Below are 226895 nucleotides of genomic sequence, written 5' to 3' on the forward strand. Positions count from 1 at the left end.
ATTCCCAAGTAGCACGGGGCCCGAGAAATCCCGTGTGAATCTGGCGGGACCACCCGCTAAGCCTAAATATTCCCTGGTGACCGATAGCGGATAGTACCGTGAGGGAATGGTGAAAAGTACCGCGGGAGCGGAGTGAAATAGTACCTGAAACCGTGTGCCTACAAGCCGTGGGAGCGTCGGAACCTTTTCGGAGGTTCTCGTGACTGCGTGCCTTTTGAAGAATGAGCCTGCGAGTTAGCGGTGTGTAGCGAGGTTAACCCGTGTGGGGAAGCCGTAGCGAAAGCGAGTCCGAATAGGGCGATTGAGTTGCACGCTCTAGACCCGAAGCGGAGTGATCTAGCCATGGGCAGGTTGAAGCGGAGGTAAGACTTCGTGGAGGACCGAACCCACCAGGGTTGAAAACCTGGGGGATGACCTGTGGTTAGGGGTGAAAGGCCAATCAAACTCCGTGATAGCTGGTTCTCCCCGAAATGCATTTAGGTGCAGCGTCGTGTGTTTCTTGCCGGAGGTAGAGCACTGGATAGGCGATGGGCCCTACCGGGTTACTGACCTTAGCCAAACTCCGAATGCCGGTAAGTGAGAGCGCGGCAGTGAGACTGTGGGGGATAAGCTCCATGGTCGAGAGGGAAACAGCCCAGAGCATCGACTAAGGCCCCTAAGCGTACGCTAAGTGGGAAAGGATGTGGAGTCGCAGAGACAACCAGGAGGTTGGCTTAGAAGCAGCCACCCTTGAAAGAGTGCGTAATAGCTCACTGGTCAAGTGATTCCGCGCCGACAATGTAGCGGGGCTCAAGCGTACCGCCGAAGTCGTGTCATTGCAGTATGTACCCCCAACGGGGACTGTGATGGGTAGGGGAGCGTCGTGTGCCGGGTGAAGCAGCCGCGGAAGCGAGTTGTGGACGGTTCACGAGTGAGAATGCAGGCATGAGTAGCGATACACACGTGGGAAACGTGTGCGCCGATTGACTAAGGGTTCCTGGGTCAAGCTGATCTGCCCAGGGTAAGTCGGGACCTAAGGCGAGGCCGACAGGCGTAGTCGATGGACAACCGGTTGATATTCCGGTACCCGCTTTGAAGCGCCCAATATCGAATCCATTAATGCTAAGGCCGTGAAGCCGCCCTTGATCTCTTCGGAGTGAGGGGGAGTGGTGGAGCCGCTGATCCAAGGTGGTAGTAGGTAAGTGATGGGGTGACGCAGGAAGGTAGTCCAGCCCGGGCGGTGGTTGTCCCGGGGTAAGGGTGTAGCCCGAGAGATAGGTAAATCCGTCTCTCATACAGGGTGAGACCTGATGCCGAGCCGATTGTGGTGAAGTGGATGATCCTATGCTGTCGAGAAAAGCCTCTAGCGAGTTTCATGGCGGCCCGTACCCTAAACCGACTCAGGTGGTCAGGTAGAGAATACCGAGGCGTTCGGGTGAACTATGGTTAAGGAACTCGGCAAAATGCCCCCGTAACTTCGGGAGAAGGGGGGCCACGTCTGGTGATCCGATTTACTCGGTGAGCTGGGGGTGGCCGCAGAGACCAGCGAGAAGCGACTGTTTACTAAAAACACAGGTCCGTGCGAAGCCGTAAGGCGATGTATACGGACTGACGCCTGCCCGGTGCTGGAACGTTAAGGGGACCGGTTAGCTCCATTTCGGTGGGGCGAAGCTGAGAACTTAAGCGCCAGTAAACGGCGGTGGTAACTATAACCATCCTAAGGTAGCGAAATTCCTTGTCGGGTAAGTTCCGACCTGCACGAATGGCGTAACGACTTCTCGACTGTCTCAACCATAGGCCCGGTGAAATTGCACTACGAGTAAAGATGCTCGTTTCGCGCAGCAGGACGGAAAGACCCCGGGACCTTTACTACAGTTTGATATTGGTGTTCGGTTCGGCTTGTGTAGGATAGGTGGGAGACTTTGAAGCGGCCACGCCAGTGGTTGTGGAGTCGTCGTTGAAATACCACTCTGGTCGTGCTGGATGTCTAACCTGGGTCCGTGATCCGGATCAGGGACAGTGTCTGATGGGTAGTTTAACTGGGGCGGTTGCCTCCTAAAGAGTAACGGAGGCGCCCAAAGGTTCCCTCAGCCTGGTTGGCAATCAGGTGTTGAGTGTAAGTGCACAAGGGAGCTTGACTGTGAGACCGACGGGTCGAGCAGGGACGAAAGTCGGGACTAGTGATCCGGCGGTGGCTTGTGGAAGCGCCGTCGCTCAACGGATAAAAGGTACCCCGGGGATAACAGGCTGATCTTCCCCAAGAGTCCATATCGACGGGATGGTTTGGCACCTCGATGTCGGCTCGTCGCATCCTGGGGCTGGAGTCGGTCCCAAGGGTTGGGCTGTTCGCCCATTAAAGCGGTACGCGAGCTGGGTTTAGAACGTCGTGAGACAGTTCGGTCCCTATCCGCTGCGCGCGCAGGAGTCTTGAGAAGGGCTGTCCCTAGTACGAGAGGACCGGGACGGACGAACCTCTGGTGTGCCAGTTGTTCTGCCAAGGGCATGGCTGGTTGGCTACGTTCGGGAGGGATAACCGCTGAAAGCATCTAAGCGGGAAGCCTGCTTCGAGATGAGGACTCCCACCCACTTGATGGGGTAAGGCTCCCAGTAGACGACTGGGTTGATAGGCCGGATATGGAAGCACGGTAACGTGTGGAGTTGACCGGTACTAATAGGCCGAGGGCTTGTCCTCAGTTGCTCGCGTCCACTGTGTTAGTTCTGAAGTAACGAACACGCCCCCGTTTATGCCGGTGGTGTTTGATTTCTTCATAGTGTTTCGGTGGTCATAGCGTTAGGGAAACGCCCGGTTACATTTCGAACCCGGAAGCTAAGCCTTTCAGCGCCGATGGTACTGCAGGGGGGACCCTGTGGGAGAGTAGGACGCCGCCGAACAATTTGTAGCCTCAACCCCCGGACTATGTCCGGGGGTTGAGGCATTTCTGCGTTGTGGGTCAGTACGATCGCGCCATGTGCATATCGATCGCGCCGGCCACGTTCTCCGGAACCACCCTCTACGCCGGTCGTCGACGGCATCCGGAACACGGACTGATCCACGTCGTCGGGTACCAGAACACGGCGGTCAACCTCGCCGACGGGCCGAACGCCATGCTTCTGCACCTGCCGGCCCAAGGGATGAGCCCCGAGAACTTCCTGTCCACCGGGAGGGAACGTGACATCCTCCAGCGCATGGTCGACGCGGTACGGCCCGTATCCGTGGGCATGCCGGCGCTCATGGACTGGATGGAAGCAGCGCCTCGGTCCGCCCCCGTCCAGGTCTTCGAGCACGACGTCTACACCGTCCTGCTCGCCGCCGACCCGACGCTGATTCCCGCCGCCCTCAGCCAGGTCCCGTGGCACAAGCGGCCGCACCTCGAGCCGTCCCTCTTCGACTTCTACGCCGACCACTTCCCCGACCACACCGTCGCGGTCTGCTGCTTCGACAACGCCCAGGCGCAACAGGCCAAGCCGTTGCTGCTGTGGTACGAGCCCAATGACCCCGACGAGCTGCGGCTCCCCGCCCTGGACTGCCACACGGGCGGGGCACCGGACCTCGATGCCGAAGTCGAGGTCGACCACTGGGTCGTCTTCGGCACGGACGAGGCACCGGACGACTGGGGCTCACCGGTCGATTACCCGCCCAGGATGAGGGACCGGCTGCGTGAGTTCCTTCCCGCCACGGTCGTCGGCACCTACGTCGGGGGCCGGCTTCCGAACGGGGACTTCGCACTGTCGCACGCCGACCTCCTCGCCGATGACATGGGCGCCGTACGCCGTCTGCGGCCCGCTTCCTAGTCTGGTCCCATGCGCTACGACCTGGTCATCTTCGACAACGACGGCATACTCGTCGACAGCGAGCCCATCGCCAACAAGATCCTCGCCGGGTATCTGACCGAACTGGGGCACCCCACCTCGTACGAGGAATCGGTGCGGGACTACATGGGCTCCGCCGTGCACCGCATCCACGAACTCGTCAGGGCGCGGACCGGACAGCGGCTGCCCGAGGACTTCGACGACACCCTGCACGCCCGCACCTTCGCGGCGTTCGAGCGGGAGTTGCGGCCCGTGCCCGGTATCGGCGCCGTACTGGAGAAGCTGGTCGCCGACGAGGTGCCGTACTGCGTGGCCTCGTCGGGCAGCCATGAGCGCATCCGGGTCGGTCACCGCACCACCGGGCTGGACAGCTGGTTCCGGGACGAGAACATCTTCAGCGCCCAGGACGTGGGACGGGGCAAGCCGGCGCCGGATCTGTTCCTCCACGCCGCCGAGCGCATGGGAGCGCCGCCGGAGCGCTGTGTCGTCGTGGAGGACAGCCCTCTCGGAGTGGCCGCCGCACGCGCCGCAGGCATGGACGTGTACGGCTTCACCGCGATGACCGCGGCCGGGAAACTGCAGGGAGCCAGGGGGTACTTCGGGGACATGGCGGAGTTGCTCGGATTGCTCGTGTGATCCGTCTACCCAGCGGTAGTTGAGCGCCTTACGCTGTGCGGCCATGACCATCGCTCATGCGCCGCTGCGGCACGGTCGGGCTTCGCTGGCGCTCGGCTTCTGTGCGCAGGGCGTGACCTTCGCCCTGCTCGTGACGCGGATACCCGCGATCCAGGACCGGTACGGCATATCCGACGCGCTGCTGCCGCTCTTCCTGGCGGCCGTGCCGATCCTGGCCGGAGTGGGCAGTGTGGCCACCGAGAAGCTGGTGGCGCGCGTGCGGCCCGCGGCCGTGCTGCGCTGGTCCCAGCCGGTCGTACTGCTCGCCCTGCTGGCCGTGGGCGCCGGGACGGAACTGTGGCACGTGGCCACGGCACTCGGTGCGTTCGGTCTGGCCGTCGGCGCCCTGGACGCGTCCATGAACATGCTCGGGGTGCGCCTCCAGCGGGAGTACGGGCGCAGCATCATGCTCGGCTTCCACGCGGCGTTCAGCCTGGGCGGGATCGCCGGTGCCTCGCTGGCCTGGGCCGGTGCGCACTGGGGGCTGCCGCTGGTGGTGCTGTATCTGCCGGTGGTGGCGGTGCTGCTGCCGACGGCGCTCATCGGCAGCCGCTGGTACCTGGACACGCGCGAGGAGCTCTCCGGCCACACGGCGGAGGCCGCGGACCGCAGTGGCGGTACGGCTGTGGCGTTCTCGGCGCTGCTGCCGCTGTGCCTCGTGATGACCTTCGCGTACATCGGGGACTCGACGGTCTCCAACTGGAGCGCCAAGTACCTCCAGGACGTACTGGGGAGCTCGGAGGAGCTGGCGACCGTTCCGTACAACGCCTACATGGTGACGACGCTGCTGGGGCGGGCCGTGGGGGACCTGGGGGTGCGGCGCTTCGGTGCGGTGGCCGTGGTGCGCTGCGGGACGGTGCTGGCAGCCGGGGGCTTCGCGGTGGTCGCGATGGCCCCGGGAGCGTGGACGGGGCTGGCCGGTTTCACCCTGCTCGGCCTGGGGCTGTGTGTGATCGTGCCGCAGACCTTCGCCGCCGGCGGAAGGCTGTTCCCGGGCGCCAGCGACGTGGCCGTGGCACGGCTGAACGTCTGCAACTATGTCGGCTTCCTGGTCGGCTCGCCTCTCGTCGGAGTGCTCGGGGACTTCTGGAACTACCGGGGCGCGATGCTGGTGCCGATGGTGTTGGTGCTCGTGACGCTGGTGTACGCCCGCTCGTTCGCGCCGGAGCCCGACCGATACGGTGACGCTCATGAGCGGCCGCGCACAGTTGATGTGGGACGAGGCGGTAACGAAGTATGACTTCGGACCCGGCCATCCGATGGATCCGGTACGGCTCGCGCTGACCATGGGGTTGGTGCGGGCGTACGGGCTGGACCGAGCGGTGGACGTGGTCGCGGCGAAACCCGCCGGCCCCTCCACCCTGCGGCTGGTCCACCGCGAGGACTATGTGGCCGCCGTGCGGGCGGCGTCCCAGAACCCGCGGGAGGCCGACCAGGCGTACGGCCTGGGGACCATGGACGATCCGGCCTTCGCCGGGATGCACGAGGTCGCCGCGCTGATCGCGGGACAGTCCGTGGGCGCGGCGGAGGCGGTGTGGCGCGGGGACGCCGCTCATGCCGTGAATTTCGCGGGCGGCCTGCACCATGCGATGCCGGGGGCGGCGTCGGGCTTCTGCATCTACAACGACGCCTCGCTCGCGATCGCCCGGCTGCTGGAACTGGGTGCGGAACGCGTCGCCTACGTGGACGTCGACGTGCACCACGGGGACGGGGTGCAGGCCGCGTTCTGGGACGACCCGAGAGTGCTGACGATCTCGCTGCACGAGCATCCGCGGATGCTCTTCCCGGGGACGGGCTGGCCGGAGGAGACGGGCGGGGAGGGAGCCGCCGAAGGGTCCGCGGTCAATGTGGCGCTGCCCGCCGGCACCGGCGACGAAGGATGGCTGCGGGCGTTCCACGCGGTGGTGCCCGAGCTTCTGGCCGAATTCCGGCCCCAGGTCCTGGTGACCCAGCACGGGGCGGACACGCACTTCGAGGATCCGCTCGCGCATCTGGCGGTCTCCCTGGACGCGCAGCGACTGGTGCAGGAGGCCTGCCACGCACTGGCCCACGAGCATGTCGAGGACGCGCGGTGGATCGCCCTCGGCGGTGGCGGATACGCGGTGGTGGACGTCGTGCCGCGGTCGTGGACGCATCTCGTGTCGATCGCCGCGCACGCGCCGGTGGACCCCGAGTCCGAGGTTCCGTCGCAGTGGCGTGACGAGGTCTATGCGCGCACACGGCAGTTGGCGCCGGGACGGATGACGGACGGGCGTACGCCGCGGTGGCAGGAGTGGGAGAGCGGGTACGACCCGGCTGACCGCCTGGACCAGGCCGTGCTGGCGACCCGGCGGGCCGCCTTCCCGCTGCGGGGCATGCTGGCGTGACACACGGCCGTCCCCGGCCCCTGCGCCGGGGTCGGCCCGGGCGTTACGCCGACCGTGCGGATTCAACGGGGTTTCCGGGCGCGCCAGGGGGCCCTGCGGGAGCATCGGCATGTGTTGAGCAGGGGAGCGCTGCGGGCGCATCTGTTGGCGGCGAGACTGGCGGGACCGGTGGCCACGTCACGGGAGGAGAGCCTGCGCAGCTATCGGCTGTTCGCGGCGCGGGATCCCCGCGTGATGCTCGGACTCGATCCCGAGTGGGTATGGGCTGAGCGGGATCTGATCGCACTGATGGCCGACAAGTGCGGTGTTTCGGACGATCCTGGTGATGTTTCCGGCCCGGATGTGATCAACCCCGAAAAGACGCTGAGCGGGCTGGATGCCTTCGCCGAGCGGCTGGCCGAGGCGGCGGCCCGGCGGACCCCGGTGCTGTTCGGGACCGGGCATCCGCACCGCCTCCTCGGCTTCTACGCCGAGCTGGCAGACGCTTTGTCGGCGGTGGGCTGTGCTGTGCTCACACCCGCGCAGGGGCGATGTGTCGACATAACGACCCGGTTCGGCGTACGCACGTACAACCTGGACTACGTCAGGGGAGTTGCCCTGGTGCGGGAACGGCAGGCGCGCGAGGCGGGCCGGAGGCTGGGCGCGCACACCCACTCACCCCTGCCGGTTCGGGTCGCTCTGGAGGGCTTGGCCGAAGCCGGGGATCCGCTTCCAGGGCTGGTCGTCGGTGACCACGGCTGGGTCTGCGGTGCAGGTCAGCTCGGGTTCGACGCCATCGGGTTGGCGGACACCGACGATCCGGCGCTGTTCGTCGGCGAGGCCGAGGGCCGGGTCTCGGTCGCCGTTCCGCTTGATGACGCTGTGCGGTCCGATTACTACCGGCCGCTTACTCGCTATGTACTCAATCGAGCGTGTCTGTCACAGTAAACGGCCGATGGCTGCTCCTCTTCCCCACTCGCACCACCCGCCCCTAGTCTGGTGAGTGAGCGCACCGCGACGAAGAGTCACCGGAGGGGAAGCCGGTGTGCGTCGTGTGCGGAAGGTACAGGTGGGACATGGCTGCTGGCGAGAGGCCTCTCAACGAGGTCAAGTTTCTGACCGTGGCGGAAGTCGCCTCGGTGATGCGGGTGTCGAAGATGACGGTGTACCGGTTGGTGCACAGCGGACATCTGCCGGCAATCAGGGTGGGGAGGTCTTTCCGGGTGCCGGAGCAAGCGGTTCACGAATATCTCCGCGAGTCCTTCGTGGGGGTCGAATCGGCCTGAGATGTCCCCTCGGTTACAAGCTCGCCGCTCGGGCCGGTAGGCTAGGCCGACGTAGGTCGTGTGGGCCCAGACGCCCCGCACCGAGTGAAGAGAAGTGAGCGAGGGTAGTCGTGGGCTCTGTTATCAAGAAGCGGCGCAAGCGGATGGCGAAGAAGAAGCACCGCAAGCTGCTCAAGCGCACGCGCGTTCAGCGTCGCAACAAGAAGTAGGCGACGGCTGTCCGTGAGCCAAGCGGCCCTTCCACCAGCACGGTGGGAGGGCCGCGGCGCGTCGTACGACGTTGGGGGCAAAGAGCCGTGAAGACTGCCCCGGGGTCATCACAGCGCAACATCAACCCGCTACGGTGACGCGTAGGGGAGAAGCGAACGGAAGGCGCTGATCTTGGGCAAGGTCGTGCTCGTCACCGGTGTGGCCAGGCAACTCGGGGGCCGCTTCGTACGACGCATCCAGCGGGACCCCGAAGTCGACCGGGTGGTCGGCGTGGACGCGGTGACCCCCGAGCACCATCTCGGCGGTGCCGACTTCGTCCGGGCGGACATCCGTCAGCCGGCCATAGCGCGTGTGCTGGCCGAGCACGGCGTCGACACCGTCGTCCACATGGACGTCACGGGCACGCCGTTGGGCTCCGGCGGCAGGGCCACGGTCAAGGAGACCAACGTGATCGGCACCATGCAGCTGCTCGGTGCCTGTCAGAAGTCCCCCACCATCAAGCGTCTGGTCGTCAAGTCCAGTACGAGCGTGTACGGCTCGGCGCCACGTGACCCGGCCGTCTTCACCGAGACCACCCCGCCCAAGTCGCTGCCCAGCGGCGGCTTCGCCAAGGACGCCGTGGAGGTGGAGGGGTACGTCCGCGGTTTCGCCCGGCGCAGGCCGGACGTCGCGGTCTGTGTGCTGCGTTTCGCGAACATCCTCGGGCCCCGGGCCGACTCCCCGCTCGCCGACTACTTCTCGCTGCCCGTGCTGCCGACGGTCTTCGGTTACGACCCGCGGCTGCAGTTCGTCCACGAGGACGACGTCATCGAGGTGCTGCGCCTGGCCTCGCACGAGCCGCGCCGCGGAACACTCAACAGCGGCACGTTCAATGTGGCCGGTGAAGGGGTGCTGCTGCTGTCCCAGTGCTCGCGGCGGCTCGGCCGTCCGACGGTGCCGGTGCTGCTGCCCGCGGTCACCTGGGTCGGCTCGGCCCTGCGCACGGTCGGGATCACCGACTTCTCCCCGGAGCAGATTCGATTGCTCACCCACGGCCGGGTGGTGAGCACGGTCCAGATGCGCGAGACGCTGGGCTTCGCACCCGCCTATACGACGGCCGGGACCTTCGCGGAGTTCGCACGCAGCCGGGCCCCTGGGCTGCTGCCGCCCGAGACAGTCGGCCGGGCGGTGGACAGGCTCGCCGCGCTGCCGGCGGTCGGGGGCCGTACGAGGGTGGGCACTGCCTTCGGCGGCAGCGCGAGCACCGCCGCGACACGCACGGCGAACAGCACTCAGAGCGCCGGATAGCGCCGGATAAGGAGCGCAAGCAACGATGGCGGACGCCAAGGTCATTCCGTTCGACGACGACCGGTCGCGTGCGGGCACGTCGCCACGCGCGGTGCGGCGACGCCCGGGGGCAAGCCGGCGGAAGGCTCCCGCCGAGGCGGTGGCGATGCGTGAGGTGCCCGCAGGAGCCCTGCCGGGGCAGTCCGACGGAGAGCTGCCCGGCGCGGCTGCCAAGGACGTGACGCCGGGCACCGCCGCGAGGGGGGCGGGCGTGACCCCTCAGGGACCGGACACCGCTCGTATGGGCATGAGTTCGGCCGGCTCTCGCAGCGGGCCGGAGACGGGCGGCCCGGCAGGAGCTGCCGCCAGCCGGCGCGGCAGCTCTGATCGTCAGGGCGGCTGGGACCGGCGGATCGCGGGCGGACTGGCGTTTCTGCGGCGCAGGCTCACCGGGGACTACGAGGTCGACGAGTTCGGTTACGACAAGGAGCTCACCGATCAGGTGCTCATGTCGCTCGTCCGTCCGGTGTACGAGAAGTACTTCCGTGTCGAGGTGAAGGGCATCGAGAACATCCCGTCGCACGGTGGTGCTCTCGTGGTGGCCAACCATTCGGGAACGCTGCCGCTCGACGGTCTGATGATGCAGGTGGCCGTGCACGACAACCACCCCGCGGACCGGCATCTGCGGCTGCTCGCCGCGGATCTGGTGTTCATGCTGCCGGTGATAAACGAACTGGCGCGTAAGGCAGGGCACACGCTGGCGTGCACGGAGGACGCCGAGCGGCTGCTGCAGCAGGGCGAGGTCGTCGGGGTGATGCCAGAGGGCTTCAAGGGCATCGGAAAGCCCTTCAGCGAGCGTTACAAGCTGCAGCGGTTCGGACGGGGCGGATTCGTCTCCACGGCGCTGCGAGCGGGCGTACCGATCGTGCCCTGCTCGATCGTCGGGGCGGAGGAGATCTATCCGATGATCGGCAACGCGAAGACGCTGGCGCGGCTGCTGGGTTTCCCGTACTTCCCGCTGACGCCGACCTTCCCCTGGCTGGGACCGCTCGGAGCGGTGCCGCTGCCGACGAAGTGGACGATCCAGTTCGGGGAGCCGATCCCGACCGACGGCTATCCGCCGGAGGCGGCGGAGGACCCGATGCTGATGTTCAACCTGACCGACCAGGTGCGGGAGCAGATCCAGCACACGCTCTACAAGCTGCTGGTGCAGCGGCGGTCCGTCTTCTTCTGACCGGGCGTATGGGCGCATTGGGCACATGAGTGAGGGGGAGAGGCACAACGCCTCTCCCCCTCACTCATGTGACAGGGCCTGGTCCTGTCCTCAGGGCTGTCCCTTAGCCGCCGTCCTCGGCCTCGAGGCCAAGGTCCGGAAGCAGCCCGGGCAGCAGCGGCGGGATGGTGACGTCCGGCATGGGCGGCGCCGCAGGACCACCGGACGGCAGGGCCGGTGCGATGCTGCTCGGTGGTGGGAGCAGATCGCCGGTGCCGCCGTCGAGCAGACCTTCGTCCTGCGACGGTCCCGAGCCGGAGGGTCCGGGGCGGCTGTCGTACTGCGGATCGCTCATGGCCGGCGAAGACGGCGCGGACGAGCCCGTGCCGTACGAACCCGCACCGCGAGAGCGCTCCGGGTTCGCCCCGGGGTGCTGGGGGCCGGCGCTCTCCTTCTTCGGAGCGCGGGGGAGCAGCGACTGGAGCGGCCCGACCTCTTGGTCTATGGCGTCGAAGACCGAACTCACTTCCTCGCCCACGTCATTGAGCTGGACCGGGAGGCGGTTGCGCAGCCCGTTCCAGGTGTCGCGGTGGGAGAGCGAGAAGGAGGACAGGGTCGCGATCGGGGTGAGTGAACCGTCCCGCTCGTATGCCTGGTGGAGGAGGCGGTGCCCTTCCGAGGCGTCGTGACGCATCCCGGTCAGGGCGCGCCTGACCTCGCCGAGCGACTCGTGGTCCATATCCCCGGCACGGCCGCGCTCCATCAGCCGACGGGCCTCACTGAGCCGGGTCGACGCCTGGTCGAGATAGAGGCTGCCCCGGTCGGCGTCGTCGTCGGTCATCCCCAGCCTGAAGTCCTCCATGCCCCGTTTCAGCCCGTAGAGCGAGTCGCCGGGGAGGGAATCGGAGCTGGCGGCGGCCACTCCGCCGAAGGCACCGGCGGCGACTCCGACCGTGAGGCCTCCGGCAGCCAGGCCTTTGGACCAGCGGGAGCGTGGGCGCAGCTTCCCCAGCGGCGACGCCCGGTGGGCGCCCCGGCCGGAGCCGCGCTGTCCCGGGACGGCAGTGCGCCCCGGGACACCTCCTCCGGAAGCCGTGCCCTCCAGGAGCATGGCCTCCATGGCGGCGACGAGCTGCGCTCGCTGCACCACCTTGACCTCGGGATCCAACGCGGGCTTCGGCAGCTCACCGAGGCCGTTCGCCAGAGCCAGCAGCCTTGTCTGTTCGGCCGGTTCGGCCGAATCCTCGGGCTGCTCGGCCGCCGTGCCCAGAAGCGTCTGATCCTCCAGGCCCTGGGCGAAGGCGTTCGCCCGCCGGTGCGCCGAAACGTTCGCGATCACTGGCGGCACCTCCTCTCGTCATGACGGTCGACTCCCCGGGGGGTCCGGAAGGTTGCACGCCTTGAGCACATCCACACGAATGAGTGAGTGGCCGCGGACATGACGTGACCGCAGGGAGCCTGCATTCCGCACAACGAGCGGCTCGGCAGTTGGGTTACGCGCGAAGGATGATCGGACCAGTGCGTCATCAGCCGCTCACGGGTGGTGAGTTGAAGGGACGGGGGCAGCGTGGGGGGCTGGTGCGTGGGGGTGGTACACGGGGCGGTGCGCCGGCGTACGGGCCGAACGCGGGCCTCGCGGGAGGGGGAGCGGGCCACGGAGGGTCAGCGGGCGTCGTCGGGGAGGAGCCGGGCCAGGGTGCGGACCGCGCGGTACTGCAGTGTCTTGATCGCACCTTCGTTCTTGCCCATCACACGTGCGGTCTCGGCGACCGACAGGCCCTGCAGGAAGCGCAGCGTGACGCACTCCTGCTGCTGCGGGTTGAGTTTGCGGACGGCCTCGAGCAGCGCGGCGTTCGAGAGCGACTCGAGTACCGACTCCTCGGGACTGCGCTCGACCTCGTTGGCGTCGAGCATTTCTCCGGTGGTCACTTCCAGTCGGAAGCGGCTCGACTTGAAGTGGTCGGCGACCAGATTGCGGGCGATGGTGACCAGCCAGGCGCCGAAGTCGCGGCCCTGCCAGGTGAAGGTCGAGATACGGCGCAGCGCGCGCAGAAAGGTCTCGCTGGTGAGGTCCTCGGCCGTCGCCTTGCCGCCGACGCGGTAGTAGATGTAGCGGTAGACCGTGTCGCTGTACTGGTCGTAGAGGCGGCCGAAGGCTTCGGCCTCGCCCGCCTGGGCGCGCTCGACGAGCTCCATCATGCGCGCGCTGTCGCTGTCGGCGCTGGGGCGGCGGGCGGTGGTGGAGGTGCCGCGGCCGCTCCTTCTGCCGATCTCCCGTCCGTCGCCGGACCGGCGCCCATCGACGACACCACTGCGCCCCTTCTCGATTCCGTCCGTCAGGGCGTAGCAGGGACCGGCAGGGCCGAGGGCGGCCGAGCTCGGCGTGGCGAAGGCGGGGACGGCGTACGCGGTGGGGACGAAGCCGCGCAAGTGGTCGGCGACCGTTGCGCGCAGCGTAGCCAGGCCCGAGGCGTCAACCCCGACGTGTGGGTACACGGGACTCCCAGAGGCAGAGCTTCCATCACGTGCAGTGCGGGACCGTTCACTCGTCGTGGCGACGTGTGGGGTCCTTAATGCGTCTGAGGAGAATAACGCTTCGTACAGGCGGCGCTACACCCAGTTGCTCAAATCATCGATTCCGTCGCTTCTGTTACGGCAAAGCGACGGGTGAAGTAGCAGATTGTGATCGATTACTGATCGGATTACTTCGGAATCAGCTGGGGCCGGTGACGGGTTGTGCTCGGTCGTCCGCAATGCGACAGGCCGTGCGTGCGGCGGGTGAGCCGACGTGGATGCGGTGCGCGGCGCGCGGGGGTGTCGTTCCGGCCGGAGGTGGCACGTTCGTAGGCGGCCGCGGTGAGAAATGCGTGCAAAGGTGTGCGAACGCGTGCAGGTATCTGCGGATCCGGGCAGGTATTCGCATGCACGTGGCGGGTCCGAGCGCAGAGCTGTCCGGGCGGTTCACGCACTCGTCCGGATCTGTACGGATCGCTTCGGCCCAGGGGGAGGCTTCCGGCCCCGGCGCTGGGGGGTTCCCTGCCGGCGACGGCATTGGGCCGCGCGGCAAGGGGTGGCTCGGGCGGGGCTGCCGGGTACGGGCGGGTCGGTCCTTTGTCGCGTCAGCGGCGCCTGCGGTGCAGGGCGACGGCGGCCGCGGTGCCGCCCGCCAGTGCGCCGACGCCCGCCGCCGCGGGGATGCCGACCTTGGCCGCCTTGCGGCCGGTGCGGTAGTCGCGCAGTCGCCAGTCGCGCTCGCGCGCGTACTTGCGCAGCTTGGTGTCCGGGTTGATCGCGTACGGGTGCCCGACCAGGGTCAGCATCGGGATGTCGTTGTGCGAGTCGCTGTACGCCGCGCAGCGGGCGAGGTCCAGGCCTTCCGCCCCCGCCAGCGCCCGTACCGCCTCGGCCTTCGCCGGACCGTGCAGCGGTTCGCCGACCAGCTTCCCGGTGTAGACGCCGTCGACGGACTCGGCGACCGTGCCGAGCGCGCCCGTCAGCCCGAGCCGCCGGGCGATGATCGTCGCGGTCTCCACCGGCGCAGCCGTGACCAGCCACACTTTTTGTCCCGCGTCGAGGTGCGCCTGGGCGAGTGCACGGGTGCCGGGCCAGATGCGGTCGGCCATGTACTCGTCGTAGATCTCCTCGCCGATCGACATCAGCTCCGAGACCCGGTGGCCCTTGACGATGGACAGCGCGGACTCGCGCACGTCCTGCATGTGCTCCGGATCCTCGACCCCGGCGAGCCGGAACCATGTCTGCTGCCAGGCGAACCGGGCCAGCTCGCGGCGCTGGAAGAACTTCCGCTTGTACAGTCCCCGGCCGAAGTGGAAGATCGCGGCGCCCTGCATGACGGTGTTGTCGAGGTCGAAGAAGGCCGCGGCGCGGGCGTCCCCGGCGACGGGGAAGTCCGGCTCCTTGCGCTGTGCCTCCCCGGCCGCGCCGTCCGTGGTTCCGTCGCCTTCGGCGAGCTGTTGCGAGGTCTTGCGCGCCGCCTCGGCGGCGGCCTCGCCTGCCAGGACGCTCCGGGCGGTAGCGGAGCGCCTACGTGGGGTGAGCCATCCCAGTGCGGCCATGGCGTGAGCATAGCCAGTCGGCCCGGTGCTTCCCGACTCACGGGGATGCGAAGGCGTGAACTCTCGGTGGCCGGATTGTTAAACGCGACCAATCGGGCGCGCGACCGGCAGTGGAGGCTCGGGGCGGAGAATGGGGTCATGAGTCCTCTGCTGCGGCGCACGAAGAAGAAGGCCGGCGAACGTGTCGTGACCTTGATCGGGAAGCCCGGATGTCATCTCTGTGACGACGCCCGGGCCGTGATCGAGAAGGTGTGCGCGGAGACCGGTGCCGCATGGGAGGAGAAGGACATCACCCGTGACGAGGCGCTCCACCGGGCGTACTGGGAGCAGATCCCGGTCGTGCTGGTGGACGGCGAGCAGCACACGTTCTGGCGTGTGGACGCGGACCGGCTCCGCCGCGAACTGGGGGCGTGACCCGAAAGGCGGTTACCATCGTGGGCGTTTTGCCGGCGTCTCGGGGGCGCGGCCACAGGAGAGTGGAGTGCTTTGCCCTCTTCGGTTTTTCAACGGCAGGGAGCGGTGCGCGGTTCCGGAACCGCGCGATCGGTCCGCGTGACCCCGGTCACTTTGGTCGGACAAAGCGGACACCATCTTTGTGCACGCGTTCACAAAGACATAGCCTGCATTCGACGGGGCGGTCCTGGGACGTACGGCCGCCTGCAGCCTCGCTCATCCCGCAGGAGCACCGTGGCAACTGGCCGAACTCACCGACCGGCGACTCGTAGCCGAGGAATCCCCGAGGCCACCGTCGCCCGACTTCCGCTGTACCTGCGCGCACTGACCGCGCTGTCGGAGCGCTCCGTGCCCACGGTCTCCTCCGAGGAGCTGGCGGCGGCGGCGGGGGTGAACTCCGCGAAGCTGCGGAAGGACTTCTCGTACCTCGGCTCGTACGGGACCCGCGGTGTCGGCTACGACGTGGAGTACCTCGTCTACCAGATCTCCCGCGAGCTCGGCCTCACCCAGGACTGGCCGGTAGTGATCGTCGGTATCGGTAACCTCGGCGCCGCCCTCGCCAACTACGGAGGCTTCGCCTCCCGTGGCTTCCGGGTCGCCGCGCTGATCGACGCGGACCCGGCGATGGCCGGGAAGCCGGTCGCCGGGATCCCCGTCCAGCACACGGACGAGCTGGAGAAGATCATCTCCGACAACGGCGTGTCCATCGGGGTCATCGCGACCCCGGCGGGCGCCGCGCAGCCGGTGTGCGACCGGCTGGTCGCCGCCGGTGTGACCTCGATCCTCAACTTCGCTCCCACCGTGCTGTCGGTCCCCGACGGCGTCGACGTGCGCAAGGTCGACCTCTCGATCGAGCTGCAGATCCTCGCGTTCCACGAGCAGCGCAAGGCCGGCGAGGAGCCGGAGGGGGACGCGGACGTGGCACAGGTGGCCGCCGACGAGGCGACGACGGGTGCTGGCGCCGGATCCGGCGCCGCGGCCGTGCCCGCCGATGTGGAAGAGCCCGCAGGCGCCGGTGCGACGGCCGACGCCGGTGCGACGGCCGGTGGCGGCTCCGGCCGGAAAGGGCCCGACGGGGATGTCCCCGCCGTGATGCCGGCATGAGCCTCCTGGTCGTCGGACTCAGTCACCGCAGCGCTCCGGTCAGCGTGCTGGAGCGTGCCTCGCTGTCCAAGGACACGCAGGTCAAGCTGCTGCACGACACCCTCGCCGCGGAGCCGGCGGCCGAGGCCTCGGTCCTTGCCACCTGCAACCGCATCGAGCTCTACGCCGACGTCGACAAGTTCCACGCCGGTGTCGCCGAGCTGTCGACCCTGCTCGCCCGGCACAGCGGCGTCGGGCTGGAAGAGCTCACCCCCTATCTCTACGTGCACTACGAGGACAGGGCCGTCCACCACCTCTTCTCGGTGGCCTGCGGTCTCGACTCGATGGTCATCGGCGAGGGGCAGATCCTCGGCCAGATCAAGGACGCCCTCGCGCTGGGCCAGGAGCTGCACACCGCGGGCCGGCTGCTGAACGACCTCTTCCAGCAGTCGCTGCGGGTCGGCAAGCGCGCCCACAGCGAGACCGGGATCGACCGTGCCGGACAGTCGCTCGTCACCTTCGGGCTCGAGCAGCTGTCCCAGGGCACCCCGGTCGACGTCTGGGCGAAGGGCAAGCGGGCCCTGGTCATCGGTGCCGGCTCGATGTCCTCGCTCGCAGCCGCGACCCTCGCGAGGGCCGGTGTCTGCGAGGTCGTCGTCGCCAACCGGACGCCGGAGCGGGCCGAGCGGCTCGTCCAGATCCTGACCGAGCCCGGGGGCACGGGCGTGCGCGCCCGCGCCGTCGACATGGCCGCGACCGACGAGGAACTGACACGTGCCGACGTCGTCGTCTCGTGCACCGGGGCGACGGGGCTGGTGCTGGGAGCGGACGCGGTCGAGACCGCGCTCAAGGGCCGCGACACGTGCCTCGCTCTGCTCGACCTCGCCATGCCCCGCGACATCGACGCCGCGGTGCACCGCTTCGACGGGGTCCGTCTCGTCGACATCGAGTCGCTCGCCGAAGCCTCGGCGGACGCCCCGATGGCCGCCGATGTCGACCAGGTGCGCACCATCGTCGCCGACGAGGTGGCGGCGTTCGGTGCGGCACAGCGCGCCGCGCACATCACGCCGACCGTCGTCGCCCTGCGTACCATGGCCGCCGATGTCGTCGCCGGGGAAGTGGCGCGGCTGGAGGGCCGGCTGCCCGACCTGGACGAGCGGCAGCGAGCGGAGGTCGCCCAGACCGTGCGCCGCGTCGTCGACAAGCTTCTGCATGCGCCCACCGTGCGGATCAAGGAGCTCGCGGCGGAGCCCGGCGGCGCCGGGTACGCCGACGCGCTGCGCACACTCTTCGACCTCGACCCGGAGACGGTCGCCGCCGTCAGCCGGGCCGACCTGAACGACGCCGACGTCAAGAACCGAGGGCGAGTATGACCGAGAGGGCCGAGAAGGCCGACAAGGCTCTGAGGCTGGGGACCAGGCGCAGCAAGCTCGCCATGGCCCAGTCCGGGCAGGTGGCGGAGGCGGTGACCCGGTTGACCGGCCGTCCCGTCGAACTCGTCGAGATCACGACGTACGGCGACACCTCCCGTGAGCACCTCGCGCAGATCGGCGGCACCGGGGTGTTCGTCACCGCGCTGCGCGACGCGCTGCTCGCGGGTGAGGTCGACTTCGCGGTGCACTCGCTGAAGGACCTGCCGACCGCGCAGCCGCAGGAGCTGACGCTGGCCGCGATCCCGCTCCGCGAGGACCCGAGGGACGTGCTCGTCGCCCGTGACGGACTGACGCTCGACCGGCTGCCGAACGGCGCCCGGATCGGCACCGGTTCGCCGCGGCGGATGGCACAGCTCAACGCCCATGCGCGTGCGCACGGGCTGGAGATCGAGACCGTGCCGATCCGGGGGAACGTCGACACCCGGATCGGATACGTACACAGTGGGGAGCTCGATGCCGTGGTGCTGGCCGCGGCAGGGCTCAACCGCATCGGCAGGATCGACGAGGTGACCGACTTCCTGTCGGTCGACGCGGTGCTGCCCGCCCCCGGCCAGGGGGCTCTGGCGGTCGAGTGTCTCGCCGAGAACACCGACCTGACCGCCGCGCTCGCCGGACTCGACGACCCGCACACCCGGGCCGCCGTGACCGCCGAGCGTTCCCTGCTCGCCGCCTTGGAGGCCGGCTGCAGCGCACCCGTGGGTGCGCTCGCCGACCTGCCGGGAGACGGACAGGATGTTCATGAGATGCGCCTGCGGGGTGTCGTCGGTACGACCGACGGCTCGACGCTGGTGCAGCTGTCCACCACCGGTCCCGTACCCACGTCGCACGACGCGGCCGTCGCGCTCGGCCGCGAGCTCGCGGTCGAGATGCTTGCCAAGGGTGCGGCCGGTCTTATGGGGGAGCGAGCACTTTGAGCCCCACCACCACTGCCACATCCGCCTCGTCGGCGTTCTCCGCACAGGGGCATGTCACCTTCCTCGGCGCCGGTCCCGGTGACCCGGGGCTGCTGACGCTGCGCGCCGTGGAGGCGCTGGCGGGCGCGGACGTGCTGATCGCCGAGCCCGATGTCCTCGAGGTCGTTCGCGGCCATGCGCGGGCAGGCGTGAGCGCGCCGGAGCTGACGGTTGTCGACGAGGCGTCAACAGCCGCCGGTGTCCCTGTGTTGAGGGATGCGGCCAATCTTGTCATGGAGGCCGCACGGGGCGGCAAGCGGGTCGTCCGTGCGGTGTGCGGTGATCCCGGGCTCGACGGCGACGCAGGCCGGGAGATGCTCGCCTGCGCGGCGGAAGGCATTCCGTTCGAGGTCGTGCCGGGCGTCGCGACGGTGGTGGGCGTGCCCGCGTACGCCGGCGTGCCGCTGCGCGACGGGCAGGGCACCGATGTGCGTTTCATCGACGCCCGTACGGCCGACGAGCGCTGCTGGACCGAGATCGGGGCATCGGACGGGACCGTCGTCGTCTCCACCTCGCTTGACGCGGTGACCGCCGCGGCCGGTGAACTCGTCGCGGCCGGCCGCAAGCCGGACACCCCGCTGACGGTGACCGTGGCCGGTACGACGACGCGCCAGCGGACCTGGACCGCGACGCTCGGGACCATCGCCCAGGTCTTCAAGCAGGGCAAGGTGCTGCCGTCGCCGGAGGGCCACCGGCCCGTCATAGCCGTGGTCGGCGAGCGCAGTGCCCCGGCCCAGCGTGACCAGCTCGCGTGGTTCGAGTCCAAGCCGCTGTTCGGCTGGAAGGTCCTCGTGCCGCGTACGAAGGAACAGGCGGCCTCGCTCTCCGACCAGCTGCGTTCGTACGGCGCGGTGCCCCACGAGGTACCGACGATCGCCGTCGAACCGCCGCGCACGCCGCAGCAGATGGAACGCGCCGTCAAGGGGCTGGTGACCGGGCGCTACGAGTGGATCGCCTTCACCAGCGTCAACGCCGTCAAGGCGGTGCGTGAGAAGTTCGAGGAGTACGGGCTCGACGCCCGCGCCTTCGCCGGGATCAAGGTCGCCGCCGTGGGCGAGCAGACGGCCCGCGCCCTGATCGAGTTCGGCGTCAAGCCGGACCTGGTGCCCAGCGGCGAGCAGTCGGCCGCCGGACTCCTCGAGGACTGGCCGCCGTACGACCCGGTGTTCGACCCGATCGACCGGGTGTTCCTGCCGCGGGCCGACATCGCCACGGAGACGCTGGTGGCGGGTCTGATCGAGCTCGGCTGGGAGGTCGACGACGTCACGGCCTACCGGACCGTACGGGCGTCGCCGCCGCCGGCGGAGACCCGCGAGGCGATCAAGGGCGGCGGTTTCGACGCCGTTCTCTTCACGTCGTCGTCGACGGTGCGGAACCTGGTCGGCATCGCAGGAAAGCCGCACAACGTGACCGTGATCGCGTGCATCGGTCCCGCGACCGCCAAGACGGCGGAGGAGCACGGGCTTCGGGTGGACGTGCTGTCGCCCGAGCCGTCGGTGCACAAGCTGGCCGAGGCACTGGCGCAGTTCGGAGCGCGCCGCCGAGAGACCGCCGTGGAAGCGGGGGACCCGGTGACGAGGCCGAGCGAGCGGCGGCCGGGGGCGCGCAGGCGCCGTACGACCTGAGCCGAGGGCCACAGCACTAGGCACTCCAAGGGGCCATGGGGCTTGCTCCCCATGGCCCCTTCGCCGTGCGTGCGGGGCCCCGTGCACCGGCGCTCTGTCGGTAAGTGCGTCCCGTGGACGGGCGTAGCGTGGGGCGTATGACTGTGTACGGATCCTTCCCCGGCGCGCGGCCGCGACGGCTGCGTACGAGCCCCGCGATGCGGCGCATGGTCGCCGAGACCCGGCTGCACCCCGCCGACCTGATCCTTCCCGCGTTCGTCCGGGAGGGCGTGAGCGCGCCGGTGCCGATCGCCGCGATGCCCGGGGTCGTCCAGCACTCGCTGGACACCCTGCGGAAGGCCGCCGTCGAGGCCCGCGAGGCCGGTGTCTCCGGGATCATGCTGTTCGGTGTGCCGGAGGACGCGAAGAAGGACGCCGCGGGGACCGCGGGGACGGACCCGGAAGGGATCCTCCAGGTCGCGATCCGGGCGGTGAAGGAGGAGGTCGGCGACGAGCTCGTGATCATGTCCGATCTCTGTCTGGACGAGTACACCGATCACGGCCACTGCGGGGTGCTCGACACCGAGGGGCGTGTCGACAACGACGCCACGCTGGAGCGGTACGCCGAGATGGCGCAGGTCCAGGCGGACGCGGGCGTCCATGTGGTCGGTCCCAGCGGGATGATGGACGGCCAGGTCGGCGTCGTCCGTGACGCCCTGGACACCATCGGCAAGGAGGACGTCTCGATCCTCGCCTACACCGCCAAGTACTCCTCGGCCTTCTACGGGCCGTTCCGGGAGGCGGTGGCCTCGTCCCTGAAGGGCGACCGCAAGACGTACCAGCAGGATCCGGCGAATCTGCGGGAGTCCCTGCGCGAGTTGGCGCTCGACTTGGAAGAGGGCGCCGACATGGTGATGGTCAAGCCCGCCGGACCGTATCTCGACGTGCTCGCCCGGGTGGCGGACGCGGTGGACGTACCCGTGGCCGCGTACCAGATCTCCGGTGAATACGCGATGGTCGAGGCCGCGGCGGAGAAGGGCTGGATCGACCGCGACAAGGCGGTCCTGGAGACGCTGACCGGGATCAAGCGGGCGGGCGCCCAGATGATCCTGACGTACTGGGCGACGGAGGCCGCACAGAAGCTGGCCCGCGTCTGACGCAGCCGGTGGGCGGCGTCGGACACGGGCCGGTGGACGGCGTGGGCCGCGGTGGTCGAGGGCCGGCGGGCTGGGGGAGAACCGCCGCCGGCTCTTGTCGGCTCTCGGTTGCGTACCAAGCGCCCCCTGGCGCGGACGCGGCAAGAGCCGGGATCAGTGGCTGAGCGCGTCCTGCATGTCGCTCAGCCAGTAGGTGACCTCCGCGTTGTCGTCGAGGAAGGTCCCCGACGGGAGGTTGAGGTTGACAGCCTTGCCCACCGAACCGGTCAGGCTCTTCGGGGCGAACAGCACGCCCAGCTTCTTCGCGGTGTAGCCCTTGCCGCCCGCGCCGGGTTCACCGGTCAGCCTGATCGCGGCGTAGGCGGACTCGCCCGGGGCGAGGGTGGTGACGGCCTGCGGCTTACTGTCCTCGTTGATCTGCGTGGCGGCCTGTGCGTCGTCGAAGCGGAGCAGCGGAGCGCCGTAGGCGTTGCAGGTGCCGGAACCGGTGTTGGTGACGGTGAGCAGCAGGTGGTTGATCGGGCGGGCGACCTTGCTGACCTTGACCTTGGTGTTGGCGGTGGTGCAGGTGGTGGGGTTGCCACTGGTGCTCTTGCTGCCCGTGCTCTGCTTGCCGCCCGAGGACTTGGAGCCTGCGGACTCGGAGCCTGCGGACTTTGATGCGCCGCCGGTCGAAGAGGCCTGGGCGCTGTTGCCGGTGGAGCCCGACGACGCGTTGGCGTTGGCATCGGAGCCCGCCGCGGCGGGGGCACTGGCGCCGGTCTTGCCGCCCGAGGAGTCGGCCGCGCCCGTCTTGGCGTCGTTCTGGCAGGCCGTCAGGGACAGCCCGGCCACGAGTACGACGGTGGCGATGGCGGTGCGGGTACGGAAGGTGTTCATGGTGGTCGACTCCCCGTGGGTGATCGGTGTGTGTCACATGCGGTTGTTCAGTGCGATCAGAACCGCGATGCAGAGGATCAGCACTCCGGTCGCGACAGCGTCGGTGACGCTCAGTCGGATTCGCATGTCGGCTCCCGGTTCGGTGGTGCTGCACAAACCTTGTGGGCCGAGTGGCTGTTGGGACAACGGATCCAGGACAATGGGGGAAGGTGGAATGCCGGGACGGGCTTGACCAGCGGAAATACCCATTGCCTGGAATGCGTTCCAGGGACGATGGGCGACGAGGGGGTCGGGATTGGGGACGGAATCGAGCGGCTTCGCGGAGCTGCTGAGCACCCTGAAGGAACGCTCCGGGCGTAGCTACGGGGCACTCGCCAGAGCGCTGCACATGAGTACGTCGACACTGCACCGCTACTGCAACGGGGATGCCGTTCCGACGGACTACGCCCCCGTGGAGCGCCTCGCACGGGTGTGCGGCGCGAGCTCCGACGAGTTGGTGGAGCTGCACCGGCGCTGGATCGTGGCCGACGAAGCGCGCCGGCGAGGCCGGTCCGCTTCCGCGGAGCCGTCCGCCGGGCCGTCCGCCGACGCGGAGCCTGCGCCCGTCCCGGTCCACGCACCCGACGTGGTCGCGGACGGGAACGCGCCCGGGGCGGAGCCCGGCACCGAGGCGGACGAAGCGGACGGACCGCCGTCCCCCGAACAGGCGGTGGCCGGGAATGCCCGCGGGATGCGCAAGCGCATCCCGCGGATCGCTTTGGCCACGGCCGTCGTTCTCGCCGTGGCCGTCTCGGGCGCCATCGCGGTCGGCCGGTTGCAGGGCGGCGCGAAGACGCACGACAGCGGCGGGAAGAAGGAGCCCGCCGGGGTCGTGGCGGGAGCCGGGACCGCAACGCCCTCCGCACCGGCGCGGGCGTCCTCCTCACCGAGTGGCAGTGCCTCACCAGACGGCAAGAAGCCGAGCGGCTCCCCGTCGGGCGGTGAAAGCTCCGGCAGTTCGGGGCCGTCCGAGGAGAAGGGCGGCGATGTCGCACCGAGCGCCGGCATCAGCTCGTACAACTGGGACAAGCCGTGCGGCGAGGTCTACGTCCTCGAGCAGAAGCCCGACCAGGTTCCCGCGCCGCCCCCTCCGCAGGACATGCAACGCTGGCGCCGCACTCTGGGCGCTGTCCCCGGTGGCAACTTGAGGCTTCAGGTGACCGCGACGGGCAACGCGGACAAGGCCGTCCTCCTCACCTCACTGAACGTGCGGGTCGTCGGAAAGAGCAAAGCCCTGGACTGGGGGGTGTACTCCATGGGAGAGGGCTGCGGCGGCGGTATCACCCCACAGACCTTCAACGTCGACCTGGACGCCGGCCGACCGACGGCCAAGCCCGTGGCCGGAGGCGACGAAGACAACGTTGTGCCGGCGAAGAACTTCCCGTTCTCGGTCTCCGCCAAGGACCCGCAGGTCCTCAATCTCGATGTTCACACGGAAGACCACGACGTCCAGTGGTATCTGGAGCTCGGCTGGAGCAGCGGCGACCGGTCCGGGACGCTCCGCATCGACGATGAGGGGAAGCCCTTCCGCACCAGCGCCATCGAGGGGCGCAAGGTGTACGACTACTGGCGGGACACGGACGAGTGGAAAGTCCAGTAGCGATCCGCAGGGGCTGGTCCGCGCTCGCCGCGGACCGGCACCGGAGCCGTGGCCGGAATCATGACCCTGGGTGGTCAGTCCGACGGGATCCGTGCCCGGCTCGACTCCTGGCGGCACGCCGGCCTCGGCGGGACCCTCCTGGCCGTCAATCCGGGGTGACACGCGCCCCGCTACCCGTGCCGGTGCAGGACGGTGGCGTGGTGATCATCGGCAGGTCGGCGCACCCTGAGAACTGGTGGCGATACCGCTGGAGGTGATCCGTCATGGAGACGCTTGCCGGATGGCACGTCGAGATGGAATTCCGCGAGGACGGCGACAAGACCAAAGCGTCGGCGATGCTCCGCCTCGCCGACGGCACGGAGGTCCGGGGCCACGGCAACGCCAGCCGTCACCCCTCCGACCCCGGACAGCTCCGGGTCGGTGAGGAGATCGCGGGCGGTCGTGCGCTGAAGGACATCGCGACCCAGTTGCTCGACAAGGCGCACGACGAGATCGAAGCGTCCACGGGGCGCATGGCGCACCGGCTGATGTGAGCGGGCCCAGAGGAGGAGCAGAGGAGGACGGCCCCGGCGACCGTATGTCGCCGGGGCCGCCCTGTGCCCGTGCCCGTCGTCTCAGAGACGCTCGGGGGTCCGGATGCCGAGGAGCGCCATGCCCTGGTGCAGTGTGCGGGCGGTCAGGTCGATCAGGAACAGCCGGTTCTCGAAGACCTCCACCGTGTTGTCGGCACTGATGACCTGGCACTGGTCGTAGAAGGTCGTCAGGTGCGTGGCGAGCTGGTAGAGGTACGCGGCCAGCTTGTGCGGCTCGTACGACGTGGCCACCTCGGACAGGACCTCGCCGAACTGGTCCAGGTGCAGTCCGAGCGCCCGCTCCGCCGGGGCGAGCTCCAGCTCCGGGTGGGCGACGGGGCGGCCGTCGCCCGCCTTGCGGAGGATCGACCGGATACGGGCGTACGCGTACTGGAGGTAGACGGACGTGTCGCCGTTGAGGGACACCATTTGGTCCAGGTCGAACTTGTAGTCCCGCACCGCCGAGGTCGACAGGTCCGCGTACTTCACCGCGCCGATGCCGACGTGGGCCCCGTTCTCGACGACTTCCCGCTCCGTCAGGCCGACCTTCCCGGCCTTCTCGCGCACCACCGAGGTGGCCCGCTCGATCGCCTCGTCCAGCAGGTCCACCAGCCGCACCGTCTCGCCCTCACGGGTCTTGAACGGCTTGCCGTCCTTGCCGAGCACCGTGCCGAAGGCCAGCTGGACGGCCGTGACCTTGTCGCTCAGCCAGCCGGCCCGCCGCGCGGTTTCGAAGACCATCTTGAAGTGCAGCGACTGCCGGGCGTCCACCACGTACAGCAGGGAGTCGGCGCCGAGGTTCTGCACCCGGTCGCGGATCGCGGAGAGATCGGTGGCCGCATAGCCGTAGCCGCCGTTGGACTTCTGGACGATCAGCGGGACCGGATTGCCGTCCGGGCCCTTCACATCGTCGAAGAACACGCACAGTGCGCCCTCGGAGCGTACGGCGACGCCCGATTCCTCGAGGATCCGGCAGGTCTCGTCGAGCATGTCGTTGTAGCCCGACTCGCCCACGACGTCAGGGTCGCGGATCTCCATGTCGAGCTTGTTGAAGACCGAGTAGAAGTAGATCTTCGACTCGTCCACGAACTTCTGCCAGAGGGCGAGGGTCTCCTCGTCGCCGGACTGGAGGTCGACGACCCGGCGCCGCGCGCGCTCCTTGAACTCCTCGTCGGAGTCGAACAGAGCGCGCGACGCCTTGTAGAGGCGGTTCAGGTTGGACATGGCCTCCTCGCCGGAGACCGTGCCCTCGTCCCTGTGGTCCAGCTCGTGCGGGTGCTCGATCAGATACTGGATGAGCATGCCGAACTGGGTGCCCCAGTCGCCGATGTGGTGGCGCCGGATCACCTTCTCGCCGGTGAACTCCAGGATCTGCACCATGGCGTCACCGATCACCGCCGAGCGCAGATGGCCGACGTGCATCTCCTTGGCGACGTTCGGCTGGGCGTAGTCGATCACCGTCGTGCCCGCCTGGGCCGCGTACGGGACGCCGAGGCGGTCGTCCGCGGCGCGGGCGGCGAGGGTCTTCACGATCGCCTCGTCGCTGATCGTGATGTTCAGGAATCCAGGGCCGGAGACCTCGATCTCCTTCAGCACGTCGCCCGCCGGGAGCGCGTCGACGACCTTGGCCGCCAGCTCGCGCGGATTGCCCTTCAGTCGCTTGGCGAGCGCCAGGATGCCGTTGGCCTGGAAGTCGGCCCGGTCGCTTCGTCGCAGCAGGGGGTCGGCGGAGCCGGCTTCCGGCAGGGCTGCCGCAAGGGCGTCCGCGAGACGCTGCTGCACGGTCGAAGCGAGGGAAGGGACCGAGGCCATGAGCTTCCGTTCCTGTCGGGGTGGCCGGCGGTATCGGGCCGGTGACTAAATCGGTAGTCAAGTGTCCCATGGGGGCGCAACCTGTTTCTCCCACCCGCTCGGCATCTGTGGACAACCGCCGACGGGACGATCACGGACCTGTGGACAACCACCGGGCCCGCAGTTTCGTCTGGGAGAATGGCTGACGCCGGATTCGACAGAATCAAGGCCAGGATCAAGACCAAGATCAAGGCCAAGCCCCACCAAGCATTCGCCCGAGCATTCAAGGACGTGCCGATCGTGGCTCAGAGCAGCACCGAGACCGACTGGGTCTCCCGTTTCGCGGACGATGTCATCGCCGAGTCGGAACGGCGTGCGCCCGGGAAACCGGTGGTCGTTGCCTCTGGCCTGTCTCCGTCGGGCCCCATCCACCTGGGCAATCTGCGCGAGGTCATGACCCCGCACCTGGTCGCGGACGAGATCCGCCGACGGGGCCACGAGGTCCGCCATCTGATCTCCTGGGACGACTACGACCGCTACCGCAAGGTGCCGAACGGCGTTTCCGGCGTCGACGGTTCCTGGGCCGAGCACATCGGCAAGCCGCTGACCTCGGTGCCCGCGCCCGAGGGCTCCCCCCACGCGAACTGGGCCGAGCACTTCAAGGCGGCGATGGTCGAGTCGCTCGCCGAGCTGGGCGTCGAGTACGACCCGATCAGCCAGACCGAGCAGTACACGTCGGGTGTCTACCGCGAGCAGATCCTGCACGCGATGAAGCACCGCCGGGTGATCGACGGGATCCTCGACCAGTACCGGACGAAGGCCAAGGGCCCGGCGAAGAAGCAGCAGCAGAAGCCGGTGGACGAGGCCGAGCTGGAGGCCGCCGAGGGCTCCGGCGCGGCGAATGAGGACGACGGGGGCGGCGGCTCGGCGGGTTACTTCCCGTACAAGCCGTACTGCGGCAACTGCGAGAAGGACCTGACGACGGTCACCGCGTACATCGACGCGACGACCGAGCTGACGTACTCCTGCACGGCGTGCGGCTTCTCGGAGACGGTCCGGCTGAGCGAGTTCAACCGCGGCAAGCTGGTCTGGAAGGTCGACTGGCCGATGCGCTGGGCCTACGAAGGCGTGATCTTCGAGCCGAGCGGCGTCGACCACTCGTCGCCCGGCTCGTCGTTCGTCGTGGGCGGCCAGATCGTCCGCGAGATCTTCGACGGTGTGCAGCCGATCGGTCCCATGTACGCCTTCGTGGGGATCTCCGGCATGGCGAAGATGTCGTCGTCCCGCGGTGGTGTGCCGACGCCCGCGGACGCCCTGAAGATCATGGAGGCGCCGCTGCTGCGCTGGCTGTACGCGCGCCGCAAGCCCAACCAGTCCTTCAAGATCGCCTTCGACCAGGAGATCCAGCGTCTCTACGACGAGTGGGACAAGCTCGAGAGCAAGGTCGAGGACGGCACGGTGCTCCCGGCCGACGCCGCGGCGTACTCCCGCGCGGTGCGCACGGCCGCGGGCGAGCTGCCGCGGACCCCGCGTCCGCTGCCGTACCGCACCCTCGCCTCGGTCGTCGACATCACGGCCGGGCACGACGAGCAGACCCTGCGGATCCTCAGTGAGCTGGACCCGGCGAACCCGTTGAGCTCCCTGGACCCCGTCAGGCCCCGGCTCGACCGCGCGGAGAACTGGATCACCACTCAGGTCCCGGCCGACGCGCGCACGATCGTCCGTGCCGAGCCCGACACCGAGCTGCTGGGCTCGCTGGACGACCAGGGCCGGGAGTCGCTGCGGCTGCTGCTGGACGGCCTGGAGTCGCACTGGTCCCTCGACGGGCTGACGACGCTGGTCTACGGCGTGCCCAAGGTCATGGCGGGCCTGGAGCCGGACGCCAAGCCGACCCCGGAGCTCAAGGTGGCTCAGCGGTCCTTCTTCGCTCTGCTCTACCGGCTGCTGGTCAGCCGTGAGACCGGGCCGCGGCTGCCGACGCTGCTGCTGGCGGTGGGTGCGGACCGGGTCCGCAAGCTGCTCGCGGCCTGACGTCCGGCGCCGTGTGGGCGTGACGACGTGATGGTGTGAAGCCGAAGGGGTCCTCGCCTCAGGGTGAGGGCCCCTTCGGCGTCGCGTCTCGTCGCGCTCATGTCGTCGCGCTCATGCAGCCACGCGTTGCCGCGCGCCGCGCCGCCCTCGTGCCTCGCCTCGCAGGCGCGCGCCGTTACGGCGGCCCTGGCCGTCTCCTCGACGTCAGCCAAGCGGCATCGGGCGATCATCCGGTCCTGCCCGTCACGGCACCGGACACGACCTACGCGATGTGGTCTTCCAGGAGCTCGTTGTTGAGGCGGGCCGAGAACTGGTCCATGTACTGGTTCAGCTCGCGGGACTGGAGTCGCAGCCCGTAGGCGGCCTCGACGTTCGAGGCGAAGGCGCCGGGCGTCGGCATGCCCTCGCCCTCGATCGAGCGCCGGAACACCTGGTACAGGTTCTCGTCCGAAGGCAGTGCCTCCTGCACGCCCTCACCCAGTGGCCGGGTACCGCCCGCCCCGTTCGGCACCTGGAACTGCGGTTCCGGGTCCGGTTCCGGGGCCTGGGCCGCGGCCGGCTCCTGCCTCGGCTCCGCCGGGTGCGGCAGGGGCGCCGGTATCTGCTGCGGCTGCTCCTCGTACCAGGCCTGGTGCTCCGGCCCCGGGACATACGTGGGCGGCTCGAAGCTCGGGTCGTAGTCGCCCTGGTAGCGCACGTTCTGCGGCGTGGCGAACCACTGGCTCGGCGTCTCCCCGGCGGCTACGGCCGGCTGCGGTGCGCGGGCGGCCCTGGGCTCCAGCTCGGCGGCCGGTGGCTGGGGCGGAAGCAGCTGCGGCTCGATCCCCGCCGCCGCGAGTCCCGCCGGTGCCGTCTCGGCCAGCGGCACGCCGTACTTCGCGAGCCTCAGCGGCATCAGTGACTCGACCGGCGCCTTGCGCCGCCAGGCCCGCCCGAACCGGGCCTGCAGCCGCGCCTGGTAGATCAGGCGGTCCTGCTCCAGCTTGATGACCTGGTCGTAGGAGCGCAGCTCCCACAGCTTCATTCGCCGCCACAGCCGGAAGGTGGGCACGGGGGAGAGCAGCCAACGGGTGAGCCGCACGCCCTCCATGTGCTTGTCCGCCGTGATGTCCGCGATCCGGCCCACCGCGTGCCGGGCGGCCTCGACCGCGACCACGAAGAGCACCGGGATGACCGCGTGCATTCCGACGCCGAGCGGGTCGGGCCAGGCCGCTGCGCCGTTGAAGGCGATCGTGGCCGCCGTCAGCAGCCATGCCGTCTGCCGCAGCAGCGGGAAGGGGATGCGGATCCAGGTCAGGAGGAGGTCGAGCGCGAGCAGTACACAGATGCCCGCGTCGATGCCGATGGGGAAGACCAGGGAAAAGTCCCCGAAACCTTTCTTCTCGGCGAGATCGCGTACGGCGGTGTACGACCCGGCGAAACCGATCGCGGCGATGACCACCGCTCCGGCCACGACGACGCCGATGAGTATGCGGTGCGTGCGTGTCAGCTGCATCGCGGCCACCCGCGATCCCCTCCCGATATCCAGTTCCGGAGCGATCTCCGGTTCCGGGGCTAGGCCCCGGTGCGCCGCGGGCGCGGGCCAAGCCTGGCACACGTGCCCGGAGTCCGGGCCTCCGGGGAGGTGATCCGGGCTTCCGTCAGCGGGTTCGCTGCGGAGCGTTCAGCAGCCGTTGCCCGGCGTGGTGAATGTTCGTCCGCGGCGATCGGCCGCTCGCCGCGGACCCGGCCCGGGCGCGGCCGCGCCCCGGCCGCACCAGCCACCGTCCCGGCCCACGCAGAGCGCCGACCGTGCTCCGCACGGCCCGCCCGCCGCGGCTTTCGGCCGTCGCGGCTACTTGTTGGCCGTGGCGACCGAGGCCGTCGCTTCCTTTGCCGCCGTCACGGCTTCCTTCATCAGCGCCGCGGCCTCCGGGGTCTTGGCCCCGGCGTAGCCCGCTCCGTTGTATCCGAGCGTGACCACGACGTTCCCGGTGCGGGCCACGATGGTCGCGTACTTGAAGGTCTCGCCCGTCTTCTCGAGGTCGAAGCTGATCGCCGTCGCCTCGTCGCCGACGCCCGCCGCGACCGTCTTCTTGACGCTCTTGGCCCCGTCCGTGGCGGCGGTCTTGGTGACCTCCTTCGCGAGGGCCTCCTTCGCGCGCTTCTCGCCGCTGCCGAGGCCCGCGTCGGACGCGTACCGGAGGAAGGAGACGTCGAGCCAGCGGTAGTTCGAGCCCTTGACGCCCTTGTCCTCCAGACCGTTCCACGAGCAGCCGCCGCGGACGCTCGTGTCACTGGAGGTGCCGGCCGTACCGGCCTTGTTCTTGACCTTCGGCACCAGCGCCTCGACCGTCTTCGCGGCCAGCGCCTTGCAGGGCTCGGGCAGCTTGGCGAACTTCGCCGGCTCGACGGTGGCGGTGGACTTCTGCTCCTTGGAGGACGGAGACCCCTGGGACGAGGTGTCCGAGCCCTTGGCCTTGTCCTCGCTGCCCGAGTCCGACGAGCAGCCGGCGACGACGAGCATCACCGGGACGGCGGCGCAGGCGAGTATGCGGGTGAGTCGCGGGGCTGATCGGTGCATGTTTCCTTCAGTCGGTGTGTCGTACGGTCCGCCGTGGTGCGGCACGGCGGGTCGGCCGGTCCGAGCCTTACGGTCCGCCACGGTACGCCGACACGCTACGTCGGCGGAGGCCTCCCGGAGGATCGGCCGCGGGACCGGTGGCGCCCGCGGACGCCCCGCGGGCCGGGCCTCAGGCGGGTCAGTCGTTGAAGCGCTCGGCGAGATTCCGGGCCAGGGCCTGCGCCTTTTCCTGCAGGGCCTTGCTGTCCGGCACCTCCGTGGTGCGGGCCGGCTGCTCGACGTACTCGATGGTCACGATCACGTTCGATGTGCGGAACACCACGCTCACCGTCCGGTTCTGGGCGGTCGAACCGGCCCGCGCGAGGACGTCGTCGAGGAAGGCCGCGTCGCCGAATCCGGCGAGCTCGCGAGGCGCGAGCCCGTCCTGGGGGAGCGCACCGCCCGCGGGGGTGCCCCCGGAGGGACTGGTGCTCGGTGACCCGCTGCCCGTGGGCTTCGGGTCGCCGCTCGGCAGCGCGGGCTCCCGCATCGTCCCGTCGCGCGGATCCGCGGGCGTGGGGAGCTGCGCCGCGTCCTGCTTGCGGGCGTAGACCTCCTGCGCCCGGACGTCGTCGCTGACGTTCGGGTCGTACGACACCACCCGCTCCACGTCGATGCGGAGACGGTGGGAGGCGTCCGGGCCGTCGGCCTGCCAGCTGCAGCCGACCCGGCGGTCCGTGTCGTAGGTGACGGCCGCCGTGCCCCGGAAGACCTTCTCCCGCTGTTCCTCGGACAGCGTGGCGGCACCGGGGAGCAGGTCCTCGAGGGTGGACCGCGGGACCGCGCCGCAGGGCTCGTACAGGGTGCGGTACTTGCCGGAGGACGCCGCGGAGCCCGCGGAACCGCCCGGCTTGGTGTCGGCCTTCGAGCGGTCGTCGCCGGACCCCGAAGTGCAGCCGGCGACGAGCACGGCGAAGAGCGCCACCAGGCTGGGTACGTACGCCTTCGCCTTGCGCTGCACGGTGCCGAGCTCCTTCTGCCGCGGGAAAACTGCTTGCCGCCCGATGAGGGCCGGTGGACACAATGTGTATCGCACGCGCAGCTGTGAACGCCGGTCGTCCATCCCCTTTGCCGACCTTGGCACCGGTTTTGCGTTTTCAGGCCTTTCGGGGGAATTGAGAGAATATGTCGTATGTAGAGGTGCCCGGCGCGAAGGTCCCGATCCGGATGTGGACGGACCCGGCCACGGTCGAGGACGTCGCGATGCAGCAGCTGCGCAATGTCGCCACGCTGCCCTGGATCAAGGGCCTCGCGGTCATGCCCGATGTGCACTACGGAAAGGGCGCGACGGTCGGCTCGGTGATCGCCATGCACGGTGCCGTCTGTCCGGCCGCCGTCGGCGTCGACATCGGCTGCGGTATGTCGGCCGTGAAGACCTCGCTCACCGCGAACGACCTGCCCGGTGATCTGTCGCGGCTGCGGTCCAGGATCGAGCAGGCCATCCCGGTCGGCCGCGGGATGCATGACGAGCCCGTGGACCCGGGCCGGGTGTACGGATTCTCCACGGGAGGCTTCGGCGACTTCTGGTCGCGGTTCGACGACGTGGCCGACGCGGTGAAGTTCCGCAGGGAGCGGGCGACGAAGCAGATGGGCACGCTCGGTGCCGGAAACCACTTCGTGGAGTTCTGCATCGACGAGACCGGAGCCGTGTGGCTGATGCTGCACTCCGGCTCGCGGAACATCGGCAAGGAGCTGGCCGAGTACCACATCGGCGAGGCCCAGAAGCTTCCGCACAACCAGGGTCTGATCGACCGCGACCTCGCGGTGTTCATCGCGGACACCCCGCAGATGGCCGCCTACCGCAACGATCTCTTCTGGGCGCAGGAGTACGCGCGCTACAACCGCGCGATCATGATGGGCCTCTTCCAGGAGGTCGTCCGCAAGGAGTTCCGTAAGGCGCGGGTGACCTTCGACCCGGTCATCTCCTGCCATCACAACTATGTGGCGGAGGAGCGGTACGAGGGCATGGACCTGCTCGTGACCCGCAAGGGCGCGATCCGGGCCGGGTCCGGCGACTTCGGGATCATCCCGGGCTCGATGGGCACGGGCTCGTACATCGTCAAGGGTCTGGGCAACGCCCGGTCCTTCAACTCCGCCTCGCACGGCGCCGGGCGCAAGATGAGCCGCAACGCGGCGAAGCGGCGCTTCTCGACGCGGGACCTGGAGGAGCAGACACGGGGCGTGGAGTGCCGTAAGGACTCCGGCGTCGTGGACGAGATCCCGGGTGCGTACAAGCCGATCGAGAAGGTCATCGAACAGCAGCGGGACCTGGTGGAGGTCGTGGCCAAGCTGAAGCAGGTCATCTGTGTGAAGGGCTGAGCTCCGGTACCACATATGACCGACGGGCCCCGGACTGATGTCAGTCCGGGGCCCGAGTGGTGTCCGCCCCGTGTGTGGGGAGCTGTGCGAGGTGCCGCGGCTGCCTGGGGCCGCACGCGGCTCAGGAGGCGCTGCCGGTCGCGCCCGCGCGGGCTCAGGAGGCGCTGCCGGCCGTTCCGCCGCCACCGGTGGCCACACCGCCGCTCGGTTTGGGGGTGGAGAACGGGGGCGTGTCCTGCCGGCACGTCGTCCCGGACGGCGGAAGGGTTCCGTCGACGAGGTAGCGGGCCTCGTACCTCTTGACGCAGTTGCTGGGGTTGACCAGCGCGGTGTGCCCGTATCCGATGTTGGTGAGCAGACGTGCGTCGGCCAGTTCCCTGACCATGGCCTGCGCACCCTCGTAGGGAGTGGCGGGGTCGTAGAGGGTGCCCACCACCAGGATGGGGCGCTCCGCCGGCTTGTTCCACGGTCCGCGGTAGCGGTCCGCGGCGAGGGCCGGCCAGGTGGCGCAGGGCTCCGCGGCCCAGGTCCAGTAGCGGCCCGCGTCGCCCGCACGCACGGCGCTGGCCTCCTCCAGGGCGTGGTACGCACCGGGGTCACGCGGATTGGGGCTGTCGCCGCAGAGCACCGCGACGGCCTGTTCCTCGCCCAGATACGGATTCGGCTGCGGGACCGGCGGCAGGGGAGGTGCCGTGGCGGGTTTGGGGACGCGGTCCTGCCACAGGTCCTGCAGCCTGCCGGCGAGGTTCGTCCATCCGGGGTTGACGAAGTAGAGGCCGCCCACCACGTCCCCGACCGTGCGGGCGTACGTCCAGTCGCCCACGGGACGCGCCCGGAGCCGCTGCATCAGCCGGTCGAACTTGTCCCGGGTCCCTTGCGGGCTCCCCGCGGAGAAGGCGCAGCGGGCGGTGGTGGTGGATCCGCACAGCGCGAGGAAGCGGTCCAGGGTCGCGGCCGCTGAGCGGTCCGCGCCTATGCGCAGCATCGTCGGGAGTTCGGGGGCGTCGGACGCGTGGTTCGTCCAGGCCTGCGGGTCCACGTTGCTGTCGAGAACCATGGCGCGGACCTTGCCGGGGAAGAGGTTGGCATAGGTGGCGCCCAGGAACGATCCGTAGGAGATTCCGAGATAGCTGAGCCGGGGTTCGCCCACGGCCTGGCGGAGCTGGTCGAGGTCGCGGGCGGTCTCGGCGGTCGACACATGGCGCAGGAGCTCGGGGTCGCGCTTCTGACAGCGCCGGCCGAGATCCTCGTACGCGGCGATCCACTTCCTCCGCTCCTGCTCGCCCACCGGGAAGCCGGCGGGTTTGGTCCCGGCCCAGGCTTCGGACTCCTCGCGATCGCCGAAGCAGTTCACGGCGGTGCTGCTGCCGATACCGCGCGGGTCCCAGCTGACGATGTCGAACCGCTCCCGCACCTCCTCCGGGAAGGCCTCGTAGTTCTGCGGCATCTGCACCGTCCCGGGACCGCCGGGGCCGCCCGGGTTGAAGAACAGGGTGCCGACGCGCCGCCGGGGGTCCGTCGCCTTGCGTTTGATGACCGCCAGGTCGATGGTGCGGCCGCCCGGGTTGCGGTAGTCCAGTGGCACCTTGGCGGTCGCACAGTCGAACGGGCTGCCCTGAACGCAGGGTTTCCAGTCCAGCTCCGGTACGGGCGCCGAAGGAGCCGGCGTTTCCCTGGTGTTCGAAGGCGGTGGCGTACCACCGCCGGCGGCGGCGAGATCAGGCCCGGCCAGAGCCATAGAGCAGGTCACCATCAAGGCGACGGCCGCGGTTCGGCTGCCGCGTCCCGCCGGCGTTCCGGATATGTGCATGCCTTGTCCCTTCACGGCCGGGTGCCCGGTGCACGCTCATGCGCCGGGCGTCGGCCCGTGTCCGGGTCAACGACATCGCGGCGGGGCCAGGGGTGCGATCCGGGCGCGGCCGAATGGCCGAGTCGTTGCGCCGGACGGCGGCGGGAACGGGCGGTACCCCGGTCCCGCCCGACGCCGGATGCCGGATGCCGGGCGCCGGGCCTCCGGCGCCCGGGGGCGCGAGCCGTCCCACGGACGGTGCGCCGTTCGACGCGACTCGTGTCGCATGGCTATTCATCTGTCACAAATGGTGGGGTTAGTACGGATCGCGACAGTTGTGCCGAGGGGGGTGATCGACGGCCCCGAGGGAAAGCGTGGTGGCTGCGGTGACGGAAGTTCCGACGAGCACGGACGACGGCGAGGGTTCCGTCGAACTCGGGGGCTACCAGCAGGAACTGAAGCGGACGCTCGGTTCCTTCCAGGTGTTCGCGATCTCGTTCGCGTTCATCTCGGTGGCGGTCGGCATCTTCGCGACGTACGACGACGTGCTGGTGAACGCGGGGCCGGTCGGGATCTGGCTCTGGGTGATCGCCGCGGTGGGGCAGACCCTGGTGGCCTTGGTGGTCGCGCAGTTCGCGGCCCGCATCCCGCTCAGCGGCTCCTCGTACCAATGGGCCTCCCGGCTGGCCAATCCGAAGATCGGGTGGGGCTTCGGCTGGTTGACCTTCTGTTATCTGGCGATCGCCGTGGTGGCGATCGACAACGCGCTCGCGAGCCAGGCGTTCATGCCCCTCGTCGGCATCGCGCCGGACGAGGACACCGCGCGTCTGATCACCCTCGTGGTGCTGCTCGTCCAGACCGTGCTCGCGGTGCTGTCCACGCGTCTCGTCAGCCTGATCAACTCGGCCGCGGTGGGGCTCGAACTGGCGCTCGTCGTGGCGGTGGCGATCGCGCTCACCATCGCGGTCCTGGTCACGGACACCGGAGCGGTGGGCAACCTCACCTCGCGCGGCGTCGCCGAGAACGCACCCGACTACTTCGCCGTCGGCGGCGGGCTGATGCTCGCGATGATCATGGGTCTGGCCACGCTCGTCGGCTTCGACTCCGCGGCCAACCTGGCCGAGGAGGCCAAGGACCCCTTCCGCACGGTCCCGCGCGCGATCGTGGGATCGGTGGTGGCGGCCGGGCTCCTGGGGATGCTGTTCCTGATCACGCTCACCGTCGCGATCGAGGACATCCCCCGGATCACCGCCGACGGCTCACCGGTCGCGGCGATCATGCGCGATCACCTCGGGCCGGTCATGGAGAAGGCACTGCTCGTCGCGATCACCTTCGCGTTCTTCGGTGCCGGGGTCGTGGTGATGGTCGCGTGCGCGCGGCTCGTCTTCGCGATGGCGCGTGACTCGCGCTTCCCCGCCCACCGGCTGATGCGACGGGTCGACTCGCGCACGCGGACGCCGGTCCCGGCGACGATCCTGATCTTCGTCCTGGGAGTCATCCTGATGGTCGCGCTGCCGGGTGCCGCACTGCTGGAGCTCATCACGGCATCGACGATCCTCCCGGCGATCATCTACGGCTCGACGATCATCCTCTCTCTGGCGGTGCGCTCACGACTGGATCGCAGGAAGGGCGCGTTCGACCTCGGGCGCTTCGAGCTGCCGGTCGCGATCGGCGCTCTGCTGTGGACGCTCGTCGCGCTGTTCGTCCTGGTGGCGCCCGGGGAGGCGCTCGTCTCCGTCGTGATCGTGCTCGGCCTGCTCCTCGTGGGCGGACTGTTCTTCCTCGCCATGCTGAAGTTCCGTCGCGAGGCGCTGGAGACCGAGCCCGGAGAGACAAGCACCGTCGAACACTGACCATGCGGCGATCGAGCACCGACCAAGCGGCGGTGGTGCCCGGCCCGGGGGATGGCGGAACCACGGCTTCGCTGCCTGCCGGTCATCCGGCCCTGATTTCGGCCAGATCCGGGATGCACACGCGATTCGGTGTTTCAGCGGCCGCTCGTCGGCGAGCCGAAGGGGAACCGACAACCAACCCGCATGCGAGGAGGCACTTCCCGTGGAGCGCGAGAACTGGCGTCATGACGCCGTATGTCTCGATGAGGACCCCGACCTGTTCTTCCCGATCGGCACCAGCGGTCCGGCCCTGCTCCAGGCCGCCGAGGCCAAGGCCGTGTGCCGCCGATGTCCGGTGCGGGAGCAGTGCCTGACTTGGGCCGTGGAGCACGGGCAGGACACCGGGGTGTGGGGCGGCCTCGGCGAGGACGAACGCCGGGCGTTCAGGCGCCGCAGGGCCAGGCAGCGGTCCCGCGCGCGGAACAGGGTCTGAGCGGGCGCGGTACGAAGGCTGAGCGGCCCCGGGGCGCGCCGCCGGGGTGTCAGGCCCCGGTGTCGGACTTCGGTGTCAGGCCTCGCGGTGGATCTTGATGTTGGAAGCCTGGGCGCGCGGGCGGACGATCATCAGGTCGACGTTGACATGGGAGGGCCGGGACACGGCCCAGGTGATCGTGTCGGCGACGTCCTCGGCCGTGAGCGGCTCCGCCACACCCTCGTAGACCTTCGCGGCCTTCTCGGCGTCCCCGCGGAAGCGGGTCGTGGCGAACCCCTCGGTCTTGACCATGCCGGGTGCGATCTCGATGACGCGGACCGGAGTGCCGACGATTTCGAGACGGAGCGTCTCGGCGAGGATGTGTGCGCCGTGCTTGGCGGCGACGTAGCCCGCGCCGCCTTCGTAGGTGGCGTGGGCGGCGGTGGACGAGAGCACGACGACGGTCCCGTCGCCACTGGCGGTGAGGGCCGGGAGCAGCGCCTGGGTGACATGGAGCGTGCCGAGTACGTTGACGTCGTACATCCGGCGCCATTCGGCGGGATCGCCGGTCGCGACCGGATCGGCTCCGAGTGCTCCGCCGGCATTGTTCACCAGCACCTTGACCTCGCCCGCTTCGTCGAGGGAGGCGGCGAAGGAGTCGACGGCCGCGCGGTCGGTGACGTCCAGTGCACGGGCCGTGGCCCGGTGACCCGCCTCGGTGATCTCGGCGGCGAGCGCCTCGATCCGGTCCTTGCGCCGAGCCGTGAGGAACACGTGGTAACCCTCGGCGGCCAGTCCCCGTGCGGTCGCGGCACCGATGCCGCTGCTCGCTCCGGTGACGACGGCGATGGGGGCGGCGGTCATGACGGCTCCTTGGCGGGTGATCGAAACCTGTGGCCAAAGGCCAGGATAGGCGGCGGTCGGCAGCCGTCGCGCGCGCATGATCGCCGTGGTCGTCGACGGGACGGCCCGGACGCCTCGCCGAACAGGCGTACGGTCACCCCCGGCGCGGCTTCCCCGGGACCCGCGCTTTCGTCCGTCGCCCGTGGGGGCGCGCCGGACTGACGGGAAATCAGCTCCATGCATGGCAGATAGGTATCTTTCGGGCATGCAGGTGATGCGCAGGAGTCTGTTCGTCGCGTCCGTCGCGATGGTGGCGGCGATGCTGGCCGGGCCCGGCACCGCGGATGCCCTGGGTGCTACGGGCTCCACGGGCGTGGCGGGCATGCCGGCGGCCGGCGAGGGCCCGGCGGGTGCGGCCGGCTCCCCGGTGCCGCTCGTCGAAGCGGATGTCGCGCATCACGGCTATGCCACGTTGTGGGACGGTCGTCTCGACATCTGGCTGGAGAGCGAGAACCACGGCCCGGACGAGGTGGCCGACACGACCGTCCAGCTGTCCTTCTCGGCGCCGCCGCAGAGCGCGGGGCCCCTGCCGGCGGCCTGTCTGCGGAGCGGCCAGCGGCTGATCCTCTGCCGCACGGGTGCGCTGAGGGCGGCCGGTGCGAGTCAGGGAATCGCCCTGCGTCTGCAGTTCGCGGGTGATCCCGCCGAGGTCGTGATCGGCGTCGCCACCGCATGGAACGGCGGCGCGGCCGACATCAACCACGCCAACGACCAGCACAGCGTGCTGGTGCCGGCGACAGGCGACGGCTACGTCTTCTGATCCCCCGGATTCCCCTCCGATCGCGGCCTCCGCCGGACAGGACCTACGCCACCGCGTCCCCGAACTCGCGCAGGGCGCTCTCGACGATCGCCTCCAGCCGCGAGTGGTGGGCTCCGCGCCAGTACACGCGGTCGCAGGCGGTGCACTGCGCGAACACGTCGTACGAGCGCTGCGTGCCCTGCTCCAGCTGGTGCTCGACCGCTTCCTTGTCGGTGTCCGCCAGCTCCCCGTTGCAGGCCGTGCAGCGGGTCCAGGGGGCGAGCGCGGGTGAGAACCGCTGCAGGACGTCCCTGAGCTGGTCGTCGGGGCGGTCGCTGTAGACGTACGCGCCGGCCCACAGCTCCCGTCGGCGGAGCAGCCCGCGGTCCCGGGACAGCATCACGCGCTGCTCGCGTGCCGAGAGCGCGGCCAGTGCGGGGTCGCCGAGGTCCTCGCTCTCGTAGGCGGCGTCGACGCCGAGCAGCCGGAGACGCCGTGCGAGCGTGCCGAGGTGGACGTCGAGCAGAAAGCGCAGGGGCGCCCCCGGCACGCGCTGCGGCCGCTCGACGCCCAGCACCTCGATGTGCTGGCCCGCGGCCGGTACGTGGGAGACCGGGACCGGTCGGCCGTCCACGAGCAGCCGCCCGGCCTCGGTGAGCGGCACGCCGAGCGACTCGACGACATGACCGAGCGTGGACGAGCCGTCCGTGGTGAGGGGGGTCCGCCGGTCGCGGCGCTCCGCTGCGACGAACAGCCGCAGCTCGGGGGCGAAGCTGATGTGGATCTCCGGTCCGTTCACGCCGCCAGCATGCCATCGGGCCCCGGGGCCGATCCACGCTTTTCCCGCATACCCGGCTCGCCCGCCGGACGGATGGGCCCGGCCCGCCCGTGGTGCCGGGCGGGTACCGGGCCGCCGTGTCGACCGCGATCACACGCGGGCGTGACCGAGCGCTCACCGGAAGTGTGGGCCGGGCGCCCCGCGCTCACCCCGGCGGGCGCCCCGCGTACGCCGTCGGCGGGACCCCGACCGTGGACGTGAAGTCCCGCACCAGATGAGCCTGGTCGCTGTAGCCCAGCTCGGCGGCCAGCGCGGCCCAGTCCGGCTCGGCACCGGAACCGGGGCGCTCCGCCTCCGCGCGCTCGAGTGCTTCGTGGATGCGGTAGCGCAAGATGACCCACTTCGGTCCGACACCGACGTACGTCGCGAACAGCCGCTGGAGCGTGCGCGGCGACACACCTTCCGCCGTGGCGAGCCGGGAAACCCGGCGGACCGTGCGGTCGGTACGGACCAGCTCGACCAGCTCCATCGCGCGCTCGGCCCCTGGATCCGGCACCGGGCCGTGCGTCAGCAGGAAGGCGTCGAGCGCCGCGACCCGCGCGTCCTCCTCGTCCGGCCCGACGACGGCCCGTGCGGCGGCGTCCGCCGGTCCGGGGAACACCTCGCCCACCGGCACCCGGCGCCCCGTCCACTCCGAGACCGGCCGCCCCGGCGCGAACGGCCGGAAGCCACCCGGCCGGAACTGCACCCCGCACACACGGCCCCGCCCCACCAGTTTCTTGGTGAAGAGTTCCAGCCCGATCCCCGCGACCTCGCCCCACGGCTCCTCGTCCCCGTACCGCTGGAAGACGACGTTCACGGACGGATGCGGCACCACATGGGAGGCATGAGGTTCGGAGAGGTCCCAGTCGATGAGCCAGTAGTGCTCCAGATAGGGCCGCAGCGGTGGTGCGGGCTCCCGGCGCCGGAACCGTACCCGCGTGAAGAGCTCCGGGGCGTCGACGATGCCCCGGGTGTCACGTCGTGGCCCCGTCCCCGGCAGGCCCCCGGGCTCGCTCCTGCGCCCCATGGCCGGATCCTATGTCGCGTTTGTTCAAGACGCAGGCGCGCGTGGCTGCCAGCGTCAGGGCCATGAAGACCATCAGCGAACTGCTTGCCGCCACCACCGCACGCGCCACGCCCGTGGTACGGGGAGTGGGGGCGGATGCCATGAACGCGCCGACCCCGTGCCCCGACTACGACGTACGCGCCCTGATCAACCACCTGCTCCATGTGGTCGTCAACTTCCAGGCGCTGGCCGCCAAGAAGGACTCCGATTTCTCCACCACGCCCGACCGGGTCTCCGCCGCGGGCGAGGACGACCGGGACGGCGGCGGCTGGAAAGAGGTCTTCGCCGACGAGACGGGGCGGCTGGCCGCTGCGTGGGCCGAGCCAGGGGCCGAGGAGGGCACCACGGGCACGCTGGGTCTTCCGGCCAGGACCGTCGGGCACATGGTGCTGGGGGATCTGACCGTGCACGTCTGGGATCTCGCGCGGGCGACGGGTCAGGCGTACGAACCCGATCCGGACGTCGTCGCCGAACTCGGCCCGGCCATCGATGCCATGGCACCGATGGCACGGAAGTGGGAGGCCTTCGGGGAGCCGGTCAGTGTCCCGGAGGGCGCGTCCCCGTTCGAGCGGCTGCTGGCGACGACGGGGCGTGACCCGGGGTGGAGCCCGCGCTGATACCGCCGTCGGCGGCCTCGCGGACGTCGCCCGCCGCCGCGCGGGTGTCGCACGCGGTGCACGTGTCACGGGCAGGGCACCCGGCGCACACGTCGGTCGGCTCGTGCGGCGTGGCGTCGTACAGCGGTGACAGCGTGACGTACGCCTGCGTCACGATCTCGTCGGCGGCGGTGAGCATGTCCCGCTCGGCCAGCCGGGCGGCGGCGTGGGTGTACGGCGACGGTGGCGCCGGATGTCGGCGCCGCCACCAGCTCTCGCACACCGCGTAGATACCGCTGGCGCAGACGATCAACGGGATGCACAGGGCCAGCAGGACGTCGCTCATGCCGGGCTCCTCTGGTCTTCGGGTGACGGCGGTCGGGTCGGGTCGGGTGCCCGGGCGGCGTCGGGTGCCGGGGATGCCCGGCGGCAGCGGTGGCGCCGCTCGGAGCGGCGGCGTGAGCCGACCACAGGGGCGCTGCGTACGACAGGCTTCCGATACATCCCGTACATCCGGCATGGCCCGTACACCCGTTACATCGGTGGATGCGGGTGTTCGCGGCCAGTGCACTGTGGGCATCGGCAGGAACGGAGCCGGGCTGAAGTCGGTTCACCGTCCAAAAGAACGTCCGGATGGTGTGATCGACCGTTCGGCAGGTGATTGCGGTGGCCTGGCCGTACCGCGCCCCGCGGAACGGACGTCATGGACAAGGGAAGTCCCGTCGGCGAGGGTGGCGAGAGCAACAGCCCCAGCCCGTCGGGAGCCACCTTGTCGATGATGCGCAATCTCCGTCGCGCGGTACGCCGTGCGTACCGCCGGACGGTCGATCTGAGCCACCCGGCCCGCTCCCCGCTCGGCAGCTCCGTCGTCAACTGCGTGGGGTACTCGGACGGGGTGCGTCAGGCCGGGAGTTGCCCGGCCGAAGAGGCGCTGCGCCGCGTACGCAAGGAGAACAGCTCCGCTCCCGGCAGCAACAGCTTCGTCTGGATCGGACTGCACGAGCCCACACAGGACGAGTTCGCCTCGATCGCCGCGCTGTTCGGTCTGCATCCGCTCGCCGTCGAGGAGGCCGTGAACCCGCACCGCCGGGCCAAGGTCGTCGCGTACGACGACACGCTGCTCGCCGTCTTCAAGACCGTCTGCTACGCCGAGCACGACCAACTGACCGCCACCAGCGAGGTCGTGGAGACGGGCGAGATCACGGTGATCATCGGCCGGGACTTCGTCATCACCATCCGGAGCGGGCGTCACGGCTCGCTCGGCCCCCTGCGCGAGGCACTGGAGGCGATGCCGGACCAACTGGCCAAGGGCCCCTCGTCGGTACTGCACGCGGTGGCCGACTTCGTCGTCGACGAGTACCTCGTCGTCGTCGACGCCGTACAGGACGACATAGACGCGGTCGAGCTCGCCGTCTTCGCCGAACAGGCCGGGCGTGGCGACAACGGCCGTGGCGAGGCGGGGCGTATCTACCAGCTCAAGCGCGAACTCCTCGAGTTCAAGCGGGCGATGGCCCCCCTCAACCGTCCGCTGGACGAGCTCGCCAACCAGCCGGCCTCGGTCATCGCGCAGGAGATCCGCCCGTACTTCCGGGACGTCTCCGACCATCTCGCCCGTGCGGGCGAGCAGATCAACGCCTTCGACTCGTTGCTCGACTCGATCCTGCAGGCCCATCTGGCGCAGATGACCGTCGCCCAGAACGAGGACATGCGCAAGATCACCGCCTGGGCGGCGATCGTGGCGGTGCCGACGATGGTCTGCGGCATCTACGGCATGAACTTCGACCACATGCCGGAGCTGCGCTGGACCTACAGCTACCCGGTCGTCCTCGGGGTCATCGCCGTCGCCTGCGTCGTGATCTACCGGGGCTTCCGCCGCAACGGGTGGCTCTGATCCGGCATATGACCCGGAGCATGATCGGCACATGGCGAAGGCGGGACCCGAAAGCCCCGCCCGATCGTCACGAAGGGCTCGGAATCAGGGCCACACAAGGCAGTACGGCTGATGCCCCGCCTCATGCAGACGATGGCTGAAATCTTGCCATTCGTGCAGCAGCTGGTACACGTTGAACGCGTCCCGCGGACCCCCGCGATCCGGGACCGTCGACCAGATGAACGCTGCCGCGCCCACGGACTCCTCGCCGATGCCGCGGAGCGGGTCGACGACCGTCATGGGGAGCTTGACCACCGCGTAGTCCGGGTGCAGGACCACCAGCTCGAGCGGTGGCACCTTGTGCAGGGGCATGCCCTGGATGCCCGTGAGGACCATCGCGGCTATCGTTTCCGGCTTGATCTTGCTGAACATTCCGCCCATGCCGAGCTCATCGCCGCCGAGCTCCTCCGGGCGCATCGAAACGGGCACGCGCGCGGCCGTGGCGCCGTCGGGTGCGCCGAAGTATTTGTATGTCACCCCCATACCTCGGCCACTCCTGCTCTCCAGGGGCTCACGCGTGCCCTCCACGGGCTCACGTGCCTCGTGCCGCCGGTGCCTCCCCCGCCGGGCAGGCTCGGGACCCAGGTCGCCGGTCCCCTCGCCCAGTCCGCCACCGCGATGCATATCTCCACCCGACTGCTTTTTATGACGCACAGCTCAGGCCGCGCAACCCGATCATCGTGACAGTGACCTCCCCCGCGGACGTGTGGTGAAACACCTGTCCGCAGATACGTCCGGGTCCTCTGACACCATGGATTCCGTGAGCTTTCCCTATGACGCCCCAGTTTCGCAGACGCTTTTCGACCGCGCGTCCCTCGTGACGCCCGGCGGCGTGAACTCTCCGGTCCGCGCCTTCCGCGCCGTGGGCGGTACGCCCCGGTTCATGGTGTCCGGCACCGGTCCGTACCTGACCGACGCGGATGGTCGCGAGTATGTCGATCTTGTCTGCTCCTGGGGGCCGATGATCCTCGGTCATGCCCATCCCGAGGTCATTGCCGCAGTTCAGGCGGCTGTGGCCCGTGGTACCTCGTTCGGTACCCCGGGGGAGGGTGAGGTCGCCCTCGCCGAGGAGATCGTGGCACGGGTCGCACCGGTCGAGCAGGTGAGACTCGTCTCGTCCGGCACCGAGGCGACCATGTCGGCGATCCGGCTGGCCCGTGGTTTCACCGGACGCGCCAAGGTGATCAAGTTCGCCGGGTGCTACCACGGTCACGTGGACGCGCTGCTGGCCGCGGCCGGTTCCGGCGTGGCCACCTTCGCGCTGCCCGACACTCCCGGTGTCACCGGTGCCCAGGCGGGCGACACCATCGTGCTCCCGTACAACGATCTGGAATCGGTTCACGCCGCCTTCCGTGCCCACCCCGGTGAGATCGCCTGTGTGATCACCGAGGCGTCGCCGGGCAACATGGGCGTGGTGCCGCCGCTGCCCGGCTTCAACCAGGGTCTCAAGGACGCCTGCGCCGAGAACGGCGCGCTGTACATCTCCGACGAGGTCATGACCGGCTTCCGCACCTCGAAGGCCGGCTGGTACGGCGTCGACGGTGTCACCCCGGACCTGATGACCTTCGGCAAGGTCATGGGCGGCGGCTTCCCGGCCGCGGCGTTCGGAGGCCGTGCCGATGTGATGGGCCACCTCGCCCCCGCCGGCCCGGTCTACCAGGCGGGCACCCTCTCGGGTAACCCGATCGCCACCGCTGCCGGACTCGCCCAGCTGCGGCTCCTCGACGACGCTGCGTACGAGAAGGTCGACCGGGTCTCCGGTCGGATCCAGGCGCTGGTCACCGAGGCACTCGCCAAGGAGGGCGTCGCCCACCGGCTGCAGAGCGCGAGCAACATGTTCTCGGTCTTCTTCACCGCGGACGAGGTCCGCGACTACGACGACGCGAGGAAGCAGGAAGCGTTCCGCTTCAACGCCTTCTTCCATTCGATGCTGTCGCAGGGTGTGTACCTCCCACCGTCCGCCTTCGAGTCCTGGTTCGTGTCGACCGCCCACGACGACGCGGCGATCGAGCGGATCGCCGCGGCGCTTCCTGCCGCCGCCCGCGCCGCCGCGGAGGCCGCCGCATGAGCCGCACGGACATTCATACGGAAGCGACCGTGGTTCATCTCATGCGCCACGGCGAAGTACACAACCCGGACGGTGTTCTCTACGGCCGCCGCCCCGGCTACCACCTCTCCGACCTGGGACGCAGGATGGCCGACCGGGTCGCCGCGCATCTTGCGGACCGGGACATCACAACGGTGATCGCCTCCCCGCTGGAGCGTGCGCAGGAGACCGCGGCGCCGATCGCCAAGACCCACGGTCTGGCTCTCGACACGGACGAGCGGCTGATCGAGGCCGCGAACGTCTTCGAGGGGAAGACCTTCGGCGTCGGCGACGGGGCCCTGCGCAAGCCGGGCAACTGGAAGCACCTCACCAATCCGTTCCGGCCGTCGTGGGGAGAGCCGTACCTCGAGCAGGTGCTGCGGATGCTGGACGCGCTGGAGTCCGCCCGGGACGCCGCCCGCGGCCATGAGGCCGTTCTCGTCAGCCACCAGCTGCCGATCTGGATCGTGCGCAGCCATGTGGAGCGCCGCAGGCTGTGGCACGACCCGCGGCGCCGGCAGTGCACGCTCGCGTCGCTGACCAGCTTCACCTTCCAGGGCGACAAGATCGTTTCGGTGGGCTACTCCGAGCCCGCCCGTGATCTCGTGCCCGCCCATCTGCTCGCGGGCGCCAAGCCCGTGAAGGGAAAGTCGAAGGCCTTCGGCGCATAGCGATCCCGAGGCTTCGGCGCGTAGCGATCTCGTTACCTGACGCATTTCCCCGCGGGTCCCGGGAACCCTCCTGTCCGTTCACGCCATCTCACTCTCTAGTCGTTATGGCGTAGTCGCGACCGGAGGGGGACGGGACAGCATGCGCAAGATCAGCCGAAGGAGCCTGCTCGGGGCGGGAGTCGGTGTCGCGGCGGCGATGGGTGTCGCCGGCTGCGGTGCCGGCTCCGGGTCCGATTCCGGCAAGAAGGACGGGGCGGGGCGACCCGGGGGAGCCGGAGGTGACGGCACGTCACCCGCTGCCTCGGACGAGTCCGCCCGGCTCATAGGTGACGGTTCGACCGCCGACACCGGAAAGCAGCCGAACCAGCCCGAGAAGCCCGTCCCGCTGCAGCCCGGCGAGACGCCGCCGCAGTTCGTGGTCTTCTCCTGGGACGGCGCGGGCGAGGTCGGCAACGGTCTCTTCCCGCGATTCCTGAAACTCGCCAGGGACCACCACGCGTCGATGACCTTCTTCCTCTCCGGCGTCTATCTGCTGCCGGAGTCGAAGAAGACGCTCTACCGGCCGCCGAACAACCGTGCCGGCGCATCGGACATCGGCTACCTCACCGACCCGCACATCAAGGAGACCCTGAAGTACGTCCGTCAGGCCTGGCTCGACGGCCATGAGATAGGCACGCACTTCAACGGCCACTTCTGCGCCGGTTCGGGCTCGGTCGAGCACTGGACGTCCGCGCAGTGGCAGAGCGAGATCGACCAGGCCGTGTCCTTCGTCACCCAGTGGAAGACGAACAGCGGCTGGAACGACCTCGAGCCCCTTCCCTTCGACTACCGCAAGGAACTCGTCGGCGGCCGCACCCCGTGCCTGCTCGGCCAGGACCGTCTGCTGCCGACCGCCAAGAAGCTCGGCTGGCGTTACGACGCGAGCTCGCCCGGCGGCCGCCAGAAGTGGCCCGAGAAGCGGGGCGGGGTCTGGGACCTGCCGCTGCAGGCCATGCCGTTCCCCGGGCACACCTTCGAGGTGCTCTCGATGGACTACAACATCCTCGCCAACCAGTCGGGGAATTCGACCAAGGGGGATCCGTCGCGCCATCCGGAATGGCGCGGGCAGGCCGTCAAGGCGTATCTCAACGGATTCCGGCGCGCGTACGAGTCGAATCGCGCCCCGTTCTTCATCGGCAACCACTTCGAACAGTGGAACGGCGGCATCTACATGGACGCCGTCGAGGCGGCCCTCAAGGCCATGGCCGGGAGGAAGGACGTACGTCTCGTGTCGTTCCGGCAGTTCTGCGACTGGCTGGACGTCCAGGACCCGAAGATCCTCACCAGGCTGGGCAGTCTCGAAGTCGGCCAGGCCCCGGCGGGCGGCTGGAAGACCTTCCTCAAGGCCACCCCGTAGGGCCGCCGCCGTGCACGAGCATGCGCAAGGCCGTGCGTAGAGCGGTGCGTAAAGCCGCGGGCAAAGCCGCGTGTATCGAGTCCGTGCGAAGAGGTCGCGCAAAGCGTTCGCGTAAAGCGTTCACGTAAAGGGGCCGCGTAAAGGGGGCCGCGCAAAGGCCGCCGTCGGCAGACGGGCGGCCACGCCGCCACCGCGATCACGCGCGGCATCGCGGAGAAGCCGTTGCCGGGACGGCCCTCAAGCGCTCCTGACAAGGAGCGTTACGGGCAGCGAGGGGGGCGTCGAAGATCCCCTGAACGCTCATGCGAAACTTTTCACATGAGCCTTGTCCGCGCCCCTCGAGGCATCCTCCTCACCACCGGAGCCGGCGTTCTCGCCGCCGTGCTCACCCTGTCGGCATGCAGTGGCGACCTGGGCGGCAAGTCCGGTGGCGGCGGCGACACCAACTTCGTGACCAACACCGGTGGGATCTCCACCGTCGCGAAGGGGAAGCGGACGGCGGCGCCGGATCTGACCGGCAAGGACCTCGCGGGGAAGCCCCTTGCCCTGGCCGACTACAAGGGCAAGATCACCGTGATCAACACCTGGGGCTCCTGGTGCTCGCCCTGCCGCGGTGAGGCGAAGTACCTGGAGAAGGTCGCCAAGGACACCAAGGCCCAGGGCGTCGAGTTCGTGGGGATCAACACCCGGGACAGCGAGGTCGGCCCCCCGCTCGCCTTCGAAAAGGAATACGGGATCACCTATCCGAGCTTCCACGACCCGAGTGGCAAGCTCATCCTGGAATTCCCCAAGGGCAGCCTCAACCCGCAGGCCATTCCGACCACGATCGTTCTCGACCGGGAAGGCAAGATCGCCGCGCGCGCCCTGCGCCCCCTGGACGACAAGATGCTCCGCTCGATGATCGACCCGCTGGTCGCGGAGAAGTAGCGTGAACGAGACGGTCTACAGCGGTGCGCTGCTGCTCGCGCTGCCCATCGCCGTACTGGGAGGGCTCGTCTCCTTCTTCTCCCCCTGTGTGCTGCCTCTGGTCCCCGGCTACCTCTCCTATGTGACCGGAGTCACGGGCGCCGATCTGGAGGAGGCCAGGAAGGGCCGGATGGCCGCGGGTGCCCTCCTGTTCGTACTCGGCTTCACCGCCGTCTTCGTCTCCGGCGGCGCGCTCTTCGGCTATTTCGGAAAGAATCTCCAGGAGTACCGGGAGCCCCTCACCACCGTCCTCGGCGGGTTGATGATCCTCATGGGGATCTTCTTCATGGGCTTGCTGCCCTTTCTCACCCAGCGCGAGTTCCGCTTCCACAAGAAGCCGGCGACGGGTCTGGTCGGGGCGCCGGTCCTGGGCGTGCTGTTCGGCGTCGGCTGGACCCCGTGCATCGGCCCGACACTGACCTCCGTCAACACCCTTGCCTGGGAGCAGGCCAGCGCGGGCCGCGGAGCGCTGCTCACGGCCGCGTACTGTCTCGGCCTCGGGCTGCCGTTCATCGTCGCCGCCGTCGCGTTCCGCAAGGCGCTCGGTGCGTTCGGCTGGGTGAAGCGGCACTATGCCTGGGTGATGCGGATCGGCGGCGGCATGATGATCGTCACCGGTCTGCTGCTGCTCACAGGTGCGTGGGACACCCTGGTGCAGGAAATGCAGGGCTGGTCCGAAGGCTTCCAGGTGGGGATCTGATCCATGAGCAAGACCGACACGACCGGCGAGAGCACCACCGGTCCGCAGGCCCCTGAACAGGGTGAGCCCGCAGACCTGGGCAAGGAGCAGGGTGAGCTCGGCGATCTGGGCAAGGCCGGCGAGCAGTTGTCGACCGCCCCCCAGGAACGTGCCGTGCCCGGCTCCTTCGGCGGCTCCCGCGCCCCGGGCGTCGCCGGCGCCGTCGCCTGGACCTTCCGCGAGACCGTCGGGTGGGTGCGCTGGTTCTGGCGGCAGCTCACCTCGATGCGGATCGCGTTGATCCTGCTCTTCCTGCTCTCGCTCGGTGCCGTTCCCGGCTCCCTCGTCCCGCAGAACAGCGCGGACGAGCTGAAGGTGACCACCTGGAAGAAGAACCACGAGTTCTGGGCGCCGGTCTTCGACAAGCTCCAGCTCTTCGACGTCTACAGCTCGGTGTGGTTCTCCGCGATCTACATCCTGCTGTTCGTGTCCCTCATCGGCTGCATCGTGCCGCGCACCTGGCAGTTCACCGGCCAGCTGCGCAGCCGTCCGCCGGGCGCCCCCAAGCGGCTCACCCGACTCCCGGTCCACACGAGCTGGCGCACCGATGCCGAGCCCGAGACCGTCCGTGAGGCCGCGCTCGCGCTGCTCAAGAAGCGCCGCTTCCGCGCGCACATCGCGAAGGACGCGGTCGCGGCCGAGAAGGGCTATCTGCGTGAGGTGGGCAACCTCCTCTTCCATGTGGCGCTGATCGTGATGCTGGTGGCGTTCGCCGTCGGCCAGCTCTTCAAGTCCGAGGGCGGCAAGCTGATCGTCGAGGGCGGCGGCTTCTCCAACACCCTCACCCAGTACGACGACTTCAAGTCCGGCTCGATGTTCGACATCGACGACCTGGCTCCGTTCAGCTTCACCCTGGACCGCTTCACGGGCACGTACGAGAGCAGCGGGCCGCAGCGGGGCACGCCGCGCACCTTCGAGGCGGCCGTGACCTACAGCGAGGGCGTCGACGGCGAGGAACGCAAGCGGATCATCCGGGTCAACGAACCCCTGGAGATCGACGGTTCCAAGGTCTATCTGCTCTCCCACGGCTACGCCCCCGTGGTGACCGTCCGGGACGGCCGGGGCAACGTCGTGCACCGGGAGGCCGTTCCGCTGCTGCCGGTCGACAACAACGTCACCTCCACCGGTGTCATCAAGGTGAGGGACGGCTACCGCGACCGGAACGGCAAGAAGGAGCAGCTGGGATTCCCCGCGTTCTTCGTGCCGACGTACGCCGGCAAGGGCCAGGGCAAGATGTTCTCCCAGTTCCCGGCGCTGGTGTTCCCGGCGCTGAACCTGGGCGCGTACCACGGTGATCTGGGCGGCAACGGCGGACTTCCGCAGAACGTGTACCAGCTCGACACGACCAACATGAAGGCCTTCACCACCGCCCAGGGCGATGTGTTCAAGCAGACGCTGCTGCCCGGTGAGACGATGACGCTGCCCAACGGAGCCGGCTCGGTCACCTTCGAGAAGGAGATCAAGGAGTGGGCCAGCTTCCAGGTCTCCGAGCAGCCCGGCAGCGGCCTCGCCCTCACGGGTGCGATCGCCGCGATCGCCGGACTCGTCGGCTCGCTGTTCATCCAGCGGCGCCGGGTCTGGGTCCGCGCCGTGCGGGACTCCGGCACGGGGCTCACCGTCGTCGAGATGGCGGGCCTCGGCCGCAGCGAGTCCTCGAAGCTGCCCGAGGAGCTGGCGGATCTGGCCGCTCGGCTCCACCTCCAGGCGCCGACCGCTGCCGAGCCGACCGCTCCTGACCCGGCCGAAGCCGGTGCGGCCGGTCCGGCTGCCGAAGCCGAATCCGAACCCGCCCAGTCCGCCGAACCCGTCGAACCTGCCGAACCCGCGCCTGCCGAAGGGGCTGACAAGTGAGTCTCGCCGCCGCTACCAACGAGAGCCTCGCGGAGTTCAGCAACGGGCTGATCTACTCCTCGATGGCCGTGTACACGCTGGCCTTCCTGGCGCACATCGCCGAGTGGGTCTTCGGCAGCCGCAGCAAGGTCGGCCGGACCGCCGCCGCTCTGACGGCCGCCGCGCCGGCCGCCGGGCCGACGGTCCGCGTCACCCAGAAGGGCGGCGCCACCACCGTCCTGGAGCGCCCCAAGATCGTCACCCGTACGGCGGCCGGACAGCGCGACGTCCCGGACGGCCCCGGCGCCGCGGGCGGCACCGTGCAGGGCGACCTCTACGGACGTATCGCGGTCTCGCTGACCGTCCTCGCCTTCCTGGTCGAGGCGGTGGGCGTCACCACCCGCGCGCTGTCGGTGCAGCGGGCGCCCTGGGGCAACATGTACGAGTTCTCCACCACCTTCTCGACGGTGGCGGTGGGCGCGTACCTCGGCTTCCTGCTGGCGAGGAAGAACGTCCGCTGGATCGGGCTGCCGCTGGTCACGACGGTCCTGCTGGACCTCGGCATCGCGGTCACCTGGCTCTACACCGACAGCGACCAGCTTGTCCCGGCGCTCCACTCGTACTGGCTGTGGATCCACGTGTCGACCGCGATCTTCTGCGGTGCGGTGTTCTACCTGGGCTTCGTCGCCACGCTGCTGTACCTCTTCCGCGACTCGTACGAGAACAAGCTGGCGGGCGGCGGCGACCCCGGCGCGTTCGCCCGCTCGGTGCTGGAGCGGCTGCCCTCGGCCGCGAGCCTGGACAAGTTCGCCTACCGCGTGAACGCGGCGATCTTCCCGCTGTGGACGTTCACGATCATCGCCGGGGCCATCTGGGCCGGCGACGCCTGGGGCCGCTACTGGGGCTGGGACGCCAAGGAAGTCTGGTCGTTCATCACCTGGGTGGCGTACGCCGCGTATCTGCACGCCCGTGCCACCGCGGGCTGGAAGGGCCGCAAGGCCGCGTACGTGGCGCTGATCGCCTTCGCCTGCTTCCTCTTCAACTACTACGGCGTCAACCTGTTCGTGAACAGCCTTCACGGCTACGCCGGAGTCTGACCGTTCCGGGCACCCGCCCGTACGTCCGGTACCTCCGTCCGATACATACGTCCGGTACGTCCGTCCGGTCGCAGCACTCGCGGGCACGGCTCCCGCGGGCGACGCTGGTGCCATGAGCGAACCGATCCCTCATGGCACCAGCGAGACCCGCGAGGACGAGGGCGGCCCGACGCACGTCCTGCACTTCGTGCTGCGTCTGCCCCATCCGGTGGTGCGGGTGTGGTCCGCCGTGGCGACCCCGGAGGGTCTGCCGCAGTGGCTGGCCGCCGCCGATCTGCTGGAGCCGCACCTGGGTGGCGGAGTGACGCTCCGCTGGCTCAACACGGGTGACGGGAGCGGTGGGGGCGCGGTCGCCACGGGACGCGTGACGGCCTGGGACATGGAGTCCGTGGCCGAGTACACCGTCGAGCCGTACGGTCGGATCCGCTTCCACATGGAGCCGGCGCCCGCCGACTCCCTGGCGACCGTGCTGCGCTTCACCAACGAGTTCACCGGGCCGGACGAGCAGCGACTGGACAACCTGGCGGGCTGGCACCAGCACTTCGAGTACCTCGACCGGGCGCTCGACGGACAGCCCGCCGACTGGCGGGCCTGGACCCCGGACCGCTTCCGGCAGCTGCGCGCGGAGTACGCCGACCGGCCCTGACGGCGGCGGGCGCCCGGCTACGGAGGTGGGGGAGCGGCACCGGGTGGTGCCAGGAACGCCGGCCGGGTCACGCGTCGTCGCCGATGTCCTCGTTCCACAGCTCGGGGTGCGTACCGATGAACTCGCGCATCAGGGCCGTGCAGACGGGATCGTCCAGTACCAGCACGTCCACCCCGTGGGCCGCGAGCCAGCCCTGGGCTCCGGGGAAGGTCTCGGCCTCACCGACCACCAGCCGGGAGATACCGAACTGCCGGACCAGACCGGCGCAGTACCAGCAGGGGGAGAGGGTGGTGACCATCGTGGTGCCGCGGTACGAGCGCCGCCGTCCCGCCGCGCGGAAGGCGGCGGTCTCCGCGTGCAGCGACGGATCTCCGTCCTGGACGCGGCGGTTGTGTCCACGTCCGAGCAGAGCGCCGTCCGGGCCGTAGAGGGCAGCGCCGATCGGGATGCCGCCCTCCGCGAGGCCCGCGCGGGCTTCGTCGAGTGCGGTGGCAAGCCAGTGCCGTGCCCGCTCCTGGTCCATGTCCCCACTCTCCCGTGCGGGCGCGCCGGGCGCGAGAGCGCGGATCAGGACTGGCCGCCGCCTGATTCGCCGTCCCGCCTGCGGTCCTGCTCGCTCCCGCGGTCCTGCTCGTGGTCCCGGCCCTGCCCCCCGTCGCTCTCCCCGTCGGGCTGCCGACCGGGCGCGCCGCCGCCGGGCTGACCGCGCTGCTCGACGTCCTTGGTCTGACGGTTCTCGTCGCCGAGGGACTTCAGGAACTCCGGGTTGTCGTCCGGGGCCACCCAGCCGCCGCGCCGCGCCGGACGCCGCAGCGTCCGGTCCTTGCCCGCGATCAGCCAGGAGATCGAGCCGACGAGCGGGAACAGCAGCACGAGGATCGCCCAGATCGGTTTGGGGATGTACCTGATGTCCTTCTCATCGGTGGAGATGCAGTCGATGAAGGCGTAGATGCTGAGCGCCAGCGGCACCAAGAACATCAGCACCCGAAGCATTGGCGGCCCCCTGCGTGCGGAGATCGGGACCGTACGAGCGGCCCCCGTGACAGCTCCAGCCTAGCGAGTGGCAGATACTGGACGGCATGGCTTACGACGATCTTCGCTCGCTGCTGCGCGCACTCGAGCGCGAGGGCGACCTCAAGCGCATCAAGGCCGAAGTCGACCCGCATCTGGAGGTCGGGGAGATCGTCGACCGGGTCCAGAAGTCCGGCGGCCCCGCGCTCCTGTTCGAGAACGTGCGCGGCTCCGCCATGCCGCTGGCGATGAACGTGTACGGAACCGACCGCCGCCTGCTCAAGGCGCTGGGCCTGAAGTCGTACGACGAGATCAGCACGAAGATCGGCGGGCTGCTGAAGCCGGAGCTGCCGCACGGCTTCGTCGGAGTGCGCGAGGCCTTCGGGAAGCTCGGCTCGATGGCGCACGTACCGCCGAAGAAGGTGAAGGACGCGCCGGTGCAGGAGGTCGTGCTGCGCGGTGACGAGGTCGATCTGGACCAGCTGCCGGCGCTGTTCACCTGGCCCGAGGACGGCGGCTCCTTCTTCAACCTGGGTCTCACCCACACCAAGGACCCGGACACCGGGGTGCGCAACCTCGGCCTGTACCGCCTCCAGCGCCACGACAAGCGCACCATCGGCATGCACTGGCAGATCCACAAGGACAGCCGCAACCACTACCAGGTCGCGGCGCGGCGCGGCGAGAGGCTGCCGGTCGCGATCGCCTTCGGCTGCCCGCCCGCCGTGACGTACGCCTCCACGGCCCCGCTGCCGGGCGACATCGACGAGTACCTCTTCGCGGGCTTCGTCCAGGGCAAGCGGATCGAGATGGTCGACTGCAAGACCGTGCCGCTGCAGGTGCCCGCGCAGGCGGAGGTCGTCCTGGAGGGTTGGCTGGAGCCGGGGAAGACGCTTCCCGAGGGTCCGTTCGGCGACCACACCGGCTTCTACACGCCGCAGGAGGACTTCCCGGCGCTGACCATCGACTGTGTGACGATGCGTCGGCGCCCGTTGCTCCAGTCGATCGTGGTGGGCCGCCCGCCGACGGAGGACGGGCCCCTGGGCCGGGCGACCGAACGCTTCTTCCTGCCCCTGCTCAAGATCATCGTGCCGGACATCGTGGACTACCACCTGCCCGAGTCGGGCGGCTTCCACAACTGCGCCATCGTCTCGATCGACAAGAAGTACCCGAAGCACGCGCAGAAGGTCATGCACGCCATCTGGGGCGCGCACATGATGTCGCTGACCAAGCTGATCGTGGTCGTCGACTCCGACTGCGACGTCCACGACCTGCACGAGGTCTCCTGGCGGGCGCTCGGCAACACGGACTACTCGCGTGACCTCACCGTCGTCGAGGGCCCGGTGGACCATCTGGACCACTCCTCGTACCAGCAGTTCTGGGGCGGCAAGGCGGGCATCGACGCGACGAAGAAGTGGCCCGAGGAGGGCTACACCCGCGACGGGGGCTGGCCGAACATGGTGCTCCCCGACCCGGACACGGCGGCGCTCGTCGACCGCCGCTGGAAGGAGTACGGCCTGTGAGCGCTTCCGCGGCGGCGGTACCGGGTCCGGGCCGCACCAAGGCGTTCCTCCGGCTGGTGATGATCGAGCACTCGGTCTTCGCGCTGCCCTTCGCCTATATCGCCTCGTTCACCGCGATGTTCGAGCTCGAGGGGCGCGTCGACTGGCTGACGCTGCTGCTCGTCACCGTCTGCATGGTGGGTCTGCGTACCTTCGCGATGGCCTGCAACCGGATCATCGACCGCGAGATCGACGCCCGCAATCCGCGCACGGCGGGCCGGGAGATCGTGACGGGCGCCGTGTCGGTGCGCTCCGCCTGGACCGGCGCGGGTGTCGCCCTCGTGGTCTTCCTGGGGGCGGCGGCTCTGCTCAACCCGCTGTGCCTGGCCCTCGCGCCCGCCGCCGTGGTGCCGATGGTGGTCTATCCGTACGGCAAGCGGTTCACGCACTTCCCACACGCGATCCTCGGCGTCGCCCAGGCCATAGGGCCGGTCGGGGCGTGGCTCGCGGTCACCGGGGCCTGGTCCTGGGACGCGCTGATCCTCGGGCTCGCGGTCGGCATCTGGATCGGCGGCTTCGATCTGATCTTCGCCTGCCAGGACGTCCAGGCCGACCGCGCCCACGGCGTGAAGTCGGTCCCGGCCCGCTTCGGCATCCCGGCGGCGCTGTGGGGGGCGCGGGTCTGCCACGCGGTGACGATGGGCCTGTTCGTCTGGTACGGGCTGGCCACGGGGGCCGGGCTGTTCTTCTGGGCGGGACTGGTGATCGTCGCGGTGGCGTTCGTCTACGAGCACACGATCGTGACGCCGCACGACCTGTCCCGGCTGAACCGGGCGTTCTTCACCGTCAACGGGTTCATCGGGATTGCCCTTTTCGTGTGTGCGCTGATCGATCTGGTCGTTCGAGGTCTCACCCTGTAGCTACCGTGCGGCCTACCATCGAGTGCATGGACAGGGAGGCCGATGTGACAGTCACCGTCTCGGAGATCGACCGTCTGCACTCGCAGCTCAGCCGGCTTGAGGACATGTTCCCGGGCTACCGGACGGAGATTGTCGAGGGCGCCATCGTGATGAGTCCCGTGAAGCCGCACCACAACCAGACGATCTGGAAGCTGTGGAGCGCGATCGAGGCCCAGGTCTCCGACGAGTGGGGCTTCATCAGCGATGTCGCCGTCCCCTTCGACGACGCGAATGAGTTCTGCCCGGACCTCGCCGTCATCCCGAAGGCCGAGTCGGCGAAGAATCTCAGCGCCTACCCGCCCGACCTCATCGAGCTGGCCGTCGAGGTGGTCTCGCCCGGCAGCGTCCGCAACGACTACGAGATCAAGGAGCGTGCGTACGCCCGCCGCGGTATCCCGCATTACTTGATCTTCGACCCCTACAAGGCGCACTGCGTGACCCACTGGAACCCCGGCCCTGACGGCTATCTGGGCCGGGACACCCTGCGCTACGGCGCGACCGTCATCGTGAACACGGACATCGGCAAGCTCTCCCTGGACACCGCCGACCTACCGGTCGACCCCGGCGCCACCTGATCGTCGCCTACGACGTGAGCTCCGCGGGCACCGCCCCCGGCCGCTGCCTGCGGAAGAGGAACGCCGCCGCCACGCCGCCCGCCAGTCCGAACAGGTGCGCCTGCCAGCTGACCCCGCTGTCGACGGGCAGCACGCCCCACAGGATCGAGCCGTAGAGCGCGGCCACCAGCAGACCGATCAGCACGTCCCGGACGCTGCGGTCCACGAAGCCGCGGACCAGCACATAGCCGAAGAGCCCGAAGACGACACCCGAAGCGCCGAGGGTGACGGAGCCGGGCGGCGAGGTCAGCCAGACGCCGAGGCCCGATGCCGCGATGACGGTGAGCACGACCCCGGCGAAGCGGCGTAGGCCCCCGACCGCCGCGAGGAAGCCCAGCACCAGCAGCGGGAGGCTGTTGGCGGCGACATGGCCGAAGCCGACGTGGAGGAAGGCCGCGGGCACGATGTCGGCCAGCTCCGACGGCTCGCGCGGGGTGACTCCGTAGGTGTCGAGGGCATGGCCCGTCGCGAAGTCGACGATCTCGAGCACCCACAGCAGGGCGACCCAGCCGAGCATCAGCGTGAGCGCCGCGGCGGCCCGACCGGTCCTGCCGGTCCAGCTCGATCTCGTGGACGTTCCTGCCATCGCGACCCCCCTGCGGTTCCTGCGTCTCCCCCCGGAAACGTCCGGGGCACCTGACTCAGTTCCGCCACTTCCCGGCCGGATAGGCTCGATCCCATGAATGACGCCAACCGCACACCGTGGGTCGTCGGGGTCTCCGGGGCTTCGGGCACCCCGTACGCGGCCGCCGTGCTGCGCGGGCTGCTCGACGCGGGCGAGAGCGTGGATCTGGTGGTGTCGCGGGCGTCGCGGCTCACTCTTCTGGACGAGACGGGGATCGCGTTCCGGGACGCCCACTGGCAGGACGATCTGCGCGAGTGGCTGGGGCGGGGCGCCGACGGCAAGCCCGGCACCTTCGACGTGGACGTGGCGGACGTACGCCACTGGCCGGCCGGCGACCTCGCCGCGGGACCGTCCTCCGGGTCGTACCCGGTCAAGGGGATGCTGATCGTGCCGGCGTCGACGGCATGTGTCGCGGGTGTGGCGCTCGGTCTGTCGAAGGACCTGCTGCAGCGCGCGGCGAGCGTGACGCTGAAGGAGCGCCGGCCGCTGGTGGTCGCGGTGCGGGAGACTCCGCTGAACGGGCAGACGCTCAGGCATCTGGTGGCGCTGGACGAGGCGGGCGCCGTGGTGCTGCCCGCCTCGCCGGCGTTCTACGCGGGGGCGACGCACATCCAGGATCTGGTGGACTTCGTCGCGGGGCGGGCGCTGGACGCGGCAGGGGTGCCGCACCGGCTGTACCGCCGTTGGGAGGGCGAGCTGGGGGGTGCCCAGTCCCGCAGTGACTAGTTACTGGTTACTAGCGCTTCTTGGCTGCGCGGCGCGCGGGACGGAACGAGGCCCGGTCGACACGGTAGGCGGCGGCAGGCTGGTGGGCACGCGAGCGGCTGGCCAGCTCCTGAAGCTGCCTCATGTGGGCGTAGGCCATCTCGATCGTGTACACGGTGAGTGTCATCTCCTGTATAGATCGTTTTGATCGTCTGAAAGATTCACAGGGTGTCGGCCCTGTGTGCCTTAGATTCTACACGTAAACTTGCGGTATCGCTGAATAATGGAAGGCACAGGCATATGGACGCCGTGGATAGGCAGCTCATCCAGGCTCTGCGCGCGAACGGCAGGGCTTCGTACGCCGAGCTCGGCCGGCTTGTCGGACTCTCGGGTCCCTCCGTCACCGACCGCATCAACCGTCTGGAGGCGGCCGGTGTGATCACCGGATACCGGGCGACCGTCGACGCCGCGTCGCTCGGCCTCGGTGTCACCGCGCTGGTCGGCATCTCGCTCTCCGACGCCGCGGACCACGAGGACGTGGCGCGCCGGCTGCGCGATCTCGAGGAGATCGAGGACTGCTGGTTCATCGCGGGCGACGACTCGTACATGCTCAAGGTGCGCGCCGGTGACGTCGACGGACTGGAGAAGACCATCCGCCGGCTGTCCGGCACGAAGGGCGTTTCCCGGACGCGTACGACGATCGTGCTCTCCACGAAGTGGGAGAACCGGGTCGGGGAACTTCCCGAGCAGGGCTAGGCGTAACGTGGGTGAGGCCTCCGGGGTCCGGAGGCAACTCCCTGCGGGGGGACGGCACAGGACGAGGACGAGTGGGAGGCGGCCGCATGGACGCGGGGCTCAAGCGCGAGCTGGAGGAGAAGGTCCGGGCCGGCGAGCGGCTGAGCCGCGAGGACGGCATCGCGCTCTACGAGTCGGACGACCTGGCCTGGCTCGGCGGCCTCGCCCACGAGGTGCGCACCCGCATGAACGGTGACGTGGTCCACTTCAACGTCAACCGCCACCTCAACATGACGAACGTGTGCACCGCGTCCTGCGCCTACTGCTCGTTCCAGCGCAAGCCGGGCGAGAAGGACGCGTACACGATGCGCATCGAGGAGGCCGTCCGCCTCGCCAAGGCGATGGAGAACGAGAACCTCACCGAGCTCCACATCGTCAACGGCCTCCACCCCAACCTGCCGTGGCGCTACTACCCCCGTTCGCTCAGCGAGCTGAAGAAGGCGCTGCCGAACGTCTCGCTGAAGGCGTTCACGGCCACGGAGATCCACCACTTCGAGACGATCTCGGGGCTCAGCGCGAGCGAGATCCTGGACGAACTGATCGACGCCGGTCTGGAGTCGCTGACCGGCGGCGGTGCGGAGATCTTCGACTGGGAGGTCCGCCAGCACATCGTGGACCACCGCACCCACTGGGAGGACTGGTCGCGCATCCACCGCCTCGCGCACGAGAAGGGTCTCAAGACCCCGTGCACGATGCTGTACGGGCACATCGAGGAGCCCCGCCACCGGGTGGACCACGTACTGCGGCTGCGTGAACTGCAGGACGAGACCGGCGGGTTCCAGGTCTTCATCCCGCTGCGCTACCAGCACGACTTCGTGGACATGAAGGACGGCAAGGTCCGTAACCGCCTTCAGGCGCGCACGACGATGGCGACGGGCGCCGAGGCTCTGAAGACCTTCGCGGTCTCGCGGCTGCTGTTCGACAACGTCCCCCACCTGAAGGTCTTCTGGGTGATGCACGGTGTGCAGACCGCCCAGCTCGCGCTGCAGCACGGCGCCGACGACATGGACGGCTCGGTCGTCGAGTACAAGATCACCCATGACGCCGACAACTACGGCACCCCCAACAAGCTCACCCGCGACGATCTGCTGGAGCTGATCCGGGACGCCGGCTTCCGCCCGATGGAGCGGAACACGCGGTACGAGGTCATCCGCGAGTACCCGGGGCCGGACGAGGACCGCCGCGAGTCGCCGCAGCCGATGCGGGTCTGACCCGGGAGCCGATGCCGGGCCGGCCGCGCCTTCCGTGGTGCGAGCAGGGTCACACACCCCCACAACCCTGGACATACCGGCCGGTTGTTACCGTCGGGCGCATGCCCCTTGCGTTCCGACTCGATCCGCCCGGCGGTCCCGCTCTCCGGGACGGCGTCCTGGCGCTCTGGGCGGACGTGACCAACGCGGGCGGCGCCGTCGGATTCGTGGCCCCGGTGACGGTGGAGGACGTCAGGGCCGAGTGGCTCAAGCACCTGAAGGGGCTGGCCGAGGGGCACAAACGCCTCCTCGTCGGGTACGACGAGGCCGGCCGGATCGCGGCCGCCGCGTTCCTCACGCACAACACGCACCGGCTGATGCGGCACTGGGTCTGGCTCTACACCGTGATGGTCCACCCGCGCCACCAGGGCAAGGGGTACGGCCGTGACCTCCTGGCGGCGGCGGCCGACGCCGCTCGCACCCTCGACGGCATCGAGGCGATACGCCTCACCTGCCGCGGCGGGATGGGGCTCGAGGACTTCTACGCCTCGTGCGGCTACAAGGAGGTCGGGCGGGTGCCCGGCGCCATACGCGTCGCCGACGGGGGCGACCGCGACGACATCACGATGCTGCTCCCCCTGAACTGATCCAAACGCCACGTGCTTCACTGGTCGGGCCATTCAGTGAAGGGAAAGGGACTCCCGTGTCCGACAGCAAGATCAGCCCCGCGCTCCGGTACACGCTCATGCGTCTCGGCATCTTCACCGGCTGCTTCTTCGCCCTGTGGGGCCTGGTGTACCTGAGGGTGCTGCCGCGCGGGCTCGGCGACTCCAACCTGCTCTGGGTGCTCGTCCTGGCCGTGGTGATCTCCGCGCCGTTGAGCTTCGTGCTCCTGCGCAAGCAGCGCGAGGCGATGGCGGAGCAGGTGGCCGCGAAGGTCGACCGGGCGAAGTCCCGTTTCGAGGCGAACCGTTCCCAGGAGGACGGCGCGGCCCAGTGACGGGCCGCGGGTCGCGTCGCTCATCGGAGGCCGTCCCCACAGCAAGCGGAACGTAAGCTTCCGCACGTTCGTCCCGTGCCCTGTGGCCGGAGCACCCGCTCCGGCCACAGGGCACGGTCGTACCGGGCGTCTTCCGCCGGCTCCGCATCTCAAAGAAGTACTTTGAGGTTCTCAAAGTTCAAGTGTTAACGTATGCGCATGACGACAGCAGTGCGCCTTCACGCAGCCATGAGCATCCCGCTCGTGGCGCGCCTGCATGTCGATCTCTGCCGCTGTATGTCCGCGGTCTGTTGCCGCTCGATCTGACCCGGCATCACAGCGGCGCCGCCCTGTTTCGCAGGCACGGGCGCCGCACCCCTGTCCCCGTATTCATCTGATACGCCTCACCGGAGTGTGTCCGTGTCCGCGAACTCCGCGACGCCCACCCGCGCCCGCCGCATACCCTCGATCCCCTTCTGGGCCCAGATAGTCGCCGGTCTCGTCCTTGGGACCCTGCTCGGCTGGCTGGCCCGCAGTCAGGACATCAGCTGGCTGCACACGACCCTGGGCCAGATCGGCGACATCTTCGTCCAGCTGCTGAAGCTGGCCGTCGCACCGCTCGTCTTCTTCGCGATCCTGGTGTCGATAACCAATCTGCGCAAGGTCAACAACGCGGCCCGGCTGGCCGGCCGCACCCTGCTCTGGTTCATGATCACCTCGCTGATCGCGGTCGCGATCGGCCTGGCGATCGGCCTGCTCACCAACCCGGGTGCCGGCACCGGGCTGACCCCCAAGGACGGCCGGAAGCCGGAGCACGCCGGCTCCTGGATCGACTTCCTGACCGGCATCGTCCCCACGGACGTCGTCACGCCCTTCACCGAGCTGAACGTCCTTCAGATCGTCTTCATGGCCGCCGTCGCCGGTATCGCCGCACTCAAGCTCGGTGACCGCGCCAAGCCCGTTCTCGCCCTGAGCGAGGCCGTCCTGGAGCTGCTCCAGAAGGCCCTGTGGTGGGTCATCCGTCTCGCGCCCGTCGGCACCGTCGGCCTCATCGGCTTCGCGATCGCCGACTACGGCTGGGACCTCATCGGCAAGTACGCCACCTTCACCGCCGACGTCTACATCGGCTCCGCGCTGGTGATGTTCGGTGTCTACCCGCTGCTGCTGGCGACGGTCGCCAAGGTCAACCCGCTGAAGTTCTTCAAGGGTGCCTGGCCGGCCATCCAGCTGGCTTTCGTCTCCCGCTCCTCGGTCGGCACGATGCCGGTCACCCAGAAGGCCACCGAGCGCCTCGGTGTTCCGAAGGAGTACACGTCCTTCGCGGTGCCGTTCGGCGCGACGACCAAGATGGACGGCTGCGCCGCGATCTACCCGGCCCTCGCCGCGATCTTCATCGCCCAGATCTTCGACGTCCGGCTCGGTATCCAGGACTACGTCCTCATCGCCTTCGTCTCGGTCGTCGGTTCCGCGGCCACCGCCGGTCTCACGGGTGCGACGGTCATGCTGACGCTCACGCTGTCCACGCTGGGCCTTCCGCTGGAGGGCGTCGGCCTGCTGATGGCGATCGACCCGGTCCTGGACATGATGCGCACGGCGACCAACGTGGCCGGACAGGCGCTGGTCCCGGTCATCGTGGCGGCGCGCGAGAAGATCCTCGACCTGGACGCGTACAACTCGGCCTCGGCTTCGCCCGTCGGCGACGCGCAGCCGGCCGACGTCGAGCGAGAGCTCGCGGTGCCCGCCGCCGCGTAAGTCCTGCGCCCTTGCATCGACGGAAGCGCTCCGGATCGCCATGGTCCGGGGCGCTTCGGCGTGCGGGGAGTAGCCGCGCGGGATGCGCTGCGGGTGAGACTTGAACATGTTCAAACTCCGTGCCAGGGTACGGCGTGGGAGTCCACTGGTCGCGCACGAGGCCTGCGGAACCGGTCAGGGGTGGAATGTGTTGCGTTGCTGTCGTACTGCGCTGATCTTGCTTGCCATGTCCCTTGCTCTCACGGCCTGCGGCAGGTTGACGGTCATGCCGCCGCCCGAGGGCGAACCAGTCGTGCTGAAGCCGGCCGAACTCGCGACCACGTGGACCGATGCCGACGGCGGCACCCTCACGCTGAAGCAGGACGGGAGGTTCATCGCCGACAAAGTCTGCGTCGCCGTCAGCTGGTACGAGGGTTTGACCTGGTCCGGAACAGGCACCTGGGAGCAAGGCTCCAACAAGAAGCAAAACTTCGTCACTGTGTCCTTCGATGCCGGTCACCCCGTCGACACCTATCACCCCGAAAGGGTTGAGCGGCGGCCCGACTCCTACGCCGCCTTGAGGCAAGGCAAGGTCCTGAAGCTCTGGACCTCCGTCGGTGATCCGGACAACGACTATCCGCACTGCATCCTGACCAGCCCGGCGCGCTGACCCGGCTGCCGCGGGGTCGGGTGAGCTGCACATGGTCCGAGCGCCCCCGGGTCCCGGGGTGCTCTGTCGTGCCGGGCACGGACGCCGCCCCGCCGGTGAGTCGCGGAATGCGGGTGAAACCGGGCGAACCTACACTGACCGGAGCATCGGGAAGCCTGGAACAAGGGAGATGCACCATGTCCAAGCGAGGCAACAAGCGACGCGCCCGTAAAAAGAGGAAAGCGAACCACGGGAAGCGCCCCAACGCCTGAGCCATACACCTTTGCTTTCGAGGCCGGTCTTCCGCACAGGCAGACCGGCCTTAGGCTTACCGCGGAGTTGATCGGTGGCCGGGAGGACGTCGGACGTGGGTGGGAGCGACAGACACAGCAAGCGGATGCCGCGCGAAGTGCGGGAGAAGCAGATGCTGGACGCCGCCGTGCAGACGTTCGGGCGTCGTGGGTACCGGGCCGCGTCGATGGACGAGATAGCCGAGCTCGCGGGGGTCTCCAAGCCGCTGGTCTATCTGTATCTGAATTCCAAGGAAGACCTGTTCACGGCGTGCATCCGGCGCGAGGCGGCGGCGCTGATCACGGCGGTACGGGCCGCGGTCGACCCCGGGCTGCCGGCGGAGCGGCAGCTGTGGGAGGGGGCGACGGCGTTCTTCCGGCACACCACCTACCACCCGGACGCCTGGGCTGTACTGCACCGGCAGGCGCGGACGCACGGGGAGCCGTTCGCCGCCGAGGTGGCCGTGATGCGGGACGAGCTCGTCGCCTTCGTGGCCATGCTGATCGCGGCGGCCGCGCGGGAGACGCATCGCGCCGGGGAGCTCACCGACCAGGATGTCGCGGGTCTCGCCCAGGCGCTGGTCGGTGCGGCGGAGTCGCTTGCCGGGTGGGCGAACGACACGCCGGGGGTCACCGCCGCGCAGGCTGCGGGGACGCTGATGAACTTCGCCTGGGAGGGCCTGGGCGATCTCATGGCGGGGAAGCGCTGGGCGCCTCCGGACGCCGGGGCGCGCTCCGATGTGCCGCCCTCTGACGTGCCGCGCGACTGAGCGGTCTGCCCGGCCGCGGGTCACTCCTCCTCGCCCCGGCCGCGCCGCCAGTCGCGTACCACCGAGTCGACGTCATAAGGCGTCAGACCGAGCAGTGGGCCCGGCGGTGGCCGGCGCAGAGCCGCGGCGATCTTCTCGTTGACGTGCTCGACGATCCGGCGGACGGCGGCCTCGGACGGCGCACGGGCCGCGGCCTCCAGTGCCTCCTCGGCTTCCTTGCGCAGGGCGAGGGACGGCGGCAGATACGCGAGGCCTTCGCGGTGCATCTTGCGTTTGATCCACCACATCTCGTCGTAGGTCTCGCCGGTGTCGGGCAGCGGTCTGCCGAAGCCGGGCAGATCCCTGAAGTCGCCGCGCTCGGTCGCCTCCCGGATCTGTTTGTCGACCCATGACTCGAAACTGACGCCAGGCGGTTTGCGCTCGGTCACACACCCCAGCGTAAGTGCCTCTCTGGGAGACTCGAAGGGTGTTGATCAGAGATGCGCGACCCGGGGACTGGCATCGGATCTGGCCCTTCTGGCACAGGATCGTGTCCGCGGGCGACACCTACACCTGGGATCCGGACACCGCGGAGCCGGATGCCCGTGCCGTGTGGATGGCACCCGCGAACCGGGTCGTCGTGGTGGAGGACGACGACGGTGCGCTGGTCGCTTCCGCCTATCTGCGGCCGAACTACGGGGGCCCGGCCGCGCACATCGCGAACGCCGCCTTCATGGTCGACCCGGAGCGGGGCGGGCGGGGGATCGGACGGCGGCTTGGGGAGTACGTACTCGAGCAGGCGCGGCGGGACGGCTACACCGGCATGGTCTTCAACGCGGTCGTCGAGACCAACCCTGCGCTGAAGCTGTGGGAGTCCCTGGGATTCCGGATCATCGGGACGGTCCCCGGTGCTTTCCGGCACCCGGTGCACGGCCCGGTCGGGCTCAGCATCCTCTTCAGGGAGCTTTAGAGGGCTTCTGGGCGTGGCCACCAGCGGTCATGGTCAGGTCAAGCCGGGGGCCCAGTCGCCCGGTAAGGCGGGGAATGAAAAGGCAGGAGCCCCGGGCCCGTACCGAAATACGGGGACGCGGGGCTCCTTGGTACTGCTAAGTGTCGTGCGCGATCGCCGACCCTGGTCCTTAGGCCGGGGTGACGTTCTCCGCCTGGGGGCCCTTCGGGCCCTGGGTGACGTCGAAGTTCACGACCTGGTTCTCCTCGAGGGAGCGGAAGCCGGTCGCGTTGATCGCGGAGTAGTGAACGAAGACATCCGGGCCGCCGCCGTCCTGGGCGATGAAGCCGAAGCCCTTTTCAGCGTTGAACCACTTGACGGTTCCGGTAGCCATAAGCCCTCCTTGGGCCAAAGGGTTGCCCTGCTCCAGAACCTGCAAACAAGTCTGAAAACCTACAAAAGCCTGCGGGTTACATGCTCCGCAGGCTCTGTACTGCAAGGGAAACCAAACTGCAACTTGCGTTGAGCCTAGCACGCACGGTGTTCGCGTGGGTAGAGGGAAAGATCACGTCACCCGGATGGCTGAAGTCCGCTTGACATGCTGACGCTCTCGGCCGGCGTGCCCCGCGCATTCGAAGGCAGGACCCGGGGTCTAGCCTCACGATGTGGACAGTCATGCAGAACCCGCGGAACACGCACAGAACCCCGCCGCAGACGACGACCGTCGCAGCCGGCCGCGTGTCGGTCACATCCAGTTCCTGAACTGCCTGCCCCTCTACTGGGGGCTCGCCCGCACCGGGGCGCTCCTCGATCTCGAGCTCACCAAGGACACACCGGAGAAGCTCTCGGAGCAGCTGGTGCGGGGGGATCTCCATATCGCCCCCATCACCCTGGTGGAATATCTGCGCAACGCTCACGACCTCGTCGCGTTTCCGGATATCGCCGTCGGCTGCGACGGCCCCGTCATGTCCTGTGTGATCGTGTCCCAGCGGCCGTTGGAGCAGCTGGACCGCGCGCGGGTGGCCCTCGGCTCGACCTCGCGCACCTCGGTACGCCTCGCCCAGCTGCTGCTCTCCGAGCAGTACGGCGTGTCGCCCGACTACTACACCTGCCCGCCCGACCTCGGCGTGATGATGCAGGAGGCCGAGGCTGCCGTGCTCATCGGCGACGCGGCGCTGCGCGCCTCGCTGCACGACGCCCCGCGCCTCGGGCTGCAGGTCTTCGACCTGGGGCAGATGTGGAAGGATTGGACCGGGCTGCCGTTCGTCTTCGCGGTGTGGGCGGCGCGCAAGGACTACCTCGCCCGTGAGCCCCGCCTCGTGCGGCAGGTCCACGAGGCGTTCCTGGCCTCGCGGGACCTGTCGCTCGAAGAGGTGGAGAAGGTCGCCGATCAGGCCGCGCGCTGGGAGGCCTTCGACGCGGAGCTGCTGACGCGCTATTTCACGACGCTCGACTTCCGCTTCGGGCCCGAGCAGCTCGCGGGGGTACGGGAGTTCGCCCGCCGTACGGGGCCCACGACCGGGTTCCCCGCGGATGTGCGGGTCGAGCTGCTCGACGTCTGACGCCCCGGCGCAGGCCCCCCGGCCTGCGCCGCCGGGCACTTCGAGAACTCCGGGAGCCTCAGGAGCTGGGGATGGGCGCCTGCATGTGCCGGCTGATCCACTCGATGGACCCGTCCCCCATGCCCTTCACATAGGTCTTGGCGTTGTGCTCGCCGTCCTGGATGATCTGCAGCCGGGTCTTGACCGGGCCCTTGGTGTACTTCTTGGCGAAGTTCTTCACCTTCTTCAGTCCGCCCTCCTTGGTGCCGACCTGGAGCGCCAGGTAGACCTCGTTGTCCTTGGTGGCCCGCTTGGCGCCGAGCGCCTTTGCGAGCCGCTCGGGGTCGTTCGCCTGCTGCTCGGTCTCGTGCCCCGACCACAGTGGGGAGTCGGGCACGATGTCCGGGCCCGAGGCGATGACCGCCTTGAACTTGTCGGGGTACTTGAGGACGGACTTGAGGCCGACGAAGGCGCCGGAGGACGATCCCATAAAGGCCCAGCCGTCGCGGGACTTGAAGGTCCGGAAATTGGCCCTCACGAAATCGGGTACGTCCTCGGTCATCCAGGTGCCCATTTTGGGCTGCCCCGGAATATCACTGCCGTCGTAGTAGTACTTCTTATCCGGGTTGAGGACGGGCATCACGACGATGAACGGAAGGCTCTTTCCTTCCTCCGACCACTTGCTGATGCTGCTCTGGAGATTCAGGTCCGTGCCCATCCAGTAATTCATCGGATAGCCGGGGCCGCCGGGGAGCGCGATGAGCACGGGGAAACCGCTGTTCGCGTATTTCGGGTCGAAGTACTGCTTCGGCGCCCAGACCCAGACCTTGCCCGTGAATCCGGACTTCTTGCCCTCCAGCGTCGTGACGCCGATCTTCGTGCCGTCGTCGATGGTGTTCGCGGTGGTGAACTCCGCCTTGGGGCCGGTCGGCATCAGGGTCTTGGCGGAGGCCTCCGTGGCCTTGTCGTCCTTCGCTGCGCCTGTCGGCTTCCCGCCCGCGGAAGCCTTGGACTGCTGGGCGTCGAAGGAGAGCGGGTCCCCCTCGTCCGAGCAGCCCGACACGAGCGCGAGGGAACCGGCCACGACGGTGGCTATGAGGGCCTTGGTCAGACGGGGGCGATGGCGATTCATTACGGTCTCCGGGTCGATGCGTACTGTGCGTACTGTGCGGCCCTTTGGGGTGCTCGGGGGCGAGGCGCGCGATATACGTCCAGAGAGAGGGGGCGGCGGGCCGATCGGTTGGCCCGGGCCGCGTCCCAATTCCCGGTCGTCCCGCTCGCGGGGCCCGGAACGGGCCCTGCCCCTCTACGCTGTTCCGGACGAACACCGGGGCGTGGGGCGGAAAAACGGGGAGAGACACATGCAGCCGCTGGAGGCGGGCGAACCGCGGACCATCGGTGCGTACCGGCTGCTCGGAAGGCTCGGCGCCGGGGGCATGGGACGGGTGTATCTGGCCCGTACCGAGGGCGGCCGTACCGTCGCGGTCAAGGTCGTCCATCCGCACTTCGCACTCGACGAGCAGTTCCGCGCCCGCTTCCGGCGCGAGGTCGCCGCGGCCCGGCGGGTGGGTGGTGCCTGGACGGCCCCGGTGCTGGACGCGGATCCCGAGGCGCCCGTTCCCTGGGTCGCGACCGGGTACGTCGCCGGGCCCTCGCTCGGCCAGGCCGTCGCCGGGCACGGTCCGCTGCCGGAGCACACCGTAAGGACGCTCGGCGCGGGCCTCGCCGAGGCGCTGGCGGCCGTGCACGCGCTCGAGCTCGTCCACCGGGACGTCAAGCCCTCGAACGTGCTGCTCGCGCTCGACGGGCCCCGGCTGATCGACTTCGGCATCGCCCGCGCCACCGACGGCACCGCCTCGCTCACCACGACCGGGGTCTCGGTCGGCTCACCCGGCTATATGGCACCCGAGCAGATCCTCGGCACGGGTGCCGTCACGGGAGCGGCCGATGTGTTCTCGCTCGGTGCCGTGCTCGCGTACGCGGCGACGGGGGCCGCCCCGTTCCCGGGCGACTCGTCGGCGGCGCTGCTCTACAAGGTGGTGCACGAGGAGCCTGAACTGGGTCGGCTGGACGGGGAGTTGCGGGAGCTCGTCGCGGCCTGCCTGGCCAAGGACCCCGCCGGGCGTCCCGCCCCCGAGGACGTGGCCCGGCGGCTCGCCCCGGACGGCGCGGGGCCTCTCGTCGCGGCGGGCTGGCTGCCCGGGCCGGTGGTGGAGCAGGTCAGCAGGACGGCGGTACGGCTGCTGGACCTGGAGCCGTCCCGGCAGGATCCGGCGGTGTCGGGGCCCGTACCGTTCACCAGCGAGGCGATGGGGGCGTTCGGACCGCCCTTCGATCCGTCGCCCGCCTCGCCGCCCCCGCCCTCGGCATCCCCGTCCCTGCCCTGGGCTCCGCCGGCGCCCGCCCCCGTGACCGACGCCGTGCCGCCCGGGCCCGCTTCCGACGGCCGTCTCTCCTTCTCGGTCACCACCGGCACCGAACGCGACCGCCCCGGCGGTGGCCGGAAGGTCAGCTGCACGGTCGCCCTGGCCGTCGCGGGGGCCCTGGCGGCGGTGACCGTCGGGGCCGGCTTCCTCCTCGATCTCTTCCCCGGGGCCCAGGGCGGCAACGACGCCCGTGACTCGGCCGCGGCGCCGCCGAAGTCCTCGGCGTCCAGCGCCCCTCCGGACGGAGCGGAGAGCCCGGGGGAGGGCACGTCCACGACGGTGCCGAAGACGTTCCTCGGGACCTGGGAGGGGCAGATCACCGCAGCCGGACTGCCGGCCGGCACCATGAAGGTGACCATCCGGCCGGGCCGCACAGGAGAGCGGGTCGGGACGGCCGAACAGACCGACATCCTGGGCAACTTCATCTGTGAGGACCTGCTCACGGCCACCAGCGCCGACGCCCGGACGCTCGTCGTCGACGCCCGGCGCGGCCCGCGCAGCAAGAGCATGTGCAGCGAAGGCACCAAGGGCCTGCGTCTCGAACTCAGCGGCAGCACCCTGCGATACGTCTCCCGCGACGCGAGCGCGGGCAATCCGGTGGGCGACCTCGGCAAGAGCGGCTGACGAAGGCGGCCGCCCCGGCGGGCCGTCACCGCCTGCCGCCCGGGGCGCCGATCCCCGCTCCTCCCGGTGCGCCCCGGTGCCGTCGGCGCGCCCCCCGTCGCGGGGTGCGACGGAGCCGCCCGAAGTGCTGTCGTAGGCTGGACCGGCCCGTGCAAAGCCCAGAAACACCGCCGAAAGGTGACTCCCGGTGACCGAGAAGGCCGACCTTCAGTCCGTCCTGGACCGTGCCGCCGAGGGCGGGCGGATCACTCCGGAGGAGGCGCTGGACCTCTACCGGTCCGCGCCGCTGCACGCGCTGGGCGCCGCGGCCGATGCCGTACGCCGACGGCGTTACGCGGGTACGGAGCACATCGCGACGTACATCATCGAACGGAACATCAACTACACCAACGTGTGTGTCACGGCATGCAAGTTCTGTGCGTTCTATGCGCCGCCGAAGGACACCGCCAAGGGCTGGACGCGCGATCTCGACGACATCCTGCGGCGCTGCGCCGAGACCGTCGAGCTGGGCGGCACACAGATCATGTTCCAGGGCGGGCACCACCCGGACTACGGCGTCGAGTACTACGAGGAGCACTTCGCCGCGATCAAGAAGGCCTTCCCGCAGCTGGTGATCCACTCCCTCGGCGCGTCCGAGGTCGAGCACATGGCCCGGATCTCCGGCGTCTCGGTCGAGGAGGCGATCTCCCGGATCCACGCGGCGGGTCTGGACTCCTTCGCGGGTGCCGGGGCCGAACTGCTCCCGGCGCGGCCGCGCAAGGCGATCGCGCCGCTGAAGGAGTCCGGTGAGCGCTGGCTCGAGATCATGGAGACCGCGCACGGGATGGGCGTCGAGTCGACGTCCACGATGCTGATGGGCACGGGCGAGACCAATGCCGAGCGCATCGAGCACATGCGCATGATCCGGGACGTCCAGGACCGCACGGGCGGCTTCCGCGCCTTCATCCCGTACACGTACCAGCCGGAGAACAACCACCTCAAGGGCCGCACCCAGGCGACGATCTTCGAGTATCTGCGGATGATCGCGATCGCCCGGCTGTTCTTCGACAACGTGGCCCACATCCAGGGCTCCTGGCTGACCACGGGCAAGGAGATCGGTCAGCTGTCGCTGCACTACGGCGCCGACGACCTGGGCTCGATCATGCTGGAGGAGAACGTCGTCTCCTCGGCCGGCGCCAAGCACCGCTCCAACCGCCAGGAGATCATCGACCTGATCCGCAAGGCGGACCGGGTCCCGGCCCAGCGCACGACGACCTACGAGCACATCGTCGTCCACGACGACCCGGAGAACGACCCGGTCGACGAGCGGGTGGCCTCGCACATCTCCTCGACGGCGATCGAGGGCGGCACGGCACACCCCGAGCTGAAGCTGCTCAACGCCAACTGAACCTCCGGACGGGGCTGCCGTGCTGACGATCCACGTCGCCGACCGGGTGTTCGGTGCCGCAGGGAAGGCCGGGCCCGTCGATGCCGTCGTGGTGCACGGCCGCCTGATCGCCGCGGTCGGCGTTCTCGACGAGGTCACCGCGGCCCATCCGTCGGCGAGGGTCCGCCGCTGGCCGGGGCTGCTGGTCCCGGGCCTCGTGAACGCCGACGCCGTCGCGCTGCTGGAGGCCGCCTACCACCCCGACCCACGCGAGGCCGACGAGCTCGGCACCCTGCCGCTGACCGGCGAGGCCCTCGCGGCCCTCGACCTGGACGACGTACGCCGGGGCGCGAGCGCGCGGCGTGGCCTCCAGCGCATGCTCGCCCACGGCACGACCGCCGTCGTCGGCCCGTTCACCCTGCCGGAGGTCCGGAGCGCGGTCGCCCGGTCAGGGCTGCGCGTACGGGAGCGGGCCCGAGGCGGGGAGAGCGGAGCCGCACCGTCGCTCGACCCGTTCGCGGCCCGGCCGCCGGCCGCGGTGCTCGACGGTGATCTGAGCGCGGGTGCCCCGGCGGACTTCGCCGTCTTCGACGTCCCCGTCGACGACCCTCCGGCGCGCGCCCTGCGTGAACACGGTGCCGGTACCTGTGTGGCGACCGTCCTCGACGGCCGGCTGGTGTACCGGAGGCGGTAGGACGCAGCCGGCTTCGCCCCGCGCGCCTCCACCGCGCCCGCACGCCCCGGCTCTTCACGCGCCCCGCGCCCCGCTCTTCACGCGCCACGTACGGCGCGACCTCCCGCGCGTCGCGTGCCCCGCCCCGAGTCCGCCGGGGGCCGAACGGCACAATGGGGAGCGTGACCCGAGCCTCTCTGGACAAGCAGCCGCACGAAGTCGCCTCCATGTTCGACGACGTGGCGGCGAACTACGACCTCACCAACGACGTGCTCTCGCTCGGCCAGGACCGGCGCTGGCGCAGGGAGGTCACCAGAGCGATCGCCGCGGGCCCCGGCCAGAAGGTCCTCGACCTCGCCGCCGGCACCGGTACGTCCTCGCTGCCCTTCACCCGCACCGGGGCGTTCGTGGTGCCGTGCGACTTCTCCCTGGGCATGCTGCGCGAGGGCAAGAAGCGCCATCCGTGGCTGCCGCTGACCGCGGGCGACGCCACCAAGCTGCCGTTCCGGAACGACGTCTTCGACGCCGTGACGATCTCCTTCGGGCTGCGCAACGTCCAGGACACCGACCAGGCGCTGCGCGAGCTGTACCGGGTGACCAAGCCGGGCGGGCGGGTCGTGATCTGCGAGTTCTCACACCCGACGTGGGCCCCCTTCCGCACCGTGTACGAGGAGTACCTGATGCGGGCCCTGCCGCCCGTGGCCCGCGCGGTGTCGTCGAACCCGGACGCGTACGTCTACCTCGCCGAGTCGATCCAGTCCTGGCCCGAGCAGTCCGAACTCGCCGGTCTGCTGCAGAAGGCCGGCTGGGCGAAGGTGGCCTGGCGCAACCTGAGCGGCGGGATCGTCGCCCTGCACCGCGGCACCAAGCCGCAGTAGGGCCGGACCTGCCGAGCACCAGACTCCCGAGGACCGGACGGACCGTGGACTACCAGGCACTGCTGGAGCGCATCGCGGAGGATGTGGCTCCGCTCGTCGGCAGCGGGACGCCCGCCGAGTACATCCCGGCGCTCGCGTCCGTCGCCCCGGACCGCTTCGGGATGGCCGTCGCGGACGTCGACGGCACGGTGTACGGAACCGGCGACTGGCAGCAGCCCTTCTCCGCCCAGTCCATCACCAAGGTCTTCGCCCTCGCCCTCGCGCTCTCCCTCGACGGGGAGGCGCTGTGGGAGCGCGTCGGCCGCGAGCCGTCGGGAAACCCGTTCAACTCGCTGGTGCAGCTGGAGTACGAGAACGGCATCCCGCGCAATCCGTTCATCAACGCGGGAGCGCTCGTCGTCACCGACCGGCTGCAGACCCTGACCGGCGACGCGAGCAGTGAACTGCTGGAATTCCTGCGGGCCGAGAGCGGCAACCCGGATCTCGCCTTCGACCAGGAGGTCGCCGCTTCGGAGGGCGAGCACGGGGACCGCAACGCCGCGCTCGCGCACTTCATGGCCTCGTACGGCAATATCGCCAATCCCGTCCCGATACTGCTCGACCACTACTTCTGGCAGTGCTCGATCGAGACGAGCTGCGCCGATCTCGCCCTGGCGGCCCGCTTCCTGGCCCGGCACGGGCTGCGCGCCGACGGATCGCGGCTGCTGACGCGCAGCGAGGCCAAGCAGATCAACGCGGTGATGATGACCTGCGGTACGTACGACGCGGCGGGCGACTTCGCCTACCGGGTCGGGCTGCCCGGCAAGAGCGGTGTGGGCGGCGGGATCGTCGCCGTCGTACCGGGCCGCTGCACGCTGTGCGTATGGAGCCCCGGACTCGACAAGCGCGGCAACTCGGTGGCGGGGGTGGCGGCCCTGGACCGCTTCACCACCCTGACGGGGCTCTCGGTCTTCTAGGGCCTTTCGTTGGGATCCTGCCGGCTCACGTGCCCTGGTCGCCGCGCTCGCTGGGGGCTCCCGTCCGCAGATCCAGCCGGAAGCAGTAGCCGGTCCGCTGGGAGAGCGGCGTCGTGAACGTCTCGGCCAGCGTCATGCCGAGCCGTCGGATCACGGCGATGGACCGCTCGTTCTCCGCGGCCACCATGGCGACGACGCCCGGCACGCCCGCGGCCCTGACCCGCTCCAGAGTGGTGCGGGCTGCCGCGGTCGCGTAGCCCCGCCCCCAGGCACGGCGGGCCAGCCGCCAGCCGATCTCGATCTCGCCCGTGGGTCCCCATGTGTGCGGCCACGGCTGGGCGCCCGTGAAACCTATGACCTCGCCGCTCTCGTCCAGCAGCGTCCACAGACAGAAACCGTGCTCCGCGTCGTGTCTGCGCTGCCGCGCCGTCAGCTCCTCGTACGCGGAGAGCTCCGCCGGTCTCCCGCCGTGGAACTCCATGACCTCGGGGTCCGCGAAGACCCGGTGCCAGGCCAGGGCGTCCTCGTCGGTGGGCACGCGCAACTGCACAACCGGCGCGGCAGGAAGCGTTTCGCTCATGGGACGGCCCTTCGGTTCGTGGATCGGTACGCCCCCATAGACTGCACAGGTCCAGTGTTTTTAAGCACGCGAAATCGAGTCTTCGGGAGACGACGCCGTGACCGAGCCCCTCTCCGAGCACACCGCAGATGTGATCGTCGTCGGCGCGGGCCCGGCCGGTTCCACGACCGCGTACTACCTCGCCAAGTCGGGACTCGACGTACTCCTCCTGGAGAAGACCGCGTTCCCGCGCGAGAAGGTCTGCGGCGACGGCCTCACCCCGCGCGCCACCAAGCAGCTCGTGGCCATGGGCATCGACATCTCCGAAGAGGCGGGCTGGCTGCGCAACAAGGGCCTGCGCATCATCGGCGGCGGTGTGCGGCTCCAGCTGGACTGGCCGGAGCTCGCCAGCTACCCCGACTACGGACTCGTGCGCAAGCGCGACGACTTCGACGAGCAGCTGGCCCGCCAGGCGCAGAAGGCCGGTGCGCGGCTGTACGAGCGCTGCAACGTCGGCGAGCCGATCGTGGACGACCGCACCGGCCGTATCACCGGTGTGCACGCCAAGCTGGGCGAGGAGAAGACCCCGGTCACCTTCCACGCCCCGCTCGTCGTCGCCGCGGACGGCAACTCCTCGCGGCTGTCCCTGGCGATGGGCCTGCACCGCCGCGAGGACCGCCCGATGGGCGTCGCGGTCCGCACGTACTTCACCAGCCCGCGGCACGACGACGACTACCTGGAGTCCTGGCTGGAGCTGTGGGACCGCCGCGGTCCCGGTGAGGACCGGCTGCTGCCCGGCTACGGCTGGATCTTCGGCATGGGCGACGGTACGTCCAACGTCGGACTGGGCGTGCTCAACACCTCCGCCGCCTTCAAGGACCTGGACTGGCGCGAGGTCCTCAAGGCGTGGTGCGCCTCGATGCCGGAGGACTGGGGCTACGTCCCGGAGAACATGACGGGCCCCATCCGGGGCGCCGCGCTCCCCATGGCCTTCAACCGCCAGCCCCACTACACCCGCGGGCTGCTGCTCGTCGGTGACGCGGGCGGTCTCGTCAACCCGTTCAACGGCGAGGGCATCGCCTATGCGATGGAGTCCGGCCGGATCGCCGCCGACGTCATCGTCCAGGCCCACGCCCGCACCACCCCGGCCCAGTGCGAACTCGCCCTGCGCGGCTATCCGAAGGTCCTCAAGGACACCTACGGCGGCTACTACACGCTGGGCCGCGCCTTCGTGAAGCTCATCGGCAACCCGAAGGTCATGAAGATCGCGACCCAGCGCGGGCTGACCCACCCCGTGCTGATGAAGTTCACGCTGAAGATGCTCGCCAATCTGACCGACCCGACCGGCGGCGACGCGATGGACCGCATCATCAACGGTCTCTCGAAGGTGGCCCCGAAGGCCTGATCCGGGCCCGGCCGCAGCACGGAACCAGGCAGCGGGCGGGGGCAGCGAACGGGACAGCCCTGGACAACGCCGAGGGCCGCCACTCCAAGGAGGAGTGGCGGCCCTCGTGTGTGTCCGTGGTCGCCCGATTCGGTGCGTTCAGCCGATATTCGGCGGATACGGGCGACTTCGCATCAGAGGACGCGGACGGCTCCGGTCGCGGGGTAGCCGGACAGGTCCTGGATGACGACGCCCTTGCTCGGGTTGGCGGCGTCGAGGTACTGGCCGTCGCCGATGTAGACGCCGACGTGGTACGCGGAGCCGGCGCCACCCCAGTAGAGGATGTCGCCGACCTTGATGTTGTCCAGGGAGACCTGGGTACCGAACGTCGACTGGTCCTGGGAGACACGGGGCAGGTCGACGCCGACCTCGCGGTAAGCGGCCTGGACGAGGCTGGAGCAGTCCCAGGAGTGCGGGCCGCTGGAACCCAGGGAGTAGGCGTCGCCCAGGTGGGACTTGAGGAAGGCGATGACGGTGCCGACCGAGCCCGAAGGGGCGTCGCTCTTCGACGCGGAAGCGGAGAGCGTGGTGCGCTCGGAGGTGCGGGAGGCGCGCGCGGACTCGGCGCGGGCGGCCTCCTTCTTCTCGGCCTCCGCCTTGCGGACGGCCTCGGCCTTGGCCTTCTTGGCGGCCTCGGCGGCCTTCGTGGCTGCCGCGTTCTCCTGGGTCTGCAGCTCGGCGTCCAGGGCGGCCAGCTGGGTCGCCTCGGCGGAGCGGGCGACCGCGGCCGCGAGCGCCGGGGTCTCGAGAGTGAGCGCGGGCATCTCGAGGGTCTCGGTCACCGGCTCGGCGTTCGCCGGTCCGGCACTACCGGCCACTGCGATGGTGCTGAGGACGCCACCGGCAACTCCGGCCCGGAGCGCGAGCTTCGAGGCGCTGCGTGGGCGGGGCTTCCGGTGGCTTCGTATGTGAGCGGTGTGGGACATGAAGACAACCGGTATCAAGGACCAACGGTTCCCTTCAAGAAACGTGTGTTGCGCCACAGTTACGTTCGGAATCTCATAATCCGCTTTTCTGGGACCTTTATTGACGCCGTAACGGGCAAAACGGGCATCCATGATCAGGGCTGTGATCAAGGCCTTTTAGTAAAAGGTCCGGATTGCCCGCCGCTTACCACCCCTTCACACCGATGGCCAAGCCCCCCATTCCTGGGGGGAAGTGAGAGTGGCACAGGTCACAGGATGATTACCTCCCGGCATCCGTCCGGGGTGCAGGGGCGCGGCATCCACGAAGGGTGGGCGCGGCGCACCGAAGCCCGCTCGCGGGAGATCACCACGGAGGAGCGCGCCGATCGCTTCGAGGCTTGTAGGGCGTGATCACTTCGAGACCATCCAGTGATCACCTTCAGAGTGCGGGCGGTGATCACCTTCAGGGGTGCGGGTGGTGATCACCTTCAGGGGTGCGGGTGGTGATCATCTCGGGTCGGTGCGGAGGCCGGTCCTCGGTGCGATCCGTGATCGCTCCGGGGTCCGGGGTCGCTTGAGGTCGTCCGCGTACGACAGGGCGCTCGTGAACGGATGCACGCGTCCACTCCCGTCCCCCTCACCCCCCGCCCGGGTGACGGGCCTCTCTTATCACCCGTCCCGGTGCCATGCGAATTTGCTTGTATACGCCATGGCTGATATTGACCACACGCCTCTGACCAGCGGCGACGCTCCAGATGGTGACCTCTTGTAGCCACTCGTGCGCTTCATGTACAAGATCACCGCTCATCCGTGTTCATGATCCTTCGTCAGGTGGTGGAGATCACAAAGACGTTGTCGTACCCCGTGTCGCAGATCACAGACCGGCGGGCATAGGATGCGGAGCAGTCGGGCTTGTGAACTGCCTCACATATGCACGATCTTCCGAGGCGGCGACGCGAAAGCCCGGTGCGGTCCAACGGTCAAGGACGACTGGAAGGAGCGAGGAGCGTGAACGCCTACGCGCCCATCCTTGTGCTCGGCGCACTAGGGGCAGGCTTTGCGATCTTCTCCGTGGTCATGGCCACGCTCATCGGCCCGAAGCGCTACAACCGCGCGAAGCTCGAGGCCTACGAGTGCGGTATCGAGCCGACGCCTACGCCGGCCGGAGGGGGCCGCTTCCCCATCAAGTACTACCTGACGGCGATGCTCTTCATCATCTTCGATATCGAGATCGTCTTCCTCTATCCCTGGGCCGTCACCTTCGACGCGCTGGGGATCTTCGGGCTCGTGGAGATGCTGCTCTTCGTGCTCACCGTCTTCGTCGCCTATGCGTACGTCTGGCGGCGCGGCGGCCTGGAATGGGACTGAAGGGCTGAGGGGCATACCAATGGGACTCGAAGAGAAGCTTCCGAGCGGCTTTCTGCTGACGACGGTCGAACAGGCGGCGGGCTGGGTGCGCAAGGCGTCCGTCTTCCCCGCCACCTTCGGTCTCGCCTGCTGCGCCATCGAGATGATGACGACGGGCGCCGGCCGGTACGACCTGGCCCGCTTCGGCATGGAGGTCTTCCGCGGCTCTCCCCGGCAGGCCGACCTGATGATCGTCGCCGGGCGGGTGAGCCAGAAGATGGCGCCGGTCCTGCGTCAGGTCTACGACCAGATGCCCAATCCCAAGTGGGTGATCTCCATGGGGGTTTGCGCATCCTCGGGCGGAATGTTCAACAATTACGCGATTGTGCAGGGCGTTGATCACATTGTTCCTGTTGACATCTATTTGCCCGGTTGCCCCCCGCGTCCGGAGATGCTGATGGACGCGATCCTCAAGCTCCACCACAAGATCCAGACCTCCAAGCTCGGTGTGAACGCCGCGGAGGCGGCCCGGGAGGCGGAGGAGGCGGCCCTGAAGGCGCTTCCGACGATCGAGATGAAGGGGCTCCTTCGATGACCGATCAGCCGAACCCGGAGAAGGAGCTCTCCGAGCAGAACCTGCCCGGGCAGCGTGGTGAGCACGGGGAGGAGATCCGCGTCCAGCGCGGGATGTTCGGCGCCGCGGGCGGCGGCGACACCTCGGGCTACGGCGGGCTCGTACGGTCCGTGCGGCTGCCCGGCGCGGCGACCCGCCCCTACGGCGGCCCACGCGGCAAGGACGCCTACGGAGAGTTCGACGAGGTCGCCGACGAGCTGGAAGGCGCCCTGGAGGAACAGGACCTCCTGCCCGGGAACGCGATCGAGAAGACGGTCGTGGACCGCGGCGAGCTCACCTTCCACATCGCCCGCGAGCACCTCGTGCAGGTTGCCAGGACCCTGCGCGACGACCCGGCGCTGCGCTTCGAGCTCTGCACCGGGGTGAGCGGGGTGCACTACCCGGGAGACAAGGGCCGCGAGCTGCACGCCGTCTACCACCTGCGCTCGCTCACCCACGGCCGGCTGCTCCGCGTCGAGGTCGCCGCCCCGGACACGGACCCGCACATCCCGTCCCTCGTCGGGGTCTATCCGACCAACGACTGGCACGAGCGCGAGACCTACGACTTCTTCGGTCTGGTCTTCGACGGCCACCCGGCCCTCACCCGGATCATGATGCCGGACGACTGGCAGGGCTTCCCGCAGCGCAAGGACTACCCCCTCGGCGGTATCCCCGTCGAGTACAAGGGCGCCCAGATCCCGGCTCCGGACCAGCGGAGGTCGTACTCGTGACCACCCCATCGTCTGCACGCGAGACCACCGAGGGGACCGTCTACACGGTCACCGGCGGCGACTGGGACGAGGTCGCCCAGACCGCGGCCAAGGCCGACGACGAGCGCATCGTCGTCAACATGGGTCCCCAGCACCCGTCCACCCACGGAGTGCTCCGCCTCATCCTGGAGATCGACGGCGAGACGGTCACCGAGGCCCGCTGCGGCATCGGCTATCTGCACACCGGCATCGAGAAGAACCTCGAGTACCGGACCTGGACGCAGGGCACGACCTTCGTCACGCGCATGGACTATCTGACGCCGTTCTTCAACGAGACGGCGTACTGCCTCGCGGTCGAGAAGCTGCTCGGCATCGAGGACCAGATCCCGGACCGCGCCTCGGTCATCCGGGTGCTCCTCATGGAGCTGAACCGGCTCTCCTCCCACCTGGTGTGCATCGCCACCGGCGGTATGGAGCTCGGCGCCACCACGATCATGATCTACGGGTTCCGTGATCGTGAACTCATTCTCGACATCTACGAGCTCATCACCGGCCTGCGGATGAACCACGCGTACATCCGCCCCGGCGGACTGGCCCAGGACCTGCCCCCTGGCGCCGTGGACCAGATCCGCGAGTTCGTGAAGAAGATGAAGAAGAACCTCCCGGAGTACGACAAGCTCGCCACCGGGAACCCGATCTTCAAGGGCCGGATGCAGGGGATCGGCTATCTCGACCTCACCGGCTGTATGGCGCTCGGCGCGACGGGCCCGATCCTGCGCTCCACCGGGCTGCCGCACGACCTCCGCAAGACCGACCCGTACTGCGGCTACGAGAACTACGAGTTCGACGTGCCGACCGCGGACACCTGCGACTCCTACGGCCGCTTCCTGGTCCGCCTGGAGGAGATGCGCCAGTCGCTGCGGATCGTCGAGCAGTGCCTGGACCGGCTCGCCCCCGGCCCGGTCATGGTCGCGGACAAGAAGATCGCCTGGCCCGCGCAGCTCGCGCTCGGTCCCGACGGACTCGGGAACTCCCTCGACCACATCAAGAAGATCATGGGCACGTCGATGGAAGCCCTGATCCACCACTTCAAGCTGGTGACCGAGGGCTTCCGGGTCCCGGCCGGACAGGCCTACGCGGCCGTCGAATCGCCCAAGGGCGAGCTCGGCGTCCATGTCGTGTCCGACGGAGGCACCCGCCCCTACCGGGTCCACTTCCGCGACCCCTCGTTCACCAATCTGCAGAGCATGGCGGCGATGTGCGAGGGCGGCCAGGTCGCCGACGTGATCGTCGCCGTCGCGTCCATCGACCCCGTGATGGGAGGCGTCGACCGGTGACAGACGTCAGCTTGGGGATGCCGCAGCTCCCCGCATCCGATTACCCGGCAGACGTACGGGCCCGGCTCGAGACCGACGCCAGGGAGATCATCGGCCGGTACCCGGACAGCCGCTCCGCGCTGCTGCCGCTGCTGCACCTGGTGCAGTCGGAGGAGGGCCACGTCACCCGCACCGGGATGCGGTTCTGCGCGGAGATGCTGGATCTGACGACGGCGGAGGTCACGGCCGTCGCCACCTTCTACACCATGTACCGCCGCAGGCCGTCGGGCGACTACCAGGTCGGCGTGTGCACCAACACGCTCTGCGCGGTGATGGGCGGCGACGCCATCTTCGACGAGCTCAAGGAGCACCTCGGCGTCGGCAACGGCGAGACCACAGCGGACGGCAAGGTCACCCTCGAGCACATCGAGTGCAACGCCGCCTGCGACTTCGCCCCGGTCGTGATGGTCAACTGGGAGTTCTTCGACAACCAGACGCCCGAGTCGGCCCGCCGGCTCGTCGACGACCTGCGGGCCGGGCGGACCGTCGAACCCACCCGGGGCGCCCCGCTGTGCACCTTCAAGGAGACCGCCCGCATCCTGGCCGGCTTCCCCGACGAGCGCCCCGGCGCCGTCGAGGCCACCGGCGGCGCGGGCCCGGCCTCCCTGGTCGGCCTGCGACTGGCCAAGGGAGAGGCGGTCCAGCCGCGCGTGGTCCACCCGCGCGGTGCGGCATCCGCGGACGAGCCGCCGGCCGAGCACCTGAGCTCCCATGACGCACCCCAGCAGACATCCGCGTCGGACCCCTCGCACCCCGCGGGCCCGGTTTCCGAGGAATCCAAGGACTCCAAGGAGGGGGAGTGATGACCGTGTCCACCGAATACGGGCCGGAGGCCGGTGACGGAACGAGCCCCGAGAAGCTGCTCGCACCCGTTCTGTCGGCCTTCTGGGACGAGCCCGAGTCCTGGACCCTGGCGACCTACCGGCGCCACGAGGGCTACGAAGCCCTGCGCAAGGCCCTCGCGATGTCCCCGGACGACTTGATCGCGTACATCAAGGACTCCGGACTGCGCGGCCGTGGCGGCGCCGGCTTCCCCACCGGGATGAAGTGGCAGTTCATCCCGCAGGGCGACGGCAAGCCGCACTACCTCGTGGTCAACGCCGACGAGTCGGAGCCGGGCACCTGCAAGGACATCCCGCTCCTCTTCGCCAACCCGCACTCCCTCATCGAGGGGATCGTGATCGCCTGCTACGCGATCCGGTCGAAGCACGCCTTCATCTACCTGCGCGGCGAGGTCGTCCCCGTACTGCGCAGGCTGCACGAGGCCGTGCGCGAGGCCTATGAGGCCGGCTACGCCGGAAGGAACATCCTGGGCAGCGGGCTCGACCTCGACATCACCGTGCACGCGGGCGCCGGCGCGTACATCTGCGGGGAGGAGACCGCATTGCTGGACTCCCTGGAAGGCAGGCGCGGCCAGCCCCGACTGCGTCCCCCCTTCCCCGCCGTCGCCGGTCTGTACGCGTGCCCCACCGTGGTGAACAACGTCGAGTCCATCGCGTCGGTTCCCGCGATCGTCAACAGGGGCAAGGACTGGTTCCGTTCGATGGGCAGCGAGAAGTCCCCGGGCTTCACGCTCTACTCCCTCAGCGGCCATGTCGCATCCCCCGGCCAGTACGAGGCTCCCCTCGGCATCACCCTGCGCCAGCTGCTCGACATGAGCGGCGGCATGCGCCCCGGGCACCGGCTGAAGTTCTGGACGCCGGGCGGCTCGTCGACGCCGATGTTCACCGACGAGCACCTCGACGTCCCGCTGGACTACGAGGGTGTGGGCGCCGCCGGATCGATGCTGGGCACCAAGGCGCTCCAGTGCTTCGACGAGACGACCTGTGTCGTGCGGGCCGTCACCCGCTGGACCGAGTTCTACGCCCACGAGTCCTGCGGCAAGTGCACGCCCTGCCGCGAAGGGACCTACTGGCTCGTCCAGCTGCTCCGCGACATCGAAGCCGGCAAGGGCTCCATGGGCGACATCGACAAGCTGGCCGACATCGCCGACAACATCAACGGCAAGTCGTTCTGCGCCCTCGGCGACGGCGCGGCCTCGCCGATCTTCTCGTCGCTGAAGTACTTCCGCGACGAGTACGAGCAGCACATCCGCGGCAGGGGCTGCCCCTTCGACCCCGCGAAGTCCACGGTCTGGGCCGACAGGGACCGGGAGGTGCCGGCATGACCGCGCTCCGCACACCGGCCCCCGTCCCCGGCCACGCCACCCGACGATCCGACATGTCGCACCCGGAGGTGGACGCATGACCGTCACCACGTCCGCCGCATCCGCAGGCGGAGGCAACGCCGCGGTCCCGCCCGAGGACCTGGTCGGCCTGACCATCGACGGCATCGAGATCAGCGTGCCCAAGGGCACCCTGGTGATCCGCGCCGCCGAGCTGCTCGGCATCGAGATCCCCCGGTTCTGCGACCACCCCCTCCTCGACCCGGTCGGCGCCTGCCGGCAGTGCATCGTCGAGGTCGAGGGCCAGCGCAAGCCGATGGCGTCCTGCACCATCACCTGCACCGACGGCATGGTCGTCAGGACTCAGCTCACCTCGCCCGTCGCCGAGAAGGCACAGCAGGGCGTGATGGAGCTGCTGCTGATCAACCACCCGCTCGACTGCCCGGTCTGCGACAAGGGCGGTGAGTGCCCCCTGCAGAACCAGGCCATGTCCCACGGGCAGGCCGAGTCCCGCTTCGAGGGCAGGAAGCGCACCTACGAGAAGCCGGTCAACATCTCCACCCAGGTGCTGCTCGACCGCGAGCGCTGCGTGCTCTGCGCGCGCTGCACCCGCTTCTCCAACCAGGTCGCCGGCGACCCGATGATCGAGCTGCTCGAGCGCGGTGCGCTCCAGCAGGTCGGCACGGGCGAGGGCGATCCCTTCGAGTCGTACTTCTCCGGGAACACCATCCAGATCTGCCCGGTGGGCGCCCTGACCTCGGCGGCGTACCGGTTCCGCTCACGGCCCTTCGACCTCGTGTCGTCGCCGTCGGTCTGCGAGCACTGCGCGGGCGGCTGCGCCACCCGCACCGACCACCGCCGGGGCAAGGTCATGCGGCGGCTCGCCGCCGACGACCCCGAGGTCAACGAGGAGTGGATCTGCGACAAGGGCCGCTTCGCCTTCCGCTACGCCCAGCAGCGCGACCGGCTCACCACTCCGCTCGTACGCAACAAGGAGACCGGACAGCTGGAGCCGGCCGGCTGGCCCGAGGCACTCGAGGCCGCTGCGGCCGGGCTGGCTTCGGTGCGCGGGCGGGCGGGCGTGCTGACCGGAGGCCGGCTCACCGTCGAGGACGCCTACGCGTACGCCAAGTTCGCCCGGGTCGCCCTGGACACCAACGACGTCGACTTCCGGGCGCGGGTGCACTCCTCCGAGGAGGCGGACTTCCTGGCCTCGTCGGTGGCCGGACGCGGCCGGGACCTGGTCCTGGACCGCAGGGGCGTCACCTACGCCTCCCTGGAGAAGGCATCCGCGGTGCTGCTCGCGGGCTTCGAGTCCGAGGAGGAGGCACCCGGCGTCTTCCTGCGGCTGCGCAAGGCAGCCCGCAGGCACGGCCAGCGGACCTACTCCCTTGCCACCCACGCCACCCGCGGACTGGCGAAGGCCTCGGGCGTGCTGCTGCCCGCCGCACCCGGCACCGAGACCGAGTGGCTGAACGCGCTGGCGTCCGGCACCGGTCTCGACGCCGACGGCGCCGCGGCGGCCGGGGCACTGCGCGCGCCGGGAGCCGTGATCGTCGTCGGCGAGCGGCTGGCCGGTGTGCCCGGTGCGCTCACGGCGGCGGTCAGGGCCGCCACCGCCACCGGCGCCCAACTGGTGTGGATCCCGCGCCGGGCCGGTGAGCGCGGTGCCGTGGAGGCGGGCGCGATCCCCTCGCTGCTGCCCGGCGGCCGGCCCGCCACCGACCCGCGGGCCCGTGAGGAGACCGCGGCGGTCTGGGGTGTACGTGAACTCCCGCACCGCTACGGGCGCGACACCGGCCAGATCGTCGAGGCCGCGGCCACCGGCGCTCTCGGTGCCATGGTCGTCGCCGGCGTGGAGATCGCCGATCTGCCCGACCCGGGACGGGCGCGTGAGGCGCTCGACGCGGTCGGCTTCCTGGTCTCGCTGGAGCTGCGGCCTTCGGAGGTGACCGAGCGGGCCGACGTGGTCTTCCCGGTCGCGGCCGTCGTCGAGAAGGCCGGCACCTTCCTCAACTGGGAAGGCCGGGCACGGCCCTTCGAGGCGGCGCTCAAGCCCGACCAGATGACCCGCCCGCTGCCGCCGGCCGACACCCGGGTGCTGCACATGCTCGCCGACGCCATGGACGTGCACCTCGGCCTGCCGGATCTGCGGTCGGTGCGGCGGGAGATGGACCGGCTCGGGGCCTGGAGCGGTCCGCGGGCCTCCGAGCCCGTCGAGTCGGCACAGCCCCTGCCCCGCCCCGGCGACGGCGAAGCGGTCCTCGCGGGCCACCGGCTGCTGCTCGACCAGGGACTGCTCCAGCAGGGCGACGAGGCACTGGCGGGTACCCGGCACGCCGCGGTCGCCCGGCTGTCCGCGGCCACCGCGGCCGAGGTCGGCGTGAAGGACGGCGATCTGCTGTCCGTCACCGGACCTGCCGGGTCCGTACAACTGCCGCTCCAGGTGACCGAGATGCCCGACCGGGTGGTCTGGCTCCCGCTCAACTCGACCGGTGGCGGTGTGTTCGGCGACACCGGCGCCGTGCCCGGCCGGCTGGTCCGTATCGGCCCCGGCGGCGCGAAGGGTGCCGCCGCAGGCGACGACGTACCGGAGGTGCGCGCGTGAACCCGACCCTCCTCGCGGCCGAGGACCTCTCGATGTTCGGACGGGACCCCTGGTGGCTCGTCGTGATCAAGGCGGTCTTCTGCTTCGCCTTCCTGATGCTGACGGTCCTGTTCTCCATCGTCTGGGAGCGCAAGGTCGTCGCCTGGATGCAATTGCGCATCGGGCCCAACCGGCACGGCCCCTGGGGCCTCCTCCAGTCCCTCGCGGACGGCGTCAAGCTGATGCTCAAGGAGGACCTGATCGTCAAGCGCGCGGACAAGGTCGTCTATGTGCTCGCGCCGATCGTCGCCGCCATCCCGGCCTTCATGGCGATCGCGGTGATCCCCTTCGGCCCCGCGAACAACGAGATCTCGATCTTCGGCCAGCGCACCACGATGCAGCTCACCGATCTGCCGATCGCGATGCTGTACATCCTCGCGGTGGCCTCGGTCGGCATCTATGGGATCGTCCTGGCGGGCTGGTCGTCCGGCTCGACGTATCCGCTGCTCGGCGGACTGCGCTCCTGCGCGCAGATGATCTCCTACGAGATCGCCATGGGCGCCGCGTTCGCCTCGGTCTTCCTCTACTCCGGTTCGATGTCGACCTCGACGATCGTGGAGGCGCAGGCGGACCGCTGGTACATCCTGCTGCTGCCGGTCTCGTTCCTGATCTACATCGTCACCATGGTCGGTGAGACCAACCGGGCCCCGTTCGACATGCCGGAGTCCGAGGGTGACCTCGTCGGGGGCTTCAACACCGAGTACTCGTCGATCAAGTTCGCGATGTTCATGCTCGCCGAGTACGTCAACATGGTCACCGTCTCGGCGGTCTCGGTCACCCTCTTCCTCGGCGGCTGGCGTGCCCCGTACCCGATCAGCACGTTCTGGGAGGGCGCGAACCACGGCTGGTGGCCGATGCTCTGGTTCGTGATCAAGGTGCAGCTGCTGCTGTTCTTCTTCATCTGGCTGCGCGGCACGCTCCCGCGCGTCCGCTACGACCAGCTGATGAAGCTCGGCTGGAAGGTGCTGATCCCCGTATCGGTCGTCTGGCTGATGCTCGTGGCGACCGTACGGGCCCTGCGCAACGACGGCCGGGACTTCTCGCAGATCGTGCTCTACGTCGGGGCCGCGGTCCTCGCCGCACTGCTGCTGTCCTTCGTCGTCGACCTCTTCCGCGGCAAGAAGGAGCAGACGGCGAAGGAGGCGGCGCAGGCCGCGGCGCCCGCCGCGTTCGACCCGATGGCGGGCGGCTTCCCCGTGCCGCCGATGCCCGGGCAGGAGATGCCCCCGGTGCCCCGCAGACGACCGCGCCACGACCGCGAGCTGATTGTCAGTGGTGGGGCGAATACTGACAGTGACGGTCCTCGTGACGGAAAGGAGGCTGACGGTGTCTGAGCAATCCAACGATTCCGGGAGCGCGTTCCAGAATCCGGTCGCCGGCTTCGGCGTGACCTTCAAGGCCATGTTCAAGAAGCGGCTGACCGAGCAGTACCCGGAGCAGCAGAAGACGACGGCGCCGCGCTTCCACGGCCGGCACCAGCTCAACCGGCACCCCGACGGGCTGGAGAAGTGCGTCGGCTGCGAGCTGTGCGCCTGGGCCTGTCCCGCCGACGCCATCTATGTGGAGGGCGCGGACAACACGGACGAGGAGCGCTACTCACCGGGCGAGCGGTACGGGCAGGTCTACCAGATCAACTACGCCCGCTGCATCCTGTGCGGGCTGTGCATCGAGGCCTGCCCGACCCGGGCGCTGACCATGACCAACGAGTTCGAGCTCGCCGACAGCTCCCGCGAGAACCTGATCTACACCAAGGAGCAGCTGCTCGCGGGCCTGGAGCCGGGCATGGTCGACACCCCGCACGCGATCTACCCCGGCACCGACGAGCAGGACTACTACCGCGGACTGGTCGTCGAGGCCGCTCCCGGCACCGAGCGCCAGGTCGCCGTCTCCAAGGGGGAGAAGCCAGAGGAGGTCGACGTATGAGCGCCGCCACTCTCGCCGCGGCCACCTCGACCGGGGAGGCCTTCCAGTTCTGGGTGCTGGGCACCGTCGCCGTGATCGGCGCGCTGGGCACCATCCTGATGAAGAAGGCCGTGCACAGTGCGCTCTGCCTCGCGGGGACCATGATCATCCTGGCGGTGTTCTACCTCGCCAACGGGGCGTACTTCCTGGGCGTGGTGCAGGTCGTCGTCTACACCGGCGCGATCATGATGCTGTTCCTCTTCGTCGTCATGCTCGTCGGTGTCACGGCGGCGGACTCGCTGAAGGAGACCATCAAGGGACAGCGCTGGTGGGCCGCGGCCTGTGGCCTCGGCTTCGGCGTCCTGCTCATCGCCGGGATCGCCAACGCCTCGCTGAGCTCAGGGTCCTTCATCGGCCTCGGGGCGGCGAACGCGAGCGGCAATGTCCAGGGCATCGCCACCCTGCTCTTCACCAAGTACGTCTTCGCCTTCGAGATCACCGGCGCCCTGCTGATCTCGGCGGCGGTCGGCGCGATGGTGCTCACCCACCGCGAGCGCACCGAACGGGCCAGGACCCAGCGGGAGCTGGCCGAGCAGCGCGTCCGCGAGGCAAGCGCCGTCCCGCCCGGCCGCCACCCCTCGGCGACGGGCTACGGCTGGAAGCTTCCCACTCCGCTTCCCGCACCCGGTGTCTACGCCCGCCACAACGCGGTGGACGTCGCCGGTCTGCTGCCGGACGGCACCCCGTCCGAGCTCACCGTCAGCAAGACCCTGCGCGCCCGCGGCCAGGTCCGCGATGTGTCCGGCGAGGCGCTGAACGACCTCAGGGCACTGGAGCAGCGCTCCGACGAGCGCCTCGGCCGCTTCATCGAGGAGCGGCACCGGGACGACCACGACCGCGATGTGCGCGGCCGGCACGGGCAGCGCGATGGCCAGCGCGACGGAGAGGAGGCCAAGCGGTGAATCCGGTCAACTACATCTATCTCGCCTCACTGTTGTTCACCATCGGCGCCGCAGGTGTGCTGATCAGGCGGAACGCGATCGTGGTCTTCATGTGCGTCGAGCTGATGCTCAACGCCTGCAATCTCGCGTTCGTCGCGTTCTCCCGGATGCACGGCAATCTCGACGGTCAGATCATCGCGTTCTTCACGATGGTCGTCGCCGCCGCGGAGGTCGTGGTCGGGCTCGCGATCATCGTGCTGCTGTTCCGTTCCCGCCACTCGGCCTCGGTCGACGACGCCAGCCTGATGAAGCTGTAAGGGGTCGCAGACTCGTGGACAACGCAGAGAACCTGATCGCGCTGCTGATCGCGGCGCCCCTGCTCGGCGCGGTGGTGCTGCTGCTCGGCGGGCGCCGGCTCGACCGCACGGGCCACTGGATCGGCACGGCCCTCGCCGCCGTCTCCTTCGTCATCGGCGTGGTGCTCTTCGCCTACATGCTCGGCAGGCCCGGCGACGACCGCACCCTGACCCAGTACCTGTACACCTGGATCCCGGTCGAGGGTTTCCAGGCGGACGTGGCCTTTCAGCTCGACCAGCTGTCGATGACCTTCGTCCTGCTGATCACCGGGGTCGGCTCGCTCATCCATCTGTACTCGGTCGGGTACATGGAGCACGACGAGCGCCGCCGCCGCTTCTTCGGCTACCTCAACCTGTTCCTCGCGGCGATGCTCCTGCTGGTGCTCGCCGACAACTACCTGCTGCTGTACGTCGGCTGGGAAGGCGTCGGTCTCGCCTCGTACCTGCTGATCGGCTTCTGGCAGCACAAGCCCAGCGCGGCCACGGCGGCCAAGAAGGCCTTCCTGGTCAACAGGGTCGGCGACATGGGCCTGTCCATCGCCATCATGCTGATGTTCACCACCTTCGGGACCTTCGCCTTCGGACCCGTGCTCGACTCCACGGGGAAGGCGTCCGAGGGCACTCTGACCGCCCTCGGACTGCTTCTGCTGCTCGCCGCCTGCGGCAAGTCCGCCCAGGTGCCGCTGCAGTCCTGGCTCGGGGACGCGATGGAGGGTCCGACCCCGGTCTCGGCCCTGATCCACGCGGCCACGATGGTCACCGCCGGGGTCTATCTGATCGTCCGCTCCGGCAACATCTTCAACGCCGCACCGGACGCCCAGCTCGCGGTGGTGACGGTCGGCGCGGTCACGCTCCTCTTCGGTGCGATCGTCGGTTGCGCGAAGGACGACATCAAGAAGGCGCTGGCCGGTTCGACGATGTCGCAGATCGGCTACATGATCCTGGCGGCGGGCCTCGGCCCGATCGGATACGCCTTCGCGATCATGCACCTGGTGACCCACGGCTTCTTCAAGGCCGGGCTCTTCCTCGGCGCCGGTTCGGTCATGCACGGCATGAACGACGAGGTCGACATGAGGAGGTACGGCGGCCTGCGGAAGCACATGCCGATCACCTTCGTCACCTTCGGCCTCGGCTATCTCGCCATCATCGGCTTCCCGGGGCTGTCGGGCTTCTTCTCCAAGGACAAGATCATCGAGGCGGCCTTCGCCAAGGGCGGCACCGAGGGCTGGATCCTCGGCGGCGCGGCCCTGCTGGGCGCGGCGATCACCGCGTACTACATGACGCGCGTGATGCTGATGACCTTCTTCGGCGAGAAGCGCTGGCAGAACGACGAGAAGGGCGAACCCCCGCATCCGCACGAGTCGCCGCGCACCATGACGCTGCCGATGATCGTGCTCGCCTTCGGGTCGGTCTTCGCGGGCGGGCTGTTCTCCTTCCACGAGTCGTTCGTCAAGTGGCTGGAGCCGGTGACCAGTTTCGAGCACGGCCATTCGCCGATCAGCGCCGGCACGGTGACCATCTCCACCGTCGTGGTGATGATCCTCGGCGTCGCGCTCGCCTATGCCCAGTACGGACGCCGCCCGGTGCCGGTGACCGCCCCGCGTGGCTCGCTGCTCACCCGGGCCGCCCGACGGGACCTCCTCCAGGACGACTTCAACCACGTGGTCCTGGTCCGCGGCGGGGAGCACCTCACCCGGTCGCTGGTGTACGTGGACCACACCCTGGTCGACGGGGTCGTCAACGGCACGGCGGCGTCGTTCGGAGGACTCTCGGGCCGTCTGCGCAAGCTGCAGAACGGCTACGCCCGCACCTACGCGGTCTCGATGTTCGGAGGTACGGCGGTGCTGATCGCCGCGACCCTGCTGATGAGGTCGGTGTAACTGTCATGTCCTTCCCGCTCCTTACAGCAGCCGCGGCCCTGCCCGCAGTAGGCGCGATCGCGACCGCCGCCGTACCGGCCGGCCGCAAGGCCGCCGCCAAGTGGCTGGCGCTGCTCGTCTCGCTCGGCACCCTCGTGCTCGCGGGGGTCATCGCCGCCCGCTTCGAGCCCGGTGGCGCCCGGTACCAGCTCACCGAATCCCATGCCTGGATCAAGGACTTCGGGGTGCGGTACGAGCTGGGCGTGGACGGGATCGCGGTGGCGCTGATCGCGCTGACCGCGGTACTGATCCCGTTCATCATCCTGGCCGGCTGGCACGACGCCGACCCTCTGGAGACCCGTTCCTCGCGCTGGCGTCCCACCCAGGGCTTCTTCGCCCTGATCCTCGCGGTCGAGGCGATGGTGATCCTCTCCTTCGAGGCCACCGACGTCTTCCTCTTCTACGTCCTCTTCGAAGCCATGCTGATCCCGATGTACTTCCTCATCGGCGGCTTCGGGGACCGTGCTCACGCGGGCAGCGACGAGAACGCGGCGGCGCAGCGCTCGTACGCCGCGGTGAAGTTCCTGCTCTACAACCTCGTCGGCGGTCTGATCATGCTGGCCGCGGTGATCGGGCTCTATGTCGTCGCGGGGAACTTCTCGCTGACGGAGATCGCCGAGGCCCGCACGGCCGGCGAGCTGGACATGTCCACGAACATCGAACGGCTGCTGTTCCTCGGCTTCTTCTTCGCCTTCGCGGTGAAGGCGCCGCTGTGGCCGCTGCACACCTGGCTGCCCAACGCCATGGGGGAGTCGACCGCCCCGGTCGCCGTGTTGATCACCGCGGTCGTCGACAAGGTCGGCACCTTCGCGATGCTCCGCTTCTGCCTCGGGCTGTTCCCGGAGGCGTCGAAGTGGGCGACCCCGGTGATCCTCGTACTGGCGCTGATCAGCATCGTGTACGGGGCACTGCTCGCGGTGGGCCAGCGCGACATCAAGCGACTGGTCGCCTATGCGTCGATCTCGCACTTCGGCTTCATCGTCATGGGCATCTTCGCGATGACCACCCAGGGCCAGTCGGGCGCCACGCTCTACATGGTCAACCACGGGATCTCGACGGCCGCGCTGATGCTGGTGGCCGGCTTCCTGATCTCGAGGCGCGGCTCGCGTCTCATCGCCGACTACGGCGGAGTGCAGAAGGTCGCCCCCGTGCTCGCCGGCACCTTCCTCATCGGCGGTCTGGCGACCCTGTCACTGCCCGGACTCGCCCCGTTCGTCAGTGAGTTCCTGGTCCTGGTCGGCACCTTCGCCCGCTATCCGGTGGTCGGCATCATCGCGACCCTCGGCATCGTGCTCGCCGCGCTCTACACCCTGGTGCTCTACCAGCGGACGATGACGGGCCCGGTGAAGGAGGAGGTGCGGACCCTGCCGGATCTCCGGCTGCGCGAACTGCTGGTGGTCGCACCGCTGATCGCGTTGCTGATCTTCCTCGGAGTCTTCCCGCAGCCCCTGACGAAGATCGTCAACCCGGCCGTGGAGCACACCATGTCCGACGTACAGCAGAAGGATCCCCGGCCCGAGGTGGAGGCGGCGAAGTGAGCGCAACAGCTGTCCACAGCCTGTGGACAACGGCAGCCCAGCCGCTGGACAAGATCCCGGCCCCGCATATCGAGTACGCCCAGCTCGCCCCCACGCTGATCGTGGTCGGCGCGGCGATCGTGGGCGTGCTGATCGAGGCCTTCGTCCCGCGCAAGGGCCGTTATCCCGCCCAGGTGTTCCTGTCGGTCGTCGCGCTGGCCGCCGCGTTCGCGGCGGTGGTCGGCCTCGCCGCCGGCGGATTCGGCACCACCAAGGCGCATCTCGCGGCGATGGGCGCCATCGCCGTCGACGGGCCCGCGCTGTTCCTCCAGGGCACGATCCTGCTGGCCTCGCTCGTCGCGATCTTCACCTTCGCCGAGCGGCGCCTCGATCCGCGGTCACACGGCAGCCATGTCGACTCCTTCGCCGCACAGGCCGCAGCCGTACCGGGCGGCGACAGCGAGAAGGCGGCGGTCAAGGCGGGATTCACCACCACCGAGGTGTATCCGCTGGCGCTCTTCGCGATCTCCGGGATGCTCGTCTTCCCCGCGGCGAACGACCTGCTGACACTGTTCATCGCGCTCGAAGTCTTCTCGCTTCCGCTCTACCTGCTGTGCGCCCTCGCGCGCCGCAAGCGGCTCCTGTCGCAGGAAGCGGCGATGAAGTACTTCCTGCTCGGGGCGTTCTCGTCGGCGTTCCTGCTCTTCGGCATCGCGCTGGTGTACGGGTACGCGGGCTCGGTGTCGTACGCCAGGATCGCCGACGTCGTCGACGGCTCCGTCCAGACCATCGACCCCGCGCTCGCCGCCACCATGGGCAACGACGCGCTGCTGCTCATCGGTGGAGCGATGATCCTCGTGGGGCTGCTGTTCAAGGTCGGCGCGGTGCCGTTCCACATGTGGACCCCGGACGTCTACCAGGGCGCACCGACCCCGATCACCGGCTTCATGGCGGCGGCCACCAAGGTCGCGGCGTTCGGAGCGCTGCTGCGGCTGCTCTACGTGGTGCTGCCCGGTCTGCGCTGGGACTGGCGGCCGGTCCTGTGGGCGGTCGCCATCATCACCATGCTGGGCGGCGCGATCATCGCGATCACCCAGACCGACATCAAGCGGCTGCTGGCCTACTCGTCGATCGCGCACGCCGGATTCATCCTCGCCGGTGTCATTGCGCTCACACCCGACGGTGTCTCGTCGGTGCTCTTCTACCTCGTCGCCTACTCCTTCGTGACGATCGGCGCCTTCGCGGTCGTCACCCTGGTGCGGGACGCGGGCGGGGAGGCCACCCATCTGTCCAAGTGGGCCGGGCTCGGACGGCGTTCTCCGCTGGTCGCCGCGGTCTTCGCGGTGTTCCTGCTGGCCTTTGCCGGAATCCCGCTCACGTCGGGCTTCTCCGGGAAGTTCGCCGTGTTCAGCGCGGCGGCCGAGGGCGGCGCGGGCGCACTGGTCGTGGTCGGTGTGATCTCGTCCGCGATTGCCGCGTTCTTCTACATCCGGGTCATCGTGCTGATGTTCTTCAGCGAGCCGAAGCCCGAGGGCCCGACGGTGGCCGTGCCGTCGCCGCTCACGATGACCACCATCGCGGTGGGCGTCGCGGTCACCCTGGTGCTGGGTGTGGCGCCCCAGTACTTCCTGGATCTGGCCGGGCAGGCGAGTGTGTTCGTCCGGTAGCCCGCTGAGGCGATCCCAGCCGGAGGCCCGTCACCCTCGGGGGGTGACGGGCCTCCGGCCTCGCTGCCGGGTCTTCCGGCTTCGCTCCCCGCAGGCGGCGCCGTGCCGCCGCCGAAGAGCTACGCTCGATCTTGGGAGGGATCGCGGGTCAAGGGAGGCTCGTCATGATCGACCAGTATCAGAACCAGTACCCCGAGTACACCACGCCCTCACAGGCCGAGGGCGAGGACATGGAATCGACCGAGGAACAGCACCCCGCCACCATGCGGACGACGCCGTCCCAGGCCGAGGGCGAGCGCAGTACGGAGGATGAGGCCTGACGTTGCCGGCGAGGGGCCCGGGCCCCGGCCGGGCCGCGGGCCTCCTTGTCCCCGGGTGCGCGCGAGCCGCAGGACGGCGGCGCCCCGGCCCCCGGCCCGCCAGGGCAACCTGCGCGCGGGAGCCGGCGTCCCTTCAGGACGAAGGATCTTGATCGATGACCGGGGGACCCATGAACGCGCCAGCCGCGCGGGACGAACAGCACAGCCCTGCGAACACCGCCGACACCTGGCCGGCGGTGTTCCTGCTCCCCGCCCTCCTGCTGCTGAGGTATCTCGGCGACCACACGTGGGCCTACTGGACCGCGGCGGCCGTCGGCGCTCTGGGAACGCTCGGCGCCCTGGTCGAGAGCACCGGGGCGCTCGGACACCTGCTGAACGGACGCCGGCCCTGGGTCGCGGTCTGGGTGCTGATCGTGCTGGTGCCGTCGGTGCTGGTCCTGGTGCTCGGACTGAGCGAGAACGCGTGACGCCGCGGGCCGCATAGGCCCGTAAGCCGGCCACGTCGGCGGGCCTGCGCCGGACCGTACCGACGCAGGCCGACAGCTCTACCAGGGAGCCACGGCCGGGAGCACGCGGCCCGTGACCTCGCCGAGGCCGACCTTCACACCGTCGGGGCCGGGTGCCCAGGCGGTCATGGTGACCTCGTCGCCGTCCTCGAGGAAGGTGCGCTTCCCGTACGGCAGCTCCAGCGGGTCCCGCCCGTTCCAGGTGAGCTCGAGCAGCGAGCCGCGCTGGTGGACCTCGGAGCCGCTGACGGTCCCGGAGCCGTACAGATCCCCGGTGCGCAGCGAGGCGCCGTTGACGGTCATATGGGTGAGCTGCTGGGCGGCGGTCCAGTACATCGTCGCGAACGGCGGCTCGCTGACGATCTGTCCGTTGATCGCGACCGAGATGCGCAGGTCGAGGCCTCCGGGCTCCTCGTCGCCCGAGTCGTCCAGATAGGGCAGCACGTCGACGTCGCGCGTCGGCGGGGCGACCCGGGCGGCGTCGAGGGCCTCCAGCGGGGTGACCCAGGCGGAGACGGACGTGGCGAAGGACTTGCCGAGGAACGGGCCGAGCGGCACGTACTCCCAGGCCTGGATGTCGCGCGCGGACCAGTCGTTGAGCAGCTGCAGTCCGAAGACGTGGTCACGGAAGCCGGACAGCGGTACGGGCCGGCCGAGGTCGGTGGGGGTGCCGACGACGAAGCCGACCTCCGCCTCGATGTCCAGCTTGACGGAGGGACCGAAGAGCGGTGCCGGGTCGGCGGGCGTCTTGCGCTGGCCGCAGGGACGGACGACGTCCGTGCCGGAGACGACGACCGTGCCGGAACGGCCGTGGTAACCGATCGGCAGATGCTTCCAGTTGGGGGTCAGCGGCTCGCCGTCCGGGCGGAAGATGTGCCCGACGTTGGTGGCGTGGTGCTCGCTGGCGTAGAAGTCGACGTAGTCGGCGACCTCGTAGGGGAGGTGCAGGGTCACCGCGGAGAGCGGATGGAGCAGCGGCTCGATGTCCTGGCGGTGGGCGGGCACCGTCATCCAGGCGGTCAGCGCGCGCCGTACGTCACGCCAGGCCGTGCGGCCCGCCGCGAGGAGCGGACCGAGGCTCGGCTGCGCGAGCAGCGCGGCGTAGGGGGAGCCGAGGGTGTGCGCCGCGGCCCCGGCGTCGAGCACGTGGTTGCCGATCCGGACACCGAGCCGCCGGCGGTCGGGTTCGGCCGCGGTGGTGAAGACCCCGTACGGAAGGTTGTGCGGGCCGAAGGGGTCGCCCTCGGCCAAGTCGAGCGGGCTCTGCTCGGGCATCGGTGCTTGCCTCGCTTTCCACGTGTGTGGGGGACACGTTACGTGGGTGATGCACTCGGCGTCAGGGCCCGTCGGGAGGCTCGGGCCGTACGGGTGGTCCGGGTCGCGGGAACGGTTCGGCCCGTGCGGGCGGTTCGGGTGGTTCGTGCGGGGGCGCGGCCCGGCTCGCCGGCCGGGAAGTCCGCTTCTCCCAGGTGTGGTGGAACACCACCTCTGTCCCGTGTCGGCAGACCACCTCGTCACAGGTGTGGAAGTCGTCGGCGTCAAAGGCGACTTCCGAGCGGGCTTCGACGTGGATGTCCCAGGCCTGTTCGGGACGGTGGAACCGGATCCGCCACTCGGAGCGGACCTGGGCGAAGAGCGGGTCGCGTTCCCGGATCGTGCAGGTCTCGCGGGCCTCCTCGGTGATCTCCAGACCGTCGGGGTAGGAGCGGGTGCCGTCGTCGCCGTGATCGGTCTCGAGCCGCCATGTGCCGGTGCCGACGTCCCGGACGATCAGCCGTCCCGGGCGTGGCGCGTCCAGGGTGACGGGGACGACGACGGCGAGTGGCTCCGCCTGTTCGGGTTCACCGAAGGCGATCGTGTCCGTCGTCGGGGCGCGGACGGGCAGTTCGAGCGAGGAACCTTCCGGCTCGAGCACGAAGGGCCTCGCGTGGGCCTGGGGCCGGATCCAGGGCCAGTAGGCGGAGGACACGGCGAGGCGGATGCGGTGACCGGGCGGGAAGGCGTGGCCGGTGGCGCTCAGCTCGAAGCTCACGGTGCCGGGCGCCGCGGGGGTTTCGGGCGCGTCGGAGGCGGGGAGCTCGGCGAAGCCCCTGGTGACCAGGGTGGACGAACCGTCGGGGTGTACGTCGCAGAGCCGGGCGACGGCGTGGCCGCGGGGCACCTCGCCGCGGAACCGCAGGGTGACCCGGGGCCTGCCCAGGATTTCCACCCGTTCGGGCACGGCGAATTCGAAGCTCGCGGATCCGGCGTCCTCGTCGCGCTGGTCGGGCGGCAGGTCGGCATCGCGGCCGCGGGGGACGAAGCTGCCGCCGTCGAGCCCGGTGTGCCGGGGGGAGTCGACCACGACGGGCGGGCCCTGGAAGGCGTACGCCAGCGGGGTGATCCGCGGCGAGGGCCAGCTGTCGTCGCCGACCCAGCGGCCGGGCAGCTCCGCGGGGGCCGTTGAGGGCGGATGCGCCTCGCTGATCCAGGACCGCAGCAGCGGTTCGGACAGCACGCCCGTGTCCGCTGCCCCGGTGGTGCTTCCGGGGTCTTCCTTCAGCCACTGGTCCCACCAGCGCAGCGTCTCCTGGAGGAAGCCGATCGCCGGGCCGGGCGGAAGGCCGCGGTCCGGGTACGCGTGCGGCCAGGGGCCGATGATCCCTCGTACCCGGGACGGGTCGAGCCGCTCGACCAGCCGCAGCACCGTGTCGCGGTAGGGGTCGTGCCGGCCGCTCACCGCCAGCACGGCGGCCCGGATCGCTCCGACGGCCTCGTCGCCGAGGTCCGGGCCGCCGGGGCCGCCGAGGTCCCGGATGCCGAAATCCGGGCCACGGGCCTCCGTGCCGTCATGGCCGCCGCCCCCGCGTTCCACCGCCTTCAGCCTGTTCAGCCACATCGTGAGCCAGGCGTCGCCCGCGTAGAGCGGATCCGGCGGCAGGGCGGCGAACGCCGGCGCGCCGGGTGACCAGGCGTGCCGGCTCACGGGCGGCAGCAGGGCGCCAGCGCCGGGCGTGCCGGCGCGGGCCCCCGGCTCGCCGTCGTCCGCCGGTCCGCCGGCGGGGCAGACCGCGACGATCGCTTTCAGGGGTTCGGGCGCGAGTGCGGCGGTCAGCAACGCGATGCGGCCACCCGGCCCGAGCCCGGTCATCCCGATGCTCCCGGTGCACCACGTCTGCTCGGCGAGCCACTCGACGACGGCCGCGGCGTCGGCGATCGCGGCCGCCGTGTACGGGGCGTCCGGCAGGCCCTCGCTGTTCCCGTGACCGCGGGCGTCCACCCGGACGCAGGCGTAACCGTGCCCCGCGTACCAGGGATGGCGCTGGAAGTCCCGTGGCGCGGTCCAGTCGGTCAGCCGGGACGGCAGGTATTCGAGGAGTGCGGGCACGGGGCCGTCGGTCAGCGGTCGCCACACCCGGGCGTACAGCCGGGTGCCGTCGGTCAGCGGAATGCGGATGTCCTCGTGGCGGGTCTCGTGGGGGAAGGACGTGCGGATACGCATGGGGAGCCTCGCTCGGGGACACAGGGGCGCGCTCGCGCCCGGCCAGGCGCCCCTGTGGGTGAGGCGTGGGTGCTTCCCGGCGACGGCCGTCCGCCGCTCCCATCGGGTTCGGTCACGGTTCCGGACAAAAGTATCGCTTCTGGTCGTATGAGCTGATCAAGAACATACCGGGGGAGGCGGGAAGGCGCCGCCGGTGATCGAAAGGGGACCGGATACGCTGACTTGAGTGATGACCACGACACATCGACAATCCGTGTGATCGTCAGCAGACAGGAGTACCCCTCGTGACCGTCGTCGGGCCGTTCGGGCTGAGCGTGCGGGACCAGGCTCTCGAGGCCGATGTCCAGACCGGGTTGGCGGCTGTCGAGGCGGGGCTGCTCGATGCCACCAAGAGCGAGGTGCCCTTCATCACGGAGGCCGCACAGCATCTCGTGCGCGCGGGGGGCAAGCGCTTCCGGCCGCTGCTGGTGATGCTGGCGGCACAGTTCGGTGACCCGTACGCGCCGGGTGTCGTGCCCTCGGCCGTGGTCGTCGAGCTCACACATCTGGCGACGCTGTACCACGACGACGTGATGGACGAGGCCGAGGTGCGCAGAGGCGTGGACAGCGCCAACGCCCGCTGGGGCAACTCGCTGGCCGTCCTCACCGGTGACTTCCTCTTCGCCCGCGCCTCGCACATCCTGGCCGACCTGGGGCCCGACGCCGTGCGGATCCAGGCCGAGGCGTTCGAGCGGCTGGTGACCGGGCAGATCCTGGAGACCGCCGGCGCCCGCGACGGACGCGACCCCGTCGACCACTACCTCGACGTGCTGGGTGGCAAGACCGGCTCGCTGGTCGCCGTCTCGGGCCGTTTCGGCGCGATGATGTCCGGCGCGGACGAGCGTGTCACCGACATCCTCACCCAGTACGGTGAACGGCTCGGCGTCGCCTTCCAGCTCGCCGACGACGTACTCGACATCGCCTCCGACTCGCACGAGTCCGGCAAGACTCCCGGCACCGATCTGCGCGAGGGCATCGCCACGCTGCCCGTGCTCCGGCTGCGGGAGCAGGCCGAGACGCACCGGCGGCCCGAGGATCTGGAGCTCGTGGAGCTGCTGGCCGGGGATCTGACGGACGATGCCCGGCACGCCGAGGCGCTGGCCAGGCTGCGCGTGCATCCCGCCCTCGAGCAGGCGAGGCGTGACACGGTGCGGTTCGCGGAGGAGGCGCGGGCGATGCTGGCGCCACTGCCGCAGTGCTCCGCGAAGGCGGCACTCGAAGAGCTGTGTGACGCGGTGGTGCACCGCGCGGGCTGAGTGGTGCGGCGCGATGGCGGACCACCCGAGGGTGCGCCGCGGCTGCACGGCTGATCAGGGGTCGGTCCTGCGGACCGGCCCCTTCGTCGTGTCCTCGTCCGGAGGCAACCCCTGCGCCGACGGGAGGAGGCGGCGTCCCGCGACCCTTACTGGGTGGCGGAGTTCAGACGCCCCCGGGTCATACCGCAGCAGTACGCGGAGTTGATTCCGGGGGCTGACGCTTCCGGGCGGGGGATTTGGTCAGATGGTGTGGACGGACGACGCGCCATCACGGAGGTAGGGGAAACCATGGCACCGAACGAGAACGCAACGATCACCGAAGAGCCGGGGGAGGTCAGCCCGGCCCGCCGGAAGGCGGCGCGGTACGCCGTTCCGGCCGCGGTGGCGGGCGTTGCCGTGGCGACCATCGGGCTCGTCCCGGCGCTCGCCGCGGTCGGCGAACCCGATCTGCCGAAGATCAGCGCGCAGGAGCTCATCGCGAAGATCGCCGCGTCGGACACCCAGCAGCTCTCCGGCACGGTGAAGATCACCACGGACCTGGGCCTCCCGGACCTGGGCGGCCTGGCCAACGGCCTCCTCCCCGGAGCGGCCACGCCGAGCGGCGGAGCCTCGGCGTCGCCGGGCGCCAAGCTGATGCAGCTGGCCTCCGGCACGCACAAGATGGAGGTCGCGGCCGACGGCCCGGACAAGCAGCGGATGTCGTTCGAGTCCGGCGGCGAGCAGTACAGCGTCACCCACAACGGTACGGAGTTCTGGACGTACGACAGCGCCTCCGACGAGGTCGTGCACGGCAAGGACACCTCCGCCGGTGCGAGCAAGGGCGGGGACGACCACAAGAGGCACCAGGGCCCGAAGGAGCTGACGGCCACGCCCAAGCAGCTGGCCGACGAGGCGCTGAAGGCCGCGGGCACCACGACCAGCGTGAGCGTCGACGGTACGGCCCGTATCGCCGGCCGGGACGCCTACCAGCTCGTCATCAAGCCCAAGCAGGGCGGCTCGACGATCGACTCCATCAAGATCGCGGTGGACGCGCAGAACGGCGTCCCGCTGAAGTTCACCCTGCTGCCGAGCGACGGTGGCAAGGCGGCGGTCGACGCCGGCTTCACCACGGTCGACTTCTCCAAGCCGGCCGCGTCCATCTTCCGCTTCACCCCGCCGAAGGGCGCGAAGGTCACCGAGGCGGACGCCCTCGCCGCCGGTGAGAAGGCCGGTGCCCAGGACCACGGGAAGGCCGCTCCCAAGGCACCCAGGACTCCCGAGGAGTTCGAGGGCATGGAGGGCTTCAACGGGATGAACGTCATCGGTGAGGGCTGGACCGCCATCGCCGAACTGAAGGCGCCCGGTGGTGCGGGCCTCACCGCGCAGAAGGACGGCAAGGACGGCAAGGGTGACCTCCCGCCGGAGGCCGAGAAGCTCCTGAACTCCCTGGGCGACCAGGTCAAGGGCGACTTCGGCACCGGCACGGTCTTCAAGACCCGCCTGGTCAACGCCCTGATGACGGACGACGGCAAGATGTACGTCGGCGCCGTCACCCCGGACGCGCTGGTCAAGGCGGCGAACAACGCGAAGTAGTGCCCGGCCGCACGACGCCGTGCCGATGACGGACGCGGGGTGCCCCCTGAAGGGCACCCCGCTTCTGTTTCCGGTGCACGCCGCGCCACCGGGCGCCGTGCTCAGAAGGTGAGCTTCCAGCTGTTGATGTAGCCGGTGTCGTAGCGGGCGACGTCCTGGACCTTGAGCTGCCAGGTGCCGTTCGCGGGCTCGCTGGACGCGTTCACGGTGTAGGTGGTGATGACGTTGTCCGCGGAGTCGCCGCCGCTGGAGTTCTTGAGGCGGTACGCGGTGCCGTCCGGAGCGACCAGGTCGATGACCAGGTCACCGCGCCAGGTGTGCCTGATGTCCACGCCGACCTGAAGGGCGGACGGGGCGTTGCCGGTACGCCCGGAGACCGCCACGGAGGAGGTGACGGCGCCCGCGTTGTCCGGAATGGAGACGTCGGCGGTGTTCTCGTAGACGTCACCGCCCGGGTCCGTCGTGCCGGTGGACAGGGTCCAGACGGCGTGGGCGATCGCGTCGCTGTTGCGGTCGAGCGCGGTGTCGTTGATGTTCGACGTCGTGTCGCAGGAGGAGTGGTAGCAGCGGTCGAAGGCCTGACCGGCCGTGCCGCCCCACTTCTGGGCCTGTGCGCTGGACTTGGTGCGGCTCGCGCCGGTGAACAGCCCGCCGACCGGGATGCCCACGTTCTTGAACGAGGCATGGTCGGAGCGGCCGTCGCCCTCCGTCTCGATCTCGGTCGGGACGCCGATGCCGGCGAAGTAGTCCTTGAAGGTCTTCTCGATCGCCGGGTCGTCGTCGTAGACGAAGTAGCCGGGGTTCGGGGAGCCGATCATGTCGAAGTTGAGATACCCGGTGATCTTTGAACGCTCGGCGGACGGCAGGTTGTTGACGTAGTACTTGGATCCGACGAGACCCAGCTCCTCCGCGCCCCACCAGGCGAACCGCAGATGCTTGTCCGGCTTGAGCTGGGCGCGGGAGACGGCGAGCGCGGTCTCCAGGACGGCGGCGGAACCGGAGCCGTTGTCGTTGATGCCGGGGCCGGAGCTGACCGAGTCGAGATGGGAGCCGGCCATCAGCACCTGGTTGGCGTCGCCCCCAGGCCAGTCGGCTATCAGGTTGTAGCCGGTGGCTCCGGACGAGGTGAACTGCTGGACGGTGGTGGTGAATCCGGCCGCGTCCAGTTTGGCCTTCACATGGTCGACCGACGCCTTGTAGCCCGTGCGGCCGTGCGCACGGTTTCCGCCGTTGGCGGAGGCGATCGACTGGAGATCGTTGAGATGCGCCTTGACGTTGGCGACGGGGATGTCCGGCGGTGCCAGCGCCGCCGGAGAAGCGGCCGCGTTCGGTGAGGGGGCCGTGATGGCGGCCGCCGCAGCCGGTACGGCTGCCGCGAGCAGTCCGGCGATCGCGAGTGCCGCGCCTGCGGCGGTGCGTCTGTGCACGGAGTGAGTCATATGTGGGGGCTCCGGATTCCGTACGGGGACAGGACGGAACGTGCGAGACACCCCGCGACGGCGGTGTCGCAGGGTGCTGGAGCTGTACTCGGTGCGGTGTTTGGGGTGAATGTTCAGCGAGATGTTGACTGACCGTCAAGGGCGGAAACCGGTCAGTCGGGTTCGGTTAACGAACGTGTGGTAGAGGCCCCGTACGCGAGCTGCCGTAGCCACGGCACGCATCCGTGGAGGTCCTGTCCGCGATCAGGACCTCCACGGGCGATACACCGACTAGGTCCTGTCCGCCCGGACAGGACCTAGTGCACGCAGAATTCGTTGCCTTCCGGGTCCTGCATGACGTGCCACTCCCCGCCGGGCTCCCGCACCTGGCGGACCGCGGTCGCCCCCAGTGCCTCCAGCCGGGCGACTTCCTCGTCCCGGCGTCCCGGTTCGGTGTGCAGGTCGAGGTGGAGGCGGTTCTTGACGGTCTTGGCCTCGGGCACCCGCTGGAAGAGCAGCCGCCGGCCGAGACCGGTGCCGCTCTCCTGCTCGTACGGATCGTCCGGATGCCGGACGGCGGCCAGATCTCGCCAGGCGTGATGGCCGTGCCACCGCACGGTCAGCTCGGGCGGTACGGCTCCCATACCGAGCAGCCGCTCGATGAGAGCGCTGTTGTCCTCCGGCAGATAGCCGAGGGCCTCGGCCCAGAAGTCGGCCTGGGCGAGCGGGTCGATGGCGTCGATGACGAGCTTCCAGTGCAGCGGCATGAAGCCAGTATTGGTCGGCCGGGCCCTGTCCGGGCGCGGCGGGCGACCGGATCCGCCGCACCCGCGGGGCGACGAGGTGTCCGGCGATCCCGCCGGCGGCCGACCGGGGTCAGCCGCTCGTGGTCTCGCCCCGGGCCGGTGCCGGCACGACGTCCGCGACCGGGGCCGGCTCCGCCGCGGCGGACTGTGCGAGGAGCTCCGCCTGGGCGAGGCGCTTCGCCCCGGCGAGCCGCGCCCTGTTGCGGCGCGCCGTGCGCAGGGCGTCCCAGGTGAGGATGGTCAGCGCCAGCCAGACCAGCGAGAAACCGGCCCAGCGCTCGGCGGGCATCTCCTCGTGGAAGTAGACGACGCCCAGCAGGAACTGGAACACCGGCGCCAGATACTGCAGCAGTCCCAGAGTCGACAGCGGGACCCGGATCGCCGCCGCCCCGAAGCAGATCAGCGGCACGGCGGTGACCACGCCCGTGGCGGCCAGCAGCGCGGCATGGCCCGCACCTCGCGTACCGAAGACGGCCGAGCCCTGGGAGCCGAGCCACAGGAGATAGCCGAGCGCGGGCAGGAACTGCACCGCGGTCTCCGCGGCCAGCGACTCCAGGCCCCCGATGTTGATCTTCTTCTTGAGCAGTCCGTAGCAGGCGAACGAGAGCGCGAGGACCAGCGAGATCCACGGCGGGCGGCCGTATCCGACGGCCAGTACGAGCACGGCCGCGAAGCCGGTGCCCACGGCGGCCCACTGCGCCGGCCGCAGCCGCTCCTTGAGCAGCAGCACGCCCATCGCGATGGTGACCAGCGGATTGATGAAGTAGCCGAGCGAGGCCTCGACGACATGGCCGGCGTTGACGGACCAGATGTAGACGCCCCAGTTGACGGTGATCACGGTGGCGGCGACGGTGATGAGCCCGAGTTTGCGGGGGTCGGCGAGCAGCCCGCGTATCCAGCGTCCGCGCCGGAGCACCAGCAGGGCGACGGCGACCAGCGCGAGTGACCACACCATGCGGTGGGCCAGGATCTCGACGGCACTGGCCGGCTTGAGAAGCGGCCAGAAGAGCGGGACCAGACCCCACATCCCGTAGGCGCCGATCCCGTACAGCAGACCCGCCCGCTGCTCGTCGTCCTTCACCGAACCTCCCGCCGCACCCGAGCGCACCGCCTGCGCGCGTCGTGTCCGAAGGTAGCGCCGAACGGGCCCGCGTGTCATGCCCGTATCGCTATACGGTCATGACATTGCCCGCGGCGGCGGCCTCCGCGATCACCGTCACGGCGACGGCGTTCGAGGCGGGAACGCGCTCAGGGGCGCCGGTCCCGGACCGGCGCCCCTGAGCGGTGTGATGGTGAGCTGCGGCTATGTCGTCAGCCGACGACCGTCCAGGTGTCGTTGCCGGCCAGCAGCGCCGTCAGATCGCCCTTGCCGTTCTGCTCGATCGCGCTGTCGAGCTGGTCGGACATCTGGACGTCGTACACCGGTCGCTCGACGCTGCGGAACACCCCGATCGGGGTGTGGTGCAGCGTGTCGGGGTCGGCCAGCCGGGAGAGGGCGAAGGCCGCGGTCGGGCTGGCGCTGTGGGCGTCGTGGACGAGGACCTGGGCCTCGTTGTCCGGGGTGACCGTGACGACCTTCAGATCGCCGGTCGCCGGGTCCCGCACGACCCCCTTCTCGCGCTCGCTGCCGAAGCGGATCGGCGCGCCGTGCTCGAGCCGGATCACCGCCTCCTCGGCCTGCTGCTTGTCCTTGAGGGCGTCGAAGGCGCCGTCGTTGAAGATGTTGCAGTTCTGGTAGATCTCCACCAGGGCCGTGCCCGGGTGGTCGGCGGCGGCACGCAGCACTTCGGTGAGGTGCTTGCGGTCGGAGTCGACCGTGCGGGCCACGAAGGAGGCCTCGGCTCCGATCGCCAGGGACACCGGGTTGAAGGGCGCGTCGAGCGATCCCATCGGTGTCGACTTGGTGATCTTGCCGACCTCGGAGGTGGGGCTGTACTGGCCCTTGGTCAGACCGTAGATCCGGTTGTTGAAGAGCAGGATCTTGAGATTGACGTTCCTGCGCAGGGCGTGGATCAGGTGGTTGCCGCCGATGGACAGCGCATCGCCGTCACCGGTGACGACCCAGACGCTGAGATCGCGGCGCGAGGAGGCGAGCCCGGTCGCGATGGCGGGCGCGCGGCCGTGGATGGAGTGCATCCCGTAGGTGTTCATGTAGTACGGGAAGCGGGACGAGCAGCCGATGCCGGAGACGAAGACGATGTTCTCTTTCGCGAGGCCGAGCTCGGGCATGAAGCCCTGCACGGCCGCGAGGATCGCGTAGTCACCACAGCCGGGGCACCAGCGGACTTCCTGGTCCGATTTGAAGTCCTTCATGGACTGCTTGGCCTCGGCCTTCGGAACCAGCGACAGCAGAGTGGACGCTGTCTCAGTCATTGATGGCCTCCTTGAGAGCCGCCGCCAGCTGCTCGGCCTTGAACGGCATGCCGTTGACCTGGTTGTAGGAGTGTGCGTCGACCAGAAACCTCGCCCGGATCAGCCCGGCGAGCTGGCCGAGGTTCATCTCCGGCACCACTACCTTGTCGTAACGCTCCAGAACGTCCCCCAGATTCCTCGGGAACGGGTTGAGGTGGCGCAGATGGGCCTGCGCGATGGGCAGGCCGGCGCCGCGCAGCCTGCGTACGGCCGCCGTGATCGGCCCGTAGGTCGACCCCCACCCCAGCACCAGCGTGCGGGCTCCGTCCGGGTCGTCGACCTCGAGGTCGGGCACCTCGATGCCGTCGATCTTGGCCTGCCGGATCCGGACCATGAAGTCGTGGTTGGCCGGGTCGTACGAGATGTTGCCCGTGCCGTCCTGCTTCTCGATGCCGCCGATCCGGTGCTCCAGGCCCGGAGTGCCGGGGACGGCCCAGGGGCGCGCCAGCGTCCGCGGGTCGCGCTTGTACGGCCAGAAGACCTCGGTGCCGTCCTCGGTGGTGTGATTGGGGCCGCGCGCGAACTGCACCCGGAGGTCGGGGAGTTCGTCCAGATCCGGGATCCGCCAGGGCTCGCTGCCGTTGGCCAGATAGCCGTCGGACAGCAGGAACACCGGGGTGCGGTACGTCAGCGCGATCCGGGCCGCCTCCAGCGCCGCGTCGAAGCAGTCCGCGGGCGTCTTCGGGGCCACGATCGGGACCGGCGCCTCGCCGTTGCGCCCGTACATCGCCTGCAGCAGATCGGCCTGCTCGGTCTTGGTGGGCAGACCGGTCGAAGGGCCGCCCCGCTGGATGTCCACGACCAGCAGCGGAAGCTCCAGCGACACCGCCAGGCCGATGGTCTCGGACTTCAGGGCCACACCGGGGCCCGAGGTCGTCGTCACGGCCAGCGAGCCGCCGAAGGCCGCCCCGAGCGCCGCGCCGATGCCCGCGATCTCGTCCTCGGCCTGGAAGGTCCGCACACCGAAGTTCTTGTGCTTGGACAGCTCGTGCAGGATGTCCGAGGCCGGGGTGATGGGGTACGAGCCCAGGTACAGCGGAAGGTCCGCCTGCTGAGACGCGGCGATCAGTCCGTAGGACAGCGCCAGGTTGCCGGAGATATTGCGGTAGGTCCCCGTCGGGAAGGCCTGGGTGGCCGGGGCGACCTCGTAGGAGACGGCGAAGTCCTCCGTGGTCTCGCCGAAGTTCCAGCCGGCCCGAAAGGCCGCGACGTTCGCCTCGGCGATCTCCGGCTTCTTGGCGAACTTGGTGCGCAGGAACGTCTCGGTGCCCTCGGTGGGGCGGTGGTACATCCAGCTCAGCAGCCCCAACGCGAACATGTTCTTTGAGCGCTCGGCCTCCTTGCGGGAGAGCCCGAACTCCTTGAGCGCTTCGACGGTGAGGGTCGTCAGCGGGACCGGGTGCACGTTGTACCCGTCGAGGGAGCCGTCCTCGAGCGGGCTGGTGGCGTAGCCGACCTTGGCCATGGCGCGCTTGGCGAACTCGTCCGTGTTGACGATGATTTCGCCGCCGCGCGGCACATCGCCGATGTTCGCCCTGAGCGCCGCCGGGTTCATCGCGACCAAGACGTTCGGAGCGTCACCCGGGGTGAGGATGTCGTGGTCGGCGAAGTGGAGCTGAAACGAGGAGACGCCCGGCAGGGTGCCGGCGGGCGCGCGGATCTCGGCCGGGAAGTTCGGGAGCGTGGACAGGTCGTTGCCGAACGACGCCGTCTCCGACGTGAAGCGGTCACCTGTCAGCTGCATACCGTCACCGGAGTCGCCGGCGAACCGGATGATCACACGGTCCAGGCGGCGGACTTCCTTGTCGCCGGGGGGTCTGCGCTGCCCCCCGACGAGGGTGTCCCCGGCCTCGTCTGCCTCGTCTGCGTGCTCGGCTGGGCTACTGACCTGGCTGGTCACTGAACTGGACCTCCTTCGAGGCGGCTGGGCTGCGGCCGGCTCGCCGGTCGCTCCAATGCCCACCCTACGTCGGTAAGGGTGGCCTTCCCTGGGCCGCTCATATACTGGACGACGTTTTGAGATGACCTGATGTCCTGGTTTGCCATGTTCCGCTCGCCTCCCCCGAGTCCCTTCCTCAAGACGCTGCCGCCGGAGCCCGTGGTTGTCGCGCCCGGATGAGTCCGGCGCATCCGACCTATCTGACAGGGTGTCAGGTACTCAGGAGTTGAGATAGGTCAGTACCGCGAGTACACGCCGGTGATCCCCGTCGCTGGGGGACAGCCCGAGCTTCATGAAGATGTTGCTCACATGCTTCTCCACGGCTCCGTCGCTCACCACCAGCTGCCTGGCGATCGCCGAGTTCGTCCGGCCCTCCGCCATCAGACCGAGGACCTCCCGCTCGCGCGGCGTCAGCCCGGCCAGGACGTCCTGCTTGCGGCTGCGGCCCAGCAGCTGGGCCACCACTTCCGGGTCCAGTGCGGTGCCTCCCCTGGCCACCCGCACGACCGCGTCCACGAACTCCCGCACCTCGGCGACCCGGTCCTTGAGCAGATAGCCGACACCGCGGGTGTTCCCGGCGAGCAGCTCGGTGGCGTACCGCTCCTCGACGTACTGCGACAGCACCAGGACACCGATCCCGGGGTGGTCGCCGCGCAGCCGCACCGCCGCGCGCACCCCCTCGTCCGTGTGCGTGGGCGGCATCCTGACATCGGCGACGACGACGTCGGGCAATGCGTCCTGCCCCGCGAGGTCGTCGATCGTCTTGAGCAGCGCGTCCGCGTCCCCCACTCCGGCGACCACCTCGTGGCCCCGGTCGGTCAGCAGCCGGGTCAGACCTTCCCTCAGCAGCACGGAATCCTCGGCGATGACCACCCGAACCCTGTCCTCCACGACCTGCATCCCCCATGTGTCGATGAGTCCCGACGTCGTACTGCCCCAGCATTCCAGGATCCGCTCCCCGGTGCCCTCACCCACCACAAACCCAGCCCGGCGCGCCGTAGCGCGCCGGCGGGACGAGCCAGCGGCCCCCGGCCGGAGCCGGGGGCCGCTGCCGGCTCCACCGCCGCGGTCCCGGCTGCGGGTCCCGGCCGTGAGCACGTGTGACACCGGGTGCGGGCCGGGTCACGTACGCCAGGGCAGCTCCGCCGTGACGACCGTGGGGCCGCCGGCCGGTGAATCCACCACCAGTACCCCGTCCACCGCGCCGAGACGTTCCGCCAGCCCCGCCAGTCCACTGCCCGCCGCAGCATCCGCGCCGCCCTGCCCGTCGTCCCTGACCTGGAGCATCAGCCGGTCCTGCGCCCGCCACACATCGACGGATGCCCGCGTCGCCCGCGCATGCTTGCTGACGTTCTGCAGGAGCTCGCAGACGGTGAAGTAGGCGATGCCCTCGATCGCGGGCGCGGGCCTCGCCGGCAGGTCCACCTCCACCCGTACCGGAACGGTGCAGCGGGAGGCGACGGAGGACAGGGCGGCGTCCAGGCCGCGGTCGGTGAGCACGGCCGGGTGGATGCCGCGAGCGAGATCGCGCAGCTCCTGAAGCGCGGTCTTCACCTCACCGTGAGCCTCCTCCACCATGCGCGCCGCCATGACCGGGTCCTGCCGCAGCTTCTCCTTCGCCAGACCGAGATCCATCGCGAGGGCGACCAGCCGGGCCTGGGCGCCGTCGTGCAGATCGCGTTCGATGCGGCGCAGGTCTGCGGCTGCCGTGTCCACGACCACCCCCCGGTCCGACTCCAGTTCCACCACGCGGTCCTCCAGCCGGGACGGGCCCAGCAGGCCCATGACCAGCAGTCGGTCCACAGCGGTGAGCCCTCGCACGATCCACGGCGTCGCCATCGTCAGGAGCAGGCCTATCGCGCTGGTGGTGGCCAGCTCGAAGGGGGTGTCGATCACGTAGGCGTGCGAACGGTCGGCGTACAGCTGGAGGCCGTCCCTGCCCACGAAGGCCGGGAAGACCCAGTGCCAGAGCGGATACGTGGCGAGGGCCCAGCCGGTGACCCAGAGCGGCAGGGCGACGGAGAACGTGAACACCGACCACGGCAGATACACCACCGCGTAGAGCAGATGCCGCCAGGACACCCCGCTCTTCAGCGTCGCCCCCACCCAGGCCGCCGGCCCGCTGCCACGGGGCCGGACCGGGGCCGGGGCGGCGACGTCGAGGCCCAGCAGGGCGCGTGCCCGCAGCCGCTCCAGCGCGCCGAATCCACGGCACATGGCCAGGGTGCCCGCCAGGAGCGGGATGCCGAGGAAGGTCACCACCAGTCCGGCGCCGGTCGCTGTCAGGGAGACGGCGAGAGTGAAGTAGGTGATGGCGAGCGGCAGGCCCAGCAGGACGTGGCCGAACTCGCGCCAGGCACGGGCCTCGAACGGCGCGCGCAGCGGTTGGGGAAGGCGGTGGGCGCGGGGCGCCCGGAGGTCCGGGTCCGTTCCGTAGGCCATGGCCATCGTCGTCGTCCGTTTCTGCTCGTCCACTGCTCGTCCACTGCTCGTCTGACACGTCGCGGGGCCGCGCTGTCGGTCTCCATGCTGCTGAGCGCGCCGGAACGGCACCATGTGGCCGGTCTCCGTCCCGGCCGGGGGTTTTCCCTACCGCGCCGCAGTGCCCGTGCCCGCCGGCGTGGTCGCCCGGTCGCGCCAGGGCAGCTCGGCCGTGATCACCGTCGGGCCGCCTTGAGGCGAATCCACGGCGAACAGGCCGTCCACGGAGCCCAGCCGCTCCGCCAGCCCGGCCATGCCCGTGCCACCGCCGACCGACGCACCGCCGCGTCCGTCGTCCCGTACCTGGATCAGCAGCCGGTCGTCCCTGCGCCAGACGTCCACGGACGCCCGCGCCGCCCCCGCGTGCTTGCTGACGTTCTGCAGGAGCTCGGAGACGGTGAAGTAGGCGATGCCCTCGATCGCCTCCGCCGGGCGGGCCGCGAGATCGACCGTGACCTGCACCGGAACGGTGCAGCGGGAGGCGACCGAGGACAGGGCGGCGTCCAGGCCGCGGTCGGTGAGCACGGCAGGGTGGATGCCCCGTGCGAGATCGCGCAGCTCCTTCAGGGCCAGCTTCACCTCGCCGTGCGCCTCGTCGACCATGGCCGCCGCCGTGTCGGGGTCCTCCAGCAGTTTCTCCTTGGCGAGGCCGAGCCCCATCGCGAGGGCGACCAGCCGGGCCTGGGCGCCGTCGTGGAGATCGCGTTCGATGCGCCGCAGGTCGGCGGCTGCCGTGTCCACGACCATCCCCCGGTCCGACTCCAGCTCGGCGATCCGCCGCTCCAGCTCGTCGGACGGCGAGAGCAGCCCGCGGACCAGTACCCGGTCGACGTTGCTCAGGGCCCTGACGACGAACGGCAGCACCGGCCACAGCACGAACAGCCCCGTCAGCGTGACGACGAAGCCGACGATGCCCCAGGGCAGGCGGATGAACGCGTACAGCACGGAGCGCCAGGCCACCGGGTCCTTCAGAGCCGGCCACAGCCGGGCGAAGAGGCCCTCGTCCCGGCGCCGTGGCAGGGCACTCGGCTCCTCCACCCGGACACCGAGCAGCGCCCGCGCCCGCGCACGCTCCCAGCGGCCGAGCAGCCGTGCTCCCGCGAGACCCGCCGCGAGGAGCGGCAGACCGACGACCGTGACGGACAGCCCCGCGCCGACGGCGACCATCGTCACCGCGTACACGAATCCGAGGAGGGCGACGGGCAGGCCGGAGAGGAGGTAGGCGATTTCCCGCCAGGTGTGCCCTGTGTAGGCGAAGCGGGCGGGCGGCGGTCCGTCGTTCTCTGCGCCGCCAGGAGTGCTGGTCACGGTCATGCGGCCCAGCCTGCCGGGTCGTATCCGCGCACGCCATGGGGTACATGGGTGCCGGGAAGTGGGGATATCCCCACCTCTGGGCGGCAGATCCCCGACCAAAGCGTGATACGGCTGCTTACCCTGCCCTTACCAGGGCCTAGACTCCCGTGCGAAGGACCGTCGATCGCATCGGATCGCCGAACGAATCATCGAGCAAGGGGCAGGGAGCGAGGGACGGACGTGCCGGAACCCACCGAACCGACCGTACTCGCGGCCGAATACTTCCAGAGCTACTCGGTCGTCGGGCTGCTCGCCGTCATCGGAGTCCTCTTCGTCGCGGTGGCCTTCGGCGCGGGCCGGCTGCTGCGCCCCGTCGTACCCACTCCCGAGAAGCTGCTCACGTACGAATGCGGCGTCGACCCCGTGGGAGAGGGCTGGGCCCACACCCAGGTCCGCTACTACGTGTACGCGTTCCTGTACGTGATCTTCGCCGTCGACTCGATCTTCCTGTTCCCGTGGGCCACGGTCTTCGCCGCGCCCGGTTACGGCGCGACGACGCTCGTGGAGATGTTCGTCTTCCTCGGCTTCCTGGCCGTGGGACTGCTCTACGCATGGAAGAAGGGCGTCCTCGCATGGACGTGACCCCGCAGACCCCGGGTGGTGGCGGCGCCGCACAGCCCGCCGCCGAGCCCGTGCTGCTCCCGGAACCCACGGTGCTCCCCACCGCGGGCAAGGGGAAGCTGGGCGCCCTCGCCCGGCTGGCCCCCGAGCCGATGAAGGTGGTCCTGAACTGGGGCCGCCGCTACAGCCTCTGGGTCTTCAACTTCGGGCTGGCCTGCTGCGCGATCGAGTTCATCGCCGCGTCGATGGCCCGGCACGACTTCATCCGCCTCGGCGTGATCCCCTTCGCGCCCGGGCCGCGCCAGGCCGACCTGATGATCGTGTCCGGCACGGTGACCGACAAGATGGCGCCCGCGGTGAAGCGGCTCTACGAGCAGATGCCCGAGCCCAAGTACGTCATCTCCTTCGGCGCCTGCTCGAACTGCGGCGGCCCCTACTGGGACTCGTACTCGGTCACCAAGGGCGTCGACCAGATCATCCCCGTCGACGTGTACGTGCCCGGCTGCCCGCCGCGGCCCGAGGCGTTGCTCCAGGGCATCCTCAAGCTCCAGGAGAAGATCGCCCGCGAGTCGCTGGGGGAGCGGTACGGCACGGCTCCCGGCCGGTCGTCCACCGGCCAGCTCCGCAGCGGCCTCGTCACCCCGCCGCCCGTACCGGGAGCCGCCGAGTGAGCGCCTTCGACACCGACGTCGCCGAGCGCTTCGGGCCAGAGGCGACGGCCGAGGCGGCGTACGACCTGCTGACCGTGGACGTGCCCGCCGCCGGCTGGCTCGACGCGCTGCGCACCGCCCGTGACGAACTCGGCTGCACCTACTTCGACTGGCTGAGCGCCGTCGACGAGCCCGGCACCGGCTTCCGCGTCTGCGCGCACGTCGCCGCCCTGGAGGCCGGACCGGAAGGGCACACGATCCGCCGGCTGCTGCTGCGGACGACCGTGCCGCACGACGCTCCCGCCCTCCCGACGGCCGTCGGTGTCTACGCGGGGGCCGCCTGGCACGAGCGCGAGACGTACGAGATGTTCGGCGTCTCGTTCACCGACCACCCGCACCTCGTCCCGCTGCTCCTCCCGGACGAGTTCGAAGGGCATCCGCTGCGCAAGGACTTCGTGCTCGCGGCGCGGGTCGCCAAGGCATGGCCGGGTGCCAAGGAGCCGGGGGAGTCCGAGCACGGCGGTCCGAAGCGGCGGCAGATGCTCCCGCCCGGCGTCCCGGACCCGAACGAGTGGGGACCCCTCAAGGGGCAGCTTCCGCCTGCTCCGGCCCGGCCCGCGCGTACTCCGCGAGCGGCGGCGGGCGAGCGTCCCGCACGCCGCACGCGCAGCGTGACGGAGGGCTCGGCCAGTCAGGGCGCCGCAACCGCGGAGGCCCCTGCGACCGCGGAGGCCCCTGCGGCGCCGGCCAGGCGCGCCCGCACGGCGGCCCAGGGCTCGGCGAGCCAGCAGCCGGCGCCCTCGGAGCAGGGGGAGACCACCGCCGCGGTCCCGGAGACGCCGGCGACCACCGGTACACCGGCTGCCTCCACCGACCGGGCCTCCAGCGGACCGGCCGCCGGAACCACGCCCCGGCGCGCTCGCAGTGCCGGCGAGGGCTCGGCCAGCCGGCGGGGCGAGACCACCGCCGCGGGTACGGATGCCACCGCACCCGGTACGGATGCCAGCGCGCCGCCCGCCCGCCCGAGTCCGCGCAGCGCGGATGCCCCGTGGCACCACGCTCGCCCGGCGTTCGACGACGAGACGCCGGCGCCGGGATCGGGGGCGGCACCCGCGACCGCGGCCGAGCCGAAGCCCGTGAGCGAACCCGCCTCGGACGAGCCGTCGACCGAGGGCGCGAAGCCCGTGAGCGAACCCGCCTCGGACGAGCCGTCGACCGAGGGCGCGAAGCGCGAAACGGAAGCCGCGAAGCCCGAGCCCGGGGCCCAGGCCGCAACTGAGCCCGAGCGTGAGCCCGCACCCGAGCCCGGGGCGAAGCCCGCCCCTGCGGCACCGACGGCCGCCGAGCCTGGCACCGAACCCGCGACCGAACCCACCACCGATGCCGCGGCTCAGCCCGACCGTGGCTCTCGTCCCCCGTCGGGGGCCGCCGCCCCGCCGGCCCCCGGAGCGCCGAACGGGTCCGACGAAGGATCCGACGCCGCGCCGGCCGATTCCGAAGGAGACGACCCCGCATGAACGACGCGCTCGACGTCGCCCTGCGGCTGATCGTCGTCTTCATCGTGTTCCTGGTCATGCCGCTGGTCATCGGGCAGACCGAGCACAAGGTGATGGCGCATATGCAGGGCCGCCTCGGCCCCATGTACGCCGGTGGCTTCCACGGCTGGGCCCAGCTCGTCGCGGACGGTGTGAAGTTCGCGCAGAAGGAGGACGTGGTCCCGGCCAACGCCGACCGCCGCATCTTCCAGCTCGCACCCGCCGTGGCACTGCTCCCGTACCTCCTCGTCCTGATCGTCATCCCGATCGGACCGAGTGAGGGTGCCGTCGGTGTGCTCGTCGACGCGGGCGTGTTCTTCGCGCTCGCCGTGATGGGCGTCGGCGTGCTCGGCTCGCTCATGGCGGGCTGGGCGTCGGCCAACAAGTTCTCCCTGCTCGGCGCGTTGCGCACGGCCGCCCAGCTGCTCGCCTACGAGCTTCCGATGCTGCTCACCGCCGCGTCGGTCGCGATGGCCGCGGGCACCCTCTCGCTCCCGGGCATCCTGAACGCCTTCGAGTGGTGGTGGCTGCCGTGGCAGATCGTCGGCGCCATCGTCTTCTTCGTGGCCGGGCTCGCCGAGCTGCAGCGTCCGCCCTTCGACATGCCGGTCGCCGACTCCGAGATCATCTTCGGTGCGTACACCGAGTACACCGGCCTGCGGTTCGCGCTCTTCCTGCTGGCCGAGTACGCCGGCATCGTCGTCCTCTGCGGTCTCACCACGGTCCTCTTCCTCGGCGGCTGGCACGGGCCGTTCGGTGCCGACGGCCTCGGCTGGGTCTGGACCCTGCTCAAGACGGCCGTGCTCGCGTTCATCGTGATCTGGCTGCGGGTGACCTATCCGCGGCTGCGCGAGGACCAGCTGCAGCGACTCGCCTGGACGACGCTCGTCCCGCTCGCCCTCGCCCAGATCGCCCTCACCGGCGTCGTGAAGGTGGTGATGCAGTAGTGGCCATCCCCGGATCCGGCCTGGCCAAGGGGCTCGCCGTCACGCTGCGCACGATGACGCGCAAGTCCGTCACCGCGCAGTACCCGGACGTCCAGCCCGAGCTGCCGCCCCGTACGCGTGGTGTGATCGGCCTGTTCGAGGAGAACTGCACGGTCTGCATGCTCTGCGCCCGTGAGTGCCCCGACTGGTGCATCTACATCGACTCGCACAAGGAGACGGTCCCCGCGGCCGTACCCGGTGGCCGTGAGCGCAGCCGTAACGTGCTCGACCGCTTCGCGATCGACTTCTCGCTCTGCATGTACTGCGGCATCTGCATCGAGGTGTGTCCTTTCGACGCGCTGTTCTGGTCGCCGGAGTTCGAGTACGCGGAGACCGACATCCGCGAGCTCACCCACGAACGGGACAAGCTCCGCGAGTGGATGTGGACCGTCCCCGAGCCGCCCGCGCTGGACCCGGCCGCGGAGGAGCCGAAGGAGCTCGCGGCCGCGCGCAAGGCGGCCGAGAAGCAGGCGGCCGAGAGGCTGGCCGCCGAACACTCCGCCGCTGAACAGGCCACCATCGCCGAGCAGCCCGAGCAGCCCGAGCAGCCCGAGCAGCCCACGGAGCAGCCCAAGCAGTCCGAGGAGGGAGGGTCGTGAGCCTCGCAGCCGAAGCGCAGGGCTTCCTTTCCCCGAGCGGCGTCGAGATCGCCTTCGTCCTGGTGGGCATCGCGACACTCGCCGCGGCCGCCGTCACCGTGACGAGCAAGCAGCTGGTGCACGCCGCACTGTGGCTGGTGGTGGCGCTCGGCGGCCTCGCCGTCGAGTACCTGCTGCTGACCGCGGAGTTCATCGCCTGGGTGCAGGTGCTGATCTACGTCGGCTCCGTCGTCGTCCTCCTTCTCTTCGGGCTGATGCTCACCAGGGCCCCCATCGGGCGCTCCCCGGACGCCGACTCGGGCAACCGCCCCGCCGCACTCGCCGTGGCCGTCGCGTCCGCGGGCACCCTGGTCTGGGTGGTCGTCGACGCCTTCCGTACGACCTGGATCGACCTCGACGGGCCGAGCCAGGGCTCCACGCGTGTGTCCGGCGAGATCCTCTTCCGGCACTGGGTGCTGCCGTTCGAGGCGCTCTCCGTCCTGCTCCTGGCCGCCCTGGTGGGGGCGATCGTCCTGTCCCGCAAGGACCCGGCGGGCGCGAAGGGGCCCGATGCCGCCCCCGGCCCCTCCGGGACGGGCCAGGGGACCGGCGCGGGCCGAGAGGGGAAGAGCTGATGCATCTCGCCTATCCCGCGGTCCTCGCCGCCCTGCTCTTCTGCACGGGGCTGTACGGAGTGCTCGCGCGACGCAACGCGATCCTGGTCCTGATGTCCGTCGAGCTCATGCTCAACGCGGTCAACCTCAACCTGGTCGCCTTCGACGTCTGGCTCCGGGACGCCGTGCACGCCGGACAGGCCCTGACCCTCTTCACCATCGCCATCGCCGCAGCGGAGATCGGCATCGGCCTGGCGATCGTCCTGATGGTCTACCGCAACCGCGGCACCTCGGACATCGACCAGCTCCGCGACACAGCCGAAGGCGCCCACGGTGCCGAGGAGGCGGCCGAGCCCGCCCCGGCAGAGAAGGCTGAGGCCACCGCGTGACCACGACGACCCTCGCCGTTCTCGTACCCCTCCTTCCCTTCCTCGGCGCCGCCGCCGGGCTGCTCACCGGCCGCACCGCGCCCGGCTTCGTCCGCCCGCTGGCCGTACTGCCGACCCTGACCGCCCTCGCGCTGGCGGTCCTGGTCGCCGTACGCCAGGGCGGCGGCAAGCCGATCGTGGCCTCCACCGAGCTCACCCCCACCGGCTCGGTCCCGATCGACCTCGCTCTCTACCTGGACGGCTTCGCGGTCCTGGTCGCGGTCCTGGTCGGACTCGTCGCGTCCTGCGTGCAGATCTACTCGACGGCGTATCTGCGCGACGACCCCCGCTACCCCTCGTACGCGGCACTCGTCTCCCTGTTCACCTCCGCGATGCTGCTCGTCGTCTACTCGGGCGACCTGATGGTGCTCCTGGTCGGCTGGGAGATCATGGGCATCTGCTCGTACTTCCTCGTGGGCCACTACTGGGAGACGCCCGAGGCGCGCGCCGCCTCCCTGAAGGCCTTCCTGGTCACCAAGCTCGGCGACGTCCCCTTCCTGTTCGGTCTGTTCGCCCTGGCCGTCGACGCCGGAACGTTCAACATCAGGGGCGTGCTGGGCGCCGTCGCGGCGGGCGCGATCGACCACCCGACGCTCGTCGCGCTGCTGCTGCTCGCCGGTGTCGCGGGCAAGTCCGCGCAGTTCCCGCTGCACACCTGGCTTCCCGACGCCATGGCCGGCCCCACCCCGGTCTCCGCGCTGATCCACGCCGCCACGATGGTCGCCGCCGGTGTCTACTTCATCGCCCGGCTGCTGCCCGTCTTCGCCGAGTCCGCGGCCGCCCTGGTCGTACTCGCCGTGATGGCCGCCGTGACGATGGTCGGCTCGGCACTCGCCGCGCTGGCCCAGGACGACATCAAGCGGGTCCTCGCCTACTCGACCATCGGCCAGCTCGGCTATATGTCGGGTGCCCTGGCCGTCGGCGACCGCGGCGCCGCCGTCTTCCACCTCCTTTCGCACGGCGCCTTCAAGGCGCTGCTCTTCCTCGCCGCCGGCGTGATCATCCACGCCGCCGGAACCAACTCACTGACCGCCATGTCCCGGATGAGCGGCCTTGGCAAGCGGATCCCCGACGCGTACTGGACGATGACGATCGCCCTGCTCGCGCTGGTGGCCATTCCGCCGTTCGCCGGCTTCTTCTCCAAGGAAGCCGTACTCGTGGCCGCCGAGCACACCGCGCTCGGCGAATCGGACTTCGCGCCTTCCAGCGCCGGCTGGACCGTGCTGGTCGCCGGACTGCTCACCGCCCTCCTCACCGCGGCCTATGCCACCCGTCTGTGGCTGCTCGCCTTCCGTGGTCAGGGCGCACCCGCCCCCGACCACGGCAGGCAGCCCCTCGCCATGAACGCCGTGCTCTGGGTGCTCGCCATCCCGTCGCTCGGCTTCGGCCTGGGCGCGGCGTACATCGACGACTGGTTCGACGGACGGCCGCTCACCCCGACGCTCACCACCGCCGTGCTCGGCACCGGCGTGGCCCTGGTCGGCGTACTGGTCACCTACGGCACCTGGCGCCACACGACGGCCATGGCCGCCCGTGCCCGGGCCGCCGCAGCAGCCGCCCCCGAGCTGCCCCAGGTCGTCGCCCACCCGAATGCCGAGCCCGCCCTCGTCGAGGCGGAAGCCCTGCACATGCCGCACCCGGCCGCGGACCCCGCCGACCCCGGCCGGCTGCTGCTCGGCCCGCTGCACCGCCCCGCGGCCGCCGGCTTCCATCTCGACGCCGTCTACCGCACCCTCTTCGTCCGCCCCGTCCTGGCCGGCGCCGAACTGGTCCGCTTCCTGGACCGCGAGGTCGTCGACACCTACGTACGCGGCGCAGGCACCGGTACCAACTGGCTGGGATGGCTCGTCCGCCGCGCCCAGACCGGCAATGTGCAGACCTACCTCAGCGCCCTGCTCGCCGGCTCCGTCGTCCTGGCGATCGCCGCCGTACTCGTCGCCGCCGGAGTGTGAGCCGTGATCGATATCAGCGAATCCGTGATGCAGTTCCTTCTCGCGTTCATCGTCGTCGGCCCGCTCATCGGGGCCGCGGCCGCGCTCCTGCCCGCCCCGCCCGGACTGAAGGGGAAGTCGCCCGAGCAGGCCGTGCTCCGGCACGGAGTGACCGTGACCGGCGTGATCCTCGCCGCCGCGATCGTGCTCACCCTCGGCTTCGACCACAGCCGGCCGTCGAAGATGCAGGCCACCACGGACATCAACTGGATCCCGGCACTCGATGTGCGGATCCATCTCGGCGTCGACGGCATTTCGCTCCCCCTCCTGGTCCTGACCGCGCTGCTGACCTTCCTGTGCGCGCTCTACAGCTACTTCAAGATGCCGGCGGGCCCGTCCCCGAAGGCATTCGTCGCCCTGCTGCTCGTTCTCGAGTCCGGCACCCTCGCCACCTTCGCCGTGCTCGACCTGCTGCTCTTCTTCCTCGCCTTCGAGACGGTCCTCGTCCCGATGTACTTCCTCATCGCCCGCTGGGGCGGTGAGGGCCGCCGTGCCGCGGCCTGGAAGTTCATCCTCTACACACTGCTCGGTTCGGTCGTCATGCTGCTCGGCCTGCTCCTCGTCGGAGTCAAGGCCGGCACGTTCGACATGGTGGCACTCGCCACTGACAACGGCCGCGGCCTGAGCACATCGGTGCAGCTCATCGCCGTTTTCGCGATCGGGATCGGCCTCGCCGTGAAGACTCCGATGTGGCCCCTGCACAGCTGGCTCCCGGACGCCCACACCGCCGCTCCGACCGTCGGCTCGGTCCTCCTCGCCGGCGTCTTGCTGAAGATGGGTACGTACGGATTCGTCCGGATCGTCCTGCCGATCACACCCGACGGGATGCAGATCTTCGCCCCCTACCTCGCGGCCTTCGCCGTCGCCGGGATCATCTACGGGTCGCTGGCCTGCCTCGCCCTCGCCAGGCGCGGCAGCAAGGGCGACCTCAAGCGGCTGATCGCGTACTCCTCCGTCGGCCACATGGGCTTCGTGCTCCTCGGCATCGCGACCATGACCCCGACCGGAGTCAACGGCGCCCTGTTCGCCAACATCGCCCACGGCCTCATCACCGGACTGCTCTTCTTCCTGGTCGGCGCGATCAAGGACCGCTACGGCACCGCCGACCTCGACGCCCTGGCCGGAGCCACCGGCGCCGCGCTCTACGGCCGCGCGCCGCGCCTCGGCGGACTGCTCGCCTTCTCCGCCGTCGCCTCCCTCGGCCTGCCGGGACTCGCCGGATTCTGGGGCGAGATGCTGGCCCTCTTCGCCGCCTTCGACCCCGCCGACGGCCTCAGCCGCCCGGCCTTCCTCACCTTCATGGTGATCGGCGGCCTCGGCACCCTGCTCACCGCCGCCTACCTCCTGGTCGTCGTCCGCCGCGTCTGCATGGGCGGCGCCAGGCCCGCGGGGGAGGCGGGGATCGCCGACGTCCAGGGCTACGAATTCGCCGCCTGGACCCCGCTCGTCGCCCTCACCGTCGTCGCCGGACTCTGGCCCGCGATCCTCCTCGGCCTCACCGACCCGGCCGTGCAGAAGCTCCTCGCAGGAGGAAAGGCATGACCTCCCTGGCCGCCGCCACCCACGCGCTCGCAGCGCCTGCCGCGCCCGTCGTCCAGTCGGTCGACTGGCTCGCGATCGCGCCCCCCACCATCGTCGCCGTGGTCGGACTGATCATCCTGGTCGCCGATCTCTTCGTACCCGACGCCAGGAAGGCGTACCTGGGCTACGGGGCCATCGCCGGACTCGCCGTCGCGGTGCTCTCCCTCGCCCCGCTGCGCAAGGGCGACCGCTCCACCTTCTGCCTCACCACGGCCCCCGACGCCTGCAGCTACACCGCCGACCGCTTCGCGCTGGTCATCCAGTTCCTGGTGCTCGGCGGCGCGCTGCTCACCGCGCTGCTCTCGGTCACCGAAACGAAAGAGCGGCTGCCGGCGGGCGAGTACTGGTTCCTGCTGCTGTCCTCGGCCGCCGGCGCCGCCCTGCTGCCCGCCTCGCGCGACCTGGCCACCCTGGTCGTCGCCCTCGAAGTCGCCTCGCTGCCCGCGTTCGCGCTGGTGGGTCTGCGCCGCGGCAACCGGATGTCGAGTGAGGCGGCGCTGAAGTTCTTCCTCTCCTCGGTGACCGCCACCGCCGTGATGCTGCTGGGTGTGAGCTTCGTCTACGCGACGACCGGCAGTCTGCACCTCACGCAGATCGCCGCCCGGCTCGACGACGTCCCGGGCCAGCTGGAGACGCTCGCGCAGGCCGGCGTCGCCCTCACCCTGGTGGGCTTCGCCTTCAAGACGGCCGCCGTGCCCTTCCACTTCTGGGTGCCCGACACCTATGTCGGCGCGCCGCTGCCCGTGGCCGCGTACCTCTCGGTGGTCGGCAAGGCCGTCGGCTTCTCGGGGCTGATCCTGGTGACCGTCATCGCGTTCCCGGCGTACGCGGACGTCTGGGGCCCCGCCATGGCCGTCTTCGCCGCGCTGACCATGACCGTCGGCAATGTGGCGGCCGTACGCCAGTCCGCCACGCGTTCCTGGAGCGCGGTCCGGCTGCTCGCCTGGTCGTCGGTGGCGCAGGCCGGCTACATCCTGGTGCCCATCGCGGCTGCCGCGTACTCGAGCGACGACCAGATCGGCTCCACCGTCGCCTACGCGCTGATGTACGCGATCGTCAATCTCGGCGCCTTCGCCGTGGTGGTGCTGGTGGCCCGTACCAGCCCGCGGAACCGGATCGCCGACTACCGCGGCCTCTACGCCACCCGCCCGCTGACCGCCCTCGCGATGGGCTTCTTCCTGCTCTGCCTGGCAGGGCTGCCGCCCGGCGTCATCGGTCTGTTCGCCAAGGTCACGGTCTTCTCGGCCGCCGTGGACGCGGGCCTGGGCTGGCTCGCGGTGATCATGGCCGTGAACGTCGTGATCGCGCTCTACTACTACCTGCAGTGGACGGCGCTGCTCTTCCGAGCTCCGGAAGGAGCCGGGAGCGGCGCGGCGAAGGCCGCGGGAGAAGGAGCGGAGGGGGCCGCGGCGGTGGCCGTACGGCACCCGGCCCCCGCGCTGGTCATGGCCGCGATCGCCGTCACCGCCGTGGCGGGCGTCCTGCTGTCCGGCTGGCCCCAGCTGGTGCTGCGCTTCGCCACGACCAGCCTCTTCTGAGCGGGGTTCGACAAGCCGGGCCCTTACCCGGCACCGTGTTCAGCGCGTCGGGCCACTGCACACGAGCAGAGCACGACGGAACACGAGCAGAGAGCAAGGGAGAGCCGGCTGTGCTGAGCGGATTCAAGGACTTCATCCTCCGCGGAAACGTGATCTCGATGGCGATCGGCCTGGCCGTCGGGGCCGCCTTCACGGCGGTCGTCACCGGCTTCAGCAATGCCTTCATCACCCCGCTGATCGGCCTCGCCGCCAAGGGCACCGGGGACTTCGGCAAGGCGACGTTCGAGGTCGACGGTGTGAAGTTCCCCTATGGGCTGTTCGTCAGCGCGGCGATCGCTTTCCTGATCACCGCGACGGTCCTCTACTTCTGCGTCGTCCTCCCGATGATGAAGGTGCAGAACCGGTTCACCAAGGAGGAGCCGGTCAGCATCAAGGCGGCGATGCGCGACTGCCCGCGTTGCTACACCGAGATTCCGGCGATCGCGAGCCGCTGCGCCCATTGCACCAGCGAGGTCCAGCCGGTACCCGAGGCGCTGGAGAAGGCCGGCCTGCTGCCCGCCCAGCGCTGACCCGGACCGCCCGCGCGGTACTCACCCGGGCGGCGTAGCCCTGCGCCCGTGATGACAGGGGAACCCGTGGCTCTCGCCTGGCGTTGACCAGTACGGGAGGGTCCACTGGAGAGCGGACCACGACCAGCAAAGGGTTCCCCTGCCGCACCATATGGAGGGCGTACCGTGCACCGCCGGCACAACGGGCTGAGGACCGCCGTTCTCCTCGGGGGCCTGTCCGCCCTCATCATCGTCATCGGCAGTTTCTTCGGCCGTACGGGACTGATCGTCGCCCTCCTGGTGGCGATCGGGACCAACGCGTACGCGTACTGGAACAGCGACAAGCTCGCGCTGCGTGCCATGCGTGCCCGCCCGGTGAGCGAATTCGAGGCGCCCGCTCTCTACCGCATCGTCAGGGAACTGTCCACACAGGCCCGCCAGCCGATGCCCCGGCTCTACATCTCGCCCACGCAGGCCCCCAACGCCTTCGCCACGGGCCGCAACCCGCGCAACGCGGCGGTCTGTGTCACCGAGGGGATCCTCGGGATACTCGACGAGCGCGAGCTGCGCGGCGTCATCGGCCATGAGCTGAGCCATGTCTACAACCGCGACATCCTCATCTCGTCCGTCGCCGGCGCGCTCGCCTCCGTGATCCTTTTCCTGGTCAACTTCGCGTGGCTGATCCCGATCGGACGCTCCGACGACGACGAGGGGCCGGGCTTCCTCGGTCTGATCCTGATCATGATCCTCGGCCCGCTGGCCGCCTCCGTGATCCAGCTCGCCATCAGCCGCTCCCGTGAGTACGAGGCGGACGCGTCAGGCTCCCGGCTCACCGGGGATCCGCTGGCTCTCGCCAGTGCTCTGCGCAAACTCGACGCAGGCACCAAGCAGTTGCCCCTGCCGCCCGAGCCCAGGATCGAGACGGCCAGCCATATGATGATCGCCAACCCGTTCCGCCCGGGACAGGGGCTGTCCAAGATGTTTTCCACGCATCCACCGATGGCGGAACGTATCGCCCGACTCGAGCAAATGGCAGGCCGCCGATCATGAAGACCATCCTGAATGTCATTTGGCTCATCCTGTGCGGTTTCTGGATGTTCCTCGGCTACCTCCTCGCCGGTGTGCTGCTCTGCATCACGATCATCGGCATCCCGTTCGGTCTGGCCGCCTTCCGTATCGGCGTGTACGCGCTCTGGCCGTTCGGCTACACGGTCGTGGATCGGCGTGACGCCGGGGCCCCCTCGTGCATCGGCAACGTGCTGTGGCTCGTTCTGGCCGGCTGGTGGCTGGCCCTCGGCCATATCGCCACGGGCATCGTCCTCTGCCTCACGATCATCGGCATCCCGCTGGGCATCGCCAACTTCAAGCTGATCCCGGTGTCGTTGCTGCCGCTGGGCAAGGAGATCGTGCCGACGGACCAGCCGTTCGCGGCGCGGTGACGCGCGGGGCCGTGAGCCCCGAGGCGGTGTTCGTCCGGCGTCCGGTCGACGACGACGCCGGATAGGTTCACCGGCTCGCGGCGCCCTGCACGGCCCCTCGCTGCGTTGTCGCATCACCCGAGTGCATCCAGTACTAGGGCGATCTCCCCCAGCCTCCGGCCCGGGGGTACCCCCACCGCCTTGCGATGCTTCCCCACGGCCCCGAGGGGGCCTGGTGAGGCCCCATGCACCGGACGCCGCCAGCTTCCCGGCAACTCATCCGGCCACAGCACCAGAGGAGACCGCCGCCTCCCTCGAGGAGACCGCCGCCTTCCTCGAGGAGCAGGGCATCAAGGTCGTCCGCGCACGACCCGCCCGCGGACGGCGTACGCCGCCGCTCCCACGGCCAGCACCGCCGCACCCGCCACCGCCGCGGACAGCGGCAGGCTGAACGCCAGGGCCAGACAGCCCGTGAGCCCGAGCGTGGCGAGAACTCGCCAGCCGGAACCGAGCGTCCACGCCGAGGCGTTGGCCAGGGCGTAATAGACAAGTACTCCGAACGACGAGAAGCCGATCGCTCCCCGCACATCCGCCGTCGCCGCGACGACCGCCACCACCGCCCCCACCACCAGCTCCGCATGGTGCGGCACCTGGAACCGGGGATGAACGGCCGCCAGCGTACGGGGGAGGTAGCCGTCCCGGGCCATCGCCAGCGTGGTGCGGGACACGCCGAGGATCAGCGCCAGCAGCGAACCGAGCGCGGCCACCGCCGCACCCACCCGCACCACCGGGACGAGCCACTGTGCCCCGGCCGCCCGGACGGCATCCGCCAGCGGAGCCGTCGCCCCGCCCAGCTCGACCGCTCCCAGCACGGAAAGGACCGCCACCGCGACGCACAGGTACACCACCAGCGCGATACCGAGCGCCAGCGGAATCGCCCGCGGGATGGTCCGGGCCGGATCCCGAACTTCCTCGCCGAGCGTGGCGATCCGCGCGTAGCCGGCGAACGCGAAGAACAGCAGCCCGGCCGCCTGCAGCACACCACCCGGCCCGCTCGGGGTCCCGTCCCCGAACAGGCCCGCCGCACCCACCGAATCCGACGACACCAGACAGGAGACGACCACCGCCGCAAGCACCGCGAGAACGACCGCCACGATCGCCCGCGTCAGCCACGCCGACTTCTGAACGCCCCCGTAGTTCACGACAGTCAGCGCCACGACCGCGGCGACCGCCACCGCATGCGCCTGGCCCGGCCAGACGTAGGCACCGACGGTCAGAGCCATCGCCGCACACGACGCGGTCTTGCCGACGACGAAGCTCCAGCCCGCCAGATACCCCCAGAACGCGCCGAGCCTCTCGCGCCCGTAGACGTAGGTCCCGCCGGACTGCGGGTAGCGGGCGGCGAGCCCGGCCGACGCCATGGCGTTGCAGTACGCCACCACCGCTGCCAGACCCAGTGCCAGAAGCAGCAGCGCTCCGGAGCCGGCGGCCCCGGCTGCCGGTGCCATGGCCACGAAAATCCCGGCGCCGATCATCGAGCCCAGCCCGATGACCACGGCATCGGACACACCCAGCGTCCGTCGCAGCCCTTGTGTCATGGCCCGCACCCTACTGACGGCGCAACCGCGCCGGGTACCCCGGGCGTCTCCCACGGCAGCGACATCGATACACGAATCGATATACGACTCGTACGAAGAGAGGCAGGTCACGGCATGGGCATCATCAGCTGGATCGTTCTGGGACTGCTCGCCGGGATCATCGCCAAAGTCCTGCTGCCGGGACGTGATCCGGGCGGATTCATCGGCACCACCGTCATCGGTATCGCGGGCGCCTTCGTCGGCGGCTGGATATCGTCCCGCTGGCTGGACCGTCCCATCACCACGGACTTCTACGACGGTGCCACATGGGTGTCGGCCATCGGCGGCGCGCTGGTTCTGCTGATCGCCTACCGGATCCTGTTCGGCCACTCGCGTTCCCGCTGACACCGCGCCCGGCCCTGCGCGGGACCGGGGTACGGGCCTGGGCTGACCTGGACAGGGTCAGCCCTCGATCCCGGTCTCGCGCAGGGTGATGTTCAACCTGCCCCGCAGGCCCAGAGCCGGATCGGCCGTGCCGGGATACACCTTCGGCACTCCGTGATAGGCGAAACGTGAAGCTCCGCCGAAGACGAAGAGATCGCCGGAGGCCAGCTCCACATCGGTATAGGGCCGTCCACGGGTTTCGGTGTTCCCGAAGCGGAAGAGACAGATGTCGCCGATGCTCAAGGACACCACCGGCGCACCGGATCGCTCGTCCTTGTCCTGGTGCATGCCCATCCGGGCGTCACCGTCATAGAAGTTGATCAGGGCGGTGTCCGGTGTGTACGGCTCGTCCGTCACACCGCACCCGGTCCGACCCGGCAGGCTCTTCCCGTAGGCATCGGCCAGCGCCTCGCGGCCCCAGGCCACCAGCCAGTTGGGCAACGGGGCGACCGGGGCGCCGTTCACGTCGTCGGCCGTACGCGTATAGCGGTACGGCTGCCAGTGCCAGCCCAGGCACACGGTCTGCACGGACATCACCCCGCCACGCGGCAGCCTGGTGTGCCGGATCGGCACCGGCCCGTGGGCCCAGCGGCGGCACGCGTCGACGAGTTCCCGCTGGCGGGCCGGCGGCAGCCACCCGGGCACATGCACCGCCCCAGGGGCCACCTCGGCCCGCTCCTTCGGGAACAGCCCGGACGTCATGGGGCCAGCGCGCCTTCCAGACCGAGCAGCCTCTCCTTGCGCTCGAGGCCGCCCGCATAGCCGCGCAAGGCGCCGTCGGCGCCGATCACCCGGTGGCAGGGCCGCACGACGAGCAGCGGATTCCGCCCGATCGCGGTCCCCACCGCCCGTACACCGGCACCCGTCGAACCGACCCGCTCGGCGATCTGCCCGTACGTCACGGTCCGTCCGTACGGAATCTCTTCCAGGGTCCGCCAGACACGCCGCTGGAAGGCGGTACCCGCGCCGTCCGCCTCGGCGTACTCGATCGTGAAGCGCGTCAGCTCGCCGGCGAAGTACGCGCGCAGCTGTCCGGCGATCTCGCTGAACGCCTCCGGCACACGCCGCCAGCCGTCCTTCACGACCGCCGCGCCCTTCTGCCCGGGCAGGGAGAGCGACACCAGGGCCGCACCACCCGCGGCGGTGGCGGACTCCTCGCCGACCAGCAGCAGCTCACCCAGCGGGCTGTCGACTTCCGTGTACACGGTCATGGCTCCGTCCTCTCCTCGTACCGGTCTCGCAGCTTCCGAGTCTGGTCCCGTGGGCGGAGCCGGGCTGGCGGTTATCGGACACCACATTCGGCGGGGGCGGAGTGGCCGGGACCGACCTCCACCCCGGAAGGCCGGGACCGCCCGCCGACCGGTTCAGCGGTAGTTCACGAACTGCAGGGCGAAGTCGAAGTCCTGGCCCTTCAGCAGCGCGATCACGGTCTGCAGATCGTCCCGGCTCTTCGAGCTGACCCGCAGCTCGTCGCCCTGCACCTGCGCCTTGATACCCTTCGGGCCTTCATCGCGGATGATCTTCGCGACCTTCTTGGCGTTCTCCTGGGAGATGCCCTCCTCGATCGTGGCGAAGATCTTGTACTCCTTGCCGGACAGCTGCGGCTCGCCCGCGTCCAGAGCCTTCAGCGAGATGCCCCGCTTGATCAGCTTGGACTGGAAGACATCGAGGATGGCGTTCACCCGTTCCTCGGAGTTCGCCTGCATCAGGATCTTGTCGCCGGACCAGGAGATCGACGCGCCGACGTTCTTGAAGTCGTAGCGCTGCGAGATCTCCTTGGCGGCCTGGTTGAGGGCGTTGTCGACCTCCTGCCGCTCGACCTTCGAGACGATGTCGAAACTGGAGTCGGCCATGTGCTGTGGCTCCTTGAAGTCGGGGGCGAATCGGGTGCGTGAACAGGCGGCCGGGCTACCGGACCGCTGTGGCAAGCCTAGTCACCCCGACCCTGCCCAGGCGCTGATCAATCCGGTGGCGAAGCACCCCCGAGCATCAGGTATCGTTTACGTCGTTGCCACGGAGCACCGCCGAAAAGCGGACACTCCGGCGACGATCCCATGGCGGTGTGCCCGAGTGGCCAATGGGAGCGGACTGTAAATCCGTCGGCTTAGCCTACCCAGGTTCGAATCCTGGCGCCGCCACGCGATGAAACGACCCCTGATCTGCGGAAACGCGATCAGGGGCCGTTTGGTTTCCGGGCAGGTCGAGGTCCGGGGTATGGGGTGCATCCCGGCCTGCCTCACCGGATTCCATGTGCTGACCACTGCGCGTGAGGCATGTGTGGGGCAGGACCCCCGCTCGTCCTCAGTTCGCCAGTTCGTCAGTGTCTCCATGAACTGCCGGGCTCACCGGCTGTGGCTGTGCCCCGCGCGGCGGTAGCCGCGAGATGGAGCCGCCGGTGGTATCCGCACCGATCCCGACGATCACGGCCTGGGCCGCCTGGGCCGTACTCGCGGCGGCTGGACGAACAAGATTCATCTGGCCTGCGAGCCGGTCCGGCGGCCGTTTCGTTCAACACCTGCCCAGGAGCGAGTGCACCCGGTAGCGCGGCGACACCGGATCACCTCCGGCGGTCCGGTGTCGCCGCGCTATCCGGACAGAACAGCTAGAGCTTTCCGATGTCCTTGTGGAACAGCTCGGAGCCGTGGTAGGCGGCCAAGCGCACCTTGAGCGGATGGCCCTTCGGCGCCTCGATGATCAGGTTGGGCGTCTCCAGGAGGCCGCCACCGTTACACGGAGGCTCGGTGTTGAGGTGGGTCCAACCGTCCCCGTCGTCATCCGGGTCGTTCCACTCCACCCAGACGCAGTCGCGCTCGCCGGCGATGGCCTCCACCGAGAGGATCTTGACCGAGTTCACCGCGCCGTCGACGTGCTCATAGGTCACCGTCGCGAAACTGTGGTGGCGACCGCCACCAGCCTCCAGGTTGATGATGCTGGCCGTAGGGGCGGCAGCGGCGGGAGCTACTCCCGCAATTGTCGCGGCCACCACCGCGACGGTGACAGACAGGGCAGGCATGCGCATGTTCCGTCTCCGCGAAGCTGGAAATTCCTGCATTCGACCGTGTGCTCCTCCCGTTGATCCGTCGCCTTGTGGCGACTTCGGCGACGAATCTGTCAGGGGGCGCGAGGCCGCAGCATGGGGGATCGACCCCTGATGTGCGGACGCGGCCGTCAAGGGGACCCCCTCGGTGCGCACCGGCACCCGCACCCGCACTGGCACCCGTACCTGCGCCCACACCCACACCAGCACCGACGAACTTCGCCGTCCACTGACGAGCAGCACGCGCTGACGCGCACGAGTACCGGAGCCCGGCGGGCCCCGACGTCCGCGGAGGGCGCTGCTGAGAGCCGCACGCCTCGAGCAGTGCCCTTCAGCAGTGCCCTCCAGCAGTCCTCTCCGGCAGTGGACTTCAGTGGTCGTCCTCGTCGCCGAACTCGTCGTCGTGGTCCTCATCGCCCAGCATCCGGCGCATATGCCAGTCCATCGGCTCGTCGAACTCGTCCACCGTGGCGTACAACTCGGTCAGCGCACCCATGGGGTACGACCACTCGCCGTCCACCGAACCGGGGAGCCCCAGGAACGGGGTGTCGACCACCACGCGCGTGTCCGGGTCGAAGAACGACAGCGGCGCCCGGCGGGTCGGAGGCGTCGGGTCGTACGCCCACGTCAACTCCGGGCGGTCGCGCCTCATCACCTCGCCGATGTACCAGGTCGCCCCGTGCACGAAGGCGCCGCCCTTCGCCGCCAGGACGTCCTCCTCGTCCGCGAACCGCGCCCGCACCACGTCCTCCAGCGCGTCCAGCGACTCAGGAGAGAAGTCCCAGCGTTCCGGTGTACCGATCTCCCCTGCCCATTGAGGAAACCCGTCGGCCCTCTCCCGCAGCCAGGCGAGCAACTCCGGATGCTCTGTGCACTCTTCGATCCTCACGTCCATGACCGTCACTGTAGAGAGGGCCACCGACGGTGACTCGAACTATCCGACGGTGCACTTGAGTTGCAACACGCCACAGCAATCAACCCTTGTGACGGCCGACTTGGGGACCCTTAAGGTGAGCTTGGCGGTGACATGTCACGGGGGCGCGCCGTCCACACCTCTGTCCCTGCCCCCAGACGAGGGACACACATGAGTACGTCCATACGAGCACGCGTACGCGGACGGTTGGCGGCCTGCTTCGCCGTAGCCGCCGTCACCGGGCTGCTGATCACGGGCCTGCCCGCTTTCCAGGGCCAGGCCGATGCCGCGCCCGGAGCCATCCGGTGCGACGAGAAGTGGCTGGGCAAGAAGTACAACCCCGACGGGGCCCGCGGCATCCCGGGAAAGAACGCGCCCTTCACTCAGCGTCCGGAAAACCAGTGGGACGACTACTGGTTCGAAAACCCTTCCCACGCCTTCGACGGGCTGAAGCCGCCCAGCCAGGCGCAGAGCGACCTCGCCGGGGACACCGACAAGGACGTTCAGAAGTGGAAGAAGCTCAACGAGAAGACCGGCGACACCAAGTACCGGGTCCTGGAGATCTACGCCCGCTACAACGTCCAGCTCAAGAAGCCCTCGGGCAAGAAGGACTGGGGCACCTGGCTGGACCAGCGACTGATCGGCAACGAGGCCAACCGGCTCAAGGGCGACGGCTTCGAGGCCAAGGTCGTCCGTGACTTCAAGCTCGTCGGGCCGGACTGGATCTGCCAGAAGGAAGTGCCGGTCTACGACAAGAACGGCAAGCCGGTCATGGACGGCAACAAGCAGGCCGTCCGCAGGTACGACGCCTACAACGCCAAGACCAAGGAGCTGGTCGAGTTCAAGTCGCCCGGCTATCACATCGCCAAGCAGCTCCGTCATGACCGGCACGTCATGCGGATGCCGGAGTACCGGGACCACAAGCTGCGGCTGATCACCGGCACCGCGACCCGGAAGGGCACGGTCGAGCAGTACGCCAAACTCAACGAGCAACTGGAGAAGGAGCGCAACACACCAGGGCGCCCCCAGGCCACCGTCCGGGAGCACCGCTCCACCGGAGCCCCTCGCTGGCGGCCGAACCAGTACACCCGCTACAACCCGATCATGAACCCCGACCCCCGCCGGGTCGGCTCCGTCGGCCCGATCAACGACGCGGCCTTCCGCTCCGGGTCCACACCCGGCGAGGCGCGCAGGATCCAGCACGACTACGCCCGCTACAACGGCAACGGCGTCTTCGGTCGTGGAGGGCCCGGTGGTATCGACTTCTCCACGCTGGAACTGCAGTACGTCGGCAACCCCGTCAAGGGGAAGGGCCTGGACTACTCCTTCAAGGCCGACTTCGCCAAGGACCCGGAAAACAACCCCGGTTGGGGCGGCAAGGCCAAGCTGCAGCTCGCCTCCGACGCCCTGTTCACCTGGCTCGCCCTGACACCGGACAAGTTCTGGGTCAACCTCAACCCGGACCAGCCCGACAAGATCATGGACAAGGCGTTCGGAAAGACCGACGCCGGTCGTGTGCTGCTCCAGGCGGACCTGGAGATGAAGCACGACTTCGCCAGGGACATGGACCCGCGTAAGGGCATCGGCAAGCAGTACTGGGATGCCATGCAGGCCGCGGGAGTCCCCTGTGGCCACCAGCTGCGCCTGTGGATCACTCCCAACACCGCCAAGGTCCGCTTCGACGACGGCGGCATCTACATCCTGGACGCGCCGCTCAAGGTCCAGTCCGAGCCGCAGAAGGTCGACTTCCCCGGCCCCAACGGCGCCTGCAAGCTGACCGAGGCCCAGGTCCGGACCTCCCAGAAGCTCGTCGACCAGTACGTCATCCCTGACGTCGAGAAGAAGGTCAACACGGCTCCGGCCTACTCCGACCTGCGCCGTGTCTACAGCTCCCGCGTGGCGGCCGAGTACATCCGCCAGCAGGACCGGAACCACGTCACCGACTTCCGGACGGTCATCAACAGCAACAAGGCCGACCGGTGGCCGCTGCGCGACGACAACAAGAGCTGGACGCCGCGCAAGACCTGGGACGACTACATGACGTCCTACACCAAGGGCGACTACACCTACCCGTGCGAGATGAACGGTCAGAACAAGACCTGCATCGCGGGCGGTGTCGACTTCTCCAAGGCGCCGAAGCGCAACATCAGCAAGGCCCGCTTCACCACGGAGAACCCGCGCCTGGACACCACCACCAAGACTTCGGTGAAGACCGAGGTCGCCTACCGCGACACCAACACCGCACTCCTCGGCGGCAACGGCTCCGGGCAGATCGACAGCGGTCCCGCCCCGACTCCGAAGCCGACCCCCACCGGGGAGCCGACCGACCCGGCCACTCCTCCGGCCGGCCACACTCCCGAGCCGGGCAACAGCCCCGCACCGAACGGCAGCAGCACTCCGCTGCCGCCCAAGGACAACAGCGCTGGCGGTGGTGGCCTGGCCGACACCGGTACCCAGATCGGCATGATGGCCGCCGTCGCGGCCGCGCTGGCGGTCGCCGGTGGAGCCCTGGTCCGGTGGCGCCGCCGCCAGAACGCCGAGGGCTGACCTTCCGTCTCACCCGCCGATGGCGGAAGCCCTCCGACGACGGAACCCGACCGTTGACGGCGACTGTCCTTCGACGGCAGCCGATCGTCAGTGGTAGTCGATCGTCGGTGGTAGCCGATCGTCAACGGCAGCGGCCCCGCCCCCACCAGGTGAAATCCAGGGGGGCGGGGCCGCACCCTTTCCAGCGTCGCCCCCCGCCAGACCTCGTTACGGCCGGCGAAGGCCGAGAGCGCCGGTACGTACGCGGTGCCCTGACCCGCCACGAGCGACTGTTACGGAACTGTCCCTTTCCGATGCGCAACTGCCTCTCGCCCCGAGGCGTCTACCAGGCGTAACTCACACCACGCGCAGAAGGAGTCGACCACCGTGGGGGACATACGCAGACGAGGAATCGTCGCACTCGGGATCACCACCCTGGTGGCCCCGCTCACTCTGGCCATGGGGGCCACGCCCGCGCAGGCGGTTTCGTGCACCACCCAGACCGGGCCGTACCAGAAGCAGGTCGAGAAGTTCCTCGGCCGGCCGGTGGACGGGAAGCAGTCTCCTGCCGACTGCAAGGCGATCCAGGCATTCCAGACGAAGCACTCGATAAGCCCGAACGCCGGGTTCGCGGGTCCCGTCACCTGGGGCGTCATGGACCTCATGAACAAGCAGAAGGCGGTCGGGAAGACTCCGAACAAGTCCGGTGCGTGCCCGACGAACAAGGGCCGTATCGCCTGCGTCAACCTGACCCTTCAGCTGAGCTGGATCCAGGACGGTTCGAAGCTGGTGTACGGGCCGGTCCCCGTGCGGACCGGCCGCGACGGCTATGAGACCCGCACCGGTCTGAAGAAGATCTACTGGCGGCACATCAACCACGTCTCCACGATCTACAACGTGCCGATGCCGTACAGCCAGTTCTTCGACGGCGGTCAGGCCTTCCACTCGGTCGGCGTCAGCGTCTGGGCGCCTCCCGGCTCGCACGGCTGCGTCAACATGACCAAGACCGATGCAGCCAAGTACTGGAGCCTGCTCCGTAATGGAGACGACGTCTTCGTGTACGGCCGCAAGCCGGGCACCTGACGGAGAACGGGTCCGGCCCGGCACCCGGGGGAACGGGCCGGCCCGCCGCCACGCATGCGGCACATGCTCGCAGCTCCGCCCGCCGCCATGTCCGGCGCGCGCGACACACGCGACTGCCGCCACGCCCGGGGTACGCGCGACACCACTCGATTGCCGCGCGTCCCCGGCGTTCCGTCATTGGGCCTATCGCAGCCACTGCGACCTGCGAGGACGCCCCGGCACGCCGATGCACTGCTGCCCTGACATCGTGTCATTCCATTCATTTAGTCATACGAGCTGATTTTCTGGCCCCTTGAGCGTGGTGCCCATGCCGGGACACCGACTCCCGCCGCCCGCTCGTCGGAGGCTGGTCAGTCATGCGCAGTGCACGTGTTCTCGTCGTCGGCGCCGTGGCAGCGATCGCCTGCGGAGTCCCGGCCGTCGCGACCGCCGTCGATGACTCCGAGATCAACGTGAGCCCGGACGTGGCGTTCCCGGGATCGACGATCACGGTCAGCACCGGCGTCTGCGGCGACGATGTGCGGTATGCCAAGGGGCAGGCGGAGTACGCGGGGCAGATCAATCTGACCGAAACGGGCTACCAGGGCGAGCTCGCGGGCGACTTCACCGTCCCCGACGACGCCGAGGACGGTGTTTACGACATCACCGTCAAATGTCCGCCGGGCACCCTCGTCGAGGCCAGGTACGAGGTCGCCAGGCGCCCGGACGGCGCGGTGCACGGCGGGTTCGGCGGAGCGAACGGGCTGAACGGCACGGAGGTCGTCGCCGGCTCCGCGCTGCTCGCCGGTGCCACGGCCATCGGCGTGATCGTGATGCGGCGTCGTGCCGGCAGCGGTTCCGCCTGAGCGGCGGCCCCGCGCCGCCGGGGGACGCCCTTCCGACCCGACCGGACCTAGGGGGTTTCTGATGGATCTCCGCGGCGTCGCGACGCCCGGCCCTCACTCTCGCCGCACCGGCCGAAAGCCCAAGTACATCCAGTACGAGGGCTTCCAGCCGGCACCCCGAGAGCACGCACCGGACGCCGCTCCTTCCTCCGCGGAGATCCATCAGAAACCCCCGAAGTCCGCACACCGGGGACGGGACGCGGCAACTCGCCTGCGACGCGCGGTTGTGCTCTCGCCCAGGTACTTCCTCGTCCTCATCCCGCTCGGTACGTGGCTGCTGGCCCGCGGGGTGAGCGGTGAGGGTGCCCCGCAACCGTCGGCCGACCAGGCGGCGCACGGCCCGGCCTTCCCCGGAGCCGGGGGGAAGCTGCCCGGATCGCCGCACGAGCGCGCCGCGCTCCACCGCGCGGCGCGAACGCCTCCCCGTTCCGTGCCGGTCCGGCTGCGCATCCCCTCCATCCGCGTCAACGCCCCGATGACGAAGCTCGCGCTGGACACGAAGGGAGCGCTCCAACTGCCGCCGGCCGACAAGGCCGGTCTGGCCGGCTGGTACGCGCGCGGGCCCGCGCCCGGTGAGGCCGGCGCGGCCATCGTGGCCGGTCATGTGGACACCCCCACCGGGCGGGCCGTCTTCTACTCGCTCGGCGCTCTGCGCAAGAAAAGCACGATCGAGATCACCCGCCAGGACCGGCGCACAGCGGTGTTCTCCGTCGACGCCGTCGAGGTGTACGCCAAGCGCGCGTTCCCGAGCAAGAAGGTCTACGGCAGCGGGGCCAGGCCCCAGTTGCGGATCGTCACGTGCGGCGGCACCTACCGGAAGTCCACGGGTTACCTGGGCAATCTGGTCGTCTACGCGACCCTGGTCCGCGTGAAGTAGCTCCCGCCCCCCGACCGCCCCTCGCCGACGAAACGCCGCCGCCGGGAAGGACCTTGTGCGCGGTGTCGGGTATCCCGGGTCAGCCGGGTATCCCGCGTCAGCCGCGTCAGTCGGTCAGCCGGAAGGCCAGCTCGATCTCCCAGTTGGCCATGTCGGGCTCGACCCGGGGGTCCGTGAGGTAGGTCTCGACGCGGCAGCCCCAGCGCTCGACACCGTCGGGATCGACGATCAGATCCCACTCCAGGCCCTCGGCCGCGGCCCAGTCCGTCAGCCGCGAGATGCTCTCCGGCAGACGGCCGGGATGGCCGCGGTGGAGGAGTGCCGCATAGCGCCCGGCGGGCAGCACCCCCACGATGATGTCACCCTCGGGCTCGGGGGCGGAGACGACGGGAACGCCCGCCTCCACCTTGGACTCGCCCTCCACGTCGACCGTGTAGAAGCGGAAGAAGGGGGGCCCGGTCGGATCGGTGCCGTAGGAGGCCAGCCAGCCGAAGATCTCGGGCAGGCGGTCGGCGACGACGTCGAAGGCGTCCATGCGCACGGACCGTCTGACGCCCACGTAGACCTGCTCGGGGCGCTCGACGACGATGGGGCGGGGCTGCGGTTCCATCGGACCTCTCAGGGCCTCGGGGGGGCGTCCATCGCTTCGACAGGAGACGGCGGCCGGACGCGTCGACCGGCGCCGGGGCGGCACCGGACTCAGTTGCCCGCGACGGCCTTCACCGCGACCGCGACCGGCACGGATCCGCCGACCAGTTCGAGCGTCAGCCCGGCCGTCGCCGGGGTCTCGACGAGCTCCGCGAGCACCGCGGCGACATCGTCGCGCGGCACGGGGCCCCGCCCGGTTCCGGCCTCCAGCCGCACCAGGCCCGTCCCCGCGTCGTTCGTCAGCATCCCGGGCCGCAGGATCGTCCAGTCCAGTCCGGTCTTTCCGCGTACGTAGGCGTCGGCGGCGCCCTTCGCCCGCAGATAGACGTCGAAGACGTCGTCGCCCCGGTGATCGGGGTCGGCGCCCATCGAGGAGACGACGAGGAACCGCCGTGCGCCGGCCCGCTCCGCGGCGTCGGCGAAGAGCACCGCGGCGCCCTTGTCCACCGTCTCCTTGCGGCCCGGGCCGCTGCCGGGACCGGCGCCCGCGGCGAACACCGCCGCGTCCGCTCCCTGGAGCACCGCCGCCACCTGCTCCACCGAGGCCGACTCCAGGTCCAGGAAGACCGGTTCGGCTCCGGACGACCGGAGATCGTCGCCCTGTTCGGGTGTGCGGATGATGCCCGCGACCTCGTGTCCCCGCACCGAGAGCAGCCGCTCCAGGCGCAGCGCGATCTGACCGTGTCCTCCCGCAATGACAATGCGCATGCTCCCGACCGTACGCCGGTCGTCGGCGGGACGCTCGCGGCGGGGCCGAGCGCTACGGCCGCCCGGGCCGGACGTCAGGGCCCCGGATCCGGCCGCCCCTGGCGCGGCAGTTCGAGCGCGAAGGCCGCGGCCGAGTCGCAGTACTCCCGCACCGCGCTGGTCCGCGCCACCACCCGTCCCCGGTGCACCACGATCCGGCTGTACGCGAGTGACAGGACGCCGGCCAGCTCCTGGCCGCGCACGGCGAGCAGTTCGGCAGGGAAGCCCGCCTCGACCCGCACCTCGGGCAGCCCCATGGCCCTTCGCGCGGCCGTGCTGACGGCGTCGTACGCGTCCGTGATGCGCATCCTGCCCTGTGAGGCCAGCAGGAACGCCGCCTCCAGCGGATCCCCGCGCCCCACCGGGTTCGCCGCGTCGCGCATGGCGCCGCTGCCCGCCGCGACCCGCACCCCGGCGGCGCGCAGCAGCCGGGCCGGGGCGGTGCCCCGCAGCTCGGCACCGGTGCAGCCGCCCTGCGGGAGGCAGACCACGGTGACCCCGCTCGCGGCGAGCTGGTCGGCGGTACGCGAGGCGACCTCGGCCGGCAGCCGCGCGAGGCCCGCGCAGGGGCCGATCGAGACTTCCTGCCGCAGGCCGCCGGCCATGGCCGCGAGGCGGGCCAGCCGGGCGGGGTCGCCGCCGTCGGTGTGCAGGTCCACGGGGCAGCCGTGTTCCGCGGCGACCTCGAGCACCGTCTCGGTGTAGCCGGCCGGGTCCGGGTCCAGGTCCGGGCAGCCGCCGACCACGGACGCGCCCATCTTCATCGCGTCGTGCAGCACCGCCAGGCCGTCTGCTCCGGCCACGCCCGTGAGCAGCCTCGGCACGGCGACGGTGGTGAGCTCGGCCAGTCCGCGCAGCGAACGGCGGGCGTGCAGTACGGCCTCCAGGGGATCGAGGCCCTGCACGTCCCCGATCCGTACGTGCGAGCGCAGCGCCGTCGCGCCGTGCCCGAGCTGCAGCAGTGCGGCCTCGGTGGCGCGCCGCTGGACCTCCTCGACGGCCCGGGACACCGGTCCGTCGGGCGACGGCGCGGTGAGCGCGGTGTCCCCGTGGGCGTGCGGCTCGGCGGGGGCGGGCAGGAGCAGGAAGCCGTTCAGATCCACGCGCGCGGAGTGCGCCTTCGGGGGCGCGGTGAGACTTCCGGCGGTGCCGACGGCTTCGATACGGCCGCCGCTGAGCCGTACGTCGACCGTACGGCCGTCCGTGAGGCGAGCACCGCACAGGAGCAGCGCGGTGGTGTCGGTGGTGGCTCCGTCGGGTGGCTGCGCCTGGCTGTCGGGCATCGCGCTCCTGAGGGGCGGGGGACGAGCGGCCCGGACCGTGACCGGGACCGGCCTGCGGACGATGAAGATCACCCGGCGTCGTTCGAGCCTAGGGGGGTGCGCACGCTGCTTCGAGGAGGAGCGCAATAGTCGTACCGGTGTGACCACGAGTGGCCTACGGGACGGACGTGACGGTGCGCCGTACGGGCGGCGTCCCGGCGTCGACGGGCGGCTCCCGGGACGTCGCACACGCGTCGTCAGCGCGGTCCCGGGGGTGCCAGAACATCGCCTGTAAACGGATTTGGGCGATCGGTGGCCGACCGTGTAATGTCTTCATCGCTCGCCCCAATAGCTCAGTCGGCAGAGCGTCTCCATGGTAAGGAGAAGGTCTACGGTTCGATTCCGTATTGGGGCTCTGATGTTGGAAGATCCTCGCCTTCGGGCGAGGTGAATCCGGCATCGAAGCGGTGTAGCTCAGTCGGTAGAGCAAGCGGCTCATAATCGCTGTGTCACCGGTTCAAGTCCGGTCACCGCTACACACAGTAGCCGATTGTGGGGTCGGTCCTCCGATCGGCTACTCTTTTATGCGCCCCCATGGCTCATGGTCTGGGGGACGCACGCAATGCAAGTCCAACCGTCCGTCCAAGGAGCACTCACGTGGCTGCCACCGACGTCCGCCCGAAGATCACGCTGGCCTGCGTGGAGTGCAAGGAGCGGAACTACATCACCAAGAAGAACCGGCGCAACAACCCGGACCGTCTTGAGATGAAGAAGCACTGCCCTCGTTGCAACGCGCACACCGCGCACCGCGAGACGCGCTGAATCAGGCTCGATCACGAGGCCGCCCCCACCACGGGGGCGGCCTCGTGTCGTTTGTCGCCGAGTTCGCACGGTGCTCCGTGCCGGGGAGGCACCCGGCTCCCCGTGTGCGGCACTGTTCTTGCAAGTAGGAAACACAGGAGGTAGCGAGTCCATGGCGCTCGACCAGTCCTTCGTCGGGCGGACCTATCCGCCCACCGAGCCGTACGAGGTCGGCCGGGAGAAGATCAGGGAGTTCGCGGAGGCGGTGGGCGACACGAATCCCGTCTACACCGATCCCGACGCGGCCAAGCATCTCGGCCATGGCGATGTGATCGCCCCGCCGACATTCGTTTTCGCGATCACTTTCAAGGCTGCCGGGCAGGTCGTCGCCGATCCGCAACTGGGCCTGGATTACAGCCGTGTGGTGCACGGTGACCAGAAATTCGCCTACCGGCGCCCGGTGCGGGCGGGAGACCGGCTCGCGGTCACCTCGACCATCGAGGCGATCAAGTCCCTCGCGGGCAACGACATCCTGGACATCCGCGGCGAGGTGCACGACGAGGCGGGCGAGCTCGTCGTGACCGCATGGACCAAGCTGGTGGCGCGCGCCGCCGAGGAGGCCTGACGAGATGACGGCGAAGATCGCATACGCGGACGTCGAGGTCGGCACCGAGCTGCCGGCGCAGAGCTTCCCGGTGACCCGGGCCACGCTGGTGCGGTACGCGGGCGCCTCCGGTGACTTCAACCCGATCCACTGGAACGAGCGGTTCGCCAAGGAGGTCGGACTGCCGGACGTCATCGCGCACGGCATGTTCACCATGGCCGAGGCGGCGCGCGTGGTGACGGACTGGGTGGGCGACCCCGGCGCGGTCGTCGAGTACGGCGTGCGGTTCACCAAGCCCGTCGTCGTGCCGGATGACGACGAAGGCGCGGTCGTCGAGGTCAGCGCCAAGGTCGCGGCAAAGCTCGACGACCATCAGGTGCGGATCGATCTGACGGCGATGTCGGCGGGGCAGAAGGTCCTGGGGATGTCGCGGGCGGTGGTGCGGCTCGCCTGACGCCGCGACCCCGTGGCGAGGCGTGTCGGCGCGGGGCGCGGCCCGTACAGGGTGCGCGCCCCCTCGCTTTTCGCCCCTCGCCCTTGCCCTCGCTCCTTGCCGGGCCGGGGCGCGGCACCTGCATCGCACGCCTCGCGGCAGCTGCGTCGAGCCCCTGGCAAAGTTAGTGATTGAGTACTAACTTTCTCTGTATGGTTCGGATGAGTGCAGACGAGCGGCGCGAGAGCGTCATCAGTGCGGCGATGATCGAGTTCGCGCACGGCGGCTACCGCGGCACGTCCACCGAGGCGATCGCCAGGCGGGTGGGTGTCTCCCAGCCGTATCTCTTCCGGCTCTTCCCGGGAAAGAAGGCCATCTTCCTCGCCGCGGCCGAGCGTTGCATGGCGGATATGCGCCGGGTGTTCGAGGAGGCGGGCGAGGGGCTCGAAGGTGACGAGGCCGTGCATGCCATGGCCGGTGCGTACACCCGGATCATCGACGAGCACCCCGAACGCCTGCTGATGCAGATGCAGACCTATGTCGCCGTGGCCGCAGCGGAGGCGGCGGGCGATCGCGAGTTCGGTGAGGCGCTGCGTGCCGCGTGGCTGGAGCTCTGGGACGCCGTCCACCTCCCGCTCGGCGCCGACGGGGACGAGACGACTCGGTTCATGGCGTACGGAATGCTCATCAACACGCTGGTCGCGATGGGGTTTCCTGCCGGTCACCGTGTCTGGGAAGGCTTCTACGCCGTTGCGCGGCGCCCGGAGCGGCAGGACTCGTAGTGCCGGGAAGTGCGGAAGTGCCGGCACGACGCCTTCGTGTGTCCAGAAAAGTTAGTCATCAATAACTAACCAGTAGCTCATCAACATCCACACAGGGGAGACCGCCATGAAGCAGAAGACGGCCCGCGGAAGCGGCTCAGCCGCCTGGGCCCTCGTCATCACCAGCGTCGCCGGCTTCATGGCGGCCCTCGACAATCTCGTCGTCACCACCGCACTGCCCTCCATCCGCGCGGACCTCGGCGGCGTCCTCGCGGACCTGGAATGGACCGTCAACGCGTACACCCTGACGTTCGCCGTCCTGCTGATGTTCGGCGCGGCGCTCGGGGACCGCTTCGGCCGCCGGAGGCTGTTCATGGGCGGGCTCGCGGTCTTCACCGCCGCATCCGCCGCGGCCGCCCTCTCACCCGGCATAGACACGCTGATCGCCGCCCGTGCGCTGCAGGGCGTCGGCGCCGCGGTCATGATGCCGCTCACCCTCACGCTCCTCACGGCCGCCGTGCCCGCCGCACGGCGTGGCACGGCTCTGGGCATCTTCGGGGCGGTCACCGGTCTGGCCGTCGCCAGCGGTCCGCTCATCGGCGGCAGCCTCACCGAGCACCTGTCCTGGCAGTGGATCTTCTGGCTGAACGTCCCCGTCGGACTGGCCCTGCTGCCTCTGGCGCGGCTGCGCCTGGCCGAGTCGCACGGTCCCGGGGCACGGCTCGACTGGGTCGGCACGGTTCTCATCAGCACCGGACTTTTCGGCATCGTCTACGCCCTGGTCAGCACGCCGTCGTACGGCTGGACCAACGGACGCGTGCTGACCGGACTGATCGCGGGCGGGGTGCTGACCGGCGCGTTCATCCTGCACGGGATCAAGGGCAAGCACCCCATGCTGCCCATGCGGCTCTTCCGTGACCGCGGGTTCTTCGGCATCAACATCGCGAGCCTGCTGATGTTCCTCGGCATGTTCGGCTCGATCTTCCTGCTGAGCCAGTTCATGCAGTCCATCGTCGGCTACTCGCCCACCGAGGCCGGGCTGCGGATGCTCCCCTGGACGGGCATGCCCATGATCGTCGCACCGATCGCGGGCTTCCTCTCCGACCGGATCGGTGGGCGACCCGTCGTCGTCACCGGGCTCGCGCTCCAGGCCCTGGGACTCGGGTACTTCGCACTGATCATGGAGCCCGGCGTCTCGTACGCGGCCCAGCTGCCGGCGCTCATCATCAGCGGTATCGGCATGGCGCTGTACTTCGCCCCCGCGGCCAGCCTCGTCATGTCCAGCGTCCGCCCCGCCGAGCAGGGCATCGCCTCCGGCGCCAACAACGCCTTCCGCGAGGTCGGCGGAGCGCTGGGTGTGGCGATCCTCTCCTCCGTCTTCTCCGCACAGGGCGGCTTCCAGTCCGCCGAAGCGTTCACCGACGGCACGGTCCCGGCGCTGTGGATCGGAGCGGCGGCGATCGCGGTGGGAGCGGCGCTGGCCCTGCTCGTCCCGCGCCACCGGGCGGCGGCGGACACCCCCCGCGAGACCGTGGACGCGGCTCCCGCAGCTTCCGCCCCCAGGGACCGCGCGGCCGTCTGAACCCCCGCCTGCGGTCCGGGCCCCTTGGGCCCGGACCGTACTCTTGTGCCCGTGCAGGAACTCCATGACGCGCCCCTCGCCCCGCTGACCACCTTCCGCCTGGGCGGCCCGGCCACCCGTCTGGTCACGGCCACCACCGACGACGAGGTGGTCGCCGCCGTCCGCGAAGCCGACGCCTCCGGGACGCCCCTGCTGCTGATCGGCGGCGGGAGCAACCTGGTGATCGGGGACAAGGGCTTCGACGGTACGGCCCTGCGCATCGCCACCACGGGCTTCCACCTGGACGGCACCACGCTGGAGCTGGCCGCGGGCGAGGTGTGGACCGACGCCGTGGCCCGCACCGTGGAGGCCGGACTTGCCGGTATCGAGTGCCTGGCGGGCATCCCCGGCTCGGCCGGCGCCACGCCGATCCAGAACGTGGGGGCGTACGGCCAGGAGGTCTCCAGCACCATCACCGACGTCGTGGCGTACGACCGGCGCAGCGGTGAGACCGTCACCCTCCCGAACGCCGATTGCGGCTTCGCCTACCGCCACAGTCGCTTCAAGGCGGACCCCAGCCGCTATGTCGTGCTGCGCGTGCGGTTCGAGCTGGAGGACGCGGGCGGTCTGTCCGCGCCGATCAAGTACGCCGAGACGGCGCGCGCCCTCGGCGTCGGGCCGGGTGAGCGGGTCCCGGCGGCGGCCGCGCGCGAGACGGTCCTGAAGCTGCGTGCGAGCAAGGGCATGGTCCTGGATCCCGAGGACCACGACACCTGGTCGGCCGGTTCCTTCTTCACCAACCCGATCCTGACGGCGGCCGAGTACGAGACCTTCGTCGGCCGGGTCCGCGAGCGCCTCGGGGCCGACGTCACACCGCCCGCCTACCCCGCGGGGGACGGGCACACCAAGACCTCGGCGGCCTGGCTCATCGACAAGGCGGGCTTCGTCAAGGGGTACGGCGACGGCCGCGCGCGTATCTCCACCAAGCACACCCTGGCGCTGACCAACCGGGGCGGGGCCACCACCGAGGACCTGCTGGCGCTCGCCCGCGAGGTCGTCGCAGGGGTCAGGGACGTCTTCGGGGTCACCCTCGTCAACGAGCCGGTGACGGTCGGCGTCAGCCTCTGAGAAGCCACAGCGCGGGTCGGCCGGGTGTATCCGCCCGCCGCCGCGTCAGGCCTCCGGGCCGGCCAGCCAGTCGTCGATCCCCGACAGCAGCTTGTCCCTGAAGGTCTCCGACGCGGCCGAGGCCCGCACCGACTGGCGGGCCAGCTCGGCCAGCTCCGCGTCCGTGAAGCCGTGGTGGTGCCGGGCGATCTCGTACTGCGCCGCCAGCCGGGAGCCGAACAGGAGCGGGTCGTCCGCGCCCAGCGCCATGGGGACGCCGGCGTCCCACAGCGTCCGCAGGGGCACGTCCGCAGGCTTCTCGTAGACGCCGAGTGCCACGTTCGACGCCGGGCACACCTCGCACGTCACCCCCCGCTCGGCCAGCTTCCGCAGCAGCCGGGGATCCTCCGCCGCCCGCACGCCGTGGCCGATCCGCGAGGCCCGCAGATCGTCCAGACAGTCGCGCACGGACGAGGGCCCGGTCAGCTCGCCCCCGTGCGGTGCCGCCAGCAGACCGCCCTCCCTGGCGATCGCGAACGCCCGGTCGAAGTCCCGCGCCATACCGCGCCGCTCGTCGTTGGACAGCCCGAAGCCGACGACGCCCCGGTCCACGTACCGCACCGCGAGCCGTGCCAGCGTGCGGGCGTCCAGGGGATGCTTCATCCGGTTGGCGGCGACCAGCACCCGCATACCGAGGCCGGTGTCGCGCGACGCGCTCTCCACCGCGTCCAGGATGATCTCCAGCGCCGGGATCAGCCCGCCCAGCATCGGCGCGTACGACGTCGGGTCCACCTGGATCTCCAGCCAGCCGGAACCGTCCCTGACGTCCTCCTCGGCGGCCTCCCGCACCAGCCGCCGGATGTCCTCGGGCTCGCGCAGACACGATCGCGCGAGGTCGTACAGCCGCTGGAAACGGAACCAGCCGCGCTCGTCCGTCGCCCGGAGCTTCGGCGGTTCGCCGCCGGTCAGCGCCTCCGGGAGGTGCACGCCGTACTTGTCGGCGAGTTCGAGGAGGGTGGCGGGCCGCATCGAGCCGGTGAAGTGCAGATGCAGATGGGCCTTGGGCAGCAGGCTGAGGTCTCGAACGCGCTCCATTGAAAGATCCTGCCGCACGCCCCCCGTCCGAGGCACCCCCTTTCCCCGATCGGGACCTTGCCCGAACGCAGGAACGGGCCCCCGGCCGGAGCCGGAGACCCGTTCTGCGACGATGCCGCGACCGAAGCGGAACCTCAGTCCCGTGCCTCGGCGAGCAGCTTCTGCATCCGCGAGACACCCTCGACCAGGTCCTCGTCGCCCAGCGCGTACGACAGCCGCAGATAGCCCGGGGTGCCGAAGGCCTCGCCCGGGACGACCGCGACCTCGGCCTCCTCCAGGATCAGCGCGGCGAGCTCCACGGAGGTCTCCGGACGCTTGCCGCGGATCTCCTTGCCCAGCAGGCCCTTCACGGACGGGTACGCGTAGAAGGCGCCCTCCGGCTCCGGGCACATCACGCCGTCGATCTCGTTGAGCATCCGCACGATGGTCTGGCGGCGGCGGTCGAAGGCCTCGCGCATGGTCGCGACCGCGTCCAGGTCGCCGGAGACCGCGGCGAGCGCGGCGACCTGCGCCACGTTCGAGACGTTGGAGGTGGCGTGCGACTGCAGGTTGGTCGCGGCCTTGACGACGTCCTTGGGGCCCACGATCCAGCCCACCCGCCAGCCGGTCATGGCGTACGTCTTCGCCACGCCGTTCACGACGATGCACTTGTCGCGCAGCTCGGGCACCACGGCCGGGATCGAGGTGAACGTCGCGTCGCCGTAGACGAGGTGCTCGTAGATCTCGTCGGTCAGCACCCACAGGCCGTGCTCGAGCGCCCAGCGGGCGATCGCCTCGGTGTCCGCCGCGCTGTAGACCGCGCCGGTCGGGTTGGACGGGGACACGAAGAGGACGACCTTGGTCTTCTCCGTGCGGGCCGCCTCCAGCTGTTCGACCGAGACCCGGTAGCCGGTGGTCTCGTCGGCGACGACCTCCACCGGGACACCGCCCGCGAGCCGGATCGACTCGGGGTACGTGGTCCAGTACGGCGCCGGGACGATGACCTCGTCACCCGGGTCCAGGATCGCCGCGAAGGCCTCGTAGATCGCCTGCTTGCCGCCGTTGGTCACCAGCACCTGGGCGGGGTCGACCTCGTACCCGGAGTCACGCAGGGTCTTCTCGGCGATGGCCTTCTTCAGCTCGGGCAGGCCCCCCGCCGGCGTGTAGCGGTGGTACTTGGGGTTCCTGCATGCCTCGATGGCGGCGTCGACGATGTAGTCGGGCGTCGGGAAGTCGGGCTCGCCCGCGCCGAAGCCGATCACCGGACGGCCGGCGGCCTTGAGGGCCTTGGCCTTGGCGTCGACGGCGAGGGTCGCGGACTCGGAGATCGCGCCGATACGGGCGGAGACCCGGCGCTCGGTGGGAGGGGTTGCAGCGCTCATGCGCCCCATCGTCCCAGACCCCGCCTGACCCGGGCACAAGGGTTTCGCAGAGCGGACCGGATTCGTACGGGTCCGGTCGCATCCGGTCACACGGACTCCGCCGGAACGCCGGGTGAACCTCACGGGCCCCGGCCTGCGGCCGGCTGCGGGAACTCCCGGAAGGGACCGGCGGACCGCCGGCGGACCACTGGGCGGGCGGGCGACGCAGAGGCTGACGGAAGACTGACAGGACGCTGACAGAACACGGACAGAGACCACCGAAGCGCTATCTGTTCGACGCACGGCATCTGACCACGTACACTCTTGGCTCGTTGGCCCTCACCGACCACCTCCTCCGATGGGGTAGGTTTGTGGGGAACCACAAAGGGTCGTAGCTCAATTGGTAGAGCACTGGTCTCCAAAACCAGCGGTTGGGGGTTCAAGTCCCTCCGGCCCTGCTACACACACCTTCGCCAGGATGTGTGCGCATGTACGTACGTGAATGCACCGCCGTGCGGCTCAACCGGGCGCGGCACGGCCATGACCCGGAATCAGGTGAGAGACGTGACGGACGCCGTGGGCTCCATCGACATGCCTGATGCCGAGGATGAGGCACTCGAGGCCCGGAAGAAGTCCCGGAAGGGCGGCAAGCGCGGAAAGAAGGGCCCCCTCGGGCGCCTCGCGCTGTTCTACCGCCAGATCATCGCCGAGCTGCGCAAGGTCGTCTGGCCCACTCGCAGCCAGCTGACGACGTACACCACTGTGGTGATCGTCTTCGTCGTCGTCATGATCGGCCTTGTGACTGTGATCGACTATGGCCTCCAGGAAGCCGTGAAGTACGTCTTCGGCTGATCGGGCGGGAGGGCGCCTCAGTCGGCGCCTTTTCGCATGTTCCACCCATCTGTATCCAGGAAGAAGCAGCCACCGTGTCTGACCCGAACCTGAACGACGCCGTTGAGCCGCGCGTAGACGAGTCCGCTGAGGACGAGCTCGACATCGTCGAGGCGGCGGACGCTGTGGACCCGGACCAGGCGGAAGCTGCGGACGCCGCGGCGGGCGAGCCTGCCGAGGAGGCCGCGGTCCACGTCGAGGACGAGGCCGACGCGGTCGCAGAGGTGGACGAGGACGAGGCCGACGAGGCGGAGTCCGTCTACGAGGACGAGGCCGACGAGGCGGAGACCGTCGCCGAGGCCGAGCCCGAGGCTCCCGTCGACCCCGTCGCCGCTCTCCGCGACGAGCTGCGCGGTCTGCCCGGCGAGTGGTACGTGATCCACACCTACGCGGGCTACGAGAAGCGCGTGAAGGCCAACCTGGAGCAGCGCGCCGTCTCGCTGAACGTCGAGGAATTCATCTACCAGGCCGAGGTCCCCGAGGAAGAGATCGTCCAGATCAAGAACGGTGAGCGCAAGAACGTCCGGCAGAACAAGCTGCCCGGCTATGTGCTCGTCCGCATGGACCTGACGAACGAGTCCTGGGGCGTCGTGCGCAACACCCCGGGTGTCACCGGCTTCGTGGGCAACGCCTACGACCCGTACCCGCTGACCCTGGACGAGATCGTCAAGATGCTCGCCCCGGAGGCCGAGGAGAAGGCCGCCCGCGAGGCCGCCGAGGCCGAGGGCAAGCCGGCTCCGGCCCGCAAGGTCGAGGTCCAGGTGCTGGACTTCGAGGTCGGCGACTCGGTCACCGTCACCGACGGTCCGTTCGCCACCCTGCAGGCGACGATCAACGAGATCAACGCCGACTCCAAGAAGGTCAAGGGCCTGGTCGAGATCTTCGGCCGGGAGACCCCGGTCGAGCTGAGCTTCGACCAGATCCAGAAGAACTGACCGAGCCCTCGGGGCTCACAGGTTTCCGACCAGGTCAGAACGGTCTCGCCCGGGGGGTTTTCCCGCCGTGCGGAGCGTTCTGACCTGTCGGTTTTTCACCGCGCAGCCATACCCGTTATCGTTGTGCGGTATGCCTCCATCCGGATGATCGGGTGGAAGGCGGATAACTCTCACTAGGACCCGGAGAGAGCAATGCCTCCCAAGAAGAAGAAGGTCACGGGGCTGATCAAGCTCCAGATCCAGGCCGGTGCGGCCAACCCGGCTCCGCCGGTCGGCCCGGCACTGGGTCAGCACGGCGTCAACATCATGGAGTTCTGCAAGGCCTACAACGCGGCCACCGAGTCGCAGCGTGGCTGGGTGATCCCGGTGGAGATCACGGTCTACGAGGACCGTTCCTTCACCTTCATCACCAAGACCCCGCCGGCGTCGAGGATGATCCTCAAGGCCGCGGGTGTGGACAAGGGCTCCGGCGAGCCGCACAAGACCAAGGTCGCCAAGCTGACGCGCGACCAGGTCCGCGAGATCGCCACCACCAAGATGCCCGACCTGAACGCCAACGACCTGGACGCCGCCGAGAAGATCATCGCCGGCACCGCCCGTTCCATGGGCATCACGGTCGAGGGCTGACAGTCCCCGTAAGACCTCAGTGGTAGGGCCCGCGCTGGTCCGCACCACGACTCCACACCTGCCGTGCGGCGGAGCCGCATGGTGTTACTCCCACAGGAGAAGAAGTGAAGCGCAGCAAGGCTCTCCGCAACGCGGACGCCCAGATCGACCGGGAGCGTAACTACGCCCCGCTCGAGGCCGTCCGTCTTGCGAAGGACACCGCCACCACCAAGTTCGACGGCACCGTCGAGGTCGCCTTCCGCCTGGGCGTTGACCCGCGCAAGGCCGACCAGATGGTCCGTGGCACCGTGAACCTTCCGCACGGCACCGGCAAGACCGCCCGGGTCCTGGTCTTCGCGACCGGTGACCGTGCTGCGGCCGCGGAAGCCGCGGGCGCCGACATCGTCGGCTCCGACGAACTGATCGACGAGGTTTCGAAGGGCCGTCTGGACTTCGACGCCGTCGTCGCCACCCCGGACCTCATGGGCAAGGTCGGCCGCCTCGGCCGTGTGCTCGGTCCCCGTGGTCTGATGCCGAACCCCAAGACCGGCACCGTGACCATGGACGTCGCCAAGGCTGTCAACGACATCAAGGGCGGCAAGATCGAGTTCCGCGTCGACAAGCACTCGAACCTGCACTTCATCATCGGCAAGGTCTCCTTCGACGAGACCAAGCTGGTGGAGAACTACGCCGCGGCGCTGGAGGAGATCCTCCGTCTGAAGCCGTCCGCCGCGAAGGGCCGCTACATCAAGAAGGCGACCCTGACCACCACCATGGGCCCCGGCATCCCGCTGGACTCCAACCGCACCCGGAACCTCCTCGTCGAGGAGGACCCGGCCGCGGTCTGAGCCTGACCGGCTCACCGGCTGTGCACCGGCCCCGCGCCTCTTCCGAGGCGCGGGGCCGGTTGTTTTTTGGTGAGACAGCATGACTACCGAACGGTAGTCTTGCGAAGGTTTGATCGATTCGTACCACCTGATTGATCGGTGCGTACCACCTGGGGGGGAACATGCGTCAGATGCAGCGGAAGGCTGCCGGGGTCGTCATCACCGCTGCGCTGCTGTGCGGCACGGCCGCCTGCACCGGCGAGGACAAGCCCGCCGGCGACCGCAAGGCCGCGCAGCAGCAGAAGCAGCCGCAGAAGCCGACGGAGGTCACTCCGGCGGCGTTCGTGAAGCGCGCGGCCGACAAGAACGAGAAGCTGACCTCTGTCTCGTACCGGATGAAGGGGCAGATCCCCCAGGCGGGCCTGGTCGAGGCGACGGCGTCCGTCAGCCTCAAGCCCCTCGCGGCGAGCATGAAGATGGCGCAGAAGGGCGGCGCGGAGCGCGGCGAGGTGGAGATCCGCCTTGTCGACGGCGCGATGTACCTCAACGGTGGCAAGGCGGCCGCCGCCGAGATGGACGGCAAGAGCTGGCTCAAGTTCGACCTGAAGGCCATGGGGAAGGGCGCCGGCGGCAAGGACCCGCTGCGCGGGCTCGGGGACCGTGCGGACAGGAACCCCGCGGAGGACTCCGCGGCCCTGACCGCCGCCAAGGACCTCAAGAAGGTCGGTCCGGAGACCGTGGAGGGCGTGAAGACGACGCACTACACCGGCACCGTGCCGCTCTCCGCCGTGCGCGACAGCCTGAAGGAGAAGGACGCCGTGACCCGGGAGCGCCGCGAGAAGAGCCTGAAGCAGTACGAGCAGCTCGGGATCACGAAATTCACCATGGACATGTGGATCGACGGTGAGGACCACACCAAGCAGTTCCGTATGCGCGGGGCGGGCAACCAGGGTCCGATGGACGTGACGATCACCTTCCTCGACTACAACAAGCCGGTCACCGTCAAGGCCCCGCCGGCGGCCGAGACCCTTGATCTCGCGGCGATGCTCAAGGGCGCGAACAGCGCCCAGCGCTGAGCCGTCCGGGCGGATTTGCCTGCCGCCCACCGGTTCCCGTACTCTGCCACGGAAGCCAAAGACCGCTGGTCGTTGCTGTGCCCCGTACGGGGCACGGTGGCCGAAGGATCCGCTAGCTGCGGACGACCCGCGCAGGTGACTGTGGATGAGAGCTCCCGGGATTCCGGTCGAGCTGACGCCCCGTGCCTGCGCCGGGGCGTTTCGTTTTGTTCAGTCTCCTTCCTTCAGCCGATGCGGTCCTCATCACCCGGAAGGAGGCCGACGCTCTATGGCAAGGCCCGACAAGGCTGCCGCGGTAGCCGAGCTCGCGGATCAGTTCCGTAGCTCGAACGCCGCTGTGCTGACCGAGTACCGGGGTCTCACCGTGGCTCAGCTCAAGACGCTGCGCCGCGCACTCGGTGAGAACGCCCAGTACGCCGTGGTGAAGAACACGCTGACCAAGATTGCGGCCAACGAGGCCGGGATCACCGCACTCGACGACCAGTTCGCTGGTCCGACGGCGGTCGCCTTCATCACCGGTGACCCGGTGGAGTCGGCGAAGGGTCTTCGTGACTTCGCCAAGGAGAACCCGAACCTCATCATCAAGGGCGGTGTCCTTGACGGCAAGGCGCTGTCCGCCGATGAGATCAAGAAGCTTGCGGACCTCGAGTCCCGCGAGGTTCTGCTCGCCAAGCTGGCGGGTGCCTTCAAGGGCAAGCAGACGCAGACTGCTCAGCTCTTCCAGGCGCTCCCGTCGAAGCTCGTCCGCACCGTGGACGCTCTTCGCGCCAAGCAGGCCGAGCAGGGCGGTGCCGAGTAATTCGGCTCGCGCATTGACCCGCGCCGCCTAGCGCGCGGGTCGTAGCGGGCCGTACGCCCGCCGTTATGTACATCCCGGCACCAGCCGAATTAGTGGAAGGATCGCCCATCATGGCGAAGCTGTCTCAGGAAGACCTGCTCGCGCAGTTCGAGGAGATGACCCTCATCGAGCTCTCCGAGTTCGTGAAGGCGTTCGAGGAGAAGTTCGACGTCACCGCCGCCGCCGCGGTCGCCGTTGCCGGCCCCGCCGCCCCGGCCGCTGCCGAGGTCGTCGAGGAGCAGGACGAGTTCGACGTCATCCTCACCGGCGCCGGTGACAAGAAGATCCAGGTCATCAAGGTCGTGCGTGAGCTGACCTCCCTGGGCCTGAAGGAGGCCAAGGACCTCGTCGACGGCACCCCGAAGCCGGTCCTCGAGAAGGTCAACAAGGAGGCCGCTGACAAGGCCGCCGAGGCCCTCAAGGGCGCCGGTGCCGCTGTCGAGGTCAAGTGACCCCGCGAGTCTTCTGACTCCCGCGCTGTAACGCGCACGCACTGAAGGGCGATCACCCAACCGGGTGGTCGCTCTTCGGCGTTCCTGACGCCTCCGGGTGGTTCTCTTGCACCGTCGGCTGCGGAGAGTAGGGTGATCTTCGCCGTGCGCCAGGTGACGATCTCCACCAAGTGGGGGGCCTTGACGAACCGCACGCAGCGCGCAATTCTCAGGACGCGTCGTCACAACGGTCCAAGTTCGAGGCATGGATCGACGGCCGAACGGGCAGGATCGGTGTGCGCCTCCAGCGCACGGCATACCGCGGAGTTGAGAACAACGAGGGTCTCGGAAAACCCGCCCTGGACATCAGTGGGCCAAGTGGCTACACTGACCCTTTGCGCTGCCTGTTAGCTGCCCCCTGCCCGTCACCAGGGGCATACCCTCGCAAGAGCACGGTGGACCGAATACCCCTGACCTGGGATTTCTGGTCCTGTGCCCGGCTTGGGACCGGTACGCGCGTAGTGAGTCCGAGCCCTCGGAAGGACCCCCTCTTGGCCGCCTCGCGCAACGCCTCGATCGCGAATACGAACAACGGCGCCAGCACCGCCCCGCTGCGCATCTCCTTTGCAAAGATCAAGGAGCCCCTCGAGGTTCCGAACCTTCTTGCGCTGCAGACCGAGAGCTTTGACTGGCTGCTCGGCAACGCGGCCTGGAAGGCTCGTGTCGAGGCGGCTCTGGAGTCCGGACAGGACGTCCCCACCAAGTCCGGTCTGGAGGAGATCTTCGAGGAGATCTCGCCGATCGAGGACTTCTCCGGGTCGATGTCGCTGACTTTCCGCGACCACCGCTTCGAGCCCCCGAAGAACTCGATCGACGAGTGCAAGGAGCGCGACTTCACGTATGCCGCGCCGCTCTTCGTCACGGCCGAGTTCACCAACAACGAGACCGGCGAGATCAAGTCCCAGACGGTCTTCATGGGCGACTTCCCGCTCATGACCAACAAGGGCACCTTCGTCATCAACGGCACCGAGCGTGTCGTGGTGTCGCAGCTGGTCCGCTCGCCGGGTGTCTACTTCGACTCCTCCATCGACAAGACGTCCGACAAGGACATCTTCTCCGCCAAGATCATCCCGTCCCGGGGTGCCTGGCTGGAGATGGAGATCGACAAGCGCGACATGGTCGGTGTCCGTATCGACCGCAAGCGCAAGCAGTCCGTCACCGTCCTCCTGAAGGCGCTCGGCTGGACCACCGAGCAGATCCTCGAGGAGTTCGGCGAGTACGAGTCCATGCGCGCCACCCTGGAGAAGGACCACACCCAGGGCCAGGACGACGCGCTGCTCGACATCTACCGCAAGCTGCGCCCGGGCGAGCCCCCGACGCGTGAGGCCGCGCAGACGCTGCTCGAGAACCTGTACTTCAACCCGAAGCGCTACGACCTCGCCAAGGTCGGCCGCTACAAGGTCAACAAGAAGCTGGGTGCCGACGAGCCGCTGGACGCCGGCGTACTCACCGACCGTGACGTCATCGCCACCATCAAGTACCTGGTGAAGCTGCACGCCGGTGAGGCCGAGACGGCCGGTGAGAACGGCACGCAGATCGTCGTCGAGACGGACGACATCGACCACTTCGGCAACCGCCGTCTGCGCAACGTCGGCGAGCTCATCCAGAACCAGGTCCGCACGGGTCTGGCTCGTATGGAGCGCGTCGTGCGCGAGCGCATGACGACCCAGGACGTCGAGGCGATCACGCCGCAGACCCTGATCAACATCCGGCCGGTCGTCGCCTCCATCAAGGAGTTCTTCGGCACCAGCCAGCTGTCCCAGTTCATGGACCAGAACAACCCGCTGTCGGGCCTGACCCACAAGCGCCGTCTGTCGGCGCTGGGCCCCGGTGGTCTGTCCCGTGAGCGGGCCGGCTTCGAGGTCCGTGACGTGCACCCGTCCCACTACGGACGCATGTGCCCGATCGAGACCCCCGAAGGCCCGAACATCGGTCTGATCGGTTCGCTCGCCTCGTACGGCCGCGTCAACGCGTTCGGCTTCGTCGAGACCCCGTACCGCAAGGTCGTCGACGGCCAGGTCACCGACGAGGTGGACTACCTGACCGCCGACGAGGAGGACCGCTTCGTCATCGCGCAGGCCAACGCCGCGCTCAACGACGACCTGCGCTTCTCCGAGGCCCGTGTCCTGGTGCGCCGCCGTGGCGGCGAGGTCGACTACGTCTCGCCCGCGGACGTGGACTACATGGACGTCTCGCCGCGCCAGATGGTGTCGGTCGCGACCGCCATGATCCCCTTCCTCGAGCACGACGACGCCAACCGTGCCCTCATGGGCGCGAACATGATGCGCCAGGCCGTTCCGCTCATCAAGGCGGAGGCCCCGCTCGTCGGCACCGGCATGGAGTACCGCTGTGCCACCGACGCCGGCGACGTCGTCAAGGCCGAGAAGGACGGTGTGATCCAGGAGCTCTCCGCGGACTACATCACCGCCGCCAACGACGACGGCACGTACATCACGTACCGCCTGGCCAAGTTCGCCCGCTCCAACCAGGGCACCTCGGTCAACCAGAAGGTCGTCGTCTCCGAGGGCGACCGGGTCGTCGCGGGCCAGGTGCTCGCCGACGGTCCGGCCACCGAGGACGGCGAGATGGCGCTCGGCAAGAACCTGCTCGTCGCGTTCATGCCGTGGGAGGGCCACAACTACGAGGACGCGATCATCCTGTCGCAGCGCCTCGTCCAGGACGACGTCCTCTCCTCGATCCACATCGAGGAGCACGAGGTCGACGCCCGTGACACCAAGCTCGGCCCCGAGGAGATCACCCGGGACATCCCGAACGTCTCCGAGGAGGTCCTCGCGGACCTGGACGAGCGCGGCATCATCCGGATCGGTGCCGAGGTCGTCGCCGGCGACATCCTGGTCGGCAAGGTCACCCCGAAGGGTGAGACCGAGCTGACCCCGGAGGAGCGCCTGCTCCGCGCGATCTTCGGTGAGAAGGCCCGTGAGGTCCGTGACACCTCGCTGAAGGTGCCGCACGGCGAGACCGGCAAGGTCATCGGCGTCCGCGTCTTCGACCGCGAGGAGGGCGACGAGCTTCCCCCCGGTGTGAACCAGCTGGTGCGCGTCTACGTCGCGCAGAAGCGCAAGATCACCGACGGTGACAAGCTCGCCGGCCGTCACGGCAACAAGGGCGTCATCTCCAAGATCCTCCCGATCGAGGACATGCCGTTCCTGGAGGACGGCACCCCGGTCGACATCATCCTCAACCCGCTCGGTGTCCCGTCCCGAATGAACCCGGGACAGGTCCTGGAGATCCACCTCGGCTGGCTCGCCAGCCGCGGCTGGGACGTCTCCGGCCTCGCGGACGAGTGGGCCCAGCGTCTGCAGACCATCGGCGCCGACCAGGTCGCCCCGGGCACCAACGTCGCGACCCCGGTCTTCGACGGTGCGCGCGAGGACGAGCTCGCGGGTCTGCTCCAGCACACCATCCCGAACCGCGACGGCGAGCGCATGGTGCTCCCGACCGGCAAGGCGCGCCTGTTCGACGGCCGCTCCGGCGAGCCGTTCCCGGACCCGATCTCGGTCGGGTACATGTACATCCTCAAGCTGCACCACCTGGTCGACGACAAGCTGCACGCCCGTTCGACCGGTCCGTACTCGATGATCACCCAGCAGCCGCTGGGTGGTAAGGCTCAGTTCGGTGGCCAGCGCTTCGGTGAGATGGAGGTGTGGGCGCTCGAGGCATACGGCGCCGCATACGCCCTCCAGGAACTGCTGACCATCAAGTCCGACGACGTCACCGGCCGCGTGAAGGTCTACGAGGCCATCGTCAAGGGCGAGAACATTCCCGAGCCCGGCATCCCCGAGTCCTTCAAGGTGCTCATCAAGGAGATGCAGTCCCTGTGCCTCAACGTGGAGGTGCTGTCCTCGGACGGCATGTCCATCGAGATGCGCGACACCGACGAGGACGTCTTCCGCGCTGCGGAAGAGCTCGGCATCGACCTGTCCCGGCGCGAGCCGAGCAGCGTCGAAGAGGTCTGACGGGTCTCCCGCCACCCCTCACCAGGGGTGGCGGGCCCCGGGACCCCGTACAGACCATGATTGAGACACGACCCTGAGAGGGATTGACGCATAGTGCTCGACGTCAACTTCTTCGACGAGCTGCGGATCGGCCTGGCCACCGCTGACGACATCCGTCAGTGGTCCCACGGCGAGGTCAAGAAGCCCGAGACCATCAACTACCGCACGCTCAAGCCCGAAAAGGACGGACTCTTCTGCGAGAAGATCTTCGGTCCTACCCGGGACTGGGAGTGCTACTGCGGCAAGTACAAGCGCGTCCGCTTCAAGGGCATCATCTGTGAGCGGTGTGGCGTCGAGGTCACCCGCGCCAAGGTGCGCCGCGAGCGGATGGGCCACATCGAGCTGGCCGCTCCCGTCACCCACATCTGGTACTTCAAGGGCGTTCCGTCGCGGCTGGGCTACCTGCTCGACCTCGCCCCGAAGGACCTGGAGAAGGTCATCTACTTCGCGGCGTACATGATCACGTACGTCGACGACGAGCGCCGCACGCGCGACCTGCCCTCGCTGGAGGCCCATGTCTCCGTCGAGCGCCAGCAGATCGAGAACCGCCGCGACGCCGACCTGGAGGCCCGCGCCAAGAAGCTCGAGGGCGACCTGGCCGAGCTCGAGGCCGAGGGTGCCAAGGCCGATGTGCGCCGCAAGGTGCGCGAGGGTGCCGAGCGTGAGATGAAGCAGCTGCGCGACCGTTCGCAGCGCGAGATCGACCGTCTCGACGAGGTGTGGAGCCGCTTCAAGAACCTCAAGGTCCAGGACCTCGAGGGTGACGAGCTGCTCTACCGCGAGCTGCGTGACCGCTTCGGCACGTACTTCGACGGCTCGATGGGTGCCGCGGCGCTGCAGAAGCGCCTGGAGTCCTTCGACCTGGAGGAGGAGGCCGAGCGCCTCCGCGAGATCATCCGTACCGGCAAGGGCCAGAAGAAGACCCGTGCGCTCAAGCGCCTCAAGGTCGTCTCCGCCTTCCTGCAGACCAGCAACAGCCCCAAGGGCATGGTGCTGGACTGCGTCCCGGTGATCCCGCCGGACCTGCGTCCGATGGTGCAGCTGGACGGTGGCCGCTTCGCGACCTCCGACCTGAACGACCTGTACCGCCGCGTCATCAACCGGAACAACCGTCTGAAGCGTCTGCTCGACCTCGGTGCTCCCGAGATCATCGTGAACAACGAGAAGCGGATGCTCCAGGAGGCCGTCGACGCGCTGTTCGACAACGGCCGCCGTGGCCGCCCGGTCACCGGACCCGGTAACCGCCCGCTGAAGTCCCTCAGCGACATGCTGAAGGGCAAGCAGGGCCGCTTCCGTCAGAACCTGCTCGGTAAGCGAGTCGACTACTCGGCGCGTTCCGTCATCGTCGTCGGCCCGCAGCTGAAGCTGCACCAGTGCGGTCTGCCCAAGGCCATGGCGCTGGAGCTCTTCAAGCCGTTCGTGATGAAGCGCCTGGTCGACCTGAACCACGCGCAGAACATCAAGTCGGCCAAGCGCATGGTCGAGCGTGGCCGCACCGTGGTGTACGACGTCCTCGAAGAGGTCATCGCCGAGCACCCGGTGCTGCTGAACCGTGCGCCCACGCTGCACCGCCTCGGCATCCAGGCCTTCGAGCCGCAGCTGGTCGAGGGCAAGGCCATCCAGATCCACCCGCTCGTCTGTACCGCGTTCAACGCGGACTTCGACGGTGACCAGATGGCCGTGCACCTGCCGCTGTCCGCGGAGGCGCAGGCCGAGGCCCGCATCCTGATGCTGTCCTCGAACAACATCCTCAAGCCGGCCGACGGCCGTCCGGTGACCATGCCGACCCAGGACATGGTGCTGGGCCTCTTCTTCCTCACCACGGACGAGGAGGAGCGCGAGGTGCGCGGCGAGGGCCGTGCGTTCAACTCCACCGCCGAGGCGATCATGGCCTTCGACGCCCGGGAGCTCTCGCTCCAGGCGAAGGTCGACATCCGCTTCCCGATCGGCACCGTCCCGCCGCGTGGCTGGACCCCGCCGATCGACGAGGAGGGCGACGACTCCGTCGTCGGTGCCTGGCAGCAGGGCGACAGCTTCCGGCTGAAGACCACCCTGGGCCGTGCGCTCTTCAACGAGCTGCTGCCCGAGGACTACCCGTTCGTGGACTACTCGGTCGGCAAGAAGCAGCTCTCCGAGATCGTCAACGACCTCGCCGAGCGCTACCCGAAGGTCATCGTGGCGGCGACGCTCGACAACCTGAAGGCGGCCGGCTTCTACTGGGCGACCCGTTCCGGTGTCACCGTCGCCATCTCCGACGTCGTCGTTCCCGAGGCGAAGAAGGAGATCGTCGCGGGCTACGAGGCGCAGGACGAGAAGGTCCAGAAGCAGTACGAGCGCGGTCTGATCACCAAGCAGGAGCGCACGCAGGAGCTCATCACCATCTGGACCAAGGCGACCAACGAGGTCGCCGAGGCGATGAACGCGAACTTCCCGAAGACCAACCCCATCTTCATGATGGTCAACTCGGGTGCTCGCGGAAACATGATGCAGATGCGTCAGATCGCCGGTATGCGTGGTCTGGTGTCGAACGCCAAGAACGAGACCATCCCGCGTCCGATCAAGGCGTCCTTCCGCGAGGGCCTGTCCGTGCTGGAGTACTTCATCTCCACGCACGGTGCCCGAAAGGGTCTCGCCGACACCGCCCTGCGTACGGCCGACTCGGGTTACCTGACCCGTCGTCTGGTCGACGTCTCGCAGGACGTCATCATCCGCGAGGAGGACTGCGGCACCGAACGCGGTCTGAAGCTGCGGATCGCCGAGCGCGGCGCCGACGGCGTCCTGCGCAAGGCGGAGGACGTCGAGACGTCCGTGTACGCGCGGATGCTCGCCGAGGACGTCGTCGTGGACGGCAAGGTCATCGCGCCGGCGAACGTCGACCTCGGTGACGTGCTGATCGACGCGCTGGTGGGCGCGAGCGTCGAGGAGGTCAAGACCCGCTCGGTCCTGACCTGTGAGTCCGCGGTCGGCACGTGTGCGTACTGCTACGGCCGTTCGCTGGCCACCGGCAAGCTGGTCGACATCGGTGAGGCGGTCGGCATCATCGCCGCCCAGTCCATCGGTGAGCCCGGTACCCAGCTGACGATGCGTACCTTCCACACCGGTGGTGTGGCCGGTGACGACATCACCCAGGGTCTGCCGCGTGTCGTCGAGCTCTTCGAGGCCCGTACCCCGAAGGGTGTCGCCCCGATCTCCGAGGCCTCCGGCCGGGTGCGGATCGAGGAGACCGAGAAGACCAAGAAGCTCGTCGTCACCCCGGACGACGGCAGCGACGAGACGGCGTTCCCGATCTCGAAGCGTGCCCGTCTGCTGGTGGGCGAGGGCGACCACGTCGAGGTGGGCCAGAAGCTCACCGTGGGTGCCACCAACCCGCACGACGTGCTGCGCATCCTCGGCCAGCGGGCCGTCCAGGTCCACCTGGTCGGCGAGGTCCAGAAGGTCTACAACTCGCAGGGCGTGTCGATCCACGACAAGCACATCGAGATCATCATCCGGCAGATGCTGCGCCGTGTGACGATCATCGAGTCCGGCGACGCGGAGCTGCTGCCGGGCGAGCTCGTCGAGCGCTCGAAGTTCGAGACCGAGAACCGTCGTGTGGTCACCGAGGGCGGTCACCCCGCCTCCGGCCGTCCGCAGCTGATGGGTATCACCAAGGCCTCGCTCGCCACCGAGTCGTGGCTGTCGGCGGCGTCCTTCCAGGAGACGACCAGGGTCCTCACCGACGCGGCGATCAACGCCAAGTCGGACTCCCTGATCGGCCTCAAGGAGAACGTCATCATCGGTAAGCTCATCCCGGCCGGTACGGGCCTGTCCCGCTACCGCAACATCCGGGTCGAGCCGACCGAGGAGGCCAAGGCCGCGATGTACTCGGCCGTCGGCTACGACGACATCGACTACTCGCCGTTCGGCACCGGCTCCGGCCAGGCCGTTCCGCTGGAGGACTACGACTACGGTCCGTACAACCAGTAAGCGAGCAGCTTGAGAAGGGCGGCCACCCCGTGCACTACGGGGTGGCCGCCCTTCTGTGTGCCGCCCGGCGCCCGGGCCGGGGCCTTGCCCCGGGAGGCGTCGGTGCGGCGGGTCGGGCCCGACCAGCCCCCCGCGCCGGTCGGACCCACGATCGCGGCGAGCTCAGCGCCTGCCGTGGTCCTCCAGATACGGCTGGAGCCGCTGCAGCCGCTCCGGGTAGTCCGGGTGCGTGCGAAGCGCCTTCGCCAGCCGGCCGGGGCGGGGAGGCTTCTGTCCTGCCGCCGCCGCGAACTGCGCGGCCTGGGCCTCGGTCTGGACCTGGCGTACGTGCATGGCCTGGAGGATCCCGGCGAGCTGCGGGGCGAAGCCGAGCGCCGCGGCGTGCTGGTCGGCGCGTAGTTCGGCCTTACGGCTGACCATGGCCAGCAGATACGGCGCGAGCAGCATGGGCACCACGATCATCCACGCGGACGCCACGAACGCCAGCAGGCAGACGCCGAAGGTCAGCAGCAGGAACCCGGTCGCGGGCAACGAGATCGCCCGCGCGACGATCAGGGCGAAGCGGGCGACGCCGCGGATCGCGGCCCATGTCAGCCGGGCGGGCAGGGCGTACCACTGCCCCAGCAGCGAAGCCCAGGCGTGACCGCCGGTGTGATGGCCGAGTTCATGCGCGAGTGCGGCGGCGAGCTGGCCGCCCGGCAGATGGTTCAGTGAGTACGTCGTGACGCCGACGATATGACCCGCGGCGGCGTAGGCGTTGACGTCGTCGTTCTCCTCGATCCACAGCTCGTAGGCGCTTCCGTCGACCCCGGCGCGGGCGGTCACCTCCGCCCAGACGGGCTGCAGCCGGGCCAGCTCGGCGGGCAGCGGTCGGCGCAGCTTCAGCAGCCGGCGGGCCAGGAAGTCCTCGGTGGGCCGGTGGAAGATCAGCACACCGCTCGCGATCCAGGCGACGACGGGCAGCCATGCCAGTGAGCCGGCGAACACGGCCGACACTCCGGCGACCACGCTGAGGCTGGCGAGGAACGCCGGCAGCTGGATGAGCAGCCGGCTTATGGCGGTGGAGTCAGCCCTTCGCTGGGTGCGGGCGAGGTGGACCCGGCGCTGCTCGAAGTCCATCTCGTCGGGGTGGCGCCCAGGAGGCACGGGTGCGGCGGGCTCGGAGGTGGGCGGGGGGTGGCCGGGCGTTGGGTAGGGCGGCGTGGGATAGGCGGGCGGCGGCGGGGCCTCGGCGTGGCCGGGCTGCCCGGACTGCGGGTGGGGCGGGGGACCCTGGGGGTAGGTGGGTCCGGGCGCGGGATACGTGGGGGCGGCGGCGCCGGGGTAGGTCGGTTCGGCTTGGGGGTATGTGGGTTCGGCCTGGGGGTATGTGGGTTCGGGTCCTGGGTAGGTCGGTTCGGCTTGGGGGTACGTGGGTTCGGGCGCGGGATACGTGGGGGCGGCGGCGCCGGGGTAGGTCGGTTCGGCCTGGGGGTATGTGGGTTCGGGTCCTGGATACGTCGGCTCGGCCTGCGGGTACGTGGGTCCGGTGCCCGGGTGGGTGGGGCCGGCGGCCTGGGGATACGAAGGTTCGGGATACGCGGGAGAAGAGCCCGCGGGGTACTGCGGATCCTGGGACTGCTGGGTCATCGCACGCTCCTTGGAAGTGGTGTGGGGTCGTCCCGGCGCGGCCGCGGCTGTGTTCCGCGGTGCTGCCGCCGTCGCTCGGCCGGAGGGCCTCAGCCGGATAGCACCGCGCCCGGGAGCAGCAGGGCGCTGAGGAAGAAGGCCGCCAGGCCGATGCGTATCCACCGGTGCTTGTCGGCGACGATGCGGCTGGTCTCGGCGAGCGAGGCGGCGAGCGCGGAGCACTCGTCGACGGCCGTGTCGGCCAGGGCCTGGACGAGCCGGCCCTGGGCGGCGGCGCGTTCGATGTCGCCGAAGTACATGAGGGGCCGCCCTGGTGACCAGCGGCTCGACCGGTACCTCGGCAGCACGGCCATGAGCAGGGAGAGCAGCGCCAGGGCCATGCAGCACGCCCCCGTCCACCACAGGGCCGTGGCCATGCCGTCCAGGTCGGCGGGCCGCCAGCGGCGTGCGGTGAGCAGGCCGCTGAGTGCTCCGACGGTCATGCCCAGCGCTCCGGCGAGCACGGCCGCCTTGCTGTCCGCCCGCGCGATCTCCCCGCGCACCTCGTCGAGCAGCCGGGCCGCGGTGGTCACCGACTCTCTGCCGGGCTGTCCCTCTGTCACGGCTCGCGCCCCTCGACGCGGTCGAGAGCGTCCGAGGGCCCGGGCCCGGTGGTGGGCACGACATCCGTCGGCACGACAGCCGTGGGTTCGGCCCCGGCGGTCGGGGCCACGGGCGCGCTCTCGGGAGCCGCGACCGGTGGCGGCGCCGGGAACCCGTAGGCCATGGACGCCGCGGGTGCAGGAGGCATGGGCGGTGGCGCCGACGCCGTCCCCTGCGGCGGCTGCCAGGCCGGGAAGGCGCTGTACGGCTGCTGGTCGGGCGGTCCCGGGGGTGCCGCAGGCGGGGGCATGGGCGAGCCCTGGGCTCCGTACGGTCCGGGGACCCCGGGCGCCGGGACTGCGGGCTGGTGCGGCGCAGCCCCCGGTCCCCAGGCGGCAGCCGGCTGCCAGCCGACCGGTTCCCCGGGAACAGGCGGTGCCGGACGCGTCGCATCGGCCGGGCCCGGCGGGGTATCCGCCGGGGCTGTCCCCCCTTCCACCGGCATCTGCGGCAGCTGGTGCTGGGGAGGCATGGGTGTCGGTACGGTGTCGGCGACACCGGGCAGCCGCTGCGCCAGGATCTGGTTGACGGCGTCGAGCGCGAGCTTCTTGGGCTCGTCGAGCTGGAACGCCTCCGCGTGGTTGCCGCCCAGCAGTTGGCCGACCAGCTCACGCTGCTGCTCGATCAGCCGGAGCTGGTCCTCGCGCAGCGACCGCATCACCATGGCGGAGTCCTCGGGGTGCTGGGCGAGATGCAGCGCCCAGGCCCGTACCCCGCCGTGCTGGAGGTGGTACGCGTAGAACTCGACCTTCTGCGCCTCGATCGCCTGCAGTTCCAGCTGCTGGCGCCCGGCCAGCAACGCCTGCTGGTGCTGCATCGCCTGCTGCTGCATCACCAGTTCGTGCTGTTGCTGCTGGTAGTCGAGCGCCCGCCCCGACTGGAGCAGGTCCTGCTGCCGGGTGCGCCGGTCCACCTCCAGATCGATGTCCATGCCCCGCTGGGCGACGAGGACCTGCTCGGTGCTCTGGTGGTCGATGGCCTGCTTGCGCCTCTCGTGGGCGATGTTCTCCTCGTCCCTGCGCAGTCGTGCGGTCCAGGTCACCTGGAGTCCCGCGGTTTTGCCGAGCGGGCCGAAGTCCCTTACCGCCTGCAGCAGCGCCCGTTCCGCCTGGGCGCTCTCGGCGATGCCGAAGCCCCGGGTGACCGGACGGGCCGCCTGCTGGAGTTCGCCGAGCACCAGGTCGGGTACGTGCCGGTGGCCGCTGGCGACGAACGCCGCGGGGTCCACGACCTGCCAGGACAGCTCGACCGCGGCACCGAACTCGAACGCGTCGTTGTCACTGGGCAGCGCCAGCTCTGCCTGCACCGGGTGGATACCCATGTCCACCTCGTAGACGGCGGTGTAGCGCTTGCCCGCCACATCGGTGCGGCTGGGCCGGTGCGGAGGGAGATAGCTGTCGTACGTCCCCTTGGCCGTGACGAAGACGAGAGCGTGATCGATCCGGGTGGACGGCTTGCGGGTGGCGTACTCGAAGCGGGAAAGCTGGCGCACCGTCAGTACGGGGTCGGTCAGCTGGGTATGGCGATCCGCGTTCTGGTGCCACTCGGGCGGGCGGCGGAAGTCGGCCATGGGGGTTCTCCTTGGTGTTGTTCGCGTGTACGGCCGGATGCCGGACTCAGGAAGCCGGGTTGCGGGCTCCGGGCGCCGGACTCCGGGCTGTTGCCGGTGGATCAGCGGGATTCGACGACGGCCAGCAGACGGCGGGCCGCGGGCGGCGGGGTGCGGTCCGGGTGGTCGCCGGGGATGGTGCGCAGCAGATGGGCGAGCCGCTGCCGGTCGGTGTCCTTGCCGATGAGCGCGGGCAGCAGCGCGCCGAGGATCTGTTCGGCCGTGGCGTCCCGGTCGGCGATGACCACCCAGGAACGCAGGGCGTTCAGGGCCGCGGTGGTGTGCAAACGGTCGCGGAGCGCGGCGGTCCACAGCTCGGCGATCGCCCAGGCGTCCGCGCTGCCCGCGGCGGTCGCGGCCGCGTACCAGTCGAGGAGCGGCGGGCGGCCCTGCCCCGGCTCGCCGTCCGGGGTGCGCGCGCAGGCGTACACGAACGCGCGCAGGGCCAGGTCCTGCACGGCGGCCTCGTCCTGCAGCCAGTTCAGCATCCGGTCCAGTACCTGACCGCCGACGGGGGAGAGCAGCAGCAGGGCCGCCGATGAGGCGAGTTCGGTGACTTCTTCGGCGAGCCCCGCCGCATCGCCCCCGCGGCCGTCACCCGCCTCGAAGTGGGTGCGTGCGGCCGAACGCAAAGCCTTCAGGGCCTCCTCCGGACCGGCGGGGCCGATCAGGGCGTAGGCGCGGATGGCGGTCCAGCGTTCCCTGCGGTCCTCTCCCTCGCACCAGTTGTGCAGGATGCGGGGGATGTTGGGGGTGCCGAGGAAGTGGGCGAGTGCGAGGGCGTTGACGGCGACCAGCCGGTGGCGGAAGCGGCGCGAGGTCGCCCAGCCGCCGATCACCAGGGCCATGGCCGACGGCAGATCGGTGGCGGCGAGCACGGCGGCGGTGGCCGCGGCGCGGGTGCGCACCAGCGGGCGGCCGTCGTCGGCGAGGCCGCGCAGCCAGGCGACGAGCGCGGGGCGGGCCGAAGGATGGCCGTTCCACACCTCGCGCAGCAGCACCAGTGCCGCACGGCTGTCCAGGAACCTGGCCTTGAGCTGGGCGACCGGACCCCATTCGGTGGGCTCGCTCTCCTCGTACCGTTCGGCGCGTGCGTGGTGCAGCCGCCAGGTGGCGGCACTGCCGAAGACGGGGACCAGGGGAGGGGCCGAGGGGTCCTCGGTCTTCTGCAGCAGCGCGTAGAGCAGATCGCTCAGCTCGGCGGTCAGCGCGTAAGGCGCCTCGTTGAACGCGGCGAGGGAGATCAGGAACGCCTTGTCGCGCAGCGGGAGCGCCGGGTCGCCGAACCATTCCTCGACCTGGCTCTCCAGCGCCGCGAGCGAGAAGTGCGCGATGTCGCGCTCGGTGGCCAGTCCGTCGGCGTGCCGGGCGAGCAGCCGGGCGAAGGCAGCGGCTTCCCGCAGCTGGTGGCTGCGCTCGAGGAAGTCCTGGACCGCGGGCAGCGCCAGCAGCCCGGCCGCTTCCGGATGGCTCCGCAGATGGGTGTCGAGGACCTCGCGTGCGGACGGGGGCCGCCAGTGCACGACGGGCACGTCCTCCAGCACGGCCGCCGGGTCGACGGTGATGACGAGGTGGGCGTCCTGCTCCGTGAGCTTCTCGCGCAGGGCGAGCAGATGCGGGTCGCGCAGCGGCTGCTCGCGGCGCAGCGCGAAGTCACAGAGCAGATAGCCGCGGGCTCCGTCGCCCGCCGGGGCGCTCCGGGCGGCTCGGTCGCTCCGGCCGGTCCGGTCGTGCCTGCCGTCGTGGCCGTCGAGCTGCTGGACCAGCTGGTTCGGCGTGGTGTCGCCGTCGAGGGCCCGTACCGGCGCGGCGCCCAGGCGGTGCAGCAGCATCAGGGCTGCCGTGCGGCGGCCGGTGAAGTGGGGGCCGGAGAGGACCAGCACCCGCTCGGTGCGGAGCCGCTCGACCAGCTCGTCGAACGCGGCCGGATCCCCGCCGGGCACGAACAGCGAAGCGATGCGCTCCAGGCTCTCCTGCGGAATGAGCCCCGAGGTGGGGGCCGCGCTGGGCACCCCCAGCTGGTAGACCTCGGTCTTGCTGCCCATGATCACGTCACCGGTGACAGAGCCGCCGCTCACGCCGTGCTGGTCGCCGCCGGCCATTCCGCCGCCGAACCGGGCGGAGGCGCCGAGCATGATCCCGGGACTGTGGTCGTACAGCTCCTGTCGCGCGCTCCAGGCGTCCTGCGCCTGCTCGGGCGCCTCCTCGTCGCCGGCGCCTTCCCTGCCCTGCTCGGGCGCGGGCGCGGGGGTCTCCTCGGGGGGTTCGGCGGTGGGCGGTGCCTCCCGCACGCCCGCCACGGCGTCGGGCTGGGGCTCGTACGGACTCATGGCCGCTCACCGTCCGTCCCGCCGAGCACGACGTCGCCGCTGACCTGGCCGCCGCTCACACCGTGCTGGTCCCCGGCGACCAGGCTGCCGCCGAAGGAAGGGCTGCCGCCGTGGAAGTGGATCGCGACCCCGCCGGCCCGGGGGGTGGCGTCGCGGGTCTCACCGCGAGGCGCCGGCTCGGGGTTCGTGGGGGTGCGGGTGGGCGCGGGTCCCGAGCTCGTCGGCGTCCGGCCGGACGCGGTGGTGCCGCCGGGCGCACCCCGATCGGCCCCCGCCGGGACGGACCCGTGCAGCCATGCCCCGATCGGGCCGTTCTTGCTGTCCACCGTGATGGGGTGGAAGTCCTCGGGGGCGATCCCCGGGTGGCCGTGCCGGACGATGCCCTGGTGGACGCCCTCCGACACGCACAGCACGACATCGCCCTCGCGCTGCTTCAGAGCGTCCCGCAGCACCTGTGCGTCGAGGAGACGGCAGGCCTGGTTGAGGTCGGAGCCGACCCAGCCGCCCTGCTCGTCCACCGCCACGTACCCGGTCGCGAGGACCGCGCGCAGCCGGATCTGGGCGCTGCTCGACGCCATGCGGTTGACTCCGCGCAGCTGGACCGGGGTCTCCGAGAGCAGGGCGCGCAGCAGCGCGGCCACGGACGCGTTGGCGTCGATGAGCTCCATGACCGAGTCGCCGCGGTCGGCGCGGCGGCGCCGGGTCTCGTCGATGCCCGCGGCCGTCAGGGTGCGGTCGGCGATGTCGTACAGCATGCGCCGCAGATACGTCTGCTCGATGTCGTCGCGGTCGCTGTACCGCTCGATGTCGAACAGCAGGATGGTGCGGCTCACGGGATCGGTCATGGCTGCCTCTCGGTGCGTCTGCCGGGTGTGCAGCAGCCTGGTGCCGCACGCCCCTGGCCCGTGAGGTCGTATGACGCACTCGAAGTGTGACCGTGTGCACAGAGAGTGGGGCACGGAGTCCGTTGCGACGGCCGTACACGGCGTGGTCACAGGGGCGCCCGGTGTGCCGGGCGGGACCGTCAGCGCTCCGCGCGCGGCAGCTCCGCCCCCGCCATGCGCCGCAGGACGTCGGGCCGCAGGATCACCAGCGTCCTGCGGCCCGTGGCGACCGCGGCCCGGTCCCGCAGCTCCTTCAGCAGCCGCTGCACCATCTCCCGGGAGGCCCCCACCGACCCGGCGAGCTCCTGCTTGCTGAGCGGCACGGTCAGCTCGATGCCCTCGTCCGTACGCCGCCCGTGCATCCGCGCCAGGTCCAGCAGCAGCACCGCGAACCGTTCCCGCACGCTCATCGAGGCGAACTCGAGCCGGCGCCGGTCGGCGGCCCGCATCCGGTCGGTGGTCAGAGCGAGCAGCTGTAAGGACGCCCGGGGGTAGCGGGCCAGGTAGCCCTGGAAGCGGTCGTGCTCCACGGCGACGGCCCGGACGTTCTCCAGCGCGCTGACGGTGGCGGACCGGGGCCGCCCGGTGAGCGCGGACGACTCGCCCACGATGTCGCCGGGGCCGCGCAGGGCGAGCAGGGCCTCGTAGCCGTTCGCCGCGCTCGCGATGACCTTCACCCAGCCGTCGAGGATCAGCAGCACATGGGCTGAGGGCTCGGCCTGGTGGAGCAGCGGACTGCGCGGGACGAAGTGCAGGACCGTCCCCAGTTCCAGCAGGGCGGTACGTTCGTCCCGCTCCAGCCTGGCCAGAAAAGGCACCCGGTCGTCGAGCCCGCCGTCCGCCACGAGCCCGTTCAACCTGCCCACCCCGTCGTACACAGCCGCCGCCCGTCTCCCGTCAGCCGGGATAGATGCCTGCACCAAATTAGTGAAGAGGCGTCAGCCGAATCCGCCGAACGCAGGACTTTTGCCCGGTCCGGGGGATGTGTGCGAGGAACTTGTCCGGAGTGTCGCGGCGGACTCCATTTGTTTTGACCGAACTCGGTGCGGTAGGTACGCTCAGACCTTGTGCCTGGGGTGTGCCTGGGCTCATGTGCGTGTCCTCAACCGCACAGCGAGCCACGACCGGCCACCGTAATCCGAGCTTTTCCCGCCGTGTGCGGGAGTCTGCAGGGTTCGACACACCCGACCGCGTGGGTCGGCGACGTTCCAGGTTAGCTTTACTACACGGCACACAGAAACCGGAGAAGTAGTGCCTACGATCCAGCAGCTGGTCCGCAAGGGCCGGCAGGACAAGGTCGAGAAGAACAAGACGCCCGCACTCGAGGGTTCCCCTCAGCGTCGGGGCGTCTGCACGCGTGTGTTCACGACCACCCCGAAGAAGCCGAACTCGGCCCTCCGTAAGGTCGCGCGTGTGCGTCTGACCTCGGGCATCGAGGTCACGGCCTACATTCCGGGTGAGGGACACAACCTGCAGGAGCACTCCATCGTGCTCGTGCGTGGTGGCCGTGTGAAGGACCTGCCGGGTGTTCGCTACAAGATCATCCGCGGTTCCCTGGACACCCAGGGCGTCAAGAACCGCAAGCAGGCCCGCAGCCGCTACGGCGCCAAGAAGGAGAAGTAAGAATGCCTCGTAAGGGCCCCGCCCCGAAGCGCCCGGTCATCATCGACCCGGTTTACGGTTCTCCTCTGGTGACCTCGCTGATCAACAAGATCCTGCTCAACGGCAAGCGTTCCACCGCTGAGCGCATCGTCTACGGCGCCATGGAAGGCCTCCGCGAGAAGACCGGCGCCGACCCGGTCATCACGCTGAAGCGCGCCCTCGAGAACGTCAAGCCGTCTCTCGAGGTCAAGTCCCGCCGTGTCGGTGGCGCCACCTACCAGGTTCCGATCGAGGTCAAGCCCGGTCGTGCCTCCACCCTCGCGCTGCGCTGGGTCGTGGGTTACTCCCGCGCCCGCCGCGAGAAGACCATGACCGAGCGCCTCATGAACGAGCTGCTGGACGCCTCGAACGGCCTCGGCGCATCGGTCAAGAAGCGCGAGGACACGCACAAGATGGCCGAGTCCAACAAGGCCTTCGCGCACTACCGCTGGTAGTCGCACCCACATCGAGACCGAGAGAAGACTGAAGCCTTATGGCTACCACTTCGCTTGACCTGGCCAAGGTCCGCAACATCGGGATCATGGCCCACATCGACGCGGGCAAGACGACCACCACCGAGCGGATCCTGTTCTACACCGGTGTTTCCTACAAGATCGGTGAAGTCCACGACGGCGCTGCCACGATGGACTGGATGGAGCAGGAGCAGGAGCGCGGCATCACGATCACGTCTGCCGCGACGACCTGCCACTGGCCGCTGGAAGACGTTGACCACACCATCAACATCATCGACACCCCGGGCCACGTCGACTTCACGGTCGAGGTGGAGCGTTCGCTCCGCGTGCTCGACGGTGCGGTGACGGTGTTCGACGGCGTCGCCGGTGTTGAGCCGCAGTCCGAGACCGTGTGGCGTCAGGCGGACCGCTACGGCGTTCCGCGTATCTGTTTCGTCAACAAGCTGGACCGCACGGGTGCCGAGTTCCACCGCTGCGTGGACATGATCAGCGACCGCCTCGGTGCGACGCCGATCGTCATGCAGCTCCCGATCGGTGCCGAGGCGGACTTCAAGGGCGTCATCGACCTCGTTCGTATGAAGGCCCTGGTCTGGTCCGCCGAGGCGGCCAAGGGCGAGATGTACGACGTCGTCGACATCCCGGCCACGCACACCGAGGCCGCCGACGAGTGGCGCGGCAAGCTGCTCGAGGCCGTCGCCGAGAACGACGAAGAGGTCATGGAGCTGTACCTCGAGGGCCAGGAGCCCTCCGAGGAGCAGCTGTACGCCGCGATCCGTCGTATCACCATCGCGTCCGGCAAGTCCAAGGACATCACGGTCACCCCGGTGTTCTGTGGCACCGCGTTCAAGAACAAGGGCGTCCAGCCCCTGCTCGACGCGGTCGTGCGCTACCTCCCGTCCCCCGTGGACATCGAGGCGATCGAGGGCCACGACGTCAAGGACGCGGACCTCGTCGTCAAGCGCAAGCCGTCCGACGACGAGCCGCTGTCGGCGCTGGCGTTCAAGATCATGAGCGACCCGCACCTCGGCAAGCTCACCTTCGTGCGCATCTACTCCGGCCGTCTGGAGTCCGGCACCGCGGTGCTGAACTCCGTGAAGGGCCGCAAGGAGCGCATCGGCAAGATCTACCGTATGCACGCCAACAAGCGTGAGGAGATCGAGTCGGTGGGCGCAGGCGACATCGTCGCCGTCATGGGCCTGAAGCAGACCACCACCGGTGAGACGCTCGCGGACGAGAAGAACCCGGTCATCCTGGAGTCCATGGACTTCCCGGCGCCGGTCATCGAGGTCGCGATCGAGCCCAAGTCCAAGGGTGACCAGGAGAAGCTGGGTGTCGCCATCCAGCGTCTCGCGGAGGAGGACCCCTCCTTCCAGGTGCACACCAACGAGGAGACCGGCCAGACCGTCATCGGCGGTATGGGCGAGCTTCACCTCGAGGTGCTCGTCGACCGCATGAAGCGTGAGTTCAAGGTCGAGGCCAACGTCGGCAAGCCGCAGGTCGCGTACCGTGAGACCATCCGCAAGGCGGTCGAGCGCGTGGACTACACCCACAAGAAGCAGACCGGTGGTACCGGTCAGTTCGCCAAGGTGCAGATCGCGGTCGAGCCGATCGAGGGCGGCGACGCCGCTTACGAGTTCGTGAACAAGGTCACCGGTGGCCGCATCCCGAAGGAATACATTCCTTCCGTGGACGCGGGCTGCCAGGAGGCGATGTCCTTCGGCATCCTCGCCGGCTACGAGATGACGGGCGTCCGCGTCACGCTTCTCGACGGTGCCTACCACGAGGTCGACTCCTCCGAGCTCGCCTTCAAGATCGCCGGCTCGCAGGCCTTCAAGGAGGCCGCGCGCAAGGCGTCCCCGGTTCTCCTCGAGCCGATGATGGCCGTTGAGGTCACCTCGCCCGAGGACTACATGGGCGACGTCATCGGTGACATCAACTCCCGCCGTGGCCAGATTCAGGCCATGGAGGAGCGTGCCGGTGCCCGTGTCGTCAAGGGCCTGGTGCCGCTGTCGGAGATGTTCGGCTACGTCGGCGACCTCCGCAGCAAGACCTCGGGTCGCGCAAGCTACTCGATGCAGTTCGACTCCTACGCCGAGGTTCCGCGGAACGTCGCCGAGGAGATCATCGCGAAGGCCAAGGGCGAGTAACTCACCCGAGTTCACGCCGTAGGCTTGACGCCGTGACCGTCGGGGCGTTTCCCGTGAACCCGCGAGGTTCGCCCCGGCGGACGGCAATACCAGCAAAGATCACCTGGCGCCGATGAGTAAGGCGTACAGAACCACTCCACAGGAGGACCCCAGTGGCGAAGGCGAAGTTCGAGCGGACTAAGCCGCACGTCAACATCGGCACCATCGGTCACATTGACCACGGTAAGACGACCCTCACGGCCGCCATTACCAAGGTGCTGCACGACGCGTACCCGGACCTGAACGAGGCCTCGGCCTTCGACCAGATCGACAAGGCTCCTGAGGAGCGCCAGCGCGGTATCACCATCTCCATCGCGCACGTCGAGTACCAGACCGAGTCGCGTCACTACGCCCACGTCGACTGCCCCGGTCACGCGGACTACATCAAGAACATGATCACCGGTGCTGCCCAGATGGACGGCGCCATCCTCGTGGTCGCCGCCACCGACGGCCCGATGCCGCAGACCAAGGAGCACGTGCTCCTGGCCCGCCAGGTCGGCGTTCCGTACATCGTCGTCGCCCTGAACAAGGCCGACATGGTGGACGACGAGGAGATCCTGGAGCTCGTCGAGCTCGAGGTCCGTGAGCTGCTCTCCGAGTACGAGTTCCCGGGCGACGACCTGCCGGTCGTGCGCGTCTCGGCGCTGAAGGCGCTCGAGGGCGACAAGGAGTGGGGCGAGAAGCTCCTCGGCCTGATGAAGGCCGTCGACGAGTCGATCCCGCAGCCCGAGCGTGACATCGACAAGCCGTTCCTGATGCCGATCGAGGACGTCTTCACGATCACCGGTCGTGGCACCGTCGTCACCGGTCGTATCGAGCGTGGTCAGCTCAAGGTCAACGAGACCGTCGACATCATCGGCATCAAGACCGAGAAGACCACCACCACGGTCACCGGTATCGAGATGTTCCGCAAGCTGCTCGACGAGGGCCAGGCCGGTGAGAACGTCGGTCTGCTGCTCCGCGGCATCAAGCGCGAGGACGTCGAGCGCGGCCAGGTCATCATCAAGCCGGGCTCGGTCACCCCGCACACCGAGTTCGAGGCGCAGGCGTACATCCTGTCCAAGGACGAGGGTGGCCGTCACACGCCGTTCTTCAACAACTACCGCCCGCAGTTCTACTTCCGTACCACGGACGTGACCGGCGTCGTGACCCTCCCCGAGGGCACCGAGATGGTCATGCCGGGCGACAACACCACCATGTCGGTCTCGCTGATCCAGCCGGTCGCCATGGAGGAGGGCCTGAAGTTCGCCATCCGTGAGGGTGGCCGGACCGTCGGCGCCGGCCAGGTCACCAAGATCGTCAAGTAAGTTCCTTGACGGCCTGATGATCTGACCTGGTTGCTCCTTACGAGCACCAGCAAGAGGCCCCGCACCGGAAGGTGCGGGGCCTCTTCGTGTGTACGGGGCGCGCGGGCGTGTCCTTCACCGGGACCGTGTCACCGGACCGGGGGATCAGCCTGGCGTGCCGCCCTCCGCGTACCACAGCCACGGGTGGGCGTCCGGACCCATGCCGATCGCCGTGGCGCCGGACCGGCCCAGATGGAGGGTTGCGGGCCCGAGCGGCAGTGCGCCCTGGGGGCGGGTCAGAAGCTTTCCGCCGTGCTGCAGTTGGATCATGCCGCGCAGGTCCTGCCCGAGCAGCACCGTGCCGTTCGGCGATCCGGCCGCGCCGATCGTGCCGTAGCCGTTGAGACGTTCGGTCCGCGTTCGGGCGGGGGAGCCGCCCGAACGCGCGGCGATCAGGGCCGCCGACGCCTGCTTGCGGTAGTAGACCTCGACCCCGCCGTCGTCCGTCGCCAGTGCGGTGAGCGGACCGCCTGGCGCGGGGAGCCCGCTGCCCTGGTCCGGCTTGAAGGTGATCTCCTCACCGAGGACGTCCTGTGCCCAGTGGTGCACGGTGTCACGCCCCGCGGCGAAGACGTGGATCCGGCCGGCGCCGTCCAGGACCGCGGACAGACCGTCCTGGACCTCGGCGCCGCCGAGGTCGCGCCAGCGGTCCCAGCTTCCGTCCGTCGACCGGACCCGCATGCTGATGCCCTTGTCGGCGTTGCGCACGAAGAGATGGACCCGTCCGTCGGGGGACGTCACCGGCACGGGAACACCGATCCGGCGGCCGCGGTCGTCGCGCCGCTCCGGATTGCCGAGTCCCTTCCAGGCGAGGAACTCACCGTCGGCGGAACGCTGTTCGAGCAGCACCACCTCACGCCGGTTGGTGCCGCCGTGTCCGCCGAGGGCGGCGAAGCGCAGGGCGAACAGCAGCCGGCGGCCGTCCGGGAGGGCCGTGGAACCGAGTGTCGGCGCGAGGGGCCCTCCGCCCAGGTCCTGGGGGGCGCCCCACTGCCCGCTGCCGGGTCCCGTCTCGCGCCAGCGTACGGCCCGCAGTCCGAGCACGCCGTAGGCGGCCAGCCGTCCGTCCCCCTCGGTGACGACGACCGGTCCGGTGTCCGGGAAGCGGTGGTGGGTCGAGCGGACCCAGCCCTTCGCGTTGGTCAACGGACGCTTGCCGCCGACGTTGTAGTCGCCGCAACCCGAGGGATTGCCACAGTCCCAGCCCGGGTCGCCGCCGTACGGGACGAGCAGGGCGGCCTTCTTGTGGAGGAGCTGCGGCGGGAGGTTCTTCGGCCAGTGGCGGTTGTAGTAGCCGCGGAAGGCGGTGGCGACGAAGCCGGGCACCTCGCCGCCGTCCTTCGTCGCCTCGGCGACCCAGCGCAGCATCGCCGCCCAGCTGAAGGAGGCGACGGCCGTGTGGTCGGGATGGTCCGAGTAGCCGCGCTGCTCGCTGTCCTTCTTGCGGGTGGCTTCGTCGCTGTGCTGGATGTCCGGGTCCGGGTCCAGGGTGTGGACCACGGTGGGGCGGTACCGCTCCATGAGCCCGACGAGTACGTCGATCAGCCCGTCGTAGTCGTACGACACGGCCCTGCGCAGCGGTGAGTCCGCAGCGATCACCGAGTGCAGGTTCAGCGCCCGGTCGTTCCAGAGGCTGGTGAGGGCCTGCCACCGCCGGGACGTGTGCATCGGGAGATTGAGGAAGATCAGCTCGACCCGGCGGTTGCCGTGGGTGAGCGTGTTGATCTCGGCGCGGCGGTCCCCGCGGAGCGTGGCCACCCCGCGCCGCCAGCCGGCGAACTTGTCGAGGCCGAGGAGGGTGGCGTACGCCTGCCGCAGGCCCTGGTGGCGGGCGGAGGAGTAGGCGGGCTGGTCGGCGGGGACCTTCGGCTTCCCGGGTATGTGGTTCTTGCCGTCGTGCTCACCCGCGGTGACGTAGACGCAGACCAGGGGCACCCCCGAATCCACCATCCGCTGGGTGTCCGGGTTCATGAAGTACAGGTCGTCGTCCGGGTGGGCCAGGATCTGCATCACCTGTGCGCGGCGCGTCATGGCGATCGGCATACCGGGTGCGGGATCCGCGGTGGGGGTCGGGCGGCGCGGTGCCGGTACGGAGCAGGCGGAGAGCGCGGTGGTGCCGGCGAGCGCGGTGAGTGCGGCGACGACCGAGCGTCGGCGAGGACGGCGGTGGAGGCTGCCCGCGGTGCGGGCGTCGCCCTGACCGGGTCCCCCCTCGCCGTCGTCGAATATGCGGGCGGGGGCTTGTGTTGTGGGCGTTCTTCGCGCAGCGCTGTCGTTCACTTGGCCGTGCTCCGTCCGCTTCCCCCGCAGCGGGCAGGCCTGGCCCCCGTCTGCGTACTGTGGTCTCACTCCCCAGGCACGGACGGCCGGACCGGTCGAAGTCCGCCTCCGCACTGCTGCGACCCGAAGGGCGTGCCCGGGAACTCGCGGCTCCCGCACACCATCCGGTCACAGCACTAGACGGATTTTCCCAGTGCGGGGTTGCCCCGGTGCCAGGGGGTGTCGGGTGGCTGCTCGTCAGGACGGGGGCGGACGGGTGCGGACGGGGCGCGCGAGCGGCGCGGTCAGCGCAGCGTCGGCACCTCGCCCGGTCCCGCCCAGGTGAGCTCGGTGCCGGGCAGACCGCGCAGCCAGCGGCCGGCGATCGCGTCGAGGCGATCGCGGTCCGGTGGGCCTGCGCCCAGGCCGATGGCGTACCGGGTGACGGCCGGGCCGGATACGAAGGGACGCGGCCAGGCATGTGCGTCGGTCGCGCCCGCCGCCTCCAACTCCCTGAGGAGGGCGCGGATACGGCCACGGACACGGCCCTCGGCCACACCCGTGGGCAGGGTCACCATGGCCCAGGCCGCATGGCGGCGGTGCAGCGGGGGTGCGGCCGTCAGCTCGGGCCAGGGGTCCGTGCCCGACTCCGCTGCGGCGTCCAGGAGTTCCCAGGCACGGTAGAGCTCCTGCGCCACCAGCTCCCAACCGCCCGTGCCGACCTGGTCGGTGCAGGAGCGCACCGGCTCGGTCGGGGTCATGACCGGCTCTCCCCAGTCCCGCGCGGCCCAGGTGGCGAAGAAGTGCCGCAGCAGCTCGAGGGCGGGGAGGTCCCCGGCCTCACGGGCGGTACGCGCCGCGAGCAGCGACCAGGCGAGCCCGGGCAGTCCGCCGAACGGGGCCGAATCCAGGCCCCTGGCCCTGGCCCAGGCCTTCACCTCCCGGGCGAGACGGGCGAACGCCGCACGGTGCGCGCCGGCCAGGTCGAGCACCGCGTCCGCGTCACCGACCGCACTGAGGGCGACCGCGGCGGACTCGCCGAGCTCCGCGCGGCGTGCGACGGCCTGCGCGGGCGGGAGCGTTCCCGTCGCGACGACGACCAGATCCACTGCGAGGCCGTCGGCATCCAGCCGAAGGCCCGGCACCCTCGCGCCGGTCACCTCGCGTACGCCGGTGGCGTCCGGCAGTGCCGCCGTGACCCGGGCCCGGACCTCCGCGATGTCCGGGCCGCCCGGGAGCACGGCCACCAGATCCAGATCCGCACCGGGAAGCGCGCAGCCCATGCGCCGTGAACCGACCACGTACACGACCCCGTCGGCCAGGGCCTCCGACAGACGCTGCGCGGTCCGCCGGGCGTGGGGCCCGCCGGGGTCCCCGGTCCCGGGGCCGGGGACGGAGAGGGCGTCGTGATCGGTGACGGACAGCGGGCCGGGGCCGGACGGCGGAGCGGCGCCGGACTCCGGCACCCACCGCACCTCGCCGGTCCCCAGCGCGACGGTCGCCCGTACCCCCATCGGCTCGTCACCCCGGCGGGACAGCAGCACCAGCTCGCCCACCCGGGCGTTCAGCGGACCGCCCAGCCGGGCGGCGCACTCCACGGCCAGCACATGGGGATCCCTGGTGCGGCCCAGGCTGAGATGCGGGGTGAAGCCGCTGCGGTGGCCCCGGCAGCGGGGGAAACGCTGCTCCAGCGCCCGTCGCAGTCGCGCCCACGGCTCCTCGTCAGCCGCGGCCGGGTCGAGCCATACGGTCGCGCCGTCCCGGTGGCCGAAGCTGTGCACACCCTCCAGCCTGGCCTCGAACGGCGGGACGCCCGCGAGGGCCGCCGAAAGCAGGGGAGCGGCGGCTTCGAAGTCGGACTCCGGCACGAAGCCGAACAGCAGATTCACATGCGGCGGCCAGCGCCTGACCTGCGGGTCGTGGTCCCGGCGGATGTCCTGGACCGGGCCCCACAGCTCCCGCGGGGGGAGCCACGCCACCGCCGTACGCGGCGTCGGCCGCGCATCGAGCACTCCCGGCGCCGCCGCACCGGGGGAAGCCGGGCCGTCGAGGCTCAGATCGGCCTCGACCCCATAGTGGTCGGACGGGTACAGCCCTTCCGATGTCGGGGTCCCGCCCAGCAGCGCCGCCCCGTCCACCCGCAGCCCCTCGGCGCGCAGCAGCACCCGGTCCAGCCGGGACGCCCGCCCGCTCAGCGAGGAGACCGCGGCCAGCGGATTGACCCCGGGGTCGAACGTGGGCGTCCGGTCGTCGGGCCCGTGCACCTCGCTCCACGCGTCCCGCATACCGAGGGTCGTCTCCGGCAGGTCGCCGCCCTCGTTGAAGTCGCCGAGCAGCACCACATCGCCCGCCACTCCCGCGAGTCCCTCCGCGAGCTCGACGAGCTCGGACTCCCGGCGCTGCGCGCCGCCCGCCGAGTGATCGCTGCTCAGATGGGTCACGGCCACGACCAGCGGGCCCGAGGCGGTGTCCACGACCACGGCCGCGACGGCCTTGTGCGGGCCGAGGACATGCGCCCCCGCCTCCCGCACCGGCAGCCGGCTGAGCAGCAGCAGTCCGCAGTCGTCGACGTCCCTGCCGCCCGGGTCGGTGCCGATCGTGTACGCGTCGCGCACCCACGGCGCGTCCAGCAGCATGGTCAGCAGCTCCGGCTCGACCTCCTGGAGCGCGATGACGTCGGCGTCCGCGTCGCACAGGGCGTCCAGCAGCAGGGGCCGGCGCCGGGCGGTCTCGATGCGCTCGCTGTCGTAGCGGTCCCACAGGGTGTTCCAGGTCAGCACGCGCAGCGCGGAGCCGGCCGGTGCGCCCAGCGGAGCCATGGCCGGGGCCCAGCCGTGCGCCTCGTCCCAGGCGTACGGCTTGCGTGCCGCGAAGAACGGAGCGCGCAGCCGCCGGGGGTCGTGCACCCGGCCGGCGTCCGTGGCGTCGATCAGGTCGGCACCGGCCGACCGGTCCCAGACCACTTCGCCGTCCGCCTCGAAGAACAGCACCCGGTGCCAGGGGATCTCGCCGCCGGGCACGAAGTCGTCGAGGGGCACCCGCTTCGGCGCGGCGCCACGCTGGTGGATCCCCATCACGAAACGGGCCGGATCGAAGCGCGGATCCCAGCGGACCCGGTGGTAGATCTCCTCGCTGGTACGCATCTACGCTTCCTCCTCCACGGCGCCGCCCGCACCGACGTACCAGGTGCGATGGGCCTGCCCCGGGTACGGCGGGACGAACCGGCGCAGCTGTGCGGTGAGCACCGCTTCCGGCACCGGATGGGGCCGGGCGCCGTTGCGCCGTGTCATCTCGTCCTCGTCCACCAGCACCACCGCGTGGGTGACCAGCGCGTCGCGGCGGCGGGCGACCGCGTGCACCAGGGAGCGCTGGTGCGGGTTGAGCGACGTGGCGTCCCACACCACGGTGCCACCCGAGGCCAGGGCGGTGTCGAGCCGGGCCAGCGAAGCCCGCAGCACCTCACCGTTGGCGCGCTGGTCCCAGAGCGCGCCGCGGGCCTCGCGCAGCTCGTCGAGGCTCACATACGTGTCGACTCCGGTGAGACCGCGGGCGAAGCTGCTCTTGCCGCTGCCCGACGGGCCCACCATCTGGATCAGCCGGGGGAAGTCGCCCGGGCGCCAGCGCCAGGTGGCGGCGACGGCCTCGTCGGCGGTCCGGATCCGGCCCTCGGCGTACGCCTCGCGTGCCTCGGCACGGCAGCGGTCGGCGGCGTGGGCGTCCAGATCGGCGAAGGCTTCCCGCAGTGACACGAATGCATCGGGGGTCGCGGCCTCCTCCGCGTACAGCGCGGACCACTCCACCTGTTCGCGGGCCTCGGCGTCCGGGGCGACGGCGGCGGCGACCGAGTGCAGCACGCCGAGGTCGACGGCGTACGACATCCGGATGAGCCCGGACCTGCGGTCCTCGTCGGGGTACGGGCGGTGCAGCCGGGGGTGCAGCCCGACCAGGTCGGCGACGCGGCGTGCGAGTGGAAGCCCGAGCGGTGCCGCGAGCCGACCGGCGAGCGAGCCCCGGCGATCGCGGTGCAGCAGCGCGGCGAGGACGCCCGCGAGCCGGGCGTCCCCCGTCAGCCCGAGTGTGTCGAGCCGCTCGGCGGCCTCGGCCGCGGGGCAGGGAGAACCTTGGGCCAGGCCCACCGCGGTCAGCAGTGCGCCGGCGTCGGGCGCCGCGCCCGACCGGACCGCCCACAGAGCGGCGGCAGGACCGAGGCCGTTCTCCACGACTCGCGCGTGCATCCAGTGCTTGTCGGTCCGGACGTGCCCGGTCCGCACCCACTTGGCGACCCGCTGCCCGAACTCCTCCGGGGCGAAGCCCTCCACCGTCCGGACGACGTAGCCCTCCTGGCGGTCGGTGTCCAGCCTGAGCGCGCGCAGCGTCCGCTCCGCGCTCCGGTCGAGGACGCCACGCCACAGCACCGGCGGCACGGGAATGCCGAGCGGGCGCAGGAACTCCACGGTCCGGTCCCAGTCCAGGCACCGGCCCCCGGCATCCCAGACCGAGAATCCGTAGAACCAGCTCTCCAGGTCCTCGTACGCGAGCGAGTGCCGGGCGAACATGTTCTCCCCGCACACCCGCCACCCGGCCGGGATCCGCTCGCAGATCCGCCCCTGCAGACCCTTCACCCACGCGCGTGACGGGTGGTGTGCCGAGTCGGGAGACCGTGCGTGCAGCCCGTCCGCGTACAACGTCGTGTTCTCACCGTCGAGCTTCTCGGTGACGACGACCTCCCGGCCGCGCAGCTCCGCCAGGTCCGCGATCCGTACGTCGTCCGAGGACGCTCCGGGCGACCACGGCAGATGCGGCGTCCGCGGATAGTGCGTGCGCGGATGCTGCGTGCGCATGGTGATCGGCCCCCCGGTGACGATGACGTGCCCGGTCACTGTAGGAGTGCGCGCGGGGAGCGATCGAGCGAATATCGCCGGGCGAGGACATGGCGGGTGGTGCGGCGGTCGGGCTTGACCCGCGCCGCGGCGCGAAGCGCCCCGGGCTCCTGGTGAAGGAACCCGGGGCGTGGGGCGGCAGGCGGCCCGGGCTACTCGTCGACGAAGATCTCCTCGGCGGAGGAGGCAGTGACGGCCCGGACGAGCCAGGTGCGCAGGGTCTCGGCGTCCTCGCACATGGTGATGCGCGCACGTGTTGCGTGAGAAATGTCCATGCCACGCCGCTCCAGGACGACGAGGACGTCCTCGGCAGCTCGCCTGGCCTGGCCCTCCGCACGTCCCTGAGCCCGGCCTTCGTCCCGGAGCTCTTCGGAGAGAGCCGACTTGTAGAAAGACAGGTCCACGGCCACCAGCTTCCTCCACTGTTCTGCGGCTGGGTGCTTGCCCATGCCTTGGGCGATGAGTTCGACGATGGGGTAGGCGACGTCCAGCGGTGTGTCCCGCAGCACGGTTGATACGGCCTTCAGTATGGCCCCGATGTCCGGGTCCTCGCGGTGCGTGATCGCGGCCAGAGTCGCGAGTAAGAGGTCCTTGCGGGTCTCGGCCGGGTCGGTGATCACCGGAAGGTTGTGCGGACCCGCCACGAGGGGGCGCAGGATGAGCGCCGGCCACTTGCGGGGGCCGATGTTGAACGGCCGGGTGGCCCACTCCGCGGTGGCGCGGTCCTGGCAGACGACCAGGAGCAGGGGCGGCATCCGGTACTTCGTGTACAGGTACGACAGGTAGTACGCCCAGCTGGCGGGCTTGTCCGGGTCCTTCTTGCCCTGGGCCTCCACGGCGAGCAGAAAGGACTCGCCGTTCCGTGCGTTGAACCGCAGCAGTGTGTCGAGCCGGCGTTCGAGCGGGCGGGTCTCGGTGAGGTCCGTGGGCAGGACGGTGACCGAGGAGGGGCGGGGGAGGTCGACGCCCAGCACCCTGGAGACACCGGACAAGAGATCCGGGTACTCCTGGAAGATGCGGTGCATCGCCTCGTGGGGCGAGCTGACCATGCGGGTCCTTGTGTTCGTGAAGCAGCACAGGAGACTTGTCTCTGGCACATGCCAGGATGTGTCTCGCGGCAACGCTGACACGTGATCCGCGCGGAATTCCGGTGAGTTGGCTGCAGCTCACCCGCACGAGTGAGGCGCGAGCAGGGGATCGAGTCGCCGCGAGGTCGGGGCTGCCGCGGTCCACCCCGGCCCCTTGCTGTGAACGCGCGTGCGAGTGCATACGGAAGTGCGTCGTACCGAAGTGATCGCTCGCGGGCCTGCGCGCCGCGGTTTGACGTGCCAACCCGGCGGGGTACTCTCTTCGGCTCGATTGGCGCGCCCCATGGCACGTATGGCAGACTGTGCGGGTTGCTCGGTTGAGTGCCGATGCTGCGCGCCTCCCGCCGGGAGGACCGGAAGCGAGTCCCACAGTACTCGTCACCCCTGATCAGGGGTGGAAGTACGGGAATCTTCCGGGAAGTGTCAGCGGGGTGCCGGCCAGGCGCCCGGTAGGTGTTCTTCCTCCGGCTCGCGGTCCTCGGGTCCGCACCCCCTTGGTTGGGAAATCCTTCGGGAGATCTGCGTAGAGGGGATGCGACACGCCCGACCGCGTGGGTCGGAGGGAACGGTGCCCCTGAGGCACAGTCGACCGGGTTGTCAGAGCGTTACGAGAGACAGGACTACGAAGCAGCCATGGCGGGACAGAAGATCCGCATCCGGCTCAAGGCCTACGACCACGAGGTCATCGACTCCTCGGCGAAGAAGATCGTCGAGACGGTGACCCGTACTGGTGCGTCGGTCGCGGGCCCGGTGCCGCTGCCCACTGAGAAGAACGTGTACTGCGTCATCAAGTCGCCGCACAAGTACAAGGACTCGCGCGAGCACTTCGAGATGCGCACGCACAAGCGCCTGATCGACATCCTCGACCCGACGCCCAAGACCGTTGACTCCCTGATGCGACTCGACCTCCCGGCCGGTGTCGACATCGAGATCAAGCTCTGAGGCCGGTGATCTGAGAGATGGCTAAGCAGATCAAGGGCATCCTGGGCGAGAAGCTCGGCATGACGCAGGTGTGGGACGAGAACAACCGCGTTGTTCCGGTCACCGTCGTCAAGGCCGGCCCCAACGTCGTCACCCAGGTTCGTACGAACGACGTCGACGGCTACGAGTCGGTTCAGATCGCCTTCGGCGAGATCGACCCGCGCAAGGTGAACAAGCCCCTCAAGGGCCACTTCTCCAAGGCCGACGTCACCCCCCGTCGCCACCTCGTCGAGATCCGCACCGCGGACGCCTCCGAGTACGCGCTCGGCCAGGAGATCACCGCTGAGGTGTTCGAGGCCGGCGTCAAGGTCGACGTGACCGGCAAGAGCAAGGGCAAGGGCTTCGCCGGTGTCATGAAGCGCCACAACTTCCGTGGCCTCGGCGCCGGACACGGCACCCAGCGCAAGCACCGCTCGCCCGGTTCCATCGGTGGCTGCGCCACCCCGGGCCGTGTGTTCAAGGGCCTCCGTATGGCGGGCCGCATGGGCAACGAGCGGGTCACCACCCAGAACCTGACCGTCCACGCCGTTGACGCGGAGAAGGGTCTGCTGCTCATCAAGGGCGCGGTTCCCGGTCCGAACGGCGGCCTCGTCCTGGTCCGTACCGCGGCCAAGGGGGCCTGAGGTAACCGATGAGCACCATTGACATCCTTTCGCCCGCTGGCGACAAGGCCGGTAGCGTCGATCTCCCCGCGGAGATCTTCGACGCCAAGGTCAGCATTCCGCTGATCCACCAGGTCGTCGTCGCGCAGCTGGCCGCTGCCCGCCAGGGCACGCACAAGACCAAGACCCGCGGCGAAGTCCGTGGTGGTGGCAAGAAGCCTTACCGCCAGAAGGGCACCGGCCGCGCCCGTCAGGGTTCGACCCGTGCGCCGCAGTTCGCCGGCGGTGGCGTCGTCCACGGCCCCGTGCCGCGTGACTACTCGCAGCGGACCCCGAAGAAGATGAAGGCCGCCGCCCTGCGCGGTGCCCTCACCGACCGGGCCCGCCACTCCCGCATCCACGTCGTCTCCGGCGTGGTCGAGGGCGAGATCTCCACCAAGGCCGCCAAGACGCTGTTCGGCAAGATCTCGGAGCGCAAGAACCTGCTCCTGGTCGTCGACCGCAGCGACGAGGCCGCGTGGCTGTCCGCCCGCAACCTGCCCCAGGTGCACATCCTGGAGCCGGGCCAGCTGAACACGTACGACGTGCTCGTCTCCGACGACGTGGTCTTCACCCAGGCCGCTTTCGAGTCCTTCGTGTCTGGCCCCAAGGCCGCCGAGACCGAAGGGAGCGAGGCCTGATGTCCGAGGCCACGATCACCAGCAAGACCTTCACGGACCCGCGCGACCTGCTGATCAAGCCGGTCGTCTCCGAGAAGAGCTACGCGCTGCTGGACGAGAACAAGTACACGTTCGTCGTCGACCCGCGTGCGAACAAGACCCAGATCAAGCAGGCCGTCGAGGCGGTCTTCTCGGTCAAGGTCACCGGGGTGAACACGATCAACCGTCAGGGCAAGCGCAAGCGCACCCGCACCGGTTTCGGCAAGCGCGCCAACACCAAGCGCGCCATCGTGACCCTCGCCGAGGGCGACCGTATCGACATCTTCGGCGGTCCGACCTCCTAACGGAGGTCCGGATCGTCCGAATATCGGACGAGGACTGAGAAATGGGTATCCGCAAGTACAAGCCGACGACTCCGGGCCGTCGTGGCTCCAGCGTCGCCGACTTCGTCGAGATCACGCGGTCCACGCCGGAGAAGTCGCTGGTCCGCCCCCTGCACAGCAAGGGCGGCCGTAACAACGCCGGTCGTGTGACCGTTCGCCACCAGGGCGGTGGCCACAAGCGCGCCTACCGTGTGATCGACTTCCGTCGTCACGACAAGGACGGCGTGCCGGCCAAGGTCGCGCACATCGAGTACGACCCGAACCGCACCGCGCGCATCGCGCTTCTGCACTACGCGGACGGCGAGAAGCGCTACATCATCGCCCCCCGTGGCCTGAACCAGGGCGACCGGATCGAGAACGGCCCCGGCGCCGACATCAAGCCCGGCAACAACCTGGCGCTGCGCAACATCCCGGTCGGTACGACCATCCACGCCATCGAGCTGCGGCCCGGCGGCGGCGCGAAGTTCGCCCGTTCCGCGGGTGCCTCCGTGCAGCTGCTGGCGAAGGAGGGCTCCATGGCCCACCTGCGCATGCCGTCCGGTGAGATCCGCCTGGTCGACGTCCGCTGCCGCGCCACCGTCGGCGAGGTCGGCAACGCCGAGCAGTCGAACATCAACTGGGGCAAGGCCGGCCGTATGCGCTGGAAGGGCGTTCGCCCGACCGTCCGCGGTGTCGCCATGAACCCGGTCGACCACCCGCACGGTGGTGGTGAGGGCAAGACCTCCGGTGGTCGCCACCCGGTCTCCCCGTGGGGTCAGAAGGAGGGTCGTACTCGTTCTCCCAAGAAGGCGAGCAACAAGTACATCGTCCGCCGCCGCAAGACGAACAAGAAGCGCTAGGAGCGGGTTTAGATGCCGCGCAGTCTCAAGAAGGGGCCCTTCGTCGACGACCACCTGATCAAGAAGGTGGATGTCCAGAACGAAGCAGGCACCAAGAACGTCATCAAGACCTGGTCCCGTCGCTCGATGATCGTCCCGGCCATGCTGGGCCACACGATCGCGGTGCACAACGGCAAGACCCATGTCCCGGTGTTCGTCACCGAGTCCATGGTCGGCCACAAGCTCGGCGAGTTCTCGCCGACTCGCACCTTCCGCGGCCACGTCAAGGACGACCGGAAGTCGAAGCGCCGCTAATCGCGGGGTGGAACGACTATGACTTACACCGAAGGGACAACCATGGAAGCCAGGGCCCAGGCGCGGTACATCCGCGTCACGCCCATGAAGGCCCGCCGCGTGGTGGACCTCATCCGTGGCATGGACGCCACGGAGGCTCAGGCGGTCCTGCGTTTCGCCCCGCAGGCCGCGAGCGTGCCGGTCGGCAAGGTGCTGGACAGCGCCATTGCCAACGCCGCGCACAACTACGACCACACGGACGCCTCGTCGCTGTTCATCAGCGAGGCGTACGTCGACGAGGGCCCGACCCTGAAGCGGTTCCGTCCGCGTGCCCAGGGCCGTGCCTACCGGATCCGCAAGCGGACCAGCCACATCACCGTGGTCGTCAGCAGCAAGGAAGGAACCCGGTAATGGGCCAGAAGGTAAACCCGCACGGGTTCCGGCTCGGCATCACCACGGACTTCAAGTCCCGCTGGTACGCCGACAAGCTGTACAAGGACTACGTCAAGGAAGACGTCGCCATCCGTCGGATGATGACGTCCGGCATGGAGCGCGCCGGCATCTCGAAGGTGGAGATCGAGCGCACCCGTGACCGCGTGCGGGTGGACATCCACACCGCTCGTCCCGGCATCGTCATCGGCCGTCGTGGCGCCGAGGCCGACCGCATCCGCGGCGACCTCGAGAAGCTCACGGGCAAGCAGGTCCAGCTGAACATCCTCGAGGTCAAGAACCCCGAGGTCGACGCTCAGCTCGTGGCCCAGGCCGTTGCCGAGCAGCTGTCCTCCCGCGTCTCCTTCCGCCGCGCCATGCGCAAGAGCATGCAGTCGGCGATGAAGGCGGGCGCCAAGGGCATCAAGATCCAGTGTGGTGGCCGTCTCGGCGGCGCCGAGATGTCCCGCTCGGAGTTCTACCGCGAGGGTCGTGTGCCGCTGCACACGCTGCGCGCGAACGTCGAGTACGGCTTCTTCGAGGCCAAGACCACCTTCGGCCGCATCGGCGTGAAGGTCTGGATCTACAAGGGCGACGTCAAGAACATCGCCGAGGTCCGCGCCGAGAACGCCGCTGCCCGTGCCGGCAACCGCCCGGCCCGTGGTGGCGCTGACCGCCCGGCCCGCGGTGGCCGCGGTGGCGAGCGTGGCGGTCGCGGTCGCAAGCCGCAGCAGCAGTCCGCGCCGGCTGCCGAGGCCCCCAAGGCCGACGCTCCCGCCGCCGCTGCCGCTCCGGCTGAGAGCACCGGAACGGAGGCCTGACCGAAATGCTGATCCCCCGTAGGGTCAAGCACCGCAAGCAGCACCACCCCAAGCGCCGCGGTATGGCCAAGGGTGGTACGACGGTTGCGTTCGGCGAGTACGGCATCCAGGCCATGACTCCGGCGTACGTGACCAACCGCCAGATCGAGGCGGCTCGTATCGCGATGACCCGCCACATCAAGCGTGGCGGCAAGGTCTGGATCAACATCTACCCGGACCGCCCGCTGACCAAGAAGCCCGCCGAGACCCGCATGGGTTCCGGTAAGGGTTCCCCGGAGTGGTGGGTCGCGAACGTGCACCCGGGCCGGGTCATGTTCGAGCTGTCCTACCCGAACGAGAAGATTGCGCGTGAGGCTCTGACTCGTGCGGCCCACAAGCTGCCGATGAAGTGCCGGATCGTCAAGCGCGAGGCAGGTGAAGCGTGATGTCGGTCGGTACCAAGGCGTCCGAGCTGCGCGAGCTGGGCAACGAGGAGCTTGTTGCCAAGCTCCGCGAGGCCAAGGAAGAGCTGTTCAACCTCCGCTTCCAGGCGGCGACCGGTCAGCTCGAGAACCACGGCCGGCTGAAGGCCGTCCGCAAGGACATCGCCCGGATCTACACCCTGATGCGTGAGCGTGAGCTGGGCATCGAGACGGTGGAGAGCGCCTGATGAGCGAGAGCAACGTGACTGAGAACAAGACCCAGCGCGGTTTCCGCAAGACCCGTGAGGGTCTGGTCGTCAGCGACAAGATGGACAAGACCGTCGTCGTCGCCGTCGAGGACCGTGTCAAGCACGCGCTGTACGGCAAGGTCATCCGCCGTACGAACAAGCTCAAGGCGCACGACGAGCAGAACGCCGCGGGTGTCGGCGACCGCGTCCTCCTCATGGAGACCCGGCCGCTGTCCGCGACGAAGCGCTGGCGCGTCGTCGAGATTCTCGAGAAGGCCAAGTAAAGGAACTTCCCGCAAGGGAAGTCCGAAGACACAGCCTGAGGGGTTTCCCTCAGGTCAGTTCCGCCAGGCTCGGCAGGGGCCGAACCCGTGAGGGTGAAGCTCCTGCCGGGAACCGGCAGACAAACAGGAGATAGACGTGATCCAGCAGGAGTCGCGGCTTCGCGTCGCCGACAACACTGGTGCCAAGGAGATCCTTTGCATCCGTGTTCTCGGTGGTTCGGGCCGTCGCTACGCGGGCATCGGTGACGTCATCGTCGCCACCGTCAAGGATGCGATCCCCGGTGGCAACGTGAAGAAGGGTGACGTCGTCAAGGCGGTCATCGTTCGCACCGTCAAGGAGCGCCGTCGTCAGGACGGCTCGTACATCCGCTTCGACGAGAACGCCGCCGTCATTCTGAAGAACGACGGCGACCCTCGTGGCACCCGTATCTTCGGCCCCGTCGGCCGGGAGCTGCGCGAGAAGAAGTTCATGAAGATCATCTCGCTCGCGCCGGAGGTGCTGTAAGCATGAAGATCAAGAAGGGCGACCTGGTCCAGGTCATCACCGGCAAGGACAAGGGCAAGCAGGGCAAGGTCATCGCGGCCTTCCCCCGCGAGGACCGTGTCCTGGTCGAGGGTGTCAACCGGGTCAAGAAGCACACGAAGGCCAACCAGCCGGGTCGTGCCTCGCAGGCCGGCGGCATCGTCACCACCGAGGCCCCCATCCACGTGAGCAACGTTCAGCTCGTCGTGGAGAAGGACGGCAAGAAGGTCGTGACCCGCGTCGGATACCGCTTCGACGACGAGGGCAACAAGATCCGCGTTGCCAAGCGGACGGGTGAGGACATCTGATGGCTACCACCACCACTCCGCGTCTCAAGACGAAGTACCGCGAGGAGATCGCGGGCAAGCTGCGTGAGGAGTTCTCCTACGAGAACGTCATGCAGGTTCCCGGCCTCGTGAAGATCGTGGTCAACATGGGTGTGGGCGACGCCGCCCGCGACTCCAAGCTGATCGAGGGTGCCATCAAGGACCTCACCACGATCACCGGTCAGAAGCCGGCCGTCACCAAGGCCCGCAAGTCCATCGCGCAGTTCAAGCTGCGTGAGGGTCAGCCGATCGGTGCCCACGTCACGCTCCGTGGCGACCGCATGTGGGAGTTCCTGGACCGCACCCTGTCGCTCGCGCTGCCGCGCATCCGCGACTTCCGTGGTCTGTCCCCCAAGCAGTTCGACGGCCGTGGCAACTACACCTTCGGTCTCACCGAGCAGGTCATGTTCCACGAGATCGACCAGGACAAGATCGACCGCGTCCGGGGTATGGACATCACCGTGGTGACCACGGCGACCAACGACGCTGAGGGCCGTGCCCTTCTCCGTCACCTCGGCTTCCCGTTCAAGGAGGCGTAAGCGAGATGGCGAAGAAGGCTCTGATTGCCAAGGCTGCTCGTAAGCCCAAGTTCGGTGTGCGTGCGTACACCCGCTGCCAGCGCTGCGGCCGTCCGCACTCCGTGTACCGCAAGTTCGGCCTGTGCCGTGTGTGCCTTCGTGAGATGGCTCACCGTGGCGAGCTGCCGGGCGTGACCAAGAGCTCCTGGTAATCCCCCACTTCGGGATCACCGGAAGCTCTCGGTAAGCAACTGGTCGACGGGGCCCTCCCTCACATGCCGTAGGCTTGTGGGGTTGGGCGCCCGTCGCCCGTACGACTTACTACGCCGTAGGTCCCCGCGCCGCACCCGTCCCACCCCAGTGTGGGGAGAGGGATGGCGCATACAGGAAACCCCGGCGAGAGAGGCCGAAGGCCAATTCATGACCATGACTGATCCGATCGCGGACATGCTGACCCGTCTGCGTAACGCGAACTCGGCGTACCACGACTCCGTGACGATGCCGCACAGCAAGATCAAGTCTCACATCGCGGAGATCCTCCAGCAGGAGGGCTTCATTACGGGCTGGAAGGTCGAGGACGCCGAGGTCGGCAAGAACCTCGTCCTCGAGCTGAAGTTCGGCCCGAACCGTGAGCGCTCCATCGCGGGCATCAAGCGGATCTCCAAGCCCGGTCTCCGGGTGTACGCGAAGTCCACCAACCTGCCGAAGGTGCTCGGCGGCCTGGGCGTGGCGATCATCTCCACGTCGCACGGGCTCCTCACCGACAAGCAGGCCAGCAAGAAGGGTGTGGGCGGGGAAGTCCTCGCCTACGTCTGGTAGTCGGGAACGGAGGAGAAGAACAATGTCGCGTATCGGCAAGCTCCCCATCTCGGTTCCCGCCGGCGTGGATGTCACCATCGATGGCCGTACGGTCCAGGTGAAGGGTCCCAAGGGATCCCTGACCCACACCGTTGCCGCGCCGATCGAGATCGCGAAGGGTGAGGACGGCGTCATCAACGTCACCCGCCCCAACGACGAGCGTCAGAACAAGGCCCTGCACGGCCTGTCCCGCACGCTGGTGGCCAACATGATCACCGGTGTGACCGCGGGGTACACGAAGGCGCTCGAGATCAGCGGTGTCGGTTACCGCGTTGCCGCGAAGGGCTCCAACCTGGAGTTCCAGCTCGGCTACAGCCACCCGATCCTGGTGGAGGCCCCCGAGGGCATCTCCTTCAAGGTCGAGTCGCCGACCAAGTTCTCGGTCGAGGGCATCGACAAGCAGAAGGTCGGCGAGGTCGCCGCGAACATCCGCAAGCTGCGCAAGCCCGACCCGTACAAGGCCAAGGGCGTGAAGTACGCGGGCGAGGTCATCCGCCGCAAGGTCGGAAAGGCTGGTAAGTAAGCCATGGCATACGGCGTGAAGATTGCCAAGGGCAAGGCCTACAAGGGCGCTTCCCTGAAGCGTCGCCACATCCGCATCCGCAAGAAGATCTCGGGTACCCCGGCGCGTCCGCGTCTGGTCGTCACCCGGTCCAACCGCGGCATCACGGCTCAGGTCATCGACGACCTCGCGGGGCACACCCTCGCGTCGGCGTCCACCCTGGACTCGTCCATCCGCGGCGGCGAAGGCGACAAGTCGGCGAAGGCGAAGCAGGTCGGCCAGCTCGTGGCCGAGCGTGCCAAGGCCGCCGGCGTCGAGGCTGTCGTGTTCGACCGTGGCGGCAACCAGTACGCGGGGCGCATCGCCGCCCTGGCGGACGCCGCCCGCGAAGCCGGTCTGAAGTTCTGAGCCGGTTCCGTAGCTCAGCGGAAAACGAAGAGAGGTAATTCCAATGGCTGGACCCCAGCGCCGCGGAAGCGGTGCCGGTGGCGGCGAGCGGCGGGACCGGAAGGGCCGTGACGGCGGCGCAGCTGCCGCCGAGAAGACCGCTTACGTTGAGCGCGTTGTCGCGATCAACCGTGTCGCCAAGGTTGTGAAGGGTGGTCGTCGCTTCAGCTTCACCGCGCTGGTCGTGGTGGGCGACGGTGACGGCACCGTGGGTGTCGGTTACGGCAAGGCCAAGGAGGTGCCGGCCGCCATCGCCAAGGGTGTTGAGGAGGCCAAGAAGCACTTCTTCAAGGTCCCCCGTATCCAGGGCACCATCCCGCACCCGATCACGGGTGAGAAGGCTGCGGGCGTCGTCCTGCTCAAGCCGGCTTCCCCCGGTACCGGTGTTATCGCCGGTGGCCCGGTGCGTGCCGTGCTCGAGTGCGCCGGTGTTCACGACATCCTGTCGAAGTCGCTCGGCTCGTCCAACGCGATCAACATCGTCCACGCGACCGTGGCGGCCCTGAAGGGTCTGCAGCGTCCCGAGGAGATCGCGGCCCGCCGCGGTCTGCCGCTCGAGGACGTCGCCCCCGCGGCTCTGCTGCGTGCGCGTGCCGGTGCGGGAGCGGGTGCGTAATGGCCCGCCTCAAGATCACGCAGAAGAAGTCGTACATCGGCAGCAAGCAGAACCACCGTGACACGCTGCGCTCGCTTGGCCTGAAGAGGGTCAACGACGTGGTCGTCAAGGAGGACCGCCCCGAGTTCCGCGGAATGGTGCACACCGTCCGCCACCTCGTGACGGTCGAGGAGGTCGACTGATCATGGCGGAGAACAACCCGCTCAAGATCCACAACCTCCGTCCCGCCCCGGGCGCCAAGACCGCCAAGACCCGTGTCGGTCGTGGTGAGGCGTCGAAGGGTAAGACGGCCGGTCGTGGTACCAAGGGCACGAAGGCCCGCTACCAGGTTCCGGAGCGCTTCGAGGGTGGGCAGATGCCCCTCCACATGCGCCTCCCGAAGCTGAAGGGCTTCAAGAACCCGTTCCGCACCGAGTTCCAGGTCGTGAACCTGGACAAGCTGGCCGCGCTCTACCCGCAGGGTGGCGAGGTCACGGTGGCCGACCTGGTCGCCAAGGGCGCGGTGCGTAAGAACCAGCTCGTCAAGGTCCTGGGCCAGGGCGAGATCTCCGTGGCGCTGCAGGTGACGGTCGACGCCGTCTCCGGCTCCGCCAAGGAGAAGATCGCCGCTGCCGGCGGCACCGTCACCGAGCTCGTCTGAGACGAGCCGATGGCCTGAACACCTTCCGGGGATGCCTCTCAAATGGGGCATCCCCGGTTGGTCGTTCCAAGGTGGGCACACTCGCAGGTAAGGTGGCGTGCGGTGTTGCTGTAATCGCCGGGAGTGTGACTCCCGCACCGCCCCTTCCGCTCAGGCGGGAGGACCCAGGGCCGCAAGGGCCGCCCTCGCGGGCAAACCGAGCGGCTCTTGACTTGTTGCTTGACCCATACGTATTCGTCGAACCTCAAGACCGTCACCTCTGACGCTTTGCGCGGGGGTCGCAGGAGGCACCGTGCTCACCGCGTTCGCCCGGGCGTTCAAGACGCCCGACCTGCGCAAGAAGCTGCTCTTCACGCTCGGCATCATCGTGCTCTTCCGAGTCGGGGCGCACATCCCGGTACCCGGCGTCAGCTACGAGAACGTCCAGATCTGTGTGGACCAGGCGTCGAAGAACCAGGGAAGCCTGTTCGGCCTCGTCAACATGTTCAGCGGTGGTGCGCTGCTGCAGATCACGATCTTCGCGCTCGGCATCATGCCGTACATCACGGCGAGCATCATCCTTCAGCTGCTGACGGTGGTGATCCCGCGTCTGGAAGCCCTCAAGAAGGAGGGCCAGGCGGGCACCGCCAAGATCACCCAGTACACGCGCTACCTGACCATGGCTCTCGCCGTGCTGCAGGGGACCGGCATCGTGGCCGCCGCACGCAGCGGTGCCCTGTTCCAGGGCTGCGCCGTCGGCAGCGAGATCGTCCCGGACCAGTCGATCTTCACGACCGCCACGATGGTGGTCACCATGACCGCCGGTACGGCCGTCGTCATGTGGCTCGGTGAGCTGATCACGGACCGCGGCATCGGCAACGGCATGTCGATCCTGATGTTCATCTCGATCGCCGCCGGCTTCCCCGGCGCGCTGTGGGCGATCAAGGAGAGCGGCAAGCTCGCGAAGGGCTGGATCGAGTTCGGCACCGTCATCATCATCGGCTTCGTGATGGTGGCCCTCGTGGTCTTCGTCGAGCAGGCCCAGCGCCGCATCCCGGTGCAGTACGCGAAGCGCATGATCGGCCGCAGGTCGTACGGCGGTACGTCCACGTACATCCCGCTGAAGGTGAACCAGGCGGGTGTGATTCCCGTCATCTTCGCGTCGTCGCTGCTCTACATCCCGGCGCTGATCGCGCAGTTCTCCAACTCGAACGCGGGCTGGAAGACCTGGATCGAGACGCACTTCGTCAAGGGTGACCACCCGTACTACATCACCGCCTACTTCCTTCTGATCGTCTTCTTCGCCTTCTTCTACGTGGCCATCTCGTTCAACCCCGAGGAAGTCGCGGACAACATGAAGAAGTATGGTGGCTTCATCCCGGGTATCCGGGCTGGTCGACCTACTGCTGAGTATCTGAGCTACGTGCTCAACCGGATCACCTGGCCGGGCTCGCTGTATCTGGGTCTGATCGCTCTTGTGCCGACGATGGCGTTGGCGGGCTTCGGTGGCGCGAACCAGAACTTCCCGTTCGGTGGCACCAGCATCCTGATCATCGTGGGTGTCGGTCTGGAGACCGTGAAGCAGATCGAGAGCCAGCTCCAGCAGCGCAACTACGAAGGGTTCCTCCGCTGATGCGAATCGTCCTCGTCGGGCCGCCCGGTGCGGGTAAGGGAACGCAGGCCGCGTTCCTCGCCAAGAACCTGTCGATCCCGCACATCTCCACGGGCGACCTCTTCCGGGCCAACATCAGCCAGGGTACGGAGCTGGGCAAGCAGGCCAAGGCGTACATGGACGCCGGCAACCTCGTGCCCGACGAGGTCACCATCGGCATGGCGAAGGACCGCATGGCCCACGCGGACGCGGCGAACGGCTTCCTGCTGGACGGCTTCCCGCGCAACGTCTCCCAGGCCGAGGCCCTTGACGAGATGCTCACGACCGAGGGCATGAAGCTCGACGCGGTGCTGGACCTCGAGGTCCCCGAGGACGAGGTCGTGAAGCGGATCGCGGGCCGCCGCATCTGCCGCAACGACAGTGCGCACGTCTTCCACGTGACCTACAGCCCGGCGCAGCAGGACGGCGTCTGCGACGTCTGCGGCGGCGAGCTGTACCAGCGCGACGACGACTCCGAGGAGACCGTGCGCAAGCGGCTCGAGGTCTACCACACGCAGACCGAGCCGATCATCGACTACTACAAGGCCCAGGGCCTGGTGGTCACGATCTCCGCGCTCGGCAAGGTCGCCGATGTGACCGAGCGGGCGATGGAGGCCCTCCGGGGCGACCGGGCCGCGCAGGCCTGAGCCTCGATTCACCCAGCTGCAGCCGATACGGCCGCGGTGTCCCAGGGACGCCGCGGCCGTATCGTTGATTACCCACGATGACCCTCCCGACCCGGAAAGGCGCCGTCCCCCATGGTGCAGATCAAGACCCCCGAGCAGATCGCGAAGATGCGCGAGGCGGGACTGGTCGTCGCCGCCGTCCACGCGGCAACCCGTGAGGCCGCCGTTCCCGGCGCGACCACGAGGGATCTGGACGAGGTCGCGCGCAAGGTGATCTCCGACCACGGCGCCAAGTCGAACTTCCTCGGTTACGGCGGCTTCCCGGCCACGATCTGCACCTCGGTGAACGAGGTCGTGGTCCATGGCATCCCGGACGAGAAGACCGTCCTCAAGGACGGCGACATCATCTCGATCGACGCCGGCGCGATCGTCGACGGCTGGCACGGCGACGCCGCGTACACCGTGTTCGTGGGCAGCGGCCACGCTCCGGAGCTCATCGAGCTCTCCCGGGTGACCGAGGAGTCCATGTGGGCCGGTATCGCCGCGATGAAGAACGGCAACCGGCTCGTGGACATCTCCCGTGCCATCGAGACCTTCATCCGGCGCCAGCCGAAGCCGGGGGGCGGCAAGTACGGGATCATCGAGGAGTACGGCGGCCATGGCATCGGCACCGAGATGCACATGGACCCGCACCTGCTGAACTACGTCTCGCGTAAGCGGGGCAAGGGTCCCAAGCTGGTGCCCGGCTTCTGCCTGGCCATCGAGCCGATGGTCTCGCTCGGCACCCCGCACACCGAGGTCCTCTCCGACGACTGGACCGTCATCACCACGGACGGCACCTGGTCCTCGCACTGGGAGCACTCGGTGGCGCTGACCGAGGACGGCCCGCTGGTGCTGACCGCCGTGGACGGCGGGAAGGCCAAGCTCGCGGAGCTGGGGATCACGGCGGCGCCGGACCCCCTCGGCTGAGTCGCCCCGGCCTTCGGCCGAATCACCGGGCCCTTCGGACCGAGCCCGGGGGACCGCTCGGGCCGAGCCCCGGAAAGCAGGTCTTACAACCGCTGCTTAACGATCTCCTACGTGGGGCAAACTCCCTGGATTCGTCTTTTCCAGGGGCCTGGCGTAGACTGATGCGTCGGCTCTCGTGTACCCGTGTGTCCGTTTGCGTTCAAACGATGTCACGCGGCGGGCGAGAGTCGATCAAGGTAGCCGATTCGAAGGGCGAAGCGTGGCCAAGAAGCAAGGTGCCATCGAAATCGAGGGCACCGTGATCGAGTCCCTGCCGAACGCCATGTTCAAGGTGGAGCTCCAGAACGGTCACAAGGTCCTCGCGCACATCTCCGGCAAGATGCGGATGCACTACATCCGTATCCTTCCGGACGACCGGGTCGTCGTGGAGCTGTCCCCGTACGACCTGACGCGTGGCCGGATCGTCTACCGCTACAAGTAGATCTTGCCCTCACCCCTCCCGTGGGGTGCTGGCACTGACCCGGAGAACCTCACATCCCATGAAGGTCAAGCCGAGCGTCAAGAAGATCTGCGACAAGTGCAAGGTGATCCGCCGTCACGGCCGGATCATGGTCATCTGCGACAACCTGCGCCACAAGCAGCGCCAGGGCTGACGCACGACCTCCTGCACTTCGCAGTTACTTCGCGCGACGCGAGCAGCACAGATAGATACGCAGAATCCGCCCAGCCCATTCAGGGCCGGCGGCACCTCCGGCGGGGGCCGGGGACCCGGACGTACCACTCCTCAACAGGAGGGGATCGGCGGCCGGGAGTGGTTCTGCGGAAGACCCCCGAACACCACAGGAGCCATTGAATGGCACGCGTTTCCGGTGTTGACATCCCGCGCGACAAGCGTGTGGAGGTCGCACTCACCTACGTCTTCGGTATCGGCCGCACCCAGTCGAAGGCGACCCTCGCCGCGACCGGTGTGAACCCGAACACCCGCGTTCGTGACCTGGCCGAAGAGGACCTGGTCAAGATCCGCGAGTACGTGGACGCCAACCTCAAGACCGAGGGTGACCTCCGTCGCGAGATCCAGGCCGACATCCGCCGCAAGGTCGAGATCGGCTGCTACCAGGGTCTGCGCCACCGTCGCGGTCTTCCGGTCCACGGCCAGCGCACCAGCACGAACGCCCGCACCCGCAAGGGCCCGCGTCGCGCCATCGCCGGCAAGAAGAAGCCGGGCAAGAAGTAGTCCTCAGCAGGGACGCTCTACCAGCGGTCTTCGCTGTAGGACCGACCACCTCCACGGGAGAAATACATGCCCCCCAAGGGACGCCAGGGCGCCGTCAAGAAGGTGCGCCGCAAGGAAAAGAAGAACGTCGCTCACGGCCACGCGCACATCAAGAGCACGTTCAACAACACGATCGTCTCGATCACGGACCCGTCCGGCAACGTGATCTCCTGGGCCTCCGCCGGCCACGTCGGCTTCAAGGGCTCGCGCAAGTCCACCCCGTTCGCCGCGCAGATGGCCGCCGAGTCGGCCGCCCGCCGCGCGCAGGAGCACGGCATGCGCAAGGTCGACGTCTTCGTCAAGGGTCCGGGCTCCGGCCGTGAGACCGCGATCCGCTCCCTCCAGGCCACCGGCCTCGAGGTCGGCTCGATCCAGGACGTCACCCCGACGCCGCACAACGGCTGCCGTCCCCCCAAGCGCCGCCGCGTCTGACGCTGCGCCGCTTCCAGACGTCGCCTCGCGCGATCGTCTGACCTGAGTGTCCGGGCGGTACGGCCTTTCGGGGCCGTGCCGCCCGTACCCTTGCAGTAACCGCACCTGCCCGGTGCGGACCCGTCGGGCGTCAAATAGCGGGCGTCCACGACTGAAGGATCACTGACATGCTGATCGCTCAGCGTCCCTCGCTGACCGAAGAGGTTGTCGACGAGTACCGCTCCCGGTTCGTCATCGAGCCGCTGGAGCCGGGCTTCGGCTACACCCTCGGCAACTCGCTTCGCCGTACGCTCCTCTCCTCGATCCCGGGTGCGGCGGTCACGTCCATCCGCATCGACGGTGTCCTGCACGAGTTCACCACCGTGCCGGGCGTCAAGGAGGACGTCACCGACCTCATCCTGAACATCAAGCAGCTGGTCGTCTCCTCGGAGCACGACGAGCCGGTCGTGATGTACCTGCGCAAGCAGGGCCCGGGTCTGGTCACCGCCGCCGACATCGCGCCGCCGGCCGGTGTCGAGGTGCACAACCCCGACCTCGTCCTCGCCACCCTCAACGGCAAGGGCAAGCTGGAGATGGAGCTCACCGTCGAGCGCGGTCGCGGCTATGTCTCCGCCGTGCAGAACAAGCAGGTGGGCCAGGAGATCGGCCGTATCCCGGTCGACTCCATCTACTCGCCGGTGCTCAAGGTCACCTACAAGGTCGAGGCGACCCGTGTCGAGCAGCGCACCGACTTCGACAAGCTGATCGTCGACGTCGAGACCAAGCAGGCCATGCGTCCGCGTGACGCCATGGCGTCGGCCGGTAAGACCCTGGTCGAGCTGTTCGGTCTGGCCCGCGAGCTCAACATCGACGCCGAGGGCATCGACATGGGCCCGTCCCCGACGGACGCCGCCCTTGCCGCCGACCTGGCGCTGCCGATCGAGGAGCTGGAGCTCACGGTCCGCTCGTACAACTGCCTCAAGCGCGAGGGCATCCACTCCGTGGGTGAGCTCGTCGCCCGCTCCGAGGCCGACCTGCTCGACATCCGCAACTTCGGTGCGAAGTCGATCGACGAGGTCAAGGCGAAGCTGGCCGGTATGGGCCTGGCTCTCAAGGACAGCCCGCCCGGATTCGACCCGACCGCCGCCGCGGACGCCTTCGGCGCCGACGACGACGCGGACGCGGGCTTCGTCGAGACCGAGCAGTACTGAACCACTGATAGCTGCCCGTAGGCGTCCGCCTGCGGGGTCCTGACACCGGTACCTGATACGGCCGGTGCAGATCACAAGGAGAAACACGATGCCGAAGCCCGCCAAGGGTGCCCGTCTGGGCGGCAGCGCCGCGCACGAGAAGCTCCTCCTCGCGAACCTCGCGAAGGCGCTGTTCGAGCACGGCCGCATCACCACGACCGAGGCGAAGGCCCGCCGCCTGCGTCCGGTCGCCGAGCGCCTGATCACCAAGGCGAAGAAGGGCGACATCCACAACCGTCGCCTGGTGCTGCAGACGATCACCGACAAGGGGATCGTCCACACGCTCTTCACCGAGATCGCTCCGCGCTACGCCGAGCGTCCGGGTGGCTACACCCGGATCACCAAGATCGGCAACCGTCGTGGTGACAACGCTCCGATGGCCGTGATCGAGCTCGTCGAGGGCGAGATCGCGAAGAAGGCGACCGTCGCCGAGGCCGAGGCCGCCACCAAGCGTGCGGTCAAGGAGGCCGAGGAGGCCAAGGTCGAGGAGACCAAGGCCGAGGACGCCTGAGCTTCCTGAGCTCAACGGCTGATGGACGGGCCCGTTCCCCGCGTGGGGACGGGCCCGTTCCTGTGAACGAGGGAGTGAGACGTACGTGAGCGATGACGTGCAGTCCGGGTTCGTACGGGTGCGCCTCGACCTGTCCTACGACGGCAAGGACTTCTCGGGCTGGGCCCGGCAGACCCGCGGGCAGCGGACCGTACAGGGCGAGATCGAGGACGCGATCCGTACGGTGACCCGCTCGTCGCGGACATACGAACTCACGGTCGCCGGGCGCACCGACGCCGGAGTGCACGCCAGGGGCCAGGTCGCCCATGTCGACCTCCCCGAGGAGCTCTGGCAGGAGCACCGCGACAAACTGCTGCGGCGACTCGCGGGCCGGCTGTCCCACGACGTACGGGTCTGGAAGGCCGAGGAGGCCCCGTCGGGCTTCAACGCACGCTTCTCCGCGATCTGGCGCCGCTACGCCTACCGCGTGACCGACCACCCCGGCGGCGTGGACCCGCTGCTGCGCGGCCATGTGCTGTGGCACGACTGGCCGTTGGACGTGGACGCCATGAACGCCGCGGCGGAGTCGCTGCTCGGCGAACACGACTTCGCCGCGTACTGCAAGAAGCGCGAAGGCGCCACGACCATCAGGACGTTGCAGGAACTGCGCTGGGAGCGGGGGGCGGACGGGATCCTCACCGCGACCGTGAAGGCCGACGCCTTCTGCCACAACATGGTCCGCTCGCTGGTCGGCGCGATGCTGTTCGTCGGCGACGGCCACCGCCCGGCTGACTGGCCCGGCAAGGTCCTGGCGGCGCGCGTACGCGACTCGGCCGTCCACGTGGTGCGTCCGCACGGCCTGACCCTGGAGGAAGTCGGCTACCCCGCGGACGAGTTGCTGGCTGCGAGGAACCGCGAGGCTCGTAATAGGAGGACGTTGCCGCTGGCGGGGCCCACGGCGGCGGGCGGCTGCTGCTAGGGGGTTTCTGATGGATCTCCGTGGAGGAAGGAGCGGCGTCCGGTGCGTGCTCTCGGAGTGCCGGTTGGAAGCCCTCGTACTGGATGTACTTGGGCTTTCGGCCGGTGCGGCGGGAGTGCGTGCCGGGCGTCGCGACGCCGCGGAGATCCGTCAGAAGCCCCCTAGTGCTGTGGCCGGCGGCGGACCGCCATCGCGGCGCGCGTACTGCGCGCACGTACCGCGGCCCCTCCCCCGCCATCGCGGGGGAGGGGCCGCACCCGTACCCGAGGAACTTCCGTACGCGTCTGCGTCAGGTCAGAGCCCGGCGGCGTACTTGCGTAGCCAGTCGGTGAAGGACGGTCCCAACTCCGGGTGCTCGCAGGCCAGCTGAACCTGGGCGCGCAGATAGTCGCCGCGGTCGCCCGTGTCGTAGCGGCGGCCCTCGAAGACCACGCCGTGCACCGGGCCGTGGCGGTCGTCGGACGCGAGGGTGTGCAGGGCGTCGGTCAGCTGGATCTCGCCGCCCCGGCCCGGCGGGGTCTCGTGCAGGACCGCGAAGATCTCCGGGTCGAGCACATAGCGGCCGATGACGGCGAGATTGCTCGGTGCGGTGCCGGGCGCGGGCTTCTCGACGAGGCCGGTGAGCTCGCGTATCTCGTCCCCGGCCGCAGAGGGCCGGACGATCGCCGAACCGTACAGATGGATCCGGTCCTCGGGGACGGGCATCAGAGCCACGACGCTGCCCCCGAACTGCCGGCGGATCTCCACCATCCTGGTCAGCAGGGGATCCCTGGGGTCGATGAGGTCGTCCCCGAGCAGGACGGCGAAGGGGTTGTCGCCCACATGCGCCTCGGCGCAGAGCACCGCATGGCCGAGGCCCTTGGGGTCGCCCTGGCGCGCGTAGTGGACGGTGGCGAGCGAGCTGGACCTGCGGACCAGGTCGAGCCGTTCGGTGTCGCCCTTGGTCTCGAGGAGCGCCTCGAGTTCATGGGCGCGGTCGAAGTGGTCCTCGAGGGCCCGCTTGTTGCGCCCGGTGATCATCAGTACGTCGGTGAGGCCGGCCGCGGCCGCTTCCTCCACCACGTACTGAATGGCGGGCTTGTCCACGACGGGCAGCATTTCCTTCGGCGTTGCCTTGGTCGCGGGAAGGAACCGGGTGCCGAGTCCGGCCGCCGGTATGACCGCCTTGATCACAGGTGCGGTGGCGGTTTCGTGCAAAATCATGTGCTGTTCGCGGCCGCTGGCGCGGGCCGCGGTCCCCCCATCTTTCTTCACAGTGCCTACACATGATAGGCGCCAGGTTCCGGGGGGTCCGGGGGTGATGTCGGAATGAGTCGCCTACTGGCCGCTCGTGATCGATCGGGGCACCTTCGTGAGCTTCACTGCTCCGTCACAAGGACCCGGGCGTTGCTGTGCGGCGCGGGCGTTACTGGGCGGCGGCCGCCGCCGCAGCCTGCCGTTCGCCCCGTGCCACGATCTGGCGGAAGGTGAACTCCGCCAGATCGTCGCCGGGCTGGAACGCCTTGGTGTCGCCCTTGGTGACGGACTTTCCGTTGAGGTAGCCGGTCGCGGTGAAGTACGCGTACCGGCCGTAGGAGTTGCCCACGAAACGGCAGACCGGACCGCCCTTGCAGAATCCGGCGACGCCGGATCCGGCCAGCGGGGCGATGTTCCTGGCCGACTTCCCGACCGCGGCCTGGGCCTTGGCCTCCGTGGGGAAGACGGCCACACCGATCGTGACAGCGACCCCGTCCTTGGTGTACGTGGCGCGGATCACCTGGCCGCAGCCGTTCGCGGTGAGAGCGGCGCCGAGCGAACCCTCGGTGGCCGAGGCGCAGTTGGTGGTGCGCGCGGTCGGGCCCTTGGTGTAGACCCGGTCGCCCATCGTCAGCTTGTTGCCAGGGAAGAGGGTGTCGGCGCTGAGCGGAGCCTTGTCCTTCTTCTCGCTGGAGATGAACTCCTTGGGATTCGGCGGAGGCGGCGGCGCGACCGACGAGAACGACGGCTCCGACCGGCTTTCGCCCGGCAGCTTGGGGGCGGTGGGCAGTTCGCTGGCGTTCTTGCCCGAGGCCTGGGTGCCGCCCTGGTCCTCCGAGACCACGGCCGTCGCCACGATCGTGGCCACCGCGGCGGTCGCGAGCACACCGCCGCCGATCAGCAGCCACTTCCTGCGGCTGGCACGGGCCGCCGACGCATCGGCCAGCGCCGCCCAGTCCGGCGTCTGCGACTGCCGGTCCTGCCGCTGGTTCGGCTCGAACGGTTCGAAGGCGTCGGACGATTCGGACTGCCGGCGTGGCTCCTGCGGCCACTGCGGTCCCCCAAAGTTCATGCCGGGCATCCTAAACCTGTTGGGCAAGAGCATGTCCGGTGGTGACAATGCCGGGCATGGGACATCTCGAGGCCGGGCATCTGGAGTACTACCTGCCGGACGGGCGGCCGCTGCTGGCCGACGTCTCCTTCCGGGTCGGGGAGGGGGTCGTCGCCGCGCTCGTGGGCGCCAACGGTGCGGGCAAGACCACTCTGCTCCGGCTTCTCTCCGGTGAGCTGAAGCCGCACGGCGGCACCGTGTCGTCCAGTGGCGGCCTCGGGGTGATGCCGCAGTTCGTCGGTTCGGTGCGGGACGAACGTACGGTCCGTGACCTGCTGGTCTCGGTGGCCCCGCCGAGGATCAGGGAGGCCGCGCAGGCGGTCGACGAGGCCGAGCACCTGGTGATGACGGTCGACGACGAATCCGCGCAGATGCGGTACGCGCAGGCGCTGAGCGACTGGGCGGAGGTGCAGGGGTACGAGTCCGAGACGGTCTGGGACATGTGCACCACGGCCGCGCTCGGGGTCCCGTACGAGCAGGCCCAGTGGCGGCTGGTGCGGACGCTGTCGGGCGGTGAGCAGAAGCGGCTGGTGCTCGAGGCGCTGCTGCGCGGCCCCGACGAGGTGCTGCTGCTGGACGAGCCGGACAACTATCTGGACGTGCCCGGCAAGCGGTGGCTGGAGGAGCGGCTGGCGGAGACCCGTAAGACGGTCCTGTTCGTCTCCCACGACCGGGAGCTGCTGGCGCGCTCCGCGCAGCGGATCGTGGCCGTGGAGCCGGGGCCCGCGGGCAGTGACGTATGGGTGCACGGTGAGGGCTTCGGCACCTTCCACGAGGCGCGCCGTGAGCGGTTCGCCCGCTTCGAGGAGCTGAAGCGCCGCTGGGACGAGGAGCACGCCCGGCTGAAGGCGCTGGTCCACAGGTTGCGGCAGCAGGCGGCGATCAGCCCCGACATGGCCTCGCGCTACCGGGCCATGCAGACACGGCTGCGGAAGTTCGAAGAGGCCGGTCCGCCGCCCGAGCCGCCGCGGGAGCAGGACATCCGGATGCGGCTGCGCGGCGGCCGTACCGGGGTGCGGGCCGTCACCTGCGAGAACCTCGAGCTCACCGGACTGATGAAGCCCTTCTCGCTGGAGGTCTTCTACGGGGAGCGGGTCGCGGTGCTGGGATCGAACGGCTCGGGCAAGTCCCACTTCCTGCGCCTGCTCGCGGGGGAGGCGGTGGCGCATACCGGGGGGTGGCGGCTGGGGGCCCGGGTGGTCCCCGGCCACTTCGCCCAGACCCACGCCCACCCGGAGCTGCTCGGCCGCACCCTGGTCGACATCCTTTGGAAGGAGCATGCCAAGGATCGCGGCGGGGCGATGAGCGCCCTGCGGCGGTACGAGCTCGAGCGTCAGGGAGACCAGACCTTCGACCGGCTCTCGGGCGGGCAGCAGGCGCGCTTCCAGATCCTGCTGCTGGAGCTGTGCGGAACGACGGCGCTGCTGCTGGACGAGCCGACGGACAACCTGGACCTGGAGTCGGCCGAAGCGCTGCAGCAGGGGCTCGAGGCGTACGAGGGCACCGTGCTCGCGGTCACCCACGACCGCTGGTTCGCGAAGTCCTTCGACCGCTTCCTCGTCTTCGGCGCCGACGGCCGGGTCCGGGAGACGGCGGAGCCGGTGTGGGACGAGCGGCGGGTGGAGCGGGTGCGGTAGCCGCGGGGGCATGGCAGGGGCCCTTGGCGCCCCCTCGGGCCCCGCGCGCCGGGGCCGGGGCGTTTTGACCCATGCGGGGGACCATGGGTATTCTGCTGGTTCGTTATGCGTATCGGCTTGCTCTATCTCACGTGAGGGGCCCTTACGCCGGTCCACCGGGCCGATGACCAGCGGTCTGCACTTGGGTTGCGTCGCCCGATGTGCGGCCAGGGCTGTCGTGATCGTCCGGGTGGCCTTGTCAGGACCCTGTCCTCCGTCCCCTCGCGGGGCGGTGGAACCCCATCACTGAAGAAGCGAAGGCTACGACCGTGCGTACGTACAGCCCCAAGCCCGGCGATGTGACGCGCCAGTGGCACGTCATCGACGCTCAGGACGTCGTCCTGGGACGTCTGGCCACTACTGCTGCCACCCTCCTGCGGGGCAAGCACAAGCCGATCTACGCGCCCCACGTCGACGCTGGCGACTTCGTCGTCATCATCAACGCCGACAAGGTGCACCTGTCCGGCAACAAGCGGACCCAGAAGATGGCGTACCGCCACTCCGGCTACCCGGGTGGTCTGCGCTCCATCCGCTACGACGAGCTGCTCGCGAAGAACCCCGAGAAGGCCGTCGAGAAGGCCGTCAAGGGCATGCTCCCGAAGAACTCCCTGGGCCGTCAGATGCTCTCGAAGCTGAAGGTCTACTCGGGCGAGAACCACCCGCACGCTGCGCAGCAGCCGGTTCCGTTCGAGATCACCCAGGTCGCGCAGTAAGTCCGGCCACCCCCAAAGACGAAGAGAATCTGAGGAACATCGTGGCCGAGACCACCGCTGAGACCCCCATCGAGGGCGAAGAGACCTACGCCGAGGTCACCACCTTCGAGTCGGAGGCGCCCGTGGAGGGCGAGTACACCTCCGAGTCCCTCGCCTCCCGCTTCGGCGACCCGCAGCCGGCCGCCGGCCTGGGCCGCCGCAAGAACGCGATCGCCCGCGTCCGGATCGTCCCGGGCACCGGCAAGTGGAAGATCAACGGTCGCACCCTTGAGGACTACTTCCCCAACAAGGTGCACCAGCAGGAAGTCAACGAGCCCTTCAAGGTGCTCGAGCTCGACAACCGCTACGACGTCATCGCCCGTATCGCGGGTGGCGGCGTCTCCGGCCAGGCCGGCGCCCTGCGCCTCGGCGTGGCCCGCGCGCTGAACGAGGCGGACGTGGAGAACAACCGCGGCGCCCTGAAGAAGGCCGGCTTCCTCAGCCGCGACGACCGCGCGGTCGAGCGCAAGAAGGCCGGTCTGAAGAAGGCCCGCAAGGCCCCGCAGTACAGCAAGCGCTAATCAGCTGCTCGTACGGCATATGTTCGCCCCGGCGGCACTCGGTGCCGCCGGGGCGTTCTGTATCAGGGCCACATCGGATCAGGGCCTTTTCGGCCGCCCCGGGGGGACACAGCCCGGAGCCTCGGGCGTATAAACGGCAAGAAGCGCTCGGAGGCTCCAAGCGGCTTGCATTTTTCGGAGCAATTTCGGAGGAAACCAGTGGGACGACTCTTCGGCACGGACGGTGTGCGCGGTGTCGCCAACGCGGATCTGACGGCGGAGCTCGCGCTCGGTCTCTCGGTCGCGGCGGCGCACGTTCTCGCCGAGGCGGGTTCGTTCGAAGGCCATCGGCCGACGGCGGTGGTCGGACGTGACCCCCGTGCGTCCGGGGAGTTCCTGGAGGCCGCCGTCGTGGCGGGTCTCGCGAGCGCGGGCGTGGACGTCCTGCGGGTCGGTGTGCTGCCCACCCCGGCGGTGGCGTACCTCACCGGTGCGCTGGGCGCCGACCTCGGTGTGATGCTCTCCGCGAGCCACAACGCCATGCCCGACAACGGCATCAAGTTCTTCGCGCGCGGCGGCCACAAGCTGGCCGACGACCTGGAGGACCGCATCGAGGGCGTCTACGAGGAGCACCGCACCGGTGCCCCCTGGGACCGGCCGACGGGCGCGGGCGTGGGCCGGGTGCGCGACTACGACGAGGGCTTCGACAAGTACGTCGCCCACCTCATCGCGGTCCTGCCGAACCGGCTCGACGGGCTGAAGGTCGTCCTCGACGAGGCGCACGGCGCGGCGGCCCGGGTGTCGCCCGAGGCGTTCGCCCGGGCGGGCGCCGAGGTCGTGACGATCGGCGCCGAGCCTGACGGCCTCAACATCAACGACAACTGCGGCTCCACCCATCTCGGACTGCTCAAGGCCGCTGTCGTCGAGCACCGGGCCGACTTCGGCATCGCGCACGACGGCGACGCCGACCGCTGCCTCGCCGTGGACGCCGAGGGCAACGAGATCGACGGCGACCAGATCCTGGCCGTCCTCGCCCTCGCCATGCGCGAGGCCGGCACCCTGCGCGGGAACACCGTGGTGGCGACCGTGATGTCGAACCTGGGCTTCAAGCTCGCCATGGAGGGCGAGGGCCTCCAGCTGGTGCAGACCGCCGTCGGCGACCGCTACGTCCTGGAGTCGATGAAGGAGCACGGCTACGCGCTCGGCGGCGAGCAGTCCGGCCATGTCATCGTCCTCGACCACGCCACGACGGGCGACGGCACCCTGACCGGTCTGATGCTGGCGGCGCGGGTCGTCGCGACCGGGCGTTCGCTGGCCGAGCTGGCCGCGGTGATGGACCGTCTTCCGCAGGTTCTGATCAACGTCCCGGACGTGGACAAGTCGCGTGTGTCCTCCTCCGCCGAGCTGGCGGCCGCGGTGGCCCACGCCGAGCGTGAGCTCGGCTCCACCGGCCGGGTGCTGCTGCGCCCGTCCGGCACCGAGCCGCTCGTGCGGGTGATGGTCGAGGCCGCCGACATCGAGCAGGCCCGCTCGGTCGCGGGGCGGCTCGCCGACGCGGTGAAGTCCGCGCTGGGCTGAGCCGCGGCGGCAGACACCCGCCGTTCGGGCGAACGGCGGGTGTCGCGTAGCGGGGCGCGGCCGCGTGAGTCGTACGTTCGGCCGGTATGACGTACGTATCCCCCGACCGCGCATCCGGCCCCACCCGTCGCACGGCCCTCGCCGGACTCGCGGCCGGGGCGGGAGCCCTGATGGCCTCCGGCTGCACCTCGTCGGGCGCCTCGCCCGCGCCGGCGCCCACTCCCAGCCGCTCGGCGTCGGCATCCGCGCCGGCGGGGGGACCCACGCCGGGCGCGATGACGCTCTTCAAGGACCCGGCCTACAACTTCAACGGGCTGCTGGCGCTCGGCGGAGCCGGATTCGGCGCCGCCGAGGTGGGCGAGGTGCTCACCGCCGTGAACGCGATCAACAAGGCCGGCCTCTCCTCGCAGACGTATGTCGAGACCTTCAAGAAGCTCGGCGACGAGCTGGTGGAAGCGCCCCGGGGCAGCAAGCCCGACGCCCAGACCACCCGCTTCCGGTCGCTGCGGGCCGCCCAGTACTACGGCCAGGCCCTCTTCTTCGTCCTCGGTTCGGACGACCCCGGCAGCGAGGAACAGCTCTACAAGGCGGGCCGGGGCGCCTGGGACGCGTTCTGCAAGGCGTGCCAACCACCCCCGGTCATGACGAACGTCCCGTACGGGAACACACCGCTGCCGGTGTGGTTCTTCCGGCCGGACACGACCGGCGAGCGGCGCCCGACCGTGATCCTCACCAACGGCAGCGACGGGCAGAACGTCGACATGTGGACGTACGGCGTCTCGGCGGCCCTGGACCGCGGCTGGAACGCCCTGGTGTACGACGGCCCCGGCCAGGGCCAGCTGCTGTTCGTGGACCAGGTGGTCTTCAGCCCGACTTGGGAGAAGGTCGTCACGCCGCTCGTCGACTGGCTGGTCGCCCGCTCGGACGTGGATGCCGACAAGATCGCCCTGACCGGGCTGAGCATGGGCGGAGACCTCGCGCCCAGAGCCGCGGCCTTCGAGCAGAGGATCGCCGCACTGGTGGCCATGCCCGGCTGTCTCGCGCCCTGGCTGGGCTTTCCCCCACAGGTCCGCGAGATCCTCCAGCCGAGCAAGCAGGAGACCAACGACATCTGGAACAAGGAGGTCGTCCCCGAACTGCCCCCGGACGCTGCCGCCGTGCTGAAGAAGCGCTTCGAACCCTTCTCCGTCCAGGCGATGCTGGACGCCCGTCAGGGCAAGATGTTCACCGACTTCTACACGCCGGCCACCCGTGTCAAGGCGATGACGATCACGGACGTCGTGGACCGCATCAAGACGCCCACCCTGGTCCTGGACTACGACGCCGAGCAGTTCTACCCCGGGCAGCCGCGCGAGATGTACGACAAGCTCACGGCCCCCAAGGACTATGTGAAGCTCACCGCGGCCGAAGGCGCCCAGCTGCACTGTTCGCCGATGGCCCCGCAGACGCACTGCGAGGTCGTCTTCGACTGGCTGGGGGAGACGCTCTCGGTGCGCTGACCCGGCCACCGGTGTGCTGACACCCGGCGTGCTCACACCTCAGTGGGCCGACTTCCGCACCATGCGCCGCTGCTGGATGCCCCAGAGCCATTTCTGCGTCAGCAGTGTGAGCGTCCCGGCCAGGATGATCCCGAGCAGGTTCAGCAGCAGCTGCTCGCTGGAGCCCCAGGCCTGGCGGTATTCGCTGTAACTGAACGCCACCGCGGCGTTGGCCGCGGCCGGGACCGTGGTCACCGAGATCGCCACACCCACCAGAGCCCCCGACTTCGCCGAGGTCAGCGAGAGCGTGCCGGCCACCCCGGCGAGAACGGCGACCACGAACGAGAACGCGTCGGGATGGTAGATGAAGGCCGTGTTCGGCCGCTCAGCCTTCAGCATCGAGCTGTCGAAGAGCCCGACACCGGTCATGAAGTAGCTGAAGGCGACCGTGACCAGCATCGCCACCGCGAAGCCCGCGATCAGTGCCAGCAGAGAGCGCCAGGCAAGCTTCGGCAGCCGCTGCACCATCGCCGTGCTCAGACCCGCCAGCGGGCCGAACTCGGGACCGACGGCCATCGCGCCCACGATCAGGATCGCGTTGTCGAGTACCACACCGCATGCGGCGATCATCGTGGCCAGCGTCAGGAACGCCAGGTACGTGACGGTGAGCGTCGACTCCTCGTGGGTGGCGTCGGTCAACTGCTCCCACAGCACCGCGTCGGCCCCTTCGCCCGGGGCCTCCTGCTCGGCCTTGTCGGCACGCTTGGACAGCGACAGATCGACGCTCTCGACGGAGATCGACCCATCCCGGTCCAGACCGAGTTCCCGGAGCCGCCCGATCAGGGCGTCGCCCGCCTCCCGTGCCACGTCGCACAGCACCAGATCGCCCGACGGGTTGCGTGCCGCGCCCGGGATCACGGCGAGATGGGTCGCGCCGACCGTCTTCTCCACGGTGCGGACGACGTCGTCGGTTCGCCCGGGCGGGACGATCATGCGCAGATGCAGCACGGCGGTGGCTCCTCAGAGTTTGCGCAGGGACAGGCGCTGGACCTTGTGGTCCGGGCCCTTGCGCACGACGAGCGTGGCACGCCCCCGGGTGGGCGCCACGTTCTCCAGCAGGTTCACCCCGTTGATCGTGCGCCACATGGTGCGGGCGTAGTCCAGCGCCTCCTCCTCGGAGACCTGGGTGTACTTCCGGAAGTACGAGGACGGGTCCTGGAAGGCGGTTTCGCGCAGCTTGCGGAAGCGGTTGAGGTACCAGCGCTCGATGTCCTCGGGGCGGGCGTCCACGTACACCGAGAAGTCGAAGTAGTCGGCGAGTCCCACCCGGGTGCGGCCGTCCTTGCCGGGCAGGGCCGGCTGGAGGACGTTGAGGCCCTCGACGATCAGGATGTCGGGGCGGCGCACGGTGAGGACCTCGCCCGGCACGATGTCGTAGATCAGATGCGAGTAGACGGGGGCGGTGACCTCGTCCTTGCCGGCCTTGATGTCGGCGACGAAACGGGTCAGGGCCCGCCGGTCGTAAGACTCGGGGAACCCCTTGCGGGACGTCAGCCCGCGGTCCTGGAGTTCCTTCATCGGGTAGAGGAAGCCGTCGGTGGTGACCAGCTCCACCCGCGGGTGCTCCGGCCAGCGGGCGAGCAGCGCCTGCAGCAGGCGGGCGGCCGTGGACTTGCCGACGGCGACGGAGCCCGCCACGCCTATGACGAACGGTGTGCCGCGCTGGGTGCCGTGACCGTTGCCCGCCTCACCGAGGAAGGTGTTGAGCGCCCCGCGGAGGTTGGCCGTGGCGCCCACGTACAGGTTGAGCAGCCGGGACAGCGGCAGATAGATGTCCCTGACCTCGTCCAGGTCGATGACGTCGCCGAGCCCGCGCAGTTGCTCGACCTCGGCCGCGGTCAGGGGCAGCGGCGTTCTGTCGCGCAGGGCGCTCCATTCGTTCCGCGTGAGGTCGACGTAGGGGGACGACTCGGCCCGGTCGGGCCTGCGGCTTCGTGGCGGCGAAGTGATCACATGCTCATTGTCGGTGCAGCGGCGCCCGAGCGCGGCGTGGCGTCGCTCACGCCCCGGGTGTGTGCGCCGGCCCCGGTACCGGGGTACGGGCTCCTCCGTGCGGTACATCGTAGGCTGCGGCCATGTGCGGAATCGTGGGTTACGTGGGAGCGCAGTCCGCGCTCGATGTCGTCATCGCCGGCCTCAAGCGGCTGGAGTACCGGGGCTATGACTCGGCGGGTGTCGCCGTACTCTCCGACGGCGGACTGGCCGCGGCCAAGAAGGCCGGGAAGCTGGTCAACCTGGAGAAGGAGCTCACCGACCGGCCACTGCCGACCGGGTCGACGGGTATCGGCCACACCCGGTGGGCCACTCACGGCGGCCCGACGGACGCCAACGCCCACCCGCACATCGACAACGCGGGCCGGGTCGCCGTCGTCCACAACGGCATCATCGAGAACTTCGCGGCGCTGCGGGCCGAGCTCGCCGACCGCGGACACGACCTGGCCTCCGAGACCGACACCGAGGTCGTCGCCCATCTGCTCGCCGAGGAGTTCTCGTCGTGCGGTGAGCTGGCCGAGGCGATGCGGCTGGTGTGCAAGCAGCTCGAGGGCGCGTTCACGCTCGTCGCCGTGCACGCGGACGACCCGGACGTGGTGGTCGGCGCCCGCCGCAACTCGCCGCTGGTGGTGGGCGTCGGTGACGGCGAGGCGTTTCTGGCGTCCGACGTGGCCGCGTTCATCGCGCACACCCGCTCGGCGATCGAGCTGGGCCAGGACCAGGTCGTCGAACTGCGCCGGGACAGCGTCACGGTGACCGACTTCGAGGGCTCGCCCGCCGATGTGCGATCGTACCACGTGGACTGGGACGCCTCCGCCGCCGAGAAGGGCGGCTACGACTACTTCATGCTCAAGGAGATCGCCGAGCAGCCGAAGGCCGTCGCCGACACCCTTCTGGGACGGATCGACGCGGGCGGGTCGCTGACCCTCGACGAGGTGCGGATCCCCGCGTCGGTGCTCAGGGAGGCCCACAAGGTCGTGATCGTGGCGTGCGGTACGGCGTTCCACGCCGGGCTCATCGCCAAGTACGCGATCGAGCACTGGACGCGCATCCCGTGCGAGGTGGAGCTGGCGAGCGAGTTCCGCTACCGGGACCCGATCCTGGACCACCGCACGCTCGTGATCGCGATCTCGCAGTCGGGCGAGACAATGGACACCCTGATGGCCCTCCGGCACGCACGCGAGCAGGGCGCGAAGGTGCTGGCCATCTGCAACACCAACGGGTCGACGATTCCGCGCGAATCGGATGCGGTGCTGTACACCCACGCGGGCCCCGAAGTGGCCGTCGCCTCGACCAAGGCGTTCCTGACGCAGCTGGTCGCCTGCTACCTGGTGGCGCTGTACCTCGGACAGGTGCGGGGCACCAAGTGGGGCGACGAGATCCGGGCCGTCATCCGCGATCTCTCGGAGATCGCCCGCGAGGTGGAACAGGTCCTGGAGACCATGGAGCCGGTCCGTGAGCTGGCCCGCTCGCTCGCCGACAAGAACACGGTGCTGTTCCTCGGCCGGCACGTGGGCTACCCGGTCGCCCTGGAAGGCGCGCTCAAACTCAAGGAACTGGCCTACATGCACGCCGAGGGCTTCGCCGCCGGCGAGCTCAAGCACGGCCCGATCGCCCTCATCGAACAGGACCTCCCGGTCGTCGTCGTGGTGCCGTCGGCGCGCAGCCGCTCCGTACTCCACGACAAGATCGTGTCGAACATCCAGGAGATCCGGGCACGCGGTGCGCGCACGATCGTGATCGCGGAGGAGGGGGACGAGGCGGTGGTGCCGTACGCGGACCATCTGATCCGCATCCCCGCGACGCCCGCCCTGCTGCAGCCGCTGGTGGCGACGGTTCCGCTGCAGGTGTTCGCCTGCGAGCTGGCGACGGCCCGGGGCAACGAGGTGGACCAGCCGCGCAATCTGGCGAAGTCGGTCACCGTCGAATGATCATCGGGGTGGGGATCGACGTCGCCGAGATCGACCGCTTCGGCGAGGCGCTCCAGCGCACACCGGCGCTCGCGGACCGGCTCTTCCTCGACAGCGAGCTGCTCCTGCCCAGCGGCGAGCGGCGCGGAACGGCCTCCCTCGCGGTGCGCTTCGCCGCGAAGGAGGCCGTCGCGAAGGCGCTCGGCGCGCCGGCGGGGCTGCTGTGGACGGACTGCGAGGTGTACGTCGAGGAGTCCGGCCAGCCGAGGCTGCGGGTCACCGGAACGGTGGCGGAGGCGGCGGCGGCGCGGGGGGTGCGGTCGTGGCACGTCTCGCTGAGCCATGACGCGGGGGTGGCGTCGGCGGTGGTGATCGCGGAGGGGTAGTCGGGCCGTGCCGCGGTGACGCTGCGCTGGGCGGTTCCGGGTGGTTGCCGCTTTCCGGGTTGGCGCCCGGGGTGTCCGTCCTCAAACGCCGGACGGGCTTGGGTGGTCGGGCGTGCCCAGTGCCGCGGCGGCAGCCGGTGTGTCCGTCCTCAAACGCCGGACGGGCTTCAGGGTGCGGGGCGTGCCCGGAGACGATGCGGTGCCGTTGGGGGCCTCTGCGGGGCTCGTATGCGACGACGGCATGATTTACGTCGCGCCCACCCGGACCAAGAGGGCACCGCTGCCGTTGCGCGACACAAATCACGCTTTAGTGTCTCTGCACACGACCCCTCCGAGTCCCCCCTTCCCGAGCAACGGCAGGCACCCCGGGGCGAGGCGATACGGGTCGGCTCGGCCGCACATGATGCCCCCTGGGGGCGACCGGCCCCCGCCTGCGGGACAGGGGCCGTGGAGGGGTCGTGTCCAGGACACTAAAGCGTGATTTGTGGCGCGCAACGCAAGCGACGCCGCAACGGCAGGGGTAAGGCGCGCCGTAAATCATGCCGTCCAGGACGCGAGCCCCGGAACGGCACCAACCCCCCAGACACAACACCGGGCAAGCCCCGCACCCCCAAGCCCGTCCGGCGCTTGAGGACGGACACCCCGGGCGCCAACCCGGTACCGCCCACCCCACAGGGGTACCCGCACCACCGCACCGCCAGCCGCACCGCGCACCGCACCGCACCGCACCGCGCACCGCACAGCGCAGCGACAAGGCAGACTGCTGACCATGCGTCATGCCTACCGCGTCGAAACCGTCCGCGCCGCCGAGGCCCGGCTTATGGCCCGCCTGCCCGAGGGGGCGCTCATGCAGCGGGCCGCCGCCGGGCTCGCCGCCGCCGTGGCGGGGTTGCTCGGGCGGGTCTACGGGGCCAGGGTCGTGCTGCTCGTCGGCAGCGGCGACAACGGCGGCGACGCCCTCTACGCGGGGGCCAGGCTGGCCCGCAGGGGCGCCGGTGTGGCCGCCGTACTGCTCACGCCGGACCGGGCGCACGAGGCCGGTCTGGCGGCGCTGCTGAAGGCCGGGGGCCGGGTCGCGGACGACCCGTACCAGGTGCTCGCCGCCGCCGATCTGGTGCTCGACGGCATCACGGGCATCGGCGGCCACGGCGGGCTGCGGTCCGCCGCCGTGCCCCTCGCCCGCGCGGCACACGGCTCCGGCGCCCTCGTCGTCGCCGTCGATCTGCCCAGCGGGATCGAGGCGGACACGGGGGAGATCACCGGCGAGGCGCTGCGGGCCGATGCGACGGTCACCTTCGGCACGTACAAGCCGGGTCTGCTGATCGACCCGGCGCACGGGTACACGGGGGCCGTACGGCTCGTCGACATCGGGCTGGCGCCGTATCTGCCGTCCGTGCCCGATCTCGAGGCGCTGCAGCACGCGGATGTGGCGCGGCTGCTGCCCGTGCCGACGGCGGAGAGCGACAAGTACCGACGCGGGGTGATCGGCGTCGTCGCCGGTTCCGCGCGCTATCCCGGAGCCGCCGTACTGGCGGTGGCGGGCGCGCTGCGCGCCGGCGCCGGGGCGGTGCGCTACGTGGGCCCGGCCGCGGACGCCGTCATCGCCCGTTTCCCGGAGACGCTGGTGCACGGATGGCCGCCCTCGAAGGCGGGACGGGTCCAGGCCTGGATCGTCGGGCCGGGCCTGGGCGACGGCCCCGGTGTGGAGGAGGTGCTCGGCTCCGACGTCCCCGTGCTGGTCGACGCCGACGGGCTGCGGGCGGTCGACCCGGAGGCGGTGCGCTCCCGTACCGCCCCGACGGTGTTCACCCCCCATGCAGGCGAGGCCGCCGCGCTGCTCGGCGTGTCCCGTGAGGAGGTCGAGGGGGCACGCCTCGCGTCCGTACGGAGGCTGGCGGAGATGTACGGGGCGACGGTGCTGCTCAAGGGCTCGACCACGCTCGTCGCCGACCCCGATCCGCGCCGCGCGGTCCGGGTGAACCCGACCGGCACGTCCTGGCTGGCCACCGCGGGCAGCGGGGACGTCCTCTCCGGGCTGACGGGCTCCCTTCTCGCCGCGGGCCTCGAGCCGCTCGACGCCGCGTCCGTGGGTGCCTATCTGCACGGTCTGGCGGGCTGGCTGGCGTCCCACGGTGCCCCGGCCTCGCCGGACGCCGCACCGGTGTCGGCGCACGACGTGGCCGCGGCGATCCCGCGGGCGTGGCGCGACACGACCTCACCCTGACCCACGCCGCCCTGGCTTGATCCACACGGCGGCCCTACGCCTCCCGGCGGCTGCTCCGACCCGTCACGCGGGTGACCAGGGCCACTCGTGCTCGTTGCCGTACGGACTATGCCGGGGGCCTCTGAGACACTGGGCCGCGATGACTCAGAACGCACCCTTCCGAGCCCGCGCGGAAATCGACCTCGCCGCGCTGCGCGCCAACGTCCGCGCACTGCGCGCGATGGCGCCCCGCGCCGCCGTCATGGCCGTGGTGAAGGCCGACGCGTACGGACACGGAATGGTGCCCTGTGCGAAGTCCGCCCTCGCCGCGGGCGCGACCTGGATCGGCACCGCCACACCCGACGAGGCGCTCGCGCTGCGGGCCGCCGGTATCGAGGGCCGGGTGATGTGCTGGCTGTGGACGCCCGGCGGGCCCTGGCGGGAGGCCGTCGAGGCGGACGTGGACCTGGGCGTCAGCGACCCCTGGGCACTGCGCGAGGTGGTCCGGGCGGCGCGGGAGGCGGGCCGTACGGCCAGGATCCAGCTCAAGGCCGACACGGGCCTCGGGCGGAGCGGCTGCCAGCCCGCCGACTGGACCGACTTCGTCGCCGAGGCACGCGCCGCCGAGGAGGCGGGCGCCGTCAAGGTCACCGGTCTGTGGTCGCACTTCGCCTGTGCCGACGAGCCCGGCCACCCCTCCATCGCCGCTCAACTGGCCGTCTTCAAGGATCTGGTGGCCTATGCGGAGAAGGAGGGTATCGAGCCGGAGGTCCGGCACATCGCCAACTCCCCGGCCACGCTGACGCTGCCCGAGACGCATCTGGACCTGGTGCGTACGGGCATCGCGCTGTACGGGATCTCGCCCAGCCCGGACCTCGGGTCGCCCGCCGACTTCGGTCTGCGGCCGGTGATGACGCTCAAGGCGTCCGTCTCGCTGGTCAAGGACGTCCCGGCGGGTCACGGGGTCAGCTACGGGCACCACTACATCACCGACACGGAGACCGCGCTGGGCCTCGTCCCCGTCGGTTACGCGGACGGCATCCCGCGGCACGCGTCGGGCCGTGGCCCGGTGCTGGTCGGCGGGGCCTGGCGGCGGGTGGCCGGGCGGGTCGCCATGGACCAGTTCGTGGTCGACCTGGGACCTGACGGTGCCGACCGGGTCCGGGAGGGGGCCGAAGCGGTGCTGTTCGGTCCGGGGGACCGGGGCGAACCGACGGCCGAAGACTGGGCCGAGGCGGCGGACACGATCGCGTACGAGATCGTGACCCGGATCGGGGCGCGTGTGCCGCGCGTCCATCTCAACGCCCTCCCGGTGAGCACGGACGGGACCGAGCAGTAACCGACCCCAACCGACCAACCGACTCATAGGAGCAGGCACGGTGAGCGAGAGCAGCGCGGGGGACGTGGCGGCGGCGGTGACCGACGCGGCCACGGGCAACTGGCGCCGGGCGGGCTTCGCCGGCGCCGCCATAGGGGTGATCGCCGCCGGTGCGGCCGCGGGCGTCGCGATAGAGCGGATGACCGTGGGCCGCGGGATGCGGCGCAAGGCGCGGCTCGCACTGGACGCCTCCGGTCCCTACGGGTCATTGCGCGGCACGCCGGGCCGCGCCACGTCGGACGACGGCACGACGCTCTACTTCGAGACCGACGAGATCGACCCGGACGCGGGCGGCGCGGGTCCCCGCAGGCGCCGGCTGTTCGGCCGCAAGGCACCGGCCCCCGTCACCGTCGTCTTCAGCCACGGCTACTGCCTCAGCCAGGACTCCTGGCACTTCCAGCGGGCCGCGCTGCGCGGCCTGGTGCGTACGGTCCACTGGGACCAGCGCAGCCACGGCCGTTCGGGCCGCGGGGCGTCGCAGTCCGGACCGGACGGGGTGGCGGTCTCGATCGACCAGCTGGGCAGGGATCTCAAGGCGGTCATCGACACGGCCGCGCCCGAGGGCCCGTTGGTGCTGGTGGGGCATTCGATGGGCGGCATGACGCTGATGGCGCTGGCCGACGCGTACCCCGAGCTCATCCGGGAGCGTGTGGTGGGCGTCGCCTTCGTGGGGACGTCGGCGGGCAGGCTCGGCGAGGTGAACTACGGGCTGCCGGTCGCGGGCGTGAACGTGGTGCGGCGGCTGCTGCCGGGCGTGCTGAAGGCGCTGGGCTCGCAGGCGGAACTGGTCGAGCGGGGACGGCGGGCCACGGCCGATCTCTTCGCGGGCCTGATCAAGCGCTACTCGTTCAGCTCCAGGGACGTGGACCCGGCGGTGGCGCGCTTCGCGGAGCGGATGATCGAGGGCACTCCGATCGATGTGGTCGCCGAGTTCTACCCGGCTTTCGCCGAGCACGACAAGTCGGCCGCGCTGGAGATCTTCCAGGAGGTCCCTGTGCTGGTCCTGGCCGGGGACCGGGATCTGGTGACGCCCAGTACGCACAGTGAGGCGATCGCGGATCTGCTGCCCGACTCGGAGCTGGTGATCGTGCCGGACGCCGGGCATCTGGTGATGCTGGAGCATCCCGTCGTGGTCACGGATCGGCTCGCGGACCTGCTGGCCCGGGTCGGGGCCGTCCCGGCAGCCGCTAACGTTGGCACGTATGGAAGCACCGCAGAGCCCGGCTGACACAGCCGCCCGCCTCACCCTCACCTCCCCGGACCAGATGCAGGAGCTGGGCCGTCGGCTGGCGAAGCTGCTGAGGCCCGGCGATCTCGTCATGCTCAGCGGTGAGCTCGGCGCGGGCAAGACCACGCTGACCCGCGGGCTGGGCGAGGGCCTTGGGGTACGCGGCGCCGTCACGTCGCCGACCTTCGTCATCGCCCGTGTGCATCCGTCGCTGACCGGTGGGCCCGCCCTGGTCCATGTGGACGCCTATCGGCTGGGCGGGGGGCTCGACGAGATGGAGGACCTGGACCTCGACGTCTCGCTGCCGGACTCCGTGGTGGTGGTGGAGTGGGGCGACGGCAAGGTCGAGGAGCTGTCCGACGACCGGCTGCATGTGGTGATCCACCGGGTCGTCGGCAACACGGACGACGAGCGCCGCACGGTCACGCTGACCGGTGTGGGCGCCCGCTGGGCCGACGCGGGACTGGCCGGCCTCATCGCCTGACGAGCTTTCTGGGAGCCCCCACGGCGGCGCCCCTCACCGAGGTTCGCAGCGCCGGCTGGGTTCCGTTTCTCCGGGCGCCGTTCGTGCGGGGCGGGGACGTCCTTTTGTGTACGTTCCGACAAGACGTCGGCAAAATGTTGCGTCCCTCGCTCGGTGCGTGGTCACATGGATGACGAGACCAGGTTAGGTGTCCCTAACCATGCCTGCCCCCGGAGCACCAGGAGGCATCCATGTCCGCGTCCGAGCACGAGGCGACGCAGCCGCGGCCGCGGTCGCGCCCGCAGTCGTCGTCACCGTCGGCCTTCTCGATGCGTGATCTCCTGGCGTCGTGTGCGGCCGCCACCGCGGTCTCCACCCCGCCGCGCGAGCCCGGCGCGGCCGCGGAGCCCGCGGACGACGAAGAGCGGCGGGAACGAGAGCAACAGCGCGACGCCGCGTAGTCCGTCCGGGTGAACTGTGAGTGGGCGCCGGGTGCCAGGTACCGGGGCGTCACAGGCATCGCCCGCAAGGGTCCGGGCCCGGCGGGATCCAGACGAAAGGCCCCGGGTTCCGTCCGCCCGGACAGGACCTAAGGGACGACGACGACCTTCGATCCGATCGTCGCGAACTTCCACATCGCGTCGCCGTCCGCGCGCTTCATCCGTACGCCGCCCGTCTTGCGGCCCGGGTCCGGTTCCGGCACGGAGCCGTCCACCGCGGCGCTGAAGCCGATGTTCACGTCGTCGACGGTCGCGAAGCGCACGACGTGTTCGATCGGCACACCGTCCGAACCGCGGATCTTCCCGCTGCGCGAGGTCACCTTGTGCGTGCCGACCGGCGGGTTCACCGTGCTCGGCGTGACCGTGAACGTACGCGTCGGCTTCCCGTTCCCGTCGACCAGCCAGACCCGGCGCTCGCCCAGTGCGTAGACCACCCGCATGCCCTTGCCGGACCGCGCGGGCACGGCCAGCGGATCGGTGTTCCGCTGGGCGTCGGTGCCGCTGGTGGCCTTGGTGGTGGGTGCCTGGACGGCCGAGGGCCCTGCGAGGTCGCCGGGCACGTTGGCGGAGGCCTGGTAGGCGAGGAAGCCGACCACGGCGAGTGCCGCGACGGTGAGCCCGGCCACCATTCCCGAGCTGCTCCTTGCCACCCTTGCTCCCCGTCTCGCCGCCCGGACACATGTACCGGGCTTGACGGTAGCAGCAGGGGCCCAGGGGCACGGGACGCCGTGCCCCACCGAGGTGGCCGTAGGCTGTTTGCGTGCTCTTGCTCGCCGTTGATACCGCCACCCCTGCCGTCACCGTCGCCCTGCACGACGGCGCGTCCGTCGTCGCCGAGGCCCGCTCGGTCGACGCCCGCCGGCACGGGGAGCTGCTGCTGCCCGCCGTCGACCGCGCCCTGGCGGACGCCGGGCTGAAACTCGGTGCCGTCACGGATCTCGTGGTCGGGGTGGGCCCCGGACCGTACACCGGGCTGCGCGTCGGTCTGGTGACGGCCGTGACCTTCGGTTCGGCGCTCGGTGTCCCGGTCCACGGCCTGTGCACGCTCGACGGTCTCGCGTACGCCTCCGGCATCGAGGGGCCGTTCGCGGTGGCGACCGACGCGCGCCGCAAGGAAATCTACTGGGCGCGCTACGACGGTTTCCGCTCCCGGATCGGCGAGCCCGCCGTCGACCGGCCCGCCGAGATCGCGGAGCAGCTCGCCGGGCTGCCGGTGGTCGGCGCGGGCGCGCGTATCTACTCCGAGTTCTTCCCGGATGCCCGCGACCCCGAGCATCAGTCGGCCGGCGCCCTGGCGTCGCTCGCCGCCGAGAAGCTCGCCGCGGGAGAGGAGCTGCTGCCGCCGCGGCCGCTCTATCTGCGCCGTCCGGACGCCCAGGTGCCCAAGAACTACAAGGTGGTCACACCGTCGTGAGCGGCAGGCACCAGGCCGCGGGGCAGCAGACCGCGGCGACGCCGGTGGCGTTGCGTGAGATGCGCTGGTGGGACATCGAGCCGGTGCTGGGGCTCGAACACGAGCTGTTTCCCGAGGACGCCTGGTCCCCGGGGATGTTCTGGTCCGAACTCGCCCATGCGCGCGGACCGAAGGCCACCCGCCACTACGTCGTCGCCGAGACCGGCGCGCCCGGCGACAGCCGCATCGTCGGCTACGCGGGCTTCGCCGCCGCGGGCGGGCTCGGCGACGTCCAGACCATCGGTGTGGCACGCGAGCAGTGGGGCACCGGACTCGGCGCCCGGCTGCTCACCGATCTCCTCCGGCACGCCACCGCCAGCGAATGCGAAGAGGTCCTCCTCGAGGTGCGTGTCGACAACACCCGTGCCCAGAGGCTGTACGAGCGCTTCGGCTTCGAACCCATCGGGTTCCGCCGCGGCTACTACCAGCCCGGCAATGTCGACGCCCTCGTCATGCGCCTGCACGTACGCGACGCGCCACTCGACGCGAACGGCACGGAGACACCCGCAGGCGCACCCGTAGACGCACACGTACAAGGAACCGGTACCCATGGCTGACGAACCGCTCGTGCTCGGCATCGAGACGTCCTGCGACGAGACGGGCGTCGGTATCGTCCGCGGCACGACCCTGCTCGCCGATGCCATTGCCTCAAGCGTCGACGAGCACGCACGCTTCGGCGGAGTCGTACCCGAGGTCGCGTCGCGTGCCCATCTGGAGGCGATGGTCCCGACCATCGAGCGGGCCCTGAAGGACGCCGGTGTGACCGCGAAGGACCTGGACGGGATCGCCGTCACGGCCGGCCCGGGGCTTGCCGGTGCGCTGCTGGTGGGTGTGTCGGCGGCGAAGGCCTACGCGTACGCGCTGGGCAAGCCGCTCTACGGAGTGAACCACCTCGCCTCGCACATCTGCGTGGACCAGCTGGAGCACGGCCCGCTGCCCGAGCCCACCATGGCGCTGCTGGTCTCCGGCGGTCACTCGTCGCTGCTCCTCGCCCCCGACATCACCAGCGATGTGCGGCCGATGGGCGCCACGATCGACGACGCGGCGGGAGAGGCCTTCGACAAGATCGCGCGGGTGCTGAATCTGGGTTTCCCCGGTGGTCCCGTCATCGACCGGCTGGCCAAGGAGGGCGACCCGGGGGCGATCGCGTTCCCGCGTGGGCTCAGCGGCCCGCGCGACCCCGCGTACGACTTCTCCTTCTCCGGACTGAAGACGGCCGTGGCCCGCTGGATCGAGGCCAAGCGCAAGGCGGGCGAGGAGGTGCCCGTCCGGGACGTGGCGGCCTCCTTCCAGGAGGCCGTCGTGGACGTGCTGACCAGAAAGGCCGTCCGGGCCTGCAAGGACGAGGGCGTCGACCATCTGATGATCGGCGGCGGTGTCGCCGCCAACTCGCGGCTGAGGGCGCTGGCCCAGGAGCGCTGCGATGCGGCCGGCATCCGGCTGCGCGTGCCGAGGCCCAAGCTGTGCACGGACAACGGCGCGATGGTGGCAGCGCTGGGCGCGGAGATGGTGGCGCGGAACCGGCCCGCCTCCGACTGGGAGCTGTCCGCGGACTCGTCGCTTCCGGTGACCGACCCGCACGTCCCGGGTGAGCAGCACACCCATGACCACGATCATGTGCACGAGATCAGCAAGGACAACCTCTACTCATGACGACCCTGGCCGTCGTCACGCTGATGTGGGAGGCCCGCGCCGCCGACGGACGTGGTGCGGAGCTGCTGGAATGGGCCCGCACGCGTGAGCTGCCGCGCGTACCGCTGCGGCGGGAGACCTTCCGGGCGCCGGGGGAGCGCGTGCTCGTACTCACCTGGTGGGGGACGCCGGGGGGCGGGTCGGTCGCGTCAGCCGAACTGCCCGAACTGCCCGACCCCGCACCGGAGTTGATCAGCCGCCCGGTGCACCGCTGGCGCTTCGAATCCGTCGACTTCCCCGTGGATTGAAACACAGCACGCAACCCCGTACGCCTGTTCGCCATCCAAGAGGGTGGAGGAATCAAGCGGCGTACGGACATGAGGTGCTGGGGTGGGGGCGAACATCGCCGGACGGCGACGGATCGTGGGGGCATTGCTCGCGGCAGGGCTGATACCCGGGCTCATATCGGGGTGTTCGACGGCGTCGGAGGCGGCGCCCGGCCCCGGCAGAAGCCAGACGGCCCCAGACTCCGCGCCGAAGGCCACGGGCGGGGCCGACGGGGCCGGTTCCGCGGGGGAGGCGGACTCCGGCGCGGCTTCCGCCGCCGCGTTCCGCAAGTGGGGTCTCGAGCCGCTGGCACCGCCGCCCGCGCCGCCGAAGACCAAGCCGGTGAAGCCGGGCGCGGACGGCGAAGTCCCCGTGATCAGCGACATCCCGGTGAAGGACAAGGTCGTCTTCATCACCGTCGACGACGGGGCCGAGAAGGACCCGAAGTTCGTGACGATGATGAAGGAACTCAAGATCCCCTTCTCGATGTTCCTCACCGACACGGCCATCCGCAGCGACTACGACTACTTCAAACGGCTGCAGCAACTGGGCAACGGCGTCCACAACCACACGCTGACCCATCCGAACCTCCGGACCCTCGGCGCCGCGGCCCAGAAGCGTGAGGTCTGCGGCCAGCAGGACAAGCTCAAGGCCAGGTACGGCACCGCACCGCGGCTGTTCCGCCCGCCCTACGGCAACTGGAACGAGGACACCCGCGCCGCCGCGAAGTCGTGCGGCGTCCAGGCGATCGTGCTGTGGCGCGAGTCCATGCAGATCAAGAACATGCAGTACCAGCGCGGCGACAAGCTGCGCCCCGGCGACATCATCCTGGCCCACTTCCGCGGCCCGTCCGAGCTCAAGGGCACCACGATGACCGAGATGACGGCGAACATGCTGCGCCACATCCAGGAGCAGGGCTTCACGGTCGCGCGCCTGGAGGACTACCTCTAGGGGGCTTCTGACGGATCTCCGCGGCGTCGCGACGCCCGGCACGCCCCCACGGCCTTACGGCGTGGGAGGTACCCCCACTCGCCGCACCGGCCGGAAGCCCAAGTACGTCCCGTACGAGGGCTTCCGGCCGGCACCCCGAGAGCACGCACCGGACGCCGCTCCTTCCTCCACGGAGATCCATCAGAAACCCCCTAGGGCCCTCCCCGCTTCCCTCGTCTTCCCGGCCTTTCCGGCCTTCTGCACCGCTCTGCGGACTCCCCGCCGACGGGTCCTCACCCCTGTGGCCCGTCGGCGGGGGCTTGCGTTCCACGACCGCGTGACCACCCCGGAAGAAAGACGGGCGGCCGTGTCGATCGGCGCGCGTCCCGTTCGACGTACAGGGTGAGAGGCGGGAACAGCCCCGCCGAGCCACCCGAGGAGTCACCATGCCCCGCTATCTGTCGATGATCCGCATCAACGAGTCCGAGGCCCCCGCCGAGGGGCCGAGCCAGGAGCTCATGGAGCGGATGGGGGATCTGATCGAGGAGATGACCAAGGCCGGTGTCCTGCTCGACACCGCCGGACTCACCCCGACCTCCCAGGGCAAGCGCGTCACCTGGTCCGGCGGGAAGATCACCGTCACCGACGGGCCGTTCACCGAGTCCAAGGAGGTCATCGGCGGCTACGCGCTCATCCAGGCCAAGGGCGAGGCCGAGGCCGTGGAGTGGACCAAGCGGTTCCTGCAGGTCCACGAGCCCCACTGGACCATCACCTGCGAGGTCCGCGAGATCGTCGAAGGCTGATTGCCGCCGCGCCGCGCCGGTGCTCTGATGGGTACCCGTGAGCGCACCCCACACGGACGAGAGCACCGGAACCGTCGAGACCGTCTTCCGGATCGAGTCCGCGCGGATCATCGCCGCCGTGACCCGCATCGTCCGGGACATCGGCATCGCGGAGGAACTCGCGCAGGACGCTCTGGTCGCCGCGCTGGAGCAGTGGCCGGAGTCGGGCGTCCCGGACAACCCGGGCGCCTGGCTCATGGCCACCGCCAAGCACCGCGCGATCGATCTGGTCCGCCGCAGGGAGACCTATGCGCGCAAGCTCGCCGACATGGGCAGGGACCTCGAGACGGCGGCAGCGGCGTACCAACCCGATCCGGCCGACCTGGTCTCCGGGCCGGACGACATCGACGACGACCTCCTGAGACTCGTCTTCACCGCCTGCCACCCCGTGCTCTCCGCCGAGGCGCGCATCGCCCTCACGCTGCGCCTGCTCGGCGGGCTCACGACCGGGGAGATCGCCCGGGCCTTCCTGGTGCCGGAGCCAACCGTCGCCCAGCGGATCGTGCGGGCCAAACGGACGCTGGCGAAGGCGGACGTGCCCTTCGAGGTCCCCTACGGCGATGAGCGCGCCGGCCGGCTGTCGTCGGTGCTCGAGGTCATCTATCTCATCTTCAACGAGGGCTACGCGGCCACCGAGGGCGACGACTGGCTGCGCCCGGGTCTGTGCGAGGACGCCCTTCGGCTCGCCCGTGTCCTGGCCGGCCTCATGCCCAAGGAGCCCGAAGTGCACGGGCTCGCCGCGCTGCTGGAGCTCCAGGGCTCCCGTACGGCCGCGCGCACCGGCCCGGACGGTGCGCCCGTGCTGCTCGCCGACCAGAACCGCCGCCGCTGGAACCAGCTGCTGATCCGCCGCGGCTTCGCCGCTCTCGGCCGTGCGAACGCGGCGGGGGGCCCGCCGGGCCCGTACGCCCTGCAGGCGGCTGTCGCCGCCTGCCACGCCCGTGCGGTGACGTACGAGGACACGGACTGGGCAACCATCGCGGCGCTGTACGCCCGGCTCGTGGCCGTGGCACCGTCCCCCGTCGTCGAGCTGAACCGGGCCGTCGCCGTCTCGATGGCGGACGGCCCCGAGGCCGGGCTGGCCGTCGTGGACGCCCTTGCCGCCGAACCCGCGCTGAAGGACTACCACTTGCTGCCGAGCGTACGGGGCGACCTCCTGGCGAGGCTGGGGCGTACGGAGCAGGCACGGGCGGAGTTCGAGCGCGCCGCGTCCCTGGCCCGCAACGCGAGGGAACGCGCCTTGCTGCTCGCCAGGGCGGACCGAGAAGCCGGCCGGGGAGAGGAGGCGGCGAACGGCCGGGGAGACGACCCGGCAGCAGGCCGGCCGCCGGCCGGGGGCGCCGACGGCGCCTGACGCCCCGCCAGGGGCCGTCGGCCGGCACACGCGTAGGGTCGCAGACATGTCCCGCCGCCCTCTGCCGCCGCCCCCGCCACCCGAGGCCCTGCGCTCCTGGCCCGACCGTGGCGCGCTCATCGCCGACCGGACGATGGTGCTCGAGGACCTCACCACGCGGCTGATCGGCGTGCCCCAGCTGCTGTTGTTCCTGCTCCAGATGGTGCTGCTGCAGGTGGGCTGGGGCATCGCGGGCGCCGGTCTGGTCGCGATGGGCCCCGGAAGCCCGGATCCCCTGGGCGTGCTGGTCGCCGTGATGACCTTCGGCATCGCCGTCGTCGTCCTGGTCCCGGCGGTCCTCGTCGTCGGTGCGGGCGTCCGACGCGACCGACGTATCCGCGAACTGCTCGACCAGTGGGCCGCCCTGGACCAGGACCCCGCCGCCGACGCCCGCGTCCGGGCACCGGTGGGGAGCGTGTGCTGGCTGCTCGTCTCCTTCGCCGCCGGCGCCTTCGGCCTCTGGCTCTCCTTTGCCGTTCCCGCGTCCGCGCGCCCGGGCAGCGACACCTACGGCGAGGTCGCGTACTTCATGGGAGTGGGTGTCATCTGCTGGGTGACGGGGCTGATCGGCACCGTCAAGGCCGTGACCCACTACCGCTGGGCGGTCCGCCTCGTCACGGCGAACCGTCCGGCGCGGACCCCCGCGGCCGGCGCACACGGCTGACCGGCGCGAACGCCCGACGGGGAGCGACAGCCCGGACTACGCCGGACCGCCGATCAGCATCGTCGGCGCGCCCGCCACCCTCGTCAGGAACACCGTCGCGGCGTTCGGCCCGCTCGGCTTCACCCTGCGGCGCAGCTCCTCCGGCTCGACGGCCGAGCCGCGCTTCTTCACCGTCAGGGTGCCGACGGCGCGTTCACGCAGCAGGGCCTTCAGCTTCTTGAGGTTGAAGGGAAGCTCGTCGGTGATCTCGTAGGCGGTGGCGTACGGGGTCGGCCTCAGCTCGTCGGCGGTGATGTAGGCGATCGTCGGGTCGATCAGTCCGCCGTCCAGCTCCTCGGCCACCTCGGCGACCAAATGGGCCCGGATGACGGCGCCGTCGGGCTCGTACAGATAGCGGCCGGTCTTGCGGACCACGGGATCCGGCAGCCCGCGGCCGGCGAGCGTCGCGCCGGAGGGCAGGAGGGTGGCGCGGCGTGTTCCCGGAGCGATGACCTTCGTGCGGCCCGCGTCGTGCCAGAGCACCGCCTCCTTCACATCTCCGCCGTCCGAGATCCACTCGGCTTCGAAGTCATCGGGGATCAGCTCGTGCGGAATACCGGGGGCGATCTTGATGGCTCCGGTGCCGACCCGTCGTACCGCGTCGACCGCCCAGGACAGCGGCGGCGAGTACGCCTCGGGGTCGAAGATCCGGCCGCCACGGCCGCCCGTGCCGCCGCGTCTGGCGGGGTCGATGAACAGCGACTCCGCGCCGTTCAGGTCGTACTCCATGACGTCCGCGCAGCTGACCGTGATCAGGGGTGTCCCCTCCACCACCGTGCACACGTTGAGCAGGGCGGCCTCGGCGGTCAGCGGGTCCCGGTCGACCGCGTCCACGACGAAGCCCTCGCGGGCGAGGGCGATCGCGTCGCCGCCGATGCCGCAGCACAGATCGGTGACCTGGGCCGGGCCGATGTCCCGGAACCGCCCGGCCCGGTAGGCGGCGACCGAGCGGCGGGTGGCCTGCTCGACCCCGTTCGGCGTGAAGTACATCCGGTACGCGTCGTCGGCGCCGAACTTGGCCACCGCTCGCTGCCGCAGCCGCGCCTGGGTGAGCGCAGCCGAGACCAGCTCGGCCGGGTGGTCGCGGCGCAAGCGGGTCGCCACGGCCAGTTCCCGTGCCGGGTCGTAGTTGCGAAGAGCGGTCAGCAGGGCCTGCCCTTCGGTGCCGAGCAGCGGTCCGAGATGGGGGAAGGAGACGTCGTCCACCCGGCCATTGTCGGCCAGTCGGGGGATGGTGCCGCGCCCGGCGGCGGTGTCGGGCGCCCGCCGGCGCGCGGCGCTGACAGGATGCGGCGCCATGGGGCCTGTACGACAAAACGTAAAAACGAGAAATGGGTGGCGGGGCTGGTTGCTGGTACTGACCGCTCTGCTCGTCGCCGCGGTCGGCGGGAACTGTACGGGCGGGTCCGCGGGCCCCGACGGCTCGCGGAGCCCCGGGGGCTCCGACCCGCACGGAGCCGCGGGCCCGGGCGGGGCTCCCGGGTCCCGTGCGGAGCGCATGGGGTCCGGGCCCCGGGCCGCGGCCGCGCGGCACTGGGATCTCGGCATGGTCCCGCTGCCCGCGCCCCCGCCACCGGACAGGAAGCCGGAGATCACCACACGCGAGGGCTTCGAGGTCGACGACCCCGAGGGCCTCCCGCCCGTCTTCACCACCGTGCCCACCAAGGACAAGGTCGTCTTCCTCACGATCGACGACGGCGCCGAGAAGGACCCCGCGCTGACGCGGATGATGAACGACCTGGAGATTCCGTACAGCGCGTTCCTCACCGACTACCTGGTGCGCGACAACTACGCGTACTTCGGGAGGATGCAGGACCGCGGCGTGGTGCTGAACAACCACACCCTCACGCACCGGTATCTGCGCGGGCTTCCGTATCCCGTCCAGCGCAGGGAGATCTGCGGGCAGCAGGCGCGCATCGAGGAGCACTTCGGCGAGCGGCCCCGGCTCTTCAGGCCGCCGTACGGCGCCTACGACCGGAACACGCTGCGGGCGGCGAGGTCGTGCGGGATCGAGGCCGTGCCGCTCTGGGCCGCGGAGGCGTTCCCGGACCGCATGGAGTGGCGGGAGGCGGACCGGGATCTGCACCCCGGAGACATCATCCTGACGCACTTCCGCGGCGAGGCGGAGTGGAAGGCCCGGATGCCCGAACTCATCCGGGAGGTCATGCGGGTCATCACCGCGAAGGGGTACGCCGTGGCGCGCCTGGAGGACTATGTGTGAGCGGACCTTCCGGCCGGGGTCCCGGGGTCCGTTCGTGCGACTCGGTCACGTCCTGTCGGCCCGGACGGACCTGGCGCCGTCCGGGTGGTCGGTCGCGGTCGCTGCGGCGCGGTGGGCGCCGCCTGCCGGCCGTTCACACGCCCGGGCGCCCGGGCGGAACGCGACGGCGTGTTCGTCCGTTGTCCGCACCGGAAACGAACCGCCACACGGGGCGGATTGGCACTCCGCTTGACCGAGTGCTAATCGCAGTCATAGTCTCGGCTCTGGCACTCCCCACAGGAGAGTGCCAACACAGCGACGGGCAGGTCCGGCACCCGCGACGACGGATCGACCTGGTCGCCACCTCAGACAGTAAACCCCGTGAGATCTCCGAAGGGGGAGGTCGGATCGTGACGACCACCAGCTCCAAGGTTG

The 226895-nt window shown here is 69.7% G+C and carries 216 protein-coding genes, 4 tRNA genes, 2 rRNA genes and 4 pseudogenes (2 of these 226 running past the window's edge); 166 read left to right on the forward strand and 60 right to left on the reverse strand.

Annotated features, from left to right (window positions below; all coding sequences use genetic code 11):
• From ACTWOL_RS21440 to ACTWOL_RS21490, 11 genes are all read left to right on the forward strand, one after another.
• A 23S ribosomal RNA gene (locus ACTWOL_RS21440) occupies nt 1-2671 on the forward strand; it begins 451 nt to the left of the window's first position.
• Between the two features lie 83 nt (nt 2672-2754).
• Nucleotides 2755-2871, forward strand: a 5S ribosomal RNA gene (gene rrf / locus ACTWOL_RS21445).
• A 75-nt stretch (nt 2872-2946) separates the two neighbouring features.
• Nucleotides 2947-3771, forward strand: coding sequence for a hypothetical protein (locus ACTWOL_RS21450; RefSeq protein WP_474298375.1), 825 nt, complete (start codon nt 2947-2949; stop codon nt 3769-3771).
• A 9-nt stretch (nt 3772-3780) separates the two neighbouring features.
• The gene (locus ACTWOL_RS21455; RefSeq protein ID WP_474298376.1) at nt 3781-4425 is read left to right on the forward strand and encodes an HAD family hydrolase; all 645 of its coding nucleotides are present in this window, start codon (nt 3781-3783) and stop codon (nt 4423-4425) included.
• A gap of 43 nt (nt 4426-4468) precedes the next feature.
• Entirely contained in the window at nt 4469-5704 is a 1236-nt protein-coding gene (locus ACTWOL_RS21460) for an MFS transporter (RefSeq protein WP_474298377.1), read from the forward strand.
• Entirely contained in the window at nt 5655-6830 is a 1176-nt protein-coding gene (locus tag ACTWOL_RS21465; protein WP_474298378.1) for an acetoin utilization protein AcuC, read from the forward strand. The genes ACTWOL_RS21460 and ACTWOL_RS21465 overlap by 50 nt, the downstream gene beginning before the upstream one ends.
• Nucleotides 6831-6941: 111 nt before the next feature.
• A complete protein-coding gene (locus ACTWOL_RS21470; protein ID WP_474298379.1) occupies nt 6942-7757 on the forward strand; it encodes a phosphatase in 816 nt (271 codons plus the stop codon).
• A gap of 128 nt (nt 7758-7885) precedes the next feature.
• The gene (locus ACTWOL_RS21475; protein ID WP_158687078.1) at nt 7886-8095 is read left to right on the forward strand and encodes a helix-turn-helix domain-containing protein; all 210 of its coding nucleotides are present in this window, start codon (nt 7886-7888) and stop codon (nt 8093-8095) included.
• Nucleotides 8096-8205: 110 nt separating this feature from the next.
• A complete protein-coding gene (locus ACTWOL_RS21480) occupies nt 8206-8304 on the forward strand; it encodes a 30S ribosomal protein bS22 (protein WP_003948845.1) in 99 nt (32 codons plus the stop codon).
• Between the two features lie 172 nt (nt 8305-8476).
• Entirely contained in the window at nt 8477-9592 is a 1116-nt protein-coding gene (locus ACTWOL_RS21485; RefSeq protein WP_474298380.1) for an NAD-dependent epimerase/dehydratase family protein, read from the forward strand.
• A gap of 25 nt (nt 9593-9617) precedes the next feature.
• Nucleotides 9618-10805 carry a lysophospholipid acyltransferase family protein gene (locus ACTWOL_RS21490; protein ID WP_474298381.1) on the forward strand — a complete coding sequence of 396 codons (1188 nt, stop codon included), beginning with the start codon at nt 9618-9620 and terminating at the stop codon, nt 10803-10805.
• 103 nt (nt 10806-10908) lie between these two features.
• Here ACTWOL_RS21490 and ACTWOL_RS21495 read toward each other — a convergent pair whose 3' ends face one another.
• The 3 genes from ACTWOL_RS21495 to ACTWOL_RS21505 form a co-directional block, all read right to left on the reverse strand.
• Nucleotides 10909-12123: a DUF5667 domain-containing protein gene (locus ACTWOL_RS21495; protein ID WP_474298382.1), complete on the reverse strand. Its 1215-nt coding sequence runs from the start codon at nt 12121-12123 to the stop codon at nt 10909-10911.
• 323 nt (nt 12124-12446) lie between these two features.
• Nucleotides 12447-13280, reverse strand: coding sequence for an ECF subfamily RNA polymerase sigma factor, BldN family (locus ACTWOL_RS21500; protein WP_474298383.1), 834 nt, complete (start codon nt 13278-13280; stop codon nt 12447-12449).
• Between the two features lie 623 nt (nt 13281-13903).
• On the reverse strand, nt 13904-14857 hold the full coding sequence (locus tag ACTWOL_RS21505) for an HAD family hydrolase (protein WP_474298384.1): 954 nt from the start codon (nt 14855-14857) through the stop codon (nt 13904-13906).
• A gap of 138 nt (nt 14858-14995) precedes the next feature.
• Here ACTWOL_RS21505 and ACTWOL_RS21510 point away from each other — a divergent pair, with 138 nt between their 5' ends.
• From ACTWOL_RS21510 to hemB, 6 genes and pseudogenes are all read left to right on the forward strand, one after another.
• Nucleotides 14996-15271 (forward strand): glutaredoxin family protein, encoded by a 276-nt coding sequence (locus tag ACTWOL_RS21510; RefSeq protein ID WP_474298385.1) that lies wholly within the window; start codon nt 14996-14998, stop codon nt 15269-15271.
• Nucleotides 15272-15544: 273 nt separating this feature from the next.
• Nucleotides 15545-16297: pseudogene (locus tag ACTWOL_RS21515) on the forward strand (redox-sensing transcriptional repressor Rex); the annotation flags it as partial.
• 113 nt (nt 16298-16410) lie between these two features.
• Nucleotides 16411-17766, forward strand: a complete 1356-nt coding sequence (locus ACTWOL_RS21520) for a glutamyl-tRNA reductase (protein WP_474298386.1) — start codon at nt 16411-16413, stop codon at nt 17764-17766.
• Nucleotides 17763-18740, forward strand: coding sequence for a hydroxymethylbilane synthase (gene hemC / locus ACTWOL_RS21525; RefSeq protein ID WP_474298387.1), 978 nt, complete (start codon nt 17763-17765; stop codon nt 18738-18740). The genes ACTWOL_RS21520 and hemC overlap by 4 nt, the downstream gene beginning before the upstream one ends.
• Entirely contained in the window at nt 18737-20404 is a 1668-nt protein-coding gene (locus ACTWOL_RS21530; RefSeq protein WP_474298388.1) for a bifunctional uroporphyrinogen-III C-methyltransferase/uroporphyrinogen-III synthase, read from the forward strand. Before hemC ends, ACTWOL_RS21530 begins: the two co-directional genes overlap by 4 nt.
• 137 nt (nt 20405-20541) lie before the next feature.
• On the forward strand, nt 20542-21540 hold the full coding sequence (hemB, locus tag ACTWOL_RS21535; RefSeq protein WP_474298389.1) for a porphobilinogen synthase: 999 nt from the start codon (nt 20542-20544) through the stop codon (nt 21538-21540).
• A 153-nt stretch (nt 21541-21693) separates the two neighbouring features.
• Here hemB and ACTWOL_RS21540 read toward each other — a convergent pair whose 3' ends face one another.
• Nucleotides 21694-22419 (reverse strand): DUF4232 domain-containing protein, encoded by a 726-nt coding sequence (locus tag ACTWOL_RS21540; RefSeq protein WP_474298390.1) that lies wholly within the window; start codon nt 22417-22419, stop codon nt 21694-21696.
• Between the two features lie 295 nt (nt 22420-22714).
• On the opposite strand from ACTWOL_RS21540, the gene ACTWOL_RS21545 reads away from it, so the two are divergent.
• Both ACTWOL_RS21545 and ACTWOL_RS21550 read left to right on the forward strand, forming a co-directional pair.
• Complete coding sequence (locus tag ACTWOL_RS21545) at nt 22715-24058, forward strand: helix-turn-helix domain-containing protein (RefSeq protein WP_474298391.1); 1344 nt, start codon at nt 22715-22717, stop codon at nt 24056-24058.
• Between the two features lie 263 nt (nt 24059-24321).
• Nucleotides 24322-24591 carry a DUF1876 domain-containing protein gene (locus ACTWOL_RS21550; RefSeq protein WP_474298392.1) on the forward strand — a complete coding sequence of 90 codons (270 nt, stop codon included), beginning with the start codon at nt 24322-24324 and terminating at the stop codon, nt 24589-24591.
• 81 nt (nt 24592-24672) lie between these two features.
• Here ACTWOL_RS21550 and argS read toward each other — a convergent pair whose 3' ends face one another.
• Nucleotides 24673-26442 carry an arginine--tRNA ligase gene (gene argS / locus ACTWOL_RS21555; protein WP_474298393.1) on the reverse strand — a complete coding sequence of 590 codons (1770 nt, stop codon included), beginning with the start codon at nt 26440-26442 and terminating at the stop codon, nt 24673-24675.
• A 177-nt stretch (nt 26443-26619) separates the two neighbouring features.
• Between argS and lysS the strand changes: the two genes are divergently transcribed.
• Nucleotides 26620-28452 (forward strand): lysine--tRNA ligase, encoded by a 1833-nt coding sequence (gene lysS / locus ACTWOL_RS21560; RefSeq protein ID WP_474298394.1) that lies wholly within the window; start codon nt 26620-26622, stop codon nt 28450-28452.
• Between the two features lie 262 nt (nt 28453-28714).
• Here the strand turns inward: lysS and ACTWOL_RS21565 are convergent, their stop codons facing one another.
• From ACTWOL_RS21565 to ACTWOL_RS21575, 3 genes are all read right to left on the reverse strand, one after another.
• A complete protein-coding gene (locus tag ACTWOL_RS21565) occupies nt 28715-29947 on the reverse strand; it encodes a DUF2637 domain-containing protein (RefSeq protein ID WP_474298395.1) in 1233 nt (410 codons plus the stop codon).
• Nucleotides 29948-30286: 339 nt separating this feature from the next.
• The gene (locus ACTWOL_RS21570) at nt 30287-31015 is read right to left on the reverse strand and encodes a DUF3558 domain-containing protein (protein WP_474298396.1); all 729 of its coding nucleotides are present in this window, start codon (nt 31013-31015) and stop codon (nt 30287-30289) included.
• 178 nt (nt 31016-31193) lie between these two features.
• The gene (locus tag ACTWOL_RS21575; RefSeq protein ID WP_474298397.1) at nt 31194-32015 is read right to left on the reverse strand and encodes a hypothetical protein; all 822 of its coding nucleotides are present in this window, start codon (nt 32013-32015) and stop codon (nt 31194-31196) included.
• Between the two features lie 164 nt (nt 32016-32179).
• Between ACTWOL_RS21575 and ACTWOL_RS21580 the strand changes: the two genes are divergently transcribed.
• On the forward strand, nt 32180-33373 hold the full coding sequence (locus tag ACTWOL_RS21580) for an RtcB family protein (RefSeq protein WP_474298398.1): 1194 nt from the start codon (nt 32180-32182) through the stop codon (nt 33371-33373).
• Nucleotides 33374-33527: 154 nt separating this feature from the next.
• Here the strand turns inward: ACTWOL_RS21580 and ACTWOL_RS21585 are convergent, their stop codons facing one another.
• Nucleotides 33528-35111: an alpha/beta hydrolase gene (locus tag ACTWOL_RS21585; RefSeq protein ID WP_474298399.1), complete on the reverse strand. Its 1584-nt coding sequence runs from the start codon at nt 35109-35111 to the stop codon at nt 33528-33530.
• Between the two features lie 437 nt (nt 35112-35548).
• Here ACTWOL_RS21585 and ACTWOL_RS21590 point away from each other — a divergent pair, with 437 nt between their 5' ends.
• Both ACTWOL_RS21590 and ACTWOL_RS21595 read left to right on the forward strand, forming a co-directional pair.
• Complete coding sequence (locus ACTWOL_RS21590; RefSeq protein WP_474298400.1) at nt 35549-37015, forward strand: APC family permease; 1467 nt, start codon at nt 35549-35551, stop codon at nt 37013-37015.
• Nucleotides 37016-37217: 202 nt separating this feature from the next.
• Nucleotides 37218-37487: a WhiB family transcriptional regulator gene (locus ACTWOL_RS21595; protein WP_474298401.1), complete on the forward strand. Its 270-nt coding sequence runs from the start codon at nt 37218-37220 to the stop codon at nt 37485-37487.
• 75 nt (nt 37488-37562) lie between these two features.
• Here the strand turns inward: ACTWOL_RS21595 and ACTWOL_RS21600 are convergent, their stop codons facing one another.
• Complete coding sequence (locus ACTWOL_RS21600) at nt 37563-38330, reverse strand: SDR family NAD(P)-dependent oxidoreductase (RefSeq protein WP_474298402.1); 768 nt, start codon at nt 38328-38330, stop codon at nt 37563-37565.
• Nucleotides 38331-38550: 220 nt separating this feature from the next.
• Between ACTWOL_RS21600 and ACTWOL_RS21605 the strand changes: the two genes are divergently transcribed.
• Nucleotides 38551-39129, forward strand: coding sequence for a hypothetical protein (locus ACTWOL_RS21605; RefSeq protein WP_474298403.1), 579 nt, complete (start codon nt 38551-38553; stop codon nt 39127-39129).
• Between the two features lie 43 nt (nt 39130-39172).
• Here ACTWOL_RS21605 and ACTWOL_RS21610 read toward each other — a convergent pair whose 3' ends face one another.
• Together ACTWOL_RS21610 and ACTWOL_RS21615 are read right to left on the reverse strand one after the other, a co-directional pair.
• Nucleotides 39173-39907 (reverse strand): Mut7-C RNAse domain-containing protein, encoded by a 735-nt coding sequence (locus ACTWOL_RS21610; protein WP_474298404.1) that lies wholly within the window; start codon nt 39905-39907, stop codon nt 39173-39175.
• Between the two features lie 184 nt (nt 39908-40091).
• Nucleotides 40092-40955 (reverse strand): DUF6597 domain-containing transcriptional factor, encoded by an 864-nt coding sequence (locus ACTWOL_RS21615; protein ID WP_474298405.1) that lies wholly within the window; start codon nt 40953-40955, stop codon nt 40092-40094.
• A gap of 62 nt (nt 40956-41017) precedes the next feature.
• Here ACTWOL_RS21615 and ACTWOL_RS21620 point away from each other — a divergent pair, with 62 nt between their 5' ends.
• Nucleotides 41018-41611: a TIGR03086 family metal-binding protein gene (locus tag ACTWOL_RS21620; protein ID WP_474298406.1), complete on the forward strand. Its 594-nt coding sequence runs from the start codon at nt 41018-41020 to the stop codon at nt 41609-41611.
• On the opposite strand, the gene ACTWOL_RS21625 is transcribed toward ACTWOL_RS21620, so the two are convergent.
• Nucleotides 41532-41936, reverse strand: coding sequence for a hypothetical protein (locus ACTWOL_RS21625; RefSeq protein WP_474298407.1), 405 nt, complete (start codon nt 41934-41936; stop codon nt 41532-41534). The two genes, ACTWOL_RS21620 and ACTWOL_RS21625, sit on opposite strands and share 80 nt — an antisense overlap.
• 357 nt (nt 41937-42293) lie before the next feature.
• On the opposite strand from ACTWOL_RS21625, the gene ACTWOL_RS21630 reads away from it, so the two are divergent.
• Nucleotides 42294-43481 (forward strand): magnesium and cobalt transport protein CorA, encoded by a 1188-nt coding sequence (locus tag ACTWOL_RS21630; protein ID WP_474298408.1) that lies wholly within the window; start codon nt 42294-42296, stop codon nt 43479-43481.
• Nucleotides 43482-43565: 84 nt separating this feature from the next.
• Here ACTWOL_RS21630 and ACTWOL_RS21635 read toward each other — a convergent pair whose 3' ends face one another.
• Nucleotides 43566-44003 carry a hypothetical protein gene (locus ACTWOL_RS21635; protein ID WP_474298409.1) on the reverse strand — a complete coding sequence of 146 codons (438 nt, stop codon included), beginning with the start codon at nt 44001-44003 and terminating at the stop codon, nt 43566-43568.
• A 268-nt stretch (nt 44004-44271) separates the two neighbouring features.
• Here ACTWOL_RS21635 and hemL point away from each other — a divergent pair, with 268 nt between their 5' ends.
• From hemL to ACTWOL_RS21675, 8 genes are all read left to right on the forward strand, one after another.
• Nucleotides 44272-45588: a glutamate-1-semialdehyde 2,1-aminomutase gene (hemL, locus tag ACTWOL_RS21640; protein ID WP_474298410.1), complete on the forward strand. Its 1317-nt coding sequence runs from the start codon at nt 44272-44274 to the stop codon at nt 45586-45588.
• Nucleotides 45585-46277 carry a histidine phosphatase family protein gene (locus tag ACTWOL_RS21645; protein WP_474298411.1) on the forward strand — a complete coding sequence of 231 codons (693 nt, stop codon included), beginning with the start codon at nt 45585-45587 and terminating at the stop codon, nt 46275-46277. The genes hemL and ACTWOL_RS21645 overlap by 4 nt, the downstream gene beginning before the upstream one ends.
• A gap of 139 nt (nt 46278-46416) precedes the next feature.
• Complete coding sequence (locus tag ACTWOL_RS21650; protein ID WP_474298412.1) at nt 46417-47673, forward strand: hypothetical protein; 1257 nt, start codon at nt 46417-46419, stop codon at nt 47671-47673.
• Between the two features lie 318 nt (nt 47674-47991).
• Entirely contained in the window at nt 47992-48600 is a 609-nt protein-coding gene (locus ACTWOL_RS21655) for a TlpA family protein disulfide reductase (protein ID WP_474298413.1), read from the forward strand.
• Between the two features lies 1 nt (nt 48601).
• Complete coding sequence (locus ACTWOL_RS21660) at nt 48602-49339, forward strand: cytochrome c biogenesis CcdA family protein (RefSeq protein WP_474298414.1); 738 nt, start codon at nt 48602-48604, stop codon at nt 49337-49339.
• Nucleotides 49340-49342: 3 nt separating this feature from the next.
• The gene (gene resB / locus ACTWOL_RS21665; RefSeq protein ID WP_474298415.1) at nt 49343-51229 is read left to right on the forward strand and encodes a cytochrome c biogenesis protein ResB; all 1887 of its coding nucleotides are present in this window, start codon (nt 49343-49345) and stop codon (nt 51227-51229) included.
• Entirely contained in the window at nt 51226-52305 is a 1080-nt protein-coding gene (gene ccsB / locus ACTWOL_RS21670) for a c-type cytochrome biogenesis protein CcsB (protein WP_474298416.1), read from the forward strand. The genes resB and ccsB overlap by 4 nt, the downstream gene beginning before the upstream one ends.
• Before the next feature lie 112 nt (nt 52306-52417).
• Nucleotides 52418-52951, forward strand: coding sequence for an SRPBCC domain-containing protein (locus tag ACTWOL_RS21675; RefSeq protein ID WP_474298417.1), 534 nt, complete (start codon nt 52418-52420; stop codon nt 52949-52951).
• Nucleotides 52952-53018: 67 nt separating this feature from the next.
• On the opposite strand, the gene ACTWOL_RS21680 is transcribed toward ACTWOL_RS21675, so the two are convergent.
• Complete coding sequence (locus tag ACTWOL_RS21680; RefSeq protein WP_474298418.1) at nt 53019-53474, reverse strand: nucleoside deaminase; 456 nt, start codon at nt 53472-53474, stop codon at nt 53019-53021.
• Between the two features lie 44 nt (nt 53475-53518).
• Nucleotides 53519-53929 (reverse strand): PLD nuclease N-terminal domain-containing protein, encoded by a 411-nt coding sequence (locus tag ACTWOL_RS21685; protein ID WP_474301224.1) that lies wholly within the window; start codon nt 53927-53929, stop codon nt 53519-53521.
• A 101-nt stretch (nt 53930-54030) separates the two neighbouring features.
• Between ACTWOL_RS21685 and ACTWOL_RS21690 the strand changes: the two genes are divergently transcribed.
• Genes ACTWOL_RS21690 through ACTWOL_RS21700 form a run of 3 tightly spaced genes read left to right on the forward strand, consistent with a single transcriptional unit; the run spans nt 54031 to nt 56995 of the window.
• A complete protein-coding gene (locus ACTWOL_RS21690; RefSeq protein WP_474298419.1) occupies nt 54031-55482 on the forward strand; it encodes a menaquinone biosynthesis decarboxylase in 1452 nt (483 codons plus the stop codon).
• Nucleotides 55479-56381, forward strand: a complete 903-nt coding sequence (gene mqnP / locus ACTWOL_RS21695) for a menaquinone biosynthesis prenyltransferase MqnP (RefSeq protein ID WP_474298420.1) — start codon at nt 55479-55481, stop codon at nt 56379-56381. Before ACTWOL_RS21690 ends, mqnP begins: the two co-directional genes overlap by 4 nt.
• Before the next feature lie 26 nt (nt 56382-56407).
• Nucleotides 56408-56995 (forward strand): Uma2 family endonuclease, encoded by a 588-nt coding sequence (locus ACTWOL_RS21700; RefSeq protein WP_474298421.1) that lies wholly within the window; start codon nt 56408-56410, stop codon nt 56993-56995.
• A 7-nt stretch (nt 56996-57002) separates the two neighbouring features.
• Here the strand turns inward: ACTWOL_RS21700 and ACTWOL_RS21705 are convergent, their stop codons facing one another.
• Complete coding sequence (locus ACTWOL_RS21705) at nt 57003-57620, reverse strand: rhomboid family intramembrane serine protease (RefSeq protein ID WP_474298422.1); 618 nt, start codon at nt 57618-57620, stop codon at nt 57003-57005.
• A gap of 93 nt (nt 57621-57713) precedes the next feature.
• Between ACTWOL_RS21705 and ACTWOL_RS21710 the strand changes: the two genes are divergently transcribed.
• Nucleotides 57714-58385: a UbiX family flavin prenyltransferase gene (locus ACTWOL_RS21710; RefSeq protein WP_474298423.1), complete on the forward strand. Its 672-nt coding sequence runs from the start codon at nt 57714-57716 to the stop codon at nt 58383-58385.
• A gap of 10 nt (nt 58386-58395) precedes the next feature.
• Here ACTWOL_RS21710 and ACTWOL_RS21715 read toward each other — a convergent pair whose 3' ends face one another.
• Entirely contained in the window at nt 58396-58551 is a 156-nt protein-coding gene (locus ACTWOL_RS21715; RefSeq protein WP_474298424.1) for a hypothetical protein, read from the reverse strand.
• Nucleotides 58552-58664: 113 nt separating this feature from the next.
• On the opposite strand from ACTWOL_RS21715, the gene ACTWOL_RS21720 reads away from it, so the two are divergent.
• The 8 genes from ACTWOL_RS21720 (at nt 58665) to ACTWOL_RS21755 (ending at nt 64768) form a co-directional block, all read left to right on the forward strand.
• The gene (locus ACTWOL_RS21720; RefSeq protein ID WP_474298425.1) at nt 58665-59120 is read left to right on the forward strand and encodes an Lrp/AsnC family transcriptional regulator; all 456 of its coding nucleotides are present in this window, start codon (nt 58665-58667) and stop codon (nt 59118-59120) included.
• Between the two features lie 86 nt (nt 59121-59206).
• Nucleotides 59207-60370, forward strand: a complete 1164-nt coding sequence (gene mqnE / locus ACTWOL_RS21725) for an aminofutalosine synthase MqnE (RefSeq protein ID WP_474298426.1) — start codon at nt 59207-59209, stop codon at nt 60368-60370.
• 101 nt (nt 60371-60471) lie between these two features.
• Nucleotides 60472-60996 carry an N-acetyltransferase family protein gene (locus ACTWOL_RS21730; protein WP_474298427.1) on the forward strand — a complete coding sequence of 175 codons (525 nt, stop codon included), beginning with the start codon at nt 60472-60474 and terminating at the stop codon, nt 60994-60996.
• 56 nt (nt 60997-61052) lie between these two features.
• Nucleotides 61053-61349 carry a DUF4229 domain-containing protein gene (locus tag ACTWOL_RS21735; protein ID WP_474298428.1) on the forward strand — a complete coding sequence of 99 codons (297 nt, stop codon included), beginning with the start codon at nt 61053-61055 and terminating at the stop codon, nt 61347-61349.
• 438 nt (nt 61350-61787) lie between these two features.
• Complete coding sequence (locus ACTWOL_RS21740) at nt 61788-63080, forward strand: dicarboxylate/amino acid:cation symporter (RefSeq protein ID WP_474301225.1); 1293 nt, start codon at nt 61788-61790, stop codon at nt 63078-63080.
• Between the two features lie 265 nt (nt 63081-63345).
• Nucleotides 63346-63729 (forward strand): hypothetical protein, encoded by a 384-nt coding sequence (locus ACTWOL_RS21745; protein ID WP_474298429.1) that lies wholly within the window; start codon nt 63346-63348, stop codon nt 63727-63729.
• 176 nt (nt 63730-63905) lie between these two features.
• Nucleotides 63906-63980, forward strand: a complete 75-nt coding sequence (locus ACTWOL_RS21750; RefSeq protein ID WP_106430099.1) for a 50S ribosomal protein bL37 — start codon at nt 63906-63908, stop codon at nt 63978-63980.
• Between the two features lie 95 nt (nt 63981-64075).
• Entirely contained in the window at nt 64076-64768 is a 693-nt protein-coding gene (locus ACTWOL_RS21755) for a TetR/AcrR family transcriptional regulator (protein ID WP_474298430.1), read from the forward strand.
• A gap of 20 nt (nt 64769-64788) precedes the next feature.
• Here ACTWOL_RS21755 and ACTWOL_RS21760 read toward each other — a convergent pair whose 3' ends face one another.
• Nucleotides 64789-65196: a DnaJ family domain-containing protein gene (locus ACTWOL_RS21760; RefSeq protein WP_474298431.1), complete on the reverse strand. Its 408-nt coding sequence runs from the start codon at nt 65194-65196 to the stop codon at nt 64789-64791.
• Nucleotides 65197-65234: 38 nt separating this feature from the next.
• On the opposite strand from ACTWOL_RS21760, the gene ACTWOL_RS21765 reads away from it, so the two are divergent.
• The gene (locus tag ACTWOL_RS21765) at nt 65235-65717 is read left to right on the forward strand and encodes an N-acetyltransferase family protein (RefSeq protein ID WP_474298432.1); all 483 of its coding nucleotides are present in this window, start codon (nt 65235-65237) and stop codon (nt 65715-65717) included.
• A gap of 169 nt (nt 65718-65886) precedes the next feature.
• Here the strand turns inward: ACTWOL_RS21765 and ACTWOL_RS21770 are convergent, their stop codons facing one another.
• A complete protein-coding gene (locus tag ACTWOL_RS21770; RefSeq protein ID WP_017948713.1) occupies nt 65887-66090 on the reverse strand; it encodes a cold-shock protein in 204 nt (67 codons plus the stop codon).
• A 355-nt stretch (nt 66091-66445) separates the two neighbouring features.
• On the opposite strand from ACTWOL_RS21770, the gene ACTWOL_RS21775 reads away from it, so the two are divergent.
• Nucleotides 66446-67258 (forward strand): menaquinone biosynthetic enzyme MqnA/MqnD family protein, encoded by an 813-nt coding sequence (locus ACTWOL_RS21775; RefSeq protein WP_474301226.1) that lies wholly within the window; start codon nt 66446-66448, stop codon nt 67256-67258.
• Nucleotides 67259-67316: 58 nt separating this feature from the next.
• On the opposite strand, the gene ACTWOL_RS21780 is transcribed toward ACTWOL_RS21775, so the two are convergent.
• Complete coding sequence (locus tag ACTWOL_RS21780) at nt 67317-68369, reverse strand: alpha/beta hydrolase (protein WP_474298433.1); 1053 nt, start codon at nt 68367-68369, stop codon at nt 67317-67319.
• 229 nt (nt 68370-68598) lie between these two features.
• Here ACTWOL_RS21780 and ACTWOL_RS21785 point away from each other — a divergent pair, with 229 nt between their 5' ends.
• From ACTWOL_RS21785 to ACTWOL_RS21805, 5 genes are all read left to right on the forward strand, one after another.
• On the forward strand, nt 68599-70287 hold the full coding sequence (locus tag ACTWOL_RS21785; RefSeq protein ID WP_474298434.1) for a serine/threonine-protein kinase: 1689 nt from the start codon (nt 68599-68601) through the stop codon (nt 70285-70287).
• A 187-nt stretch (nt 70288-70474) separates the two neighbouring features.
• Nucleotides 70475-71674: a cyclic dehypoxanthinyl futalosine synthase gene (gene mqnC / locus ACTWOL_RS21790; RefSeq protein WP_474298435.1), complete on the forward strand. Its 1200-nt coding sequence runs from the start codon at nt 70475-70477 to the stop codon at nt 71672-71674.
• Between the two features lie 19 nt (nt 71675-71693).
• A complete protein-coding gene (locus ACTWOL_RS21795) occupies nt 71694-72347 on the forward strand; it encodes a hypothetical protein (protein ID WP_474298436.1) in 654 nt (217 codons plus the stop codon).
• Between the two features lie 152 nt (nt 72348-72499).
• Nucleotides 72500-73204 carry a demethylmenaquinone methyltransferase gene (locus tag ACTWOL_RS21800; protein ID WP_474298437.1) on the forward strand — a complete coding sequence of 235 codons (705 nt, stop codon included), beginning with the start codon at nt 72500-72502 and terminating at the stop codon, nt 73202-73204.
• A gap of 44 nt (nt 73205-73248) precedes the next feature.
• Nucleotides 73249-74160 carry a glutaminase gene (locus ACTWOL_RS21805; RefSeq protein WP_474298438.1) on the forward strand — a complete coding sequence of 304 codons (912 nt, stop codon included), beginning with the start codon at nt 73249-73251 and terminating at the stop codon, nt 74158-74160.
• Nucleotides 74161-74185: 25 nt separating this feature from the next.
• Here the strand turns inward: ACTWOL_RS21805 and ACTWOL_RS21810 are convergent, their stop codons facing one another.
• Complete coding sequence (locus ACTWOL_RS21810) at nt 74186-74740, reverse strand: GNAT family N-acetyltransferase (RefSeq protein ID WP_474298439.1); 555 nt, start codon at nt 74738-74740, stop codon at nt 74186-74188.
• Between the two features lie 97 nt (nt 74741-74837).
• Between ACTWOL_RS21810 and ACTWOL_RS21815 the strand changes: the two genes are divergently transcribed.
• Nucleotides 74838-76124 carry a geranylgeranyl reductase family protein gene (locus ACTWOL_RS21815; RefSeq protein WP_474298440.1) on the forward strand — a complete coding sequence of 429 codons (1287 nt, stop codon included), beginning with the start codon at nt 74838-74840 and terminating at the stop codon, nt 76122-76124.
• A 173-nt stretch (nt 76125-76297) separates the two neighbouring features.
• On the opposite strand, the gene ACTWOL_RS21820 is transcribed toward ACTWOL_RS21815, so the two are convergent.
• Nucleotides 76298-76945: a C40 family peptidase gene (locus ACTWOL_RS21820; RefSeq protein ID WP_474298441.1), complete on the reverse strand. Its 648-nt coding sequence runs from the start codon at nt 76943-76945 to the stop codon at nt 76298-76300.
• Between the two features lie 1113 nt (nt 76946-78058).
• Here ACTWOL_RS21820 and ACTWOL_RS21825 point away from each other — a divergent pair.
• The 16 genes and pseudogenes from ACTWOL_RS21825 to ACTWOL_RS21900 all read left to right on the forward strand — a co-directional run bounded on the left by ACTWOL_RS21825 (nt 78059) and on the right by ACTWOL_RS21900 (nt 95014).
• Entirely contained in the window at nt 78059-78436 is a 378-nt protein-coding gene (locus tag ACTWOL_RS21825) for an NADH-quinone oxidoreductase subunit A (protein ID WP_474301227.1), read from the forward strand.
• A gap of 19 nt (nt 78437-78455) precedes the next feature.
• A pseudogene (locus ACTWOL_RS21830) lies at nt 78456-78929 on the forward strand (NuoB/complex I 20 kDa subunit family protein); the annotation flags it as partial.
• 77 nt (nt 78930-79006) lie between these two features.
• Nucleotides 79007-79759, forward strand: coding sequence for an NADH-quinone oxidoreductase subunit C (locus tag ACTWOL_RS21835; RefSeq protein ID WP_474298442.1), 753 nt, complete (start codon nt 79007-79009; stop codon nt 79757-79759).
• Complete coding sequence (locus ACTWOL_RS21840; protein WP_474298443.1) at nt 79756-81075, forward strand: NADH-quinone oxidoreductase subunit D; 1320 nt, start codon at nt 79756-79758, stop codon at nt 81073-81075. Before ACTWOL_RS21835 ends, ACTWOL_RS21840 begins: the two co-directional genes overlap by 4 nt.
• Nucleotides 81072-81917 carry an NADH-quinone oxidoreductase subunit NuoE gene (gene nuoE, locus ACTWOL_RS21845; protein WP_474298444.1) on the forward strand — a complete coding sequence of 282 codons (846 nt, stop codon included), beginning with the start codon at nt 81072-81074 and terminating at the stop codon, nt 81915-81917. Before ACTWOL_RS21840 ends, nuoE begins: the two co-directional genes overlap by 4 nt.
• Nucleotides 81917-83281, forward strand: a complete 1365-nt coding sequence (gene nuoF, locus ACTWOL_RS21850) for an NADH-quinone oxidoreductase subunit NuoF (protein WP_474298445.1) — start codon at nt 81917-81919, stop codon at nt 83279-83281. Before nuoE ends, nuoF begins: the two co-directional genes overlap by 1 nt.
• 76 nt (nt 83282-83357) lie before the next feature.
• Nucleotides 83358-85886, forward strand: coding sequence for an NADH-quinone oxidoreductase subunit G (locus ACTWOL_RS21855; protein WP_474298446.1), 2529 nt, complete (start codon nt 83358-83360; stop codon nt 85884-85886).
• On the forward strand, nt 85883-87259 hold the full coding sequence (gene nuoH, locus ACTWOL_RS21860; protein ID WP_474298447.1) for an NADH-quinone oxidoreductase subunit NuoH: 1377 nt from the start codon (nt 85883-85885) through the stop codon (nt 87257-87259). The genes ACTWOL_RS21855 and nuoH overlap by 4 nt, the downstream gene beginning before the upstream one ends.
• Entirely contained in the window at nt 87252-87848 is a 597-nt protein-coding gene (nuoI, locus tag ACTWOL_RS21865) for an NADH-quinone oxidoreductase subunit NuoI (protein WP_474298448.1), read from the forward strand. The genes nuoH and nuoI overlap by 8 nt, the downstream gene beginning before the upstream one ends.
• Nucleotides 87845-88789 carry an NADH-quinone oxidoreductase subunit J gene (locus ACTWOL_RS21870; protein WP_474298449.1) on the forward strand — a complete coding sequence of 315 codons (945 nt, stop codon included), beginning with the start codon at nt 87845-87847 and terminating at the stop codon, nt 88787-88789. The genes nuoI and ACTWOL_RS21870 overlap by 4 nt, the downstream gene beginning before the upstream one ends.
• Nucleotides 88786-89085 carry an NADH-quinone oxidoreductase subunit NuoK gene (gene nuoK / locus ACTWOL_RS21875; RefSeq protein ID WP_338677328.1) on the forward strand — a complete coding sequence of 100 codons (300 nt, stop codon included), beginning with the start codon at nt 88786-88788 and terminating at the stop codon, nt 89083-89085. The genes ACTWOL_RS21870 and nuoK (ACTWOL_RS21875) overlap by 4 nt, the downstream gene beginning before the upstream one ends.
• A 14-nt stretch (nt 89086-89099) precedes the next feature.
• On the forward strand, nt 89100-91004 hold the full coding sequence (gene nuoL, locus ACTWOL_RS21880; protein ID WP_474298450.1) for an NADH-quinone oxidoreductase subunit L: 1905 nt from the start codon (nt 89100-89102) through the stop codon (nt 91002-91004).
• Between the two features lie 5 nt (nt 91005-91009).
• On the forward strand, nt 91010-92581 hold the full coding sequence (locus tag ACTWOL_RS21885) for an NADH-quinone oxidoreductase subunit M (RefSeq protein WP_474298451.1): 1572 nt from the start codon (nt 91010-91012) through the stop codon (nt 92579-92581).
• Nucleotides 92582-92625: 44 nt separating this feature from the next.
• Nucleotides 92626-94227: an NADH-quinone oxidoreductase subunit NuoN gene (gene nuoN, locus ACTWOL_RS21890; protein ID WP_474301228.1), complete on the forward strand. Its 1602-nt coding sequence runs from the start codon at nt 92626-92628 to the stop codon at nt 94225-94227.
• A 164-nt stretch (nt 94228-94391) separates the two neighbouring features.
• Nucleotides 94392-94547, forward strand: a complete 156-nt coding sequence (locus ACTWOL_RS21895; RefSeq protein WP_474298452.1) for a hypothetical protein — start codon at nt 94392-94394, stop codon at nt 94545-94547.
• 155 nt (nt 94548-94702) lie between these two features.
• Nucleotides 94703-95014 carry a hypothetical protein gene (locus tag ACTWOL_RS21900; RefSeq protein WP_474298453.1) on the forward strand — a complete coding sequence of 104 codons (312 nt, stop codon included), beginning with the start codon at nt 94703-94705 and terminating at the stop codon, nt 95012-95014.
• A gap of 78 nt (nt 95015-95092) precedes the next feature.
• On the opposite strand, the gene fahA is transcribed toward ACTWOL_RS21900, so the two are convergent.
• Entirely contained in the window at nt 95093-96328 is a 1236-nt protein-coding gene (gene fahA, locus ACTWOL_RS21905; RefSeq protein ID WP_474298454.1) for a fumarylacetoacetase, read from the reverse strand.
• A 61-nt stretch (nt 96329-96389) separates the two neighbouring features.
• Nucleotides 96390-98534, reverse strand: coding sequence for a CocE/NonD family hydrolase (locus ACTWOL_RS21910; RefSeq protein WP_474298455.1), 2145 nt, complete (start codon nt 98532-98534; stop codon nt 96390-96392).
• Between the two features lie 284 nt (nt 98535-98818).
• On the opposite strand from ACTWOL_RS21910, the gene ACTWOL_RS21915 reads away from it, so the two are divergent.
• On the forward strand, nt 98819-99829 hold the full coding sequence (locus ACTWOL_RS21915) for a polyprenyl synthetase family protein (protein ID WP_474298457.1): 1011 nt from the start codon (nt 98819-98821) through the stop codon (nt 99827-99829).
• A 288-nt stretch (nt 99830-100117) separates the two neighbouring features.
• A complete protein-coding gene (locus ACTWOL_RS21920; protein WP_474298458.1) occupies nt 100118-101401 on the forward strand; it encodes a LolA family protein in 1284 nt (427 codons plus the stop codon).
• Between the two features lie 101 nt (nt 101402-101502).
• On the opposite strand, the gene ACTWOL_RS21925 is transcribed toward ACTWOL_RS21920, so the two are convergent.
• The 8 genes from ACTWOL_RS21925 to ACTWOL_RS21960 form a co-directional block, all read right to left on the reverse strand.
• Nucleotides 101503-102828 carry a M28 family metallopeptidase gene (locus ACTWOL_RS21925; RefSeq protein WP_474298460.1) on the reverse strand — a complete coding sequence of 442 codons (1326 nt, stop codon included), beginning with the start codon at nt 102826-102828 and terminating at the stop codon, nt 101503-101505.
• A 308-nt stretch (nt 102829-103136) separates the two neighbouring features.
• A complete protein-coding gene (locus ACTWOL_RS21930; RefSeq protein ID WP_474298461.1) occupies nt 103137-103586 on the reverse strand; it encodes a VOC family protein in 450 nt (149 codons plus the stop codon).
• A 109-nt stretch (nt 103587-103695) separates the two neighbouring features.
• Nucleotides 103696-104706 (reverse strand): EamA family transporter RarD, encoded by a 1011-nt coding sequence (gene rarD, locus ACTWOL_RS21935; RefSeq protein WP_474298462.1) that lies wholly within the window; start codon nt 104704-104706, stop codon nt 103696-103698.
• A 230-nt stretch (nt 104707-104936) separates the two neighbouring features.
• The gene (locus ACTWOL_RS21940; protein WP_474298463.1) at nt 104937-105998 is read right to left on the reverse strand and encodes a 2-oxoacid:ferredoxin oxidoreductase subunit beta; all 1062 of its coding nucleotides are present in this window, start codon (nt 105996-105998) and stop codon (nt 104937-104939) included.
• Nucleotides 105991-107826, reverse strand: coding sequence for a 2-oxoacid:acceptor oxidoreductase subunit alpha (locus ACTWOL_RS21945; RefSeq protein WP_474301229.1), 1836 nt, complete (start codon nt 107824-107826; stop codon nt 105991-105993). The genes ACTWOL_RS21940 and ACTWOL_RS21945 overlap by 8 nt, the downstream gene beginning before the upstream one ends.
• Nucleotides 107827-108195: 369 nt before the next feature.
• A complete protein-coding gene (locus tag ACTWOL_RS21950; protein ID WP_474298464.1) occupies nt 108196-108867 on the reverse strand; it encodes a response regulator transcription factor in 672 nt (223 codons plus the stop codon).
• A gap of 231 nt (nt 108868-109098) precedes the next feature.
• On the reverse strand, nt 109099-110451 hold the full coding sequence (locus ACTWOL_RS21955; RefSeq protein WP_474298465.1) for a sensor histidine kinase: 1353 nt from the start codon (nt 110449-110451) through the stop codon (nt 109099-109101).
• 114 nt (nt 110452-110565) lie between these two features.
• On the reverse strand, nt 110566-111771 hold the full coding sequence (locus ACTWOL_RS21960; protein ID WP_474298466.1) for a sensor histidine kinase: 1206 nt from the start codon (nt 111769-111771) through the stop codon (nt 110566-110568).
• A 219-nt stretch (nt 111772-111990) separates the two neighbouring features.
• Between ACTWOL_RS21960 and ACTWOL_RS21965 the strand changes: the two genes are divergently transcribed.
• From ACTWOL_RS21965 to ACTWOL_RS22025, 13 genes and pseudogenes are all read left to right on the forward strand, one after another.
• Entirely contained in the window at nt 111991-112392 is a 402-nt protein-coding gene (locus ACTWOL_RS21965; protein WP_474298467.1) for an NADH-quinone oxidoreductase subunit A, read from the forward strand.
• A 131-nt stretch (nt 112393-112523) separates the two neighbouring features.
• The gene (locus ACTWOL_RS21970; RefSeq protein WP_474301230.1) at nt 112524-113042 is read left to right on the forward strand and encodes an NADH-quinone oxidoreductase subunit B; all 519 of its coding nucleotides are present in this window, start codon (nt 112524-112526) and stop codon (nt 113040-113042) included.
• Nucleotides 113039-113602: pseudogene (locus ACTWOL_RS21975) on the forward strand (NADH-quinone oxidoreductase subunit C); the annotation flags it as partial. The gene ACTWOL_RS21970 and the pseudogene ACTWOL_RS21975, both read left to right, overlap by 4 nt.
• 932 nt (nt 113603-114534) lie before the next feature.
• Nucleotides 114535-115503, forward strand: a complete 969-nt coding sequence (locus tag ACTWOL_RS21980; protein ID WP_474298468.1) for a complex I subunit 1/NuoH family protein — start codon at nt 114535-114537, stop codon at nt 115501-115503.
• Complete coding sequence (locus ACTWOL_RS21985) at nt 115503-116141, forward strand: NuoI/complex I 23 kDa subunit family protein (protein WP_474298469.1); 639 nt, start codon at nt 115503-115505, stop codon at nt 116139-116141. The genes ACTWOL_RS21980 and ACTWOL_RS21985 overlap by 1 nt, the downstream gene beginning before the upstream one ends.
• Nucleotides 116138-116755: an NADH-quinone oxidoreductase subunit J family protein gene (locus ACTWOL_RS21990; protein ID WP_474298470.1), complete on the forward strand. Its 618-nt coding sequence runs from the start codon at nt 116138-116140 to the stop codon at nt 116753-116755. Before ACTWOL_RS21985 ends, ACTWOL_RS21990 begins: the two co-directional genes overlap by 4 nt.
• Complete coding sequence (gene nuoK / locus ACTWOL_RS21995; RefSeq protein ID WP_474298471.1) at nt 116755-117123, forward strand: NADH-quinone oxidoreductase subunit NuoK; 369 nt, start codon at nt 116755-116757, stop codon at nt 117121-117123. Before ACTWOL_RS21990 ends, nuoK (ACTWOL_RS21995) begins: the two co-directional genes overlap by 1 nt.
• Nucleotides 117120-119114 (forward strand): NADH-quinone oxidoreductase subunit 5 family protein, encoded by a 1995-nt coding sequence (locus ACTWOL_RS22000; protein WP_474298472.1) that lies wholly within the window; start codon nt 117120-117122, stop codon nt 119112-119114. Before nuoK (ACTWOL_RS21995) ends, ACTWOL_RS22000 begins: the two co-directional genes overlap by 4 nt.
• A 27-nt stretch (nt 119115-119141) precedes the next feature.
• The gene (locus ACTWOL_RS22005) at nt 119142-120695 is read left to right on the forward strand and encodes a complex I subunit 4 family protein (RefSeq protein ID WP_474301231.1); all 1554 of its coding nucleotides are present in this window, start codon (nt 119142-119144) and stop codon (nt 120693-120695) included.
• Nucleotides 120692-122272 carry an NADH-quinone oxidoreductase subunit N gene (locus ACTWOL_RS22010; RefSeq protein ID WP_474298473.1) on the forward strand — a complete coding sequence of 527 codons (1581 nt, stop codon included), beginning with the start codon at nt 120692-120694 and terminating at the stop codon, nt 122270-122272. The genes ACTWOL_RS22005 and ACTWOL_RS22010 overlap by 4 nt, the downstream gene beginning before the upstream one ends.
• A gap of 110 nt (nt 122273-122382) precedes the next feature.
• Nucleotides 122383-122841 carry a large conductance mechanosensitive channel protein MscL gene (locus ACTWOL_RS22015; protein WP_474298474.1) on the forward strand — a complete coding sequence of 153 codons (459 nt, stop codon included), beginning with the start codon at nt 122383-122385 and terminating at the stop codon, nt 122839-122841.
• A gap of 165 nt (nt 122842-123006) precedes the next feature.
• The gene (htpX, locus tag ACTWOL_RS22020; protein WP_474298475.1) at nt 123007-123870 is read left to right on the forward strand and encodes a zinc metalloprotease HtpX; all 864 of its coding nucleotides are present in this window, start codon (nt 123007-123009) and stop codon (nt 123868-123870) included.
• Nucleotides 123864-124259 (forward strand): YccF domain-containing protein, encoded by a 396-nt coding sequence (locus ACTWOL_RS22025; protein ID WP_474301232.1) that lies wholly within the window; start codon nt 123864-123866, stop codon nt 124257-124259. The genes htpX and ACTWOL_RS22025 overlap by 7 nt, the downstream gene beginning before the upstream one ends.
• A gap of 329 nt (nt 124260-124588) precedes the next feature.
• Here ACTWOL_RS22025 and ACTWOL_RS22030 read toward each other — a convergent pair whose 3' ends face one another.
• A complete protein-coding gene (locus ACTWOL_RS22030; protein ID WP_474298476.1) occupies nt 124589-125836 on the reverse strand; it encodes an APC family permease in 1248 nt (415 codons plus the stop codon).
• A gap of 114 nt (nt 125837-125950) precedes the next feature.
• Between ACTWOL_RS22030 and ACTWOL_RS22035 the strand changes: the two genes are divergently transcribed.
• Nucleotides 125951-126220: a GlsB/YeaQ/YmgE family stress response membrane protein gene (locus ACTWOL_RS22035; protein ID WP_474298477.1), complete on the forward strand. Its 270-nt coding sequence runs from the start codon at nt 125951-125953 to the stop codon at nt 126218-126220.
• A 57-nt stretch (nt 126221-126277) separates the two neighbouring features.
• Here the strand turns inward: ACTWOL_RS22035 and ACTWOL_RS22040 are convergent, their stop codons facing one another.
• The 3 genes from ACTWOL_RS22040 to ACTWOL_RS22050 form a co-directional block, all read right to left on the reverse strand.
• Nucleotides 126278-126961, reverse strand: coding sequence for an alpha-ketoglutarate-dependent dioxygenase AlkB family protein (locus tag ACTWOL_RS22040; RefSeq protein ID WP_474298478.1), 684 nt, complete (start codon nt 126959-126961; stop codon nt 126278-126280).
• On the reverse strand, nt 126958-127470 hold the full coding sequence (locus ACTWOL_RS22045; protein ID WP_474298479.1) for a methylated-DNA--[protein]-cysteine S-methyltransferase: 513 nt from the start codon (nt 127468-127470) through the stop codon (nt 126958-126960). Before ACTWOL_RS22045 ends, ACTWOL_RS22040 begins: the two co-directional genes overlap by 4 nt.
• A gap of 153 nt (nt 127471-127623) precedes the next feature.
• Nucleotides 127624-128112 (reverse strand): YajQ family cyclic di-GMP-binding protein, encoded by a 489-nt coding sequence (locus ACTWOL_RS22050; protein ID WP_474298480.1) that lies wholly within the window; start codon nt 128110-128112, stop codon nt 127624-127626.
• A 203-nt stretch (nt 128113-128315) separates the two neighbouring features.
• On the opposite strand from ACTWOL_RS22050, the gene ACTWOL_RS22055 reads away from it, so the two are divergent.
• A tRNA-Tyr gene (locus ACTWOL_RS22055) sits at nt 128316-128397 on the forward strand.
• Nucleotides 128398-128861: 464 nt separating this feature from the next.
• On the opposite strand, the gene ACTWOL_RS22060 is transcribed toward ACTWOL_RS22055, so the two are convergent.
• Nucleotides 128862-129272, reverse strand: a complete 411-nt coding sequence (locus ACTWOL_RS22060; protein ID WP_474298481.1) for a hypothetical protein — start codon at nt 129270-129272, stop codon at nt 128862-128864.
• 394 nt (nt 129273-129666) lie between these two features.
• Nucleotides 129667-130191 carry a hypothetical protein gene (locus ACTWOL_RS22065; RefSeq protein ID WP_474298482.1) on the reverse strand — a complete coding sequence of 175 codons (525 nt, stop codon included), beginning with the start codon at nt 130189-130191 and terminating at the stop codon, nt 129667-129669.
• 189 nt (nt 130192-130380) lie between these two features.
• Between ACTWOL_RS22065 and ACTWOL_RS22070 the strand changes: the two genes are divergently transcribed.
• From ACTWOL_RS22070 to ACTWOL_RS22085, 4 genes are all read left to right on the forward strand, one after another.
• Nucleotides 130381-132756 (forward strand): hypothetical protein, encoded by a 2376-nt coding sequence (locus ACTWOL_RS22070; protein WP_474298483.1) that lies wholly within the window; start codon nt 130381-130383, stop codon nt 132754-132756.
• Between the two features lie 366 nt (nt 132757-133122).
• Nucleotides 133123-133818, forward strand: coding sequence for a L,D-transpeptidase family protein (locus ACTWOL_RS22075; protein ID WP_474298484.1), 696 nt, complete (start codon nt 133123-133125; stop codon nt 133816-133818).
• A 356-nt stretch (nt 133819-134174) separates the two neighbouring features.
• A complete protein-coding gene (locus ACTWOL_RS22080; RefSeq protein ID WP_474298485.1) occupies nt 134175-134663 on the forward strand; it encodes a hypothetical protein in 489 nt (162 codons plus the stop codon).
• Nucleotides 134664-134724: 61 nt separating this feature from the next.
• Entirely contained in the window at nt 134725-135579 is an 855-nt protein-coding gene (locus ACTWOL_RS22085) for a class F sortase (protein WP_474298486.1), read from the forward strand.
• A 106-nt stretch (nt 135580-135685) separates the two neighbouring features.
• Here ACTWOL_RS22085 and ACTWOL_RS22090 read toward each other — a convergent pair whose 3' ends face one another.
• From ACTWOL_RS22090 to ACTWOL_RS22100, 3 genes are all read right to left on the reverse strand, one after another.
• The gene (locus tag ACTWOL_RS22090; RefSeq protein ID WP_474298487.1) at nt 135686-136189 is read right to left on the reverse strand and encodes a GyrI-like domain-containing protein; all 504 of its coding nucleotides are present in this window, start codon (nt 136187-136189) and stop codon (nt 135686-135688) included.
• A gap of 89 nt (nt 136190-136278) precedes the next feature.
• Complete coding sequence (locus ACTWOL_RS22095; protein WP_474298488.1) at nt 136279-136935, reverse strand: SDR family oxidoreductase; 657 nt, start codon at nt 136933-136935, stop codon at nt 136279-136281.
• 74 nt (nt 136936-137009) lie between these two features.
• Complete coding sequence (locus ACTWOL_RS22100) at nt 137010-138257, reverse strand: amidohydrolase family protein (protein WP_474298489.1); 1248 nt, start codon at nt 138255-138257, stop codon at nt 137010-137012.
• A 321-nt stretch (nt 138258-138578) separates the two neighbouring features.
• Here ACTWOL_RS22100 and ACTWOL_RS22105 point away from each other — a divergent pair.
• The 8 genes from ACTWOL_RS22105 (at nt 138579) to ACTWOL_RS22140 (ending at nt 143524) form a co-directional block, all read left to right on the forward strand.
• Nucleotides 138579-138651 (forward strand) — tRNA-Thr (locus ACTWOL_RS22105).
• A 48-nt stretch (nt 138652-138699) separates the two neighbouring features.
• Nucleotides 138700-138772 (forward strand) — tRNA-Met (locus tag ACTWOL_RS22110).
• 121 nt (nt 138773-138893) lie between these two features.
• Nucleotides 138894-139058, forward strand: a complete 165-nt coding sequence (gene rpmG / locus ACTWOL_RS22115; protein WP_003948671.1) for a 50S ribosomal protein L33 — start codon at nt 138894-138896, stop codon at nt 139056-139058.
• 151 nt (nt 139059-139209) lie between these two features.
• On the forward strand, nt 139210-139662 hold the full coding sequence (locus tag ACTWOL_RS22120) for an FAS1-like dehydratase domain-containing protein (RefSeq protein WP_474298490.1): 453 nt from the start codon (nt 139210-139212) through the stop codon (nt 139660-139662).
• A gap of 4 nt (nt 139663-139666) precedes the next feature.
• Entirely contained in the window at nt 139667-140095 is a 429-nt protein-coding gene (locus ACTWOL_RS22125; RefSeq protein WP_474298491.1) for a MaoC family dehydratase, read from the forward strand.
• A gap of 200 nt (nt 140096-140295) precedes the next feature.
• Nucleotides 140296-140856, forward strand: coding sequence for a TetR/AcrR family transcriptional regulator (locus ACTWOL_RS22130; RefSeq protein ID WP_474298492.1), 561 nt, complete (start codon nt 140296-140298; stop codon nt 140854-140856).
• A gap of 106 nt (nt 140857-140962) precedes the next feature.
• Nucleotides 140963-142417 carry a DHA2 family efflux MFS transporter permease subunit gene (locus ACTWOL_RS22135; protein ID WP_474298493.1) on the forward strand — a complete coding sequence of 485 codons (1455 nt, stop codon included), beginning with the start codon at nt 140963-140965 and terminating at the stop codon, nt 142415-142417.
• 45 nt (nt 142418-142462) lie between these two features.
• Nucleotides 142463-143524 carry a UDP-N-acetylmuramate dehydrogenase gene (locus ACTWOL_RS22140; RefSeq protein ID WP_474298494.1) on the forward strand — a complete coding sequence of 354 codons (1062 nt, stop codon included), beginning with the start codon at nt 142463-142465 and terminating at the stop codon, nt 143522-143524.
• A 45-nt stretch (nt 143525-143569) separates the two neighbouring features.
• Here the strand turns inward: ACTWOL_RS22140 and ACTWOL_RS22145 are convergent, their stop codons facing one another.
• Both ACTWOL_RS22145 and ACTWOL_RS22150 read right to left on the reverse strand, forming a co-directional pair.
• Nucleotides 143570-144598, reverse strand: a complete 1029-nt coding sequence (locus ACTWOL_RS22145) for an adenosine deaminase (protein WP_474298495.1) — start codon at nt 144596-144598, stop codon at nt 143570-143572.
• A 134-nt stretch (nt 144599-144732) separates the two neighbouring features.
• Nucleotides 144733-145959, reverse strand: coding sequence for a pyridoxal phosphate-dependent aminotransferase (locus ACTWOL_RS22150; RefSeq protein WP_474298496.1), 1227 nt, complete (start codon nt 145957-145959; stop codon nt 144733-144735).
• 364 nt (nt 145960-146323) lie between these two features.
• On the opposite strand from ACTWOL_RS22150, the gene ACTWOL_RS22155 reads away from it, so the two are divergent.
• From ACTWOL_RS22155 to ACTWOL_RS22200, 10 genes are all read left to right on the forward strand, one after another.
• Nucleotides 146324-146396 (forward strand) — tRNA-Trp (locus ACTWOL_RS22155).
• A gap of 106 nt (nt 146397-146502) precedes the next feature.
• On the forward strand, nt 146503-146790 hold the full coding sequence (secE, locus tag ACTWOL_RS22160; protein ID WP_474298498.1) for a preprotein translocase subunit SecE: 288 nt from the start codon (nt 146503-146505) through the stop codon (nt 146788-146790).
• Between the two features lie 263 nt (nt 146791-147053).
• Nucleotides 147054-147764: a transcription termination/antitermination protein NusG gene (gene nusG / locus ACTWOL_RS22165; protein WP_474301233.1), complete on the forward strand. Its 711-nt coding sequence runs from the start codon at nt 147054-147056 to the stop codon at nt 147762-147764.
• 192 nt (nt 147765-147956) lie between these two features.
• Complete coding sequence (gene rplK / locus ACTWOL_RS22170) at nt 147957-148391, forward strand: 50S ribosomal protein L11 (protein WP_473173456.1); 435 nt, start codon at nt 147957-147959, stop codon at nt 148389-148391.
• Between the two features lie 104 nt (nt 148392-148495).
• The gene (gene rplA, locus ACTWOL_RS22175; RefSeq protein ID WP_474298499.1) at nt 148496-149218 is read left to right on the forward strand and encodes a 50S ribosomal protein L1; all 723 of its coding nucleotides are present in this window, start codon (nt 148496-148498) and stop codon (nt 149216-149218) included.
• 170 nt (nt 149219-149388) lie between these two features.
• Nucleotides 149389-150273 (forward strand): SCO4651 family lipoprotein, encoded by an 885-nt coding sequence (locus ACTWOL_RS22180; protein WP_474298500.1) that lies wholly within the window; start codon nt 149389-149391, stop codon nt 150271-150273.
• A gap of 268 nt (nt 150274-150541) precedes the next feature.
• Nucleotides 150542-151072, forward strand: coding sequence for a 50S ribosomal protein L10 (gene rplJ, locus ACTWOL_RS22185; RefSeq protein ID WP_474298501.1), 531 nt, complete (start codon nt 150542-150544; stop codon nt 151070-151072).
• Nucleotides 151073-151182: 110 nt separating this feature from the next.
• Complete coding sequence (gene rplL, locus ACTWOL_RS22190) at nt 151183-151563, forward strand: 50S ribosomal protein L7/L12 (protein ID WP_474298502.1); 381 nt, start codon at nt 151183-151185, stop codon at nt 151561-151563.
• A gap of 530 nt (nt 151564-152093) precedes the next feature.
• Nucleotides 152094-155579, forward strand: coding sequence for a DNA-directed RNA polymerase subunit beta (rpoB, locus tag ACTWOL_RS22195; protein WP_474298503.1), 3486 nt, complete (start codon nt 152094-152096; stop codon nt 155577-155579).
• 93 nt (nt 155580-155672) lie between these two features.
• Entirely contained in the window at nt 155673-159584 is a 3912-nt protein-coding gene (locus ACTWOL_RS22200; protein WP_474298504.1) for a DNA-directed RNA polymerase subunit beta', read from the forward strand.
• 162 nt (nt 159585-159746) lie between these two features.
• Here the strand turns inward: ACTWOL_RS22200 and ACTWOL_RS22205 are convergent, their stop codons facing one another.
• The 6 genes from ACTWOL_RS22205 to ACTWOL_RS22230 all read right to left on the reverse strand — a co-directional run bounded on the left by ACTWOL_RS22205 (nt 159747) and on the right by ACTWOL_RS22230 (nt 167535).
• Nucleotides 159747-161213 carry a M48 family metalloprotease gene (locus ACTWOL_RS22205; protein WP_474298505.1) on the reverse strand — a complete coding sequence of 489 codons (1467 nt, stop codon included), beginning with the start codon at nt 161211-161213 and terminating at the stop codon, nt 159747-159749.
• Nucleotides 161214-161302: 89 nt separating this feature from the next.
• Nucleotides 161303-161815, reverse strand: a complete 513-nt coding sequence (locus tag ACTWOL_RS22210; protein WP_474298506.1) for a Pycsar system effector family protein — start codon at nt 161813-161815, stop codon at nt 161303-161305.
• Nucleotides 161812-163425 carry a hypothetical protein gene (locus tag ACTWOL_RS22215; RefSeq protein ID WP_474298507.1) on the reverse strand — a complete coding sequence of 538 codons (1614 nt, stop codon included), beginning with the start codon at nt 163423-163425 and terminating at the stop codon, nt 161812-161814. Before ACTWOL_RS22215 ends, ACTWOL_RS22210 begins: the two co-directional genes overlap by 4 nt.
• Before the next feature lie 101 nt (nt 163426-163526).
• Complete coding sequence (locus ACTWOL_RS22220; RefSeq protein ID WP_474298508.1) at nt 163527-165794, reverse strand: hypothetical protein; 2268 nt, start codon at nt 165792-165794, stop codon at nt 163527-163529.
• Nucleotides 165791-166639 carry a hypothetical protein gene (locus ACTWOL_RS22225; protein ID WP_474298509.1) on the reverse strand — a complete coding sequence of 283 codons (849 nt, stop codon included), beginning with the start codon at nt 166637-166639 and terminating at the stop codon, nt 165791-165793. Before ACTWOL_RS22225 ends, ACTWOL_RS22220 begins: the two co-directional genes overlap by 4 nt.
• Before the next feature lie 179 nt (nt 166640-166818).
• Nucleotides 166819-167535 (reverse strand): Crp/Fnr family transcriptional regulator, encoded by a 717-nt coding sequence (locus ACTWOL_RS22230; RefSeq protein WP_474298510.1) that lies wholly within the window; start codon nt 167533-167535, stop codon nt 166819-166821.
• 394 nt (nt 167536-167929) lie between these two features.
• On the opposite strand from ACTWOL_RS22230, the gene rpsL reads away from it, so the two are divergent.
• The 4 genes from rpsL (at nt 167930) to tuf (ending at nt 172285) form a co-directional block, all read left to right on the forward strand.
• Nucleotides 167930-168301: a 30S ribosomal protein S12 gene (rpsL, locus tag ACTWOL_RS22235; protein ID WP_003948652.1), complete on the forward strand. Its 372-nt coding sequence runs from the start codon at nt 167930-167932 to the stop codon at nt 168299-168301.
• Between the two features lie 2 nt (nt 168302-168303).
• On the forward strand, nt 168304-168774 hold the full coding sequence (gene rpsG, locus ACTWOL_RS22240) for a 30S ribosomal protein S7 (protein WP_006347241.1): 471 nt from the start codon (nt 168304-168306) through the stop codon (nt 168772-168774).
• Between the two features lie 38 nt (nt 168775-168812).
• Nucleotides 168813-170939: an elongation factor G gene (fusA, locus tag ACTWOL_RS22245; RefSeq protein ID WP_474298511.1), complete on the forward strand. Its 2127-nt coding sequence runs from the start codon at nt 168813-168815 to the stop codon at nt 170937-170939.
• 152 nt (nt 170940-171091) lie between these two features.
• The gene (tuf, locus tag ACTWOL_RS22250) at nt 171092-172285 is read left to right on the forward strand and encodes an elongation factor Tu (RefSeq protein ID WP_474298512.1); all 1194 of its coding nucleotides are present in this window, start codon (nt 171092-171094) and stop codon (nt 172283-172285) included.
• A gap of 144 nt (nt 172286-172429) precedes the next feature.
• On the opposite strand, the gene ACTWOL_RS22255 is transcribed toward tuf, so the two are convergent.
• From ACTWOL_RS22255 to ACTWOL_RS22270, 4 genes are all read right to left on the reverse strand, one after another.
• Nucleotides 172430-174604 carry a PIG-L family deacetylase gene (locus tag ACTWOL_RS22255; RefSeq protein WP_474298513.1) on the reverse strand — a complete coding sequence of 725 codons (2175 nt, stop codon included), beginning with the start codon at nt 174602-174604 and terminating at the stop codon, nt 172430-172432.
• A 284-nt stretch (nt 174605-174888) separates the two neighbouring features.
• Entirely contained in the window at nt 174889-177726 is a 2838-nt protein-coding gene (locus tag ACTWOL_RS22260) for an RNA repair domain-containing protein (protein ID WP_474298514.1), read from the reverse strand.
• Complete coding sequence (locus ACTWOL_RS22265; protein WP_474298515.1) at nt 177727-179424, reverse strand: RNA ligase family protein; 1698 nt, start codon at nt 179422-179424, stop codon at nt 177727-177729.
• Between the two features lie 191 nt (nt 179425-179615).
• Entirely contained in the window at nt 179616-180512 is an 897-nt protein-coding gene (locus ACTWOL_RS22270) for an RpnC/YadD family protein (protein WP_474298516.1), read from the reverse strand.
• Between the two features lie 672 nt (nt 180513-181184).
• On the opposite strand from ACTWOL_RS22270, the gene rpsJ reads away from it, so the two are divergent.
• From rpsJ to truA, 31 genes and pseudogenes are all read left to right on the forward strand, one after another.
• Nucleotides 181185-181493, forward strand: a complete 309-nt coding sequence (gene rpsJ, locus ACTWOL_RS22275; RefSeq protein WP_003948644.1) for a 30S ribosomal protein S10 — start codon at nt 181185-181187, stop codon at nt 181491-181493.
• 17 nt (nt 181494-181510) lie between these two features.
• Complete coding sequence (rplC, locus tag ACTWOL_RS22280) at nt 181511-182155, forward strand: 50S ribosomal protein L3 (RefSeq protein ID WP_116148549.1); 645 nt, start codon at nt 181511-181513, stop codon at nt 182153-182155.
• An 8-nt stretch (nt 182156-182163) separates the two neighbouring features.
• Nucleotides 182164-182814 (forward strand): 50S ribosomal protein L4, encoded by a 651-nt coding sequence (gene rplD, locus ACTWOL_RS22285; protein ID WP_474298517.1) that lies wholly within the window; start codon nt 182164-182166, stop codon nt 182812-182814.
• Nucleotides 182814-183137 (forward strand): 50S ribosomal protein L23, encoded by a 324-nt coding sequence (gene rplW / locus ACTWOL_RS22290; protein WP_387165421.1) that lies wholly within the window; start codon nt 182814-182816, stop codon nt 183135-183137. Before rplD ends, rplW begins: the two co-directional genes overlap by 1 nt.
• A gap of 41 nt (nt 183138-183178) precedes the next feature.
• Nucleotides 183179-184015: a 50S ribosomal protein L2 gene (gene rplB, locus ACTWOL_RS22295; RefSeq protein ID WP_387165422.1), complete on the forward strand. Its 837-nt coding sequence runs from the start codon at nt 183179-183181 to the stop codon at nt 184013-184015.
• A gap of 12 nt (nt 184016-184027) precedes the next feature.
• Nucleotides 184028-184309 (forward strand): 30S ribosomal protein S19, encoded by a 282-nt coding sequence (gene rpsS, locus ACTWOL_RS22300; protein ID WP_003956461.1) that lies wholly within the window; start codon nt 184028-184030, stop codon nt 184307-184309.
• An 18-nt stretch (nt 184310-184327) separates the two neighbouring features.
• Nucleotides 184328-184699 (forward strand): 50S ribosomal protein L22, encoded by a 372-nt coding sequence (rplV, locus tag ACTWOL_RS22305; protein ID WP_017949660.1) that lies wholly within the window; start codon nt 184328-184330, stop codon nt 184697-184699.
• Nucleotides 184699-185538 carry a 30S ribosomal protein S3 gene (gene rpsC / locus ACTWOL_RS22310; protein ID WP_242329295.1) on the forward strand — a complete coding sequence of 280 codons (840 nt, stop codon included), beginning with the start codon at nt 184699-184701 and terminating at the stop codon, nt 185536-185538. The genes rplV and rpsC overlap by 1 nt, the downstream gene beginning before the upstream one ends.
• 5 nt (nt 185539-185543) lie before the next feature.
• Nucleotides 185544-185963 (forward strand): 50S ribosomal protein L16, encoded by a 420-nt coding sequence (rplP, locus tag ACTWOL_RS22315; protein WP_005313579.1) that lies wholly within the window; start codon nt 185544-185546, stop codon nt 185961-185963.
• Complete coding sequence (rpmC, locus tag ACTWOL_RS22320) at nt 185963-186187, forward strand: 50S ribosomal protein L29 (RefSeq protein ID WP_262006828.1); 225 nt, start codon at nt 185963-185965, stop codon at nt 186185-186187. The genes rplP and rpmC overlap by 1 nt, the downstream gene beginning before the upstream one ends.
• Nucleotides 186187-186471: a 30S ribosomal protein S17 gene (gene rpsQ, locus ACTWOL_RS22325; RefSeq protein WP_474298518.1), complete on the forward strand. Its 285-nt coding sequence runs from the start codon at nt 186187-186189 to the stop codon at nt 186469-186471. The genes rpmC and rpsQ overlap by 1 nt, the downstream gene beginning before the upstream one ends.
• Before the next feature lie 136 nt (nt 186472-186607).
• A complete protein-coding gene (rplN, locus tag ACTWOL_RS22330; RefSeq protein WP_003956455.1) occupies nt 186608-186976 on the forward strand; it encodes a 50S ribosomal protein L14 in 369 nt (122 codons plus the stop codon).
• Between the two features lie 2 nt (nt 186977-186978).
• Nucleotides 186979-187302 carry a 50S ribosomal protein L24 gene (gene rplX, locus ACTWOL_RS22335; RefSeq protein WP_351226551.1) on the forward strand — a complete coding sequence of 108 codons (324 nt, stop codon included), beginning with the start codon at nt 186979-186981 and terminating at the stop codon, nt 187300-187302.
• Nucleotides 187302-187859: a 50S ribosomal protein L5 gene (gene rplE, locus ACTWOL_RS22340; RefSeq protein WP_153486744.1), complete on the forward strand. Its 558-nt coding sequence runs from the start codon at nt 187302-187304 to the stop codon at nt 187857-187859. The genes rplX and rplE overlap by 1 nt, the downstream gene beginning before the upstream one ends.
• A 5-nt stretch (nt 187860-187864) precedes the next feature.
• Nucleotides 187865-188050: a type Z 30S ribosomal protein S14 gene (locus ACTWOL_RS22345; protein ID WP_003956452.1), complete on the forward strand. Its 186-nt coding sequence runs from the start codon at nt 187865-187867 to the stop codon at nt 188048-188050.
• A 208-nt stretch (nt 188051-188258) separates the two neighbouring features.
• The gene (rpsH, locus tag ACTWOL_RS22350) at nt 188259-188657 is read left to right on the forward strand and encodes a 30S ribosomal protein S8 (protein ID WP_017949652.1); all 399 of its coding nucleotides are present in this window, start codon (nt 188259-188261) and stop codon (nt 188655-188657) included.
• A 22-nt stretch (nt 188658-188679) separates the two neighbouring features.
• Complete coding sequence (rplF, locus tag ACTWOL_RS22355) at nt 188680-189219, forward strand: 50S ribosomal protein L6 (RefSeq protein ID WP_474298519.1); 540 nt, start codon at nt 188680-188682, stop codon at nt 189217-189219.
• 15 nt (nt 189220-189234) lie between these two features.
• On the forward strand, nt 189235-189606 hold the full coding sequence (gene rplR / locus ACTWOL_RS22360) for a 50S ribosomal protein L18 (protein ID WP_474298520.1): 372 nt from the start codon (nt 189235-189237) through the stop codon (nt 189604-189606).
• A 43-nt stretch (nt 189607-189649) separates the two neighbouring features.
• Nucleotides 189650-190261 carry a 30S ribosomal protein S5 gene (rpsE, locus tag ACTWOL_RS22365; RefSeq protein ID WP_242329302.1) on the forward strand — a complete coding sequence of 204 codons (612 nt, stop codon included), beginning with the start codon at nt 189650-189652 and terminating at the stop codon, nt 190259-190261.
• Complete coding sequence (gene rpmD / locus ACTWOL_RS22370) at nt 190261-190443, forward strand: 50S ribosomal protein L30 (RefSeq protein ID WP_215183645.1); 183 nt, start codon at nt 190261-190263, stop codon at nt 190441-190443. The genes rpsE and rpmD overlap by 1 nt, the downstream gene beginning before the upstream one ends.
• A 2-nt stretch (nt 190444-190445) precedes the next feature.
• Nucleotides 190446-190901, forward strand: a complete 456-nt coding sequence (rplO, locus tag ACTWOL_RS22375; protein ID WP_474298521.1) for a 50S ribosomal protein L15 — start codon at nt 190446-190448, stop codon at nt 190899-190901.
• A gap of 292 nt (nt 190902-191193) precedes the next feature.
• Nucleotides 191194-192513: a preprotein translocase subunit SecY gene (gene secY, locus ACTWOL_RS22380; protein ID WP_474298522.1), complete on the forward strand. Its 1320-nt coding sequence runs from the start codon at nt 191194-191196 to the stop codon at nt 192511-192513.
• Nucleotides 192513-193178, forward strand: coding sequence for an adenylate kinase (locus ACTWOL_RS22385; protein ID WP_474298523.1), 666 nt, complete (start codon nt 192513-192515; stop codon nt 193176-193178). The genes secY and ACTWOL_RS22385 overlap by 1 nt, the downstream gene beginning before the upstream one ends.
• A 111-nt stretch (nt 193179-193289) precedes the next feature.
• Nucleotides 193290-194126 (forward strand): type I methionyl aminopeptidase, encoded by an 837-nt coding sequence (map, locus tag ACTWOL_RS22390; RefSeq protein WP_474298524.1) that lies wholly within the window; start codon nt 193290-193292, stop codon nt 194124-194126.
• A gap of 259 nt (nt 194127-194385) precedes the next feature.
• Complete coding sequence (infA, locus tag ACTWOL_RS22395) at nt 194386-194607, forward strand: translation initiation factor IF-1 (RefSeq protein ID WP_003956442.1); 222 nt, start codon at nt 194386-194388, stop codon at nt 194605-194607.
• Nucleotides 194608-194665: 58 nt separating this feature from the next.
• The gene (gene rpmJ, locus ACTWOL_RS22400; RefSeq protein WP_352240240.1) at nt 194666-194779 is read left to right on the forward strand and encodes a 50S ribosomal protein L36; all 114 of its coding nucleotides are present in this window, start codon (nt 194666-194668) and stop codon (nt 194777-194779) included.
• 200 nt (nt 194780-194979) lie between these two features.
• Nucleotides 194980-195360 (forward strand): 30S ribosomal protein S13, encoded by a 381-nt coding sequence (gene rpsM, locus ACTWOL_RS22405; RefSeq protein WP_004946638.1) that lies wholly within the window; start codon nt 194980-194982, stop codon nt 195358-195360.
• 66 nt (nt 195361-195426) lie between these two features.
• Nucleotides 195427-195831, forward strand: coding sequence for a 30S ribosomal protein S11 (gene rpsK, locus ACTWOL_RS22410; RefSeq protein ID WP_017949643.1), 405 nt, complete (start codon nt 195427-195429; stop codon nt 195829-195831).
• A gap of 167 nt (nt 195832-195998) precedes the next feature.
• Nucleotides 195999-197021 carry a DNA-directed RNA polymerase subunit alpha gene (locus ACTWOL_RS22415; protein ID WP_003956430.1) on the forward strand — a complete coding sequence of 341 codons (1023 nt, stop codon included), beginning with the start codon at nt 195999-196001 and terminating at the stop codon, nt 197019-197021.
• 88 nt (nt 197022-197109) lie between these two features.
• A pseudogene (rplQ, locus tag ACTWOL_RS22420) lies at nt 197110-197473 on the forward strand (50S ribosomal protein L17); the annotation flags it as partial.
• 183 nt (nt 197474-197656) lie between these two features.
• A complete protein-coding gene (gene truA, locus ACTWOL_RS22425; RefSeq protein WP_474298525.1) occupies nt 197657-198529 on the forward strand; it encodes a tRNA pseudouridine(38-40) synthase TruA in 873 nt (290 codons plus the stop codon).
• Between the two features lie 294 nt (nt 198530-198823).
• Here truA and galU read toward each other — a convergent pair whose 3' ends face one another.
• Together galU and ACTWOL_RS22435 are read right to left on the reverse strand one after the other, a co-directional pair.
• Complete coding sequence (gene galU / locus ACTWOL_RS22430) at nt 198824-199732, reverse strand: UTP--glucose-1-phosphate uridylyltransferase GalU (protein ID WP_474298526.1); 909 nt, start codon at nt 199730-199732, stop codon at nt 198824-198826.
• Nucleotides 199733-199934: 202 nt separating this feature from the next.
• Nucleotides 199935-200837, reverse strand: a complete 903-nt coding sequence (locus ACTWOL_RS22435) for a hypothetical protein (protein ID WP_474298527.1) — start codon at nt 200835-200837, stop codon at nt 199935-199937.
• Between the two features lie 56 nt (nt 200838-200893).
• Between ACTWOL_RS22435 and ACTWOL_RS22440 the strand changes: the two genes are divergently transcribed.
• The 5 genes from ACTWOL_RS22440 to ACTWOL_RS22460 all read left to right on the forward strand — a co-directional run bounded on the left by ACTWOL_RS22440 (nt 200894) and on the right by ACTWOL_RS22460 (nt 206881).
• Complete coding sequence (locus ACTWOL_RS22440; protein ID WP_474298528.1) at nt 200894-202513, forward strand: ABC-F family ATP-binding cassette domain-containing protein; 1620 nt, start codon at nt 200894-200896, stop codon at nt 202511-202513.
• Nucleotides 202514-202821: 308 nt separating this feature from the next.
• Entirely contained in the window at nt 202822-203265 is a 444-nt protein-coding gene (rplM, locus tag ACTWOL_RS22445; protein WP_474298530.1) for a 50S ribosomal protein L13, read from the forward strand.
• Nucleotides 203266-203387: 122 nt separating this feature from the next.
• Nucleotides 203388-203825 carry a 30S ribosomal protein S9 gene (gene rpsI / locus ACTWOL_RS22450; protein WP_474301234.1) on the forward strand — a complete coding sequence of 146 codons (438 nt, stop codon included), beginning with the start codon at nt 203388-203390 and terminating at the stop codon, nt 203823-203825.
• A 198-nt stretch (nt 203826-204023) separates the two neighbouring features.
• On the forward strand, nt 204024-205382 hold the full coding sequence (glmM, locus tag ACTWOL_RS22455) for a phosphoglucosamine mutase (protein WP_474298531.1): 1359 nt from the start codon (nt 204024-204026) through the stop codon (nt 205380-205382).
• Nucleotides 205383-205468: 86 nt separating this feature from the next.
• Nucleotides 205469-206881, forward strand: a complete 1413-nt coding sequence (locus tag ACTWOL_RS22460; RefSeq protein ID WP_474298532.1) for an alpha/beta hydrolase family protein — start codon at nt 205469-205471, stop codon at nt 206879-206881.
• A 39-nt stretch (nt 206882-206920) separates the two neighbouring features.
• On the opposite strand, the gene ACTWOL_RS22465 is transcribed toward ACTWOL_RS22460, so the two are convergent.
• Nucleotides 206921-207868, reverse strand: a complete 948-nt coding sequence (locus ACTWOL_RS22465) for a DUF389 domain-containing protein (RefSeq protein WP_474298533.1) — start codon at nt 207866-207868, stop codon at nt 206921-206923.
• 12 nt (nt 207869-207880) lie between these two features.
• Nucleotides 207881-208873, reverse strand: coding sequence for a type I pantothenate kinase (gene coaA / locus ACTWOL_RS22470; protein ID WP_474298534.1), 993 nt, complete (start codon nt 208871-208873; stop codon nt 207881-207883).
• A 122-nt stretch (nt 208874-208995) separates the two neighbouring features.
• On the opposite strand from coaA, the gene glmS reads away from it, so the two are divergent.
• The 7 genes from glmS (at nt 208996) to ACTWOL_RS22505 (ending at nt 216941) form a co-directional block, all read left to right on the forward strand.
• Nucleotides 208996-210843 carry a glutamine--fructose-6-phosphate transaminase (isomerizing) gene (gene glmS / locus ACTWOL_RS22475; protein ID WP_474298535.1) on the forward strand — a complete coding sequence of 616 codons (1848 nt, stop codon included), beginning with the start codon at nt 208996-208998 and terminating at the stop codon, nt 210841-210843.
• Complete coding sequence (locus ACTWOL_RS22480; protein WP_474298536.1) at nt 210840-211208, forward strand: holo-ACP synthase; 369 nt, start codon at nt 210840-210842, stop codon at nt 211206-211208. The genes glmS and ACTWOL_RS22480 overlap by 4 nt, the downstream gene beginning before the upstream one ends.
• Nucleotides 211209-211977: 769 nt before the next feature.
• Complete coding sequence (locus ACTWOL_RS22485) at nt 211978-213432, forward strand: NAD(P)H-hydrate dehydratase (protein WP_474298537.1); 1455 nt, start codon at nt 211978-211980, stop codon at nt 213430-213432.
• A gap of 139 nt (nt 213433-213571) precedes the next feature.
• Nucleotides 213572-214750 carry an alanine racemase gene (gene alr, locus ACTWOL_RS22490; protein WP_474298538.1) on the forward strand — a complete coding sequence of 393 codons (1179 nt, stop codon included), beginning with the start codon at nt 213572-213574 and terminating at the stop codon, nt 214748-214750.
• A gap of 40 nt (nt 214751-214790) precedes the next feature.
• Entirely contained in the window at nt 214791-216017 is a 1227-nt protein-coding gene (locus ACTWOL_RS22495) for an alpha/beta fold hydrolase (RefSeq protein WP_474298539.1), read from the forward strand.
• Nucleotides 215992-216501 (forward strand): tRNA (adenosine(37)-N6)-threonylcarbamoyltransferase complex ATPase subunit type 1 TsaE, encoded by a 510-nt coding sequence (gene tsaE / locus ACTWOL_RS22500; RefSeq protein WP_474298540.1) that lies wholly within the window; start codon nt 215992-215994, stop codon nt 216499-216501. Before ACTWOL_RS22495 ends, tsaE begins: the two co-directional genes overlap by 26 nt.
• Nucleotides 216502-216731: 230 nt before the next feature.
• Nucleotides 216732-216941, forward strand: a complete 210-nt coding sequence (locus tag ACTWOL_RS22505; RefSeq protein WP_474298541.1) for a hypothetical protein — start codon at nt 216732-216734, stop codon at nt 216939-216941.
• A 128-nt stretch (nt 216942-217069) separates the two neighbouring features.
• Here the strand turns inward: ACTWOL_RS22505 and ACTWOL_RS22510 are convergent, their stop codons facing one another.
• Nucleotides 217070-217630 (reverse strand): L,D-transpeptidase, encoded by a 561-nt coding sequence (locus ACTWOL_RS22510; RefSeq protein ID WP_474298542.1) that lies wholly within the window; start codon nt 217628-217630, stop codon nt 217070-217072.
• A gap of 110 nt (nt 217631-217740) precedes the next feature.
• Here ACTWOL_RS22510 and tsaB point away from each other — a divergent pair, with 110 nt between their 5' ends.
• From tsaB to ACTWOL_RS22550, 8 genes are all read left to right on the forward strand, one after another.
• A complete protein-coding gene (gene tsaB, locus ACTWOL_RS22515; RefSeq protein ID WP_474298543.1) occupies nt 217741-218394 on the forward strand; it encodes a tRNA (adenosine(37)-N6)-threonylcarbamoyltransferase complex dimerization subunit type 1 TsaB in 654 nt (217 codons plus the stop codon).
• Nucleotides 218391-218990: a ribosomal protein S18-alanine N-acetyltransferase gene (gene rimI, locus ACTWOL_RS22520; protein ID WP_474298544.1), complete on the forward strand. Its 600-nt coding sequence runs from the start codon at nt 218391-218393 to the stop codon at nt 218988-218990. Before tsaB ends, rimI begins: the two co-directional genes overlap by 4 nt.
• Entirely contained in the window at nt 218983-220086 is a 1104-nt protein-coding gene (tsaD, locus tag ACTWOL_RS22525; RefSeq protein ID WP_474298545.1) for a tRNA (adenosine(37)-N6)-threonylcarbamoyltransferase complex transferase subunit TsaD, read from the forward strand. Before rimI ends, tsaD begins: the two co-directional genes overlap by 8 nt.
• Nucleotides 220083-220373 (forward strand): hypothetical protein, encoded by a 291-nt coding sequence (locus ACTWOL_RS22530; protein WP_474298546.1) that lies wholly within the window; start codon nt 220083-220085, stop codon nt 220371-220373. Before tsaD ends, ACTWOL_RS22530 begins: the two co-directional genes overlap by 4 nt.
• A gap of 82 nt (nt 220374-220455) precedes the next feature.
• Nucleotides 220456-221343, forward strand: coding sequence for a polysaccharide deacetylase family protein (locus ACTWOL_RS22535; protein WP_474298547.1), 888 nt, complete (start codon nt 220456-220458; stop codon nt 221341-221343).
• A gap of 425 nt (nt 221344-221768) precedes the next feature.
• Nucleotides 221769-222125, forward strand: a complete 357-nt coding sequence (locus tag ACTWOL_RS22540; RefSeq protein WP_474298548.1) for a YciI family protein — start codon at nt 221769-221771, stop codon at nt 222123-222125.
• 37 nt (nt 222126-222162) lie between these two features.
• Nucleotides 222163-223518, forward strand: coding sequence for an RNA polymerase sigma factor (locus ACTWOL_RS22545; protein WP_474298549.1), 1356 nt, complete (start codon nt 222163-222165; stop codon nt 223516-223518).
• A 46-nt stretch (nt 223519-223564) separates the two neighbouring features.
• Nucleotides 223565-224221 (forward strand): hypothetical protein, encoded by a 657-nt coding sequence (locus tag ACTWOL_RS22550; RefSeq protein WP_474298550.1) that lies wholly within the window; start codon nt 223565-223567, stop codon nt 224219-224221.
• Between the two features lie 36 nt (nt 224222-224257).
• Here the strand turns inward: ACTWOL_RS22550 and ACTWOL_RS22555 are convergent, their stop codons facing one another.
• A complete protein-coding gene (locus tag ACTWOL_RS22555) occupies nt 224258-225466 on the reverse strand; it encodes a class I SAM-dependent methyltransferase (protein WP_474301235.1) in 1209 nt (402 codons plus the stop codon).
• 292 nt (nt 225467-225758) lie between these two features.
• Between ACTWOL_RS22555 and ACTWOL_RS22560 the strand changes: the two genes are divergently transcribed.
• Both ACTWOL_RS22560 and groES read left to right on the forward strand, forming a co-directional pair.
• Complete coding sequence (locus ACTWOL_RS22560) at nt 225759-226481, forward strand: polysaccharide deacetylase family protein (protein ID WP_474298551.1); 723 nt, start codon at nt 225759-225761, stop codon at nt 226479-226481.
• A gap of 389 nt (nt 226482-226870) precedes the next feature.
• Nucleotides 226871-226895 carry the 5' end (the start) of a co-chaperone GroES gene (gene groES, locus ACTWOL_RS22565; protein WP_015035628.1) on the forward strand. It continues 284 nt past the right edge of the window, so 25 of the gene's 309 nt are visible here — the first part of the coding sequence; its start codon is at nt 226871-226873; the stop codon falls past the right edge of the window.

It is taken from the genome of Micromonospora sp. IBHARD003 (genome assembly GCF_056106285.1).

Excerpts from the sequence above, each read along its gene's own strand:
- ACTWOL_RS22205 (WP_474298505.1), bottom strand. The coding sequence starts at position 161,213 with ATGACCCAGCAGTCCCAGGATCCGCAGTACCCCGCGGGCTCTTCTCCC.
- ACTWOL_RS22125 (WP_474298491.1), top strand. The coding sequence starts at position 139,667 with ATGACGGCGAAGATCGCATACGCGGACGTCGAGGTCGGCACCGAGCTG.
- rplF (WP_474298519.1), top strand. The coding sequence starts at position 188,680 with ATGTCGCGTATCGGCAAGCTCCCCATCTCGGTTCCCGCCGGCGTGGAT.
- tsaD (WP_474298545.1), top strand. The coding sequence starts at position 218,983 with ATGGCTGACGAACCGCTCGTGCTCGGCATCGAGACGTCCTGCGACGAG.
- rplP (WP_005313579.1), top strand. The coding sequence starts at position 185,544 with ATGCTGATCCCCCGTAGGGTCAAGCACCGCAAGCAGCACCACCCCAAG.
- nuoK (WP_474298471.1), top strand. The coding sequence starts at position 116,755 with ATGCATCTCGCCTATCCCGCGGTCCTCGCCGCCCTGCTCTTCTGCACG.
- ACTWOL_RS22485 (WP_474298537.1), top strand. The coding sequence starts at position 211,978 with ATGCGTCATGCCTACCGCGTCGAAACCGTCCGCGCCGCCGAGGCCCGG.
- ACTWOL_RS22180 (WP_474298500.1), top strand. The coding sequence starts at position 149,389 with ATGCAGCGGAAGGCTGCCGGGGTCGTCATCACCGCTGCGCTGCTGTGC.
- ACTWOL_RS22010 (WP_474298473.1), top strand. The coding sequence starts at position 120,692 with ATGACCTCCCTGGCCGCCGCCACCCACGCGCTCGCAGCGCCTGCCGCG.
- ACTWOL_RS22135 (WP_474298493.1), top strand. The coding sequence starts at position 140,963 with ATGAAGCAGAAGACGGCCCGCGGAAGCGGCTCAGCCGCCTGGGCCCTC.
- ACTWOL_RS22270 (WP_474298516.1), bottom strand. The coding sequence starts at position 180,512 with ATGGTCAGCTCGCCCCACGAGGCGATGCACCGCATCTTCCAGGAGTAC.
- hemC (WP_474298387.1), top strand. The coding sequence starts at position 17,763 with ATGACCGAGAGGGCCGAGAAGGCCGACAAGGCTCTGAGGCTGGGGACC.
- ACTWOL_RS21930 (WP_474298461.1), bottom strand. The coding sequence starts at position 103,586 with ATGCCGCTGCACTGGAAGCTCGTCATCGACGCCATCGACCCGCTCGCC.
- ACTWOL_RS22560 (WP_474298551.1), top strand. The coding sequence starts at position 225,759 with ATGGGGTCCGGGCCCCGGGCCGCGGCCGCGCGGCACTGGGATCTCGGC.
- ACTWOL_RS21700 (WP_474298421.1), top strand. The coding sequence starts at position 56,408 with ATGGACAGGGAGGCCGATGTGACAGTCACCGTCTCGGAGATCGACCGT.
- ACTWOL_RS22035 (WP_474298477.1), top strand. The coding sequence starts at position 125,951 with ATGGGCATCATCAGCTGGATCGTTCTGGGACTGCTCGCCGGGATCATC.
- ACTWOL_RS22145 (WP_474298495.1), bottom strand. The coding sequence starts at position 144,598 with ATGGAGCGCGTTCGAGACCTCAGCCTGCTGCCCAAGGCCCATCTGCAT.
- rpmD (WP_215183645.1), top strand. The coding sequence starts at position 190,261 with ATGGCCCGCCTCAAGATCACGCAGAAGAAGTCGTACATCGGCAGCAAG.
- ACTWOL_RS21585 (WP_474298399.1), bottom strand. The coding sequence starts at position 35,111 with ATGGCTCTGGCCGGGCCTGATCTCGCCGCCGCCGGCGGTGGTACGCCA.
- ACTWOL_RS22260 (WP_474298514.1), bottom strand. The coding sequence starts at position 177,726 with ATGCGTACCAGCGAGGAGATCTACCACCGGGTCCGCTGGGATCCGCGC.
- ACTWOL_RS21625 (WP_474298407.1), bottom strand. The coding sequence starts at position 41,936 with ATGAGCGACGTCCTGCTGGCCCTGTGCATCCCGTTGATCGTCTGCGCC.
- ACTWOL_RS21810 (WP_474298439.1), bottom strand. The coding sequence starts at position 74,740 with ATGAGCGAAACGCTTCCTGCCGCGCCGGTTGTGCAGTTGCGCGTGCCC.
- ACTWOL_RS22060 (WP_474298481.1), bottom strand. The coding sequence starts at position 129,272 with ATGCCTGCCCTGTCTGTCACCGTCGCGGTGGTGGCCGCGACAATTGCG.
- rplV (WP_017949660.1), top strand. The coding sequence starts at position 184,328 with ATGACTTACACCGAAGGGACAACCATGGAAGCCAGGGCCCAGGCGCGG.
- rplD (WP_474298517.1), top strand. The coding sequence starts at position 182,164 with ATGAGCACCATTGACATCCTTTCGCCCGCTGGCGACAAGGCCGGTAGC.
- ACTWOL_RS21540 (WP_474298390.1), bottom strand. The coding sequence starts at position 22,419 with ATGAACACCTTCCGTACCCGCACCGCCATCGCCACCGTCGTACTCGTG.
- rpsJ (WP_003948644.1), top strand. The coding sequence starts at position 181,185 with ATGGCGGGACAGAAGATCCGCATCCGGCTCAAGGCCTACGACCACGAG.
- ACTWOL_RS21910 (WP_474298455.1), bottom strand. The coding sequence starts at position 98,534 with ATGCGTATCCGCACGTCCTTCCCCCACGAGACCCGCCACGAGGACATC.
- ACTWOL_RS21720 (WP_474298425.1), top strand. The coding sequence starts at position 58,665 with ATGGACGCCGTGGATAGGCAGCTCATCCAGGCTCTGCGCGCGAACGGC.
- ACTWOL_RS22065 (WP_474298482.1), bottom strand. The coding sequence starts at position 130,191 with ATGGACGTGAGGATCGAAGAGTGCACAGAGCATCCGGAGTTGCTCGCC.
- ACTWOL_RS21550 (WP_474298392.1), top strand. The coding sequence starts at position 24,322 with ATGGAGACGCTTGCCGGATGGCACGTCGAGATGGAATTCCGCGAGGAC.
- ACTWOL_RS22050 (WP_474298480.1), bottom strand. The coding sequence starts at position 128,112 with ATGGCCGACTCCAGTTTCGACATCGTCTCGAAGGTCGAGCGGCAGGAG.
- ACTWOL_RS22550 (WP_474298550.1), top strand. The coding sequence starts at position 223,565 with ATGTCCCGCCGCCCTCTGCCGCCGCCCCCGCCACCCGAGGCCCTGCGC.
- tsaE (WP_474298540.1), top strand. The coding sequence starts at position 215,992 with ATGGAAGCACCGCAGAGCCCGGCTGACACAGCCGCCCGCCTCACCCTC.
- galU (WP_474298526.1), bottom strand. The coding sequence starts at position 199,732 with ATGATTTTGCACGAAACCGCCACCGCACCTGTGATCAAGGCGGTCATA.
- rplW (WP_387165421.1), top strand. The coding sequence starts at position 182,814 with ATGTCCGAGGCCACGATCACCAGCAAGACCTTCACGGACCCGCGCGAC.
- ACTWOL_RS21675 (WP_474298417.1), top strand. The coding sequence starts at position 52,418 with ATGAGCGAACCGATCCCTCATGGCACCAGCGAGACCCGCGAGGACGAG.
- resB (WP_474298415.1), top strand. The coding sequence starts at position 49,343 with ATGAGCAAGACCGACACGACCGGCGAGAGCACCACCGGTCCGCAGGCC.
- rpsQ (WP_474298518.1), top strand. The coding sequence starts at position 186,187 with ATGAGCGAGAGCAACGTGACTGAGAACAAGACCCAGCGCGGTTTCCGC.
- ACTWOL_RS21835 (WP_474298442.1), top strand. The coding sequence starts at position 79,007 with ATGACCGATCAGCCGAACCCGGAGAAGGAGCTCTCCGAGCAGAACCTG.
- ACTWOL_RS21655 (WP_474298413.1), top strand. The coding sequence starts at position 47,992 with ATGAGCCTTGTCCGCGCCCCTCGAGGCATCCTCCTCACCACCGGAGCC.
- ACTWOL_RS21605 (WP_474298403.1), top strand. The coding sequence starts at position 38,551 with ATGGCAGATAGGTATCTTTCGGGCATGCAGGTGATGCGCAGGAGTCTG.
- ACTWOL_RS22085 (WP_474298486.1), top strand. The coding sequence starts at position 134,725 with ATGGATCTCCGCGGCGTCGCGACGCCCGGCCCTCACTCTCGCCGCACC.
- ACTWOL_RS21650 (WP_474298412.1), top strand. The coding sequence starts at position 46,417 with ATGCGCAAGATCAGCCGAAGGAGCCTGCTCGGGGCGGGAGTCGGTGTC.
- ACTWOL_RS21715 (WP_474298424.1), bottom strand. The coding sequence starts at position 58,551 with ATGACACTCACCGTGTACACGATCGAGATGGCCTACGCCCACATGAGG.
- ACTWOL_RS22505 (WP_474298541.1), top strand. The coding sequence starts at position 216,732 with ATGTCCGCGTCCGAGCACGAGGCGACGCAGCCGCGGCCGCGGTCGCGC.
- ACTWOL_RS21800 (WP_474298437.1), top strand. The coding sequence starts at position 72,500 with ATGGGGAGCGTGACCCGAGCCTCTCTGGACAAGCAGCCGCACGAAGTC.
- rpsG (WP_006347241.1), top strand. The coding sequence starts at position 168,304 with ATGCCTCGTAAGGGCCCCGCCCCGAAGCGCCCGGTCATCATCGACCCG.
- ACTWOL_RS22045 (WP_474298479.1), bottom strand. The coding sequence starts at position 127,470 with ATGACCGTGTACACGGAAGTCGACAGCCCGCTGGGTGAGCTGCTGCTG.
- rpsE (WP_242329302.1), top strand. The coding sequence starts at position 189,650 with ATGGCTGGACCCCAGCGCCGCGGAAGCGGTGCCGGTGGCGGCGAGCGG.
- ACTWOL_RS21885 (WP_474298451.1), top strand. The coding sequence starts at position 91,010 with ATGTCCTTCCCGCTCCTTACAGCAGCCGCGGCCCTGCCCGCAGTAGGC.
- rpsS (WP_003956461.1), top strand. The coding sequence starts at position 184,028 with ATGCCGCGCAGTCTCAAGAAGGGGCCCTTCGTCGACGACCACCTGATC.
- ACTWOL_RS21520 (WP_474298386.1), top strand. The coding sequence starts at position 16,411 with ATGAGCCTCCTGGTCGTCGGACTCAGTCACCGCAGCGCTCCGGTCAGC.
- rplO (WP_474298521.1), top strand. The coding sequence starts at position 190,446 with ATGGCGGAGAACAACCCGCTCAAGATCCACAACCTCCGTCCCGCCCCG.
- ACTWOL_RS21980 (WP_474298468.1), top strand. The coding sequence starts at position 114,535 with ATGAACGACGCGCTCGACGTCGCCCTGCGGCTGATCGTCGTCTTCATC.
- argS (WP_474298393.1), bottom strand. The coding sequence starts at position 26,442 with ATGGCCTCGGTCCCTTCCCTCGCTTCGACCGTGCAGCAGCGTCTCGCG.
- rpsK (WP_017949643.1), top strand. The coding sequence starts at position 195,427 with ATGCCCCCCAAGGGACGCCAGGGCGCCGTCAAGAAGGTGCGCCGCAAG.
- rplB (WP_387165422.1), top strand. The coding sequence starts at position 183,179 with ATGGGTATCCGCAAGTACAAGCCGACGACTCCGGGCCGTCGTGGCTCC.
- ACTWOL_RS22030 (WP_474298476.1), bottom strand. The coding sequence starts at position 125,836 with ATGACACAAGGGCTGCGACGGACGCTGGGTGTGTCCGATGCCGTGGTC.
- ACTWOL_RS22130 (WP_474298492.1), top strand. The coding sequence starts at position 140,296 with ATGAGTGCAGACGAGCGGCGCGAGAGCGTCATCAGTGCGGCGATGATC.
- ACTWOL_RS21600 (WP_474298402.1), bottom strand. The coding sequence starts at position 38,330 with ATGACCGCCGCCCCCATCGCCGTCGTCACCGGAGCGAGCAGCGGCATC.
- ACTWOL_RS21455 (WP_474298376.1), top strand. The coding sequence starts at position 3,781 with ATGCGCTACGACCTGGTCATCTTCGACAACGACGGCATACTCGTCGAC.
- ACTWOL_RS22070 (WP_474298483.1), top strand. The coding sequence starts at position 130,381 with ATGAGTACGTCCATACGAGCACGCGTACGCGGACGGTTGGCGGCCTGC.
- ACTWOL_RS21505 (WP_474298384.1), bottom strand. The coding sequence starts at position 14,857 with ATGGCCGCACTGGGATGGCTCACCCCACGTAGGCGCTCCGCTACCGCC.
- ACTWOL_RS22005 (WP_474301231.1), top strand. The coding sequence starts at position 119,142 with ATGCAGTTCCTTCTCGCGTTCATCGTCGTCGGCCCGCTCATCGGGGCC.
- map (WP_474298524.1), top strand. The coding sequence starts at position 193,290 with ATGGTGCAGATCAAGACCCCCGAGCAGATCGCGAAGATGCGCGAGGCG.
- fahA (WP_474298454.1), bottom strand. The coding sequence starts at position 96,328 with ATGCCCGAGCAGAGCCCGCTCGACTTGGCCGAGGGCGACCCCTTCGGC.
- ACTWOL_RS22385 (WP_474298523.1), top strand. The coding sequence starts at position 192,513 with ATGCGAATCGTCCTCGTCGGGCCGCCCGGTGCGGGTAAGGGAACGCAG.
- rplL (WP_474298502.1), top strand. The coding sequence starts at position 151,183 with ATGGCGAAGCTGTCTCAGGAAGACCTGCTCGCGCAGTTCGAGGAGATG.
- rpsH (WP_017949652.1), top strand. The coding sequence starts at position 188,259 with ATGACCATGACTGATCCGATCGCGGACATGCTGACCCGTCTGCGTAAC.
- rpsC (WP_242329295.1), top strand. The coding sequence starts at position 184,699 with ATGGGCCAGAAGGTAAACCCGCACGGGTTCCGGCTCGGCATCACCACG.
- ACTWOL_RS22435 (WP_474298527.1), bottom strand. The coding sequence starts at position 200,837 with ATGAACTTTGGGGGACCGCAGTGGCCGCAGGAGCCACGCCGGCAGTCC.
- ACTWOL_RS21460 (WP_474298377.1), top strand. The coding sequence starts at position 4,469 with ATGACCATCGCTCATGCGCCGCTGCGGCACGGTCGGGCTTCGCTGGCG.
- rpsM (WP_004946638.1), top strand. The coding sequence starts at position 194,980 with ATGGCACGCGTTTCCGGTGTTGACATCCCGCGCGACAAGCGTGTGGAG.
- ACTWOL_RS22460 (WP_474298532.1), top strand. The coding sequence starts at position 205,469 with ATGACGTACGTATCCCCCGACCGCGCATCCGGCCCCACCCGTCGCACG.
- ACTWOL_RS21510 (WP_474298385.1), top strand. The coding sequence starts at position 14,996 with ATGAGTCCTCTGCTGCGGCGCACGAAGAAGAAGGCCGGCGAACGTGTC.
- ACTWOL_RS21570 (WP_474298396.1), bottom strand. The coding sequence starts at position 31,015 with ATGCACCGATCAGCCCCGCGACTCACCCGCATACTCGCCTGCGCCGCC.
- ACTWOL_RS22415 (WP_003956430.1), top strand. The coding sequence starts at position 195,999 with ATGCTGATCGCTCAGCGTCCCTCGCTGACCGAAGAGGTTGTCGACGAG.
- ACTWOL_RS21450 (WP_474298375.1), top strand. The coding sequence starts at position 2,947 with ATGTGCATATCGATCGCGCCGGCCACGTTCTCCGGAACCACCCTCTAC.
- rpmC (WP_262006828.1), top strand. The coding sequence starts at position 185,963 with ATGTCGGTCGGTACCAAGGCGTCCGAGCTGCGCGAGCTGGGCAACGAG.
- ACTWOL_RS22220 (WP_474298508.1), bottom strand. The coding sequence starts at position 165,794 with ATGAGTCCGTACGAGCCCCAGCCCGACGCCGTGGCGGGCGTGCGGGAG.
- ACTWOL_RS22215 (WP_474298507.1), bottom strand. The coding sequence starts at position 163,425 with ATGGCCGACTTCCGCCGCCCGCCCGAGTGGCACCAGAACGCGGATCGC.
- ACTWOL_RS21630 (WP_474298408.1), top strand. The coding sequence starts at position 42,294 with ATGGACAAGGGAAGTCCCGTCGGCGAGGGTGGCGAGAGCAACAGCCCC.
- ACTWOL_RS21870 (WP_474298449.1), top strand. The coding sequence starts at position 87,845 with ATGAGCGCCGCCACTCTCGCCGCGGCCACCTCGACCGGGGAGGCCTTC.
- ACTWOL_RS21580 (WP_474298398.1), top strand. The coding sequence starts at position 32,180 with ATGTCGTATGTAGAGGTGCCCGGCGCGAAGGTCCCGATCCGGATGTGG.
- ACTWOL_RS21690 (WP_474298419.1), top strand. The coding sequence starts at position 54,031 with ATGGCTTACGACGATCTTCGCTCGCTGCTGCGCGCACTCGAGCGCGAG.
- ACTWOL_RS21940 (WP_474298463.1), bottom strand. The coding sequence starts at position 105,998 with ATGACTGAGACAGCGTCCACTCTGCTGTCGCTGGTTCCGAAGGCCGAG.
- rpmJ (WP_352240240.1), top strand. The coding sequence starts at position 194,666 with ATGAAGGTCAAGCCGAGCGTCAAGAAGATCTGCGACAAGTGCAAGGTG.
- ACTWOL_RS22040 (WP_474298478.1), bottom strand. The coding sequence starts at position 126,961 with ATGACGTCCGGGCTGTTCCCGAAGGAGCGGGCCGAGGTGGCCCCTGGG.
- fusA (WP_474298511.1), top strand. The coding sequence starts at position 168,813 with ATGGCTACCACTTCGCTTGACCTGGCCAAGGTCCGCAACATCGGGATC.
- rplX (WP_351226551.1), top strand. The coding sequence starts at position 186,979 with ATGAAGATCAAGAAGGGCGACCTGGTCCAGGTCATCACCGGCAAGGAC.
- ACTWOL_RS21685 (WP_474301224.1), bottom strand. The coding sequence starts at position 53,929 with ATGTTCTTGGTGCCGCTGGCGCTCAGCATCTACGCCTTCATCGACTGC.
- ACTWOL_RS22100 (WP_474298489.1), bottom strand. The coding sequence starts at position 138,257 with ATGCCCGACAGCCAGGCGCAGCCACCCGACGGAGCCACCACCGACACC.
- ACTWOL_RS21780 (WP_474298433.1), bottom strand. The coding sequence starts at position 68,369 with ATGAATCGCCATCGCCCCCGTCTGACCAAGGCCCTCATAGCCACCGTC.
- ACTWOL_RS22090 (WP_474298487.1), bottom strand. The coding sequence starts at position 136,189 with ATGGAACCGCAGCCCCGCCCCATCGTCGTCGAGCGCCCCGAGCAGGTC.
- mqnE (WP_474298426.1), top strand. The coding sequence starts at position 59,207 with ATGGACGCGGGGCTCAAGCGCGAGCTGGAGGAGAAGGTCCGGGCCGGC.
- ACTWOL_RS21615 (WP_474298405.1), bottom strand. The coding sequence starts at position 40,955 with ATGGGGCGCAGGAGCGAGCCCGGGGGCCTGCCGGGGACGGGGCCACGA.
- nuoF (WP_474298445.1), top strand. The coding sequence starts at position 81,917 with ATGACCGTGTCCACCGAATACGGGCCGGAGGCCGGTGACGGAACGAGC.
- rplK (WP_473173456.1), top strand. The coding sequence starts at position 147,957 with ATGCCTCCCAAGAAGAAGAAGGTCACGGGGCTGATCAAGCTCCAGATC.
- lysS (WP_474298394.1), top strand. The coding sequence starts at position 26,620 with ATGGCTGACGCCGGATTCGACAGAATCAAGGCCAGGATCAAGACCAAG.
- hemB (WP_474298389.1), top strand. The coding sequence starts at position 20,542 with ATGACTGTGTACGGATCCTTCCCCGGCGCGCGGCCGCGACGGCTGCGT.
- glmS (WP_474298535.1), top strand. The coding sequence starts at position 208,996 with ATGTGCGGAATCGTGGGTTACGTGGGAGCGCAGTCCGCGCTCGATGTC.
- rplJ (WP_474298501.1), top strand. The coding sequence starts at position 150,542 with ATGGCAAGGCCCGACAAGGCTGCCGCGGTAGCCGAGCTCGCGGATCAG.
- ACTWOL_RS22095 (WP_474298488.1), bottom strand. The coding sequence starts at position 136,935 with ATGCGCATTGTCATTGCGGGAGGACACGGTCAGATCGCGCTGCGCCTG.
- ACTWOL_RS22440 (WP_474298528.1), top strand. The coding sequence starts at position 200,894 with ATGGGACATCTCGAGGCCGGGCATCTGGAGTACTACCTGCCGGACGGG.
- ACTWOL_RS21490 (WP_474298381.1), top strand. The coding sequence starts at position 9,618 with ATGGCGGACGCCAAGGTCATTCCGTTCGACGACGACCGGTCGCGTGCG.
- ACTWOL_RS21730 (WP_474298427.1), top strand. The coding sequence starts at position 60,472 with ATGCCCCTTGCGTTCCGACTCGATCCGCCCGGCGGTCCCGCTCTCCGG.
- ACTWOL_RS22080 (WP_474298485.1), top strand. The coding sequence starts at position 134,175 with ATGCGCAGTGCACGTGTTCTCGTCGTCGGCGCCGTGGCAGCGATCGCC.
- ACTWOL_RS22480 (WP_474298536.1), top strand. The coding sequence starts at position 210,840 with ATGATCATCGGGGTGGGGATCGACGTCGCCGAGATCGACCGCTTCGGC.
- ACTWOL_RS22530 (WP_474298546.1), top strand. The coding sequence starts at position 220,083 with ATGACGACCCTGGCCGTCGTCACGCTGATGTGGGAGGCCCGCGCCGCC.
- ACTWOL_RS22540 (WP_474298548.1), top strand. The coding sequence starts at position 221,769 with ATGCCCCGCTATCTGTCGATGATCCGCATCAACGAGTCCGAGGCCCCC.
- ACTWOL_RS21920 (WP_474298458.1), top strand. The coding sequence starts at position 100,118 with ATGGCACCGAACGAGAACGCAACGATCACCGAAGAGCCGGGGGAGGTC.
- ACTWOL_RS21970 (WP_474301230.1), top strand. The coding sequence starts at position 112,524 with ATGAAGGTGGTCCTGAACTGGGGCCGCCGCTACAGCCTCTGGGTCTTC.
- rplC (WP_116148549.1), top strand. The coding sequence starts at position 181,511 with ATGGCTAAGCAGATCAAGGGCATCCTGGGCGAGAAGCTCGGCATGACG.
- ACTWOL_RS22265 (WP_474298515.1), bottom strand. The coding sequence starts at position 179,424 with ATGCGCACGCAGCATCCGCGCACGCACTATCCGCGGACGCCGCATCTG.
- ACTWOL_RS22150 (WP_474298496.1), bottom strand. The coding sequence starts at position 145,959 with ATGAGCGCTGCAACCCCTCCCACCGAGCGCCGGGTCTCCGCCCGTATC.
- ACTWOL_RS21645 (WP_474298411.1), top strand. The coding sequence starts at position 45,585 with ATGAGCCGCACGGACATTCATACGGAAGCGACCGTGGTTCATCTCATG.
- ACTWOL_RS21895 (WP_474298452.1), top strand. The coding sequence starts at position 94,392 with ATGATCGACCAGTATCAGAACCAGTACCCCGAGTACACCACGCCCTCA.
- ACTWOL_RS21620 (WP_474298406.1), top strand. The coding sequence starts at position 41,018 with ATGAAGACCATCAGCGAACTGCTTGCCGCCACCACCGCACGCGCCACG.
- ACTWOL_RS21770 (WP_017948713.1), bottom strand. The coding sequence starts at position 66,090 with ATGGCTACCGGAACCGTCAAGTGGTTCAACGCTGAAAAGGGCTTCGGC.
- ACTWOL_RS22120 (WP_474298490.1), top strand. The coding sequence starts at position 139,210 with ATGGCGCTCGACCAGTCCTTCGTCGGGCGGACCTATCCGCCCACCGAG.
- ACTWOL_RS21960 (WP_474298466.1), bottom strand. The coding sequence starts at position 111,771 with ATGACCGTGACCAGCACTCCTGGCGGCGCAGAGAACGACGGACCGCCG.
- ACTWOL_RS21855 (WP_474298446.1), top strand. The coding sequence starts at position 83,358 with ATGACCGTCACCACGTCCGCCGCATCCGCAGGCGGAGGCAACGCCGCG.
- ACTWOL_RS22225 (WP_474298509.1), bottom strand. The coding sequence starts at position 166,639 with ATGACCGATCCCGTGAGCCGCACCATCCTGCTGTTCGACATCGAGCGG.
- ACTWOL_RS21710 (WP_474298423.1), top strand. The coding sequence starts at position 57,714 with ATGAATGACGCCAACCGCACACCGTGGGTCGTCGGGGTCTCCGGGGCT.
- ACTWOL_RS21475 (WP_158687078.1), top strand. The coding sequence starts at position 7,886 with ATGGCTGCTGGCGAGAGGCCTCTCAACGAGGTCAAGTTTCTGACCGTG.
- ACTWOL_RS21705 (WP_474298422.1), bottom strand. The coding sequence starts at position 57,620 with ATGGCAGGAACGTCCACGAGATCGAGCTGGACCGGCAGGACCGGTCGG.
- ACTWOL_RS21745 (WP_474298429.1), top strand. The coding sequence starts at position 63,346 with ATGCCGCCGCCCGAGGGCGAACCAGTCGTGCTGAAGCCGGCCGAACTC.
- ACTWOL_RS21565 (WP_474298395.1), bottom strand. The coding sequence starts at position 29,947 with ATGCAGCTGACACGCACGCACCGCATACTCATCGGCGTCGTCGTGGCC.
- ACTWOL_RS21680 (WP_474298418.1), bottom strand. The coding sequence starts at position 53,474 with ATGGACCAGGAGCGGGCACGGCACTGGCTTGCCACCGCACTCGACGAA.
- alr (WP_474298538.1), top strand. The coding sequence starts at position 213,572 with ATGACTCAGAACGCACCCTTCCGAGCCCGCGCGGAAATCGACCTCGCC.
- ACTWOL_RS21635 (WP_474298409.1), bottom strand. The coding sequence starts at position 44,003 with ATGGGGGTGACATACAAATACTTCGGCGCACCCGACGGCGCCACGGCC.
- ACTWOL_RS21900 (WP_474298453.1), top strand. The coding sequence starts at position 94,703 with ATGACCGGGGGACCCATGAACGCGCCAGCCGCGCGGGACGAACAGCAC.
- hemL (WP_474298410.1), top strand. The coding sequence starts at position 44,272 with ATGGATTCCGTGAGCTTTCCCTATGACGCCCCAGTTTCGCAGACGCTT.
- rplE (WP_153486744.1), top strand. The coding sequence starts at position 187,302 with ATGGCTACCACCACCACTCCGCGTCTCAAGACGAAGTACCGCGAGGAG.
- ACTWOL_RS21785 (WP_474298434.1), top strand. The coding sequence starts at position 68,599 with ATGCAGCCGCTGGAGGCGGGCGAACCGCGGACCATCGGTGCGTACCGG.
- ACTWOL_RS22345 (WP_003956452.1), top strand. The coding sequence starts at position 187,865 with ATGGCGAAGAAGGCTCTGATTGCCAAGGCTGCTCGTAAGCCCAAGTTC.
- ACTWOL_RS21465 (WP_474298378.1), top strand. The coding sequence starts at position 5,655 with ATGAGCGGCCGCGCACAGTTGATGTGGGACGAGGCGGTAACGAAGTAT.